Origin of the sequence: Halobacterium noricense, assembly GCF_021233435.1 — an archaeon.
In the GTDB taxonomy this organism is placed as follows: Archaea; Halobacteriota; Halobacteria; order Halobacteriales; family Halobacteriaceae; genus Halobacterium; species Halobacterium noricense.
Map to the genome: position 1 here is coordinate 1,158,352 of NZ_CP089468.1, position 223,361 is coordinate 1,381,712.

214 protein-coding genes, 1 tRNA gene and 22 pseudogenes (1 of these 237 running past the window's edge) are annotated in these 223,361 nt (G+C 61.9%); 134 read left to right on the forward strand and 103 right to left on the reverse strand.

Annotated elements, in window-relative coordinates; genetic code table 11:
- The first annotated feature begins 422 nt into the window (after positions 1-422).
- A complete protein-coding gene (locus LT974_RS06330; protein ID WP_232589871.1) occupies positions 423-2,168 on the forward strand; it encodes a BGTF surface domain-containing protein in 1,746 nt (581 codons plus the stop codon).
- A gap of 107 nt (positions 2,169-2,275) precedes the next feature.
- Here the strand turns inward: LT974_RS06330 and LT974_RS06335 are convergent, their stop codons facing one another.
- On the reverse strand, positions 2,276-5,275 hold the full coding sequence (locus LT974_RS06335) for a beta strand repeat-containing protein (protein WP_232589872.1): 3,000 nt from the start codon (positions 5,273-5,275) through the stop codon (positions 2,276-2,278).
- Between the two features lie 241 nt (positions 5,276-5,516).
- Between LT974_RS06335 and LT974_RS06340 the strand changes: the two genes are divergently transcribed.
- On the forward strand, positions 5,517-7,832 hold the full coding sequence (locus LT974_RS06340; protein ID WP_232589873.1) for an STT3 domain-containing protein: 2,316 nt from the start codon (positions 5,517-5,519) through the stop codon (positions 7,830-7,832).
- Positions 7,833-7,838: 6 nt separating this feature from the next.
- Here the strand turns inward: LT974_RS06340 and glmS are convergent, their stop codons facing one another.
- From glmS to glmU, 3 genes are read right to left on the reverse strand one after another with little or no spacing between them, the layout of a single operon-like run.
- A complete protein-coding gene (glmS, locus tag LT974_RS06345) occupies positions 7,839-9,641 on the reverse strand; it encodes a glutamine--fructose-6-phosphate transaminase (isomerizing) (protein WP_232589874.1) in 1,803 nt (600 codons plus the stop codon).
- A 2-nt stretch (positions 9,642-9,643) separates the two neighbouring features.
- A complete protein-coding gene (locus LT974_RS06350) occupies positions 9,644-10,807 on the reverse strand; it encodes a sugar phosphate nucleotidyltransferase (RefSeq protein ID WP_232589875.1) in 1,164 nt (387 codons plus the stop codon).
- 13 nt (positions 10,808-10,820) lie between these two features.
- The gene (gene glmU, locus LT974_RS06355; RefSeq protein WP_232589876.1) at positions 10,821-12,014 is read right to left on the reverse strand and encodes a bifunctional sugar-1-phosphate nucleotidylyltransferase/acetyltransferase; all 1,194 of its coding nucleotides are present in this window, start codon (positions 12,012-12,014) and stop codon (positions 10,821-10,823) included.
- Positions 12,015-12,135: 121 nt separating this feature from the next.
- Between glmU and LT974_RS06360 the strand changes: the two genes are divergently transcribed.
- From LT974_RS06360 to LT974_RS06370, 3 genes and pseudogenes are all read left to right on the forward strand, one after another.
- Complete coding sequence (locus tag LT974_RS06360) at positions 12,136-13,560, forward strand: sugar transferase (protein ID WP_232590224.1); 1,425 nt, start codon at positions 12,136-12,138, stop codon at positions 13,558-13,560.
- 352 nt (positions 13,561-13,912) lie between these two features.
- Positions 13,913-14,218, forward strand: a pseudogene (locus LT974_RS06365) (VirB4 family type IV secretion system protein); the annotation flags it as partial.
- Positions 14,219-14,666: 448 nt separating this feature from the next.
- The gene (locus LT974_RS06370; RefSeq protein ID WP_269785452.1) at positions 14,667-15,887 is read left to right on the forward strand and encodes an orc1/cdc6 family replication initiation protein; all 1,221 of its coding nucleotides are present in this window, start codon (positions 14,667-14,669) and stop codon (positions 15,885-15,887) included.
- Positions 15,888-16,316: 429 nt separating this feature from the next.
- Here the strand turns inward: LT974_RS06370 and aglM are convergent, their stop codons facing one another.
- The gene (gene aglM, locus LT974_RS06375) at positions 16,317-17,609 is read right to left on the reverse strand and encodes a UDP-glucose 6-dehydrogenase AglM (protein ID WP_232589880.1); all 1,293 of its coding nucleotides are present in this window, start codon (positions 17,607-17,609) and stop codon (positions 16,317-16,319) included.
- An 87-nt stretch (positions 17,610-17,696) separates the two neighbouring features.
- Between aglM and aglF the strand changes: the two genes are divergently transcribed.
- Entirely contained in the window at positions 17,697-18,425 is a 729-nt protein-coding gene (gene aglF / locus LT974_RS06380; protein WP_232589882.1) for a UTP--glucose-1-phosphate uridylyltransferase AglF, read from the forward strand.
- A 50-nt stretch (positions 18,426-18,475) separates the two neighbouring features.
- Here aglF and rfbB read toward each other — a convergent pair whose 3' ends face one another.
- A complete protein-coding gene (rfbB, locus tag LT974_RS06385; RefSeq protein ID WP_232589883.1) occupies positions 18,476-19,396 on the reverse strand; it encodes a dTDP-glucose 4,6-dehydratase in 921 nt (306 codons plus the stop codon).
- 53 nt (positions 19,397-19,449) lie between these two features.
- Here rfbB and rfbD point away from each other — a divergent pair, with 53 nt between their 5' ends.
- The gene (gene rfbD, locus LT974_RS06390) at positions 19,450-20,343 is read left to right on the forward strand and encodes a dTDP-4-dehydrorhamnose reductase (protein WP_232589884.1); all 894 of its coding nucleotides are present in this window, start codon (positions 19,450-19,452) and stop codon (positions 20,341-20,343) included.
- Here rfbD and LT974_RS06395 read toward each other — a convergent pair.
- The 4 genes from LT974_RS06395 to LT974_RS06410 form a co-directional block, all read right to left on the reverse strand.
- Positions 20,340-20,519 carry a hypothetical protein gene (locus tag LT974_RS06395; protein WP_232589885.1) on the reverse strand — a complete coding sequence of 60 codons (180 nt, stop codon included), beginning with the start codon at positions 20,517-20,519 and terminating at the stop codon, positions 20,340-20,342. The genes rfbD and LT974_RS06395 overlap by 4 nt on opposite strands.
- A gap of 2 nt (positions 20,520-20,521) precedes the next feature.
- Positions 20,522-21,595, reverse strand: coding sequence for a glucose-1-phosphate thymidylyltransferase (locus LT974_RS06400; protein WP_232589886.1), 1,074 nt, complete (start codon positions 21,593-21,595; stop codon positions 20,522-20,524).
- A gap of 2 nt (positions 21,596-21,597) precedes the next feature.
- A complete protein-coding gene (locus tag LT974_RS06405; protein ID WP_232589887.1) occupies positions 21,598-22,059 on the reverse strand; it encodes a dTDP-4-dehydrorhamnose 3,5-epimerase family protein in 462 nt (153 codons plus the stop codon).
- 650 nt (positions 22,060-22,709) lie between these two features.
- On the reverse strand, positions 22,710-23,708 hold the full coding sequence (locus LT974_RS06410) for a glycosyltransferase family 4 protein (RefSeq protein ID WP_232589888.1): 999 nt from the start codon (positions 23,706-23,708) through the stop codon (positions 22,710-22,712).
- Between the two features lie 149 nt (positions 23,709-23,857).
- Here LT974_RS06410 and LT974_RS17875 point away from each other — a divergent pair.
- From LT974_RS17875 to LT974_RS06420, 3 genes and pseudogenes are all read left to right on the forward strand, one after another.
- Positions 23,858-24,049, forward strand: a pseudogene (locus LT974_RS17875) (ISH3 family transposase); the annotation flags it as partial.
- 533 nt (positions 24,050-24,582) lie between these two features.
- A complete protein-coding gene (locus tag LT974_RS06415; RefSeq protein WP_232589889.1) occupies positions 24,583-25,143 on the forward strand; it encodes an FkbM family methyltransferase in 561 nt (186 codons plus the stop codon).
- 106 nt (positions 25,144-25,249) lie between these two features.
- A complete protein-coding gene (locus LT974_RS06420) occupies positions 25,250-26,761 on the forward strand; it encodes a lipopolysaccharide biosynthesis protein (protein WP_232589890.1) in 1,512 nt (503 codons plus the stop codon).
- 26 nt (positions 26,762-26,787) lie between these two features.
- On the opposite strand, the gene LT974_RS06425 is transcribed toward LT974_RS06420, so the two are convergent.
- From LT974_RS06425 to LT974_RS06435, 3 genes and pseudogenes are all read right to left on the reverse strand, one after another.
- Positions 26,788-27,672, reverse strand: coding sequence for an IS1595 family transposase (locus LT974_RS06425; protein ID WP_232589891.1), 885 nt, complete (start codon positions 27,670-27,672; stop codon positions 26,788-26,790).
- A 136-nt stretch (positions 27,673-27,808) separates the two neighbouring features.
- A pseudogene (locus LT974_RS06430) lies at positions 27,809-28,293 on the reverse strand (sugar phosphate nucleotidyltransferase); the annotation flags it as partial.
- An 8-nt stretch (positions 28,294-28,301) separates the two neighbouring features.
- Positions 28,302-28,981: pseudogene (locus LT974_RS06435) on the reverse strand (IS6 family transposase).
- Between the two features lie 89 nt (positions 28,982-29,070).
- Between LT974_RS06435 and LT974_RS06440 the strand changes: the two are divergent.
- The 4 genes and pseudogenes from LT974_RS06440 to LT974_RS06455 all read left to right on the forward strand — a co-directional run.
- Positions 29,071-29,230: pseudogene (locus tag LT974_RS06440) on the forward strand (ISH3 family transposase); the annotation flags it as partial.
- Positions 29,224-29,670, forward strand: a pseudogene (locus LT974_RS06445) (transposase); the annotation flags it as partial. The pseudogenes LT974_RS06440 and LT974_RS06445, both read left to right, overlap by 7 nt.
- Positions 29,671-29,807: 137 nt before the next feature.
- Positions 29,808-30,557: a class I SAM-dependent methyltransferase gene (locus tag LT974_RS06450; RefSeq protein WP_232589892.1), complete on the forward strand. Its 750-nt coding sequence runs from the start codon at positions 29,808-29,810 to the stop codon at positions 30,555-30,557.
- A gap of 53 nt (positions 30,558-30,610) precedes the next feature.
- Positions 30,611-31,531: a glycosyltransferase family 2 protein gene (locus tag LT974_RS06455; protein ID WP_232589893.1), complete on the forward strand. Its 921-nt coding sequence runs from the start codon at positions 30,611-30,613 to the stop codon at positions 31,529-31,531.
- Between the two features lie 58 nt (positions 31,532-31,589).
- Here the strand turns inward: LT974_RS06455 and LT974_RS06460 are convergent, their stop codons facing one another.
- On the reverse strand, positions 31,590-32,267 hold the full coding sequence (locus LT974_RS06460; RefSeq protein WP_232589895.1) for an IS6 family transposase: 678 nt from the start codon (positions 32,265-32,267) through the stop codon (positions 31,590-31,592).
- 132 nt (positions 32,268-32,399) lie between these two features.
- A pseudogene (locus LT974_RS06465) lies at positions 32,400-33,031 on the reverse strand (IS6 family transposase).
- Between the two features lie 200 nt (positions 33,032-33,231).
- Here LT974_RS06465 and LT974_RS06470 point away from each other — a divergent pair.
- The 4 genes and pseudogenes from LT974_RS06470 to LT974_RS06485 all read left to right on the forward strand — a co-directional run bounded on the left by LT974_RS06470 (position 33,232) and on the right by LT974_RS06485 (position 38,345).
- A complete protein-coding gene (locus tag LT974_RS06470) occupies positions 33,232-34,341 on the forward strand; it encodes a glycosyltransferase family 4 protein (RefSeq protein ID WP_232589897.1) in 1,110 nt (369 codons plus the stop codon).
- A gap of 203 nt (positions 34,342-34,544) precedes the next feature.
- Positions 34,545-35,430 (forward strand): annotated as a pseudogene (locus LT974_RS06475) (IS1595 family transposase).
- Between the two features lie 374 nt (positions 35,431-35,804).
- Positions 35,805-36,980, forward strand: a complete 1,176-nt coding sequence (locus LT974_RS06480; RefSeq protein ID WP_232589899.1) for a glycosyltransferase family 39 protein — start codon at positions 35,805-35,807, stop codon at positions 36,978-36,980.
- A 39-nt stretch (positions 36,981-37,019) separates the two neighbouring features.
- Positions 37,020-38,345 (forward strand): sulfatase family protein, encoded by a 1,326-nt coding sequence (locus LT974_RS06485; RefSeq protein WP_232589901.1) that lies wholly within the window; start codon positions 37,020-37,022, stop codon positions 38,343-38,345.
- A gap of 13 nt (positions 38,346-38,358) precedes the next feature.
- Here the strand turns inward: LT974_RS06485 and LT974_RS06490 are convergent, their stop codons facing one another.
- From LT974_RS06490 to LT974_RS06500, 3 genes are all read right to left on the reverse strand, one after another.
- A complete protein-coding gene (locus LT974_RS06490; protein ID WP_232589903.1) occupies positions 38,359-39,300 on the reverse strand; it encodes a polysaccharide deacetylase family protein in 942 nt (313 codons plus the stop codon).
- A 1-nt stretch (position 39,301) separates the two neighbouring features.
- The gene (locus LT974_RS06495; protein ID WP_232589905.1) at positions 39,302-40,852 is read right to left on the reverse strand and encodes an alkaline phosphatase family protein; all 1,551 of its coding nucleotides are present in this window, start codon (positions 40,850-40,852) and stop codon (positions 39,302-39,304) included.
- 90 nt (positions 40,853-40,942) lie between these two features.
- Complete coding sequence (locus tag LT974_RS06500) at positions 40,943-42,064, reverse strand: glycosyltransferase family 4 protein (protein WP_232589907.1); 1,122 nt, start codon at positions 42,062-42,064, stop codon at positions 40,943-40,945.
- Positions 42,065-42,184: 120 nt separating this feature from the next.
- On the opposite strand from LT974_RS06500, the gene LT974_RS06505 reads away from it, so the two are divergent.
- Positions 42,185-43,456 carry a nucleotide sugar dehydrogenase gene (locus LT974_RS06505; protein ID WP_232589909.1) on the forward strand — a complete coding sequence of 424 codons (1,272 nt, stop codon included), beginning with the start codon at positions 42,185-42,187 and terminating at the stop codon, positions 43,454-43,456.
- A 24-nt stretch (positions 43,457-43,480) separates the two neighbouring features.
- Here the strand turns inward: LT974_RS06505 and LT974_RS06510 are convergent, their stop codons facing one another.
- Complete coding sequence (locus LT974_RS06510) at positions 43,481-44,002, reverse strand: hypothetical protein (RefSeq protein ID WP_232589910.1); 522 nt, start codon at positions 44,000-44,002, stop codon at positions 43,481-43,483.
- A complete protein-coding gene (locus tag LT974_RS06515) occupies positions 44,003-44,326 on the reverse strand; it encodes a hypothetical protein (protein ID WP_232589911.1) in 324 nt (107 codons plus the stop codon).
- Between the two features lie 124 nt (positions 44,327-44,450).
- On the opposite strand from LT974_RS06515, the gene LT974_RS06520 reads away from it, so the two are divergent.
- The 4 genes from LT974_RS06520 (at position 44,451) to LT974_RS06535 (ending at position 47,835) form a co-directional block, all read left to right on the forward strand.
- Positions 44,451-45,380, forward strand: coding sequence for an SDR family oxidoreductase (locus LT974_RS06520; RefSeq protein ID WP_232589912.1), 930 nt, complete (start codon positions 44,451-44,453; stop codon positions 45,378-45,380).
- A 438-nt stretch (positions 45,381-45,818) separates the two neighbouring features.
- Positions 45,819-46,910: a DUF4330 family protein gene (locus LT974_RS06525; RefSeq protein WP_232589913.1), complete on the forward strand. Its 1,092-nt coding sequence runs from the start codon at positions 45,819-45,821 to the stop codon at positions 46,908-46,910.
- Positions 46,911-47,366 (forward strand): hypothetical protein, encoded by a 456-nt coding sequence (locus tag LT974_RS06530; RefSeq protein WP_232589914.1) that lies wholly within the window; start codon positions 46,911-46,913, stop codon positions 47,364-47,366.
- On the forward strand, positions 47,323-47,835 hold the full coding sequence (locus LT974_RS06535; RefSeq protein ID WP_232589915.1) for a VanZ family protein: 513 nt from the start codon (positions 47,323-47,325) through the stop codon (positions 47,833-47,835). The genes LT974_RS06530 and LT974_RS06535 overlap by 44 nt, the downstream gene beginning before the upstream one ends.
- Here LT974_RS06535 and LT974_RS06540 read toward each other — a convergent pair.
- Positions 47,827-48,639: an undecaprenyl-diphosphate phosphatase gene (locus LT974_RS06540; RefSeq protein ID WP_232589916.1), complete on the reverse strand. Its 813-nt coding sequence runs from the start codon at positions 48,637-48,639 to the stop codon at positions 47,827-47,829. The genes LT974_RS06535 and LT974_RS06540 overlap by 9 nt on opposite strands.
- A gap of 116 nt (positions 48,640-48,755) precedes the next feature.
- Between LT974_RS06540 and LT974_RS06545 the strand changes: the two genes are divergently transcribed.
- On the forward strand, positions 48,756-49,922 hold the full coding sequence (locus LT974_RS06545; protein ID WP_136361172.1) for an ISH3 family transposase: 1,167 nt from the start codon (positions 48,756-48,758) through the stop codon (positions 49,920-49,922).
- 1,184 nt (positions 49,923-51,106) lie between these two features.
- Here LT974_RS06545 and LT974_RS06550 read toward each other — a convergent pair.
- Positions 51,107-54,706 (reverse strand): type IV secretory system conjugative DNA transfer family protein, encoded by a 3,600-nt coding sequence (locus LT974_RS06550; protein WP_232589917.1) that lies wholly within the window; start codon positions 54,704-54,706, stop codon positions 51,107-51,109.
- A 315-nt stretch (positions 54,707-55,021) separates the two neighbouring features.
- Here LT974_RS06550 and LT974_RS06555 point away from each other — a divergent pair, with 315 nt between their 5' ends.
- Positions 55,022-55,387 carry a hypothetical protein gene (locus LT974_RS06555; RefSeq protein ID WP_232589918.1) on the forward strand — a complete coding sequence of 122 codons (366 nt, stop codon included), beginning with the start codon at positions 55,022-55,024 and terminating at the stop codon, positions 55,385-55,387.
- A complete protein-coding gene (locus tag LT974_RS06560; protein ID WP_232589919.1) occupies positions 55,384-55,959 on the forward strand; it encodes a hypothetical protein in 576 nt (191 codons plus the stop codon). Before LT974_RS06555 ends, LT974_RS06560 begins: the two co-directional genes overlap by 4 nt.
- A gap of 12 nt (positions 55,960-55,971) precedes the next feature.
- Here LT974_RS06560 and LT974_RS06565 read toward each other — a convergent pair.
- Positions 55,972-57,214, reverse strand: a pseudogene (locus LT974_RS06565) (RNA-guided endonuclease InsQ/TnpB family protein).
- A gap of 122 nt (positions 57,215-57,336) precedes the next feature.
- On the opposite strand from LT974_RS06565, the pseudogene LT974_RS17880 reads away from it, so the two are divergent.
- The 11 genes and pseudogenes from LT974_RS17880 to LT974_RS06610 form a co-directional block, all read left to right on the forward strand.
- Positions 57,337-57,444: pseudogene (locus LT974_RS17880) on the forward strand (type II toxin-antitoxin system death-on-curing family toxin); the annotation flags it as partial.
- 32 nt (positions 57,445-57,476) lie between these two features.
- Positions 57,477-57,647 (forward strand): hypothetical protein, encoded by a 171-nt coding sequence (locus LT974_RS06570; protein ID WP_232589923.1) that lies wholly within the window; start codon positions 57,477-57,479, stop codon positions 57,645-57,647.
- A gap of 966 nt (positions 57,648-58,613) precedes the next feature.
- Positions 58,614-59,690, forward strand: coding sequence for a transcription initiation factor IIB (locus LT974_RS06575; protein WP_232589924.1), 1,077 nt, complete (start codon positions 58,614-58,616; stop codon positions 59,688-59,690).
- Positions 59,691-59,886: 196 nt separating this feature from the next.
- Positions 59,887-60,516: a hypothetical protein gene (locus tag LT974_RS06580; protein WP_232589925.1), complete on the forward strand. Its 630-nt coding sequence runs from the start codon at positions 59,887-59,889 to the stop codon at positions 60,514-60,516.
- 94 nt (positions 60,517-60,610) lie between these two features.
- Complete coding sequence (gene tnpA, locus LT974_RS06585) at positions 60,611-61,000, forward strand: IS200/IS605 family transposase (RefSeq protein ID WP_232589926.1); 390 nt, start codon at positions 60,611-60,613, stop codon at positions 60,998-61,000.
- Between the two features lie 2 nt (positions 61,001-61,002).
- Entirely contained in the window at positions 61,003-62,157 is a 1,155-nt protein-coding gene (locus LT974_RS06590; protein ID WP_232589927.1) for an RNA-guided endonuclease InsQ/TnpB family protein, read from the forward strand.
- Positions 62,158-62,291: 134 nt separating this feature from the next.
- A pseudogene (locus tag LT974_RS17885) lies at positions 62,292-62,420 on the forward strand (DUF955 domain-containing protein); the annotation flags it as partial.
- Between the two features lie 140 nt (positions 62,421-62,560).
- Positions 62,561-63,391, forward strand: a complete 831-nt coding sequence (locus LT974_RS06595) for a type IV toxin-antitoxin system AbiEi family antitoxin domain-containing protein (protein WP_232589928.1) — start codon at positions 62,561-62,563, stop codon at positions 63,389-63,391.
- Positions 63,392-63,395: 4 nt separating this feature from the next.
- Positions 63,396-63,533: pseudogene (locus LT974_RS06600) on the forward strand (nucleotidyl transferase AbiEii/AbiGii toxin family protein); the annotation flags it as partial.
- 108 nt (positions 63,534-63,641) lie between these two features.
- Positions 63,642-64,859 (forward strand): RNA-guided endonuclease InsQ/TnpB family protein, encoded by a 1,218-nt coding sequence (locus tag LT974_RS06605; protein WP_232589930.1) that lies wholly within the window; start codon positions 63,642-63,644, stop codon positions 64,857-64,859.
- A gap of 58 nt (positions 64,860-64,917) precedes the next feature.
- Entirely contained in the window at positions 64,918-65,589 is a 672-nt protein-coding gene (locus LT974_RS06610; RefSeq protein ID WP_232589931.1) for a nucleotidyl transferase AbiEii/AbiGii toxin family protein, read from the forward strand.
- Positions 65,590-65,910: 321 nt separating this feature from the next.
- Here the strand turns inward: LT974_RS06610 and LT974_RS06615 are convergent, their stop codons facing one another.
- Together LT974_RS06615 and LT974_RS06620 are read right to left on the reverse strand one after the other, a co-directional pair.
- Positions 65,911-66,471 carry a hypothetical protein gene (locus tag LT974_RS06615; RefSeq protein ID WP_232589932.1) on the reverse strand — a complete coding sequence of 187 codons (561 nt, stop codon included), beginning with the start codon at positions 66,469-66,471 and terminating at the stop codon, positions 65,911-65,913.
- Entirely contained in the window at positions 66,468-67,004 is a 537-nt protein-coding gene (locus tag LT974_RS06620) for a winged helix-turn-helix domain-containing protein (RefSeq protein ID WP_232589934.1), read from the reverse strand. Before LT974_RS06620 ends, LT974_RS06615 begins: the two co-directional genes overlap by 4 nt.
- A 614-nt stretch (positions 67,005-67,618) precedes the next feature.
- Between LT974_RS06620 and LT974_RS06625 the strand changes: the two genes are divergently transcribed.
- Positions 67,619-68,476 carry a DNA-binding protein gene (locus tag LT974_RS06625; protein WP_232589935.1) on the forward strand — a complete coding sequence of 286 codons (858 nt, stop codon included), beginning with the start codon at positions 67,619-67,621 and terminating at the stop codon, positions 68,474-68,476.
- 129 nt (positions 68,477-68,605) lie between these two features.
- Here the strand turns inward: LT974_RS06625 and LT974_RS06630 are convergent, their stop codons facing one another.
- Positions 68,606-69,037 carry a group I intron-associated PD-(D/E)XK endonuclease gene (locus LT974_RS06630; protein ID WP_232589936.1) on the reverse strand — a complete coding sequence of 144 codons (432 nt, stop codon included), beginning with the start codon at positions 69,035-69,037 and terminating at the stop codon, positions 68,606-68,608.
- Positions 69,038-69,247: 210 nt separating this feature from the next.
- On the opposite strand from LT974_RS06630, the pseudogene LT974_RS06635 reads away from it, so the two are divergent.
- Positions 69,248-69,526 (forward strand): annotated as a pseudogene (locus LT974_RS06635) (TFIIB-type zinc ribbon-containing protein); the annotation flags it as partial.
- Between the two features lie 58 nt (positions 69,527-69,584).
- On the opposite strand, the gene LT974_RS06640 reads toward LT974_RS06635, so the two are convergent.
- Positions 69,585-69,782: a hypothetical protein gene (locus tag LT974_RS06640; protein WP_232589937.1), complete on the reverse strand. Its 198-nt coding sequence runs from the start codon at positions 69,780-69,782 to the stop codon at positions 69,585-69,587.
- Positions 69,760-70,371 carry a nucleotidyltransferase gene (locus LT974_RS06645; RefSeq protein ID WP_232589938.1) on the reverse strand — a complete coding sequence of 204 codons (612 nt, stop codon included), beginning with the start codon at positions 70,369-70,371 and terminating at the stop codon, positions 69,760-69,762. The genes LT974_RS06640 and LT974_RS06645 overlap by 23 nt, the downstream gene beginning before the upstream one ends.
- 170 nt (positions 70,372-70,541) lie before the next feature.
- On the opposite strand from LT974_RS06645, the pseudogene LT974_RS06650 reads away from it, so the two are divergent.
- The 5 genes and pseudogenes from LT974_RS06650 to LT974_RS06670 form a co-directional block, all read left to right on the forward strand.
- A pseudogene (locus tag LT974_RS06650) lies at positions 70,542-70,877 on the forward strand (transcription initiation factor IIB family protein); the annotation flags it as partial.
- A gap of 77 nt (positions 70,878-70,954) precedes the next feature.
- Positions 70,955-71,467 carry a winged helix-turn-helix domain-containing protein gene (locus LT974_RS06655; protein WP_230890742.1) on the forward strand — a complete coding sequence of 171 codons (513 nt, stop codon included), beginning with the start codon at positions 70,955-70,957 and terminating at the stop codon, positions 71,465-71,467.
- A complete protein-coding gene (locus tag LT974_RS06660) occupies positions 71,464-71,916 on the forward strand; it encodes a hypothetical protein (RefSeq protein WP_232589940.1) in 453 nt (150 codons plus the stop codon). Before LT974_RS06655 ends, LT974_RS06660 begins: the two co-directional genes overlap by 4 nt.
- A 2-nt stretch (positions 71,917-71,918) precedes the next feature.
- A complete protein-coding gene (locus LT974_RS06665) occupies positions 71,919-72,056 on the forward strand; it encodes a hypothetical protein (RefSeq protein ID WP_230890740.1) in 138 nt (45 codons plus the stop codon).
- A 397-nt stretch (positions 72,057-72,453) separates the two neighbouring features.
- Positions 72,454-72,858: a hypothetical protein gene (locus LT974_RS06670; RefSeq protein WP_232589941.1), complete on the forward strand. Its 405-nt coding sequence runs from the start codon at positions 72,454-72,456 to the stop codon at positions 72,856-72,858.
- A gap of 90 nt (positions 72,859-72,948) precedes the next feature.
- On the opposite strand, the gene LT974_RS18015 is transcribed toward LT974_RS06670, so the two are convergent.
- Positions 72,949-73,296 carry a DUF7563 family protein gene (locus tag LT974_RS18015; RefSeq protein WP_456298802.1) on the reverse strand — a complete coding sequence of 116 codons (348 nt, stop codon included), beginning with the start codon at positions 73,294-73,296 and terminating at the stop codon, positions 72,949-72,951.
- On the opposite strand from LT974_RS18015, the gene LT974_RS06675 reads away from it, so the two are divergent.
- Positions 73,297-73,857 (forward strand): TATA-box-binding protein, encoded by a 561-nt coding sequence (locus LT974_RS06675; RefSeq protein ID WP_232589943.1) that lies wholly within the window; start codon positions 73,297-73,299, stop codon positions 73,855-73,857.
- 47 nt (positions 73,858-73,904) lie between these two features.
- On the opposite strand, the gene LT974_RS06680 is transcribed toward LT974_RS06675, so the two are convergent.
- The 3 genes from LT974_RS06680 to LT974_RS06690 are packed head-to-tail and all read right to left on the reverse strand — an operon-like array spanning position 73,905 to position 75,282.
- Positions 73,905-74,456: a DUF7342 family protein gene (locus LT974_RS06680; RefSeq protein ID WP_232589944.1), complete on the reverse strand. Its 552-nt coding sequence runs from the start codon at positions 74,454-74,456 to the stop codon at positions 73,905-73,907.
- Between the two features lie 10 nt (positions 74,457-74,466).
- Positions 74,467-74,964, reverse strand: a complete 498-nt coding sequence (locus tag LT974_RS06685) for a type II toxin-antitoxin system VapC family toxin (protein WP_232589945.1) — start codon at positions 74,962-74,964, stop codon at positions 74,467-74,469.
- A 6-nt stretch (positions 74,965-74,970) separates the two neighbouring features.
- On the reverse strand, positions 74,971-75,282 hold the full coding sequence (locus LT974_RS06690; protein ID WP_232589946.1) for a hypothetical protein: 312 nt from the start codon (positions 75,280-75,282) through the stop codon (positions 74,971-74,973).
- Between the two features lie 148 nt (positions 75,283-75,430).
- Here LT974_RS06690 and LT974_RS06695 point away from each other — a divergent pair, with 148 nt between their 5' ends.
- The 3 genes from LT974_RS06695 (at position 75,431) to LT974_RS06705 (ending at position 78,046) form a co-directional block, all read left to right on the forward strand.
- Complete coding sequence (locus tag LT974_RS06695) at positions 75,431-76,327, forward strand: biosurfactant protein 1 (protein WP_232589947.1); 897 nt, start codon at positions 75,431-75,433, stop codon at positions 76,325-76,327.
- A 112-nt stretch (positions 76,328-76,439) separates the two neighbouring features.
- A complete protein-coding gene (locus LT974_RS06700) occupies positions 76,440-76,628 on the forward strand; it encodes a hypothetical protein (RefSeq protein WP_232589948.1) in 189 nt (62 codons plus the stop codon).
- Between the two features lie 179 nt (positions 76,629-76,807).
- On the forward strand, positions 76,808-78,046 hold the full coding sequence (locus LT974_RS06705; RefSeq protein WP_232589949.1) for an RNA-guided endonuclease InsQ/TnpB family protein: 1,239 nt from the start codon (positions 76,808-76,810) through the stop codon (positions 78,044-78,046).
- A 237-nt stretch (positions 78,047-78,283) separates the two neighbouring features.
- On the opposite strand, the gene LT974_RS06710 is transcribed toward LT974_RS06705, so the two are convergent.
- Positions 78,284-79,558, reverse strand: a complete 1,275-nt coding sequence (locus LT974_RS06710) for a hypothetical protein (protein ID WP_232589950.1) — start codon at positions 79,556-79,558, stop codon at positions 78,284-78,286.
- A 348-nt stretch (positions 79,559-79,906) separates the two neighbouring features.
- Here LT974_RS06710 and LT974_RS06715 point away from each other — a divergent pair.
- A pseudogene (locus tag LT974_RS06715) lies at positions 79,907-80,531 on the forward strand (DUF6735 family protein); the annotation flags it as partial.
- 38 nt (positions 80,532-80,569) lie between these two features.
- Here LT974_RS06715 and LT974_RS06720 read toward each other — a convergent pair.
- Positions 80,570-80,968, reverse strand: coding sequence for a CopG family ribbon-helix-helix protein (locus LT974_RS06720; RefSeq protein WP_232589952.1), 399 nt, complete (start codon positions 80,966-80,968; stop codon positions 80,570-80,572).
- 108 nt (positions 80,969-81,076) lie between these two features.
- Between LT974_RS06720 and LT974_RS06725 the strand changes: the two genes are divergently transcribed.
- The 6 genes and pseudogenes from LT974_RS06725 (at position 81,077) to LT974_RS06750 (ending at position 84,973) form a co-directional block, all read left to right on the forward strand.
- Entirely contained in the window at positions 81,077-81,904 is an 828-nt protein-coding gene (locus tag LT974_RS06725; RefSeq protein WP_232589953.1) for a hypothetical protein, read from the forward strand.
- Positions 81,905-82,033: 129 nt separating this feature from the next.
- Positions 82,034-82,456: a hypothetical protein gene (locus LT974_RS06730; protein ID WP_232589954.1), complete on the forward strand. Its 423-nt coding sequence runs from the start codon at positions 82,034-82,036 to the stop codon at positions 82,454-82,456.
- A 104-nt stretch (positions 82,457-82,560) separates the two neighbouring features.
- Positions 82,561-83,048 (forward strand): annotated as a pseudogene (locus LT974_RS06735) (hypothetical protein).
- Between the two features lie 2 nt (positions 83,049-83,050).
- Positions 83,051-83,416 (forward strand): DUF7568 family protein, encoded by a 366-nt coding sequence (locus LT974_RS06740; RefSeq protein ID WP_232589959.1) that lies wholly within the window; start codon positions 83,051-83,053, stop codon positions 83,414-83,416.
- A 77-nt stretch (positions 83,417-83,493) separates the two neighbouring features.
- On the forward strand, positions 83,494-83,889 hold the full coding sequence (locus LT974_RS06745; RefSeq protein ID WP_232589960.1) for a DUF7567 family protein: 396 nt from the start codon (positions 83,494-83,496) through the stop codon (positions 83,887-83,889).
- Positions 83,890-84,049: 160 nt separating this feature from the next.
- The gene (locus LT974_RS06750; RefSeq protein WP_232589961.1) at positions 84,050-84,973 is read left to right on the forward strand and encodes a transcription initiation factor IIB; all 924 of its coding nucleotides are present in this window, start codon (positions 84,050-84,052) and stop codon (positions 84,971-84,973) included.
- Between the two features lie 25 nt (positions 84,974-84,998).
- Here the strand turns inward: LT974_RS06750 and LT974_RS17890 are convergent, their stop codons facing one another.
- On the reverse strand, positions 84,999-85,244 hold the full coding sequence (locus tag LT974_RS17890; RefSeq protein ID WP_408611708.1) for a hypothetical protein: 246 nt from the start codon (positions 85,242-85,244) through the stop codon (positions 84,999-85,001).
- Positions 85,245-85,406: 162 nt separating this feature from the next.
- Here LT974_RS17890 and LT974_RS06760 point away from each other — a divergent pair, with 162 nt between their 5' ends.
- From LT974_RS06760 to LT974_RS06795, 8 genes are all read left to right on the forward strand, one after another.
- On the forward strand, positions 85,407-85,748 hold the full coding sequence (locus tag LT974_RS06760) for a helix-turn-helix domain-containing protein (RefSeq protein ID WP_232589965.1): 342 nt from the start codon (positions 85,407-85,409) through the stop codon (positions 85,746-85,748).
- Positions 85,749-85,805: 57 nt separating this feature from the next.
- On the forward strand, positions 85,806-86,057 hold the full coding sequence (locus tag LT974_RS06765) for a hypothetical protein (protein ID WP_232589967.1): 252 nt from the start codon (positions 85,806-85,808) through the stop codon (positions 86,055-86,057).
- Positions 86,058-86,186: 129 nt separating this feature from the next.
- The gene (locus LT974_RS06770; RefSeq protein ID WP_232589969.1) at positions 86,187-86,717 is read left to right on the forward strand and encodes a winged helix-turn-helix domain-containing protein; all 531 of its coding nucleotides are present in this window, start codon (positions 86,187-86,189) and stop codon (positions 86,715-86,717) included.
- Positions 86,690-87,193, forward strand: coding sequence for a hypothetical protein (locus tag LT974_RS06775; protein ID WP_232589970.1), 504 nt, complete (start codon positions 86,690-86,692; stop codon positions 87,191-87,193). Before LT974_RS06770 ends, LT974_RS06775 begins: the two co-directional genes overlap by 28 nt.
- 138 nt (positions 87,194-87,331) lie before the next feature.
- Complete coding sequence (locus LT974_RS06780) at positions 87,332-88,666, forward strand: hypothetical protein (RefSeq protein ID WP_232589971.1); 1,335 nt, start codon at positions 87,332-87,334, stop codon at positions 88,664-88,666.
- Between the two features lie 83 nt (positions 88,667-88,749).
- The gene (locus tag LT974_RS06785) at positions 88,750-89,397 is read left to right on the forward strand and encodes a hypothetical protein (protein ID WP_232589972.1); all 648 of its coding nucleotides are present in this window, start codon (positions 88,750-88,752) and stop codon (positions 89,395-89,397) included.
- Positions 89,398-89,542: 145 nt separating this feature from the next.
- Positions 89,543-89,851 (forward strand): hypothetical protein, encoded by a 309-nt coding sequence (locus tag LT974_RS06790; protein ID WP_232589973.1) that lies wholly within the window; start codon positions 89,543-89,545, stop codon positions 89,849-89,851.
- A 2-nt stretch (positions 89,852-89,853) separates the two neighbouring features.
- Positions 89,854-90,462 (forward strand): hypothetical protein, encoded by a 609-nt coding sequence (locus LT974_RS06795; RefSeq protein WP_232589974.1) that lies wholly within the window; start codon positions 89,854-89,856, stop codon positions 90,460-90,462.
- Between the two features lie 257 nt (positions 90,463-90,719).
- Here the strand turns inward: LT974_RS06795 and LT974_RS06800 are convergent, their stop codons facing one another.
- Positions 90,720-90,863, reverse strand: coding sequence for a hypothetical protein (locus LT974_RS06800; RefSeq protein WP_232589975.1), 144 nt, complete (start codon positions 90,861-90,863; stop codon positions 90,720-90,722).
- 38 nt (positions 90,864-90,901) lie between these two features.
- Here LT974_RS06800 and LT974_RS06805 point away from each other — a divergent pair, with 38 nt between their 5' ends.
- From LT974_RS06805 to LT974_RS06815, 3 genes are all read left to right on the forward strand, one after another.
- Positions 90,902-92,215, forward strand: a complete 1,314-nt coding sequence (locus tag LT974_RS06805; RefSeq protein ID WP_408611699.1) for an RNA-guided endonuclease InsQ/TnpB family protein — start codon at positions 90,902-90,904, stop codon at positions 92,213-92,215.
- A gap of 104 nt (positions 92,216-92,319) precedes the next feature.
- Positions 92,320-93,192: an ArdC-like ssDNA-binding domain-containing protein gene (locus LT974_RS06810; protein WP_232589976.1), complete on the forward strand. Its 873-nt coding sequence runs from the start codon at positions 92,320-92,322 to the stop codon at positions 93,190-93,192.
- Positions 93,193-93,402: 210 nt separating this feature from the next.
- On the forward strand, positions 93,403-93,699 hold the full coding sequence (locus LT974_RS06815; RefSeq protein WP_232589977.1) for a ribbon-helix-helix domain-containing protein: 297 nt from the start codon (positions 93,403-93,405) through the stop codon (positions 93,697-93,699).
- 108 nt (positions 93,700-93,807) lie between these two features.
- Here LT974_RS06815 and LT974_RS06820 read toward each other — a convergent pair whose 3' ends face one another.
- Positions 93,808-94,290, reverse strand: coding sequence for an ArsR family transcriptional regulator (locus LT974_RS06820; protein WP_232589979.1), 483 nt, complete (start codon positions 94,288-94,290; stop codon positions 93,808-93,810).
- Between the two features lie 115 nt (positions 94,291-94,405).
- Between LT974_RS06820 and LT974_RS06825 the strand changes: the two genes are divergently transcribed.
- The 3 genes and pseudogenes from LT974_RS06825 (at position 94,406) to LT974_RS06835 (ending at position 95,976) form a co-directional block, all read left to right on the forward strand.
- Positions 94,406-95,206: a hypothetical protein gene (locus tag LT974_RS06825; RefSeq protein ID WP_232589981.1), complete on the forward strand. Its 801-nt coding sequence runs from the start codon at positions 94,406-94,408 to the stop codon at positions 95,204-95,206.
- Between the two features lie 154 nt (positions 95,207-95,360).
- Positions 95,361-95,645: pseudogene (locus tag LT974_RS06830) on the forward strand (hypothetical protein); the annotation flags it as partial.
- Positions 95,646-95,673: 28 nt separating this feature from the next.
- Positions 95,674-95,976, forward strand: coding sequence for a hypothetical protein (locus tag LT974_RS06835; RefSeq protein ID WP_232590226.1), 303 nt, complete (start codon positions 95,674-95,676; stop codon positions 95,974-95,976).
- Positions 95,977-95,997: 21 nt separating this feature from the next.
- On the opposite strand, the gene LT974_RS06840 is transcribed toward LT974_RS06835, so the two are convergent.
- A complete protein-coding gene (locus tag LT974_RS06840) occupies positions 95,998-96,288 on the reverse strand; it encodes a PadR family transcriptional regulator (RefSeq protein ID WP_232589983.1) in 291 nt (96 codons plus the stop codon).
- 303 nt (positions 96,289-96,591) lie between these two features.
- On the opposite strand from LT974_RS06840, the gene LT974_RS06845 reads away from it, so the two are divergent.
- From LT974_RS06845 to LT974_RS06880, 9 genes and pseudogenes are all read left to right on the forward strand, one after another.
- Positions 96,592-97,005 carry a hypothetical protein gene (locus LT974_RS06845; RefSeq protein ID WP_232589984.1) on the forward strand — a complete coding sequence of 138 codons (414 nt, stop codon included), beginning with the start codon at positions 96,592-96,594 and terminating at the stop codon, positions 97,003-97,005.
- Positions 97,006-97,015: 10 nt separating this feature from the next.
- Positions 97,016-98,722, forward strand: a complete 1,707-nt coding sequence (locus LT974_RS06850; RefSeq protein ID WP_232589985.1) for a hypothetical protein — start codon at positions 97,016-97,018, stop codon at positions 98,720-98,722.
- A 2-nt stretch (positions 98,723-98,724) separates the two neighbouring features.
- Positions 98,725-99,546, forward strand: coding sequence for a COG1361 family protein (locus LT974_RS06855; RefSeq protein ID WP_232589986.1), 822 nt, complete (start codon positions 98,725-98,727; stop codon positions 99,544-99,546).
- A gap of 2 nt (positions 99,547-99,548) precedes the next feature.
- Positions 99,549-100,655: a hypothetical protein gene (locus LT974_RS06860; RefSeq protein WP_232589987.1), complete on the forward strand. Its 1,107-nt coding sequence runs from the start codon at positions 99,549-99,551 to the stop codon at positions 100,653-100,655.
- A gap of 2 nt (positions 100,656-100,657) precedes the next feature.
- On the forward strand, positions 100,658-101,773 hold the full coding sequence (locus tag LT974_RS06865) for a hypothetical protein (RefSeq protein WP_232589988.1): 1,116 nt from the start codon (positions 100,658-100,660) through the stop codon (positions 101,771-101,773).
- The gene (locus LT974_RS06870; RefSeq protein WP_332840549.1) at positions 101,763-103,877 is read left to right on the forward strand and encodes a VirB4 family type IV secretion system protein; all 2,115 of its coding nucleotides are present in this window, start codon (positions 101,763-101,765) and stop codon (positions 103,875-103,877) included. Before LT974_RS06865 ends, LT974_RS06870 begins: the two co-directional genes overlap by 11 nt.
- Positions 103,878-104,053: 176 nt before the next feature.
- Positions 104,054-104,316 (forward strand): annotated as a pseudogene (locus tag LT974_RS17895) (RNA-guided endonuclease TnpB family protein); the annotation flags it as partial.
- Between the two features lie 161 nt (positions 104,317-104,477).
- Positions 104,478-104,882: a hypothetical protein gene (locus LT974_RS06875; protein WP_232589990.1), complete on the forward strand. Its 405-nt coding sequence runs from the start codon at positions 104,478-104,480 to the stop codon at positions 104,880-104,882.
- Entirely contained in the window at positions 104,798-105,730 is a 933-nt protein-coding gene (locus LT974_RS06880; protein WP_232589992.1) for an RNA-guided endonuclease InsQ/TnpB family protein, read from the forward strand. Before LT974_RS06875 ends, LT974_RS06880 begins: the two co-directional genes overlap by 85 nt.
- 32 nt (positions 105,731-105,762) lie before the next feature.
- Here the strand turns inward: LT974_RS06880 and LT974_RS06885 are convergent, their stop codons facing one another.
- From LT974_RS06885 to LT974_RS06930, 10 genes are all read right to left on the reverse strand, one after another.
- Positions 105,763-106,317 carry a hypothetical protein gene (locus LT974_RS06885; RefSeq protein ID WP_232589994.1) on the reverse strand — a complete coding sequence of 185 codons (555 nt, stop codon included), beginning with the start codon at positions 106,315-106,317 and terminating at the stop codon, positions 105,763-105,765.
- A 3-nt stretch (positions 106,318-106,320) separates the two neighbouring features.
- Positions 106,321-106,695 (reverse strand): hypothetical protein, encoded by a 375-nt coding sequence (locus LT974_RS06890; RefSeq protein WP_232589996.1) that lies wholly within the window; start codon positions 106,693-106,695, stop codon positions 106,321-106,323.
- Positions 106,696-106,919: 224 nt separating this feature from the next.
- Positions 106,920-108,554 (reverse strand): DUF7519 family protein, encoded by a 1,635-nt coding sequence (locus LT974_RS06895; RefSeq protein ID WP_232589998.1) that lies wholly within the window; start codon positions 108,552-108,554, stop codon positions 106,920-106,922.
- A 1-nt stretch (position 108,555) separates the two neighbouring features.
- Entirely contained in the window at positions 108,556-109,884 is a 1,329-nt protein-coding gene (locus LT974_RS06900; protein WP_232589999.1) for a DUF58 domain-containing protein, read from the reverse strand.
- Positions 109,881-110,507: a DUF7269 family protein gene (locus tag LT974_RS06905; RefSeq protein ID WP_232590000.1), complete on the reverse strand. Its 627-nt coding sequence runs from the start codon at positions 110,505-110,507 to the stop codon at positions 109,881-109,883. Before LT974_RS06905 ends, LT974_RS06900 begins: the two co-directional genes overlap by 4 nt.
- Positions 110,508-110,512: 5 nt before the next feature.
- Positions 110,513-113,527 carry a transglutaminaseTgpA domain-containing protein gene (locus tag LT974_RS06910; RefSeq protein ID WP_232590001.1) on the reverse strand — a complete coding sequence of 1,005 codons (3,015 nt, stop codon included), beginning with the start codon at positions 113,525-113,527 and terminating at the stop codon, positions 110,513-110,515.
- Positions 113,528-113,647: 120 nt separating this feature from the next.
- Positions 113,648-114,610, reverse strand: coding sequence for an AAA family ATPase (locus LT974_RS06915; protein WP_232590002.1), 963 nt, complete (start codon positions 114,608-114,610; stop codon positions 113,648-113,650).
- A 211-nt stretch (positions 114,611-114,821) separates the two neighbouring features.
- On the reverse strand, positions 114,822-115,232 hold the full coding sequence (locus LT974_RS06920; RefSeq protein ID WP_232590227.1) for a DoxX family membrane protein: 411 nt from the start codon (positions 115,230-115,232) through the stop codon (positions 114,822-114,824).
- A gap of 492 nt (positions 115,233-115,724) precedes the next feature.
- Positions 115,725-116,381 (reverse strand): hypothetical protein, encoded by a 657-nt coding sequence (locus tag LT974_RS06925; protein ID WP_232590003.1) that lies wholly within the window; start codon positions 116,379-116,381, stop codon positions 115,725-115,727.
- Positions 116,382-117,339: 958 nt separating this feature from the next.
- Positions 117,340-118,332, reverse strand: a complete 993-nt coding sequence (locus LT974_RS06930) for a hypothetical protein (RefSeq protein WP_232590004.1) — start codon at positions 118,330-118,332, stop codon at positions 117,340-117,342.
- Positions 118,333-118,585: 253 nt separating this feature from the next.
- Here LT974_RS06930 and LT974_RS06935 point away from each other — a divergent pair, with 253 nt between their 5' ends.
- Both LT974_RS06935 and LT974_RS06940 read left to right on the forward strand, forming a co-directional pair.
- Positions 118,586-118,966 carry a hypothetical protein gene (locus LT974_RS06935; RefSeq protein WP_232590005.1) on the forward strand — a complete coding sequence of 127 codons (381 nt, stop codon included), beginning with the start codon at positions 118,586-118,588 and terminating at the stop codon, positions 118,964-118,966.
- A 306-nt stretch (positions 118,967-119,272) separates the two neighbouring features.
- Complete coding sequence (locus LT974_RS06940) at positions 119,273-119,680, forward strand: hypothetical protein (RefSeq protein WP_232590006.1); 408 nt, start codon at positions 119,273-119,275, stop codon at positions 119,678-119,680.
- A 22-nt stretch (positions 119,681-119,702) separates the two neighbouring features.
- Here the strand turns inward: LT974_RS06940 and LT974_RS17900 are convergent.
- Positions 119,703-119,852: pseudogene (locus LT974_RS17900) on the reverse strand (DUF7342 family protein); the annotation flags it as partial.
- 113 nt (positions 119,853-119,965) lie between these two features.
- Between LT974_RS17900 and LT974_RS06950 the strand changes: the two are divergent.
- Positions 119,966-121,240 (forward strand): IS4 family transposase, encoded by a 1,275-nt coding sequence (locus LT974_RS06950; RefSeq protein WP_232590007.1) that lies wholly within the window; start codon positions 119,966-119,968, stop codon positions 121,238-121,240.
- A gap of 12 nt (positions 121,241-121,252) precedes the next feature.
- Here LT974_RS06950 and LT974_RS06955 read toward each other — a convergent pair.
- Positions 121,253-121,423, reverse strand: a pseudogene (locus LT974_RS06955) (DUF7342 family protein); the annotation flags it as partial.
- A gap of 194 nt (positions 121,424-121,617) precedes the next feature.
- The gene (locus LT974_RS06960; protein ID WP_232590009.1) at positions 121,618-122,214 is read right to left on the reverse strand and encodes a type IV pilin; all 597 of its coding nucleotides are present in this window, start codon (positions 122,212-122,214) and stop codon (positions 121,618-121,620) included.
- A 51-nt stretch (positions 122,215-122,265) separates the two neighbouring features.
- Between LT974_RS06960 and LT974_RS06965 the strand changes: the two genes are divergently transcribed.
- From LT974_RS06965 to LT974_RS06980, 4 genes are all read left to right on the forward strand, one after another.
- A complete protein-coding gene (locus LT974_RS06965) occupies positions 122,266-123,054 on the forward strand; it encodes a hypothetical protein (RefSeq protein ID WP_232590010.1) in 789 nt (262 codons plus the stop codon).
- A 255-nt stretch (positions 123,055-123,309) separates the two neighbouring features.
- Entirely contained in the window at positions 123,310-124,104 is a 795-nt protein-coding gene (locus tag LT974_RS06970; protein WP_232590011.1) for a DUF7537 family lipoprotein, read from the forward strand.
- 1,840 nt (positions 124,105-125,944) lie between these two features.
- Complete coding sequence (locus tag LT974_RS06975; RefSeq protein WP_232590012.1) at positions 125,945-127,141, forward strand: orc1/cdc6 family replication initiation protein; 1,197 nt, start codon at positions 125,945-125,947, stop codon at positions 127,139-127,141.
- A 263-nt stretch (positions 127,142-127,404) separates the two neighbouring features.
- Positions 127,405-128,697, forward strand: coding sequence for an RNA-guided endonuclease InsQ/TnpB family protein (locus LT974_RS06980; RefSeq protein ID WP_232590013.1), 1,293 nt, complete (start codon positions 127,405-127,407; stop codon positions 128,695-128,697).
- Here the strand turns inward: LT974_RS06980 and LT974_RS06985 are convergent.
- The 4 genes from LT974_RS06985 to LT974_RS07000 all read right to left on the reverse strand — a co-directional run bounded on the left by LT974_RS06985 (position 128,680) and on the right by LT974_RS07000 (position 131,155).
- Positions 128,680-128,931: an antitoxin VapB family protein gene (locus tag LT974_RS06985; protein ID WP_232590014.1), complete on the reverse strand. Its 252-nt coding sequence runs from the start codon at positions 128,929-128,931 to the stop codon at positions 128,680-128,682. The genes LT974_RS06980 and LT974_RS06985 overlap by 18 nt on opposite strands.
- A gap of 121 nt (positions 128,932-129,052) precedes the next feature.
- The gene (locus tag LT974_RS06990; protein ID WP_232590015.1) at positions 129,053-130,069 is read right to left on the reverse strand and encodes a YeiH family protein; all 1,017 of its coding nucleotides are present in this window, start codon (positions 130,067-130,069) and stop codon (positions 129,053-129,055) included.
- Positions 130,070-130,241: 172 nt separating this feature from the next.
- Entirely contained in the window at positions 130,242-130,484 is a 243-nt protein-coding gene (locus LT974_RS06995; RefSeq protein WP_232590018.1) for a MarR family transcriptional regulator, read from the reverse strand.
- 518 nt (positions 130,485-131,002) lie between these two features.
- Positions 131,003-131,155 (reverse strand): hypothetical protein, encoded by a 153-nt coding sequence (locus LT974_RS07000; RefSeq protein WP_232590021.1) that lies wholly within the window; start codon positions 131,153-131,155, stop codon positions 131,003-131,005.
- A 222-nt stretch (positions 131,156-131,377) separates the two neighbouring features.
- Here LT974_RS07000 and LT974_RS07005 point away from each other — a divergent pair, with 222 nt between their 5' ends.
- Positions 131,378-132,208 (forward strand): DUF7260 family protein, encoded by an 831-nt coding sequence (locus tag LT974_RS07005; RefSeq protein ID WP_232590023.1) that lies wholly within the window; start codon positions 131,378-131,380, stop codon positions 132,206-132,208.
- Between the two features lie 105 nt (positions 132,209-132,313).
- Positions 132,314-133,060: a hypothetical protein gene (locus tag LT974_RS07010; RefSeq protein WP_232590024.1), complete on the forward strand. Its 747-nt coding sequence runs from the start codon at positions 132,314-132,316 to the stop codon at positions 133,058-133,060.
- A gap of 87 nt (positions 133,061-133,147) precedes the next feature.
- Here the strand turns inward: LT974_RS07010 and LT974_RS07015 are convergent, their stop codons facing one another.
- The 3 genes from LT974_RS07015 to LT974_RS07025 all read right to left on the reverse strand — a co-directional run bounded on the left by LT974_RS07015 (position 133,148) and on the right by LT974_RS07025 (position 136,594).
- A complete protein-coding gene (locus LT974_RS07015) occupies positions 133,148-134,296 on the reverse strand; it encodes a tubulin/FtsZ family protein (protein WP_232590025.1) in 1,149 nt (382 codons plus the stop codon).
- Positions 134,296-135,474 (reverse strand): tubulin/FtsZ family protein, encoded by a 1,179-nt coding sequence (locus LT974_RS07020; protein ID WP_232590026.1) that lies wholly within the window; start codon positions 135,472-135,474, stop codon positions 134,296-134,298. Before LT974_RS07020 ends, LT974_RS07015 begins: the two co-directional genes overlap by 1 nt.
- 122 nt (positions 135,475-135,596) lie before the next feature.
- Positions 135,597-136,594 (reverse strand): IS630 family transposase gene (locus LT974_RS07025; protein ID WP_232590027.1). Its coding sequence is split into 2 segments (ribosomal slippage): positions 135,597-136,105 and positions 136,105-136,594, totalling 999 coding nucleotides; the frame shifts between segments, so codons are not numbered across the junction.
- Positions 136,595-138,274: 1,680 nt separating this feature from the next.
- On the opposite strand from LT974_RS07025, the gene LT974_RS07030 reads away from it, so the two are divergent.
- The gene (locus LT974_RS07030; protein WP_232590028.1) at positions 138,275-138,670 is read left to right on the forward strand and encodes a DUF7475 family protein; all 396 of its coding nucleotides are present in this window, start codon (positions 138,275-138,277) and stop codon (positions 138,668-138,670) included.
- Between the two features lie 83 nt (positions 138,671-138,753).
- A pseudogene (locus LT974_RS07035) lies at positions 138,754-139,486 on the forward strand (IS6 family transposase).
- A 272-nt stretch (positions 139,487-139,758) separates the two neighbouring features.
- On the opposite strand, the gene LT974_RS07040 reads toward LT974_RS07035, so the two are convergent.
- From LT974_RS07040 to LT974_RS07055, 4 genes are all read right to left on the reverse strand, one after another.
- On the reverse strand, positions 139,759-139,947 hold the full coding sequence (locus tag LT974_RS07040) for a hypothetical protein (protein ID WP_232590029.1): 189 nt from the start codon (positions 139,945-139,947) through the stop codon (positions 139,759-139,761).
- A 196-nt stretch (positions 139,948-140,143) separates the two neighbouring features.
- A complete protein-coding gene (locus tag LT974_RS07045) occupies positions 140,144-141,232 on the reverse strand; it encodes a tubulin/FtsZ family protein (RefSeq protein ID WP_232590030.1) in 1,089 nt (362 codons plus the stop codon).
- Between the two features lie 389 nt (positions 141,233-141,621).
- The gene (locus LT974_RS07050) at positions 141,622-142,332 is read right to left on the reverse strand and encodes a homing endonuclease associated repeat-containing protein (RefSeq protein WP_232590031.1); all 711 of its coding nucleotides are present in this window, start codon (positions 142,330-142,332) and stop codon (positions 141,622-141,624) included.
- A 68-nt stretch (positions 142,333-142,400) separates the two neighbouring features.
- Positions 142,401-143,318: an RNA-guided endonuclease InsQ/TnpB family protein gene (locus LT974_RS07055; RefSeq protein WP_332840557.1), complete on the reverse strand. Its 918-nt coding sequence runs from the start codon at positions 143,316-143,318 to the stop codon at positions 142,401-142,403.
- 325 nt (positions 143,319-143,643) lie between these two features.
- Here LT974_RS07055 and LT974_RS07060 point away from each other — a divergent pair, with 325 nt between their 5' ends.
- The 3 genes from LT974_RS07060 (at position 143,644) to LT974_RS07065 (ending at position 144,921) form a co-directional block, all read left to right on the forward strand.
- Complete coding sequence (locus LT974_RS07060) at positions 143,644-144,279, forward strand: IS6 family transposase (RefSeq protein WP_232590032.1); 636 nt, start codon at positions 143,644-143,646, stop codon at positions 144,277-144,279.
- 56 nt (positions 144,280-144,335) lie between these two features.
- Positions 144,336-144,506, forward strand: coding sequence for an HVO_0758 family zinc finger protein (locus tag LT974_RS17815; protein WP_332840552.1), 171 nt, complete (start codon positions 144,336-144,338; stop codon positions 144,504-144,506).
- Positions 144,507-144,654: 148 nt separating this feature from the next.
- Positions 144,655-144,921, forward strand: a complete 267-nt coding sequence (locus LT974_RS07065; RefSeq protein ID WP_232590033.1) for a DUF7123 family protein — start codon at positions 144,655-144,657, stop codon at positions 144,919-144,921.
- A 49-nt stretch (positions 144,922-144,970) separates the two neighbouring features.
- Here LT974_RS07065 and LT974_RS07070 read toward each other — a convergent pair.
- A pseudogene (locus tag LT974_RS07070) lies at positions 144,971-146,061 on the reverse strand (RNA-guided endonuclease InsQ/TnpB family protein); the annotation flags it as partial.
- A 391-nt stretch (positions 146,062-146,452) separates the two neighbouring features.
- On the opposite strand from LT974_RS07070, the gene LT974_RS07075 reads away from it, so the two are divergent.
- The 3 genes from LT974_RS07075 to LT974_RS07085 all read left to right on the forward strand — a co-directional run bounded on the left by LT974_RS07075 (position 146,453) and on the right by LT974_RS07085 (position 151,023).
- Positions 146,453-149,668, forward strand: coding sequence for an oligosaccharyl transferase, archaeosortase A system-associated (locus LT974_RS07075; protein WP_232590034.1), 3,216 nt, complete (start codon positions 146,453-146,455; stop codon positions 149,666-149,668).
- Positions 149,668-150,603 carry a DUF368 domain-containing protein gene (locus LT974_RS07080; protein ID WP_232590036.1) on the forward strand — a complete coding sequence of 312 codons (936 nt, stop codon included), beginning with the start codon at positions 149,668-149,670 and terminating at the stop codon, positions 150,601-150,603. The genes LT974_RS07075 and LT974_RS07080 overlap by 1 nt, the downstream gene beginning before the upstream one ends.
- A 63-nt stretch (positions 150,604-150,666) precedes the next feature.
- Entirely contained in the window at positions 150,667-151,023 is a 357-nt protein-coding gene (locus tag LT974_RS07085) for a hypothetical protein (RefSeq protein WP_232590037.1), read from the forward strand.
- Between the two features lie 21 nt (positions 151,024-151,044).
- Here LT974_RS07085 and LT974_RS07090 read toward each other — a convergent pair whose 3' ends face one another.
- Together LT974_RS07090 and LT974_RS07095 are read right to left on the reverse strand one after the other, a co-directional pair.
- Entirely contained in the window at positions 151,045-151,449 is a 405-nt protein-coding gene (locus LT974_RS07090; RefSeq protein ID WP_232590038.1) for a helix-turn-helix transcriptional regulator, read from the reverse strand.
- A 25-nt stretch (positions 151,450-151,474) separates the two neighbouring features.
- The gene (locus LT974_RS07095; RefSeq protein ID WP_232590039.1) at positions 151,475-152,164 is read right to left on the reverse strand and encodes an NRDE family protein; all 690 of its coding nucleotides are present in this window, start codon (positions 152,162-152,164) and stop codon (positions 151,475-151,477) included.
- Between the two features lie 129 nt (positions 152,165-152,293).
- Here LT974_RS07095 and LT974_RS07100 point away from each other — a divergent pair, with 129 nt between their 5' ends.
- Positions 152,294-152,608 (forward strand): hypothetical protein, encoded by a 315-nt coding sequence (locus tag LT974_RS07100; protein WP_232590040.1) that lies wholly within the window; start codon positions 152,294-152,296, stop codon positions 152,606-152,608.
- Between the two features lie 75 nt (positions 152,609-152,683).
- On the opposite strand, the gene LT974_RS07105 is transcribed toward LT974_RS07100, so the two are convergent.
- The 5 genes from LT974_RS07105 to LT974_RS07125 all read right to left on the reverse strand — a co-directional run bounded on the left by LT974_RS07105 (position 152,684) and on the right by LT974_RS07125 (position 158,410).
- A complete protein-coding gene (locus LT974_RS07105; protein ID WP_232590041.1) occupies positions 152,684-153,205 on the reverse strand; it encodes a DUF7342 family protein in 522 nt (173 codons plus the stop codon).
- Positions 153,206-153,349: 144 nt separating this feature from the next.
- Positions 153,350-154,813, reverse strand: a complete 1,464-nt coding sequence (gene menE, locus LT974_RS07110; RefSeq protein ID WP_232590042.1) for an o-succinylbenzoate--CoA ligase — start codon at positions 154,811-154,813, stop codon at positions 153,350-153,352.
- Positions 154,806-155,813 carry a mandelate racemase/muconate lactonizing enzyme family protein gene (locus tag LT974_RS07115; protein ID WP_232590043.1) on the reverse strand — a complete coding sequence of 336 codons (1,008 nt, stop codon included), beginning with the start codon at positions 155,811-155,813 and terminating at the stop codon, positions 154,806-154,808. Before LT974_RS07115 ends, menE begins: the two co-directional genes overlap by 8 nt.
- Positions 155,810-156,742 carry a 1,4-dihydroxy-2-naphthoate polyprenyltransferase gene (locus tag LT974_RS07120; RefSeq protein WP_232590044.1) on the reverse strand — a complete coding sequence of 311 codons (933 nt, stop codon included), beginning with the start codon at positions 156,740-156,742 and terminating at the stop codon, positions 155,810-155,812. Before LT974_RS07120 ends, LT974_RS07115 begins: the two co-directional genes overlap by 4 nt.
- 63 nt (positions 156,743-156,805) lie before the next feature.
- Complete coding sequence (locus LT974_RS07125) at positions 156,806-158,410, reverse strand: BCCT family transporter (protein ID WP_232590046.1); 1,605 nt, start codon at positions 158,408-158,410, stop codon at positions 156,806-156,808.
- 255 nt (positions 158,411-158,665) lie between these two features.
- Between LT974_RS07125 and LT974_RS07130 the strand changes: the two genes are divergently transcribed.
- Complete coding sequence (locus LT974_RS07130; RefSeq protein ID WP_232590048.1) at positions 158,666-159,880, forward strand: sensor histidine kinase; 1,215 nt, start codon at positions 158,666-158,668, stop codon at positions 159,878-159,880.
- Here the strand turns inward: LT974_RS07130 and LT974_RS07135 are convergent.
- The 5 genes from LT974_RS07135 to LT974_RS07155 are packed head-to-tail and all read right to left on the reverse strand — an operon-like array spanning position 159,874 to position 165,015.
- Complete coding sequence (locus tag LT974_RS07135) at positions 159,874-160,788, reverse strand: 1,4-dihydroxy-2-naphthoyl-CoA synthase (RefSeq protein WP_232590049.1); 915 nt, start codon at positions 160,786-160,788, stop codon at positions 159,874-159,876. The genes LT974_RS07130 and LT974_RS07135 overlap by 7 nt on opposite strands.
- Before the next feature lie 36 nt (positions 160,789-160,824).
- Entirely contained in the window at positions 160,825-161,196 is a 372-nt protein-coding gene (locus tag LT974_RS07140) for a hypothetical protein (RefSeq protein ID WP_232590050.1), read from the reverse strand.
- A 26-nt stretch (positions 161,197-161,222) separates the two neighbouring features.
- Positions 161,223-163,037, reverse strand: a complete 1,815-nt coding sequence (menD, locus tag LT974_RS07145) for a 2-succinyl-5-enolpyruvyl-6-hydroxy-3-cyclohexene-1-carboxylic-acid synthase (RefSeq protein WP_232590051.1) — start codon at positions 163,035-163,037, stop codon at positions 161,223-161,225.
- On the reverse strand, positions 163,034-164,362 hold the full coding sequence (locus tag LT974_RS07150) for an isochorismate synthase (protein WP_232590052.1): 1,329 nt from the start codon (positions 164,360-164,362) through the stop codon (positions 163,034-163,036). The genes menD and LT974_RS07150 overlap by 4 nt, the downstream gene beginning before the upstream one ends.
- A gap of 56 nt (positions 164,363-164,418) precedes the next feature.
- The gene (locus LT974_RS07155) at positions 164,419-165,015 is read right to left on the reverse strand and encodes a sulfite oxidase-like oxidoreductase (RefSeq protein ID WP_232590053.1); all 597 of its coding nucleotides are present in this window, start codon (positions 165,013-165,015) and stop codon (positions 164,419-164,421) included.
- 158 nt (positions 165,016-165,173) lie between these two features.
- Between LT974_RS07155 and LT974_RS07160 the strand changes: the two genes are divergently transcribed.
- The 3 genes from LT974_RS07160 (at position 165,174) to LT974_RS07170 (ending at position 167,931) form a co-directional block, all read left to right on the forward strand.
- Positions 165,174-165,392 (forward strand): DUF7120 family protein, encoded by a 219-nt coding sequence (locus tag LT974_RS07160; protein WP_059056697.1) that lies wholly within the window; start codon positions 165,174-165,176, stop codon positions 165,390-165,392.
- Between the two features lie 119 nt (positions 165,393-165,511).
- On the forward strand, positions 165,512-165,790 hold the full coding sequence (locus LT974_RS07165; protein ID WP_232590054.1) for a UPF0058 family protein: 279 nt from the start codon (positions 165,512-165,514) through the stop codon (positions 165,788-165,790).
- A gap of 92 nt (positions 165,791-165,882) precedes the next feature.
- On the forward strand, positions 165,883-167,931 hold the full coding sequence (locus LT974_RS07170) for a DUF7527 domain-containing protein (RefSeq protein WP_232590055.1): 2,049 nt from the start codon (positions 165,883-165,885) through the stop codon (positions 167,929-167,931).
- A gap of 16 nt (positions 167,932-167,947) precedes the next feature.
- On the opposite strand, the gene LT974_RS07175 is transcribed toward LT974_RS07170, so the two are convergent.
- Entirely contained in the window at positions 167,948-168,250 is a 303-nt protein-coding gene (locus tag LT974_RS07175; RefSeq protein ID WP_230888679.1) for a hypothetical protein, read from the reverse strand.
- Between the two features lie 238 nt (positions 168,251-168,488).
- On the opposite strand from LT974_RS07175, the gene LT974_RS07180 reads away from it, so the two are divergent.
- From LT974_RS07180 to LT974_RS07190, 3 genes are read left to right on the forward strand one after another with little or no spacing between them, the layout of a single operon-like run.
- The gene (locus LT974_RS07180) at positions 168,489-169,814 is read left to right on the forward strand and encodes an adenylosuccinate synthase (protein WP_232590056.1); all 1,326 of its coding nucleotides are present in this window, start codon (positions 168,489-168,491) and stop codon (positions 169,812-169,814) included.
- 48 nt (positions 169,815-169,862) lie between these two features.
- A complete protein-coding gene (locus LT974_RS07185) occupies positions 169,863-170,057 on the forward strand; it encodes a methytransferase partner Trm112 (RefSeq protein WP_232590058.1) in 195 nt (64 codons plus the stop codon).
- A gap of 42 nt (positions 170,058-170,099) precedes the next feature.
- Positions 170,100-170,660 (forward strand): DUF7524 family protein, encoded by a 561-nt coding sequence (locus tag LT974_RS07190; RefSeq protein WP_232590059.1) that lies wholly within the window; start codon positions 170,100-170,102, stop codon positions 170,658-170,660.
- 3 nt (positions 170,661-170,663) lie between these two features.
- Here the strand turns inward: LT974_RS07190 and LT974_RS07195 are convergent, their stop codons facing one another.
- Positions 170,664-171,803 (reverse strand): DR2241 family protein, encoded by a 1,140-nt coding sequence (locus LT974_RS07195; protein WP_232590060.1) that lies wholly within the window; start codon positions 171,801-171,803, stop codon positions 170,664-170,666.
- Complete coding sequence (locus LT974_RS07200) at positions 171,803-172,684, reverse strand: CbiX/SirB N-terminal domain-containing protein (protein ID WP_232590061.1); 882 nt, start codon at positions 172,682-172,684, stop codon at positions 171,803-171,805. The genes LT974_RS07195 and LT974_RS07200 overlap by 1 nt, the downstream gene beginning before the upstream one ends.
- 113 nt (positions 172,685-172,797) lie before the next feature.
- Between LT974_RS07200 and LT974_RS07205 the strand changes: the two genes are divergently transcribed.
- Positions 172,798-173,967 (forward strand): LolA family protein, encoded by a 1,170-nt coding sequence (locus tag LT974_RS07205; RefSeq protein ID WP_232590062.1) that lies wholly within the window; start codon positions 172,798-172,800, stop codon positions 173,965-173,967.
- On the opposite strand, the gene LT974_RS07210 is transcribed toward LT974_RS07205, so the two are convergent.
- Positions 173,968-174,270 carry a DUF7521 family protein gene (locus LT974_RS07210; RefSeq protein ID WP_232590063.1) on the reverse strand — a complete coding sequence of 101 codons (303 nt, stop codon included), beginning with the start codon at positions 174,268-174,270 and terminating at the stop codon, positions 173,968-173,970.
- Positions 174,270-174,614 (reverse strand): ArsR/SmtB family transcription factor, encoded by a 345-nt coding sequence (locus tag LT974_RS07215; RefSeq protein ID WP_230893019.1) that lies wholly within the window; start codon positions 174,612-174,614, stop codon positions 174,270-174,272. Before LT974_RS07215 ends, LT974_RS07210 begins: the two co-directional genes overlap by 1 nt.
- 87 nt (positions 174,615-174,701) lie before the next feature.
- Between LT974_RS07215 and LT974_RS07220 the strand changes: the two genes are divergently transcribed.
- The 4 genes from LT974_RS07220 to LT974_RS07235 all read left to right on the forward strand — a co-directional run bounded on the left by LT974_RS07220 (position 174,702) and on the right by LT974_RS07235 (position 177,797).
- Positions 174,702-175,178: a DUF7523 family protein gene (locus LT974_RS07220; protein WP_232590064.1), complete on the forward strand. Its 477-nt coding sequence runs from the start codon at positions 174,702-174,704 to the stop codon at positions 175,176-175,178.
- Between the two features lie 60 nt (positions 175,179-175,238).
- Positions 175,239-176,720: a cysteine--tRNA ligase gene (gene cysS, locus LT974_RS07225; protein ID WP_232590065.1), complete on the forward strand. Its 1,482-nt coding sequence runs from the start codon at positions 175,239-175,241 to the stop codon at positions 176,718-176,720.
- A gap of 76 nt (positions 176,721-176,796) precedes the next feature.
- Complete coding sequence (locus tag LT974_RS07230) at positions 176,797-177,429, forward strand: DUF6517 family protein (protein ID WP_232590066.1); 633 nt, start codon at positions 176,797-176,799, stop codon at positions 177,427-177,429.
- Positions 177,430-177,659: 230 nt separating this feature from the next.
- Positions 177,660-177,797, forward strand: a complete 138-nt coding sequence (locus LT974_RS07235; RefSeq protein ID WP_230893054.1) for a rubrerythrin-like domain-containing protein — start codon at positions 177,660-177,662, stop codon at positions 177,795-177,797.
- Between the two features lie 48 nt (positions 177,798-177,845).
- Here LT974_RS07235 and LT974_RS07240 read toward each other — a convergent pair whose 3' ends face one another.
- The 7 genes from LT974_RS07240 to LT974_RS07270 all read right to left on the reverse strand — a co-directional run bounded on the left by LT974_RS07240 (position 177,846) and on the right by LT974_RS07270 (position 182,882).
- Complete coding sequence (locus LT974_RS07240) at positions 177,846-179,102, reverse strand: transposase (protein ID WP_232590067.1); 1,257 nt, start codon at positions 179,100-179,102, stop codon at positions 177,846-177,848.
- 1 nt (position 179,103) lies between these two features.
- The gene (tnpA, locus tag LT974_RS07245) at positions 179,104-179,496 is read right to left on the reverse strand and encodes an IS200/IS605 family transposase (RefSeq protein ID WP_232590068.1); all 393 of its coding nucleotides are present in this window, start codon (positions 179,494-179,496) and stop codon (positions 179,104-179,106) included.
- Positions 179,497-179,883: 387 nt separating this feature from the next.
- Positions 179,884-180,222: a 50S ribosomal protein P1 gene (gene rpl12p, locus LT974_RS07250; RefSeq protein WP_230888695.1), complete on the reverse strand. Its 339-nt coding sequence runs from the start codon at positions 180,220-180,222 to the stop codon at positions 179,884-179,886.
- A 2-nt stretch (positions 180,223-180,224) separates the two neighbouring features.
- Positions 180,225-181,274 carry a 50S ribosomal protein L10 gene (locus LT974_RS07255; RefSeq protein WP_232590069.1) on the reverse strand — a complete coding sequence of 350 codons (1,050 nt, stop codon included), beginning with the start codon at positions 181,272-181,274 and terminating at the stop codon, positions 180,225-180,227.
- The gene (locus tag LT974_RS07260) at positions 181,275-181,913 is read right to left on the reverse strand and encodes a 50S ribosomal protein L1 (protein ID WP_230888697.1); all 639 of its coding nucleotides are present in this window, start codon (positions 181,911-181,913) and stop codon (positions 181,275-181,277) included.
- A gap of 204 nt (positions 181,914-182,117) precedes the next feature.
- On the reverse strand, positions 182,118-182,609 hold the full coding sequence (locus LT974_RS07265; protein WP_230888698.1) for a 50S ribosomal protein L11: 492 nt from the start codon (positions 182,607-182,609) through the stop codon (positions 182,118-182,120).
- 72 nt (positions 182,610-182,681) lie between these two features.
- Complete coding sequence (locus LT974_RS07270) at positions 182,682-182,882, reverse strand: VNG_1110C family protein (RefSeq protein ID WP_230888699.1); 201 nt, start codon at positions 182,880-182,882, stop codon at positions 182,682-182,684.
- Positions 182,883-182,983: 101 nt separating this feature from the next.
- Between LT974_RS07270 and LT974_RS07275 the strand changes: the two genes are divergently transcribed.
- The 6 genes from LT974_RS07275 (at position 182,984) to LT974_RS07300 (ending at position 187,449) form a co-directional block, all read left to right on the forward strand.
- Complete coding sequence (locus LT974_RS07275; RefSeq protein WP_230893012.1) at positions 182,984-184,096, forward strand: OBG GTPase family GTP-binding protein; 1,113 nt, start codon at positions 182,984-182,986, stop codon at positions 184,094-184,096.
- Between the two features lies 1 nt (position 184,097).
- Positions 184,098-184,520 (forward strand): TIGR04206 family protein, encoded by a 423-nt coding sequence (locus tag LT974_RS07280; protein WP_232590071.1) that lies wholly within the window; start codon positions 184,098-184,100, stop codon positions 184,518-184,520.
- A gap of 60 nt (positions 184,521-184,580) precedes the next feature.
- Positions 184,581-185,366 (forward strand): VOC family protein, encoded by a 786-nt coding sequence (locus tag LT974_RS07285; protein ID WP_232590073.1) that lies wholly within the window; start codon positions 184,581-184,583, stop codon positions 185,364-185,366.
- 61 nt (positions 185,367-185,427) lie between these two features.
- Positions 185,428-185,817, forward strand: coding sequence for a TrmO family methyltransferase domain-containing protein (locus tag LT974_RS07290; RefSeq protein WP_232590075.1), 390 nt, complete (start codon positions 185,428-185,430; stop codon positions 185,815-185,817).
- A gap of 44 nt (positions 185,818-185,861) precedes the next feature.
- On the forward strand, positions 185,862-186,626 hold the full coding sequence (locus LT974_RS07295) for a DUF2267 domain-containing protein (protein WP_232590077.1): 765 nt from the start codon (positions 185,862-185,864) through the stop codon (positions 186,624-186,626).
- A 76-nt stretch (positions 186,627-186,702) separates the two neighbouring features.
- Positions 186,703-187,449, forward strand: coding sequence for a DUF2267 domain-containing protein (locus tag LT974_RS07300; protein ID WP_232590079.1), 747 nt, complete (start codon positions 186,703-186,705; stop codon positions 187,447-187,449).
- A 16-nt stretch (positions 187,450-187,465) separates the two neighbouring features.
- On the opposite strand, the gene dph5 is transcribed toward LT974_RS07300, so the two are convergent.
- Positions 187,466-188,263, reverse strand: coding sequence for a diphthine synthase (dph5, locus tag LT974_RS07305; RefSeq protein WP_232590082.1), 798 nt, complete (start codon positions 188,261-188,263; stop codon positions 187,466-187,468).
- Positions 188,264-188,345: 82 nt separating this feature from the next.
- Here dph5 and LT974_RS07310 point away from each other — a divergent pair, with 82 nt between their 5' ends.
- From LT974_RS07310 to LT974_RS07325, 4 genes are all read left to right on the forward strand, one after another.
- Positions 188,346-189,329 carry a class I SAM-dependent methyltransferase gene (locus LT974_RS07310; protein ID WP_232590084.1) on the forward strand — a complete coding sequence of 328 codons (984 nt, stop codon included), beginning with the start codon at positions 188,346-188,348 and terminating at the stop codon, positions 189,327-189,329.
- A gap of 50 nt (positions 189,330-189,379) precedes the next feature.
- Positions 189,380-189,453, forward strand: a tRNA-Thr gene (locus LT974_RS07315).
- Positions 189,454-189,665: 212 nt separating this feature from the next.
- Complete coding sequence (locus LT974_RS07320; RefSeq protein ID WP_230892948.1) at positions 189,666-190,070, forward strand: hypothetical protein; 405 nt, start codon at positions 189,666-189,668, stop codon at positions 190,068-190,070.
- 149 nt (positions 190,071-190,219) lie between these two features.
- Positions 190,220-190,939, forward strand: a complete 720-nt coding sequence (locus LT974_RS07325; RefSeq protein ID WP_232590086.1) for a DUF4396 domain-containing protein — start codon at positions 190,220-190,222, stop codon at positions 190,937-190,939.
- A gap of 3 nt (positions 190,940-190,942) precedes the next feature.
- On the opposite strand, the gene LT974_RS07330 is transcribed toward LT974_RS07325, so the two are convergent.
- Positions 190,943-191,710, reverse strand: coding sequence for an MOSC domain-containing protein (locus LT974_RS07330; protein ID WP_232590087.1), 768 nt, complete (start codon positions 191,708-191,710; stop codon positions 190,943-190,945).
- Between the two features lie 271 nt (positions 191,711-191,981).
- Between LT974_RS07330 and LT974_RS07335 the strand changes: the two genes are divergently transcribed.
- The gene (locus tag LT974_RS07335) at positions 191,982-193,358 is read left to right on the forward strand and encodes a short-chain fatty acid transporter (RefSeq protein ID WP_408611709.1); all 1,377 of its coding nucleotides are present in this window, start codon (positions 191,982-191,984) and stop codon (positions 193,356-193,358) included.
- Here the strand turns inward: LT974_RS07335 and LT974_RS07340 are convergent.
- From LT974_RS07340 to LT974_RS07350, 3 genes are all read right to left on the reverse strand, one after another.
- Positions 193,352-194,815 carry an HTTM domain-containing protein gene (locus LT974_RS07340; protein ID WP_232590089.1) on the reverse strand — a complete coding sequence of 488 codons (1,464 nt, stop codon included), beginning with the start codon at positions 194,813-194,815 and terminating at the stop codon, positions 193,352-193,354. The genes LT974_RS07335 and LT974_RS07340 overlap by 7 nt on opposite strands.
- A gap of 49 nt (positions 194,816-194,864) precedes the next feature.
- Positions 194,865-195,410 carry a thermonuclease family protein gene (locus LT974_RS07345; protein ID WP_232590090.1) on the reverse strand — a complete coding sequence of 182 codons (546 nt, stop codon included), beginning with the start codon at positions 195,408-195,410 and terminating at the stop codon, positions 194,865-194,867.
- A 68-nt stretch (positions 195,411-195,478) separates the two neighbouring features.
- Entirely contained in the window at positions 195,479-196,603 is a 1,125-nt protein-coding gene (locus tag LT974_RS07350) for a PGF-CTERM-anchored ABC transporter substrate-binding protein (RefSeq protein ID WP_232590091.1), read from the reverse strand.
- Between the two features lie 58 nt (positions 196,604-196,661).
- On the opposite strand from LT974_RS07350, the gene btuC reads away from it, so the two are divergent.
- The 6 genes from btuC (at position 196,662) to LT974_RS07380 (ending at position 202,676) form a co-directional block, all read left to right on the forward strand.
- Positions 196,662-197,765: a vitamin B12 ABC transporter permease BtuC gene (btuC, locus tag LT974_RS07355; protein WP_232590092.1), complete on the forward strand. Its 1,104-nt coding sequence runs from the start codon at positions 196,662-196,664 to the stop codon at positions 197,763-197,765.
- Positions 197,762-198,979, forward strand: coding sequence for a heme ABC transporter ATP-binding protein (locus LT974_RS07360; protein WP_332840554.1), 1,218 nt, complete (start codon positions 197,762-197,764; stop codon positions 198,977-198,979). Before btuC ends, LT974_RS07360 begins: the two co-directional genes overlap by 4 nt.
- A gap of 45 nt (positions 198,980-199,024) precedes the next feature.
- Positions 199,025-201,025 carry a PGF-CTERM sorting domain-containing protein gene (locus LT974_RS07365; protein WP_232590093.1) on the forward strand — a complete coding sequence of 667 codons (2,001 nt, stop codon included), beginning with the start codon at positions 199,025-199,027 and terminating at the stop codon, positions 201,023-201,025.
- Between the two features lie 102 nt (positions 201,026-201,127).
- On the forward strand, positions 201,128-201,409 hold the full coding sequence (gene srp19 / locus LT974_RS07370; protein WP_230888717.1) for a signal recognition particle subunit SRP19: 282 nt from the start codon (positions 201,128-201,130) through the stop codon (positions 201,407-201,409).
- Positions 201,409-201,636 carry an H/ACA ribonucleoprotein complex subunit GAR1 gene (locus tag LT974_RS07375; protein WP_232590094.1) on the forward strand — a complete coding sequence of 76 codons (228 nt, stop codon included), beginning with the start codon at positions 201,409-201,411 and terminating at the stop codon, positions 201,634-201,636. Before srp19 ends, LT974_RS07375 begins: the two co-directional genes overlap by 1 nt.
- A 47-nt stretch (positions 201,637-201,683) precedes the next feature.
- Positions 201,684-202,676, forward strand: coding sequence for a presenilin family intramembrane aspartyl protease PSH (locus LT974_RS07380; protein ID WP_232590096.1), 993 nt, complete (start codon positions 201,684-201,686; stop codon positions 202,674-202,676).
- Between the two features lie 144 nt (positions 202,677-202,820).
- On the opposite strand, the gene LT974_RS07385 is transcribed toward LT974_RS07380, so the two are convergent.
- Positions 202,821-203,819 carry an ornithine cyclodeaminase family protein gene (locus LT974_RS07385; RefSeq protein ID WP_232590098.1) on the reverse strand — a complete coding sequence of 333 codons (999 nt, stop codon included), beginning with the start codon at positions 203,817-203,819 and terminating at the stop codon, positions 202,821-202,823.
- Between the two features lie 41 nt (positions 203,820-203,860).
- Positions 203,861-204,073 (reverse strand): hypothetical protein, encoded by a 213-nt coding sequence (locus LT974_RS07390; protein ID WP_232590100.1) that lies wholly within the window; start codon positions 204,071-204,073, stop codon positions 203,861-203,863.
- A gap of 136 nt (positions 204,074-204,209) precedes the next feature.
- Between LT974_RS07390 and LT974_RS07395 the strand changes: the two genes are divergently transcribed.
- Positions 204,210-205,427 carry an MFS transporter gene (locus tag LT974_RS07395; protein WP_408611703.1) on the forward strand — a complete coding sequence of 406 codons (1,218 nt, stop codon included), beginning with the start codon at positions 204,210-204,212 and terminating at the stop codon, positions 205,425-205,427.
- A gap of 8 nt (positions 205,428-205,435) precedes the next feature.
- Here the strand turns inward: LT974_RS07395 and LT974_RS07400 are convergent, their stop codons facing one another.
- On the reverse strand, positions 205,436-205,834 hold the full coding sequence (locus tag LT974_RS07400; RefSeq protein WP_232590103.1) for a DUF3054 domain-containing protein: 399 nt from the start codon (positions 205,832-205,834) through the stop codon (positions 205,436-205,438).
- A 23-nt stretch (positions 205,835-205,857) separates the two neighbouring features.
- Positions 205,858-206,451, reverse strand: coding sequence for a class I SAM-dependent methyltransferase (locus LT974_RS07405; protein WP_232590104.1), 594 nt, complete (start codon positions 206,449-206,451; stop codon positions 205,858-205,860).
- A gap of 59 nt (positions 206,452-206,510) precedes the next feature.
- On the opposite strand from LT974_RS07405, the gene LT974_RS07410 reads away from it, so the two are divergent.
- The 5 genes from LT974_RS07410 to LT974_RS07430 all read left to right on the forward strand — a co-directional run bounded on the left by LT974_RS07410 (position 206,511) and on the right by LT974_RS07430 (position 209,685).
- Positions 206,511-207,089: a GNAT family N-acetyltransferase gene (locus tag LT974_RS07410; RefSeq protein ID WP_232590105.1), complete on the forward strand. Its 579-nt coding sequence runs from the start codon at positions 206,511-206,513 to the stop codon at positions 207,087-207,089.
- 31 nt (positions 207,090-207,120) lie between these two features.
- Positions 207,121-207,333, forward strand: coding sequence for a hypothetical protein (locus tag LT974_RS07415; RefSeq protein ID WP_232590106.1), 213 nt, complete (start codon positions 207,121-207,123; stop codon positions 207,331-207,333).
- Positions 207,334-207,371: 38 nt separating this feature from the next.
- Complete coding sequence (fen, locus tag LT974_RS07420) at positions 207,372-208,355, forward strand: flap endonuclease-1 (RefSeq protein WP_232590108.1); 984 nt, start codon at positions 207,372-207,374, stop codon at positions 208,353-208,355.
- A 46-nt stretch (positions 208,356-208,401) separates the two neighbouring features.
- A complete protein-coding gene (locus tag LT974_RS07425) occupies positions 208,402-208,659 on the forward strand; it encodes a BolA family protein (RefSeq protein WP_232590109.1) in 258 nt (85 codons plus the stop codon).
- A 300-nt stretch (positions 208,660-208,959) separates the two neighbouring features.
- A complete protein-coding gene (locus LT974_RS07430) occupies positions 208,960-209,685 on the forward strand; it encodes a hypothetical protein (RefSeq protein ID WP_232590110.1) in 726 nt (241 codons plus the stop codon).
- A 15-nt stretch (positions 209,686-209,700) separates the two neighbouring features.
- Here the strand turns inward: LT974_RS07430 and LT974_RS07435 are convergent, their stop codons facing one another.
- The 4 genes from LT974_RS07435 to LT974_RS07450 form a co-directional block, all read right to left on the reverse strand.
- Positions 209,701-210,846 (reverse strand): ABC transporter ATP-binding protein, encoded by a 1,146-nt coding sequence (locus LT974_RS07435; RefSeq protein ID WP_232590111.1) that lies wholly within the window; start codon positions 210,844-210,846, stop codon positions 209,701-209,703.
- Between the two features lie 90 nt (positions 210,847-210,936).
- Positions 210,937-211,878 carry a carbohydrate ABC transporter permease gene (locus tag LT974_RS07440; protein WP_232590112.1) on the reverse strand — a complete coding sequence of 314 codons (942 nt, stop codon included), beginning with the start codon at positions 211,876-211,878 and terminating at the stop codon, positions 210,937-210,939.
- Positions 211,875-212,918 (reverse strand): carbohydrate ABC transporter permease, encoded by a 1,044-nt coding sequence (locus LT974_RS07445; RefSeq protein WP_232590113.1) that lies wholly within the window; start codon positions 212,916-212,918, stop codon positions 211,875-211,877. The genes LT974_RS07440 and LT974_RS07445 overlap by 4 nt, the downstream gene beginning before the upstream one ends.
- Positions 212,919-212,925: 7 nt before the next feature.
- Positions 212,926-214,083: an ABC transporter substrate-binding protein gene (locus tag LT974_RS07450; RefSeq protein WP_408611710.1), complete on the reverse strand. Its 1,158-nt coding sequence runs from the start codon at positions 214,081-214,083 to the stop codon at positions 212,926-212,928.
- A gap of 479 nt (positions 214,084-214,562) precedes the next feature.
- On the opposite strand from LT974_RS07450, the gene LT974_RS07455 reads away from it, so the two are divergent.
- Positions 214,563-215,636: a TrmB family transcriptional regulator gene (locus LT974_RS07455; protein WP_232590115.1), complete on the forward strand. Its 1,074-nt coding sequence runs from the start codon at positions 214,563-214,565 to the stop codon at positions 215,634-215,636.
- A gap of 851 nt (positions 215,637-216,487) precedes the next feature.
- On the opposite strand, the gene LT974_RS07460 is transcribed toward LT974_RS07455, so the two are convergent.
- The gene (locus tag LT974_RS07460) at positions 216,488-218,704 is read right to left on the reverse strand and encodes a glycoside hydrolase family 3 N-terminal domain-containing protein (RefSeq protein WP_232590116.1); all 2,217 of its coding nucleotides are present in this window, start codon (positions 218,702-218,704) and stop codon (positions 216,488-216,490) included.
- 609 nt (positions 218,705-219,313) lie between these two features.
- Here LT974_RS07460 and LT974_RS07465 point away from each other — a divergent pair.
- Positions 219,314-220,045, forward strand: coding sequence for a sugar phosphate isomerase/epimerase family protein (locus LT974_RS07465; protein ID WP_232590118.1), 732 nt, complete (start codon positions 219,314-219,316; stop codon positions 220,043-220,045).
- Between the two features lie 3 nt (positions 220,046-220,048).
- Here the strand turns inward: LT974_RS07465 and LT974_RS07470 are convergent, their stop codons facing one another.
- Entirely contained in the window at positions 220,049-221,020 is a 972-nt protein-coding gene (locus LT974_RS07470) for a sugar phosphate isomerase/epimerase family protein (protein WP_232590119.1), read from the reverse strand.
- A gap of 2 nt (positions 221,021-221,022) precedes the next feature.
- On the reverse strand, positions 221,023-222,090 hold the full coding sequence (locus LT974_RS07475) for a Gfo/Idh/MocA family protein (RefSeq protein ID WP_232590120.1): 1,068 nt from the start codon (positions 222,088-222,090) through the stop codon (positions 221,023-221,025).
- A 162-nt stretch (positions 222,091-222,252) separates the two neighbouring features.
- Here LT974_RS07475 and LT974_RS07480 point away from each other — a divergent pair, with 162 nt between their 5' ends.
- On the forward strand, positions 222,253-223,361 hold the 5' portion of the coding sequence (locus tag LT974_RS07480) for an RNA-guided endonuclease InsQ/TnpB family protein (protein WP_232590121.1). It continues 196 nt past the right edge of the window; 1,109 of the gene's 1,305 nt are visible here — the first part of the coding sequence; the start codon lies at positions 222,253-222,255; its stop codon lies beyond the right edge, outside the window.

A 223,361-nucleotide genomic window follows, 5' to 3' on the forward strand; every position in this document is an offset into this window, starting at 1 on the left:
AGGCGAGTCGCCCAAAGTATTTACCCAACCAAATACTCCAATCAACTAATCAACTGGGGAGCAAGGTGGAAGTTAGGCGTCCACACCGGAGATGGACAACGACAAGTATTCGGCTACAGTACTCCGGCTAACGTCCTTACTGTGGACGCCCACCGCCCCGTCTCCGAACTATGATACGTGACACACTGCGACCGGTAAACGCGTCCACGATTTTCGTCGCAATACTCCTAACCACCGCGCTTTGTCTCCCATTCGTCGGGGCCGCATCAGCAACGATCACGCCGGCAGCCACGCCTTCGGACTCGTCGACGGCGACCCAACAGAAGCAAGCAGCCAGTCAGGCGGTGGCCCAGCCGCCAATTAAATCTATTGCTTCCCGCCAACCGATCATCGCTGGCGCTACGCGTGATAATCACTCAGGAATGGGTTGGAGCCAAGACACCTACGAACAGCCAGCCGGTGATATCGTCACCCTCACGCTTAATCTGACAACTGCAGGGTCTGCAACTGGGAACACTTCTTCAGGTCCCGCGGTCCGTAACGACGCTTACGTCCAACTCGGGAGCGTCACAACCGGATTCATTGACGTGCTCCACGTAGTCGACAGCGATAACGACGGGGAAGTTACCCTCGCGATTAACACGCGAACGCTCGGAACGAGTGATAGTCTAAGTGCCACAAATACCGAGCTTGTGTACCACAGTGAGGGCGATCAAGTTCAGAGCGCCGTCCACGGTCGCTTGCCTGATGGCGAGGCTGCACCGACATTTCTCGACCGGGACGGTGCCCAACTTGGAGGGTTTAACGCGTACCTCGAAGCGCTCGGTCTTATCGATGGCCAGACAAACGATCGTGGAATCAACCAACTACAACAACCACTACAGCCAGGAGCATATCCGGTTGTTGCGAGTACGGGCGGCGAGTTCCAGGTCAATGACACGGAGCAAGCACCAACGACGGCAACAGAGCCAGCGGTCGTGTCAAAGTCGATCTCGCCCAAGCTTGGCGAGGCAACGATCACGTTAACGAAACCGGGTATTGATGGCGTCACAGTTCAGGCGGCACCAGCGGGACCCGCAAATGGTGTAAGTAACCAGACTGCACTGGCGCAATCGCTCACCGAACAATCCTCCATTACGACCGCGGATCGCCTAGTGATCACCGCCGACGCAACGGGCATCTACGGTCATCTTGTCGCGATCGAAGGCGAGTTTGACGCGCTCACGACTGGTATGTCCCCGCGTACGCTCTCACAACTAGAAACACGGACGGGCGAGGGGGTACAGTTCGCGATAGAAGCACGCGAAGGCAGCGTCGTTCAGGGACCCGGCACGAGAGACAGTATTGAGTCGCCACTCGAAGTGGTCGATCTTTCAGCCGTCGATCCATCGGCCGTGTCCGTGTACGCAAACCAGTCCGCCGGCACCCTCTACGTGGTCGTGGATCCACGAGCGATAAATGACCTCAGCGTCGGCGAGGCCGAAGGCCGAGCCTTCTCCGCATCACTCGCGTACGAGACAGATGCATCGGAGCCGTTCCGATTCGACCGGGAAGACCGGAATATCCAGACGTACTACAGGGGGTTACTCGGCGGAGCCGGCGGGGACGTTAACGAACCAGCGTTCCCGTATCTCGCTCCGGGTGAACAGGCTGCCGGGACGACATCATTCACCCTAACGAGGCCACAGGCCCGCTTTGCGAGCAATCGGAGTGATACGTCCGCCGACCGACTGCTGCTCGAGCGGTCCGCTAACGTCACGATCCGCGGAACGACCAATATTGCACCGGGTACAGAAGCGACACTACAGGTTAGATCCTCAGCGTCGAACACCGCGTTATCCTACATTCGGGAGTCTACCGTAACCGTCGCAGCCAATCACACATTCGCCGGTACAGTCGACGTGTCAGCGTCTGCTGTTGGTGATACGATCTCCGTCTCGTTACTCGCTGATGACGCGCAAATCGCTTCGACGACCGCGGAAATTGTCGCGCCACAGAGTCCGACCGGAATGAACATGACAACCGGTGAACGGACGGCGTCCGAGACGGAGACTGATGCGACGGCAGAATCTGGTGGCGGTGTGCCAGGGTTCACACCGTTGGTTTCACTAGCTGCGATTGTCGCGCTCCTCCTCGGTCTCTGTGTGCTGCACCGAGCGGACCGTTAACCGCAGCCAGCACAACCTAGTAAGAACGTTCGCTGTGCTACTCGCTAGTGATCAGGGAACCACTGAGGGAATTTTGAGAGGGGGTTCACCAAACGACTCGGCATTCACTACTGATTATCTCGGCGTCGAGCTGCAAGGACGGTAGCTGCGATAAACGCGAGAATCGGCAGACTTACCGGAATACCGAATAACTCGCCGAATGGCATTTCGACGTTGTGCGTCGGTCGGCCCTGGCTGGGAGTCGTTGTGGCGTTCGTCGGTGTCGTGGTCGATTCCTGCGCTGTTTTCGTCGCGGGAGCTCCTGAATTAGCGTCCGTTGTCGTTGTTGGGGCCGTTGGCGGTGTCGTTGTTTGGGAGTCTGTGGCTGTTGCAGTCGGGACTAACAAACCACCGGAGCCTCCGCCGCCAGACGAACCGCCGCCGATAGGCGAAGTCGTTGACGATTCCGTTGTGCGCTTATTGGACTCAACAGTCACGGTAAGGGCGTCCGTTCCTACATTTCCAGCGGCGTCCGTGACCGCGAGACGGACCGTATAGTCCCCCGGTTCCGCAAACGCTGTCGTCACGTTCTCGCCACTCCGCTGCGCCCCGGCAACCACCCATTCGTAATCGACGATTCGCGTCGTCGGTTCAGCGACGTGCATCGGGCTGAAGGACACATTCGAACCCGCGTCAGCAGTCTGATTCTCCCCAACATCAACAGCGGGCGGTTCCGTATCAATAACGACCTCGTTGGTCGTGTCGCTGGCTACGCGACCCGACACACCCGAGACGGTCACGTGGACGCGTCGCTGCTCGGTCACGTTACTGACCGTAACGTCAATCGTCGCTTCGTACGTCGAAGCATCGATTGCGTTGAGGGCAACCGATCCTGCGCCGAACGCCGACGCATCTGCGGTAACGGAGTCGGCGGCCGAAGAGACCTCCGCCGTAATTGTGACGCGATCAGTCTCGTTAACGATCGCGTTCTGATCGGTTGTATCCGTCAGTGTCGCGTTCGTCAGCAGTGGCTCAAGTGTCGCATTCGCTGTGAGGGTATCGTCGTGGATCTGGTCGTCAGTGGCCGTCGCGTCGGTGAGCGTCACGTTGTAGTTCCCTGTTGTGTTCGCCTCATAGCGGCCAGTGTACGTGTACGTCGGGGCGGATTCGTTTGTTGAGAACGCATCGACGGTGAGGGTATCGGTTTCCGCGCCCGCAATCTCGACTGTGACGGCATCCAGCGTATGCGTTGTATCGAACGAGAGGTTTAGGTCGCCGTTTCGCGCAGTTGCTGTGAGGTTCGTGACGTCGAAGGGGTCACCGAGCGTCGCATTCGCAGTAAGATCGGGCGTGGCAACATCACCGTCCGTGGACTCGGCGCGCTCGAGTGTACCGTTGTATGTGCCGATTTCGGTGGTCTCGTACGTTGTCTCATAGGTGTAATCGTCGCCAGCCACGTTTTCTGTGAAGTTCCCGTAGTTGAGCGTCGTATTCGGTGGTCCGTCGATGTCGACAGTAGTTCCACCCAGTTGTTCGCTCGCGTTGAAGGCGACGTGGATACCATCCGTCTCGTTCGTCAGCGTGAAGTTCCACACGTCCAGTGGTTCGTCTGCGATTGCCGAGTCGGTGAGATTCTCGTCGTCAACCTGGTCATCGTCGGAGGTCGCCTGCGTGAGCGTGACGTTGTACTCGCCCGCTGTACTCGCGTTGTACGTACCCGTGTACACGTATGGAGAGTCCGAACTAGACGTCGAGAAGTTATTGAGATCGAGAGTGTCGTTTTCGGCGCCGCCAATATCGACGGAGGCTCCTGAGAGTTGGTCGGTGGCGTTAAACGAGATATTGATAGCGAAGCCGTTTGCGGTCGCATTCAGGTCGGTGACGTTGAATCGTGTGTCGATGGTCGCATTATCCGTATACTCGGGAGTTGCGGTGTCGCCATCAGTGGCGGTCGCAGAGTTGAGGATGGCCGTGTAGTTGCCATCCATACCCGGGCGGTAATCGCCAGTATAGGTGTAGCGGCCATCAGTAGTGTTCTCGGTAAAATCAGTCAAGTTGAGCGATTCACTGTCGGGGCCGTCGATCGTAACATCCAGCGAACTGAGGTCGCTACTCGAGTTAAATGATGCTTGTAACGTGCCCGAGTCATTCACGAGGGTGAAGTTTGAGAGCACAAGTGGGGCATCCTGCACCCAAGCGACGCCCGCCTCGGCGTCTGCCGTTCCACTCACAGCATCAATCGGCCCGGTCGATTTGTCGAGCGTTACATAGTACGGTTCGTCGTTCTGGCTCGAATTCAAGAACAGGACTTCTAGGTTAGAACCATTCACCCAGTCGACCGCTGCTACCGGCGATTTTGCTGCACTTCCGTCCTGCATGAGTGTTTCTGGGCTGCCACTCCCGTCGACAAGCGCCACGTTATTGCTACCCGTAACGATCGGAATCCGCGCAGTCCCGTCGCCATCGAGGTCCCGTGGCGCACCGATACCATGTCCATCACTGCTTCCAACTCCATTCGTGTAGAAACTATTCTCGACACCGGATTGGTTGTAATACCCGATGTTCGAGCCATCGGTGTAGACGACTTCCGGCGTTCCATCACCAGTGACGTCCCCAACGCCAGCGACAGCTTTCGTCGCGGTGTCCGCACCATCCAGTATTCTGGTTGTGTTGTCTACGATGTTGGCGGCCTTCAGCACGCCGTCCGGCGTGGAGTAGTAGACGCTGTCTTCGCCGTCTTCGTCGTGATCACCGATTGCAACCTTCGCTTTCGATTTGTCAGCGTCCGTTGTCAACGTCATCATCTCACCAGTCTTATCGACGATCTTCAGGTGATTATTGCTCGTCACGTACGGAATTTCAACGTATCCATCACCATCGACGTCCTTCCCAGCGCCGATTGCGTTAGCGTTGACACCGAGATTGATCTCACTTCCAGCCTTCGTGACGAGCGTTAGATTCTCACCGTTCACGTACGCGAACGTTACCGTTGAGTTAGTGTCCCCCGACTGTGCTGACGCGCCAGCGACTGTTGACGCCTGTAGCCCAGCTCCAACCGCTAACGCAGTGATGACCGAAAGTACCCCCAGGATGACCGCTGATTTTCGAAGACACCCACCCACTCGCATATTAATTAAATTGGACTAGAACACGGAAAGGCGTTATCGCCGAAAACACCTGTTTAAAGACTTGTGGCCGGCAAATACAGGGTTTCTACAGTCTCGGTTAACATCCTGAATACAGAGGAGACGTACCGGAAATATCGCTACTTATCCCTCCACATTGCGGTGAAAAACCTAGTGTTGGTGCTCTATTCGACTGTGGCGCAGTCGAAACACCTTAGCCCACTCGTCGGTGTTTGCCTTACTAATGACCGACGTGCGCGAGGAGACAGCCGCCCTCCTCGACAACCGACCGGGGCTCGCCGACGACCTCCGGACACTCGTGGACGTCGATCGCGAGCAAGATGTGTGGACGTTCGACGAGACGCCACTCGACTCCGGAACATTCGGGGAGCTCGTCTCCCGTGGCATCGCTACCGAATCCGAGAATGGGTATCGCCTCGCGGACCGTCACGCCGTTCGCGTTGCGCTCGGTGACGCCGAACCCGAACGAACGCCCGACAGCGCGACTGCGGGCCTTCGGGAACGATTCGCCGTCTCGAATATCCCGGGGCATGTGCTTGCGGCCGTTGTTGGCTGCCTGCTCGTTGTCGTCGCATTCCGCGTATTTGTCTACCCTCGCGTATTCCGTGGGGAACACGTCGTCCTGCTTGGAAACGACCCGTACTACTATCGGTACCTCGTCTTCTCGATGCTGGACTCCGGTGCCGGCACCCTCGATGTCCCGGCGCAAATTGCGACCGGCGAACCCCTGCTTGTCGCGCTTCTCGTCGCCGTTACGCGAGCGTTCGGTGGAAGCACAAGTGTCGCGGAACTTGTGCTCGCCTGGTATCCTGTCTTTGCCGCAGTTGGGAGCGCGATTATTTGCTATTTCCTTGCGGTAACCCTCTCTCGTGACCGCCGGGTCGGCCTCGCATCACTACTCATTCTTGCGGTGTTACCTGTCCACGGCTACCGGACTGCGCTCGGCTTCGCCGACCACCACGCACTGGACTTCCTCTGGCTTGGCGTCGTCGCACTCGCTGCCGTCCGCACACTCCCCGCGAGGACGAAGTTCGAGTGGCGGTCGCAGCTCCCGTGGGCTGCTGTCCTGGCGGCTGGGATCGCTGCCCAAGCACATTCGTGGAACGCTGCGCCACTGTTGTTCGTGCCGTTCGTCGCCTATGCGGTCGTGCGGAGCGCAGCTCTCGTCCGCTCCGGGGATTCGCTACGTGCGGACATCCTCCTCATCGTGGGCGTCGGTACCGGGGGACTGCTCGCTGTTGCCGGCCACTTGGTGCTTGGCTGGCAGTCCCCCAACATCGTCGTGCCGCCGATCCTTGCGGCTGCAGCGATGGCGTTTGCAGTCGGAATGGCAGCGCTCACACGCCGACTCGACTGGCCTGCCTGGGTGGCTTCCGTCCTAGCGGCCGGGAGTGGAGTGCTCACGCTCGGAGTTGTCGTCATGATTGAACCGTCGTTCGGGGCCGAACTCAGCCAGGAGTTCTCCCGGCTCGTCGGAATGTCTGGCAGCAACATCGTTGAGACCCGGTCGTTATTCAGTACTGACTACGGACTGTTGGCGGGCCCAATCTTCTTCTATGGAACCGCGTTGTTGTTCGCGCTCCCTGCGGGCGCGTGGGCGTTCTACGTAAAATTCGACAACCCGCGATGGTTGCTCACCGCGTCGTACGGCCTGGTGTTGTTCGGACTTGCGGTGACGCAAGTCCGGTTCACGGGTGAACTCTCGCTGTTCGTCGCGGTGTTCGCTGGATTCGCCTTCGTCTACTTCCTCGCTGTCGTCGACATTACGGACCCACCGCAGCTATTCGCCGACAGCACCCCCCGCGAAGCCGATGACCGTGCCTTGCGCTCGTTCACGCTACCTGAGCGCCGCACGCTCGTCTCACTTGGGTTGGCGTTCCTGCTGGTCGGTGGGCTTGGGACGATGATGACGCCCCTTCGCACGAACACGATCGTACCAGCTGACGACACCTACGAGGCGGCGGCGTGGATGGAAGACGAAGTTCAGTCCCCGGAGTGGACGAGCGACCAGCAGTACGTGTTTAGCACATGGGGACAGAACCGTCTCTATAACGCGTTCGTCTCCGGCGACTCCCGGAGCTACGGGTATGCACGAACGAACTACGAGCAGTTCCTCAACGCAACGAATAGCCGAGGGTGGTATGAACGGCTGCGTAACCGGGCAGCCTTCATCGTGGCTGACGAAGACTACGCGAGCGGGTATGACGCAGCGAAGCTGGCTTCGCGGCTCGCTGACTGGGGGAGCGGTACTGGGCACTACCAGGCGGTGTGGGCTGGCGGCTCGAAAACGGTCTACACGCTCGTCCCGGGCGCGACCATCCGTGGGACGACTGACGCGAACGCCACAGTAACTGTTACGCACGAGGGGGCGGTGTCAGGGCAGCCGTTTACGTATGAACGGACGACAACAGCGGCGGCGAACGGCACATACACCGTGCGCGTTCCCTACGCTGGCGAGTACGATATAGCCGGAACGGCGGTCGAAGTCCCTGAGGACGCAGTTCAGAACGCGCGACAAGTAAACGTATCCGCGGCCTGAAGCCGGCTATTCGACGGTGACGCTCTTCGCAAGGTTTCGCGGCTTGTCGATGGGCCGTCCTTTCTCGTTAGCGACGTGGTAGGCGAACAGTTGGAGGGCGACGTTTGCGACGACCGGTTCCATCGGTCCACAGTCGGGGACGTCGAATGTCGCGTCGACGTGTGCAGTCGCGTCCGGGTCACTCGCCACACCGATAACCGGTGCGCCCCGTGATTTTACCTCTTTGACGTTGTTCAGCGTCTTCTTGCGCGCGGTCTCGCTCGTGAGGAGGGCGATGACCGGCGTGTCGGAGGTGACGAGTGCGAGCGGGCCGTGCTTGAGTTCTCCCGCGGCGAACCCTTCGGCGTGGTCATAGGAAATCTCCTTGAGTTTGAGCGCGCTCTCCAAGGCGACGGGATAGCCGGCGCGCCGCCCCACGTAGAAGAACGCGTCACTGTCCGCGTACTCCTGTGCGATCTCCTTGATGTGGGCTTCCTGGTCGAGGACTTGCTGGACCGCGCCGGGGAGGTCACGCAGGCTTTCGAGGAGTTCCGACGCGACTTCCGTCGACATCTTGTTGCGTACCTGGCCGAGGTGGACGGCAAGGAGCGCTGCGGTGGCGACCTGTGAGACGAACGTCTTCGTCGCAGCCACCCCGATTTCGGGACCCGCACGAATGAAGACCGTATCGTCGGCCTCCCGCGTGACCGTACTGCCGAGCGTGTTCGTGAGTGCAAGCGTTCGCGTGCCGGCGCGCGACGCCTCGCGGAGCGCGGAGAGTGTGTCCGCGGTTTCGCCGCTCTGCGTGATGGCGACGACGAGTGTCCGCCACGGGTCGCGGCCACCCTGGAAGTCGTACTCGCTGGCCACGTGGACGGTGACGCGGACGTCCGCTTTGGCTTCGAGAAGTTCCTTCGCGAACAACCCCGCGTGATAGGAGGTGCCGCAGGCGACGATCTGGATCTCCTCGACGGATTGGGGATATTCCGCGGGCAGGTCGACGTCGAGGTCAACGCCCGTCGAGAGTTCATCGATGCGCCCGGAGATGGCTTGCCGGAGCGCCCGCGGCTGCTCGTGAATCTCCTTGAGCATGTAGTGGTCGTAGCCACTTTTGCCCGCGGCGTCGGCATCCCAGTCGAGCGTCTCGGTCGTCCGTTCGACGTGGTTGCCGTCGTTGAAAATGTCGACGCCGTCCTTGGTGATGTGTGCGATGTCGCCGTTCTCGAGGTACGTTACGCGGTTCGTGTGCTCAATGAACGCGGTGGCGTCGCTCCCGATGAACGTCTCGCCGTCCGCGTGGCCGAGCAGGAGCGGACTGTCCTCCCGCGCGACGACAATCCCGTCGTGGCCAACCGCCGTCACCGCAATCGCGTAACTTCCTTCGAGGCGACTCGTGGCGCGCTTGACGGCGGTGAGCAGGGAGACATCGTCCGCGAGGTGCGTCTCGATGAGGTGTGGGATGACTTCGGTGTCGGTGTCGCTACGGAAGACGTGGTCGTCGCGGAGCTCGGCTTTGAGGTCGTCGTAGTTCTCCACGATGCCGTTGTGGACGACTGCAACCTCGCCCGTGCAGTCGGTGTGTGGGTGGGCGTTCTCCTCGGTCGGCTCGCCGTGCGTACTCCAGCGCGTGTGGCCGATGCCACAAATGACGCCGTTGCGGGAGGGAACGGGGAGATCGCCGACCTCACCCTCGGTTTTGTGAATCGTGAGGCCGTCGCCGTTGAGTGCGATGCCCGCGGAGTCGTAGCCGCGGTATTCGAGATTCTGCAGTCCCTGGTGGACGATTTTGCCCGTTGCGTCGGTGCCGATGTAGCCGGTGATTCCACACATGGTTAGCCTCGCGTGACGTGACTGCCGTCCTCGATGCGGCCCTTGACCAGCGTTGCGCTGTCGACGGTCGCGTCGTTGCCGACGATCGAACCAGGTGCGATTGTGACGTTCGCGCCGATGTCGACGTTGTCGCCGGTCAATCCGCCGAACCTGACATCCTGATAGACCGTATCGTCGAGCACTACATCAGCTGTCCCACCCTCGACGGTGGTGTTCGGGCCGATGGACGCGTTCGCGCCGACGATACAGTCGTTCACTATTGCCCCAGACTCTATCGTGCAATCTGATAAGAGTATCGCGTTTTTCACTACTGCGCCGGCACCGATGCTTACGTTATCGCCGAGTGTTACGCCCCCGAGAATCGTCGCTTGTGGGTGGACGACGACGCCGTCACCGAACACGGTGGCGTCGGCGATAACCGCTGAATCGTCGATAGCTGCGTTCTGTGGTGGCTGCGGTTCTCGATCCTTGATGAGTGCGTTGTTGACGGTGAGGAGGTCCCACGGCTCGGAGACATCGAGCCAGCGGCCACGGTACCTGACCGCGCGAATCCGCTGGTCGTCGAGCCGCGTCGAGAGCGTGTCCGTCAGTGCCTGCTCACCGTAACTATCTGTCTGGCGAATTGCCGCGAAGATACTGGGATCGAACGCGTAGACGCCCGCGTTGATGAAGTTCGATTTTGCGAGTTCCGCGATAGGCTGCTCTTCGATGCCGGTGACGGTTTCGCCGTCGAGTTCGACGACGCCGTAATGGCTTGGCTTCTCGACCTGTGTCACGCCCATCGCCGGGTCGCCGGTCTCTTGGTGGCGCTCCCACACGTCCTCGATAATCGACGCGTCGATGATGCGGTCGCCGTTAACCGCAATGAACGACTCACCAACCTGTGATTCCGCTTGGAGAAGCGCATGTCCCGTTCCAAGCTGTGGGTCTTGGATGGCATAGGAGATATCAACGCCCCACGCGTCGCCGTTCTCGAAGTGCCGCTGCACGCGTTCGCGATTCGACCCAACGACGAGAACGATCTCGGAGACGCCAGCGTCGACGAGCGCGTCAACGATATGCTCTAGGAGAGGGCGGTTCGCGACGGGGATCATCGGTTTCGGGCGATTCTCGGTGAGCGGCCACAGCCGCTCACCTTTCCCCGCCGCGAGCACGACAGCCTGCATTACTTGTTTCGTGTCACTCCCGGTTCTTATCAGTTCCTACGCGCTCGCCGAGATCCGTCCGCGTCTCCGTCCCGAGCGTCACGCCCGCGTTGAGACTCGTATTAATGCCGGTCTTCGTGTCATCACCGACGACCACACCGAACTTCCGGCGACCAGTATCCACCATCTCACCTTTCACCTGAACGTGGACGGTATCCTCGTCATGGCGGAGGTTGGCGACCTTCGTCCCTGCGCCGAAGTTCACGTCCGCGCCGAGCACGCTGTCCCCAACGTACGCGTGATGGCTCACGGCCGTTCCAGCCATCAGAATCGAGTTCTTGATTTCGACGGCGTTCCCGACGCGGACATCCGGCCCGATGACCGTCGACCCACGGACGTACGCGTTCGGCCCAACGTCTGCACCGGCCTGAATTCGAACTGGTCCTTCGATGTACGCGCCATCCCGAACCCGTGCGCCCTCTTCGACGACAACGGGCCCCTTGAGTGTCGCGCCGTCTTCGACTTCGCCCCGAATGTCTCGGTCGAGGTCATCGAGGAGGTAGCTGCTCGCTCCCAGGAGCTCCCACGGCCGCCCAATGTCCAGCCAGGGGCCATCGTATTCGACGGCAGTCACGCCATCGTCCAGCGCCATCTCAAGGGCGTCCGTGAGTTCGTACTCGCCGCGCTCGCTGAGTTCCGTCCGCTTGATGTACTCGAAGATTTTGGGCGTGAACCGGTACAGCCCGAGATTCGCGAGATTCGTCGGTGGGTCTGTCGGCTTCTCCACGATGCTCGTCACTCGGTCTCCATCGAGTTCGACGACGCCGTACGAACGCGGGTTCTCGACGGGCATCACGGCCATCGCTGTGCCGGTCTGTGCTGCCAGATCCTCGACGAGTGCGTCCGTGACGTAGACATCCCCATTCAGCACGAGCACGTCCTCATCCACGTACGGTTCGGCCTGCCCAACAGCGTGTGCGGTCCCGAGCTGTTCGGCCTGTTCGGCGTATTCAACGGGAAGTCCTTGATACGTCTCGCCGATCTGATTCCGTATTTGGTCGCCCTCGTAGCCGACGACTACAACGTAGCTGTCGACGTACGGCGCAGCGACGTTGAGGACGTGTTCGAGAATCGGCTTTCCCGCGACCGGGAGTAGCGGCTTTGGCCGCCCGTCTGTTAACGGCCCCATGCGTGTTCCCTGGCCGGCAGCGACGACGATAGCCTGCATCGTTTCTACCGTACCGTTACTCGTCGCGCGCTTAAGCTTACAGGAACCCTCGCTAGTGTTCGACCGGCGAGCCTGTCAAAGTCGGAGTATTTAACCCTGCTGGCCCCACAAACGAGAGATGATGAACGGGGGTTGGCGGTACCGCGTTGGCAGCGCCCTCGGCGTCGCGGCGCTGACCGCGCTAGCGGTCACGGTCGCGAACAGCCCCGCCATTCAGAGCATTCTGGGTACGCTTCCCCTCATCGGGCAGCTTTCCGTCGACCCCCCAGCGGGCGCGGAGGGGATTCTCGAAACCGCGACGACCGTCGTCGTCGTGACGGCCGTATTCGTGCCACTCTACAAGCCCCGGCCGCGCCGCATTCTCGACGTGGTCGTATTCGCACAGAAGCGCGTCCTCGTCGCGATGCTCACGCTCGCCGCAATCGGCTACTTCGACTACACGTACCGGCTTCCACGGGCGACACTGCTCGCGGTCACGCCGGTGTTACTCGGCGCGCTCCCTGCGTGGTTCGTCTGGATTCGCCGCCTGCCAAGTAATGACGCCGAGCGCGCGATCGTCGTCGGTGACGACCCGGAGGAAATTGAGAGCCTCGCTGGCGACGTTGACATCCCGATTCTGGGCTATCTCTGTCCGACGAGTGCGTTCGACCGCGTCGCAAGCGCGTCACCACCGTCGGCAATCGTCGCAGATGGCGGATTCACGCTCCACGGCATGGAACGCCTCGGCGGCCTCTCCCGCATCGAGGACGTACTCGTCGAGTACGATATCGATACGGTGGTGCTCGCGTTCACACACACCGACCGCGCGGAGTTCTTCGGCGCCCTCGACGCCTGCTACGAACACGGCGTCGACGCGAAAGTCCACCGCGACCACGCCGACCAGGTGTTGACCTCCGATAGTGATGTCGGGACACTCGTCGACGTCGATGTCGAACCATGGGACATCCAGGACTACGTGCTCAAGCGCGGCTTCGACCTCGCCTTCTCGACGGTTGGGCTGGTCGCGTTGAGCCCCATCATTCTCGCAATTACGGTGGCGATCAAGCTCGATGATGGTGGTTCCGTGCTGTACAAGCAGGAACGGACGGCTGTCTTCGGCGAGACGTTCGACGTGTACAAGTTCCGGTCGATGGTCGAGAACGCCGAAAACCAGACTGGCGCAACGATCAGCGATGAGGACGCGGGTGGTGTCGATCCGCGCGTCACGCGAGTCGGGCGCATCCTTCGGGAGACACACCTTGACGAGATTCCGCAGCTGTGGGCAGTTCTGAAAGGCGACATGAGCGTGGTCGGCCCACGACCCGAGCGGCCGGAACTGGATTCGGACATTCAGACTGGCGTCATCGATTGGCGAAAGCGCTGGTTCGTCAAACCCGGACTGACGGGGCTCGCCCAAGTGAACGATGTGACTGGTGCGGAACCGGCAGAGAAGATTCGCTACGACCTCCAGTACGTCAAACAGCAGTCGTTCTGGTTCGACATGAAACTCGTCATCCGTCAAGTGTGGAAAGTGGTCGTGGACGCCGTCGAAGCATTCTGGAACTAACTACGTGTTTCGAAACCCCTCAGCCAATAGTATATACTTTGAGTATTCAGATGTAAGAGCAACTGTAGAGCGTTCTACTCCGCAAAGAACTTGCGCCCGTCCGTAACGGTGCGCGCTGACGAGAAGGATGAGCTTCGGGACGCCGTCCAGACGGTCAAGGTACGCTCTGAAATAATCCCGCTAATCTCACACCAAAGACCGCGAGCCGGAAGGCGATCGCGTTACAGTCGGCTGCGCCCATCGGAACCAACAAGTTCAGGGGGTCATCTATTGTGCTTGGTGGCGTCATGGGTGCGCTGTTGATGTCCCCACAGTAGGCGACAATTCTTGAAGAGGGCAGAGGTTGAGTTCGGAGTCCTTCGAGCACGCCAAAAGCGAGGCGATTCTCGACCAGTGTGCGGTCAAACAGTTCCACCGATTGGACGGGATGGACGAGCAGTGGGCCAAGGAGTTCGGGTTGAACTACGCCCAGATGCGGTTTGTACAGGATGCCGTCCCAGGGAACGAGGATGCTGGATTTTCGGAGGCGTTAGTTGATGGTGAGTGGCGTGGGATTACAGTGGAGGCGATGCCGAAGGAGAAACAGGTTATTGACGTCGACTCGACTGAGCAGGAACGGTCGTCGCTGCCCGGTGCAGAAAACGAGCGTAGTACGACGTCTTAGGAAAACCATGTCGATGAATGACTGAGTCAAGCTAGCGGGCGGGTCGTCTCAATGGTGGCACGTATTCTGGTCTTAACCAACACAATGTGGGATCTGTGGATGGTGTTGGTTAAGAACTGAGCCGGGGTGGGTTGAGCCGTCGCGTCTGTTCTTCCCCAACACCCCACCGTGTCGAGTGTTCTTCGAATGCCCCTGCTGCCGATTCGGTCTGTTTCCCACTTGGTGATCAGTCGCCCACCCCACTGTGTCGAATGTTCTCCGACGAAGCTAGCTCTGCTCCCCGCCGACTCTCTGCAGTCATTTAGCGCATAGAACGTCTAAAATTCATGAATTCGTCCGTTTCTCGATGAGGTAGTTTTGCTTCCTGTTTCTCGAATATTTTCACATGACGCACTCGACACGCTGGTTTTATATTGTGGTCCGAACAACGAGCGAGTAACGGATGGCGACCTTCACTCGCGATGAACACATCTTTCGCGACGAGGATATGCTTCGGGACGACTACCAGCCGGATTCGATCACGGCTCGTGAGTCGGAACTGAGTTCGTACCAGACCGCACTCCAGCCAGTTATCAACGGCGCCCAACCGCGGAACATCTTCCTCTACGGGAAAACGGGCGTCGGAAAAACAGCTGTCTCCCGCTACATCCTCGAACAACTGCAGTACGACTCGAACCAGTACGACGATGTCTCCCTTTCGGTGTTCTGGCTCAACTGCACGAATCTCTCTTCGTCCTACCAAGTGGCAGTCAACCTCGTCAACACGCTGCGACCGGACGACGACCAGATTAGTACAACTGGCTACCCACAACAGCGCGTCTTCGACCTCTTGTACAGCGAACTCGACGCAATTGGCGGGACGGTCCTGATTGTACTCGACGAGATCGATCACATTGGCAACGACGACGAGATTCTCTATGAGATTCCGCGAGCACGCTCGAACGGCTACCTCACTGAAACGAAGCCCGGCGTCATCGGTATCAGCAACGATTTCGGCTTCCGCGACGACCTCTCCCCAAAAGTGAAAGACACCCTCTGCGAGGAAGAAATTCACTTCTCACCGTATAACGCGCCTGAGCTGGAAGCCATCCTCGAACGTCGTGCGGAGGGCGCCCTCTACGAGGATGCAACGGAATCAGGCGTGCTCTCGCTGTGTGCCGCAATCGCTGCACAGGACTCAGGTAGTGCGAGACAGGCGCTCGACCTGCTGTATCAGGCCGGCGAACTCGCACGCGCGGCAAAGCGTGAACAGATCAACGAAGACGACGTTCACGCGGCCCGGAACAAACTCGAACGAAGCCAGGTCGAACACGGCATGCGCGAACTCACCCGCCACGGACATCTTTCGTTAGTCGCCGTCCTGCACCTAGCTCTTGAATCCGCAGGGCCGTTCCGCGTTCGAGATATCTATCCACGCTATCGGACGATCGCCGAACAGTCAGATATCGATCCCCTCGTTCGCCGTCGGATGCACGACCACCTTGCGGATCTCGCGATGCTCGGGATCCTTGATCGCCACTCCCGGAACGAGGGTCGCTCCGGTGGCCAGTACTATGAGTACGAGTTCGCTGTCGACCTCGACCTAGTTGCTAATGTGGTTAGCGACTTCGAGGGACTCATCCTACCCCGGCGCGTCGTTGAACTGACGCAGTCGATCGAGTGAATCGTTGCGGGGTCTGTAGGATCGTTGTTGGTTACTTAACGCTCGTCGAGAACACTCGACAGGGTGGGGTGTGGGAGGAGGACACTGGACTGTTTCACAGGGAACACTCGACACCGTGGAGTGCTGGTTCGACCGGTTCAGGCCAGTGCTGTGAACATTCGACGTCGTGGGGTGGCTCACTGCCCGGAACACTCGACACAGTGGGGTGTCGGGAGTGATTCCCATTCAAAACTCGTCGTAGTGGTGTCTACCCGTCAGTTTGTCGGACTGGCAGACACTCCACTACTGCAAGTCAACCGCCTCGGGGTCAAGCCCCGCGGCATCCGCCTCGTCTCCCCTGTGAAGCGGGTAGGCTTGCCACTACCAATCGCGCGTTGTGGTCGTGTTTCAAGCAGTGCTTGGTTGCGTACTGTCGCTCTCGAACCTCTGTTACCAGGTGAGCCCCTCGTACGTGAGGCCATCACGGCGCTCGATAATGCGTCGGCCGTCGACGACGACTCGTGTTTCCATGGCATCGAACTCCTCGTCGAGTACAGCGAACTCGTCCCAGTCAGTACAGACGACACACGCGCTTGCACCCGCAAGTGCATCCTGTGGTGCGTCAGTATACTCGATGTCTGGGAAGTGCGTGCGCATGTTCTCGGCGGCGACTGGGTCGTAGGCAGCGACGTTTGCACCACGCTCTTGAAGGCTATTGATAACGGGAATCGCCCTGGAGTCCCGGACGTCGTCAGTGCCGGGTTTGAACGCAAGCCCAAGCACGGCGACGTGCTCGCTCTCGACGGCGACGTGTTTGTCAAGGAGCGAGAGAAGGCGTTCGGGTTGGCGGTCGTTGACCTCAACGGCGGCTTCGAGCATCGCCGGCTCGTAGCCAGTCTCTTTGGCCGCGTTGATGATGGCGTTCGTGTCTTTCCCGAAGCAGCTACCGCCCCAGCCAAGACCACTACGGAGGAAGCGCTCACCGATGCGGTCGTCGAGACCGATCGCGTCAGCGACCTCGTAGGCGTCGACGCCGAACTCCTTGCAGATATTTCCAATATCGTTGATGAGGCTGACCTTCGACGCGAGGAAAGCGTTGTTCGCGTACTTGATCATCTCCGCTTCCTCGACACCAGTCTCGACGACAGTTGCGTTAGATGCCTCGATGAGGGGCTCGAAGATCTCCTGGAGGGTATCGATGGCAGTCTCGCTACCGCTGCCGAAGACGACTTTGTCCGGGTTTTGGAAGTCCTCGACGGCCGTGCCCTCGCGGAGGAACTCCGGATTCATCGCGACGTGGAGGTCCTCGCCGAGCTGCTTGCCCGAGGTATCTGCGAGAATCGGCGCGAGTGTCTCCGTGGTCGTCGTTGGGATGACCGTGCTCTTCGTGACGACAACGTGATCACCGGCTTTCTTGCGAAGAGTGTCACCGAGCGTTTCGGTGGCTGCTTCGATGATTGACGTGTCGATGCTGCCGTCTTCTCTGGAGGGCGTTGGAAGCGCGAGGAACGTGACGTCGGTGTCGAGGATATCCTCGTAGTCTGTAGTTGCCGTGAGTGTGTCGCCACCATGGGTCGCAAGTAGGTCGTCGAGCCCAGGTTCGTGAATTGGCGACTGCCCCGCGTTGATCGTGTCGACGATGTCTTGGTCGATGTCGACGTTGACGACGTCGTGGCCCATATCGGCGAAACACGTGGCGACAGTCGTGCCAACATAGCCGCTGCCGACAATACTCACTCGCATTACCTATCGATTTGTGGGACGCCGCTTCAGGGTTTGGTTCAGTAAGTCAACAGACCTATGACCATGTACGGCTATCCTTCGGACAATATGAAAGCGGTCGTGCTGGCTGCCGGTGAGGGGACGCGCCTTCGGCCACTCACGGAGGACAAGCCCAAGGGCATGGTTGAGATCAACGGGAAGCCGATTCTCACGCACTGCTTCGAGCAGCTCGCAGCGCTCGGTGCTGACGGACTCGTCGTGGTCGTCGGCTACCGGAAGCAGGACATCATTGAGCACTACGGCGACGAATTCGAGGGCATTCCGATCACGTACGCCCATCAGCGCGAACAGAAGGGGCTAGCACACGCGCTGCTGCAAGTCGAGGATGATATTGATGATGACTTCATGCTGATGCTCGGCGACAACATCTTCCAGGCGAATCTCGAGGACGTTGTTCGTCGCCAGCAAGAGGATCGGGCTGACGCAGCGTTCCTCGTCGAGGAAGTTGAGTGGGATGAAGCAAGCCGGTATGGCGTCTGTGACACCAACAAGTACGGCGAAGTGACGGACGTCGTGGAGAAGCCCGACGACCCGCCTTCTAATCTAGTGATGACTGGCTTCTACACGTTCAGTCCGGCTATCTTCCACGCCTGTCATTTGGTTCAGCCGTCGAACCGAGGCGAGTACGAGATCTCGGAAGCGATTGACCTATTGATTCAGAGCGGGCGAACGATTGATGCGATTGGGTTGGAGGGCTGGCGCGTCGACGTCGGGTATCCCGAGGATCGGGAGGAGGCGGAGGAGCGCCTGGCTGAAGCAGAAGACGCTGTGGCGTAACGCTGTCGCTTATCTATTTCCGCCTTCTTACTCTCGCCAACTTAGTAGGCTTATAGATAGTAATTCGCAGTCCGTTCTAATCCCTCCTCGAAGGAAAGCTGTGGTTCCCAGCCGAGTGCTTCGATTTTGCTGGTGTCGAGTGCGTACCGTTGATCGTGGCCCGCGCGGTCATCGACAAACTCGATGAGGTCTTTGGATGCATCAGCCTCGTCGAGAATTCTTCTCGTCACCTCGATGTTCTGTAACTCGATTCCGCTTCCAATATTATACGCTTGCCCGACAACTCCCTCGCGTAGAACCGTATCAATCGCCCGGCAGTTATCCGTAACGTAGATCCACTCGCGGACGTTTTCCCCGTCGCCATACACCGGCAGAGACCTTTCCTCACTCGCCCGCTTGAGGAATTTCGGGATGAGCTTCTCCGGATGCTGGCGAGGTCCAAAGTTGTTCGACGATCGCGTAATCACGACAGGGACATCATGGGTTGTGTAGTAGCTCTGCGCAAGTAGATCAGCACCGGCTTTGGTCGCCGCGTACGGGTTTCGCGGATTAAGTGTGTCCTCCTCGCTGAACTCGCCGTCCTCAATCTCGCCGTACACCTCGTCCGTCGATATCTGGATGAATCGCTCAATATTGGCGTCATTCGCGGCGTCGAGGAGCGTCTGCGTTCCCTGTACGTTCGTGGAGACGAATGGCTCCGCGCCTTCGATGGAACGGTCAACGTGCGATTCGGCAGCGAAGTTCACGATTGCATCAACATCAGCGACCAATTGGTCGACGAGCTCTCGGTCCCGGATGTCGCCCTCGACGAACTCGTGACGTGAATGGTCGAGGACTCCCTCGAGGTTCTTCTTCGAGCCAGCATAGGTGAGCGCGTCGAGCGTGACGACAGAATCGTCCGTATTCTCGACGAGATGGTGAACGAAGTTCGAGCCGATGAAGCCGGCACCGCCAGTAACGAGAACGCGCATTATCGAAGCCGTGGTGACAACGATTATTTATCCTTTCTTCTCCTGGCACAGGCATGGACGTTTTCGTCGTCGGTGCGGGCGGGCTCCTCGGGAGTAATGTGGTCAAGACGGCGGTCAATCGAGGTCTATCCGTAGCCGGCTCGTATCATTCGACCCGAGCGGACTTCGAAATCCCGCTTCGCGAACTCGACGTTCGGGCGTCCGAGGGCTTTGAGGAGCTATTGACTGAGTTCAGTCCCTCGGTCGTCGTCAACTGTGCCGCGATGACTGACGTCGACGAGTGTGAGAAGCGGCCCGAGCTTGCTCACAAGATTAACGCGGACGCACCAGAAGCGATGGCTCGCCGGTGTTCTGACCGCGGAATCGGGTTTGTCCACGTCTCGACGGACTACGTCTTCGACGGCGAAACGGACGAGCAATACGGCGAGGAGAGTGAACCGAACCCACTACAGGTGTACGGCCAGTCGAAGCTGGCTGGCGACCGGAACGTCCGTTCGGCTCACGACTCCCCGCTTGTCGTGCGACCGTCGTTCGTATACGGTGTCAATCGAGCGCACGAGACAGCGGAACTAGACGGATTCCCGGTGTGGGTGCGTTCGCGCCTTACGGCCGGTCAGGCCGTTCCCCTGTTCACGGACCAGTACGTGACGCCAAGCCGCGCTGGTTCGACAGCGGAGACGCTACTGGATTTAATCGACGACGGGGCGTCCGGAACGTACCACGTCGCCGCTCGGTCCTGTGTGACACCGTACGAGTTTGGTCGCATAATCGCATCCACGATGGGTGTCGAGACTGATGCACTCGACAAAGGCTCGCAAAGCGACGTTGACCGGCCAGCAGCGCGTCCTTCAAATACGTGTCTCGACGTCGAGAAAGTCGAAGCACGATTCGGTCGTTCCCAGCCGACGCTGCAACAAGATGTTGATGCGATTGCGTCGTACTTCTAGATCTGGTACTTGCCGCGACTGTCGAGGAAGAATTCTTGTTCTTCCTCGGAGAGGTCGTCGAAGCGGAGAACTTCCTGACAGTCCTCGCGTGGGCACTTCATTACGCGGTTGTCTTCGAGTTCGTTCGCTGCGACGACGGTCCCGCACTCCGGGCACGAGTGAGTGATGATGCGCATCGTTAGAGGTGTAACTGGGAGTTCTCGCCGACGACCATGCGGCGGCCTTCCGGGAGCATGCCTTCGGCGCTCTCGACCTGTGCTGCACGACCGATGAGACTATCGATGATACGGCCGTTCGTAGTCACTTCTGACTCGCCGACGATAACCGTATTCTCGATGTGGGGGCCGGCGATTCGTGTATTCTCACCGATGGACGTGTACGGGCCGACGTAACTGCCATCCTCTATTGTCACGTCGTCCGCAATGGAGACGGGCCCGCGGACGACTGCGCCGCTTTCGATTGTCGCCGATCTGGCCAGCTGGACGCGGCCGTTTACTTCTGCACCCTCCTCGACTGTTCCGTCGAGGGAGCGCTTCTGGCTCTCGAGCACGAGGCGGTTCGCTTCAAGGATATCCCCGGGTTTGCCGGTGTCTTTCCACCAGCCTTCGACGACGTGTGAGTCAATCTTATAGCCGTCCTCAAGGAGCAGCTGGATCGCATCTGTGATTTCGAGTTCGCCGCGCCAGGATGGTTCGAGCCGGTCGATTGCATCGAAGACGGCTGGCGAGAACACGTAGATGCCGATAAGCGCAAGGTCACTCGGCGGGTCGTCGGGCTTCTCAACGAGTCCCTCGACGTTTCCGTCGACATCGACGTCCGCGATGCCGAACTGCTGTGGGTTGTCGACGTGTTGGAGAGAGATTCCCGCGCCGTAGTCGCCCGCCTTGAAACTCTCGACGAGCTCCGAAATACCCTGGTTCAGGATGTTGTCGCCGAGGTACATCACGAAGTCGTCGTCGCCGACGAACTCTCGCGCGCAGCCCGCGGCGTGGGCGAGTCCGAGCGGGTTCCCTTGGACGATGTACGTGACGTCAACGCCGTACTTCGACCCGTCACCGACGAGGTTCTGAATCTCCTCGCGGCCGACGTTCCCGAGGATAATCCCGATTTCAGTAATGCCGGCTTCCTTGAGGTCTTCGATAGCGTACTCGAGAACCGGTTTGTTCGCGACGGGGACGAGCTGCTTCGGTCCGGTGTGCGTAATCGGACGGAGGCGTGTTCCCGTCCCACCCGAGAGAATGACGCCTTTCATCGTCAGTGAGTCTCTTCATCCCAGTCCATAGGAATTTCGTCTGTATCCGGCGGCAGACGCTCCTCGTCGGGGTCTTCGTAGTCATAGAGGTTCGTCGGGAAGTTGAGGAGGATCGCTTGTTCGTTACCGAGGACTTTGAACCCGTGCCAGCACTCGCCGGGGATGCGGATCGCCTGTTGGTTGTGTTCGCCGATGACGAACTCGTTCACTTCGCCCTGGGTCGGGGAGTCGTCGCGATCGTCGTAGATGCCGACCTTGATGCGACCTTGCGGGCAGATGAAGTGATCGACCTGCCCGCGCGTGTGGCGGTGCCAGGCGCGGATGACGCCGGGGTAGCTGAGAGAGTAGTAGGACATCGCCGGCTCGGGATCGTACTCCTCCCAGTCCTCGCGGAACACTTCGACGAGGTGGCCGCGCTCGTCGGCGTTTACTTGGAGGTCGCGGACTTCGACATCGTTAATCATGCGTAGTGAATTCCTCCGTGTAGCTAACCATCACGTGTTTGAAACAGGACATGGAGTAAAAAGGTGCGGATGCAGTGGTCGACAAGCGTCGATTAATCGCTTTGAGAAAACTGACATCCCCATTCGTTTTCGTGAGTTATAACTGATGAATATCCCTCAATCGAGTATTCGAGTATTTGCCGCGAGAGCCTCTAGCAGCGTGATCGTTTTCCTCGGGATCACGTACTTTGCTGGTGAACTTGGGTCTCACGGGATGAGGGTATTCTTCTTTTTCCAAGCGTTTCTGGGGATGATCGCCATCCCGGCGGACTGCGGTATCGGAACCGGTGTGACGAAACGGCTCAGTGGGCGCGAATCCTCTAGCACGGTTCTCTTGACGGCAGTCCTCCTGAAGGCATACTGCTACTGTCGTTCCTCGCGTGATCACTATAACGACTACCTCAGCGCCGGCCTCATTGCACGTACTGCCACTCGGTCTTCAGGAAGCAGCGAACCCGACCATGCAAGTCTTATAGGACGAACGGCACTGTCTAGTTAAGCACGGCTTCTGCTGGTGTTACTCACTTCTCAAACTGGCTTAACTAGACAGTGCCGCACGACAGAATAAGTCAATCGATGGACCAGAATCTCTGGAACAGGGGTATCTCTGATCACAGTACGTCACGCCACTGATCGGAAACAACATCCACACTGTAGTTGTTGAGTACATGCTGTCTCCCCGCAGTACCCATCGCCGCCCGTTTCTTGTCATTATCGAGTAACTCACGGATTGCTGCTTCGAAGCCATTAATATCTCCTTCAGAGATGACTCGACCAACGTCGTTGGTGATGATACTGCTTGGCCCCGGGTGATCAGAGGCGACGACGGGCGTCTCGCAGGCGAGTGCTTCGATGAGAACAATACCGAAGAATTCCCGCCACCGTGCCCGTTTTAGCGATGGGAGGACCTTCAGCGAGGCACGGTTGTATGCATTCACGAGGGCGTCCGTATTGTCCAAAAAGCCTAAGAATTCGACGTTGTCTTGTGTTCGAGAGCGGCGTTCAAGTTCCGCCTCGTAATCGCCGTCACCAGCAAACCAGAACTCAATATCGGGATTACGCTCTGAAAGAGTCAATAGGAGTTCAATCCCTTTTTGTTCGACGAGTCGACCGACGAACAACACGATATCGTCGTCTGTCTGTTCCTGTGGTCGTGACTCGAACGCCGTCGGATCACAACAGTGGGGGATGACGGTGCTATCCACACCGAACGCTGAGATTAGTGACTGTCGGGCGGCCTCGGTGACAGTGACCACGTCGCTTCGGGAGAGAAACGACCGCCACGCCGCCCGAACGGCTGGGTTCAGATCGTAGTACAGGTCGTTCTCCCAGTGGGTGAACGAGGTGAAAAATATAGGGCGCTTGCCGAGATACACCGCGGGGAGCAGGGGCAACACCGACAGGGCGTACGGAGGAATGCTGACAATCCATCGGTACTTTTGTGTCGTGACGTACTGTTTCCAGTATGAAATCGGCTGTTTCACTACGCCCCGGTGGCTGATTGTCCGCAAACGACCGACAGTACCAGACGCTTCGAGGTTTAGAAACGGACGATACATGCTGCCGGGTGTATCGTCAAACCAGAGCATCAAATTAGTGACTGAAGACATTATCTCCGAATTGGCGAACCGGCATTAAAATCGTTCTGCTCTCGTCGCGTCCTAGATTTTATAATCAGAAGTTGCTTAATAGCTCTTCTGAACTACCTTATGTCAAGACATCTATCTAATTGTAGATTGCCCAATAATTCTATATTAAACTTCTGTTCATATTTAACTATATCTATATTATTCCAATATTAAATAGAATAAAATAATTAAAGAGGACTCAGCAGAGGGTGGAGCTGCGAGATCAAACATGAACCCCTGGGAAGGTGACGCTTCCTGTGTTTATCGACTGCGTCTGCCAGCAAGGCCGATACGACATACACGGGATGGCGCGTCACGGCTACCACTTGACGCCCGGCAGTGGAAGTGAAACCCCCGCAATATCTTTCAATTTAATGCCGAAAATACTCATCTGGATTTGGGAGATTAAACACAAAAAATAGTTATTTTTTCGGTTAGTATTAACTATTCATTCTATTACCACACTCGTGGAAACACCGGAAATATTAGTATATTCACTAAAACTCGGGTACCAGCGTTTCACTTTCAAACTACCCCAGCCAGACAGAACCAAACCACACAAAATATAGTAATGGCGTATCATTTGAAAACTATGCTTCTTACAAAACTACTCCAGCACGCCCGAAATACACTATATGCAGGAAAAGTACGTACAGCGATTCATCGGCTCAGAATACATACGTTTCTGTCAGATGCCTATTGGGATCTTCTGTATCGTATTTCTGATAATGAAAAACAGTACACGATCCAGAACCAAAAAATAACATTTCGGACGGATACCTTCGCCGAATTCATACGGTTTAGAAATTTTGTCGGAGAACGCCCAAATATTGAGGATGTTCTGGCGTCTCTCGATGTGAACGATGTCTTCTATGATATAGGTGCCAACGTCGGAACGTACACGTGTTTCGCCGCGTCGAAACTGGATAATAGGAATGTTATCGCTTTCGAACCCGAACCGAATAATGTGAAAAAATTGAGGAAAAATCTCGAAATAAATAATGTTGACGCTAAAATTCTCGAAGTTGCCTTATCGGATACGAACGGTACAATAGATTTCGCTCTCACCGGTGACGAAGCTGGTGAAGGAGAACACGCAATTGCTACCGACAGCGACAGTAAAAGTATTGAAGTCCAGACTGCGAGGGGGAATTCGATAATCGAAGAGCGTGGCTTACCAATGCCCACTGTCGTGAAAATAGATGTCGAAGGCGCAGAACTATCCGTCCTTCGGGGGATGGAACACGTTCTCCAGAAGAGTTGCCGTCTGGTCTATGTTGAAGTTCATCCTGATAAGCTTGAGAATTTTAATTCAAAACCTTCTGAGGTAGAATCAATTCTTGAAGATGCTGGTTTTACTATTAACAAACTAACACAGCGTAGGAGTGAATATTTCATCAAGGGAAAGAAAAAGTAAAATCCAATTTATAAATATTTGGGTGAATTTATCTTGACATACATATCCCGGAACGGGACTTAGATGGTACACCTTTTACCCCCCCACTAATATAGTTCGTATACAGATGCGAACTGGGATCCTTCCTAGATTCCTCTCGATTGTTGGGGCTAAGATTGCTACCCTTGTTTTGTCGTTACTGATAACCCCCATTCTCGTTCGTTTACTCGGGAGTTCATCGTACGGTGACTATGCATTCGTTCTCTCGTTGCTCGGTATCACGATGATCCTCGCCAATGCAGGGATTTTCGACGGGACGCGGAAGTACATCGCGGAGAACCGGGATCGGCTAAATTGGGCTGAGAAAGTTTTCGGATTCTATCTCCGTACCAGTGTACTGTTAGCGTCCCTTGCAGCTCTTGTGTTCGTCGTATTCTCATGGCTCGGTTTCGCTGAACAACTCTTCGCTTCGGACTTTTCTATCTACTTCTACCTTCTTGGTGGATTGATTATTGGCCGACAAGCTTACTCGGTCGCTCGTGGCGGACTTATGGGACTCGGACTCGAAGGCCGGAGCGAACCCCTTAGAATCCTGCAAAAAGCTCTCTTCGGAGTATTCGGAATTTCACTCGCTTATACCGGATATGGGGTGGCAGGCGTTCTTGCAGGTCACATCATTAGCACTCTCGTAGTCACAATTTTGGCCTTCTCAATATTATCCGACCACCTTGATGTTGGAACTGTCCTTGCTCTGGAATCTGATGGGGTCCCGAAGAAGGAATTACTCTCCTTCAATCTTCTCAGTGTACTACTTATATTACTGACAGCATCGCTGTATCACGTCGATATTCTCCTTCTCCGTCCGATCTCGGGTAGTCAGAAAACCGGATACTATAAAGCAGCGCTTGTCATCGCTGAATTCCTCTGGTTTGTCCCGAATGCTCTCCAGACAATCCTTCTACACTCGACCTCGGAACTCTGGTCAAAGGATCGGACGAAACAAATTACGTCATTATCCTCCAAGACGACGCGATATAATCTCTCTCTCGTTCTTCTCCTTGCAATTGGGCTTGCCGCCCTCGCTGACGATTTTATCCCGCTATACTACGGGGAAGAATTTAAAGCGTCCATCAACCCATTACTTCTCCTATTGCCCGGCGTAGTTGGCTTTGCGTTGGCTCGCCCGATTTTTGCAATTGGGCAGGGTAAGGGCTCGTTTCGAGGGTTAATCTTCGCAACGGGAGCAGCTGCATTATTAAATCTGGGTCTAAATCTTCTACTCATTCCTCAATACGGTGTATCTGGTGCTGCTACTGCGACTAGCGTCAGCTACGGTTTAATGATTGTTTTTCACGTATTGGCGGCACGCCGAATCGGATTCAATCCGATTGAGGATCTTCGGCTCTTGCAGATTTCTGTCGTCGCAGTACTATCCGCAGTCGTAATTGTTCTAATAGACGGTTTGCTCCACTCACCCCTTCTATCACTTCTTATTGTTCCACCTGTTGGTTTCATCGTCTACGCTAGTCTAACGGTACAATTCGGAGTTATTACACCGGATGAGATTGAAGAGGTCTCTTCCCGGATTCCCCCTCCGGTGGCTAAATATGTAGAGTATATTCTAGACATCTTTCGATAACGCTCATGTGTAGCATATTGTTGATTTCAGAGAGTCGCTTTGACAGCGTGTTTGAGTGCTTCTCGACCGGATTTTCTGAAGAGTTCGCTGCGTAGCTGAAAGGCGCGGAGATACTGTGTCAACTTGTCCTTCGAGACGCCTCGATGCGGCGAGAGCCAGCGTCGCGCCAGCGACGCGTGGCTCTCGCACGTGTTCACGTGGATGTCTCCATCAGCGTATTCGCCGTCACCGTGGACGACGTATTTGCGGGTGAACTCGTCGTCGTCCTCAAGCGGGTCGTATGCCCGAAATCCGTCGGTGTAGACTGTTAGCGACTCCTCCTCGTGGTCAGCGAGGAGGAGTCGCACCGTCGATTCGTCTGCGGATTTCGCCGGGACGACGTACCGCTGTCCCGTTCCACGGTCAACGATGGTGAAGACGGGTGGTTTGTCTCCCTCGTACGAACCTCGTCCGCGCGTGGACAGGCCACGCGAGCGCGACGGTTGGTCGCGCTCGCGGCCTTTCAACCCCGCAGAGACGTACACTTCGTCGATTTCGACCGGTCCAACGAGGTCGAGTTGAGGCGCGTCGAGCGCTCTGGTGAAGCGCTCGACGCGCCGGTGCATCGTCTTGTAGGTCACATCGATCTCTCGCTGAAGTTGGCGAAGACTCGTATTGAACCGTAAGAACGCGTAAATCGAGAACAACCACTTGCGGAGCGCAACCTTCGAGTGAGCGAAAATTGTGCCCGTCTTATCGTTGAACGTGCGGTCGCAATTCTTACAGAGATAGCGTTGAAACGCCCCATAGCTGCCGTTCTTGACCGTCCGGTCAGAACGGCAGCGAGGGCAGGAAACGCCGTCACGCCAGCGCACCTGTTCCAGCAGGTCCGCTGCGAGCGATTCCGAGCCAAACACATCGAGCGGAATCATTCGTGTCGGACACCGCTAGCGCGGTGTCCTTGCTCTCTTCGATTCCAGAGCGACAGCTGAACTGAATCAACAATCTCCTACAGAAGAGCGTTCGATAATCGCGTACATGTCGACAACGAACGTCTCCTTGGGCGGACTAATTAGAGGAAGAGACTGGAGCAGTATCGTTTTCTAGCCGTTCCTCAGCTTCCTCCTGATCTTCGGGATACCCAATATCGGTACGCCAGCCGTCCATACGGATGCGTCAATCGTCCGCCCAGAGTGCAACAGCAGGTCGATTGCATCGCTGATCTCGTACTCGTCACGACCAGAGGGCTGGACCAGGTGGCAGGCGTGGAAAATCGCGGGCGTGAACGTGTAGAAGCCAGTTATTACGAGATCCGACGGCGGATCGTCGGGCTTCTCGACGACGTTCGTGATCTCCCCGTACTGATTGGTGTCACAAACTCCTTACCGACTCGCCTCGTCCCAATCCACCTCTTCGACGAGGAACGCCGCATCTGCGCGGGACTCTCGCTGACGGTTGACCACATCTTCGAGGTTCGCTCGGAAGATGTTGTCCCCGAGCATCAGCCTGAAATCGTCGTCGACGTGCTCCTCGACAGTCAGGAGCGCGTGTGCGGCACTGTCTAGTTAAGCACGGCTTCTGCTGGTGTTTGGTCATCGAGAGATCGGTGCGGTCTCTGATGGTTGTAGTAATGTACAAATTGTTCAAGATATTCGCGTGCGCTCGCCCGACTGCCGACCCACGAGTTGTGGAAACGGTCGATGCGCATTTTGAGGGTGTGAAACCACTTTCGATGCGGTTTCTGTCGGTATAGTCAACCCGACTGTTGAGTCCTAAGCGAGAGATGGCAGTCCGATATCCGAACTGGCCAACGAGAAATACGGCGTCGGAGAGATCGTGTTTCTCACGGAGTCCGTGAAGGAACGCAGCCGCTGTATCAGTCCCATGTCGTCCGAACAGTTCGACGTCAAGAATCAACTTTGTGTCGAGGTCTATTGTAGCATACAGACAAGACCATTCGCCGTTGATCTTGATAGCGGTCTCGTCAACTGCGACCCTTGACGGCTGCGCCGTCGGCGGGTCGCCAACGCTATCAGCGATTCGGTGAACCTATTGGCAGATTTCTTGATGTGAGCGTTCTACGCCGAGGATTCGGAGAATTTCTTTCGTTTCTCGAAGCGAACAGCCGGTCGCGTGGAGCCGGACGGCGAACGCCCTGACGGGCGTCGCCGTCCGCTCACGCTCCCAACATTCAAGATTCGCCGTGTTCAACGTCTCTTTGAGCAGTTCTTGGTTGAGCATAGACACCGAAACCAACGAACTGCTCACTTCTCAAACTGGCTTAACTAGACAGTGCCAATCGAGGAAACACGCTTCTTTAATGAGAATTCATCGAAATCCTTCCGGATCGACCGGTGGAAATCGTCGCCGACCTCCACCTCGATCCCTACTACGGCGACAAAGAGGAGGCAACCCTTCTACTCCTCCGAAGCCAAAAAGGAACTACCCTTCTACGCCTGCGCTACACTCTACGCACGTGTCTGCAACAAAGCCAATCGGAGGATAGGAAATGTGTCGGCAGCGTCCGAGATGAGGACGCGGACAACTACCACCTTTACATCACGAATTTACCAAAAGAACAGACCCTACCACATGATATAGCAACAATCTACCGGTGTCGCTGGGAAATAGAGTTGCTGCTTCAAGAACTGAAGACTCGGTACGAACTTTATAAGTTTGATACGCCAAAGAAACATATCGTGGAGATTGTCGTGTATACGGCTCTCTTAACACTGCTAGTGAGCAGAGATCTCCTTAGTCTGGTTTGGTGAGCACGCCGCAGATGATGCGGTGTTTCCCCAGAACGCTGGGCTGCGACCCTCCAGCCGCACGCCTATCTCATCCTGCATGAACTCATCCAGCAACTCGGATACTCACCACTGCTATTGATAGAACAGATGGCTGATGATGCTCAGAAAATCCGTCAATAGCGACCAACCCTCCACAAAACACTAGCTATCGCGACACAACAGGGGAAGGCGTGTTAGCTAAAGACGAATGCTTGAATTACTCCCTGACCAAGCAATCTGCGAAACTGTTACACTATTCCGAGACTCACCAGTGACTAATGGCATCACTCGGAGCGGCAAAGCGGATATATCGTGATGAAGGTATTCTACAATTGGCCCGGAAGACAATTTACTTCGGCTACAACAACTATCTTCGAATTCTACTCCCGAAGCGCACAGTTATGTATAATCAAGTTTCTGTTGCTGCTGGACGGGTGGCCGACTCGTTGATCCCTTGGCAGACTACAGATATACCCGACTATGAGGGAGGTCTCATAAGGGGTATCCGCGAATACGTGGATGACGGAGATACTGTCGTGGTCGTCGGTGGCGGTTGGGGTGTTTCCACAGTTGCCGCGGCTCGACAAGCTGGTTCGTCTGGCCGTGTAGTCACATTCGAGGGAGCAAAAGAGGCAGTTGAAAGAGTTGAGGAGACGGTCGAGAAGAATCATGTCAGGAGTCGGGTTTCAGTTCAGCACGCTACCGTTGCGCAAGCACATTCGCTTCGAGGAAACGCCGACGGGGCAAAGGTTATGGATCCGAGTAACCTCCCTGCATGTGATGTTCTCGTTCTTGACTGCGAAGGTGCTGAGCTTGATATCATCGACGAGATGGAGATCCAGCCGAAAGTATTGATTGTCGAGACTCATGGTATGTATGACGCACCGGAACTGGCTGTCCGGGACAGACTGGACCAAGCAGGGTACGAAGTAGTGGAAAGTATGGTGGCTGAAAAGCGACTACAGAGTGTTTGTGAAAAAAACGGTATCTACGTACTGTACTCTGTACGACACGGGAGCACCTATTAAAATATTATAAAATGTTGAATAATATCGATATACAGTGGCGGAGGTGAGTAGAAATGAAAGATATTCTTAGTTGCCAGTCTGAATGGCCGGAAGTCGCCATCATCATCCTCAACTGGAATAATTATGAGGATACTGCTCGCTGCTTGTCCTCATTAGAGGACGTCAACTATCCGAACTACACTATATACGTTGTTGATAATGCCTCCTCAGATAATTCTCTTCAACGGCTTCATGAAGATTACCCATGGTGCAGATTTATCGAGAATAGCGAGAACCAAGGTTTTGCTGGAGGATGTAACCGAGGGATCGAAAGGGCATTAGAGGACGGAATGGACCACGTTCTTTTATTAAACAACGATACAATAGTATCATCGACATTTCTTAAACCACTTATTAAAACTGTAGAATGTAATGAAAAAGTTGCTCTAGTAGGTGGAATAATTGAATATATGAATGAGGAGGGATTGTGGTACGCGGGATCAACGTTTAACCCTACGTTAGCTAAAAGTGGCCATCAGACTACTATCAAAGATACAAAACCATACCATACAGAACATGTCACTGGAGCCTTAATGTTACTCTCTGGTGAATTTATTGTAAATGGAAATTATCTAGATGAAGATTATTTCTTTGGATATGAAGATGTGGAAATATCTTGGCGCGCAAGACGAAATGGATGGAAGACATTAGTTGCACCCGATTCCTGCATTCAGCATGAAGTAAGTTCAACGGCGGGATTCCGTAGCCCGTTTAAATTTTATCATGCAACTCGGAATAGAATGAAGTTTGCGCAAAACCTTACTCTATATAAACAAGTAGTATTTTATACGTTCTTTATGTTAACGCGGTTGATCCGAGCCGCCCAGTGGTACTCAAGCTTTCCGGGCCGAATCAAAGCAATAGGCAAAGGAATTGTTGATCATCTCTTGGGTCGACCACCCAGAAAACCGGATGAATTTGATAAGAGTGGTTAGACGCTAATTGGAGTGGCTATATGTTAAAATTACTAGATAATACAAAAGGAGGCACTGTCTAGTTTAGAACCTCGTCGGCTGGCGTTCGATCGCCGAGCGATTGGTGCGGTCTGAGACGGTTGTAGTAATGCGCAAATAACGCAAGCCATTGGCGAACGCTCCGCCGACTGCCCACCCACGAATTGTGGAAACGGTCGAGTCGCATTTTCAGCGTGTGAAACCATTTTTCGATGAGGTTTCGATCGGTATAGTCAACCCGACCGTTTAATCCTAATCGAGCAAGGGCAGTCCGGTAGACGAACTGATCGACGAGAAACGTCGTGTCTGAGAGATCGTGTTTCTCCGCTAGTCCAGACAGGAACGCAGCCGCCGGATCGGTGCCATGGCGTCCGAACAACGCAACGTCAAGAATGAGTTTCGTGTCAAGGTCTATTGCAGCGTACAACCAAGACCACTCGCCGTTAATTTTGACAGCGGTTTCGTCGACCGCGACCCGCGACGGCGAAGCCGTCGTCGGGTCAGGAACGCTGTCAGCTAGCCGATGTACCCACTGCCAAACGTCTTGATGAGAGCGTTCTACGCCTAATTCCGCGAGAATCGTTGTTGTCTCTTTAAGCGAACAACCGGTCGCGTGGAGCCGGACGGCGAACGCCCTGACGGGCGTCGCCGTCCGCTCACGCTCCCAAGTTTCTTCTAAATCCGCCGCAAAGCACTCGCTGAGCAGGTCTGCGAGCATTGTCCCAAACAAACTCAACGACCTGCTCACTTCTCAAACTGACTTAATTAGACAGTGCCCAAAAGGACGGAATTTTGTCTAATAATCTTGCTCACTTCACTTGTTGGGCTGTTTCGCTGGTAGTGGTAGTGTTCAGATAAGCTGGTTCCATGCGAAGGCGAACGCTTGAAGCAATTTTTGACGGTTTCTGCTTCAGCATGGCTGAAACAGTTTGAGAACTGGTCGGTTCGGCGTTTTAGTTCTCGGAAGACACGTTCGACGCTGTTTCGATTACCGTGTTTTTCGTATCGGTAATTGAGGTCGTGTCGGTGGAGAGTTGCTTGCAGCCACGGTGTAGAATCGACGAGAGACTGCGTCATCGACGAGATGTTTCTCGCAGAGTTCAGCGAACAACATCTCGGTAATCGCTTGATTTCTCGTCGGAGAGAGCTTGACGTTCAGCAAGCGGTTCGTTGCAGGATCGACTGCGGCGTACAGCCAGAATCGTTCGTCGTTGAGTTGGATCACGGTCTCGTTAACCGCGACGTGATCCGGATTTGCACCGTCAAGCGGCTGTAGATCCGCCTTCTGCACCCAGTTGTGAACGGTCGTTCGACAGCCTTCGACACCCAACTATCGAGAATAGAGATGGTATCTGAAAGTGATAGTCCAGCCAGATGGAATCGGATACCGAGCTTCATCGCGGGCTCGGGTGTCGCCTCTCGCTCCAGAAAATCTAACTCGAAACAGTCGCTACCTCCGAGGAGGCGGGCGATTTCTGGCATGAACCACTAGAAAATCGCTTCGCCTCACTCTTCATCCTTATCTGAACACCGCCCGCCAATTGGTTGTATATATATTCGGTAAAGAAGGAATACGGCCGTGAAAATTCGCCCCATGGATGGTAGTTTTAGATACTATATTGACAACAGACGGTGGAAGGAGTAACGCAGAACTTACTTTCCCACACCAATAAGAATTAGATATGGCCAACACTATTCTCATCGATGCAAGTCCGCTTAGTGGCGGGATTACTGGTGCTGGAAGATATGCGTACGAGCTACTAGATGTACTGGTTTCGATGGATAGTGAGTTCGAATTTCAACTTATAGTCCCCGACGAGAAGGATCGATCGTGGGATATCAATCACTGGGACCGGTATGAACGAGTTACGTTTGTGAAGATGAATGAGACGAGTGTGGGGCCGAAGCGACAACTGAGTTATGCACTCTCCTCGTTCGATTATGACTTGTTTCATTCCCTCTCGTCTCTGGCTCCGCTGTTCATGCGAGGAAAAATGGTAACGACGATTCATGACCTCAAACATTTTAACGGCGGAACTTTTCTAAAGGGATTTAGTAATACTAAGAATAAATATATAAAAACTGTGATGAAACAGAGTATGAAGCGCTCGGACCAAATCCTTGCAGTGTCTGAGCATACGAAGTCCGACATACAAGATATCGCGAATATCCCCTCCGAGTCAATAACTGTCTCTCCGCTCGGACCAGGGAATGAGGTTCTGAAAGTTGATGAGAAGCCCCCGATTGACTCACCATATTTATTCTTTATAGGATCTATTCGTCCACATAAAAACCTCGATGCACTACTTGAAGCCTTTGAAATGTTGTCACGCACCTATAGTCACGACGATCTTCAATTAGTGATCGCAGGGGGTGATTACAACGGCCACACGCAAGAATTGCAATCGGGATTATCAAGCCAGCAGCAAGAGAAGGTTCATTTTATCGGAAAAATAAGTGACCGAGAACTCGCAGTCTGGTACACCCATACCCGAGTATTCGTGTATCCATCGTTGTACGAAGGGTTCGGATTACCCCCACTCGAGGCAATGGGCTACGGCGTTCCTGTCGCCGTCTCCAACCGGACATCAATTCCCGAGGTTGTCGGGGATGCAGGTGTCTATTTTGACCCCACAGATTCGGAGAATATGGCAGATACTATTGATGAAATACTGAGCTCGCAATCGTGGAGAGCGGAACTGTCAAAGAAATCTAAATATCGGTATCAACAATTCACGTGGGAAACTACAGCAGAAAAGACGCTAGAAGCATATGATGCTGTGCTTAACTGAAGGAATCGGTTTCGTAGTTGTTGCAGGGCCTGAATAGGAGCATGGGGGCAACACAACTCTTATTTGATATTTGCTGGACTCTCCAAGGTATCTGAATCTCTCTTATGTCAGTTCGCTCTTGCGTAGGAGATTGTTGATACTGCTGAGCGGTCGCTGTGGAGTCGAAGAGGACAAGGGCACCGCGTCAGCGGTGCCCGACACGAATGATTCCGCTAGATGTGTTTGGGTCGGAATCGGTCGCAGCGGACCTGTTGGCGCAGGTTCGCTGGCGTGACGGTGTTACCTGTCCTCGCTGCCGTTCTGACCGGACGGTCAGAAACGGCAGCTACAGAGAGTTTCAACGGTATCTCTGTAAGAATTGCGACCGCACGTTCAACGACAAAACCGGCACAATCTTCGCTCACTCGAAAATTGCGCTCCGGCGGTGGCTGTTCTCGATCTACGCATTTCTCCGCTTTAACACGAGTCTCCGCCAACTACAGTGCGAAATCGAGGTGACACACAAGACGATGCACCGGCGCATCGAGCTCTTCGCCAGCGCGCTCGATGCGCCTTCCCTCGATCTCGTCGGCCCGGTCGAAATCGACGAGGTCTACGTCAACGCGGGGAAGAAGGCCGCGAGCGCGACCAGGAGTCGCGCTCGCGTGGCCTGTCCACGCGCGGGCGTGGTTCTTGTATAGCGGCGACAAGCCACCCGTGTTCATTCTCGCTGATCGCGGGACCGGACAGCGGTACGTGGTTCCAGCGAAAGCCGCCGACGAATCGACAATTCGACTCCTGCTTGCTGACCGCAAAGAGGAGTTGCTCACGGTCTATACCGACGGCTTTCGAGCGTACGAACCGCTCGAAGCGGTCGACGTATTCGACCGCAAATACGTCGTCCACGGCGACGGCGAATACGCCGATGAGGAAGTACACGTCAACACCTGCGAGAGCCACGCGTCGCTGACGCGACGGTGGCTCTCGCCGCATCGAGGGGTCTCGAAAGACAAGTTGACGCAGTATCTCAGAGCGTTCCAACTACGTCGGGAACTGTTTCGGAAACCCGGTCGAGACGCTCTCAAACACGCTATCAAAGCAACGCTCTGAAATCAACAATATGCTACGCAAGAGCGATGTCAGTTAAATCTATGGCTGATAAATATCTGGTTGTCGGGAGAGATATCTTCCCGTTCGAAAAGCGATCGAAGATGGGTGTACTCGTCAACCGAAACACGCGACAGAACCGGCGACTGCAACCGCTTCGCATTCGAACATCCGGAGCCTCAACTAGCTCACAGCAAAAGAATTATGAACGCGTTATCGAAACATTCTTAATGAAACAAACAGTTCAGGAGCACAAGACCTGTCCCAAAGTCTCGTAAATGAGTAGTGCTCATCTCCATCCCCGTCGCCGTAAGCTCACATCGTTTATTACGCCAGGCGCTTGTACGCTTGTTCTCCTCGTACTCCTTCCAGCAGAGGTGTCAATCCCACTAATCGCCGTACTCACTGCTGGAATCAGCGTCGTCTCCTACCAACTACAGAACTACCTCCTGACTACCATCACAGGAGCGTTCCTATTCCGACTCGCGTTTATTATCGTTGATTCCGTTGTCGGGTTTCTCCCGACTGTCCCAATCTCTTCAGGTCATAACCGACGTGCAATCGACCTCGCAACCGCGTGGTCGAACGGCCAGTTCGTCGGCGCTCTCGGCGACGTAACGACGATGCGCATCGTGATGGCGCATTTGCTCGCACCGTTTTACGTCGTCCTAGGTCACTCACCCGTCGTTGGCCGTATCGGTATCGCGCTCGTCAGTCTCCTCGTCGGGTATCTCGTCTTCAAGCTCGCACGCCACGTTACCGACTACCGGACCTCCGTACTCGCCGCCTCGATCGTCCTCTTCTGGCCGACGATTGTCTATCGATCGGTCGTGATTCAGCGCGAGGTCGTTCTCGTCGTCGTGATGCTGACGTTCCTGTGGGCCGCAGTACAATGGCTCGACTCCGTTACACTCCGGACCGCCGCAATCGCATTCCTCGCGACTGCGGCTACCTTTGCGCTCCGCAGGGAAAACCTCGTCCTGATCGTCGCGATGGTCGGGTTCGTCAGCCTCGTCAAGAGCCGCGATAAGCCCTACCTCACAGGACTCACACTCCTTTCCGTCCCGTTCCTCGCGTTCTTCGCCCTCAATTTCGAGACGTTCACCGGCCACGGCTCCACGCTCTCCCCTGCGGCACTCGAATCGTTCGCGTACGGCCGTGCTCACGGTGACGCCGTGTACCTGATGGGACTCCACTACGACACTTGGCTGGACATTATCCTTTACGCACCAATGAAGGTTCTGTACTTCCTGTTCACGCCGTTCCCGTGGCATATCCAGAGCGTCACAGAACTGTTCGTCGGCATGAGCGCTCTCGCACTCCTCGTCGCGACCCTGTTCGTCCGGCGAGGTATCGCGATACTCCACGACAGGCCGTACTACCTCGGACTCCTTCTCTCATACTTCCTGACCGGCGTCGTCACGTACTCGATCATCGAGATGAACTACGGCGCTGCTGTCCGTCGACGAATTCAGTTCATCCCGATCCTCCTCCTCCTCGCCGTCGTCGGACTCTCAAACGTCGAATTCGACGTTCGATGGCCGACACGATGACACAAGCCATTTTACTGCAGTCTAGCTAGACCACACTACATGACCAACGTCCTCTTTCTCGTCGTCGATTCCTTACGCTACGACGCCGTCGCCGCCAACGAGTTCGACACGCAGACCCTCGACGCGCTCGCCGAGGAGGGCGTCTCGTTCTCGCGGTGTTTCGCCCAAGGAATCAGCACCGCGCCGTCGATGACGGCGATGCTCACCGGCCGCTACCCGCTCGACTACGGCGGCCACTGGTACCTCGAGGAATCGCAGCCGACGATGGCCGAACAGTTCCAGCGGAACGGCTACACCACGGGCGCGATCCACTCGAACCCCAACGTCTCTCGCCTGCGGAACTTCGACCGCGGGTTCGACACGTTCGAGGAGAACATCCTTCCCTACGACCCGGACGGACTCGTGGACAACGCGCCGGACTCGCTGCTCCGATACGCGAACAAGGCCGCTCGCATCCTTCGACGCACGCCGTACCTCCCGGCGGAGAAAGTGAACCGGAGTCTCGCGGAGTGGATCGGTTCGACCGACGAGCCCTGGTTCCTCTGGACGCAGTACATGGACGTCCACGGTCCGTATCTCCCGGGCGGCGACTTCGGGTACCGGAACAAGTTCCGCGCCGAGCGCCTCTGGCGGAAAGCCGCCGTGAATGCTCCGGACGAGATTACACCTGACGAGCACGACGAACTCTGGACGAACTATCGCAAGGAAGTCGAGTATCTCGACCGGGAAATCGGGAACTTCCTCGACACGCTCGAAGAACGCGGCGAGCTCGAAGACACTGCCATCGTCGTCGTCGGCGACCACGGGGACGAGTTCGACGAGCACGGCCTGTACGGGCACAAGAATCTCCCGTACGACGAACTCACGCGAGTCCCGCTGCTGATTCGGTTCCCGGATTCAGCTCCCATCGACCAGCCGACGACTGTCGATTCGATGGTCCGCACCATCGACATCCTCCCGACGTTGCTCGATCTCGCCGACGCCGACTACTCGACTGAGATGGCCGAACGTCTCGAAGGCGAATCACTCCTCCCGGTCATTAACGGAGAGAGTCCGACTTACGACGCCGCCGTCACGGAGAAAGAGGTCCGGGGCGAGGACTACCTCCGTATCGGGTTCCGGACCGACCGCTGGAAGTACCTCTACGACGGCAAAACCGACGATCAGTATCTCTACGACCTCGCGGACGATCCGAAAGAAACGAACGATGTGGCAGATCAGCATCCGGAAACAGTAGAGCGATTCCGCGAACGCTTGAACGACCGATTCGAGAGGATAAAAGAGACCTCTGAGGACGTCGAAGTTCCGGACATCGACGACGACGAAGCCGTAGAAGAACGTCTCAAGGCACTCGGATACAAGTGAGTCGTCGCTATCGCTACTGACGGCCCGGCGATACACTCTTCAACGGTCGACATTCCAGTTCCCCCCTATCGACGAAGTCACGCACTCCCGCTAATACGCGCTCTAACCGTTCCAGGTCCTGCTCGGGTTCGTGCCCCAGATTGAACGGGTGGAACCACAGGTGGAACACGCCACCCGTACGAGCCGCACGCCGAAGCCCCTTTTTCGCTCGCGCAACACTACTCTCGCCTGGCGCGTACTGCCAGCCGTCGTACGAGGGCCGGAACACTTGCGACCCTGGGACCTCGACCACGCCATCGCGTTCCACTGGCTCGACCACGGGAGGTGTTCCCCGAATTGCTTCGTCGGCGAACCGTAGTGGCGGCTTCACCGCACTCGGCACAGACGCACGCTCGTACCAGCGCGCGTCCACGCCGCGATAAGCCTCGATTCCGTGCTCGCGGAGCACGTCCACGTGTCCGACGTCGTTCCGCGGGAACACGAAGCTCTTCGACTCCACGCCGTGCGCGCGAAGCGTCTCCACGGCAGCTCCAATCTCCTCTTCGGCGTGCTGCCGCGAACAGCCGTCGGCGCCCAGTTGCATGTGCGTCGACCCGTGCAGCCCGATTTCCTGCTCCGTCTCGCAGTCCTGAATTCGGTCAATCAGCCACGGCGCGTACCACAGGTCTTTGTCCATCCCACTCGCGCACGGCAGCTCGCCGAACCAGTCGTCGACCCACTCGAAGTCCGGCGACGTCCGGTCGCTGTGGTCGCCGTCACAGTCCTCCAGCAGGTGGGAGACGACCGCCCACGTCGCGGGAATCTCGTACTTGTCGAACAAGTCGCAGAGCCGGTCGATGACCTCCGGCATGTTCCGATACGCTTCCTCGTACCGCTCGACGTTCCCCTTGTCGAACGTTCCCCACGCGAGTTCGGTGTCCAGCGAGATCGTGAACACGCCCGTGTCGTCGCTCATGCTATTCCATGTACCCGAGGTCTTCCAGTCGGTCGGTCACGTCGCGCTCGACAGTCTGTGAATCAGCGCTGCCCACGTCCACGTCGACGCGCGAGACGTCTCGGTTTGCCGGCTCCGACTCCGCGTCGAAGAGGTTACGACGGACCTCGCCATCCATTCGCTCCGGTACGTCCTCGCCGTGGAGGTGGAGCAGTGTCGGCGCGATGTCGAGAATGTGCATGTCCGATAGCGCCGCCGTCTCGTCGATGTCCGGCCCGTATCCGATGAACATCCCCGTGTCCTTGTTCTCGCCGTGCCACTTGCTCGGCTCGCCGAACACGTCGTCGTTCCCAATCTTCCCCTCGATGTGGACGCCGGCAGCCTGGTCGAGCACCACGTCCGGACCGCGGCCAGTGTGTGGGCCGTTGTACACGTCCTCGCCGCGCAGCACTTGGTCGAACACCGCGTTCCCGGCCTCGTCAGTGAGCCCTTCTAGGTCGGCAATCAGCTCGTTGACGATTTGCTCGCGCTCTGTGGGGTCGTCGGCGAGCACGTACACGGGTCCCTGGCCGCTCGCGACCGCCTGCGAGCGCTCCCAGTCGATGACGTCGCCTTTCGCGCTCTTGTCGACCGAACCTTCCTCGTCGGGAAGCAGCATCTGTACGCGCTCCGGGAGCAGTCGCCGGGTCCACCACTCCACACCGAGCTTCGCGAGCACCGGCCGGACGCGTTCCTGCGTAATCCCCGCCTTGTGGAGGTAGTCGCTGACACCCGACTCTGTCTGCAGGTAGCCGTGCTGTTCCAGCCACGTATTGATGCGGAAGGTCGTCTCGATTTCGTTTGAGCCGTGGTCGGACATCACGACGAAGTGATCGACCTCGTCCATCTCCAGCAGCCGGCCGACGCGCTCGTCGATTTTCTCCCACGCCTGCTTCACGACGTCCATGTCCCAGTAGAAGTGCTGGAGCACGTTCAGGTAGAACACGGTCACGTGGACGAGCTCGTACTCGCCACTCTCGAGTTCGTCTTCGAGGACATCGAACCGCGAGTCGATCAGGTTGTAGATTTCGGGGACGCAGTCATTGTCCGGGTCGTCGCCGGACAGCAGCGACATCTTCTCCGGGTGGACGGCGTAGTCGTACTTCTCTTCCAGGTTTTCCTCCAGCGATTCGGGGTACGTGTAGCCGGTCTGTTCGGCGCCAGGGCCACCGGCGACGTGAATCCCGTCGACCTCTAGGGGCGGGTACGACGTGGGGAGGTTCACGACCGCGGCGTCGCCGTCGAGGAAGCGCCAGTAGTGCGTACCGTCGAAGTCGCCAGCTGCACTCCGGTTCTCTATCTTCCGTTCGTCCTCGTCGACGGCTTCCCACCAGAACACGCCGAGCTTCCCTGGGTTCGTCCCGGTCGCGTAGCACTGCCAGTTCGGACACGTCACCGGCGGGAGGCAGCTCTGCATGTCCGTCGACGTGCCGTCTGTGGTCAGCGTAGCGAAGTTGGAGAGTGACCCGTCGCCGATCCACGGCTGGATCAACTCGAAACAGCCCCCGTCTAGCCCGAGTACGACCGTCGTCATTTCCTCGTACTCGGCAGCCGACGACTAAATGGTCTGCGTTCCTCACGAAGTCCGCCTGTCGTGACTCTCTTCTCGGCGGTTCCGAACCTGCTATTCTGCCAGCAACTCCTCGTACAGCCCGTCCAGCTCCTCGACCATCGTCGCGACGGAGAACCGGTCAGCACGCTCTAGTCCACGCGCACCCATCTGTTCACGCAATTCCTCGTCCGCCAGCAGCCGCTCCAGCCGGTCGGCTAACGCCTCTGAATCTCCAGTCGGAATCAGATACCCGTTCTCACCGTCCGCAACTTGCTCGGGAATCCCTGCGATGTCAGTAGCCACGACGGGCAACCCGCTCGCCATCGCTTCCGTAATCACTCGGGGCGTCCCTTCGCGGAACGACGGCAACACGAGCACGTCGCTCGCCGCGAGCACGCGCGGGACGTCGTCCCGGAAGCCGGTGAGGAACACCTGATTGGCCAACCCACGGTCCTCGACCGCCGCGGCCAGCGAGTCGTACAGCGGCCCGTCGCCGACGATGCAGACTGACCCCTGGAAGTCACCCAACGACTCTACGGCGTCCAGTAATACCTCGTGACCTTTGCCGCCGGCGAGCCGCCCGACCATGACGATGCGCGGCCGCTCCCCGGGTAAATCATCCGCAGGCTGTGCGTCCGCGAACGCGTCCAGGTCCACGCCGCTGTAGACGGTCGTGTACTGCTTTGGCCGACCGATGCCGCGCTCCAGATAGTCGTCAGCGATGACGTCCGCGTTCGTGACGATACAGTCCGTGTACGTCGCAGCCTGCCGCTCACAGGCAAGCACGAAGCGATTCAACGAGCTGCTGCGGTCGTCGGCGAACGGCACACCATGTACAGTATGTACGATGTTCGGCACGCCAGCCAGTGCCGCCGCGAAGCGCCCGATGATGCCGGCTTCTGTGCTGTGCGTGTGCACGATGTCGAAGTTCTCGCGTCGGAGGTACCGCGCCAGCGACAGCACAGCGGGGACTGTCGTCACGGGATTGTAGTGGCGAATCAGCGGGAAGCGCTTCGTCTCGACGCCGTCGCGCTCCAGTAAGTCGACCTGCGCTTGGTCGTACTCCGCGCCGTACCCGACGGTGAACTCGTAGTCGTCGAGTCCCTGTACGGTCGCGATGGTCTTCGCTTCGGCACCACCCTTCAGCAGGCGCGTAATCAGATGGAAGACTCGCGGCCGCTCGCTACCGGTCATCGAGCAGTCACACGTCCAGCGACGTCCCTCGGTGCCTTAAGCCTCATTCTCCAAGTCGACACCGATCACCGTTTCGAGTAACGACACCCTAAAACCCCTGTAGCGTATCTGACAGCCCATATGGAAGGCAAGCAGACGCGTGTCGGCGTAGTCGGCCTCGGATACGTCGGCCTCCCGCTGGCGCTTGCGATGCACGACGCAGGCTACGATGTCGTCGGCGTCGACGTCGACCCGGACAAGGTCGAACGACTCCGCAGTGGCGAATCAACGGTCAACGACATCACTGACGACGAAGTCGCCGAAGCCTCGCTCAATGGCCTGACGTTCACTACCGACTACGACCAGCTCGCGGACGCCGACGGCGTCTCGATCTGCGTGCCGACGCCGCTCCGGAAGACGGACACGCCAGATCTCTCGTATGTCCTCGACGCTGCCGAACGACTCGCACCAGTCGTCGACGACTGCACGGTCGTCCTCGAAAGCACCGTCTACCCGGGCGCAACCAAGGAGGCCGTCGCCGACGTACTCGCCGAGAACGGGACGGACATCGGTGAGGACATCTATCTCGCGTTCTCACCTGAGCGCATCGACCCCGGCAACGAGGAGTACGGCCCCACGGACATCCCGAAAGTCCTCGGCGGCGTCACGCCGGAGTGTGGTGACCGTGCGGAAGCGCTCTACGCGCCCGTCTTCGACAAGGTCGTCCGCGTCGATTCCTCAACGGAAGCCGAACTCGTCAAACTCCTCGAAAACACGTTCCGCGCGGTGAACATCGGCCTCATCAACGAACTCGCGCAAATCGCCCACGAACTCGACGTCGACATCTGGAACGCCATCGAAGCCGCCGAGACGAAGCCGTTCGGCTTCATGCCGTTCTACCCCGGCCCCGGCCTGGGCGGCCACTGCATCCCCATCGACCCATTCTACCTCTCCTGGAAGGCCGACCAGCACGGCGTCGACACGCGCTTTATCGACCTCGCGGACACAGTCAACCGCGAGATGCCCCAGCACGTCGTCCAACGTGTCGTCGAACAACTCAACGACCGCGGCACCGCGCTGTCGAACGCGAATGTCCTCGTTATCGGCGCCGCCTACAAGCCCGATGTCTCGGACGTCCGCGAGTCCCCGGCAATCGACATCATTACCGAACTCGACGACTGGAACGCAACTGTCGACTACCACGACCCGCACGTGCCCGAACTCGACATCGGTGCAGCGACCTACGAATCGGTCCCCTTGACTGACGGCCGCCTCAACGATGCGGATTGCGTTATCATCGTCACGGATCACTCAACGCTGGATGTCGACCGACTCGTCGACGAGTCGACGCTCCTGTTCGACGCCCGGAATGCGACCAGCCACCGGGACGACGACCACGTCGTCCGGCTTTGAAGAACCTCTTCGACGTCCTCCTCACTACGAAGACTCGTTGGCGTCTGTGAGAACTATCTCGGCGCGTTCGACATACCGGTTGTTCGTCCAGCTACGAGCCTCACGCATTAGCGCCAGTAGTGACCGCGCTGTCTTTGGCGTGACCGCGTCGTTCCGAGTGAGCGCGAGCAATAACGTCGGCGTCGTCACGAGTCGGGTATCGACGAGCGACGCGTGCACGAGCGCGAGCTGGTTGAACTCGTCACAGAGCAGCTGTGCAGCGCCACAGTCGTTGGCGAGCGTGACGGCCGCGTTCTCACCGTCGTCGAGCGGGAACGATTCGTCGAGGGTGATGTCGCGCACGTCGAGTGCTTGTTGCCGGTCGAGCACGCGCAGTGCTCCCTGACCCGACGTGTCGTCGTACGTCGCAGTCTCTGTGAGCTCATCAACCACGAGTTTTGGGACGAGCACGGTGTGTTGGTCGAGGAGGTAGTCAAGTGGGTTCCACTCGTGGTCGGCGACCGCCCCCAAACTCACGAGCGCGGACGTATCTGCGACGACCTGCATCTACGAGTCCGCGAGCTCGTCGGCGGTCGCGTCGACGAACCCCTCGTCGAGTTGCTCCTTGAGCACGCGGAAGTTCGCCGCCTCCTCGTGGCCAACGACAGCCTTGAGCTCGTCAAAAGTGATGTCGTCGTCGTAGTACGCGTCTGCAAGCTCCTGTTTGAGGTCGTCGTCGTGGCTAGCGTCTCGTACGTACTCCTGGAGCGCCGACAGGATAACCGACGTGCGGTCCGTTTCGAGTACTGTCGCCAGCGTATCCGCCTGTTGAACGACACTCTCAGGCGCCCGGAACTGGACGCGCTGTTTCTCTCCCCTCTCCGAACTCATGTGTGTACGTTGTGAGCTACACGGTCAAAGAACTATCGCCCGATCGAGAATGCTTTAGTGCGCGCCCCAGCAGTCACCTGTTCGAAGTCGACAGACCCATTTCGACTCGTGGAGATGGTGACGTATGCCCACCGCACTCGTTACCGGCGTCGCGGGGTTCATCGGGCCGAACCTCGCTGACGCGCTACTCGACCGCGGCTACGACGTTCGCGGCATCGACAACTTCGAAACCGGCCGCGAACAGAATCTCGAATCCCTGCATGCGGACGACGACTTCACCTTCCATGAGGCAGATATCCGAGACGCCGAAACTATCGCCGACGTCACCGAGGGCGTCGACTACGTGTTCCATCAGGCAGCCGTTCCATCGGTCCCGCGCAGCGTCGAGGACCCCGTCACCAGTACGGACGCCAACTGTACGGGAACGGCAACGGTCCTAGATGCTGCCCGCAAGGCCGACGTCGACACCGCTGTCGTTGCGTCCTCCTCGTCGATCTATGGCTCGACAGAACAGCTCCCGAAAGTTGAAGCGATGACCGAACAGCCCGAGTCCCCGTACGCCCTTTCGAAGTACTACACGGAGAAGCTCGCGCTCCAGTTCAGCGACCTCTACGACATTGATACGGCCGCACTCCGCTATTTCAACATCTTCGGCCCACGCCAGGACCCCAACGGCGAGTACGCTGCAGTCATCCCGAAGTTCATCTCGCTGCTGCTGGATGGTGAACGTCCCGTCATCTACGGTGACGGCGAACAGTCCCGTGACTTCACGTTCATCGACAACGCCGTTCAAGCGAATATTCTCGCCGCGGAGAGCGACGTGACTGGCGAAGCGTTCAACGTCGGCACCGGCGGCCGCGTTACAATCAACGAACTCGTCGACGCGCTCAACGACATTCTCGGCACTGACATCGACCCCGTCTACGACGACCCACGCCCGGGCGACGTTCGACACTCCCACGCCGACATCTCGAAAGCCGAAGAACTCCTGGGGTACGACCCGGACGTCGGCTTTGCGGACGGGCTTGAGGCAACGATTCCGTACTACCGCTAGGTGTTAACCAACACACCCCGCATTTCTCCCGCTTCTGTTGGTTAAAGTAAGAATCGGCACGGCAGGTTCGAGAGAGTGTCGAGAAGCTATTTCTCCCTCAACGCCGCAGCCAGTTACGGGAGCTCCATCCAACTTACCGTACAGGAACTCAGCGCGATGTTAGTGATCGCCGTCGTGCTGGGCGTATTGCGGTACTTCTGAGACGATGTCAAGGATGGTCTCCCCATCATCGACATACTGCTCAGCATCAGACTCACCTTCGTCGTGGTAACTTCTAACCAACTGGTTGCGAAGCGAGTCGGTGTAATTCCAAAGTCGTAGTCGGGACAACCGCTCCAGCAGCCCCCACGCCGTACCATCGCCGCCGACGAACGCTGCTTTCCGGAATCGTTTAGTCGGTCTGTCGACCAATCGAGAACAACATGATTGGTGGTCTCTATGGAGTTGCTTGACGACGACGGCAATCTCTTCGGCGTCGTCAACGTCGTCGACGCGCTCGTCGTCCTCTTCGTCCTCGCGGTGGTCGCCGCGGGCGCCGCGTTCGTCCTCCAACCCGACCCCGAACCCGCACCCGAACCAGAGCTCGCAACGACGAACGCAACCCTGGACCTCGGCACGCAACCGAGCTACATCGTCGAGGAAATCGAAGCCGGCGACACGTACTCGCCGGCCGGGAACACCGACCTCCGAATCACTGACGTCCACCTCACGCCACAGAACGGCGACACGCGCGTCATCCTCGGCGTCAATCTCCGCGGTACCGTCTCCGGTGACACGATTGACTACAACGGCGCGCCGCCACGCGTCGGCCGCAGTCTCACCATCCAGACCTCGATCTACCAGGTTTCGGGAACGCTCCGCGACCTCGGCTCTGGTCCTGAAACAACCACGACCGACGTGGTCGTTGAAGACACCGTGAGCACCGAGACAGCGACCGCCATCCAGACGGGCGACACGTACACGCTTGGCGGCACCGATATCGCAACCGTCGAATCTGTCACCGCCTACGGTACGGACAACCCCGACCGCAAGCGCGTACTCGTCGGTCTCTCCCTTGCCACGCTCCAGGACGACGGCGACGTACGCTTTGGCGGCACTACTGTCCGTGAGGGAACGACAATTCCCTTCCAGACGAGCGAGTACTCGCTCACCGGCTCCATCCAACGCGTTGGAGCCACCAACCCCCAGGGGGAGACGGCAACACGCACGATGACCCTCCAGTTGGAGGACGTCCCGCCAGCCAAAGCAGACAGCATCCACACGGGGCTGACCGAAACCGTCCGCGGCACCACCATCGCCGACATCACGGACGTCGACCGCGAGGCTGCGACGGTCATCCTCACGAGCCGCGACGGCAACATCTACGAGCGCAACCACCCCGTGAACCAGGACCTCACGCTCACCGCCGACCTCACCATCCGCGAAACCGCCACCGGCGTGACGTTCAAAGGCCGGACGATTCAGCAAGGGAGTAACGTCACACTCGACCTTGGAACGACGACCGTCCACGCAACCGTCGTTTCAACGTAGATGCCCACCAACTCCAGTCCGAACGCCACCGACGCACGCTCCACCATCGAGCGCATCCTCGATGGGTCTCGTATCGTCGACGCGGTCCAGCGACTGTCAACGACCGCCAAGCGCTGGCTGAACGCCACAACCGAACGACTCACGCGCGTCGTGCAGGGATCGTTCCTCTACCGGTGGCTCACCGCCGAACCCGACCCAGAAGTTATCGTCATCGACCTCCGGGAGACGTACACAGTCGGGCCCTTCATCGCCATCCTTGATCGCGTCGTCGAAACGCTCGTCCCCTACTACCGGCAATCACTGCTCAAGCGCGGCGTCGACGGACTCGCTGCACACGCAGCCCGCGCCGCAGATACGCGGCCCGGTCGGCTGCTTGTCGCGCTCTTCGAGCCACCGGAACCGCCTGAAGGCCGTGACGAACCGCGCGACGACCGTCACGACCGCGACGACGAGTAAGGACCACCACCATTTTCTTCCCGGTCACGAATCTCCGTTCGTGCGCAGCATTCCGTTCCCGCTCGTTCCGCGCTGGCTGCGATACGTTGGCGTGCTCGGCGTCGCTGGTTTCCTTCTCTACTATTCGGTGCTGTCGGCGCCGCCCGTGAACCCACCAAGCCCCGGCCCATGGTGGGATAAGAAACTCCACGTCGCCGCGTACCTCGGGCTTGGGCTTGCGCTGGCGTACGCTACTGTCGACCTCCGTGACCGCTTTTGGACGCGCATCGCGCTCGTCCTTGCACTCGCCGTTGGTTACGGCCTCCTCATCGAAGGGATACAGGCAACGCAGCCGAACCGGTACGCTTCACTTAATGACGCGCTCGCGAACATCGTCGGCGCGCTACTCGCGAGTACGTGGTTCCTCGTCGAGCGTCATCTACGGTACGTACGCCCGCTCAACGACGAGCCGGTCGAGTACTCAGAGTAGAAGCGCACCGCCGGCAATAGCGACCGCACCAAGCCCGACGCAGACGCCCCAGAACGGCACCCGCTCAACGACACGCATCAGCGCGTCAATCGTCAGATACCCAACGACCGCCGCACTCGCCAGCGCTGCAGCCCCACTGGCGAGCGTCACGCCACCCAACCCGGTGTCGAGGGCAGCGAGAAGTCCACCGCCGACGGCCGCGGGAATCGACAAGAGGAACGAGAGGCGGAACGACGCCGGTCCCTCGTGGCCGCGCAACAACAACACGCCCGTCGTCGAGCCTGATCGCGACACACCGGGGAGAATCGCGACGCCCTGCGCAACACCCACGAGCACCGCATCAACTAGTCCGGGCTGCTTCGTTGGCGTGCGATCGACGGCTGTGGACAGTCGCTGGAACCCGCCGGTTGCGACGAGCAAGACGCCGATCGCGACGACGACCATCCCACCCGTCAGCGCGGAGACGACCTCCTCAAGCACCGCGTATGATGCGATCCCTACAACGCCCGAAACGAGTGTTGCCACGCCGAGAAACGTCGTCGACGCGTGTGTCTTCCCGGTTGCATGTCGTGGCCGCCATGTCCGTAGCAACGCCAATTCCTCGCGGATTTCGGAGCGATAGTACACTGTCGCGGAGAGCGCGGTGCCGAGATGCAAGAATAACGCGAACGCGACTGCCTGCTCGGGACTCTCCCCGAGCCACGAGAGCGCGACCGTGATGTTGCCCTCGCTAGAGATTGGAAGCCACTCGAAGATGCCCTGCAGGACACCGACGACGATGGCTACCAGCAGTGACCGAGCCATACCCGACGTGGTCGCTACGCTCGCAAGTGTATTCCGATGACCGTTCAGCTGGTAGGCACGACGTAGCCTCAGTACATCACAAAGCCGCTTAGTTAGAACGTCTGCTTGCTGAAGGTGTGTCTACGACCCAGCAAGCAGACAGTGAGATTCACGAGGACCAGCTTCTTAACTTTCTCGTCAACACCCTTGAGGAGGAAGTTCCGCTTTCCTTAGCCAATAACGCTGAAATCACTACTGAGGGCATCTATGAGGTCCTCGTCGGCGCTTGCGCCGACGGGACCTCTGTCTCTACGCTCTGTGCGTCGAGTCAGAACGGCCCCGCTGCCAACACGATCCTCTACCATCTCCGGACGAAGTTCGAGCCCAAACGGCTCGAACGAGTCGCTAACACGCTTCTTCGACGAGATATCGTCGAACTGCTTCCTGAGCAGGTGGAGGTCTGCGCAGACCTCCACCTGCGGCCCTACTACGGTGATGAAGACGACACGGAGAACCTCTATCACTCGGAAGCCAAGCGTGGAACCACCGCATTCCACGCCTACGCCACACTCTACGCGCGTGTGAAGAACAAACGATATACGCTGGCGGTGCGCCGTCTCGAAGACGGCGACACCGCCAGCAGTGTCCTCGCTGAGTTTCTTGGTGTACTCGACGGCCTTGACGCCGATGTCAAGGCCGTCTACCTTGATCGCGGATTCTACGACAGCAAGTGTCTCACGCTGTTGCAGGCGCACAACTACGCCTACGTGGTCCCGATCATTCAGTGGGGGAAGACGATTCAGCAGGAACTTGCGGAAGGGTGGAGTCGCGTCATTCAACACGATCTGACGGGGAAACTCGACGGTCACAGCTGGACCGTCGAGTTTCCCGTCTACATCGACTGTACGTACCTGAACGGACGGTACGACGACCACGGTGTGGCGCGTCACGGCTACGCCGCTGACGCGCCGTTTATCGAGACACCACGCCAGGCTCGATACCATTACTCGAAACGCTTCGGTATCGAGTCAAGCTATCGCTTGTCCGAGCAAGCGATAGCGACGACAACGACGCGAAACGCGACGGTGAGACTTCTGTACGTTGTGGTGAGTCTGCTCTTGCAGAATGCGTGGCGGTATCTGCACTACGAATACGTGGCGACGCCGCGCCGAGGCGGGCGTCGCCTCTGGTGGTGGCCGTACAAGGAGTTCGTGAATATGGTTCGGCGGGCTGCGTGGACGGCCCTCGCGGTGCGTCGGGCCGTCCCCGCGAATCGGCCACCTGACGACCGGTTCCACCGGTAGTCACCGACCGAGCAAGCTCCCTTCAGGAGTGGCAACGCTGTCGCGTCGGCGGCTGACTGCCGCCGACAGCGACAGCTCCCTCTTCGATCAGCGTTGCTCGACCGTTACTGACGACTCATCACAACAGAACAGATGGCTCAGGTCAGGCTAACTGGCGATGCTTTGTGAGGTACTGAGCCTTGCTGGGTCACTAGTGCCGTTCCAGTGAGAGTTTGGTGCCATCCACTTACCGGCTTAATATCTCTCCGTACCGCCCGCCGATTCAGTTGTCGCCAACGATATTTCGGACACACTCCACGCAGACGAAGGTAACAGTCGCCGAGCGGCCACAGCAACTACAGAGAGGATTCCTCCGCAAAGAACCCTGTATTGAATCGTCTGTAGTTCTGCGGGGGTAAACAGCCGGCCAGTTCGTCGGCATTTATGAAATTCGGAACTGGATGAGGCGCGTGGCCATATGACGCCCGACTGATGTACTTGGGGTGATCGGAGCGGTTCGACGCGGGGATCACCGTGTCAGCGCGATAATCGACAACGGCCGATATAGGAACTAAGATCGGCCTTACGGAGTGATTCGGGTGTTGGCGTTGCCGTGAGTGGGGCTCCAATATGGCCAGCATTACAACCGGCGAGCCAGGCTTGACGGTGGGCACGGTGAGCGATCGCAATCAGCGGTGGCACGCGCTTCTCCCTCAAATTGTTGTACAGAGTCGCGCCATCTGGGGATTTTCGAGTTGCCGCTATCGAGTGGGCCGGACGTCGTCGATAGCCACATGCTTGTACGAATCGACTTGCCGTCCCCGACTTTTGGCGATCACGGGCCACATCTTGGCACGCCACGAAGATGATACGTGTCGGATACATTCCGCGATAGCACCGCACTACAGCGATTGTACAGAGCCAGTATGTCGGGCGATTTCCCTGCTTCACCGAAATCTATTCGTTCGCAAAGAAGAACTCTCCAGGTGGTTCTAGACCGCCGCTACAGCCCGCGAACCACCGACTCTGCACCCCTATCGCTCGCCGAATGCATCACGCCATAACTCTCCGTCCAAAAGTGTTGGTCCGCACAGTGTTTGGCAGTGTTCTTGCGGACGAGCGCGTCTCTGTAGTCCGCCAACCCCCAGTCACCAGGCATGGTCGTAGCCACGCGAGCGTGCCCGGGTGCGTGACTGGGTGGTCGGTTATTCGGGACGGGTTTCGTCAAGGTAGGTGTCGCGGGCGTATTCGAACGTGTAGACGTCGGTCAACCCGGGGGTGTCGAGGCGGTATTCGCGGGGCGCCATGTTCTCGCTGTACGTGCGGGGGACGCGTGGATCGTCATCCGGTGGGTTGTGGAGGGCGCGGAGGAGGTTGGCGGCATCACTGCGGGTTTTGACGAGCCACCACGCCTGGTCGGGGTTGCAGGCGGCCATCTGATCGAAGTCGCGGGGAATCGCCTCGCTGCGGTCGTTATTGATGCGCTCGGCTTCTAACGTCGCCACAATCGTCTCGTCGTCTGCGAGGACAGCCGCATCAAGCCGACCATCCGCCACGCCGCAGTAGCGTTGGACGCGGTCGCCGGGCTGGTCGGCACCAACTAGTTCCTGTTCGAGGAGGCGAGCACCCAGTTCGACCATCGCAACGTGGAGACTCGATTCGGAAAGATCACCCGTGCCATCGCCGTGCGCGATCCCCTCACGGTGGCCGACGTCGATCACGTCGCGGCCCTCGGGTGTGACCGTGTACAGTTTGTGGGGGCGGCGGCAGTCCACGCGCAGGAGGCCGTCGTCGACCAGCGCCTGCACGCCGTCCGTGTCGATGCCGACGTACGCCTCCAGATGCGTCATCGAGTCCCAGACGATGTCGTACTCCAGTTCCCGGTCGAAGCGCTGCTGGTGAGCCATGTAGACGGCCGTGAGGAACCGCAGCTGCGCATCACTGTAGTCGCTGGCGGCGCGCTCGGCAGCGGTGAGCGTGAGGTCCAACGAACAGATGGGGATGTTCGCGCGGTCGACCTCCGCGAGGGAGTGGTGGGACTGAATCGCGCGGCGCATGCCGTCGGGCGTCGATGCGTATCTCGTGTCGTCGGTCTCGCTGCTCTCGCTGACGAGCGGGTACGGCGGTTCGTCGATGTAGGTGAGACAGTCCGGGAAGCGCTCCGTATGCGGGATGGTAGCGGTCGCAGCGGGGAGCGTCGAGCCGCTCGCGTCGCCGGCATCGACGGCCGCTGGTTCCGTACTCCCGCTGGCGGCCCGGCCGACAGGAACGCCGTACTCGTCATGCGTGTGGGTTTTCGCCGCCTGGAACGCGCGCTCGAACTCCCGCTGAGTGCGGCCAGTCAACGGTTTGCTGCCCTCTGGGTGGCCAGGCGGAAGTGGTGGCGAGGTGACGTGGAAGGGGCGTGGCTGGCGTTCGGCGAACGGCGCGGCAGGACTAACTAACCACTCGCCGCGCTGGATGTCGTGCAGCCGCGTCTCGATGCGGTCGGCGTCGTACTCGCTCGTCGCAAGTCGTTCGGTGAGCCGGCGGTCGACGCCGATCTGACCGGTGATGATGGTGCCGACGTCGTTCAGAAGTTCAGCGTAGACGCGGGGGTGGGAGTCGCGGAGCTGTTCGGGGAACTGCATCGCCAGCGTCACGCCGAGGTCGAACGCGCGACCCTGTGACAGGAGCGTGTCCAGAATGCCGGTCGTGGCGAGGTCGGCGGCCTCCTCGATGTAGCAGTTGACGAGCGGGAGGTTCTGTTCGTGGGTGGTTGTCTGGCGGCGTTGGAGCGCGCGCCACAGCTGTGAGAGGATCGCGACGGCGAGCAGCGTCCGGGAGCGTTCACCGTACCCTTGGAGGTCGAAGACGATGACGCAGTCCTCGTCAAGCGCCGTCCGAAGATCGAACTGGTCGTCGGCTCGCGCTTCGAACAGTGGGGCGAGGCGGGCGTCGTTCGTGGCACTCCCAATACGACGAGTGGCGGCGCTCATGATGCTGTCGAACGTGTTGGGGTTGTTCGCCGCAGTGCTGGCGAGTTTCTGGTGGAGCGTGTCGTCCGAAACTGGTGGCGGGTTCCTCGTTTCGTGAAACTGGGCGGCCGCCGCCAACAGTTCCTGCTGGCTGATGCTATCCGATCCATGCACGGGGTCGAACAGCGCCCGAATCAGTTGCTGGATGACTTCGACGGCGGCTTCGGCGCTGTAGAACTGCTCGGGACCCATGGCGGCCGCCAGGAGATCAATATAATGTTCGGCGATCGCGTTGACGGCCCACTCCCGGTCCAATCCTGCCTCGAGGAGCGGCTCAATCGTGAGGAAGGGGAGCGCGGGGAGGTACTCGGTGCAGTCGAAGTAGTAGACGTCCTTGAGGGTGTCGTAGCGGGCGTAGTGGGTTTTGGTGTACTGTTCGGGGGCGTCGTCGCCTTTCGCGTCAATATAGACGGTGGCGCCGTCCGTAGCGGCGTGATTGGCGAGCTGCATGCGCTGGCCGACCGCCGTTTTGCCGGCACCGGTCGACCCAAAGATTGCCGTATGGAGCGGCTGCACTGTTGGTGGGAGCGAGAGCATCGCGTCCAGTGTCGTGCGGTCGGCGGTCTTGGGGTGGCCGACGGTCATGCCGGGTTCGTCGAGGTAGCGGTCGAGGATGGTGCGGGGTGGGAGTTCGATGCCCGTGCGATCTTCAGGTGTGGGTTCGAGCGCGCGACTCGCTGCAGGGCTCAACGAAGGCCCGTCGACGACGCAGAACGCCCCCACGGCGGCGGGGTCGGCGACGATCGCCGGGCTCGCATTCTCGACCCACGGCAGGACGTGTTTGCGGCGGTTCGGGTTGGTTTTGGTCGTTCGCGTGCAGATGGCGTCGAGGAGGTCTCGGGCGTCGTCGCTGTCTGGTGGGTACGTGGTGGGCGTGACGCGGTAGTGGTCGCCGCGGATCGATTGGAAGCCCGACGCAATCGCGTCAATGGTCGTGTTAGTGGTCGCCGAATCAGTATCGACTGCCACCGCACGCGCGTTCACGACGAACGACTGGCGCGTGTCGACGGTATGGATGGCTTCGATGCGGCGGGCGTTCGACGGATGCACGGTCGACTCGTCGGGACGACGGCGTGCATTCCGTCCTGTGGGCGTGTCGTCGTCGCGGCGCGCTGTGGCCCGCGTCGTGTCATGGTCGTCGGCGGGCTCGGTGATAGCGTCGGCGGCCGATCCGAAGATCGCCTGGCCGAGTTCATGGCGGCGCAAGTCCCCGTTTAGTTCGAGGTCGACGATGCGATTCTCTTTCGTGGCGGTCCAGTCGGGCTTCGGCGTCAGAAGTACCTGGACGAGTGCGGGGGCGTCGGTCGTGGCGAGGCCATCGAGGAGGTCGGCGAGCGGCCAATTTCCTTCGTGTTCGCCGGCGAACGATTCGAGGGCGGGGAGTGGGGTCTGCCAGTCGTCGGGGCGGTCGCCGACGCCCTGCCACTCGACGCCTGCGACCGCGTAGTCATCGGTGTCGTCGGCGTCGGACTCAAGTGGATCGTCGACGTCGAGTGCGTCGTGGTAGGAGGTGGTGGTTTCGACAAGGTCCACGGACGTCGGGAGCGATTGGCGGAGTGTGCGTTTGACTGGCTGGAGGTCGTCGCTACCGACGTACCAGTCGATGTGGCGGTCGCCCGTGGGACCGGTGTCACCGGTCGCGACGAACAGCCACTCGTAGGTCGGCGTCTCGTTCGTGGTGCGGTGGAGGCGCGTGATCGAGCGCGCGACGTCGGTCGGTTGGAGCGGGTCGGTGCTCGGCTGGACGTGGAGGTACTGGCGGTCGGTTGTGAACTGCTCGGGGGACATGCGTGGCGAGCGCGGGGACTGGTTTGCGAGCTATCGGGCGTGTGGTCATGTGGCACGCTCCTAGTTGTAAGTTGGTGGTTGGTGGAATTTTGGCTGTTGGCGTCTTAACCAACAGAAAGGGGCAGAACCGTCGTTTGTTGGTTAAGCACAGGAGTGTACGCATTCCGATGCAGCCTCGTCGTCAATAACGGCGTCTGGTGTCGTGCGAACCCCATACAACCAAACGCGACTGCGGCCTCCGCCTGCGTATCGATGTGCAAGCCATGTGGATGCGCCGAAACGATTATCAGCTGATGTGCAGAAGAGGCACATAGTATGGACGCAAGCGACGAGCCGCGACGCGTCCACTTCCAGTCCCCGGAGTATCTCGTCGAACGGCTCGACGCGGTCGCCGAGCTCTTCGACACCGATCGGACGGACCTGCTCGTCGAAGCGATCCGCGAGTACCTCGAAGAGACCGCGGACAGCGAGACGTTCCAGGAGTTGGTCGCGACGAAGTACTACGACGACCAGCTCGAGTTCGAGACGGTCAAACAACTGGTCGGCACCGAAACCGCCCAGCGACTCCGCATCCTCAAAGCGGATCTCGACGACGAGCCACTGGAACTTGGCGCGCCCGCCGACGTCGACATCTATGATGACGACGCGACGGAGGTCGACACCGCCGCCGACGAGCGATGACCGGCCCACGACTACGGACGGTCGTCGCCGACACCAGCGCACTCGTCAGTCTGGCCGTCCCGCGTGCTGATAGCGCGTACGACACTGACGCAGCTCCGGACCCGCTGCAGTACCTGCTCACTTCGTGTGACGTCTTCGTCCCACGGGAAGTTGGGACAGAGCTCCAAGAGCTCACGCAGTATCAGGATATCCACGGCGCCGCAGCGACGAACGTCCTCGCGGCCCGCGACTACTACGCCGTCGAGGACCCCTACGACCGTGCCGACACGCCGGACGCACGGCCGACGTTCGGGCTCGACGACGGGGAAACCGACGGAATCGTCCTCGCGAACGCACGCGACGTCGACGGCTTCCTGACCGACGAGTTCGGCGGGACGAACTTCCCGCTGATTCACGCTGTGCTGCAGGGCCCGCGGATCGTCCCGACGCCGCGGCTCATCGTGGATTACGCCCGAAACGGCCATCTGACGGCCGAGGAGGCTCGACGGCTGGTCACGACGATCAGCCCGCAGCGGAGCTGGGAGAATAGTCCCTACGTCACGCAACTACTCCAACGCCTCGCGGAGTGGTAAGCTAACCCACGGCTAAAGCCGTGGGCTTTCAGCGTGGACTCGCGCTCTGGCCACTCGTGGTGGCAGGAGGTTCATACGCTCCGTTCGCGTTCAGCGTCCCGCTGTTCAAGCGCACGCCTACGGGTGCGCCTCCACCGTCCCCGGTTTGGTTACGACGGAGATACCGTAGTCCGATGTTTTTCGCTGCGTTGTAGTCAGCGTGATTCTCGTACCCGCATTTCAGGCACTCGAAGTCCTCACTCTCGCGATTATCCGGGTGCGTGAACCCACACGTTGAGCACCGCCGACTCGTGTTCTCCGGATCAACCTGCTCGACGTCGATGCCGTATTCAGCGGCTTTGTATTCGACGTAGTCGTAGAGGCGGTTGAACGCCCATTTGTGCCCCCACGACCCCCCGGTGCGTTCCCGAATATCGGTCAAGTCCTCGAATGCGATCACCGAACACTCGTTTTCACGAGCTTCTGCGACGAGTTCGTTACTGATGCGGTGGAGTGTGAGTTTGAATCGACCTGTCTCTTTCTGCCCGACAGCCTGGATATTCTCGTGCGCCCACCGTGTGCCGTGTTCCTGGAAGTCACCACGCCGGTTCTCGTATTCGCGCCGCCAGTGGTCGAACTCCTCACCCGTCCAGAACGTACCAGTTGAAGCAACTGCAAGATTGGTCACGCCAAGGTCAACCCCGAGAACCGTTCCGTTCTCGGTGGCTTGGTCCGGCGTATTAGACTCCACGTCCGTTTTGCAGTGGATGTGGAGCATCCAGTTGCCGTTCGTGTAATGCAGTTCTGCCCCCGTGGTTTCGTACTCCTCGGAGAAGAAGTATTCAGCGTGGGGTGTCTCTCGCTCATCGGAAGGAAGCACGTAGTCGGCTTCGATGCGACCGTCAACTGTTGCCAGCGACACGTAGTCGTCGTGGAACGTCGCAGTGCGGTGGTCGTAGACGAGGTGTGGGCTAGTGAAGTGGGGCATCGACGCCTTCTTGCCTTGCTTCCACTTCGCGAGGACGCTCTTGGCGGCGTCAGCGGCCTTGTTTCGCGCCGCTTGGACGTGATTGCTGTGTAACGATGTCTCGCCGCGCACGTCCTCGTAGGTGTCGTCGTGGAGCGTTGTCTTGCTCGTCGTGACGTATTCGCCGCTGAAGGCGTGACACGTCACGTAGTTAGCAGCCCACAGGAACTCGTCGACGGTGTCGCGGAGAAGTGCGGCGCTATGGCTGTCCACGTCAAGTTTCACGGGGACAGTACGCCGCTTCTCCATACTTCATATGTGTGTTTGACAGTTCAAAAGTGTTAGGGAGTCGACCCTGCCATTGTCGGTGGGTTGTTGCACGGAGCGAACGCACTTCCTCCCACCCGTAAACGGGTGGGTTTCCGCGCTGTTACCGCTATGAAATTCGGGCCCTCTTGCACCGCTTTGCAACCGAGGAAGCGGCGGTCGATATTGAGACTGCAGTCATCTACTTCCGCGCGTGCGCTCGGCGCAGCTGATAAATGGATACGCTGAGTACGTGCAGTAGAGAATGGCGTCCAGTACCGAGTCCTCAACGGCGGTCGACGACGAGGTCCGCCAGCTATATGAGCGGTATCAGGCCGCCGAGACCGAGGCTGAACGCCACGAGATCGCCCTCGAAATGGGGGAACTCGACGGGCGCCGCCACGCGGAGATCTACGCAGCCCTCGAAGACGAGTAAGGGAGCGTTCTGCGACTGTTTCGTGTGCGAGTCGGTTGTATCCAGCGCGAGCGGATCCAGCGCTGGCTAACAGCTGGCCCACTGAAGTACGAAGCCTGTCTACAGGCGGAGCAGGCCGAGTGCCTCGGGGCTTGACCCCGAGGGTGAAGGCCGTACGGTCTGCGACGAACCACCGTTGTCGAACGCGATGATCCTTGCCACCGTCCTGCCGTACACACCGCCGCTGCCCTCGTTTAGCACCTCGGACGAACACTTGCAACGCGCAGTCCCGCATCTCGAGGCGAGCGTACAAGCCGAGCAATACGGCATTCGGGCACTCAAGGACCTGATAGCCCGTCAGCGTCGTCAACGGTGAGGGTGGCAGTATAAGCCGTCGAAAGAGCAGCTTCGAAATCTCTTCTGACCGATTCTGGTTCCGGTGTGTCCGTCCCGGCTCGCCCCGCGCGCCGCTGCCACCCGCCGCTTGGCTTACGGCTCCCTGCGGTCGCCGCTCGCCATCGCGGCGCTCACGCCGTTCGCGCCGCGCTTCGCTCGCGACCGACCATTCCGGGCGTGCGGCGCCCTCGCTGCTCGCGGGTCGCGTTGCTCCCCGCTCGCTAGGCCGTGGCCTCCCTGCGGTCGGCCACGCACCGCTCAGTCGCCGTTCCGGGCTAAAGTGAATGTGCCCTCGACGCCAGCGCTTCACCCGTTCGGGTCCTCCGGACCTCGGCGAAGCCGACCGCGACGGACGTAGTTGCGTCGCGGCGAACGGGGAATGCGCTGGCCGCTCGCTCCGGGCGGGTCGGCGCGCGCGGCTGGTTGAGTCCCTCCGTTCGGACGCGCTCTCGCTCGCGCCCAGGAGGGCGCTCGCGAAGGCGCGAGCGAGAGCGCACAGACGGCTCTGTCGGTCGTAGTCGTCGAGGAAACCGCGGTTGGGGCCGCGGTGTCGGGCGCTGTGGTGAGCGCCTTCAGGAGCTTGGAACTCCAATGTCGAGTACCAACGCGAGCGAAAAGACGGTTTCGGACGTACAGCATACGACCGAGGAACGCGATCCCGAACTGACGGTCGAACACGACCCGTCGGGGCGGTCGGCCTGTCCGGAATGTGAGGGCCAGGTGATCACCGAAGACGAGCAGTCGTTCTGCACGGACTGCGGGCTGATCGTCGCCGACGAGTGGGTGGACCGGAGCCCGACGCTGAACGACCTGGGCCTGGTCGGGGGCGCTGACCAGAGCATCGAGACGGTAGACCCGCTGCGGACGGACAAGGGCCTGCACACGAAGATCGGAAGGAACACTGACGGGCACGGCAATCCCCTGAGCAACGAGCAGTGGGAGAAGGTCCAGCGGTTGCGGAAGTGGCACAAGCGGATGCAGTTCGGGGAGAGTCGCAAGCGGACGAAGCGGCTCAACGAGGGGCTGCGTGACGTCGAGATGATCGGCGGGAACCTGGGGCTGCCGGACCACGTCATCAAGCAGGCGGCGCAACATCTCCGGAGCGCTTCGGAAGCGTGGCTGCCGGGCGGGCGGATGGCCTGGGAGGCACTCGCTGGCGGCGCCGTCCTGTTGGCCGCGCGGGCCTCATCGGTCGACCGGGACGAAATCGACGTCGCGGTCGCGACGCACACCAAGGCGCCCCACGAGCGGGTGTGCGCTGCGGCGCGGAAGATTCGGTGTGAATGCGGGTTCGATGCACCACTCATCAGGCCCAACGCCGTGATGGCGGTCGTCGATGCGCTCGCTGACGACGCCATCCCCGGGGCGCGAGCCGTGCGGACGTGGCGGCTGGCTCAACACCTGATGCAACTCGGTGACCAGGTGCCGGTCGGGCCGGGGACGCCACGGTGCACCGTCGCGGCGTCGGCGCTGTACGCGGCGGATCGGCTGCTGTCGCGCAAGCACCTCACCCAGGAGCAGGTCGCCGCGGCGGCGAGCACGATCGTGGCGACGTCCCGAAACCGGATCGCGCGGTACAGTCGGGAGCTCGTCGACGCCTACGAAGCCGAACACGGCACCGACGACCCGAGTATCGGCCTCGAGGAGGAACGGGACACCCTGCGCTGAGCGGGGCACGCCCCCGTTTTTTAGTTGCGACCACCGCCCGTGGACGCCCCACCGCCCCACCCACCGCTCCGTGCTCGCTCCCTGGGGTCGCTGCGCGCGCAGCCACAACCTCACTAACACCAGAATGGAGTCTCATCAACAGGGGTGGAGACGGTGTGTGGTTTGTTGCATCCAAGAGGGGCGGAGTGAGAAACAAATGAAGGCTGTTCCATCATATACCGTCGATAGAGAGACCGCAGCGACGCTCCGAGAATGGCTGTTCGAGAAAGCCGTCGAAAAACACGGAGAGTCCGACATCTCCGAACCGCTCGCCGAACTGGCGGCCGCCATCGATGGCGTGCTCTACGAGCAGGCAGAGGCCGTCGAACTCGGTGTATGGGCACAGACGGATCCTCCGGGTTACCGAGACACATCACACGTCGGCGGGAGCTCAGTCGATGAGCTCCGATCAGATGACGCACGCGACTCAGCCGAGCCTGCTGCTCTCGATGTGGGCATCAGCAAGCCAGATCGCACCTACGACACGCTTCCCGATTCGGCCTGGCAGCTCGATCACGACCAGTTCTCGACGAACCGGGAACAAGCCCCGACACCAACGTCTCACGGGAAGACGACAGCGGCATCGAATTCCCGCGCACGACGGCAACAACACGGCCCGTCAATCCGGTATCGCATCGCGTACGCGTGTGCCGTGTGCGGTGGCGTTCGTACGGTAGAAATCTCGCTTCGCGTCTGTGCGTTCGTCGACGAGTGTCCCAGCTGCGGAGCAGTCGCTCGCTTTACAGCGGTAACGAGGCGAAAGCCCACCCCTTCAGGGGTGGGATGAAGCCGACAACTGAGAATCTCTCCACGCTCGTAGCCACGGCTGGGGTTGGATGCTTGCGTAATATCTTTAGATGTGGCGTTTCTATATACTGGTGATGCCTCGTGGGTTCGACAGGGAACGTACCACCGTCCACAAACTCCAGTACCACTTCATCTGGTGTCCGAAGTACCGCAAATCGGTACTTGAGAGCGAGGTACGCGACCGTCTCGAAGCACTCATCGAGGAGAAAGCCGACGAACTCGGCTTAGAGATACTGGAGTTGACGATTCGCCCCGACCACGTACACCTGTTCATCACGGGCGACCCGACGCTCGCTCCGAACAAGATCATGCAACAGGTCAAGGGCTACTCCTCGCGCCACCTCCGCGACGAGTTCGATTTTGGCCTCCCTTCGCTGTGGACACGCTCGTACTTCGTCTCCAGTGCGGGCGACGTATCCAGCGAAGTCATCGAGGAGTACATCGACGCCCAAGCCGGTGAGTAGTCATGCAACGGAACGTCTCGACCACGGTGCGGGTAAAACTCCACTCGCTGACCAACAGGAAGGCTGACCTGCTCGCCCGTGAGTACGAGGCGTTCCAGACCGAGGTACACGGCGGAAACTCCAACCTCTACTCCGCGACCGACCAGCAGGCGTCGAAAGTCCAGCGACAGAAAGACCCGAACCCCGACACCGAACAACCCGTCGTCCTCCGCAACGACGTGTTCGACGTGGCCCACGACGAGGACACCGTTCTCTCGTCGTGGTGGGTCAAAGTCCCGGTCTACGACCCCGAACAGGGACGGGGTAACTCCATCTGGTGTCCCGCCAACGTCCCACAGAAAGACGAACAACTCGTCCGTGAGGACGATATTCGGGACAGCGAACTGGTGCGTCGTGACGGTGAGTGGTACGTGCATCTCGTCGTGAAGCGGTCTGTGACCGTCCAAGACGAGTACGACGACGTACTGGCTATCGACATGGGCGCACGCTGGGTCGCTACAACGGCGTTCCTCTCCGACCGAAAGACTACCTTCTACGGTGAGGAGGTTCGCCGTATCCGTGAACACTACAAGCAGTTGCGGAAGTCCATCGGGAAAGCCAAACCTCGACACGGACAGCAGGTTGTCGAGCGTATCGGGGACGCCGAAGCGCGGAAGGTCGACGATCGCCTCCACAAGATTGCTCGGCAAATCGTGGAGGACGCCGAAGAACGGAATGCGGTCATCGTTGTGGGCGACCTCGGTGGGATTCGCAAGGACAACGACAAGGGCCGGTACGTCAACGACAAGACGCACAAGATGCCGTTCGCCCGCCTGCTCAACTACATCGAGTACAAAGCCCACGACGCGGGCATCGACGTGCAGTTGGTTGACGAATACGACACCTCACAGATGTGCAACCGCTGTGCCTGCGAGGGCGTCCGAGCAACGCAGGGACGCTTCGAGTGCCCCGAGTGTGGGCTGGACGACAACGCCGACAAGAACGGTGCGCTCAACATCGGCAAACGAGCCTTGGGCAAGTTCTCGAAACCGCTGTCCGAGGCGGGGGCCGAACTGGCACAGCCCGAAACGCAGGTCATCGTCGACCGTGACGACGAACCTGCGAACCTCTCCGTATCCGTGGGTTCAACCCCCAGTGGGGGAACCCCACGGCTTTAGCCGTGGGAGGATGTCAGTGCAAACGGGATTCCCACGCCGCTCCGGCTGCACTGAGCACAGCGTGTCAAGTACAAATCGCGCGGGTGGACCAGCTTTCGGTCGGTCGCCTCAGCTCGTCGGCCAGTATCCTCGAGCAGTACTGTGGGCCGGACACCAGTGGGTCGGCGTTCTACCTCGCTACGTGGGAGTCGGACGATCCCGATATCGTTCGCGACCGTCTCGACCGGATCAGTTCCACACCAGCAGAGCACATCGGCGTGCTCGTAGCCGGCAGTTGCATCTTTAACCAACGCTCGGTGCTAAGCCCCCAATTTCGTTGGTTAAGCCTGCTCGTCTCCGTCGTCTGTGACAGTCGCAAGGCTAAAGCAAGTTCGACTTTATGCTCTATGTACGAAACGCAGGTATGAGTGCAATAGAACAATCGGAAAATATACGCCAAGGCCTCTCGACTCGGGAAAGTCGGCTCCTTTCGCGACTGGCTGGCGCGGGGCACCAGATTATCTCCGTCGACGACATCAAGACGACGCTGGAGGTCCCCTCGAACACCGCTCGCGAGATCGCCGCTCGGCTCACCAAAAAGGGCTGGCTCGACCGGCTCTTCCCGGGCACGTATCTCATCATTCCACTTGCTGCCGGCGAGGCGGCCGTGTACACAACCCACGAGTACCTCATCGCCGCCCACGTCGCCGAGCCGATGTACATCGGCTACTACAGCGCCCTCAGCCACCACGGACTGACCGAACAGGTCCCCCGGACGGTGTACGTCGTCACGCCGACCCGAGCGCAAAGTCGCGAGATCCACGGCGTCCCGTACCGCGTCACGACAGTCACCGAGCGAAAATTCTTCGGCTTTGAGCCGACATCGATCGAGGGTACGACTCTGCAGGTCAGCGACCCGGAGAAGACGCTGGTCGACTGTGCGGACCACCCCGAATTCTGCGGTGGCCTTCGAGAGCTCGCAACCGCGATGCGCACCGCCGACGAACGGGGTTGCGACTGGGACACGGTCGGCGAGTACCTCGAGCGTCTCGACAACGGCGCTGCGACCAAGCGAATCGTCTACCTCGCCGACCAACTCGGCATCGACCTCCCCGCTCGTGAAGAACTCGTCGCGTCGTTCACGAGTGGGTACTCGTTGCTGGACCCGACGCGGCCCGACACCGGATCGACCGACAGTACGTATCGCCTCCGAATCAACGTCGAGCCAGCCACGCTGGAGCCAACGGAGTCCTGATGCGATGATCAGCCAGGACCGGCTCCGAATTCTCGCTCGCGAACTGGGCGTTCGGCAAGGGTACGCCGAAAAGAACTACGTTAATTCGTGGCTCCTCTGGGGCATCTTCACGAGCGACTACGGCGACAACCTCCTGTTGAAAATTAGGTAGTAAGGCGGATTCCTCGCCCCACCGTGGGCGGGGAGGAAGCCGACGCCCGCTGCCACAAACCCACCAACTACTAAGTACCTTTATCATCTATTGAAAATCGTGGCGGACGACTACCTGAGACGCACCGCAATCACCCGCCCCATCCTTACCGACGAGCAACAACAACTCCTCGATACCACTATCAACGAGTGGAAAACTGCCTGCAACATCAGCAGCCAGACCGGATGGGAACACGGTGAAACGCGGAAAACCTACCTCCAAGACCTCGCCTATGATAGAGTGTTGGAGGAGACGCGTCTCGGGAGCCAGCACGCAATCCTCGCCACCCACCAAGCCGCAGCCGCACTCTCCGGCGTCGAAGAAATCAAAGAACTGGACGAGGAGTATAAGACCTCACGTCCGGAGTTCACCGCCGAGACAGTGAAATACGACACGCGGACGATGACACTATTCGACGACGGAACAGTTTCACTCTCAACGGTTGACGACCGCATTCGGTGTGATCTCGCGTTGCCGGACGACGAAGATGGCTACCAACACCAGTATCTCAACGGTGAGGGCTGGGAACTGACCGAATCCACGCTTTCTCGGCGTGATGGCGACTACTACCTGCACCTCGGCTTTCGCAAACCGAAGCCCGAGAAACAGGTTGAACAACAGAGCGACGACGAGGACAGGACAGTTCTCGGCGTCGACCTCGGCATCGTCAACATCGCCACCACCTCGACGGCCTACTTCGCATCCGGCAGAGAACTCATCCATCGACACCGGGAGTTCGAGCGGATACGTGGCAACCTTCAGCAGATTGGGACACAATCCGCACACCGGACGATTCAGCAGATGAGCGGCAGGGAATCACGGTACGTTCGAGACATCCTCCACCGCGTGGCCAACGACATCATCGAGGAAGCACTGGAGCATAACTGCGAGTACATCGCGGTTGAGAACCTGAGACACATCAGGGAACGTGCGCCGCCGGTGAAAGAGTTCCACCAGTGGGCGCACCGCCAGCTCGTTGACCTCGTGGAGTACAAGGCTGACACGGAAGGCATCAGTGTTGAGTACGTTGATCCGGAGAACACGAGTCGGCGGTGTCCCGAATGCGGCCACACAAGCGAAGGCAATCGTGTTACGCAGGCGGAGTTCGAGTGCGAGAAGTGTGGTGCAACGGCGAACGCAGACTATGTTGGAGCGAAAAACGTTGGATGGCGGTATGTCCGTCGCGGCCTACAGTCGTCACGACGGACGGGCGACAGTCAACTCGCCCTCAAGTCAGGAACAGTGACGCCGAACCGGGGATTCGTCCCGTCCGACTAACCACGGTCGGTAGAGGCAGAGTTCACTGACAAGCCCCGAGCCACCGTGGGCAGGGCAGTTGACAGGCGGAACGGCGCTATCGAAACTGTATTTCCCGCAGTCGTGGCGATTCTCGGAGGATCTCGATTTCGGCGTCGAAGGGGAGTATCAGGGATCCAAACGAGAGCTCCGAACGGTCCTCGATACGATTGCCGACCGCTCTGGTATCGAATTCGAGATTCGAGAGCACCACGAATCCCAGCAGGACCACTACCCGACACACTACGTCGACATCAGCATTCAGTACCAGGCCGTCCTCAACCACCCCAATACGACCAGCATCGACGTGATGGTCGACGAGCACGTCGCCTTCGACCCCGTTCAGCATACCCACGCGTACGAAGACGTGCCCGAGGTCGACCTCCAGGCGTACAGTGTCGAGGAAATCTTCGCCGAAAAGCTCCGGGCGATCCACCAGCGCGGGGCTGCTCGTGATTACTACGACCTCTATCAGCTGCTCGAAACCGATTCGGTCACGATCAACTTTGCCGACGTGGGCCCCGCCTTCGAGGCAAAGTGCAACCACGATGGACTCACCGTTGATCTGACGGACGGACTCCCGGACGAGCAGCAAGAAACGATCCGACACCAGTGGGAGACCACGCTGCCGGACCTGACAGGTGAGCCGCCAGCGTTCGAGCTGGTCTGGGAACAGTTGGACACGGTGATCTCCCAACAGGGATCGCCGTAGGCAACGGCCAATGTCGGTGTGGATGGCCGATGAGTGCGCATCTAGCGCCCTGACTACTGGATTCACCCAGCTCGGTCTGGTTCATACTTCGCTTGCAGATACCGACTCGTCACTTGTGCGCCCGCGGTAGTCCGTACAGGCTCGTGGCGTACTGGACGCGCGTTTCAAGGACCGCCAGACTGAGTAGCTGGAAGACGTACAGTGACGGTGTTCGAAGCCCTGGAACGTGGTGACGTCGTCTGGGCGAGCGACCGGCTCGCGGAGAACGGGCCCCCGATGCTCCTTCGTGGCACTCTCACCGTCTGAATCGCGGGACCCAACTCAGGCGTGCTGCAGCCGATCGGCGATGAGTTCGAGGGTTTCCCAGAGCACACCAACCGGCGCTGTCGCCGCCAGCGAGACGTCGTCGTAGTCGTACTCGTCGGTCGGTGAGGCACGTTCTTGATAGTGGAGGTGGCCGTCGACGTGTGGGTTCGGTTCGAGATGGACGCCACAGTCGAACCCCGACGACTCGCTATAGTGGATTTTGAAGTTGGACGTGAGTGATGTGCGACGGCGGTCGTCGAGGCTCGTCGCCGGTGGCAGGTGTGGATTGGGCTGCCACGTCACTCGTAGTGACGCCGAGTCACTATTGCGCTCGAACTGTGCCGGGTCGACGTCCGCTGCAAGTGCAGCATACTGTCCGTCCGGGCTCCCGCGCGCGGAGATGATGGCTGGATGGCGTTCGAGTTGCTTGCGCAGCGATCGGAGAATCCGGTGGCGTTTCGCAACGTCTTCTTGGGTTGACTCCCGGCCGCCATCCGGTCGCTGTGGCTGGCGGCCGAGCCCATTATCGACGGCAGCCTGCTCACGACCGTCATCAGTTTCGTCCGCAGCAGTCATACCGAGGCGGGCGGCCGGGCAGTGTACGTCTCGTAGTGGTCGATGGCGTCCCGAAGTAGCGAGAGTTGGTACTGCGCGGACTCCCAATCTGCGGCGGTCCGCAGCCGCTGTTGGGCGTCCTCGACCGAGATGTCGTCCGTGACGGATGCACGGAGCGAGCGCGGTGACTCGACATCGTATTCCGCTTTCCAGGTCTCGATATCTGCTTGGATGGCTGTTGCCTGTTGGGTGAGGTCGGTTTCGGAGTTCTCTGCGACGAGTTCCTGGATCGCGGTCAGGCGCGTGTAGACGGGGTCCGGATAGTACGTCTTGCCCCGGGCTGATTCGTCGGTGACGAGCACGCCGAGGTCGACGAGCCGCTCGAGATGATTCCGCGTGGTCGGCTCGGAGACGTGTGCTTCATCGGCGATCCAGCCCGCTGTCCGCGGCTCCTCGAGCGACGACGCGACCGACCGTACTCGGTCGAATCCCGTCGTTGCCTCCTTCCACCGCGAGACGTATGCTGGTTCGCTATCCTCACGTGAGTCGGCCATACCCGACACCACGCCACGCAAGAATATAATATTTTCTACAGCCAAAATAATATACTTTGAGTTTCCGCTGGCAGCGTTCGACGGCCGAGCCGATCTGTCTTCTCAATCCGGGCGGGCAGCACTCTCGTGGCTACTTGGAGTGTGGACGGCCCGCCCCGCTCGCCGCTGTCGCCCTCCGCTTGCTCACGGCTCCCTTCGGTCGCCGTTCGCGTCGCGGCGCTCCTTGCGGTCGCGCCGCGCTTCGCTCGCGACCGACCATTCCGGGCTGGCGCAGTCTCGTTCCTTCGTCACTCGACTGCGTTCCGGGCTAAAGTGCATGTGCCCTCGACGCCAGCACCAAGCGCGCTTTCGGTTGCGTCGCCCTCGCTCCCGGTGGTCGCTCGGTCGACGGACGCGAAACCGGCTTGTGCGCTGGCCGCTCGCTCCGGGCGGGTCAGCGCGCGCGGCTGGTTGGGTCCCTCCGTGTGGACGCGCTCTCGCTCGCGCCCCAGGGGGCGCTCGCGAAGGCGCGAGCGAGAGCGCGCAGACGAGTCTATCGGTCGTTGTCGTCGGAAAACCGCGAGTGAGGTCGCGGTAGTGGCGCGTGAGCGCCTTCGGAACCTGGTGAAGTTCCGATGTCTAGTACCAACGGTTCCAGTAATGTAGTTTCGGTCGATGCACAGGCATTCGAGCACCCCGACGAGCAGACGGACGCTGAAGACGGTCTAGCGGTCGTCGACGAGACGCCGACCTTCGAGGCGGCGGTCGAGCAGGAAACACAGGCGAAGGTGGATGCGAACCACCCGGATGGCATCAAGGAGACGAGCGGCGAGCGGATTCACGGCGTCACCCTCGAACAGGAGGAACGCATCCTGGGCCGGGAAGCCGAGCTCGAACACATCAGTGCCCGTGCTGACTTGGGTCGGCAGGAGGGCCGGGAAGCGCGGACGCGTGACGTGGTCACCAAGCAGTGTGGTCGTGATGAGCCGGCACGGATGGACCCACGCGAGCAGCTTTCACGGGAGGAACTTGCGGCTGTGAATAGGGAGGCGATACGCATTCAGGACGAGGTGGATTGCGGCTGGACGAGTGCGGCGATCGCACGGCAGTTAGCCGAGAAGGTTCGTGCCGGCCAGGACGTGACGTCGGCGGTGTTGGAACTGGTCGAGGAGTTGCAGGCGGTGCCGGGTGCGGTCGTGCCGATCGCGGAGGTGCCGGACGTCCCGGTCGAGGAGGTGACAGTTCAAGGAACTGTGCAGACCCTTTGGAAACCGAGCAGTAGCGCGATTCAGCAAGTCGGGCTGCTGGCGGATGACAGCGGGAAAATCAAGTTCACCTGCTGGGAGAAATCCGGGCAGACGATGGTGCGTGAAGGACAGACAGTCCGGTTCCGGGCAGCAGCGAAGAACTGGTACGAAGGCCGGTGCTCGATCGCGCTGACCGGGTGGTCGGATATCCACTTCCCGAAGCGTGGCCGCTGGTGGGAAGCATAGCCACCTGACGCACTCTTCTTTTCTCACGCACCGGACCGACCCAGACCCCGCCACCCCGCCCTCCGCTCCGTGCTCGCTCCGCTGCGCGCGCAGCCACAACCTCAATAACAGACCAACCAGCGAATGACGTTACTGAGAGGCGCCCCCCTCCTGAATTTCGAGGAGGGCTTCATCTAGCGAGAACTCTCCGGGTAAGTTCGCCTCTTCCCGATGCCAGTCACTGGGCATTTCCTCGGGAGGATTAAAATTCACACGTTGCGTTTTTCCCATTTCGTGAGCAGGCACGTATATCGCCGTACCTTCTTCGTGGATGGCACCAGCGAATATGTCGACGGTCCCATCGGGGTACCGTTCTGGATCAATTTCCAGTTCGTACCGATAGTTATCATACTCGCTCGCGGTCTTTACCTGAACTCGTAACAGTCCCCACTCAACGTCGATTATCAGGTCGTATTTTTGCTCGTGACCATGGGGATAAGCTACACCATGCCCGTTTCGAAGGATATCTGCGGCGACTAAGGCTTCGGACGCATCACCCCGCCAACCCCGTTCCATATCCATACTAACCCTCTGGTGGGACTACTACAACAAAGTACGCTGATTTGTCCCGGTTTCGATGAAGTGGCTGCGCCATTCGTTGTAAAGGACTACAACACCGTAATTCAACCCGCTAAATCGAAGTTGATGCGACAGTCCTGCACAGAGTCTTTCGTCCGCTCAATAGGTGAGGGGATCGCTGTACTGGCGAGTTTCCTGTATACGGTGAGAACGATGGCAACTAGAGATATCTACGAGAGCGGATTCGACGAAGACGTCCGAACGGAATCGAGTGCGAACCAGTGTCCCGAGTGCGACGGCCGAGTCACCACGAACGCGGTCGAAACGGTCTGCGAGGACTGTGGGCTGGTCATCGATGAACAGCGTATCGATCATGGGCCGGAGTGGCGGGCGTACGACGGCGAGGAGCGCGAGCGAACGGGCGCCCCACTCACTGCGGCTCGCCACGATCGAGGCCTGTCGACGGAGATCGGTCGCGGTACCGACGCTCAGGATTCCTCGACCTGAAGCCGTGGGAGGAAGTCAGCACGAAAGTACCAGGTTCCAGAGACTACTCTGTGGGGTCAATCTCGCCGTCTTTAGCAAGTTCGTTTGCGCGCTTGATCTGGGAGTTAATGAGTTTGTTCTGCTGGCGTGACCACTCTTCATCGTCGTGCTCGCGGATGTAGGCGGCCCATTGCTTGATGAACGACTGCCGATCTTCGATATTCTGCTCAATATCGTCCTCAAGCTCGCTTGAGCTGATCATAGTAATCCTCGACCCCGAGGTCTGTAACGTATTCTTCGAGCTGCTCCCTATTAAGGGATTCCTCGAACGTCTCGTAGAGGTGGAGTGCATCTTCGAAATCCTTCCCCGATGTACTGCCGGCATGTTGGGCGAGACGGAGCTTGTACGCAATTTGGAGTTCGAGCGGGCTGATGTTCAGTTGGGCAGCACCGAGTTCTGCGGCGATCGCCTTGTCGAGCGCTTCACGTTCGACCTCATTTTTCGCAAACCACATTTCGAAGTTGGGAATCATTTCCCCTTCCTCGGCTACGCGGATGCGGTCACCACTACTTAGCATCGTGTACATCTCGTCGAGCGGCATCGCCATTCCCCAATACCCTCGCTCTTTGAGCGTCTCCACCAGCTCTTTGGTCGTCTGTTGGTCCAATGGTTCCAGAACGATATCAATATCTTCCGTCGCACGAGAGCGGCCAGTGAGGATTGCGACATACCCACTCACGATGACATACTCGATATTACAGTCTTCGAGAACGCCAACAAACTCGACGACCTCCTCATCGAGTTCAGACAACTCGCGGGAGACTTGAAGCCGATCTTCGGTGAGTTTCATATAAGAGTACTCGAGACGCGCATCCATTAGTTATACGCTGCACAGGGGCAATCCCACGGCGTTCAGGCCGTGGATACGCGCCGTCACTCCGGGCAACAACCCACTGTTGTGGTGCAGCCTAAGATTCCACATTCGGAGGTTTCACTGGCAGGCCGCGATCGCAGGACTCGGCGGGATCACGGGTCACGAACGCGTACAAGACGCTGAACGAAGAGCTGGGCCTCCCCACTGAGCCCGTCTCCCCCAGCATGTTCGTGCCGCGCCTCGCCTCGGACCTCGAGTGTGCGGACGAGATCCGACAGCGTGCCCGAGCGCTCGCGGAGCAGGCCGAGGAGCGAGGCGTCATGACGGGCGTCCATCCGGACGGGTTCGCCGCGGCCTGCCTCTACAAGGCCGGTCGCGAAGAGGGGCGATGGCTGACGCAATCCGAGGCCGCGGACGTGGCGAACGCCTCGAAGGCGACTGTTCGGGCACACCGGGATACGTTGGAGGAACAGGTCGCCTGACAACACCTATCGACAAGTTCTACTGTTAGATAGTTTTCTCGGGAAACTATTTGTTTCTCGACTGCGTAGCACTCAGTATGACCGAGACGTGGGACGACGTCAACGAGCAGGTCAAAGCGGACTGGAAGGACGACACCACGCCGTTCGAGCGAGTGTACGAAATCGTCGAACAAACCCACGATGGGCAGTCGGCGGCCGAGATCGCCGACCGGGCCCTCGTGAGCGAGCCGACGGCACGTCGCCACTGTAAGACGCTGGTGAACACAGGGTTCGCCGAGACGGAACAGGACGGCCAAACGACGCTGTACAAGCGCAACAGCGACCGGGTGTTGATGTCCCGGATCCGTGAGCTGCGTGAGGAAGTCGATCGCCCGGAGTTACTCGACAGTATTCAAGACATGAAGGCCGAAATCCGGCGCTACGAGGACCGCTACGACGTGGTGTCGCCGGAAGAACTCGCCCAGCAACTCGACGCCAACGAGACGGACGGCTGGGACGACCTGACGGCGTGGCGGACGACGCGGCAGAATCTCGCCGTCGCACAAGCCGCCCTCGCCTACGACGAGGCCAGCCACCAGCTCGCCGTATGAGTGGTGACGACCGTGCCGGCGAGTTCGGCCCGATCTATCTCCCGGCGCTGCAGCGGATCCGTGATCTCTGGCTCGAGCTTGAGCCGCTCGTCGACGAAACAGGGTACGACGACGTCGTCGCACCCACGGAACTACAGATTAGTCTCAGCGACGGGCTCGCCGATGCCCAGAGCGCTCGGCTCGATATTCAGTGGAGCGAGCTCGGGATGTACTCGTTTCACTACGTCGATAGCGACGACGTCAACTGGCGCTTCGACCGTCACCCGAACACGCACTCTCCCGAGATTCATTTCCATTCGCCGCCCGAGGCCACGACTATGGAGGCCGAGCCGTCCTGTATCGACGTAACCGATGTGTCACTCGTGACTCGTGCCGTTCACGCGATGTGGCGGGCAGCGTACGAGAAGCGGGATCTGGATCGACTGAATAGCGCATCGAATCCTCCGTAAGGATGCCCACTGAAAGTGATCCTCCCGAGAGTCTGGATGAGATGTCCCCCGAGGAGGCACGGCAGTATCTCATTTGGTTCCTTGGCCGCCAGGACCTCGACGAGCACGAGGAGATCTACGACGAACTCGCCACCGAATAGATCCGTAGAATCGTCGTCCACGTACAGCAGTCCAGTTTTTCAGCTCTGTAGAAATATTCATCAGTTGCTGGTTTTCTACTTCATTCGCTAAGTATAGGGGAACAGTATAATCGGCTAGTGAAAATTCGTTGTGTCACAGGGGACAAAGATTATTCTACAAGAAAGGGTTCTGAGACATATGGACTTGAGTTGGGGCCTCCTCCTTGTTGTCACCGTCCTCGTCATGGGGTATGGTCTTTACACTGTGTACAATCTCTCAAATCTCCTCGGAGAACACCTCCGTTCCTGAAAACCAAATTCAGGCGTTCTCGCTTCCGTCTACTCGGTACATTCAGAGGAACTACTGGAACGCTAACGGTAGCAGAATCATTATTTATCAGATGAACGTAGCCTTCGTATGGGCCTGAGCGTCTCCGAGTACACTTCCTCACTCCTGACTCGGCCACGGATTCAGTCAGTTTGTGCAATCGTCGTTGTCGTTGGGTCACTTCTTCCGTGGACGAGGATTCCAGCAGGAGTCTTCAATTTCATGTATTTCCCGGGGTTGGAGTCTGGGCTTGCGGTGTATGGCCAGTATACGCTCATCGCTGGCGTCGGAGCGTTCGCACTAGGCGGGCAATCGGCGGGCACTCGGGGTATTCGTATCGCTTCAATAGGGGTTGCAGGACTCGTTGTTGTGCTCAGCGTCGCTTGGATCGTCCGAATGATGAACGTTTCCGGCTTTAGCCCCGCGATAGGCACATTCTTGACCCTTCTTGGTGGAATTAGCCTCCTCACAGTAGCGTTTACCCTCGATAAGTAAACATCCCTACTGAGCGGCTGATTCACCAGGGAAGATAGCAAATCAATATGATTTCAACAAGGCCAGTTTTCCTTGGAGCGGGCTGGCCCGCTACGTTCGTTTCTCACGGACGCCTTCACGGCCACGAGTCATATCCTCACAGTTCGGACACACCTGAGGTTCGTCGACCGAATCCGGCGTGAATACACGAACGTAGACCTCCGTGACATGACTCCCGCAGTTCTGGCATTCCGCCATACCAGTAGCAGCCAGACCATCGACCATAGGCTTTCTGACAGCGACGACCGAACTGCTACCACGTCGTCTGAAACAAATGCGTTTACCCAGACGACAGTCTTTGCGACTGACATCCAGTCGTTCTCGACGCATCCGTCGACATGGAAGACTGGCACTCCACCTGCCGTATTTTAAATGCGGTGTCCGACATGTAGTTACCATATGAGCGTACCCACGGAGACGATTCACATCGAGAACGTCGTTGCGTCCAGTGATATCGGCCAAGAGCTCTCCCTCGACCAGCTTGCCACTGATCTCGACGGTGCCGAGTACAACCCTGAAGACTTCCCTGGGGTCGTCTACCGCCTTCAGGAGCCGAAGTCAGCCACGCTAATCTTCCGCTCGGGGAAAGTCGTCTGCACCGGCGCGAAAAGCGTCGACGACGTCCACGACGCCCTCGACATCGTCTTCGATGACCTCCGCGAGTTAGGCATCGACGTCGACAGTAAGCCATCGATCGAGGTGCAAAACATCGTTTCGAGTGCCAGCCTCGAGCAGTCGCTGAACTTGAACGCGATCGCAATCGGGCTCGGCCTAGAGCAAATCGAGTACGAGCCCGAACAGTTCCCTGGGCTCGTCTATCGGCTCGATGACCCCGACGTCGTCGTCCTTCTCTTTGGCAGTGGGAAGCTCGTCATTACTGGTGGGACAGAAACGGACGAGGCCCAACAGGCGCTCACGCACGTGCAGGACCGGCTTTCCGAACTCGGACTGCTCGATTAACCCGGCCACGTTGGGATTGGAGAGACCCGCTTTCCAGCGAATCGCCGCTACCGCCGACGAGAACTGCTGTCGTCCCTCATGTGGTCGCGGGCGGCTTCGACATCCGAGTAGAGCGCCAACGCGTGCTTGATGAGTCGACGATCATCCAGATTCTCCTCCCACCGCGTAATCACGTCACGGCGGTCCCGGACCTCGGCACTTGCGAGGTCGCCGTCGGCGAGCGACTGTTCGAGATCCTCCCACGTCTCGACGTCGTAGGTCGCCTGCCACTCCTCGATCTCCTCGGTGATCGCGGCCAATTCGTTGCGCAGCTCCTCGCGCGTGTTCTCCTCGATGAGCGTCCGGATCTCCTCGAAGAGCAGTCGGGTGTAGTCCGGCTGGTAGCGCGTGGTTTCGCCGGCCTCGACGCGGCGCAGCTGGCCCTGGTCGACGAGATCCTGGAGTTCCTTGTTGCTCGTACTCCAAGCCGCATCAGCTTGCTCGCTGATCCAGTTGACTGACCGTGGTTCGCGAAGCGTCTCGGCGACCGCCCGAATGCGGTCGCGGGCACTCATCGACTCAGTCCACGACTGGACGCTATTCCGTGGGGATTCAGGCATGCTTGGCACCCTAGTCCTGACTGCGATACGGGAGTGTTGTCACGTCGAACGCATCGTAGTGGCGGTCGTACGTAAGGATGTGATCGACCCCTAAGGCGTCCATATGGGCTGCAACAGTGAAATCGGTGAGTGACGCATCCAGATCCGTCCACTCAACGAACGTTGCTTTGGCGTCATCGAAAACGTCCTTGGAGACGGATTCGAACTGATAGAGCGTGCTCTCATCGAGCGTCGTCAGGAACGAGGCTGCGTTCCGCATCGACGCCTGTTTTTTCAGCCGCGTGGCGGCCTCGTCGACGATGTGATCGTTGACGATGAGGCGACGATAGGGGAGGTCACCGTCGCGGACAAAGGTCATGAACGCCCGCGAGACTGCGTGCATCTGATCTTGTGGGTTGAACAATGCGTACAGGAACTTCGGCCCGACGACGACCTGGTGACGGACGTGCCCCGGGCGAAAATGCTCGGCTGTGACCGTGCCGATCGGGGTTTCGACTGGTTCAGCCATCCGAATTCAGGATTGTGCCGACGGGTCGTCGGCGAGCGTGAACGATTCGTCGCTCCCATGCCACTCGTCGACGAGATCCTCTTCTTCGCGGGCGTCCGTCGCCGCCGACGCTGGGAGCGATTCGTCCTCGAGGTCGTCGAGGACTGTGAACGCCGGGTCGTTCGGGTCAGCCTGCTGCTGGCGTTCGATCCACTCGAGAAGCGCCTCGTGGCCGGCTTCCTTGAGCGAGAGGCCGTGCTCTCGCGCGAACTCCCGGAAGCGTTCGTATTCGTCCTCGTTCAGTTCTGTTTGCACGTGCTTGGTGTCGTTGCTGCTCATAGGGACCCCAGTTGCTACTCCCATCTACTTGCTCATGAAGTATAAGATGTTCGCATAAGATAGTTCATGGCTCATACTCAAACGGGAGACAGGGCGGACTACTGGCCCTGACGTTGAAATACGAATCCGGGACAAACCACACCAACCGATGCGTGATCGCTATCTGGATTTCGAGGAACTGCGGCCGACCGGTGAGGCGTCCCACATTCCGGACACGAGGCTGGACGACGGGTGTGAAAGTGACCCTCGGCGGCAACGCGTCGCGACGAGCGCTGGTGACTACCCTGATGCGCCGACGGCCGCCGATGGCGAGTGCCGGTCCTGTGGGGCGTCAGTCCCAGCCGGCCAGACGAAATGCCGGTTCTGTCTCAGCAACCATCTCGGGAGTGACGCCACTAGCACGAACGAGACAGCGTCGACGACGTGCCTCGGCATCGTCCACCTGGTCGTCGAGTCGACCACGTTCTACGGCGCCGTCGCGAAGGGCGGCGCCGCGGCGAACCTCCTCTCCGCCAACGACGCGGAGCCGGCCGTCGACGACTACACGCTCATCTACGATCTCGACGAGGCGCCGGCGCGCCAGCTGGTCGAGCAATGGCCCTCACTCCCCGGCGCGGTACAGGTGGCGTCAGCAGAGGGAGAGCGGCTTCTCAGTGCCGCCCGTGACCGAACTGGATGGAACGGGCAGGAAGCGTCGGAGCGTCAGGAGCAGGCCCCGACGCGGCTCTACGACCAGCGTGGGGACGGCATCCGCGACGCGTCGCGTCTCGACGCGGTCCTCGACGACGCCGACGACGCGGTGTGGCTGGTTCCAGCGATAGCGCTGACCGAATCTACTGGCGAGGCTGCAGCTGATCGCCAGGCGATGTCGGTACCGACGACGCAGGAACTCGAGTGTCAAACCTGTGGACGGGCGACCGACCATCAGTTCAAGACCCACGAGTCGGTCCCGGATGAGGCGTGGACGGGACAACCGATCTGGGAGTGTCGGGTGTGTGGCTCGGCTCGCTACGGCCCCAGCAAAGCGGGTCAGGACTCGTCTTAACCAACATAGCGACACAGAAACACACCAATGTTGGTTAACGAGCAGGCCCCGTCCGACAGCTACCCGCAGCCGGAGAGGTTTCTCTGCGCCGTGAATCGGCGAGGCGCTTCAAATGGATCCACGCAACACACCCGGATATCGACTGCATCGCTCACTCACCAATCTCAAACGCATCGAGACGGCCGGACTCGACAACGCAGATCAGGAGCGGATCGAGGCAGCGAGAGCTCTCCTGCAAGACGTGAGTCTGCTCTCCCAGCCGGAAGACAGCGGGGACGCCAATACGCAGGTCGAGTCCTGAGCGGCGTCGCAGCGCGGGATTTGGCTGGATCGCCTCGGAGAGTGTTTATCGGCCCCAAGAAGGGTGCGGGGCGGACCAGTCGTGGACGGTTTCGGTGGGGCAAACCAGATGCGGGCGCGTTCGACAGCGCGCTGGTGGGGCGACCAAGACGACCAGTCAGTATCAGAGGGTGATGAGTCGTGACTGAACTCACAAAAACGCTGGAACTGAAGCTGGTAGACCCGAACGCTCACAAACGGGAGAAGTTCCGTGAGACGCGGGCGGCCTACCAGCAGGCGCTCCAAGAGGCCTTCGACGCCGACTGTACCACTCTGGGGGAAGCGAACGACATCGTGGGTGACTATCAGCTGAGCGGTTACGCAAAGAATGCCCTGAAGCGGTATGTCCCGCAGCTAACGACGACCTATGGGGCAAATGAACTCAGTGACGATCACCCTGTCCGCTTCACCAACGAGGGGGTGAAGATCGACCACAAGCCCGAAAACACAATCGAGTGGTACGTCAAAATCCCACACCACGAGGATTACCACCTCTGGGTACCAGCACAGCCGAACCCCGAGCAACGGGACTGGCTTGAAGCCGTAATCGCTGGTGACGCAGACGTGGGGGAAGGTCGTTTGCTCAAGCGGGAGGGAACGTGGTATTTCCATCTCATCGCGACCCGTGACATCCCGCTCAACTCCGAGGTTCCTCCCGAACAACGTACACCCATCGGCGTCGATATCGGGGAGGCAAGTCTCGTCACGGTGTGTCACCGCGACGAGCATGGGTCCCCGACAAACCCTGAGCTCTGGACGGATGAGGGGAGGACTGTTCGTCGCCTCCGCAAGCGCTACTTCACCACGATGCGGCGACTCCAAAGTCGCGAGAGCGAACGGATTGCAGACACCTTCGGCGACGAGTTGTGGGCGCAAATCGACGATATCCTCCACACCGTCACCAGGGGAGTGGTGGAGTACGCTGAGTCAGTCGAGGCGCCGGTTCTCGTGCTCGAGGATCTCACCTACATCCAGGAGTCGATGGACTACGGGGACTACATGAATCGCCGGCTTCACGGCTGGGGATTCGCGAAACTCCACGCCCAGATCACGTACAAAGCCGTAGAAAGGGGGATCCCCGTTGCAACAGTCGATCCGCGGAATACCTCCCAAGAGTGCCATGCGTGCGGTGAGGGAGGAACCCGGCCCCAACAGGCGACGTTCAAGTGCTCCAACGACGCTTGTTGGATCGAAGAGTACCAGGCAGACATCAACGCCGCACTCAACATCGCAGATCGCTACCTCAGCGGAGAGAGTCGTTCCAGAGAACACGAGAACGACGATGACTCGGCTGAGGATGGGGCCTCGTTGACCGGGCCACAAGACAGCCAGGCCGATGCTGAAACCCAGCAGGCGACGCTTGGAACGTATGCGTCTTGAAACCGTATAGCTGAGCAACCGCTCAGCTTGAAATCCCGTGGCGGGATTTCCACACCAAACTGGTGTGGGCGGAGGTCAAGGGACATCGCGCACTCTTTCCGAGCGATATACCGAGCGGTGCTTTCCAGTGGACGTCGGAGTTTTGTGAGATACTACAGGCGATGAAACAGCTGCTCAATACGTGTGCGAACTGCGAAGTTGTGGTGGCTCGGTCGTCACCACTGAACGCGGTTCTTCTTACGTGATATCTGTCCCTAACACGTCGAAACTCCGCGGTAACTCCGAGTACGGGTCAAGGTGTTTGATTGAAATCGCCGGGTTCCGAATCGCTTCAGCACCCGATTCGTTCCGTTGTTTCAAATGCAAGGATACTGTGACGGCTGTCACTCGACGGGTCGATGCGAGCTGCCGGCCAACTTCGGTACGAATGTCGTCAACGAGCTCCTCGGCGACGTCAGCCCCGAACGGCGCGTCAATATGCAGGATATTCGGGTGTTCCTTCCCGAATTTCCGACGCGCCTTATCTACTTGCCCGGCGACGCGAGACACCCGGTTTCTCTCGAAACGCGACGGCACACAAGAGAATTTCAAGCCCGTGAACAAAGTCCGGGCAGGCGTGTCAATTAAATCTGCGTTGAAACACGATTCGACATCATTCACACCGAGATCGTCCCCGACGGCCATCTTCACGAGTGGTTGCAGGTACGTTTCATACACCTCATCATGCTTCGCAAGCGCATCCTGCCCAGTATCGATCACCCACACCCCTTCCTCGTGCCGTTTTTCGATGTTAAACACCGTCACGGTTCCGAATGGCAACGATACTGATACCGACCCGTTCCGTACACGCTCCGGGAGATTGTCAGTTACACCGGTAAGATCGCTCATCTCCGGCTCAGACGAGTACTCGTAGACGGCCGCGTGACCCGGGTCTAAGTGCTGGACGGTCCGGTTGTTGAGTTCATTAGCGATGCTTTTCGCTTTCTCAACTGATTCGCTCACCGCATCAACACGTTTGCATTCAACGAAAACTTTGAACGGTGTTCTAAGTAGGATATCCGGCGTTTTCGAATCGGAGCGGTCCTCGGCGAGGAACTGCACGGTGTGCCCGCGGCGGTCGTAGAAGTACCCGGTTCGGAGCTCGTACAGTGTGCGTTCATAGTGCCGTGAGTTCCGAATCCCGTCTCTGAATTGCTCTCCGAGAGTAACGTCAATTGGTTCGAACGTGGCCGGATCGACGACGGTTGCATCGGACTCGGTTAACTGTATGACACACCGACCGAGGTCGAGGAATTCCAACGTCGGCATCGATAACTCCGGGAAATGCGATTCGAATTCATCTTCGACGTACCCGAGTTCTTTCTGGGCGCGTCGATAATTCTGCACGAGTTGAGGGGCTGTTTTGTGCGAATCGGCGTCCCGGTACTTTTCGACTTGCTCCTCAAGCCAACGTTCGCCGATGAATTCGGCGGCTTTGCCAAAGCAGTCGTCTTGGGGTAATCGCTCAGGCATCAATTATAGTGTGATTGTTCTGATCATCTGTTTCGTTCATTTGTTTCAGAGTAACCCTGCCGGTGTAGTGGTTTTGGAGGTGTGTCCGATGTCTTCCCATTCTCGTCCAGAATGGAGTCAAGTCGGTGTCTCACGATGCCCGTCACCCCCAGTTTGTCACGATTTCCTAGCCGGGAAGTGAGGTTAACGTAGACAGCATACTACATAGTAGCGTTGAGTATGCAGCTAGAATCTAGTGACGACTTGTTCTATATTTCGCAAGTGGGGTGTGTTCACCAAACTCCCTGTACCTACTGATTGTGGACGAATACAGTGTGGCAAGAGGGCTGTAGCAAACCTGAGTGGTAGCACACGCTCCATTACTCTCATTGGGGGGGCAGCGAGCCTGAAGCTCAAGCACCGAATCTCGGTTGAGTCGCCGTTCGGTGGCGACGACACCGACTCCAAGTGGGCGAAACAGCTCCTCGCAGAGCTTGCCGATGGCCTCGAGGCAGAAGCCGTCAACGGCTACCTCGCCGGCGAGGATCGACCGTCGACGGTCGTCGAGCCGAAGTCCCGCGCCACCGGGCTCACCCTCGACGAGATCGTCGCTGACCATCTCGACTATCTCCACCACGAGGCGTTCTTCGTGGTGTCGACGACGTTCGAGGTGACCGCCTATCGGACGCTGTGGTTCGGGCTCCAGTACGACTCGGAGACTGTCGGACAGGGAGAGACAGTCGGACAGGGAGAGACAGTCGGGAACGGCGCGCTCGCGACGGTGCGCTGGTACGACGGCGAGCCGGTCGGCGACGGCCACCTGCAGGGCCAGTTCGCGGCCCTCAAAGACGTCGTCGGCGATATGCTCGACAAGGGCGTCTTCACGCCGTCGACGGCGAGACAGTACCTGAAACGGAAGCTGGCCGAGCGAGTTGGAGACCGCCAGGAGCTGCTCATTCCGACCTGCGAGTCGCAGGTAATCCAAGCGGACTGAGTTGACGGTGTACCACGGTGAGAGAAGCTTACCGGCCGCTACACCTCCTCCTCATCTCGAATGACCATCACCTTCACACGCCGAACGCCGTCGAAATCCCGGAGGCGGTAGGTGAGGTCACGAACCCGCTCAGCTGACCCGCGGCAGAAGAGCGACTCAAGACACCACTCCCCTTGGTGCGTGTGACTCGTGTTGAGAATCACGTCCTGGTAGTCGTGTTGGACGGCGTGGAGTTCCTGGATAACGTCGTGGTGTCGATAATCGAATCCGACGAGCGCGACGATCTCGCCGGACGTATCCTCGAGCCGAGAGTGGGCTTCGATATATTCGAGCATCGCCTCCCGAACGGCCCGGGAGCGATTCTCGAGGCCCTCGTCTTGCCAGACGCGATCGAACTCTGCGACCACCTCGTCTGGGATGTTGAAACTCGTTCGCATGTGTTCTCTCTCGCCACCAGCCCACAATAGTTCCCCGTCCCGTATGACGAATCCCCGAGTTCGGTATTAACAACCGTTATTCACCTCGTTAGCCGAGTGTCTCCTACGATGTTACACGGTGAAGCGCTCGGGCTCCTGATCGGGGCCGTTCTACTCGGTGCAGTCCACGGGATCGAGCCAGGCCACGGCTGGCCCGTGGCCGCTTCGTATGCCCTCGATCAGACGAACAAGTGGGTCTACGGGTTTGCGGCGAGTTTCATTCTCGGCCTGGGCCACCTCGTCAGTAGTATTGCGATGGTGGCGGTGTTCTTCTACGCGAAGGGATACTTCAATCTCACACAGGTCAACGAGCCAATCCCAGTCGATCTGTTCTCAGCGACAATTTTCATCGGCGGGCCGGTTAGCCTCGTCGCCGGCGTGTTGCTGATCGCGCTCGGAATCCGCGAATACGTCCACGGCCACTCACACGGCACCCACGGTGAGGGTCACGGACATAACCACGACGACGACCACGATCACGACCACTCGCACGGGCACGACCACGACCATTCACATGACCACGGAGAAGATGGCCTTCTCGCTCGAGTGAAGGGCGTGATTCCGTTCGTGGGAGGCCACTCCCATTCACACGACGACGTCGATCAGGCTGCAGAACGTGGGCTCTTCGGCATCGCATGGTTCGCGTTCGTACTTGGGTTTGCCCACGAGGAAGAGTTCGAGATCATCGCGCTGTGTGCCGGGTCGAACTACTGCCTCGAACTGATGAGCGCCTACGCTATCACCGTCATCATCGGCATCGTCGGACTGACGATGCTGTTGATCGCCGGCTATCAGCACCACGAAGAGAAGGTCGAACAGTACACCCCGTATCTGCCGGCGTTCTCTGCGGCTGTGCTCATCATTATGGGCCTCGGATTCATCACCGGATTGCTATGAATCTGCCCGGTAAGAAGGTCGCTATCTCTCAGGCGGATATTCAGTCGTCTCCCTCGACACCTGACGGTTACTGACAGCCCTGTTTTTCTGGGGCACGAAGGGGTGAGCCCCACATGGGCTCGTGGTTTGATGACCAAAGACCCAGCTGAGGATCCATTCAACGACTGCGAATTAGACCCCGAAGCGATTCTCGGGACACACACCTTCGAAGACGTCCTGTTCACCGACGACACGAAAACCCCGGTGAACGTGCTCACCGGCGAGACACCGGCACATTCGCAAGCAACCCTCGAGGAAGCGAAGGTGTTCGCTGCCAGTATCGACACGGAGACGCCCCAGATCGCGCTCCCCGCATCCGTCGAGTCGCAGGTCGAAACACAGAGCAAGCCCTACACGGCGGCCGCGTTCTTCCACTTCAAGGCGACAGGCTCGCTCGCACGCCACCGTGCTTACCACGCCGCTTACGAGTCGGACGCGTTCGCGGTCGACTTCGAGGCCGACTACGAATCGGGCGACCTGACCATCACTGTCGAACGAGCGGACGAATCCTGAGAATCCGCCGTCACGAGGAGAGTTTTTCGAGCGCCGGCGATGGGTGCCGGCGCAGCTGGAGCGAGCAACGACCCCCGGTGCGTCGGCGTTTCGAGGTGTTCGAGATGCATATGGTGATTTACGCACTGGTAGAGGCATCGACAGAAAACGAAGCAGTAGCTACAGGGAAACGGTGTTCAATCGATTAGTCGGATCGAAGCCACATTCTTGCGCCGTCTTCGACTATTCTGTGCCCTTCGACGAGGGCACGTCGGTTGCGGGGAAGGCGCGGTGGGGTGAACTCCCGACTGCAGCCCCCGTCGACTCTGATGATGGCCAAGCCCTGCTTGAGCGTGGCTGGGAGGCAACGAAGGAGGAATTCGAACGCAACCTAGATCGGGTGAAAGAGGCCATCGAGGAGCTCTCTGCGGAGGAAATCATGCGCGACGAGGACCTCGCCCGGCACGCCTTCCACCAAGTCGGTGCGTACGACGGCCCGACGATCTTCCTGTACACCGAACACGGAACCGGCATTCGCCACCGAAAACAGTTGAACCGACTCCTCGAGGAGAGTGAAGCGCTCTGGATCGTGCCCGCTGACGTCCACTTCTAAGAATGCCCAGGATTACCAACTGGCGACGCGAGAGCCGCTCGCCGACGCTCGCGTATCGGAACACCGAGATCGGCGCTCGGGCTGTCATGCATCGAGCCCCGGACTCCTACCGGTACAAATGGCGTGGGGCAATCCTCGTCGACGGCTACCCGGTATGGTCGCGGGGGTACGAGACGAAGGACGCGACGTCGTTCCGTGACGAACTCCGGGAGCGGCCGGCCCCGGACCTCAGCTGCCCGGAGTGTCCGAACAACGACGTTCGCGTCGGCGAGAAAACAGCAGATAGAGCGAAAGTCCAGCGGTGGTACAACTGCCCTGACTGCGGATACGAAGCCCCCTCACGCATCGTCTACGGCGCCGAACGCTGAGTGGGTGAGCCCGTGCTGGGCGCTGTTTTTTTGCCGGGCACGAAGGGGTGACCCGAGTCAGTCGGGTCAGTCCAACAATGAGTCTCGAAGTACGTGACCGACACAGTAAAGCACTGTTCGAGTTCCTCTGGTGCCCCGTCTGCGGGCAGGAGGTCTTCACCCACATCCCCTTCGAGGGGGTGTTCTGCAAGCACTGCAACACCCAGGTCGAACTCCAGGAATCCCGGGAGACACGTGGCTACGAGGAGGCCGTCCTCGCCTGCTTCGACACGGACTCAACCTGGAATCTCCACGTCGACGAGAAACTGCGTCGCGATCTGCCTGATGGGTCGGCGCGCGTGAAGATCCTCGGCGCACCGGGCGCCTACAAGGTCGACTGGTGGAGTCCAGAGCCGGACGACGAGTGGGAGCCGGTCGAACGTGGGGAGTTCGACGACGTCGAGGAGCCGGACGAGGTGTCGCATCTGGCGTAGCAGAACTCCCACAACACCCTCTGCGTATGCGTTGTATAGCGTCCCTACGGGTGAATAGCCATTAGTTCAGCGTTCGCTCCGCAGTCCGTGTTTTTCGACCCCCGGGGATGGGTGAGGGGTTCGCCAGGATGGCGGACGCCTCGAATTCGGTGAACGACCGATGCCAACGAGTGACATCTACGCGCGTGGCTTCGACGAGGACGTACAGACTGATGGCAACCAGTGCCCGGAGTGCGGTGGCCGCGTCGCAACGAACGTCCAGGAGACGGTCTGTAAGGACTGTGGGCTCATCGTCGACGAGCAGCGCATCGACCACGGGCCGGAGTGGCGACCGAGCGACGCGGACGACAAAAAGCGGACTGGCGGGCCACTCATGGTGGCGCGCCACGACCGTGGGCTGTCGACGGAAATCGGGAAACACACTGACGCGGCGGGGAACACGCTCTCGGGGCGGAAGCGCCGACAACTCGCTCGGCTGCGCCGCGAGCAGTCCCGGGGACGGTTTCAGTCGAAAGCCGAGCGGAACCTCGCACACGGCCTGGGAGAAGTGCGGCGAATCAGTAGCGCGCTGGGCCTCTCGGAGACGCTCCGTGACCAAGCGTGTCAGCTGTTCCGGAGTGCGCAGAACGAGGACCTCCTGCGAGGGCGGTCGATCGAAGCGATCGCCGCGGCGAGTGTCTACGGCGCGTGTCGCTGTACTGGCCGGTCGCAGACGCTGGACGATGTGGCGGTCCCGGCGCGCGTCGCGCAGTCCCGCGTGAAGAACGCGTATCAGACACTGAACGCAGAGCTTGGCTTACCGGCGAAGCCAGTGCAACCGAGCGCGTTCGTGCCGCGGCTCGTCTCCGAGCTCGCGTGTCCGGACGAGGTTCGCCGACAGGCGCGGATGCTCGCGGAACGTGCAGAAGCGGCTGGCGTGACTGACGGTGTGCATCCCGCTGGCTTCGCGGCGGCGTGCCTCTACGAGGCGCTATGCGAGTGTGGACGCCACCCGTTGAAGACGAGGGTCGCGGAGGTGGCGGACGTCTGTGTGTCGACGGTTCGGACGCATCAACAGACAATCATCAGCCTCACCGCAGAGTAGTCCTCGACGGTCGTTCTGAGAGGGGCTATGCCCAGTTGTGATCGTCGATGCCCTCGTAATGTTTCAGACGGCTATCGATCTCCCAGGCCTCCCAGCCGCACTCGTGGTAGAGAATATCGGCGAGTTGGTCGAAGTTGCTTTTGTCCAGCTCAATACCGCGGTTCCCACGGTAGCTGAGGCACGGTTCGCTTCGAAGCTCGGTGTAGATCTCCCGAGCGGTCGGATAGTCTCCATCGATTGATGAGAGGTTTAGGAGCGTGTCTTCTGGAATCGGCGTCCCCTACTTGTGTTTCGCGATCATCGTCGCCAGAAGGGCGCATTTTACCGACGGCTTCTCGATGCTCGGATAGATAGATTATATACGGATAAACCCTGTTAATGGCTGTTAACATGGGTGGGGACGCTTATCCAGGCGGAGGTGTTGTTTCGCTGTATGAGCAGCATGGAGGACGCGGCCGACCGTGGCCAGAAGAAGGAGCTCCGCAAGGAACATCCGAGCGGATGGCTCTACCTCACGCAGCACGACGCGATTCCCATCCTTGTAGACGCCCTGCTTGACCTCCCGCCCAACCGCGAGTTCAATAAAACCGAACTCGCAGAGCATGCTGGTGTCACGCGTCAGACGGTCGGGAACTACACTAACCTGCTAATCGAGGTCGAACTCATCGAGGAAGTTCCGCACACGTCCCCACGCCGGTACCGCGTCGCAGACAGTGACGTTGTTCGCGAACTCTTCGAGCTGAACAGCGCGCTCAACAACGTTGGCGGCGAGTAGTCAGGCCATCAGCTATCCATCCGAGAATGGTAGGTAAGCCCGCAACGCCGAAGCCAAATGACCGACACAGACGAGCGTAAGCAGCTCGACGAGAAGCACGAGCGCGTCCGCGAGCGGCGCATCGAGGGCGTCAAACGCTGGGTCGAATACATCAAGTCGGAGCCCGTCGACGTGTGGGGGCCACAGCAGAACGCGGTTGTTAATAGTCAACTCGAGGCCGCACAGGAGGCTGCCGTATCGGTAGCCCACCAACAGCACGTCGCGGACGTTGCCGCGGACATTCTCGCGGAGCAAGACGACTCGGCGTAGCGTGTCGACAGTAGCGTCACCCGCCACAGCGGCTTCCCCTTTGAATATTTGAGTGAGGGGAAATTATTTGAATCGCGCGGAGCAAGAGATAGGATGATGGCTGAATCGAACCCGGAGTCGTGGGCGGACATGAGCGGGCGTGAGCGTGTCCGCCACGTTGTGGAGCTGCTGGACGAGCCAACGCCGGTCCAGGAGATCGCGGACCGGGCAGATGTCTCGCGCGCGACAGCTGACGATGAGCTTCAGCGACTGCAGAGTGACGACTGGGTCACTGAAACGACCGTCGACGGAACGAAAGCCTACGACCTGAACCCCGTGCGAATGCTCTTCGACGAAGTGACGGACCTGATCGAGGCGAACTCGCGCGACGAGCTAGAGCGTCAGCTCACAGCGCTGAAAGACGAACAGGAAGCATTAGCGACGGAGTACAACGTCAGTTCACTCGACGAGTTCCGGGAACAACTCGCTGCCGAAGAACTCTCGGCTGCGGAGCTTCGTGAGCGACGGAATGTCGCCGCTACGTGGGAGGCGATCGATACGGAACTCGGGCTGGTGAAACACGCCCTCCAGCTGTACGATGACGTTCTCGAACTCTCGTCACCGCGGACTGATTCCCCCTCGACATTCGCCTTATGGTCGTCTTCCTCGCAAACCGAGTAAACTTGCAGAGCAAGCGGCTCCACGACCGCATTCGGAACCGACTCAGTGGTGCGTTTGACGACGTTCGGCGGCGGCGTGCCGAGCCACGCGAAGCCGGCCCGTATCGTGTCGTCAGCGCTGTGAACCCGCGGCAGTTTCTGGACGACGCTGCGTACCCGGTGACGAATGCACGGGTTGAGATCGGGTTTCAGCTACAGTCTGGGGCGACCCACGAGTACTACTGGGTCAACTGGGTTGAACCAGATCGGAGTCTGCTGGTAGGCTGGCACCAAGACGATACACACGATTCACTCGGCCCAGTTCACCTGCAGGTGAACGACGGCACGACGACTGTCGCCCACCAGTCCGCGCAGTTCATCGACGCACACCCGCTGGCGGTTGTCGAACGCCGACTCGCCTCGCTTGGAACCGTGGTCCGTGCGGTCGAGTGGGAGCAGGGCCGACCGGTTGGATTCGACTCCGGCTCCCTGGAGTAATCCCGCCTCTTCCTCGCACAGTTGCCGGTCGCTACCTCGAGGCTGCACAGGTCGCTGGCGTATCGGTTGGCTGCCCGCTCGCTGCTCGAACCGCTGGCGGCCCAGTGCTTAACCAGTTCCCCCCGAAACACGGCGGTGATGCCCTCCAGACACGCGTTCCTCACCGGAGTCGCCGGCCTCGCCGCGACGACGCTGGCGTCGCCCGCTAGCGCGGCCAGTCCACCGGCCCAGACGTGGTCCCGCACGTACGAGCCCAAGGGGAACCGACAGACCCTCGTCCACGATATCGTCCCCCTGGAGTCGGGGTTCGGGCTCGTCGGACTCAGCGGGACGCTGCACGAGTACACCGGCTGGCTGAGTCGCGTAAATGTGGCTGGCCGCTCGCAGTGGCACACGCTCGCGGGGCCGACTGACGGGTCGTTCCTCGCTGGCGCGCCGGAAGCCGGTGAGCCTGCTGGCCTCGTAGCGACGGGCGTCACCAACGTCGGCCAGGGCCCATGGACCCCGGACTACAGCGACCCGTATGTTGTACGAGCGAATCTCGCAGGCGAGCTATCGTGGACGAAAACGTATCAGCCAACCCTCCCACATGGCGGCGCGGACACGCTCGCGAGCGTTCCTGACGGGTTCGTCCTCGTCGGCAGCGGCGGCGATGATAGCACGCACCCGTGGGCGGCCCGGATTACCGGTGACGGCACGCAGCAGTGGACGTACCACCACGACGAGGCTGGCTCGGTGAACGCTGCGCTCGGGCGTGACAGTGGCGCGGTCGTTGCCGGGTCGACGTGGCCAGCGGGCGCGGACTCGCCAGCGCCGCGTGCTCGCCAGGAGGCCGCGTGGATCGTGCGACTCGCTGCCGACGGAAGTCTCGACTGGCAGTGGCGCGTCAACCCCGAGAACGGGGCGCGCATCGAGGCGCTGGCCCCACACCCCGATGGCGGTGTGGTCGCGGTCGGGCGTCGTGGCTTCGCGACGGAGAACCGGGGCGTCGGCTGGCTGGTCGCCCTCGACGCGGCGGGGAATCGGCGCTGGGCACGGACGTACCCGCAGGAGTCGTGGAACTGGCATCAGGACGTCGTCTCCGTCGATGGTGGGTACGTGCTCGTCGGGACACGTGAGATGGACGCGGAGACGGACGCGCGTGGGGCGTGGCTGCTCCGTGTCGACGCTGACGGGCGCGTGGTCTGGGATCTGCAGGCGGCGACCGGGACGGACGCACAGACCGCTCACGCACTCCCCGACGGTGGGATCCTGGTCGCCGGGGAGCGCGCCACGGATGCCCGTGAGCGGAACGCTGGCTGGCTCGGGAAGTTCGGTGGCGAGCCAGCGCCCGGATCGAATGGCGGGCCGAATGTCTCACTGCCGTCCCCACCTAGCTGGGCCGGACCAGCCCTCGCTGGTGGTGTCGTTGGTGCTGTTGGCGCGCGTGCCGTTGCGCGCTGGCGACAGTCACGTTCGGACGTCAACCAGTGAATCCTACTCAGTGCAGCGTGTGCCTACTCTCGGGAGCACGTCGTCCAGCAGAACTAACCTTCTTGCAGTAGCGCATGCAGACGATGGCGTCTCCGACTGACGGTGAACGACCAACGGACGCGGTCACCGTCGCCCAGCGGTATCTCAGCTATGAACGACCGCTCAGTACGCTTGTTGGCGTGGTCGTTGCCTCGGTGTTCCTGGCGACATACCTGCTGAGGGGGCTGCTGGCTGCGGTCCTCGTTGGCGCGGCGCTGGTCGTTGTCATCCGTGCTCCAGTGCTTCGACCGCACGGAACGATACGGCTCCGGAGTGACGACGATGTGGAAACGGTGCGTGCTGCGTTTACGGGGCTGACACCGCCCGTCCTCGCGTTCCAGTGGGGAATCGCGGATGCTGTGACGACTGCGAACGGCGTGCCAACCTACGTCGTGTCGTATCTGTTCGGCCTGCGAACGAACGAGGTGACCGTCCAAACGGACACGGCGCCGACAGCAGGCGGTGACACCCGCGTAACACTCGACGTCACGATCAACGGCCACCCGTGGGCGACGTACACTGCGACGATTCGGGACGATAGCGACGAGACTGTCGTCGACGTTGCATACGTCGCCGAGCGCGGCTTCGGTCTGCGACGCCTGCCACAGCAGCTCGTGCTCCGGCACTACAGAGACGAAGCCCTCGAAGCGCAGGGGTATACGGTCGTCGAGCGCGACGCACAACTTCGGTAAGCCCCAGGATGACTCACTTCGGCCGCGTCAGTTTTTACTCAAAACGTTCTCCGAAACGCTGTGTTCGTGTCTGTTGCGAGAGGTTGTACTGACACGGATGGCGCGTCACAACATCTATTGCGATGGAGAGGGAAAGTAGAGTAAGATGGCCACAAACAACGACAAAATCCAGTTTCGGGGTGAAACTGAGAAGAAGGCGACTCAGATTGTCGATCAGATGCGTCTTGGTGGGATCAACATCAGTGAGCTTGCTCGACAGGGCCTTCAAGAGAAACTCCGAGAAGTCCTCTCGGACGAGGAGAAGATCACCCTCCACCAGCGATACAAGCAGGGAGAGCTCTCTGAAGAAGTTGCAGAGATCCTTCTTGGTGATGGCTTAGACGAAATTGAGCGCGAGCGGGAGGCCTTCGAGGAGGCTGCAGAGCTTGATACGACCGGAGTTTTCCAGAAGTGAAGATGGTGGACGATGCTGTGCGCCATCCAGTCATCGTTGATACGGACGCAGTGATCGCCGTAGCGAACACGAATCTCTGGTCTCGAATTTCGGACAATCTACAGCTGACAACGACGAACGTCTGTTATCACGAGCTGAAGCGCCACGTTCGCGAGATGTCTGAGTACGCGCCTGAAGGGACGAGAGAACGGTGGATGCACGATGGGAGCAAGAGGGCAATTGAGTCGTTCGACGACGAGGATCAGCCGTTTACGACGGTCCCGTGTGTTCCCCGACCGCATGGCGAGGATGCTGGGGAGAAGTCCGTGAAGACGGAAATCGAACAGAATACAGCGCTGTACCGGTTCGCTATTTTGATGGATAAGCACGGACGTCGGGCGATTAATCGAGTATTCGACGACGCAGAAGAGACGACTGGGAAGGCGGTTGCTCCCACGTTTTTGCTGTATCTGTTACTAGACGAGGGGGCGTGCACTGTAGCTGAGTTTTGTCAGGCCTGTGGCGAGATGCTTCGAGGAGAAGGCTGGACAGGGTATCAAGCGATTCAGGCAGCATGGGAAGCGATCCCGGTCGATTGCTCGCAGTATCTCCCGAACGATCTACTGCCATGAATACTCCTGACTAAAGAAATCGGACTACCAACTACTGCTGAGGGACACGTCTGCGCACGGTGACAGCGCGAGCACTACCGTCGCGTCCTCACGTGATTCGGTGACGGTTATCCCTCGTCCACGACACAGCGGTTTTTCGTGCGCCGCGAGGGGTGCGGCGCGCCTCCTGAGAGGCGGGTCGTGGTGACACGTAGCGAGCGGAAGCCCACCCCTTTAGGGGTGGGTGTAAGCGACAGCATCGCCCACCAGTCCACGCGCTACGACTCGTCTGGATGTTCAACCGCTTCCAACCCCGCTTCGATAATCTCTCGATAGGCGTCTTCGAGGCTCGCGTCCTGCTGTTCAGCGTAGTCTTTCACCCGCCCGTTCAGCGTGTGTGAGATGTCGATGTTCGGTCGCATCGTTTATGTCCAAAAGACATATAGACGTAGAACTACAAATGTCTGTTGTCGTGCGGCGAACCAACACGTTCGCGGTTCGGCCGCTCTCCCCCAAGGACGAGCAACTGCTCCGCGAGTTGTTGGACGCCTCCGCCAGCCTCTGGAACGAACTCACCTACGAACGTCGCCAGAACTTCTTCGACGGCGAGAGTGTGTGGGATACCGCCGACTACCGCAAGCAGTACGTCGGTGTCCTCGGCTCTGCCACCGCTCAACAGGTCATCCGCAAGAACAGCGAGGCGTGGCGGTCGTTCTTCTCTGCCCGAGAGGATGGCGAGGACACCGCCCCGCCCGGCTACTGGGGCAACGAGGCCGAGGGCCGGGAGTTGCGGACGTACATCCGCAACGACCAGTACACCCTCGAAACCGGCGGGCGGAGCCGCCTCGAAATCCCTGTGGGACAAGACCTGAAAGATGAATACAGGCTTGGCTACCACGACCGTCTGCGCCTCGAAGTCGCTGGCAACCCCAATTGGGAGGGCGAACAGGGCCGGTTGGAACTGTACTACGACGAGGTGGCCGACACGTTCAGGGCCATTCAACCCGTCACCGTGCCTGATTCTCGACGGGATTCACCACTGGCTTCGGAAGAAGCCGCGCTGGACGTGGGCGCGAACAACCTCGTCGCCTGTACCACCACCACCGGCCAGCAGTACCTTTACGAGGGCCGCGACCTGTTCGCCCGCTTCCGGGAAACCACCGAGGAGATTGCCCGCTTGCAGTCCAAACTCTGCGAGGGCCGGTACAGTAGCCGGCTGATTCGACGCCTCTATCGCAAGCGGACGCGACGGCGCGACCACGCACAGGACGCGCTCGTGCGCGACCTGATGGAACGACTGTACGACAAGGGCGTTGCCACGGTGTACGTGGGCGACCTCACCGATGTCTTGTCGGAGCACTGGTCGGCAGAGGTGAACGAGAAAACGCACCAGTTCTGGGCGTATCGCTCGTTCATCGACCGGCTCGCCACGACCGCCGAAGAGTACGGCATCACGGTCGAAGTAAAGTCAGAAGCATACACGACGGCGGAGTGCCCCGAGTGTGGCGAACGCGATGATACAGAGCGGGACGGCGATGTGTTCCGCTGTCTGTGTGGCTACGAGGGGCACGCCGACCTCGACGCGTCGCGGACGTTCCTCGAACGACAGGCTGGCGAATCCGAAGTCGGGTCGATGGCACGGCCCGTGCGCCTCAAGTGGGACGACCATAACTGGTCGGAGATACCATACTCTCCCGAGAGGGTAAGTCCCAACGAGGAGCGCACAAACCGGAGTACCCGCAAGGGGAAACTTGCCTCCGTGGGTGCGGCATAGCCAACACCCCCACCGGAGGAATCCCACCCCTTCAGGGGTGGGAGGATGTCAAGGCTAGTTCCTCGTCGGTCTCCTTCGCTGAGACCGACACGCGATCAGACGAGATGCACAGCACCATCGAAGCGTGGATTGACGAGCTCGTGGCTGGCGTCGACGACGCGCAAGCCAGCGACGAATTCCAGGAATGGTTGGACGTCCAGAGTCGGTTCCACGACTACTCGTATCGGAACACGCTGCTCATCAAGCGCCAGTGCCCGGAGGCGACCAAGGTTGCGGGCTACCGGACGTGGCAGGAGGAGTTCGACCGCCACGTCCAGAAGGGCGAGTCAGCCATCTGGATCTGGGCGCCAATCATCGCCAAGCGGTGCCCGGAGTGCGAGAATTCGCCGAGCTACCACGACGACAGCGACTGTGAGTACGACGAGACGCCGCCCGAGGAGTGGTCGAAAGGCCTGGTCGGATTCAACCCCGCGCCCGTCTTCGACATCTCCCAGACGGAGGGCGAGCCGCTTCCCGAACTCGACACTGCAGCGACTGGGGAGGCTGGCGAGCTCGCGCCACGACTCTTGGACATCGCGGACGAGCTTGAGGTGACGGCGCGCATCGTTCCTGCGGACGAATGGACGCATGGCGACGCGAAGGGCGTCTGTGAACGGCTCAGCCCCATGGATGCGCAGCCGGTTGTGGAGGTTCGTGACCGGGAGAACGACGCGGACCTCGCACGGACGCTGATCCACGAGTACGCGCACGCGTTGCTGCATGCTGGCGTGACCGAGACGGCTGAACGGTCGAAGCGTGAAGTCGAGGCGGAATCAGTTGCGTACATCGTCGGGCGGTACTGCGGGCTAGACACGAGTCGGTCGGCGTTCTACCTCGCCGCGTGGGAAGCAGACGACGCTGAGGTCGTTCGTGACCGGCTTGACCGCATCAGTCGGACGGCCGAGCAGCTCATCGAGACGCTGGAAGCCGATACCTGAATTATTAACCAACATCTGCTGCCGACCCGCGCCTTTGTTGGTTAAGATTGTTTATCCCCATAACCGAGGCAGCATAGCTGAAGCTGAGCAGAGGGTAGATTCTATGCAGAAACACACGCGGAGTACCATCGAAAAACCACAACGTGGACATCAGGCACGCTTCCTCGGCGACCGTTTATTTGATATGCAGGCGTAAAGCACTAGCATATCATGTCCGACGCTGAGACCTCGACGGGTGACGACGGCCCGGAAACCGTCCAGATCAATCTCCGACTCACACAGGCGTTCCTGGACGATATCGACACTACCTGGGAGGAACAGGGGTTCAACTCTCGCAGTGAGTTCCTGCGGTACGCGGCACGGGACGCGGTCAAGCACCCCGAATTCTCGCGCGAGGGCTGGAAGCAGATTGCCGCGAGTGAACACGACCTCCGGACCGGCGAGGCCGAACTTGTCTCCCGTGAAGACGTTCTGGCGATGATGGACGACGACACGGATGGCGAGTAGCAACAACGAGTGGGCGTGGATGTTCGCGCCTCGTGCAGCCACGCGGTTTGAGGACCTCACAGCGGGACAGCGCGGAAACTCACCCCCTTAGGGGTGGGTTCTCGCTCGCTATGTATCACTAACAACGGCATCGAGTTCGGGCTCGTCAAAGTCGAGTGCGTCCGCGACAGCGTCCGGAAGATCCGGGCGGGGCGCCGATTCGTGGCGCTCGATTTTCTCGGTTTTCCGCGTGTTTTCGTAGAAGGCGCGTGCGACCGGGAGGCCACGGAGGTACTTGTAGTCGTGGAGGATCTCGACGCCTCGCTCAGTGAAGCCGTAGAACTGAGCGGGAAGATCACGTGTTCCCTTGCTCGGTTCGTACGTGTAGCGTGCGAGGAGCCCGGCGTCGATCAGCGTCTCCAGCTGGTCTTTGATGGCCGCTTGGCTCTTCCCGGTCATATACTCGAGTTCGGCGAGCGACATCAGGTGGGCGGGGTGGCCCAGCAGCTCCTGGATGATGAGATGGCGCGTATCCTGGGACAGCAGCTTGAACAGCCGCTGCTGTTCCGCGAATGGCCCCGCATCGGCTGCGCTAGTGCCGGTTTCGCTCATACGTGCTGGTACGAAGCGGGGCGCTATAACAGTTCGGGTCATCCAAGTTGGTTAAATCAAGAACAGCCAAAGTGATTCAGAAGGAGTAAGGTGGTGTGATTTGAAAGAGCGACTAATGACCGATCCAAGCCCGCCACCGGATGCTGGAGAGATTATGACCGTTGTTCACGAGGCCGTCGGGGGCATCGAACTTGATCCTGCAGAGAAACGGGAAATCTGGCGGTTCACGCAGCGTGAATTGCCGTATCTCTGGAGTCAGCGGACATCGTATTTCATCTTGGGGAGCTATCGCGACCCCTATCTCCGCCGACTTCGCGCCGTCCAGAACGAACTCACGAAGCAGCTCGGTGCCTATCCGTTCATCATGGGAGACCTCCTCGAACTGCCGACTGATCGGCTCAATACGTTCGATATCATGTTTTCGTTGCTTGCGACCTACAGCGACTACATCGTCGGGGTCTTCGAGAAGGAGAGTGGCGGGGAGGCCCCTGAATTGGGCGAGATCGATGACTCGCCTTATTTCGACAAATCATACGTGTTCCCGCGGGATTACGCGTGGGTGACTGACGCAAACCTTGACTCGAAACAGCACGTCATCCAAGCCGCCCTCGGGATCGCGTTCGCAGACGAGTTGTCGACGGATGAAGTCCAAGCAAAAGTCGAGTCGCTCGTTGATCGTGCCCAAGAGAGCGGGCTCGATATCGACGAACAGGAGGTTTGGGAGGTGATCGACGACCGGGCAGATGAGGGCGAAGAGCCGGCAACGTACAGTTGGGTCCATCTCAACAAGTTCCGCAAATTCGAACTCCACGATCGGTGCTTCCCGTGGACGACAGAGAACGAACTTCGAACACTGGTTGCCGAACTCCCGTCCCCGACACCACGCCCAGAGTGGGAAGCACGTGGTGATAGCTGACCGTTCAAACCGCTCAAAGCATATGCGCTCGGTCGCGGTCGTGTTTGTCTGCGCCCGCGGAGCGGTGGAGGCGCACTCGCGCCTTCATCGAACCATGTCTTCCCAGCAACTCAGAGTAATTCCAGAATCGGTCCCACAGGGCATCGCTCGGGCTGATCTCGACCCACGAACGAGGCGAGCGCTCGAGGAGGCGATGGCCGTCTCTTTGCTCGAAAAGGGCGGCCGTTACGAGGTGCGGTCCGCGTCCGGAAACTGGTACGAAGTCGACGTCGTCGCCGAGACGTGCACCTGCCCGGATTGGGAGTATCGCACGCCCGAGGGTGGTTGCAAGCATCTACGGCGCGTCGACGTCGAACTCAAACTTGGTCGGGTTCCCCGGCCGGATGGTCGACTGCCGGACCAGGCGCGCACGAGGCTTAACCAACAGAACGCCCCGTAAGCGAGGTTCTGTTGGTTAACCATGAGTCATCATGCCAGAGCCACCAACCCCACCGACAGGACCGCCCGGCGAGCTCGTCGACTCGTTGGAGGCGTGCTCGCCCGAACAGCTACGACAGATTGCGACGTACGCCGACGAGCTCGCGACGTATCGAGACAAAGAACCCGCGGAGACAGTTGCGGACTCCGAGGACGACCGGCCGGATGCGGTCCCTGCGAAGGCGTCGATCACGGTCAAGGAGATCAACGACAACCGCTACTACTACTGGCAGTGGCGGGACGGCGAGCACGTCCGCTCGGTGTACAAAGGACCCGTCAATCCGGATGACTGACGCCTGCTTGCTCTGAGACGTTTATTCTGCTTCCTCTTCGAGGTCGACGTACTGCTGTTCCCATTCGCGGCGCGCGGCGATTTCGCGGCGGCCGCGGTCGGTGATCGTGTAGTAGTTGGTGCGCTGGTCGAGTTCACCTTTGTCGATGAGACCCTTGTCGACGAGCGTGTCGAGGTTGGGGTAGAGCCGGCCGTGGTGGACTTCGGACTCGTAGTACTCTTCGAGTTCGTCTTTCACGGCGAGGCCGTGCGGTTCGTCCAGACCAGCGACCACATACAGGAGGTCTCGCTGGAAGCCGGTGAGATCGTACATAGTTTGGCTGAAACTGCCAAACTGTATAATTCTTGTTAATGGCGATCGCGATACGAACCCAGCGAATGGACATTCTACTGGCAGTGTCGCTGCTCATAGCCCACGGATAGACCCGAGTACGTTCTTCGCGGGGCACCGTCACCCCACACCTCCTTAGATGTTGACTGGTTCTGTTCTAGGTTATTTTTTGAAATACTAGGAGAAAATATATACCACCTCCCTCTGTCACTTTTCGACTGCGTGTTGACAAGTAGCACACCAGAGCGCCCCCGGTAACGTCCCCAAAGAGCAGACTACTGCATCATGGCCCGATACGTCCCCTCCAAATCCACTGCCAGTGACGCCGACGCACCATCAGTCAGCCACCTCCCGCGCAAGGTCGCTACCACCATCGTCCTCGTCAGCTTACTCATGGTCCAGCCGGCGGCCGCCCAGAGTAGCGCGGTCTGTAGCGCGGACAACCTCCCGAGCATGATTGAGGGGTTCTTCCAGCTGACGACCGCGCTGGGCATCGTCGGCCTCGCCGTCGTCTGGCAGGCCGACTCACTCATCGAGATGTTCACGCTCAGCCCGGAGCGCAAGAAGGGGTTGAAGCGGCACAAGCGCTCGGCGATGAAGTCGGCGGTCGTCCTCGTCGTGCTCGGCCCGCTGTACACGGTCGCCGGCTCGATGATGAACCTGCCACTCGCGACGTGCGTCGATCTCGTCCCCTGGTAGCGTTCTGTTCATGCACTACCGAGCGCGCGTTGTCGTGGCTGCGCTGGTCGTCGCTGGCGGCATCACCAGCGTCGTTGCTGCTACCCCACCACGGCCGGGGACCGAAGCCAACGGGCTCACCGAGAACGAATCTGCGACGCTGTGGTCGCGGGACACTGACGACTACATCAACCAGACGACGTACCGCGAGCGATACGGCGAGAACCGGACGGCCGTCCAGCAGGTTGCGAACGGGACGGACGTCACGTTCACGCGGCCGCCCGCAACCGCCGCCACGTGGACACGCAACGACTTCCAGGATCTCGATGCGGGCGGCTCGAACACGTCCGTGCATCCACCACACGCGAACCTCACGGATAGCGTCTTCATCGAGAACGCCCACGCCACAGTGTTCGCGGTGCAGCCGTCGACGCGCGCCCACCTCGCTGCGGGGACGAGGCCACTGTATATTGCACCGAACGGCACCCTCCGTGGGTTCGTGGATTATCGCGTCCGCCTCCCGGAGGGGAATGCGACGAGTGAGTGGTCGCTCGTTGACCATTCGGTCGACACCGTCCGGCTGCAGGCAGACGGGGTGCCGCTTGCCGAACAGAATGGCTCCCACACGCCCGTCCTCGACTATCAGACGACCCGAAATGGGAGTGCGACGCTCTCGTTTACCGCCGAAATCGACGTTCGCGTGCGGCAGACGACGCGCATCGATCACGGGAACACGACCAGCGTGGATATCACCTTTCACGCGGACTCGGTGACCGTCTCGGATACGCTCGATGTCGCGTTCTACAACCTGTCGGCGACCGCCCACTACGCGTCGTATCCGAACGGCGACGCTGGCGTCGCGGTCTTCCAGTCGCGGCCGTGGCAGGGCTTCACGCTTCCCGAGCGCGGCGCGCGAGTCCGTGGCATTTGGCGGTTCTACACCGCCCGCAATTCGGACTGGGAGACGCTCATCACTACGAACGCGACGGGGCAGTCGGTAGTCGAGTCACCCGCGCTCCCGGTGGGCGTGCACGCCTACCCGTCCCAGATTGGGCCACGTGACGAACCCGTCCGAGGTGGCCCCGAGTTGCTCTCGACGTGGGGTGGCGACCAAGCAACACCCGCGGGGACGATTGGGGAGAACGTCTCCATCGACGTCGTGAACCAGTCCTACCAAGCGACGTACGGGGTCGCTGCCCGGACAGACAGTCTTGAGCGGGAGTCACTCCACGTTGCAGGAATCGTCCGTGGCGTCAACGAGACCGTCAAGCCGGCAGCTGGCGCTGACCGCCAGCTTCGTCGGAGCAATCTCTCCGTTGACGTCGTTCGCCAGAATCAGACGGCAGCCGTGCTCCGTGTCGAACTCCGCGATTCGCGTACTGGTGCGCCGATTCAGTTGGCGGACCGTGACCGCCTGCATCTGATTGGTGGCGAGACGCGAACCGGCGCGATTACCATCAACGGCCAGCGTGTCGAAACGAATCGTTCTGGCGTTGCGACCGTCACTGTCGACAACCCCGGCGTATATACGGCGCGCTACCAGCCTGGCTCATGGCTCAGCCACAACCCTGCGTACGTTCCCGCGACGGCGACGGCGCGCTGGCATCCACTCACCACGATTCAGGGCTGGTTCGCGCTCCTCGTCGAGGTTGGCTGGCAGCTCCTCCCGTTCGTTGTCGTGTTCTACGCCGGCACGCGGCTCCTCCGACTGCTCGGCTTCACCACCCGCTTCCAGTAATCATGACCAGACACCTCCAAGACCTTGATCGGCGGACCGCCCTCCGAACAGTTGCTAGTGCTGCGCTTGCCGGTATCGCTGGCTGCCTCTCTCAAGACTCGTCTCCCGGTAATGGATCGAGTGCTGTCGACGGGCCGCTCCAGCAAGTCACGGTCGACGGCACCGCGGTCGTCGTCGGCCTTGCCTCGGAGGCGGACGTGGATCGAATCAATCTCATCCAGCCAAACGGCGAACTCTTCGCCCAACAAGCGGTCGCGGCTGGTGTCCAGCAAGTCTCGTTCGAGATTGGGGCGACCTACCCACCAGGTGAGTACGACATCGTTGCCCTCCAAGGCGAGGAGACTGTCACCGAGCACTCGTTCCAACTCCAGCCGGAGATTCATATTCGGGCTGTCGGTCTCTTCCGAAACCATCCGGAGAAGCCCTGGGACGAGGTGTACGGTGAGTCTGAGACAGATCGGCTGAAGAACGGGGAGGCATTCGTCACAGTCGAAAATACCGGGACTGGCCCTGAAGCAGTAGTTGAGTTAATATTCTTAGGCGACGTCCCGAATCCACTTGAGAACCCTCGCGGTAATGGGATGTACGAAACTGAACGGGTTGTTGTTCCTCCGGGAGAAACAGTCGACCTGTTTAGCGGTTCATTCCCGTTCGGTTCGGAGTCAGAGTCAGGAATGGGTTGTTCTCCCAGCGGAAATAGCGGGCAATTCACGGTGACTGTCAAGACCCAGCACAGTGATGGCCCAGCTTCAAACACGTTCGATGTGCAATACTCTGGCTCTAATGATATGGTTGACTGCGAGGTTTCGATCACGGAGGCCTGACCATGGTTGACCTCATAGATGTCGTACTTGAAGGATTCAAGGCGGTCGTTGATTGGCTCATCAGCTTATTCATGGAGGGGCTTCAGTCTCGGTATCGGAACTTGACTGAGGAGATATTCGGGACACCGACCCCAGAGACAGATGGAGCGTTCATATTTGGTGAAGCAACCAACGCCCCCTGGCAAACGATTCAGGACGGGCTTATTGGTGGTGAAATAATGTTGATATCCCTTCTTCTTCTCGTGATGAGTGTTCAGGGGCGACACACTATCCGAATCTTCAATATCGGAAGTGCATACGAGGCCAGGAAAACCAAGAAGACCGCGTGGGTCGGTGCTTTCCTAATAATTACATGGTACTGGGTTGGGTCGCTCACCCTCTATCTCGTTAATGGATTTACCATCGCTCTCATACCAGATATATCGTCCCTAGCGTCAGCGATGCTCCGCCTCTTGGGAGCCACTATCACAAATCCCGTTTTGTCGATCCTCTTCGCTATTATTGGCGGTCTTGGAATTTGGGCGCTTGAAGCCCTCTTCTACATCCGCAAAGTTCTGCTCTTCGTCTACCTATATGGGATGCCGATAGCGATCGCTCTGGCTTACGGAAACGTCCCCGTGCTCTCCAATATTGCATCAAACTTCAGCAAACGGTTCGTTCCGTTAGCGATCCTTCCACTCCCCGCTGCGATCGTCTTCAAGGGATACGACCTCCTCTACGGTAGTGGGACACTCACACCTGGGACGGCATTCCTCAAGTATCTCGTTGCCACCACACTCCCACTAGTCGCACTCTACATCACGTGGAAGACGTTCACGTTCGCGACGCCGCTCACAGCCAAGGTTCTCGGTGGCGCGACGAAGGGCGCGGCACTCATCGGTGGTGTTGCTGCTGGCGCGTACGTCGGTGGTGCTGGCATCGCGACGACGGCGGCTCGCTGGGGGCCGAAAGCCGCGGCCGGCCACGCGGTCGCCCAGAAGGCCGCAGCGCGTGGCGGGCACACCGACGACAATTCGTCCCCGTCGTATCGACGGACGGAGAACGACCCCAGCGAGCGTACGGAGTCGAGTGACGAACATGGGATGGAATTCGACCGGGGGATCCACTAACGATGGTCGACCAGAATGCGGCTGCACGGCGCATTATGGACCAGTTCGGCGAGGAAGGCCGCATCCCCATCCTCAATATTGACGAGGGCGACGTTGGCGTCCTTATCGCGTTCCCAATTGTTGGGCTGCTCGTTGCGGGGCTCACGGGCGTGGAGTCGCTCGCGCTTCCGCTCGTTGCTGGTGGCTTCGGGTTTGGGGTAGCCGTCCTCTACGTGTCGCCTGACCACCTGAACGCGTGGACGTGGACGAAAGACGTCTACCGGTACGTGAAGCGGCCTCGGGTAACGTTCAGCGCGCCCGAAGACGAGACTGAGTCCACTAGAACAACACGTAACGAGGGCGGCCTCGCGAACTACACGCCGTTCAAACCGGACGAGCGCACGCAAGACCTCACGAACGTCGAACGGGCATGGCCGGGCGCGGGCGCGATCCAACGCCAGGATGGCGCGATGGAAGCATTCCTCGAAGTAAATCCCGGGAATATGGATTTCGCGATGTCCGACGACTGGGCGCAACTCCAGGAGGCGGGGGCGGCGTTCGCCAACAAGGAGTTGGACTGGCAGCTGAAGTTCCACGCCACGACCCGGTCGTTCCCCGTCGAACAGATCACGGAGACCATCGAGGAGCGCCTGACTGACGAGGACGTCAAACAGAACCCGATCTTTCGGAAACTCCTCGAGGAGTACCGGGAGACGCGCCCGAAGGAGATGCGTGAGCGCGGCAGCCAGCAGGTGCACTACTACATCGGTGTTGAGGTCACGCCGCTGGAAGTCTACGACCGGTTCCGCGACGAAGCGACACCCGCGGAGAAACTGACGCAGTTCCCGATTGTTGGCGTCCTGTTTCGGCCGTTCGTGACGCGTCGCGAGGACCTCACTGCTGTTGAGCGTCGCGCCAAAATGTTCGAGAAACTCGATCAGCGAGTCAACGACGTTCGCGCCGAGTTCCTCCAGCAGGCGTCAGGGTGGTCAGCGCGCCGGCTCAGCACGGTCGAGCTGTTCGTGTTGAATCTGGCGTTCTGGAACGGCCGCGAGCACGACTACGGCGACGCTGAACGCGTCGTCCGCGACCACCCCATCATCGACCGCTCGCGCCGAGAGGTCGACCATGATATGTAATGCTTTCCTCCAGGCCGGCGGAATCGATCGCCAGCTCGAGGAGTGGCTACCAGCGCCAACATCGATCGAGGGCGCTGTCCTATACGTAGTCCTCGCTGTGATGGCTGTTCTCATCGTGGTACAGCTCTGGAACTGGTACGCCGAGGACGACGAGCCACAGGTTGCGTTCGCGGACGTGCTCGACGAGGAGACACTTGAGGAGGGTCGCGTGGAGGGCCAGATCCTTGACGACGTTGCGGAGTCCCAGCAGACCGTGACGGCCCCGGATGCCATCGAGTGGGAGACGCGCGCTGCCCGAGTTGGGGAGCAGTGGACGTCGACGCTGTACATCGCTGACTACCCGGATTATCCGAGCGATGGGTATCTCAGCGAACTTTTCGAGCTCACCGACGTCCAGTTCGATCTGACGGCGCACGTGACGCCCCGAAATCAGGAACGTGCGCGCGATGAGCTGCAGGATATCGCGGACGACCTCCAAGTCGACGCTGACCTCGAACAGAGCGTGCGCAGCGCGTACCTCCAGGAGCGCGCGAATGAAGCGGCGGCGACGTACACAGCAGTCGAGAACGGTGCCAGTGTGTTCGACCAGAGCATGTTCGTGACGGTACGCGCCGACGAGAAAGACGACCTTCGGGACGCCGTGCAGACGGTGAAGAGTACGCTCCGCGACGACCCGGCGAACCTCACGCCGAAAACGGCGATCTGTCGCCAGGACCTCGCCCTACAGTCGGCTGCGCCGATTGGACGCGACGAGTTCGGGCGGACGTCAATCGCGCTCGGTGGTGCCATAGGTGCGCTGTTGGCGTCTCCCCAGCAGGCGACGATCCTCGAGGAAGGTGGTGTCGAGTTCGGGATTCACAAGGATACGCGCAGCCCCGTCGTGATTGACCCGTTCAGCAGGGAGAACGGCTATGCGATGTTCACCATCGGTGACCCTGGTTCCGGGAAGTCGTTTAGTTCCAAGCAGAACTTCATCCGTTCGATCGAGCAGAGCAAGGACCGGATTGGCGTGATTCTCGAGCCGCTGAACGACTGGGCTGGCGTCGCCGAGGCGCTTGATGCGGAACGAATTACGGTCGGTGGGACGCTCGGGCTGAATCCCCTCGAACTACGGGAGACCCCTGAACGTGTCCAGCGTGCGATGGGCGAGGATGCGAGCCCGTTCAACGAGAAGCTCGACGACGCGATGAGCTTCCTCACGAACTTCTTCGCGTTACGCGGGGTTTCGCTTGGGGATCGACGGACGACGCTGGAACTCGCGCTCACGCGAGCGTACAACGAACAGGGAATTACGGACGATATTTCGACCCACGACAATCCCAGTCCGACGATTCGGGACGTAATGGACGTGCTCGAAACGATGGTTGAGGAGCCCGAGGAATTCGTTGTACGGACTGACGAGGAGGCCGGGAAGCTCGCTGGGGATGCGACGTGGCTGCTCGACCAGCTCCGTCCCTTCGAGGAAGGCGGCCGGTATTCGAATCTCGGGCGGCCATCGGCGTTTGACATTCGCGACGAGAAAGTGATCTACCTTGATTTAGCCCAGCAGGAGGGGAGCGTGGACAGCAGCACGGCGCTGACGATGCAGCTGTTGATCTCGTTGGTGTACGAGCGCGCGAAAGTCTCGGAGCAGGAGGTCGTGTTCTACATCGACGAAGCACGCTATCTCATGCAGGACGCCGCGAGCCTCGCATTTCTGGAAACGGTGTTTCGTCATCACCGGCATCACAACCTCTCGATTCGCTTGGTGACGCAGACGGTTGATGAGTTCTTCGAGCATGCCGAAAGCGAAGCGATCTTGGATCAGTGTGCGGTGAAGCAGTTCCACCGATTGGATGGGATGGACGAGCAGTGGGCCGAGGAGTTCGGGCTGAACTACGCACAGATGCGGTTCGTGCAGGACGCTGTCCCAGGAAATGAGGAGGCTGGGTTTGCGGAGGCATTGGTTGGTGTTGATGGTGAGTGGCGTGGGATTACGGTCGAAGCGATGCCCAAGGAGAAGCAGGTCATCGACTTCGATCCGACTACCCAGGGTCGTTCGTCGTTGCTCGGTGGGGAAGTCGAGAGGAATACGGTGTTTCAGGATGACGATATGACTGATTGAAGCCGGCGGGAGAAGCCGTTTTGGTGGCTGCTGATTTCTATCTTGTTTCGAGGAGAGAATCCCGCCCTTCAGGGCGGGAGTGAGTCCGACAACTCCTACACAGACCACCGTCGATGGCAGGCTGGATATTCAACGCTAATCATCCGTTTAAGTTGGCTTGAATACATAGGCTATGTATGGTGATTGAGGTCACGCGCACCTACGTGGGTCCATCCAGAACCACCGGCAGGTCTGCGATGGCCTTGACTCGCTCGGAGACTCCGCCTCGAAACTCTGGAACGTCGCCCGCTGGACAGCCGACCGCATCTGGGATGCAACAGGCGAAATTCCAGATGAAGGCGTGCTGAAAGCGTATATGAACAACCAGTCGTGCTGGAAAGACCTGAATGCACAATCCAGTCAGAACGTCATCGAAGAACTTTCTGACGCTTTCCACTCCTGAAACGACCGTAACTCATAGCGGAAGTAGCGCGGAAACCCACCCCTTTAGGGGTGGGAGGAATCGCGTCCGCTTTACTCAGCAGTCCACCGACGATAGCCCGGCTGACTCCCCCAACTCGGACTTAAATTTTTACGTGATTCCAGATGCCCATATGAGGTGTGGCGGTCGTTCGGAACATCCAAGTGAAACTCGACGTGCCAGACGCCGCTCACAGCGTCCTCGACGAGACGTTCGAGCAGTTTCGCTACGCCGCCCAGTCCGTCGCAGAGTATGGCTGGGCCGACGACCCAACCGAGATTATTACTGACCAAAGTGACCTCAACGCCGCCACCTATGACGACGTGCGCGAGGACACGGAGCTGCACTCCAACCATGTTCAGTCAGCGCGAAGCCTCGCGGCTAACGCTCTTTCGAACTGCCAAGATCGCATCTTCGAGGGAGAAACCGCAAGCGAGCCCACCTTCCGCGGGACAGCCTCGTGTACGGCGTCCGTACAATTACGTACAACGACGACCACTGTACGCTCGCTACCGTCGATGGCCGCATTCGCGCTGAATACGTGACGCCCGAAGACGACGAAGGGACGCCGTTCGCCGAATATTGGAATAGTGGGGAGTGGGAGCGCAACGAGGCGACCCTCCACAAGCGTGACGGCGAGTACTACCTCCACGTTGCCGTGGAGAAAGACCTAGAGACGGATGCGTCGACAGTCGAGAACGGAGCGGTTCTCGGCGTTGACCTCAACGTTGATGGCTACCTCGCCGTCACCAGCACGGGCTCGTTCCTCGGGAATGCGGACTCCCTCAACCACAAGCGCAGCGAGTACGAACGACGGCGTGGTCGTCTGCAACAGACTGGCACTCGATCCGCCCACCTCACCATCCAGCATATTGGATCACGGTTCTCACGCTGGAGTGACGACTACCTCCACCGTGTCTCGAAAGCCATCGTGCAAGAAGCGCGCCGCCATGACTGTTCGGCTATCGCGTTCGAGGACCTCGAGCAGATTTGCGACCGCATCTCGAACGCCAGTAAATTCCAGCAGTGGGCGTTCCGCACGATCCAGGAGTACACCGAGTACAAAGCCGAAGAGCACGGAATACTGGTGGAGACAGTTGAACCCGCATACACGAGTCAGCGGTGCAGCCACGCAGCGTGCGGCTTCACACACGACAAGAACCGAAACGGTGACGACTTCGAGTGCCTGAACTGTGGGAAGGAACTCCACGCCGACTATAATGCCGCGCGGAATATTGGGTGGCGGCTTGTCCAGCACTGGCTCAAGTCTGGTGCTGGACGCGCCAACTGTCAGGTGGCGCTGAAGTCAGGGACGCTGAACGCGAACGGCGACTATTCGCCTGCCGAGAGTATCGGCCAGAGCGCGAGTCCACTGACAAGCCCACCGCTTTAGCGGTGGGTCCCTGACCGTACGCTGGGAGCGACTCAGAGATATTCGGTTCGGAGTCGCTCGACATAGGCTCTGTCCCAGTGTTTCGTCTCAACAAAGTACGTCAGCACGGCGTCGACGTAGGCTGTCGAGAGAATTCCATCACGTGCGAGCGAACAGAGGACGTGCGGCGTAGTGAAGAGCGTGTTTCGGTCATTGAGGCTGAGAGAGACGAGGAGATAGTTCGTGGTGTTGAATTCGTCGGTAAGAAACATCGCGGCTTGGAGGTCGTTTGCGAGCCAGATCGCGTGTGATTCGCCTGTGTCAAGTCCATAGGTCAGCGGCGCTTCGAGTGCCGCTTCGACATCGTGCGTCGTCAGGTGGTGGGCTGCTTGGAGCACGAGGTCGGCGGCCCTGGCGAGGAGGTCGTCGCCCACAGCAGCCTCTCCAATCTCCCCCATCACCACGTCCGGAACGTGGACGTCGTATGTCGCGAGCAGTGCTTTGAGTGGATCTGCGCCCGTCGGCGCGCGGTCGCTGGCGTCGACGCGAGTTATCGCGAGATTCAGCAACGAATTCGCATCAATAACAATCGTCGATTGGCCCGCCATTTATTACGCGTCCGACTCGTCGCTGTCCGACCACGTCTCGACGTTCCCCTCGTAGAACTCGTCGTCACTGGGAAGCTCGTCGTCGAGGACTGGCTCGGGTGGCGCGCGATCGATGGAGTCACGGAGGAGTTTCAGCCGCATCGCCGCTTCCGTTCCGAGGAGGTCCTCGATCGTCTGGTAGTCCGCTCGGCCGTCGTAGTAGGCTTGCTTGATGCGAGCCCGGAACTCGTCGTTGTCCGTCAGTTCCGCGAGTTCGTCCTGTAGGGCGTCGATGAGCAGCTGCGTTCGGGAGATATCGAGGAGGTCGGCGGCCCGATCAGCACGCTCGACGAGCGACCGTGGCGCGTTAAAGTCGACGCGCGTTTTTTCCTCCGACATCACACTCTATGTGTAGGGTCTACACACAAATAAGCGTGGCGTCACCAATTCGAGGCGGAGCCGCTGACTCCCCAACAGTCGAAACGTCTGCGTCCAGAGAGGCTCACACGAACGGTCGAAGAAGCATTCGACCAATACGGTGCCCCACGCATCGAAGGACAGTCCTCATCGTCGACGTGCCAGCGGAGTTTGTCGTCGGCCTCGATGTCGAGACGCCGACGGCCTCAGGCGGTGGTCGCTGACCGGAGTGCGAAGACGAGGAGGAAGATGGCAATAGCGGCACCGACCAGGGCGACCGGGATGGTGGTCGGGTCGATAAATGAAATCGCCGTAGCGTAGGTGAGCGCGGCAACGGCGATGGCGCTGGCGACAATACCGACGGCGAGGGTGCCAGCGAGGTGGACAGCTTCAGTATTTCGCGTGGGGGTGTGGCGGCCAACTTCTTGGCCGAGTTGCCAGGCGAAGTGGCCACTATCCCAGGCGACGAAACTGCCGATGATACCAGCGAACAACACCCATCCCGGGAGTGCCTCGACACCGCCGAAGGCGGAGGCAACGAAGAGCCCTGCCCCAGACAGTGCAGGGCCGACGGTTTTGGCTGGCAGGAGCTTGATCCACATCGCCAGCCGGAAGCCCGCGATCATCCCGGCGGTACTGAGGAGAACGGCTGTCAGCGCGGCGAGCGTAATGGTGGCCGGGCCGTAGAATGTGATAACGCTCCCGGAGAGCTGGCGGTAGGTCGGCGCCATCGTTGACGGCAGTGATGTCACGATGAACGCCTGGACTGTGTTGACGAGCGGGTCGGCGACAACGACCCCGACGACGGTGAGCGTGACGCCGCTGAGCGCCGCACTGTACCGTGCAACTGAGAGCGCCGCCGAGGCCTGTGCAAGCCGCTTGAGCACGGAACTCACCACAACTAAGCCGAGGCTCACGCCGATACTGATGGCGAGTAGGAACCGGAGTGGTTCCAGTTGGGTCGCGCCGATCAGCAATCGATAGGTCGAACCACTCAGTTCCGACCGGAACTGTGGGCGCCGAAGCAGCACGTCGGTAATTACGCCGATCGGGATGAGGAGTATGAGACCCCAGGTGAGTTTGGTGAGGTGCCCCTGAATTGTGTGGAGTGCGGCCTCGTGCTCGCGGCCGAAGAGCGCGACAATTGGAAGGGCGCGAAGCGCCATCCCGAGTGTAGCGGTTGTCCCGAAGAGCAGGAGGACGAGCGAGGCCACTTGGGGCGCAGCCGCGGCGGGCGTGAGGAAATACGTCGTCACCACGGAGAGGCCGTCGCTGACGGTGCTGCCAACCGTCTGATTCTGGCGGGCAAGCGTGGCCGTGCCGATGACTGCCGCCGCTGCCAGCACTGTTGTCGCGAGTACTGGACTGACGAGTGTTCGGTACGTGACGCTGGAGAGCGCGCGGAGTGACGCCCGCGTGAGGAGGTCCGCGATGGCGACGCAGGCGCCAACCACCGCCAGCATGAGACTCGCGACGACGATGAGTTGGGCAACCACCTCAAGGATGGCTGTCGCGCCCTGCGCGGGTGTCGGCTGTGGGAATCGTGTTCCGGACAGCGACAGCGCGGCGTACGCGAGCCCGCCCGTCGCTGCGAGCCCGAGCGGGGCGACGAGCAGGCCGGCAAGATACTGCGTGATGACGCGCCACGAGGAGTGCGTCGCCAGCCACAGCCCGCCAGCGAGCGAGAGCGCGGCGACCCATGCAGTCGCAAGCGGGAGCAGCAAGTCAAGCCAGGCGGCGATCAGCGACGTTACGGCGATCGTGACGAGGACGCTAATGAGGGTGGCCTGTCTCGTCGGTCGCCACGTGGACTCGTCGACGGTCGTTGGCTGTGAGGACATCTTAGTGAGTGAGGTGGGTGAGTGAGCGGGCGAGCGCTGTATCAATCGGCGTGTCGAGCTGCCAGTCAACGACCGCGAAGCCGGCATCCGTCAGCCGCGTCTGTCGGAGGTCGCGGTGGAGCGCGACGAGATTGCCCGCACTCGTTGTGCGGTCGGTCACGTCCGGACTGACCACCGTAACCGGGTAGTCGTACGGCCGCAGTCCCCCCGCGAGCTCGAGCGGCCAGTCGTCGAGCAAGGGCGTGACAACCACAACCTCGGCGCGTGGTGGGAGGCGGCGGCGAATCGCCTCGCCCGCTGCCGGCATCGAGAGATCGAAGACGTCCGCACGCGGTGGGGTTGGCGTCACCGAGTGGCGATTCGGCCCATTCGTTGCGGTGTCCTCGACGGCATCGAGGAGGTCGGCGGCGTCAGTCGGCGTCTCAGCGGTCACCCACGGCAGATCATGCGGGCCGACAGTAAGCGTCGCGTCGTCGGGTAAGCCGACCGCGGTGAGGAGCGTGTCGACGTCGGCCGTCGCGAGGGCGTCGTGCAAGCGTGCGCTCACGTACGCGTTGAGTTCCGGGGCTGTCGGATGGCCTGGTGCCGGACTCACACGCGTCGCTTTGCGCGCATCCACGATGATGGCCGTCCGAGTGGCATGTTCCTCCCGGAATTCGACCGTCGAGAGCTCGCCGGTTTTGGCGTACTGGCGCCAGTTCAAGCGATTCAGTGGGTCATTCGGTTGGTAGTCGCGTGTGCGGTGGAACTCGAGCCCCGGGCCACCCTGGTCGGTTGGCTGCGTGCCTGCGCGATGAATGGGCGTCTTCGTTGGTGGGGAGTCGATCGCGCGAAGCCCCTCGAAGCTGGTGTCGCCGCCCGGCTCGAGGGTGGTCGTCGCCTGCTCACTCCCGGCAAAAGACCGGCCACGGGCGACGGGCGCATCGAACTCGTGCTGGCCGCGTTTGGCCACCACCTCGTAGGTGGTCGACGCGGTGTCGCCGGCTCGCAGTGGCGCGCTCACCCGCGGAGTTCCCGAGACCACTGCAAGCTCCCCGGGGACACCGTCGATCACGCGCAGATCCGGTACCGCCGCGTCCCCAGTGTTCGTCACAGTGAGCGTGACTGGGACGCGCTCACCGGGACTGGCGGCGGTCATACCAATTTCTCGGTCCGCCTGAAGCTCAGCGTCGGCTGGAACCACGGAGAGTGCGTCGTAGGCGGCGAACGCGACGGGGATCGCGGCTGCAGCGACGACCATCGCGCTGGCGTACAGGAAGCCAACCGCGACGAGAAGCAGGGCCGCAATCCCCGCCATCTGCCAGCGGTACGTCCGCCTCACGGCCGTCATTCGCCATCCGCCTCCGTGCGGTGTGCAGCGAAAGCTTCGACTTCCCGAGCGGTGACGCGGACGCGGCGAGCGCGTTCCCGCTCCGGATCCAGCCACCGACGCAGCCGACTCCAGACGGAATACTCGACGTCCCCGGCGTCTGAGAGGAACGCTGCTGCAAGCTGCGACTCCGTCCACGCCCCATCCGCGAGCGCGTCCTCGGGGGTGGCGTCTGCCGTCGCGATCAACGCCTCCGTTGTGTCCCGCAGGAGCGTGCGTGCTTCCGCGGTCTCGTCTTCCGTGAGTGAAGTGGCGTCAAGCGTACTGGGAACGGCTTCAGTAACTGGCGTTCGGTCGTCGTCGATAACGCGTTCCGGCGCGCGCTCCTGTGCGCCATCATACCGGGACGTACTGCCTGCAGCCGGGTTCGACGGGGTTATGCTCCCACCCCACGCCCCGAGGAGCGCGTACAGCGAGAGGACGCCGCCAACGGCCGTCAGCAGGTGATTCGGGTCCGTGTCGCCGAGTCTGGTTTCGACGAGGGAGAGGCCGGGGAGCTGTGTCGCGAGCCCCGGTTCGAAGGTGTAGACTGTGCCGAGCGCGAGCGCCAGCACGCCCAACCCACCACTGACAGCGGTACGCATCCGCATTAGTCCGCACCCCCAGTCTCCGAACTGTCCTCCGCTTGAGTTGCCTCATCACGGGCTGCCGCTTCGATCGCCTGACTTGCGGTCTCGACGCGTTCCAGTCGCGCTGACGGCTCCCGATGGCCGTATTCGACGGCGCGGAACTCGTTGCGCAGCGTGGCAACCGCGTCGGCCGGCAACTCGTCACGGCTGACGGCGTGTGCCGCAAGCTCGCCCGGCGTGTAGTTGTCGGGCCGACGAATGGACACATGCGTGAGCAGCGTCTCCCAGGCCTCCCGGAACGTCCGATAATCCGACTGTGGCGTGGCTGTGTCGCCGCGCTGCACGGCGCGGGCGCGGTTCGTGATGTCGTCCGCAATCGACGACGTCTGGCTGGTGAGTCGCCGGCGCACCCGCTGCAACCACCGCGCGAGCCGCGTGGCGAGCACCCGCGGCGAGAGCTTCCCACGGAGAGTCGCGAGTACCGCACGGAGTGCTGCGTGGAGCGTCCGAATACTACGCGCGACCCATCCGGCCATCGTAGTGGCGACGTAGACGAGCGTGTTACTGAGCCACCGCACAGCCCCAACGAGGAATGCGGTCAGGCGTGCGAGCACTCCCCGAGCGCGAACCCCGGACCGGCGTTTGGTGTACCCGAGCACGCCCACCACGAGGACGACCGCACCAACGGCAATCGCGGTATTCTGGTAGATCCCCTGGATGCTCGTCGTGGTGGTCTGTTCGAACTTGCGGACTTCGAGTGCGGCCGCGTCGGCGACCGGGAGGCGCGTTGTGAGCGTGCCATCCGGCCCGGTGACGCCAACCTCGTTACCGTTGAGTCGGACTGGGGCACCGGGTACAGCCGACCCATTCAGGGTGGCCATGACCTCGACGCGGGTGAACGGGAGTGCAAGCGGCGCCACAGATGACGCATTCACCGTGAGTTCCGGCAATCGAACCGACCTCGTCCCGGCGACCTCGCCGCGCTCGACGCGGATCGTCGCGTTGCCGGGGACACTCGGCAGCGTGAGCGTCGTCATACCCGAATTGTTCGTCCTGGCGACTGCCTCGCCATCGAGGCTGACCGACGCATTCCGGAGAGAAACGTTATCGACGGCCGCCACCACTCGCACCGTATTCCCCGTGACCGTCCGCCCGAGAATCGAGACGGACGCGTTCGTCGCCAACGAATAGCTCTTCGTCGTGTTGTTCCCCGACTCAGGTGGTTGGGCGTGCGTCTGCGTGCTGCTCCGTGGGGCAATTCGCTCGTCGCGTGCGGGCTGGGCGCTGCGGAGGGTTAGCGGTCGATAACTCTGCTGTGGCGTCGCCAGTTGCGATGTGCGTTGTGCCGTCGCGGAGTCGGTCGGCGCTGTGACGGAGATGTTCAAGGTGGCGGTGTACGGCACTGTCCCAGTCACGTTGCCAGTCTCGTTCGTCACGCCGACTGACTCGCCGTTGAACGAGACGCGAGCCCCCGAAACGGCAGTATCCTGCCGAGTAACCGTCACAAGTACGGTGCTGCCGGGGACTGGATCACGATTCAGCGTCACATTCAGCGGGCTGGATTCTGAACCAGTCTCCGAGTCGTTCTGTGTGGGTTCGTTGGACTGGGAGTCGCCGTCTCCCGACGACGGCTCCCCACTACTGGTCGAGCTGTTCTGTCCAGTACTGCTCGTGGGACTCCCATCGCTGGGTGCGCCCGCTGGCCCCGCGGTCGTACCTGCTGGACCGGGTTGTGGCTGGCCGCTTCCACCCGTGGCGCTCCCGGACTGGGTGCCGTTCGGCGACTGTTGATTGTTGGTCGGTGGCGTCTCCCCCGGAGATCCAGGGACGCCGGCAGGGGTGTACTCGCTTTGCGAGCCCGCGGCGCTCCCGCTGCCCGTGCCGATCGATTGGGCTTCCTGGGTCTGGCGCTCGCTGGCGGGAGTCGGGTCGAAGCGCACCCAGCCAACGTCGCTGAAGTAGACTTCAACCCACGCGTGAGCGTGCAGCGCGCGAACCGTGTACTGGTTGGGGCCCGACTGTTCGCCCGGCGCATACCCGACCACGTAGCGTGCAGGAATGTCGTGGGCGCGCAGCAGCGCGGTCATGCTCGTCGCGAAGTACTCACAGTACCCCGCCTCCATGTCGTGGACGAACTGGCTGGCGACACCATCGGATGGTGGCTCCGAGACGGACAGCGAGTAGTTCTTGTTCGTCTCCAGCCAGGCCTCGACCCGCTTGGCCGCGGCATATCGCGACGTAGCGCCAGCAGTGATCGTTTCGACGGCCGGTGTGAGTGCTTCGCGTTCCTCGCGCGGTAACTGCGTGTACTTGTCGGCCACGTCCCCGGACGCACTCCCACTGGTCGCTTTCAGGACGGCTGGGTCGCGTGGTGGCCGCGAACTCCGCGCAGTGTACGTCGTCCCCGCGGGGAGTGTCTCGGCGGCATGCACGGCCCGCGTAGGCGTCACCTGCAGGGTGGCCCCACTACGCACGCGGTGTGGCCGCCACGCCGTCGGGAGCGCCGTCGCCGCCGTCTTCAGCTGGACGCTGTACGTGAGCTGTCGGTCACTCCGTTCGGTGTGAATCGGCGCCGAATACGCGCTCGGCGTACCGGTCTGTTGCCAGCCGCTACCGGTGTAGCGGTCGTACGCGTTCGTCCGCCAGTACGCCGGCCGGTCAGCGTTCACGACAAAATGAATTTCGTCATTCTGAGACTGGAACCCGGACGAATTTTCCGACGCCAGGCTCCCCCCGACGCTCGTCTCCTGGCCGGGAGACAGCGCGCCGAGTTGGCTCCCACCACCAGCTGCTGCGCCACCACCGGTTCCATTCCCAGCGCTGCCACCCCCACCACTGCCTTGGAGTGGCTCCGACCCGCCACCAGGGACAGGAACGACAGAACTGGCGGGCGTGTCATTCGCGAGCGAGCCCAGCGCGGGCGTCAACCCAGTCGCCAGAACGACCGCGATGATGAGTAAGCCCGTGAGCGCGACGCTCCTCCACTGCCGTGACCGGCCGGAGTCAACGAGTGGCGTTTGCTGACGATCACTCATTCGTGTTGTATAGCCCCCTGGCCGTCCCCCATCCGGGCATGCTGATAGCGTGATATGCTGAGGCAACCATTAAAAGTGTTGTCAGATTTAAATCACACTCCGGGACACCTGTGCTCGTTGTCACTCCTCTTCAGTGACGCCCGGCACCGCAAGCTGCTCGAGGACATCCTCGATGATCGCCTCACGATCGACGCCCTTGGCATCCGCTTCCGCGGTCAACACGAGGCGATGCTGGAGGGCAGGGATCGCGGTGGTCTTGATATCGTCCGGTACCACGTAGTCGCGGCCGGCAAGCGTCGCGCGGGCCCGTGACGCCTCGAAGAGCTTCTGGATGCCGCGCGGACTCACACCAACGTCGACACGGTCGTCCTCACGCGTCCGGCGGCCGATCCGAACGAGATACTCACGCAGCCGCGTCTCGACGTCAACGGTCTCCGGCACGTGTTGCAGGTCGGCGACCGTTTCGGCGCCATCCAAGACTGGCGTGACGCTGGGGACGTGTTCGAACCGATTCGCGCGCCGATCAATTAGCTCGAGTTCGCCGTCCAGCCCGGGATACCCCATACTCGTTTTCACCATGAACCGGTCGCGCTGGGCTTCCGGCAGCCCGAACGTCCCCTCCTGCTCGACGGGATTCTGCGTCGCAATCACGAAAAACGGACTCGGCAACTCGTGAGTGGTGCCGTTCACACTCACTTGCCCTTCCCCCATCGCTTCGAGCAGCGCGGCCTGTGTTTTCGGGGGTGCGCGATTGATCTCGTCAGCGAGCACGACGTTCGCGAACACTGGCCCGGGCTGGAACTCGAACGTCCCATCAGCCTCATTATAGATGTTCGACCCAGTGATGTCCGCCGGCAACAAATCCGGCGTAAACTGGATGCGGGAGAACTCCAAGCCGAGCGCTGTCGCGAAACTCTGCGCGGTCAGCGTCTTCCCGGTCCCTGGGACGTCCTCAAGGAGTGCGTGCCCGTCCGCGAGGAAGGCGGTCATCACGCTCTCGAGGAAGTCGTCGTCAGCAATTACCGCAGCTTGTACTTCCTCAAGTACGTCCCCCACGCGGTCGCGCGCCGTCGACGAGTCCATACGATGACAGGACGAGGGCGGTCGCAAATAACTATCGCTCCCATCCAAGGCACGCCCGGTCAAGAGGTCAAATCGACGCCCTGTCGCGGGAGTGCTCTCAAACTAGCAGCGGTAACGAGCGCTCGGGGACAGCAATAGCCGTCGTTGCAGAGGTGAGACGCCCCTTGGGTTAGTCACGAGGTGCTGCGTTGTCGTCGCGAAACTAGCCTGCTCAGAAGAGGGTGACGCCGAGACTGAGCGTCCAGCCGTTGCTTGCGACGCTCGCGATGACAAGTGAGCCACCTGCCAGCGAGATGTTCTTCAGGAAGCTGTTGAGCTCATCCTGCCGTTGGTCGTCGGGAACCGCCCAGAAATCGTGCATCATGACTGCGGAGACGATGAGGAACGCCGCAAGTGCGATTGCGGCGACGACGGGAAAGACGCCCACGATGACGCCCAGCCCACCGAGAACGAGGAGTGCGCCGGAGGCGAGCACGGAGAACCGAGGCACGGGGAGGCCCTTATACTCGGCGTAGTCGGCCATCTGGTCGGTCTGCGTAAAGTGGCTAACGCCGGTGAACGCGAGGACGCCACCGAAGAGGAGGCGACCGATGACGATTATGGCGGTGTCAAGCACCGCCATCACGCAGCCACCCGCAGACACGTTTGCTCGATAGTACTCCGCAGTAGCCGTGATTGGTCGTAGTTCAGCATATGTACAACGTAGCGTGGGGGCCGTATACGGCTGTTGACCGGACGGTAAAACGACGGCGTAAAGTTGCGTCGCCTCTCAGACTCGTCTCCGACGTCACGAGTACTGTATGCCGTTCCCTCCCGTGACGGACCGTGGTTGTCGAGACTGAGTCCAGGTTCACTCACAGAGGTCCAATGCGGATGCCGGTCTCGGAGGGTTGGAGGACGCGCGTCAGCCACTTGCGACAACCTACCGACACGCCAACCGCCTCAGCGGTGGGTCGCGGATAGAGTCCCCGCCGCTGGTCGCTCTATCGGCGCTAATGGACTCGTGGCCGATTCGCTTGGCTATCGAGGGCTGGCGTCGCCGGACGTTCATTGCTTCGACATACAGGGAGACTGGTCCGCACCATGACGGGTGATGTTGGTGGCGTCCGGCTGGTTAGCTGCGTTGCCTGAGGCTCGCGAAATCGGTTTGGAGCCAGTCGACCCGGGTGTCGAGGCGGTCGCGGCGATGGCGGAGATCTTGCAGAAACCAGTCGGGGTCGTCACTCAGAGCGACGTACGAGAAGTTGGTGGGTTCGAACTCGAATTCTGATCGATACGCTTCACCGATCGTATAGTAGGCGTGTACGCGATCGACCGCGGTCTTGGCGTCGGCGAGGTACTGCTTGGCGTCGGTGACACAATCCTCAGCATCGACGAACAGCGATTGTAGTGAGTCCTCGTTTTCGGTCATCGTATCTGGCTGGTCACGCTGGAGTCGTGTTTCGATATCATCGAACAGCCGCTTCGCCGTCGTTCGGCATCGCTCGATCGCCGTGAACGCCTCCGACGCGGTCCCATAAGCGTCGAACGCACGAAGGTAGAGACATTCGGTGTAGCGCTGGACGGCGGTTTTGAACGCGGTCCAGTTGAGCCCGAGGTCGCTGCCACGCCCATTCAACTCCGGAAACCACGACTCCGCCAGCCGAGTCGCAATGTGTTCACGGAGAGCTGTGCGATCCTCCTCGTCAGTTAGGGCCGCGCCAGGTATCCCCTTCCTGTCCTTGCGGATGTCTGCGACGAGGTCGTCGGTCTGCTCGGTGCAGGCGTCCAAAAGCGATGGTTCGATTTCGGCGATTTCACTGTGACACGCGTCAAGCGCATCATCGAGGGCGTCGTGTGGCCCGGTTAGCGTGAGTCCCGTATCAGGCACCGCCATCATTTAGACACATCAACATGATGCAGACATATCATCAAAATAGTTGGGGATTATTGACATCGATCGCTACCAGTGGAGCCAGCGTAATCCGGCCACGCGGTTGAGGCGGTAGTCGTGGGCTCACGGTTAGCGCCAGCTTAGGCGCTCGGCACAAGATATCGGGGAGCGGCTCGCAGCAGCCGATGCATTCACAGGCGGCACGAGGCGGATGCCACGGGACTTGACCCCGAGGCGGTTGACCGGCATAAAATAGTGGGCGGGATTTCTGTCTGTGTAGGTTAGCGACACCCCCTTCCGAGTCCTGGACAGTGGTTGTGGTGCCGTCGGCCACATCCGGTTGTCCCCCCGGCCGGCGAGGAGCTGCGTTGGTTCATACGCCCCTCCCGTGGCCGACGGCATTCTCACCCCATTAGCGAGCGAACCCACAATCAAAGTGAATAAGTTTGATTGCGTGAAAGCCAGCGTTTGTCGTCGGCTCATGGCTGACATGTCGCACCAGCCCTACCCCCCGCACGAACTATCGCACCAGACCTCTCCCTTCCCCCAGCGGACCAGCCGACGACAACTCCCATCCTTACCGCAAAGTCCGTCTCAGTCGGTGAATTAGTGCACCGAGCCACGCGAAAATAGCGATAATCGTGTATATTGACCGCCCTCCGATTCCGAAGTCTCGTGGATGTGGAAACATATTGACGACATCGGCTGCAGCAGATGCTGATAACGACCCGTAGCTCAGGAGGGATATCACAGAGACCGTCCCTACTGCCAGTAGGAACCATTCTATCGCGGCACCCACTCTCCCTTCGTCTGACATATTTAGGCGGTAGAAGTCATAGCAACTTCAAGGAATGTGCTATTCGTCGTTGGCTTTGGAAGAACTCTTCTCACGAACAGCCGCTGCAGCATCAGCCTTCGAGGACGCCGTCCTCGCCAACGCTGACACCTCGTTGGAAACCGAAGACGACACCCCCGCCGAATGCAGCGATAACTCATCACCCGCCTCACTCAAGATTCGCTCCGCCCGATCCGCCTTTGGAACTGCATCTGAGTACGACTCCAACTGGTAGTACTCGCGAGCCGCAACCAGCGCTCTCATACCACGAATCACCTTTCCAACCAGTCCCTCGGTGTCGTTGAGTGCCTGGCGTTCGTCCGCCAACTGCGTGATTTTTCTCGCATACTCGGACTCCGACAATCCCCCTAAGGCAGTTGCGTCACTCGACTCACGTTCCCGTTGGAGCGCGCTCACCGGGTTCAGTGCACTTGTCACTGCGGATCGCATCGACAGCGATGTCGATTGCGCCTTGCGGGGGTTCTCATTCTGGAGGTTCGTCCGCGCCGTTTTGAGCGTAGTGTACGCCGTAATCAAGTGCGTCTGCGCGGTCGTCGAATGCGAGAGGAACGAATGAACGCCGGTGAGCTTACGGATGGTTTGCGCTTGCTCGTCGGTGGCATCAGCTTCTTGGGCGGTCGTAAGTGCGTCCTGCGCGGTCGCGAGGGCAGTGTTAACTGGTTGCTGTTTGAACGAGGTGGAGGTAGCCGCCACGGTTGTGATATCGGGGTCTTCGCTGCCCGTGTACTCGTGGAGGGCGTTCCCGAGGGCGTTTCGAGCGCGTTTGATTGCGGTCGCGGCATCCGGTTGTGCTTGCGAGGTGGTCTCTGTCGCGGCCTCAGTTTCCGTGGCGGTTTCGGTTTGTGGACTCGTAGTTATCTCCGCCGTGGTGGTGTCGGTCGTGGGCGGTGTAGCGGCGGTGTTTGTGGGTTGGCTGGTAGTGTTGCTGTTCATGCAGCCGGCGAGCCCAGCCAAGGTAGCGACGGCTGTAGCGAGATACGAGCGGCGATCCATACCATAGGACACGTTATTCTGCGAACATAACCGTTCGGGAGCCCAGCTACGCTCATTCGCAAAAGGGAGTTCACTTCCAGTCTTGACCGAAGCTACTCCCCCATCTCGGTGTGGTTTCTCACCGGCTGATTTGCCGTGGGACAGCCACAGTAAGGCCCCGCGGGAACGACAGCCCAGACTGGCCCGTGAACGTGCCCACTGCTTCGAGAGGCACGCAGAAAGCTTATGACGCTCACGCTCGGACTCCGGCCTTGTGCAGGAACGGATACCTGCAGTGAACGGTGGCACGATCGGGCTCGTACTCGGAGCTGTCCTCTACGCGGGCGTCTGGCTGGCAGTGTTCGGTTCGGGTTCGCCGATTACGTTCTATCTCTGGATTGCGTTCGGTGGACTTGCGCTGGGTGGTCTAGCGGGCTTCGCCCTGGGACGAGAGCGGTTAGTCACCCCGGTTTCGCTCGCCCTCCTCGTCCTGTTGGTTGGAGTGATGCCGACTGGTGGCGTCGACGGAGGTACGTCCAGCCCTGGCGCGTACTCCATGGTGTTCATCTTCGGGTGGCCGCTACTCTTCGTGCTGGCCGGCCTGCTGGCTTTCATTGAACGCTCCGACAGCATCTGGCCACAGTCTCCACTGTAGTAGCGGGCAGGCGTTCGTCTGTACTTTCCCGAATCGATGACCCACGTGCGGCAGGTGCTCACCAGCTGCCTTACCATGGTACAGCCGCTCAGTAGCGCTGTGAGCCGCCCAGAAGACACTTATCCAACATGTTATGAACGGCTAGGCATGCCCCCTGATGGATCTCGCCGTGCCATCCTTGCGAGTCTCGGAAGCGTCCTACTTACCGGCTGTAGCGGCAGCTCACCGACTGAGACAACCACACAGGACGTCCCAAACTCAACTACGTCTGCTACGTTCTCGTCGTCGTGTGCAGGATCTGGCGAGGTGGCTCTAACCGCTGAATCCGAGGTGTTCACCGTTGATGAGAAATACGACGGGTTCGAGTTTACGCTCCACAATCAGACGACTGCTTCGCTGACGATCACGCGGACGAAGGCGTGGGAAATCCAGAGACGCACAGCCGATGGCTGGGCGCAAGTCGCGACTAAGGGCGGTGTCGCGGACGGTGAAACGCGGACGCTAGACTGTAGCGAGAAACACACATGGCATCTCGCACTCTTCGAACATCCAACGCCACCTGGCCGTAAGACGACGTACCTCTTCGTGAATCTCGCCGAGGGACACTACAAATTCTCGGTAACGGGCACTCTCGAAACTGGCGTAGAGATCACTCGCTCAACCCAGTTTGAACTGCGGAGACAACTACCACCCCAGACCGAAACTGAAAAATAGGATCTCAGCGTGGAGATATCGTCTGGTTAACGGCCAAGTCTTCGGGTGAGCGGCAATAGAGCGTGCCGCCCTGTTCACCGGAGATCGTCTCGACGAATCCTTCGTCAGCGAGTGTGTTCAGGTGTTTGCGCGCGGTCTTTGGAACGGTCCATACACCGTCAGCCACCGCATCATCCGTCTTTAGCTAAGCCAGAAACCGCGTGACAGCAGCGACTTATCGAGGCTACTTTTCGGGAGGAATGAGGAGGCGTAGCTGTGTCCAACAGAGCCTCCTCATCGAGAATTATGCGTCGGCTCACTACTCTCTTTCCCTCCGAGTTCCTCGAAGAGCACGCCGAGGAACTCGGCGTGGTCGAGCGAGAGGGCAAGCTTCAGATTCCCGTCCTCGTGTGGGCGCTCGTGTTCGGCTTCGCCGCAGGCGAGAGCCGAACACTCGCCGGGTTCAGACGCTGCTACAACTCCACAGCTGATGAAACGATCTCTCCCGGTGGATTCCATCAGCGGCTGACGCCGACGTTGGCAGAGTATCTCCGCGACCTCGTCGAGCGTGGTCTCGACGAGGTCGCTGTTCCCAACGCTGTTGACGCTGATATCGACCGATTCAGAGACGTGATGATCGCTGATGGAACGGTGTTGCGGTTGCACGAATTCCTCTCTGATGAGTTCCAAGCCCGTCACGAGGAGCAGGCTGGAGCGAAGCTCCACCTGCTCCACAACGCCACCGAGCAGACGATTGAACGACTCGACGTGACCGACGAAAAAGCGCACGACAGCACGCTGTTCAAAACGGGCTCGTGGCTCCAAGGACGGCTCGTTCTGTTCGATCTAGCGTACTTCAAGTACCGCCGGTTCGCGTTAATCGACGAGAACGACGGCTACTTCGTGAGTCGGCTGAAGCAGAACGCGAATCCGGTGATAACGGAGGAATTACGGGAATGGCGCGGGCGCGCCATTCCCTTAGAGGGCAAGCAGATCCACGATGTGGTCGATGATCTCTCTCGGAAGTACATCGACGTTGAGGTCGAAGCGGAGTTCAAGCGAGGCCAGTACGAAGGAACGCGGTCGCTGGACACGAAGCGGTTCCGCGTCGTCGGCGTCCGTGACGAGGACGCCGACGACTACCATCTGTATATCACGAATCTATCGCGAGAGGAGTTCTTCCCGGAGGATTTAGCAACGCTGTATCGGTGTCGGTGGGAGGTAGAAACGCTGTTTCGTGAACTGAAGACGCAGTACGAGTTGGACGAGTTCGACACAAGCGACCCGGATATCGTGAGAATTCTGCTGTATGCGGCGTTGCTGTCGCTGCTGGTGAGTCGTGAGCTGTTGGATCTGGTGACCGAGCAGGCTGATGACGAGATCGTGTTTCCGCCAGAACGCTGGGCGGCGACCTTCCGGTCGCACGCCCAGCTCATCCTCCACGAACTCGGTGAGTATCTCGGTTACTCACCACCGCCGTTGCTGGAGCGGCTGATCGAGGATGCTCAGAAGATTCACCAGCAACGACCGGTCTTACAGGAGACGCTCGCTACCGCTACACAACCGAGGTGTGAGTCTTAGCTAAAGACGAATGGCCACCGCATTAGCTGACACCGGGCTGTACGTATGCGCAACAACATGTCGAATGCGCTCGTAGGGCGTCGTTTCGGCCTCCCACTCCTCGCCAGCCGCCTCGTTGACGTCTGCAAACTCGGCTGGCGGGTTTCGGTCGTTCGTATGGAAACGCACGGTGTAGAGGAACATGGTCCTTCGGGACATCGTTTATTCTTCCCCCTCCTGGCAAATTCGTCGCTTACGTCTTGTAGGTCAAGCCCACCCTCCGTATGGAAGTTGAGCACATTTGAGGTTGCCATGCTGCGCGTTGTCCGACGCGCATCTGCTACTTAACCCAAGGAATCAGGCAAAAGACGGGAATATCGAAGGAAGCGCCTCAGAGATTAGCTACCGTCGTCAATAGTAACTTCCTCTTGAGCGACAACTGTTTTCGAACCACCACTACCAATCGCGGTGACTGTTACCTGAACAGTCTCACTTCCGGTACCATCGACTGTAATTGTATTGTCAACTACCTCGGTGTCCCCGCCGGTTACATTACCTAATTCAATTGTGGCTGATTGGCCAACATCATCAAGAACTACTGCATCACTTCCAGCAGCAGTGACGTTGAGTTCCTCGGCATTCCCCTCGCTAATCCACGTTGCACTCGCAGTTCCGTCGTCATTCTCGCTGATGTCAGCGCCGGCTTGGACGTTCTCGCTCACGGAGTCGCCGAAGCCGAGCACGAAGCTGGCGATAACGGCGGCCAAAATAACAGTGATGGCGACCATCAAGATGACGCCGATGACTGGTGATACGCCACGTTCGTCGCGGTCCGGGATCTCTAGTGTTATCTTCTTCATATGTTTGGTGTGCACGCATCCCAAAGGAATACGGTGGTTCTCCACAAACCGCTTCGTGGAGCTCGCCCCTCCGTTTTCCCCGGTTCTGAATTCGTGCGTAACCAAGTATATCCCTCCCGCGTACTTAAACTCCACCGCCAAGTACTCCTCTCCTAACTAGTCCCCCAACTACCAACACGTTTCACCATGCCCCTCCCCACACCCCACGCCCTCGCGCGAACGTACAACACGCCCAGCTACGATGACCCGTGGGCAGCCGTCGAGGACTACCAGCGCGTGCTCGAATACACGGCCGCCCATCCAGACCTCGGTAGTAGCGCCGTTTCCAGTCGGCTAGACCTCCCGCGCAGCCGCCTTCGAGCCTGGATGAACGGCAGCCGTCCAGACGCGGTTCGCGGCATCCAGACTGCCGAAGCGAACGGCTGGCTCGCCGAGCACGCCACCGCAGAGACCGAACGTGCGCTCGTCCAACTGGCTGCGTGGGTGCTCAGCGGCGGCAGCATCCACATCGGTGATAGCCCACACGTGTACTTCTCGCTCGACCACGACGACGGCCACTTCGCGACGCTTGCTGCCGCGGCCGGCTTCGATTACGACGTCGTCAACGACGCCACTCCGGACCGGGCAACCGAGGCCCGCCCCACAACTGATGGTGCCGTCCTCGCGCGTGTGCTCGTCGCGATGGGGGTGCCGGCTGATGCGACCGCGAAACAGACCGCCACGAGCCTCCCCGCGTTCGTCATCGATCTCGATGAGACACTGCTCGAAGCATTCGCCCGCATCTATGTGTTGAACCGTGGCGCCACCCACGCGGACAAAGCGACGCTGACAATCCGCGAACAACGCCCTGCGCCGTATCTCAGCGAGCTAGCCGCCGTGCTGCAGTCAGCCGCTAGTGAACCCGTCACCCACTCCGGCCGAACAGTGACAATCTCCGCAGCGGCGGCCCGAGAGCTTCTCGACGACCCGGCTTGACTGACCGATCGGACACCCGGCCTTCCGCTTCTCCACCGCTGCCTGTCGGACGCTAACGCAACAAATGCAATCGCAGCCAGCCTCGAACACTAGCATTCCCCTGCAAGCCGCCTGTTGACTGATTCCCAGCGAACCACTGTCTGATGGCTGAATTGTCGGAAGATTGCCAGCGCGCGGAGCAACGATCGCACACCGCTGCTTCCCGTGAGAACCACCCCCGCATTTCTAATGACACGTGATATAATCAGTCATTAGATGCTGAATCTGAATCGGTCCCCATTCATTCTGATTGTCCTCTTCGTCGTGCTCGCGGGGTGTAGTGGGCAACCGATCACGTCCGGGACAACCGATGTGCCGGACGCAGCAACCAGCACAACCACCGACCACGACACACCTCAGTCGACCCTCGCACCCGGCCTTACCGAGTCCGGTGTGACTGACGCGTGGGCGCTGGCACAAGCCCATCGCGACAGCCTCGCCAACACCACATACACTGAACGTAGCCAGCACACCGTACGAGCGAATGGCACGCTCCGCCGAGCGGTGACAACGACACTCCGGCAAGGACAGGGTGACCGGTACGTCTACGAGCGTTACGCTCACGGTACGGCCGCCTTGTTCCCGAATCTGACCGTATTTCGCAACGATTCGACGCTCGTACAACGGACAGCCTACGATAATGGCACCGTCGCGTATAGCGGCCCCGAGGCGGCCGCGACGCCCGCGACAGATCGCTATGGGAACGTCTACGCGGTGCTAAGCGCGAGTCCCACAACCGTCGAAGAGGCAGTCGCACACAACGGCACGACGCGCTACCGCGTGATGTCAACTGGTCCACCGACGAATTCATCGGCGTACGCAGGCGTCTCCAATTACACCATGACTGCGCTCGTTGGCCCCGATGGGCTCGTCCACGAGTACACCATCTCCTATGCCGAAACCCGGGGTGGCCAGACAGTTACTGTCAGTACTGCAGTGCAGTTCACTGCCCGAGGAAAGACGGTTGTTCAGCCGCCTGAATGGGCTGCAGACGCGCTCGTAAACAGCTGAACCGCGCTAACTCGTGGGCGTTAGCAATCGGTTTTGAACAGTGGTCGCAGTGGACCCGCCGTCCCGTACAGGGAACGCACGCAGCACAAGGGACACTCAGTCGTCGACTGCATATACGTCCCCGCGACGCTTGACTCGGGCGATAACGAGTCGTTGCTCGTCCTGCCGGCCTGTCGTGGAAAGACGAAATCCGCCGACGCGATGGAACAGTTACGCAGGTATGGCTCTGGTATCAGTAGTACGCGTCGGGCCGTGGGATAATACCGAAAACAACGAGCCACGGTACTCACTCATCGTAGCGGTGCAGGCCGGGGTGGCCTGCGCCGGCTCGCAAAGGCAAATGTGCCGCAACTGGTGTGTCGCTGGTCGCACAGTAGTCTCGGGTGCGCTCAACTAGCATGCTGTGATGGCCGGGCAGTCCTCAGGCTACCCGCCATCGCTGCGACCGGCGACATTTCCTCGGTTAGTTAACCAGACACCTAAAGGTATGGAGTCGTGCAGTTGTCACCAACCACGGTTCTCATCGGTGCCGCGGGCGAGGTAAAAGCGAGTGTTGCTGGCTGTGGGCCGTCCTCATTGTGTCTCTTCGGATAATCTGGGCGCCTCAGGTGCGGTTCGCAGCCAGCACACACCGCGTGTCGTTGCAGACTTTCCTCGTTAATTATCGATTAGTTGGCGGGATGTCGCCGACCACGTAATGGGCGAGAACACAGGCCGAGTTGTCTGCGACGACGCACTCGTAGGTTGTGTTCAAGGGCGATCGGCGACACCGATTGCTGGGCTTGGCAGCCACCTAAGTATTCTGATTCCCCAGTAGCGAGCGAGCGTTCGCAATCAGGATCTTTCCGGCTGTGCCCGAGATTTCACTCCGCCAGCGGAACAGTGGCGGCGCAAACTCGCCGCCATCGAACCCTGCTCCATCAGCAACTCAACGCGAATCTCGAACCACATCTCCCGGACATCATGAACCACCGGAATAGAGACCTTACCATATCCGCTTAATCTAGGTGATGAAGTAGTGGTCTTTAATCGAGTCTCAACCGGGTTTTGTACCACCGTGGAGAGTACGTTTCGTCTGTCTTCGGTTGCCATTGCGTGGAGTGAGAGAGTACATTTCGTCTGTCTTCGGTTGCCATTGCGTGGAGTGAGAGAGTACATTTCGTCTGTCTTCCCACACCCCGCCCAATCTAAGTGAATCGTAACCCAGAGACACCGATCAACACCACCAATCGCGTACGCTCACACGATCACAGACACACCGGACGACGAGTGAAAGGCTACGTTACCCTGCGCACCGTTCATTCCCGACGCCTCCTGTGAGGCGTTGTTCCCACCGATAGGGAGTACGTTTCGTCTGTCTTCGGCTGGAACTCCTTGAAGTGAGAGAGTACATTTCGTCTGTCTTCCCAACCCTCTGGGGAGGCCCGATAGACCCAATTCGGAAACAGCAATTAGTGCTGCCAGTCGTTTGCTTCACTGTTATGCGACCATAGACACATCTGAAAACGAGTGAAAGGGTCGAGTATTCACTTACGTGTGAGTGGTTTCTTGGCGTTTCTCGTGAGAGCGCGGGGACTCTCGATTCGGGAGGGTACATTTCGTGTGTCTTTGATGGGGTGTTGCTTGGTCGTAGAGTGAGAGTACGTTTCGTCTGTCTTTGGATCAGTCGGATGGTGGCTGGGAAGCCGGGTTTGTATTTAGATGTAGGGAGTGGATTTCGTGTGTCTTCACCGTATAGAATTGAGCGACTGAAACGGGGGAGTGGTCTCTATTCCCGAGTCAGACGAAACTAGCGAAAGAAGGTTTTAACTAGGTATGGTGGTTCGCCGATGGTAGACGCATGGCTGGGCCATTCAGTGACGTCGAGCAGACGATTTTTGCTGCCAAAGAAGTTCTTTCTGAAGACCACCAACCAGATCAAATTCTCGAACGCGACGAGGAGATCGACGACTACCGATACGCCCTCCAGGACGTCCTCTTTGGCCGCACTCCCCAGAACGTAATGCTGTACGGGAAAGCAGGCCTCGGGAAAACCGCAGTGACGAAATACATGATGGAGGCGCTGCAAAGCGAGGTCAAAGACCGACCGGACGCCGACGAACTCCACGTCCACCAGCGGAATTGCAACGGGAAAACAGTGTATACCGTTGTTCGCAACCTCGTCAACGAGTTACTTCCAGACACTGCCAGTGACTTCCCGAAACGAGGGCTTGGCACAGGCGATGCCTTCGAGGAACTCTATACGCAACTTGATCGACTCGGCGGCACCCATCTCATCGTCTTCGACGAAATTGATCATCTCGATAATGTCGATACGCTCCTGTACGAGTTGCCGCGTGCACGATCAATCGGGCATATTACGAATTCGAAGGTCGGCGTCATCGGCATCAGTAACAACTACACGTTCCGGCAATCGCTCTCCCCGAAAGTCAAAGACACCCTGATGGAGACTGAGATCTCGTTCAGTCCGTATAACGCGATCGAGCTTCGAACGATTCTCACCGAACGTGCCGAACAAGCATTTGTTGACGGTGTTTGTGACGAATCAGCGATAGCAAAAGCAGCAGCGATCGCCGCAAAAGACCGCGGCAATGCACGCCAAGCAATCGACCTGCTTCGAGTTGGCGGAGAAGTTGCAAAGCGACAGGGAGACGACTTCGTCGACGACACCCACATTACGGAAGCCCAAGAACTCGTCCAGCGAGGCCGCCTCAGCAATCGCATTCGCGACCAAACCCAACACGCCCAACTCCTCCTCGAAACTGTCGCCTACCTCGAACAACGTGGAGAGACCCCCACTCGATCAAAGACAATTAAAAACCAGTATGAAGAGGTTGCACAATCCCACGCAGCAGACCCACTCACCACGCTCAAAAGCATTCAAAACCACTTATCAGACCTTCACATGCTCGGCTTCCTCCATCGAGATGGCCAAAATCACGGGGAAGGCGGTGGCCGATACTACGAATACGGCCTCGATCTTGACCCCGAAATCATCCTCGACATCAGACGCGACATCGACGAACAACTACCCTAACAGACTCCTGCAACTGCAGCCATCGACTTTCCCCGTTCACTCTCGTAGCCAAAGACAGACGAAACGTACTCTCACCCTCTAGGATTTCATGAGCCACAGCGTTGAGGGGACGCGGTGGATCACAGCGGTAGCAGCGCGGAAGCCCATCCCTTCAGGGGTGGGAGGAAGCGCGTAAGCGTCGTGCGACAATCCACCGATACCGGCATTTCCGACTCTCCCTACTTCAAAGATATTAATAAGGTATAGCGATTCTTGTGATGTACATGGTGTGGGAGGTAACGCGAACGGTGCGGGTTCGCCTTGACGTGCCCGACGACCGGAAGAGCGACCTCCACGCCACCAACAAGAAATTCCAATACTGTGCCAACCGTACTAGTGAGTGGGCGTGGCGCTATCTCGACGAAGACTGCGTCACCAGCAAAAACAAAGCTGAAGCCGCCATCTACGACGACCTCCGCGAAGAAACCGACTCCCTCCACGCCAATCTCGTCCAAAAAGCGATCAAACGCGCCACCGACGACATCGACAACTGCGTAGACAGGCTGGCCGAGGGTGAGAACACCAGCCAGCCCGAATACGACACCTTCAGCATCGTCTACGACAAGCGAGCCGCCACCTACTACCGTGACAAAGTGAGCCTCGCCACCGTCAACGGCCGTGTCGAATGCGACTACGACCTCCCGGAGAATCCAGACGGCACACCACACGGTCAGTACCTCCTCAACGACGACTACTCATTTTCGACGAGTACCGTACATTACGATAGTGAGGCAGATGAGTTCTACCTGCATGCGGCGATGGAGCAAGAGGTCGACGCGAGCAGTCCTGAGAAAGCCCAGGATTCGAGAGTCCTGGGCGTGGACTGCAACGTCAACGACCACATCGCCGCCACCAGCACCGGTGCGTTCATCGGCAACGCCGACTACCTCAACCACCAACGCCGCGAGTTCGAGAAGCGTCGTGCCAGCCTCCAACAGACTGGCACGCGCAGCGCGCACGTGACGTATCAGCGCATCGGTGGCAGGTTCGGTCGCTGGAGTGAGGATTACCTGCATCAGTGCTCCAAACAACTCGTTGTAGAAGCCCAACGCCATGGCTGCACGCACATCGCGTTCGAGGATCTCGAGCAGATTCGCGATCGTATCAGTGATGGGAAGAAGTTCCAGCAGTGGGCGTTCCGCAAACTGCAGGAACAAACAGCGAATAAAGCAGAACTGGCTGGAATCGTTGTCGAGACAGTCGAACCGTCGTACACGAGCCAGCAGTGCTCGAAATGCGGCTGTACGCTCGAGGAAAACCGCAACGGCCAACAGTTCGAGTGCTTGGACTGCTCGTACTCGGTGAATGCGGATTATAATGCGGCGAAGAATGTTGCGCGGAAACTTGCACTCAAACTCCAGCGGGGGCAGAAGTCCCCCGCTGGAGGGGCGTTCTGTCAGTACGCCCTGAAGTCGGGGGTGATGACCGTGAGCGCTACTGAAGTGGCGTCCGACACCCCAGTGTCGGCAGAACGGGAGTCCACTGACAAGCCCACCCCTTTAGGGGTGGGTCACTGACGGAAGCTCCTCGTCGAGAGCCTTGCGATTTGCGCCGTCGTCAGCCTCGAAGTCGGCTTCAAGCGCTTCCGTGTCCCACGCATCGCTGGCTTCCTCGACGTCTTCCGCGAAATCGAGCAGGCCGTAGTCGTCAACCATCCGTTCGAGCGCGTCACTGAACGACTCTCCCTCGCGTTTTTCGTCTTCAACGCGAGCGTACAGCCGCTCACTCACCCGAACTTGCTTCGTTCCCATACTAGCGTGTTGACGCTGTTGACAAATGAAACTGGCGGCACGTCAGCGACCCACAGCTGAAACCGTAGACTTTCGCTTCGCACCACTGTAATCTAACCTTCCGTTAATCCGGTGGGGTAGCTCAAATCCCGAGTTTGAGGACGGCTAGTGTACCCGCGCTAACCAGGACAAGCGTGGTCAACACTATTGCAACTGGTTGGATGCCTGTTGTTCGGAGTTTCGAGATGTTGATGCTCAGGCCAAGTCCGGCAAACGCAACCAAGAATAGCCAGCGGTAGGCAGCACTCAATCCTTGAGTTACAGAGTCTGGGATCAGCGATGTTGAGGTTAGTAGCATCACCGCTAAGAATCCAAGCACGAATTTCGGGAAGGAATCCCAGAGGACTCGCAGAGAAATCCTCTCGTTGTGGGCGGAGTCAGCGTAGGCCAGCGAGTACCCGCCGACGATGACGCCAAGGAGGATGTTTCGCGTGAGTTTCGTAATTGTCGCCCACTGCCCGGCGGTTTCTGAGAACGTGAACCCGGCTGCGGTCACCGGCCCGGTACTGAACATCGTGATCCCCGCCCAGATCCCAAACACCTGATCACTCAACCCGAGGAACGCCCCCAGTGCCGGATAGACAAACAGCGTGAGAATATCGAAGAGGAGGATTGTTGCGGCTGCGTACGCGATATGTTCGTCGTTGGCGCGAATGCTTCCGGCAACGCCAACCACTGCGGAGACACCACACACCCCTGCACCAGCAGCCAACAGCGACCCAAGCTTTTCCGGGATATCAAAGACAGTCCGGCTAAGCACCTCAACAACCACGATCGTTACAGTAACGGCACAAATCGTCACCGCGAGCAACACCAGGCCGTTCCCAAGCAGTGTTTCAAGCGATATCCGAGCGCCCATGAGGACAATCCCGGCTGCGAGCCAGAGATTGTGTGTTCCTATGCCAGGGATGATGCGTGCTGGTAGTGACACCGTATTCCCGACGAGCAGGCCAAGCACAACAGCAAGCACGAGCGGTGTCACGTAGGGGATTTGCGTTCCCAGAACTTGTGCGACTAACGCGAGGCCGACAAGCACCAATAACCCCGGCACATACCGTTTCAGAGGTGTCACACGGTGGCCGTTCTCTGTTGTAGTCATTCTAGGGCCTTCGACGACGAGACTATCCTTGTCTCAGGCACCCACCCCTAAAGACGCAGGTATTCTCCTTGCTCTCCCTTAGCACCTTCACGAAGCCGCCCAAGAACGAAAAGACGCTATTGCTGGAAAGTAGCGGAATCGGTTCACGTGTGTGTCGATACCCGCTTTCGGTTTAGTTGAGCGAGTAGACTTGTTTGCGGGCGTCAGTGAATGAGAATCTAGCGGTAATGGCGTTTGCTTCTTCGAGGCGGGTGAGTGCGTATCGGACGGTGCGGGCGGGGAGGAGGGTTTCGTCAGCGAGCTCACTCTGCGTGAGGGTGTCGTTGTGTTCGAGGACTTTTGCGACGAGTTTCGCGCTGGGCGGCAGATCTTCGATTGCCTCAGCGGTGGTGTCGTCCATGCTTGTCGTACTCATGCTCACCAGTCTTGTGCGAACGATATTAATCCCTACGCTTGTCCAGACTATGCGTTGTTTTACGGGCATGATACAATAACTGGAGAGTTCACGGAGTTATATCACTCATCTGGTCACCGACTCTTGCAGCCCAACTTCTTGGAGGGTAATCAACGTCTCCGTAGCATACTTCGAAAGTCCTACCTCTTCGAGCTTTTCCCGCGGGACACGAATGTCCATACCTTCCGTATCGCGGATTGCGCAGTTACCCACTCGAGAATGCACCCCAGTAGATTTATCGTTGCTCAGCGCAATACTCTATACTGTTGGTTCTGGCCATGGAGGCCGGCCAACGCTTGGAAGATTGAGGCCGACGCTGTTGAGGGCGGCGTCACAATCTCTTCCAGGCTTTCCTACTCAAGTATAACGCCGCGCCAGCAGAAGCGCTGGGTGTTTCACAGCGGGCACCGCGCAGAATCTAACCCCTTTAGCGGGGGGGTAGCTGACAAGCCGAGGCCTATGTATGGTGAACGTGGCCGCTACTCTTGGTCGCTGGAGTGCTCGGATTCCTCAGCGCGTTCGGGTGGGTCCGCGGGATCATCCAACGTGTCCTGAAACTCCGCGTGTTGTGCGGCGATCTCTGCTTGGAGCGATTCGGCCGTTTCCCCGTCGTTTTCTTGGTCTCGACTCATAGCGTACTGCTTGCGGATTGCTTGATTGGGTAGGGGATATTAGCAGCTGCGATCCCCGTGCAAAGCCCTCGCCCGCTACGAAAACCGCCCACTGTGTGGACGAGACGAACGACATCTCGGCACCGCGGGAACCAGTTGGATTCTCTGTATGTGGGAAATAGGCAACACGCCTATATATTTCTATTAGTAATAGTTTACTCAGTTTCAACGAAAATCAGACTCATGCTCCAGCCGATCACGCTGAACGTCGGGAACCCGGGTTCGCACACGCGCATCGATTGCCTGCAGGAAGCACACCAGAAAGTCGCCGAAGAACAAGAGCTTCTACGTACGGAAGCAAACGCCTTCAGCGATTTCTGTGCCCGCCTTGACGGAATAGACTGCGAAACCAAACCCCGGGAGGCAGTCACTTCAACCTCAGCCAGACACGATACCGTCGCCTTCCACAGCGACCCAGTCCCGCCCCAAGGAGACACGCCAATTCGGGATGCGTACGTCGAGACCGTAATGGACACGCCACATTATGAACGAGAGTATGCGGATTCGTACTGGGAGAGCATCACTGCAGAGTTCGGGAACGAATTCGCGATGATGCTCGATCAGGCAGCAGTGATCACTCCAGCGTTGAAAGACCACGTGCTGACAGCAGCACAGCAGTCGAAAGAACAACGAAAACAGCTGATCTCGACACTCAACCGGGAAGCCTCCGCACTAGAGGAAGCGCACGCGGACCTGTATACGATCGCTGAAGAAACCAACGCGATCCGGTCGCGACCGTTTCACGACTGTACAACGGCTGAACTCCAGCACCTCCGCGCTGATATTGACCAGCTCTCCGCGCAGTGCGAAGAGCTCGCCACTCGCCGCCAAACCAGTGATCTGGAACTTCGCTCAGTTGGCGCTGGCCTCAAGAACACCCTTCGGCGAACTAAGTACTTCTACGAATCTCTGGAAACCACGCATCCCATCCTTGACCCCGTCGCCACCATCAGCGACCAACTCACAACTACTACCCAACGCATCACCGACATCCTCGCGACAAGAACCGCCTGAGAACTGACGGTAGCCTTCCGCCCAACCCCGGGGTGGTCTCAGTTTCGGCTGCCAAGGGAAGTTCCCTCACAGTCCTTATTACAGAGCCGGTGGTTGGTCCGAATAATGGGTACGCTGCGAGATCTCCTTACCGCCGCCAAGATTGACCTGACACGGCTGTTGGGCGCGTGGCGTGACATCGCGTTCTCTCGACAGGCCAATGAGTATTCGATTCAGGACCGCTGGCACCTCGACTCTCCCGTCGAGCAACTCGCGTTCTGGGCGTGGAGCCTGCTCGGCGCCATCCTCATCACCGTCATCTACCCGTTCGCCGCACTCGGCTTCTGGACGCGCTACGTCGGCCGACAAATCGACCGGCTCGTCGCCGGCCTCGGCGTCCTCGTCATCATCGCCGCGATGGCCGTCCTCTGGGGTGGCCTCACAGCACTCGCCTGGGACCGCCTGCCAACAACCGGCTTCCGTGCCGTGCTCGCCGCAAGCGTCGTTGCAACAGCCTCAGTTGGCCTTAGCTGGGTGTTCGCCCGCCGCGGGTCGCGCCGCCTCACGCTCACCCTCGCGTACCCGTTCGCGGTCGCAGCCATCTTCGTTCCGCCAGTCACGGCCGCACTGTTCTCGCCAACGATCGGCGCCGGCATTCTCTCGGAGAGCGAGCTGTTCGCCGAATGGCTCCTCAACAACGTCGTCATCATCGGCGATCTCAGCACGACCATCCGCCAGCAGTTCGAACTTGCCGGCGTCGCCTTCATCGCTATGTGGTTTGGCTTCGCCATCCCGGTCGGCTGGACGCTCGCGCTCCTCGTCTCCCTCGCCAATCTGATCCGCCCGCGCACCCGCACGAACTCAGGGCGCTGAAGCACGGCGAAACAGCCCACGAAGCCACTCACGAACGGCATCAGCGGCCCGCCGAAATCGTGTGGTCAAAGAAGTCGGTGATCGACGCTAGTCCTGATTTTCTGGTGACATCGCCGCTTCGTCGCGGTCCCCACCAGCGTCTTCCTGGTAGTCGACAGCCTGTTGCTGGAGGGCGTCGATCCGGGGGACGTCGGTCACATTCGAGAAGAGGACGACCGCTTCGAGGGTAGATGAACCGTTTCGGGGGTCGTCACCGGCGAGAATTTCGACGGTGTCAGTCTCCTGTTCGAGCCACTGGCGCGCGCTTTCGAACCCGCGCCGCGAGAGTTCCTCTGGCGGTCCTGAGAGCACGACCAGCGCTCGTTCCGCGCTCGCAATATCACATGGGACGGTAAGCCGCGAGTTGGCGGCCTGCCGGACGAGCGATTTGACCTTCGCGGCGTCAGTCGTTTGGGGCTCCGCCTCGTCGCGAACACCAAGCCACGTCAGCAACCGAGCAAGGACGCCGGATGAATCCCAGTCAAGTTTGGTCGCGGCGTGCCCGATCGACGAGAGACCGCCGGGGGCGAGCGTGCGAATGATGTCACTCGAGTCGACCGCGTTCTCCGCGACCGTCGACGAATCGAGCTCGCCTGCCGCGAACAGCGTCACGACGCGTGCCACGAGCGCATGCGTCGCCTCGTTGTGGCCATCTTCATCTACCCGGGGCTGCCAGGTTTCGCGGTCGAACGTGAGCATGCTGTCTGCTGCGGGCACGATCGAGCGGAGCGCGCGACCCGCATTAACTGCCGCTTGCCCGCCCTCGGATTCGGCCGGGAGGACGCCCAGCGCGTACACCGGCTCGTCGTACGTAGCCTGCAGGTCTTCGATAATGACCGATCCGGCACCGCTGCCGGTGCCACTGCCGAGCCCGGCAACGACGAGGATGCCGTCGCATTCGTGGATCGGGATCGAGTCGAACGCCCGCCGTATCTCGGGCAAGTCATTTCGCGTGACGTCGACAGCGAGGTCGGGGTCCCCGTCGACGCCCTGCTCGTCGACTGCATGGTGGGTGTCGCCGATCAGGAACCGTTGCGCCTCGGGGATCATGTCCAGGTCGTCGGGGATCGTCTGAGAGATCTCGCAGACGAGCGCGTTGCCGTGGCTGAACGTCCGCTCCGTCTCCGCTTCCACTGCGAGGATGCGATTGACGATCCGACTCCCGGCCTCGCCGATCCCAACGAGTGCGAGTTCCATTAGACGACCGGGTCGAGATCGTCGTTTTCGTCGGTAATCAGGTTGTTAATCTCCTCCTCGCGGACGGCTTCCTGCTCGGCGATCTTCTCCTGGGCGTCGACAGCCTGATTCTGGATTGCGTCGATTCGCGGGGTTTCCGTGACGTTCGAGAGCAGGACGGCCACGGCGAGCTGTGGCGACTGCTTGCGCGGGTCGTCACCCACGAGCACTTCCACCGTGTCGGCTTCCTGTTCGAGCCACTGGCGCGCGCTTTCGATGCCTTTCCGGGAGAACTCGCTCGGCGGCCCCGACACCACGACGAGGACGCGGTCGGCGCTGGAGATTTCGGCGGGCACCGTGAGCCGGGAGTTGACGGCGCGACGCACGAGCCCCTGGATTTTCGTCGCGTTACTCCCGTCATCCTGTTGGGTGGTCTGGTCGCCGCTCCACCGGTCGAGGAGACCTTCGCCCGCGTCGTTATCGACTTGGGTCGCAGCGTACCCGATCGTCGACACCCCACCCGTGTCGAGGGTACGGATGATGTCGCTGGAGTCCATCGCGTTCTCGGCGACTTCCGAGTCGTCCGTTTCGCCGGCCGCGAGCAGCGTGACCAGTCGGGCTGCCAGCTCGCGGTTCATCTGCTCGTAGCCCTCCTCGATCGTCTGTTCGCGAGCCCGCCAGGCGTCGTTGTCGAAGCCGATGAAGTTGTCGACCTTCGTGACGAACGACTGCAGCGATCGCGCGGCGTTCAACGCCGGGCGCCCGCCTTCGAACTCGCCGGGCAGCACGCCGAGGCCGTACACGGGTTCGTCGTACATCTTTTGGAGCGCGTCGATGACGACCGGACCGCCACCGCTACCGGTGCCGCCGCCGAGGCCTGCCACTACGAGCATCGCGTCGACTTCGTGAATTTCGATATCGTCGAACGCCCGCCGGATCTCTTCGATGTCCGCCGAGGCGACTTCCGCGCCAACTTCCACGTCGCCGCCGACCCCGTGGCCTTTGGCTTTCTGATTCGTGTCACCGATCAGGATTCGTCGGTCCTCGGGAATGTAGTCGGGCTTGGCGAGGTCCGTCCGTGCCGTGTTAATCGCGTGGACGTGCTGACAGAGGTTGCGATCGGTGCGTGATTCGAACTCGAGCATCCGATCGACGATCTTGCTCCCGGCGTTCCCGACGCCGATTGTGGCGAGCTTCATGACGGTCATTCTATCCCGTCAAGGCTATTTAAAACCCGCGAGTCTTCACCCTCCGTAGACAGGTCACCAGCCCTAGTATTTTTCACCAATCACATCCTTGAAACAACACCTTATAGTAGCCGTTAGAAGTAATTGCTTACTTTAGGGATTGAAAGTTGGTCGAGAGCGGTGTCGATCGCCGTTGTTTCGTCGAGCGAGTCGAAAAAGCGATTGCTCAGAGCGGCTTGCAGCTGTCGCCAGCATTCCTCGACCGGATTCAACTCCGGCGAATACGATGGAAGCGTCACGAAGGCGAGGTCGTCACGGGCCGCCAGGCCTGTGACGGCCGACGCCTGAAAATACGGCGCCCCATCTAGCACCACGAGCAAGTCATCTTCGAACCCTTTACATAATGCAAGAATGAAATGTTTCGCATGTTCGGCGGTGACGTACTCTTCGAAGCGGGAGAAGAAGCAATCACCGTCCTCGGTGATCGCGCCCAGCAAACACGTCCACTTGCGTTGGCCAGAGAGTTCCACGGAGGGCCGCGTGCCGCGCGGAAACCATGCGGCACGCGGCTCAACTTGCACAGATTTCTTCGTTTGATCGATGCAGACTACGGTGGCGTCCAGCTCCCGGTGCTTTTTTTGAACTCTTCGTGGAACTGTTCTTGTTCATCTTCGTCGGCTTCAGCGGCTGTACAGCGTGGTTTTTGATAGCTCAATCCCGCTTCTTTCAACAGCCGCCGACAGCTCGGGATTGAATACTCGACGCCGTACGTGTCTTCGAGATGCTGTTGAGCAAGCGCCGGCGTCCACGCCGGCGCATCCAACCCGACCTCCTCGGGTGAGTCGTGGACCGTTGCTTCGAACTGTTGTTGCTGTGTTTCTGAGAGTTTTCGATTTCTTCCAGAACGGTGAGTGTTAGAGACAGCGTGCTCAAGCGAGTCGTCGGTGTCGAGTCGGTTGAGCCAGTTGTAGATTGTTTTCCGGTGAACGTCGTACCACTGGGCTAGCTCGGCTTTCGTGACACCGTTTTTGTACGCGATCGCGGCTAACAACCGCTCTGTTGGCTTCTTTCCCTCCACGTTCTCGAGAGCATCTTGCAGCTCTTCGACGGAGATTTCGTCGAGGTGCTCCACTACCTATTGCAACAACTTTATTGCAAATAATTCTACCGACTACTATAGACAGTGCCTGAATGGCCGATACCGGCGGCTAACATTCGTGAAAAACGACTAACTATAGCCACCATCAAATATATTTAGTTGGGTGGTGTTATTATCTATCTTGGTCGTATTCTCGACCGATATCAGTCCCTCAAAATGACCGCAATAATGGGCCATAACACAACACATATGATACTCAAGACCGACCTACTGTAATGTCGCCGGCCCTAGGAGAGGTTGTCATCCAAACCTGCGCTACACGCCGTAATGTCCACCGGCATGGGCGCTACATAGGGCCGGCGATACCCGCTTTCACAGCGGTAACAGCGCGGAAGTCCACGGCTCCAGCCGTGGGAGGAAGCGCGTAAGCTTGATCTAACTTCGAGACTAACCGGGATGCACGTCCCACGGGTCCAGAAGCGGTTGGTGGACGGGCAGTCTATCAGCCAGCCCTCGAAGTTGGGGACGCTGAACGAGTCCCTCCGACTCCCGTATTGGGAGCTACCTGAGAAAGCACCTCGTTAGAAAGCGAGCGGGCGTAGGGCTTTCCTGCGGGAGCGCGACACCGGGAGTCCACCGACAAGCCCACCCCTTCAGCGGTGGGTCGCTGACCTGCCGGTGCTAGTTGGGAGCCACCCAAGACGCTTGGCGATGAGCAGGCCGATTGTAGCGGTAACGAAGGCCAAGCCGATACTAAAAGTTATATCAATAACTGAGTGACCGCCACGAACGTCGTATCGGAAGTACCGGATAACACCCAGAAAGAGGGCGATCAGCAGAACTGTACTGAGTTCCTGCGGCGTAAGCTGTTGGAAAACCATATTACTATGTGGCGCTGCCATCAGGAAGTATGTTCTTGCCGTTTGGCTGGTCAACGACGCCCTTCTGCCCAGGCTAGTGAATTCGTTCGTGACGACCTCGACGTCCCCAGAGGGGAGTTGGTGTTACTGGTCGTGTAACGCCTCGCAAGCGTTTTCTTGGACAACGTGACAGTAGGACTGTGCGCCGTCGAAAATTCCTCGCTGGGACAACAGCCCTCCTTACGGTTCCACTTGCCGGCTGTGCGCATCCCCCAAACGTACTCGATATGCGAGAAGCGACACCACAAGCGCTGAGCGAGAAGATGTCTCAAACACTCTCGCCCCACTCACAAGGGTGCGAGACGATCACAGAGGCTGTCGTGAATGGATATGCGACTGTCGCTAGAACCGTCCCATCGATTCGCCCTGATGAGCCCATTCGATTGGAGGATCACTACTATGAGGTATCCATGCGGGTGCGAGCTGGGAGCGAACAGGCTACACCATTCAGGTGACGAGACGAGTAATTCCTACGGCACGTGGCTGGTCGCGTATCAAGGGACTCCGTATCTCGCGTACGCTGAGTTTCCATCTGCGGTGACCGCAGCCCCATCTGGAGACCGGTCGGGAAGCGAGGGAGGACTGGCACCGGACCGATCGAGGACAAGAGAGAACACCCGGTGTTAACATCTGTTCCACCCTGAAAACGGGTTTTTATCTTTCCGTCTCGATTAACATAGCCGCTACTCTTTGCTCGATACGGGAGCATGGTCCCGACTTAATCAGACCGAGGTATCTCGGCAAATGGGATTCAGGAAAAAGTTTTTACTCCCACCAAATTTGTAGTCTATAAATGACACGAACTGAGTCGAGCGTACGCCTGCCCGACAGTGTAGCCGGATACGTCGCAAACGATCTCGCGATCATCACCGGAATCATCCACCTGTTACTTGCACCACAGTTCATCAACTTTAGCCAGACGCTCGGCACGCTGTTCCTCCTCAACGGACTCGGATTCTTGGGTGGGATTGCACTCTATCTGACGAACTACTGGCGGCGAGAACTTTACCTCGTCGCCGCGGGATACGCCCTCGTTACGTTCATCGCGTTCTTCGTGTACGGTGGCTTCGAGGGCTTCGTCTCCGCGTTCTATATGCGTGGCTCGCTCAACTGGAACGCGGTCGGAGCGAAAACAGCAGAAGTCCTCCTCATCTTCTGCTCGCTCTATCTGTACACGGACTCACAGTGAGACACTCTCACGCCTTTCAAGCGGACGGCACTGTCTAGTTGAGTCAGTTTGAGAAGTGAGCAGGTCGGAGTAAGTTGGTAAAGATGCTCTCAGACCTGCTCAGCGAGAGCTATGACCCGTATTTAGAAGAATCTTGGGAGAATGAGCGGACGGCGACGTGACGAGACGCTCCGCGTCTCGTTCGCACATCAGAACCCGTTGGGTTCTGAGGACGCCCGTTAGGGCGTTCGCCGTCCGCCTCCACCAAACCGGTTGTTCCCTTCGAGAAACAACAACGATCTTAGCTGAATTAGGCGTGCAACGTTCTCATGGAGCGGTTTGGAACTGGGTGCGTCGACTATCTGACAGCGGCTGCGACCCGCCTGAGGCGCAGCCGAAGCGGGTCGCCGTTGACGAGACTGCTGTCAAAATTAACGGTGAGTGGTCTTGGCTGTATGCTGCAATAGACATCGACACAAAGTTGATCCTCGATGTCGCGTTGTTTGAGCGGCATGGCACCGATCCAGCGGCTGCGTTTCTGCAGAAACTCCAGGAAAAACATGATATCTCAGAGGCTGAGTTTCTCGTCGATCAGTTCGGCTATCGGACTGCCCTCGCTCGATTAGGGTTGAGCGGCCGGGTCAACTATACCGACCGAAACCTGATTGAAAAGTGGTTTCACACCCTCAAATGCGGGTCGACCGCTTCCATAACTCGTGGGTGGGCAGTCGGTCGAGCGTCCAAGAGTTGCTTGAACAATTTATGCATTACTACACCCGCCACAGACCGCATCAAGCTCTCGATGGAAAAACGCCGATCGAGGAGGTCCAGAACTAGACAGTGCCAAGCGGAGTATATTGTCAGGCTCCCACCCCAAGGGGGGTGGACTTGTCAGTGAACGGCGCACGGTATATTCGGCGTTTAACTGCCGGCTTGAGAATCGGCTGCTCGGCACGGCGATTGCCGAGCCTGGTGATATAATGTTGTATCGCTACATATACTGAACGCGTTCGCCAGAGCAAACACCACAATTGCCGTCTCATTTCTCGACGAGGAGTACTCCGACCAGAGAGAATCGTAGGCTGCGTTTCAAGCGAACCCCCCTCAATTCAGCTAAAGTCGTTCCCAAGGGGACACTGTGACTGGGTGTTGTTGGATTCGGGCTGTTGGGAGTGCGTGAGTTGTTGGATGGCGGTGTTGATTTCGTGGACTTGGGTAGTTTGTTCTTCGTTGGCGGCGGCGACGGCTTCGATTTTAGTGGCGACTTGGTCAGCTTGATCGACGAGTTCGTCAACCATGCTGCCGACTTCTTTTGCGGAAGCTGCTTGGTCGCTGGTGGCGTCGGAGACCTCTTGGATGCTCTGTGAGGCCTCAACAACTGCATCGGCGATGTTTTGGAGGGTTCCATGGCGGATTCGATTTGCGTAATACAGCGTTCCCCAATCAGAAATTCGTGAGGACCACGACCCGTACGTGTTTCGCTCGGACGACCGGTCAACTGTTCGTCGTCCGGAGTTCATCAATCCGAGGTGCGTCACGGATGCCAGCGAAGAGAACGAGGATTGCAAGTGAATCGCCGTTTGGGATCGGATTGTCACCGGTCCGCAATTGTACTGAACCGATTTCTTCTGACAGCCACGTCTGACCGTCAGAGATCGCCGACTGGTGGAGCCAGGCTGGCGGCCCGGACACGACTAGCAGGCCGCTTGTTGCTGCGTTGAGCGGATAGTTGAGCGTCAATCGCCCGCGAGTCGCACGGCGAAGCGTTGTTTCGACTGCCTTGATCGCTGCGACTTCATCGACCGTTTCGTCGCGTGCCCCGACGAGTCCGCGAACGCGGCCGAGCAGCGACGCTGAGTCTGCCTGGCTGTCGAGCGTCTGTTGTGCGTAGCCGATTGTCGCCAAGCCACCTTCGTTGAGCGTCGCGATAATTTCGCTGGCGTCGACGACCCGTTGCCCGACTGAATCCGCGCTCGCGGCTTCGCCAGCACTGAAGATCGCGCCAAGATGCTCAGCAAGGGTCTGGTTTAGTTCATCGGCCACCTCCAGAACGTCGTGCTCGGCGTTGAGCCACACGTCATTATCGAAGACGATCTGTGCATCCACCACGCTATCTAGGGACTGCAAGGCGCGCGCGGGATTCTCCGCGGGGATATCCTCGTGGGCAGCCGGTAACACTGAAACCGAGTACACAGGCCGGTTGTACACCGCCTGCAGCTCGTCGGCGAGTTTTGGGGTTGCAACAGAGCCGGTTCCGCCGCCGAGCCCAGTAACCAGAATTATTGCGGCCGCGTCCGAGGTGACTGCTGAATCGACCACTCGCTGCATCTCCACGAGATCCTCCTCAAGGGCTGCTGCAGCCACTTCGCGGTCCCCGCCAGTGCCGTTCCCGTTTGTTTCCGCTTGGCCGAACAGCTGGCGTGCATCCTCTGGGACGGCCGTTAACGCCGCGAGATCGACGCCGTCAGTGTCCAGCACACAGCCGCCGGCGAGATACGATGCTGGCCGGTTGGCATCATCTTGGTAGAGTGCATCGACGATGCGGCCGCCAGCACCGCCAACGCCGATAGCTACGACGCGCATACTATGCATGCCGGTAGCCGGCTTGAACTATCTTTCTACAGGCGGACGGTGGTGTTCAGATAAGGATTCGTCTGAACACAGCTTCAGCCGGCGAACCAGCCGATTTCCTGGTGGTCGCCGGGAGAGCAACGCGCTCCCGAGGCCTCGGAAATCGGAGATTTCCTGCTGGATTGAAACGGCGAGGCGGTCTCGACGAATCCCGGCGAAGTAAGCACGTGAGCGACCAACGGGAGCGAACGCGCGCAGCGAGCCGCGGGAGTCGAGACCACCGAGGGCTTTCAAAAAGCAACATCGTCTCCGCTACTTTCGTCTGCTTATCTGAACACTGCCGGCGGACCATCTTGAGTCCCTTGGGATGAAGTACTCCGGGATCAACATCTGGTGTTGTTCTAGTCGAATGCGGCTTCGATAGCGTTCGTCCAAGAGCCGAAATGCCGGACATACGTCGTATGGCTGTGCTTTCCATGTTCATTCATGTCTCGCTGTGTGGGTTGTTTGTCTAACTTGTTAGCGAGACGCTGTAATTCCGTACATAATGCGTCTTTTGTTAAGTCGGATGGTGGTTCGAACCCCGCCGCTTCAACTGCAGCACTCCAGGATCCGTACCGACGAATATACGTCGTCGGGTCATATTTTCCTTGTTCTTCCACCTCACGGAAGGTTGGTCGCTTGTTGAGCTTGTCACCGAGTCGTGTGAGTTCGGTGCGTAATTTGTCGCTGGATATTCGTTGTCCCACGTTATCCGGATCATAGCCCGCGGCATCAATAGCAGCTGCCCATGATTCAAAATGGTTCTTGTACGTTGATCCCCAGTACTCTCCTTGTTCATTCATCTCAGTGATTGTGGGTGGCCGACCAAGTTCTTCGCCCAGTCGCTTAAGTTCTGTAATGAGTGCTTCTTTTGGAATTTCTGATTGAGGCGGCCGGGGCTCGTATCCCGCAGTTTCGAGTGCCGATTGCCACGACCCGAAATGCGAAAAGTACACACGGGCACTGTATTCAGCTTCCTCACGAATCTCCTGTAGTGTCGGTGGGCGGCCGAACTTTTCCGCTAATCGGTCGATTTCGGTTAAGAGTTCCTCATCAGAGTAGGTTGGCATTACTCTACCGTACGTATTCAATCGGCAAAGCCGCTTTCCATCAAATTGGTTGAGGTAGGTGTAATATGTCAGCGACCCACCGCTGAAGCGGTGGGCTTGTCGGTGGGCTCCCGTTCAAACTCCAAGCTGGAGTGGACACTAGATGTGTTGCTTACGTTCAACATCCCCGACTTCAAGGCAAGCTGACCGTTGCCCAACCCATCGGGACGTTTGCCCGGTGGTAAAGCTAACAACCGAAGGCCAACGTTTTTCGCCGCGTTGTAGTCGCCATCTACCTCGTACCCACACTCGTTACAATCGAACCACTCCGTCTCCTTGTCGCGGTTCGTACTGGACTGGTGGCCACACTTTGAGCAAGTCTGCGAGGAAAAGGCAGGGTTGACCGATTCGACCCGAATGCCGTATTCGGCGGTCTTGTACTCGATTTGCTCTTGCAGTTCCCGAAACGCCCAGTTGTGCATCTGCCGTTTCAGGCGGCTATCATAGGCGTCCATCCGTTCGAGGATGTCGGTCAGGTCTTCAACGGCGATATACGAGCAGTCGTGTTGTAGGGCTTCGTCCACAATTCCACGCGAGATGGTGTGCAGGCGGTTCAGGACGAAGCGGTTTTCACGCCCCGACAGTCGCCGCAACGCCTGCCGAGCGGAGCGTGTGCCTTTGTCCTGAAGGCTTCGTCGCACGCGGAAGTAGTGGTTCTGCCCCCACAGTAGCTCGCCGCCGTCGAAGAACCGCCCCGTACTCGTCACGGCGACGTTCTTGAGATTCAAATCCACGCCGAGAACACGGTCACCGTCACGCTTGTCTACCTCTTTCTGGACGACGTGGAGGTAGAACGTATCCTCCCCGGGACAGTAGTGGAGCGTGCCTATCCGCTTCTCGTAGTTGTTGTTTTCCAGACACGACCGCTGGTACTCTCCGAGTACGAAGTCGGCTTCGACGCGCCCGTTGACGGTCGAGGGCGTGGCGTACTCGTCTTTGATTGTCAGGGTGCGCTTGTCGTAGACGGCAGACGGTTCATCGAACGAGGGGAGTGGGCGGCTGTTGCCCTTCTCCCACTCCGCGACGGTGAGTCGCCCTTTGACATCCGCTCACCCCTTGGAGGCGAGGGGGGGTTCCTATGACCGATGCCTCCGAACTAACTCCTAAATGCCGGGCTACGTCCGTGAGAGTGGGTCGCTGCACAACGATCTGATAACTTTCGTCTCATAATGGTAACGGCGTGGAAGCCCACCTCTTCAGTGATGGGGGTCTGATACGGGCGGTGTTCAGATAAGGATTGAAAGGTGAGGCGGAGCGTTTTCTGAGTGATCTATGCCCGAAAACACCCGCCTCAACGGGAATATCAACCAGATCGACTTAGAGTTTGTTGAACGAGAAGCGACACCGCAGCTGCTGATGAAGCTCAGTATTCAGCTCCATCTTGCTGGGCTCTCGCTTTCGAATACTGTCTCAATTCTTGAGCTATTCGGTGTCAATCGAGCTCGATCCACCGTTCATAATTGGGTCCATAAAGCCGACCTACAGCCAGAGTCTGGACGGACTCCGGATCACGTCGCGGTTGACGAAACCGTGATCCGACTCAATAACGAGCAATACTGGCTGTACGCTGCTGTCGATCCCGACACAAACAAATTACTCCATACAAAGCTTGAACCGACGCGTACGAACGTGATTGCTCGCTCGTTTTTCGCCAAACTCCGGGAGAAACACGACGTCGATGATGCCGTGGTTCTCGTGGATGGCGCACCCACGCTGAAAGACGCCTGCAACCGACACGGCCTCCGATTCCAGTATGAAAAACATGGGAATCGGAATGCTGTCGAACGTGTCTTTCGAGAGATGAAACGTCGAACCTTATTGTTCTCAAACTGTTTTAGCAACGCCGCAGCAGATACCGCCGACGATTGGCTCAGATCCTTCAGCTTCGCATGGAATCAGCTTATCTGAACACTACCCTGATACGACCAACAGAGTTTACGTCGCAGAGATTCACGCCTCACTATATGGACTCTGTTCGGCGTGCGCTCCGGGAAGGAGAAATTAAGAAGGACATGTATGAGCGGCTGGAATGTGCGGAGTGTGGCGAGCAACTGGTAACCAAGAACGAGCCAGATGAGGTTGGGTCGATTCGTGCCTGCCCGGAGTGTGGACAGGAGTGGCGTCAACTCCCGTGACAACCTGGGCGCGCTACCGCACCGGGAACCTTTTGCCGCCTCTCCATCCCTGAGGGAGTGGTTCTGCGAGCGAACAACCCGTTCTGCTGGTTGACTTGAGTGGGAGCCCGAAAAGTTGATGACTACATCGCGGCTTCCCAGCGATATTGTGGCTGTACGAAGCTATGAGGATCTGACACAGCGGATTGTTGAGCATCTCGAATCGCGCCTCGAAAATGGGTCAGCCTTCACGAAAAGTCGCCATATTGCGGATGCATTAGATGCGTCAGTAAAGCGCGTTGGCACAGTAATGGCCGCATTACAGACCGCGGAAACCCGGTTGGAAATCCGTCAGTGGGGCGGCCAGTCCGATGGCGCCACATGGTACATCACGGTGGACGCCGATAGCGAGCAGACCGACACGAACAGCCAATAACATCCTCCCCGGCGTGAACGCCGGGGTTTCCTCACGCTGGGAGTCTCGGCTATGCCGAGTCCACGGAGGCAACTTGCGGGTTCGTGTGCTCCTCGTTGGGACGGGGAGAGCGTGATAACTCCAGCCAATCGTGACTATCCCACTTGAGGCACACAGGCCGTGCCATCGGCCGTGCTACCGTTTCGTGCCGCCTCAGGAACGTCTCGCTCGCGGCGAGGTCCGCGGGCCTTCGAAGCCGCAGGTACACGTCAGCGTGTCCTGATGTCGCGTCGTGTCCTCGGTCGAACTGCAGTTCGGACACGTCTGCGAGGTCCACGCTTCCGTGCGGACTTCGACGGTGATGCCGAACTCCTCGGCAGTATACACGAGACGGTCGATGAACCGCCGGAACGCCCAGAAGTTGTGCAGCTTGGCGTTCGTCCGAACCGACCAGTGCGTCTCGGGTACGTCGGTTAAGTCGCCGACGTACACCGTCGAAACACCCTCGTCGTGCAGCCGTTCGACCAGATCCCGACAGAGTGCGTCCATCGCGTGGTCGCGCCGCCGCGTTTGACGACGGTACAGTGAGTCGATTCGCTTCGAACTGTACCGGCCATCCTCGAGCTTCGACTGGAGTTCGGCAATTCGTTGCGTGGTCTCGCGGAACCGTTCGAACAGGTCGCGTCCTTCGTAGAGGTGCTGCTCGCCGGTCGTGGTCGTACAGGCGACGATATTGTTCGCGCCGATGTCCAGAGCGGCGGATTCGTCCGCCAGTGGTTGTGCCAGTCGAGAATTGTCGATAGTGACTGGCTGAAAGGCCCTGAATGTCTCGCTCACATCGTCGTAATACAGTTCCAACCGGCCCTGCTTGTCGTACTCTTTCCAGTTGGGTTCGCCGCGAACCTCAAGACGGAGACGCTCGCGGTATCCAAGACCGTACTCCTCTTTCAGGTCTTGCCCGACAAGAATCTCGAGACGAGAGTGTTCGCCCCATTCAACCGAGTACGACGTGTTGCGGATATACGTCCGCAGTTCGCGGCCCTCGTCTTGGTTCCCCCAGAAGCCGGGCTTGCCATTTGCTTCGCCCTTCTCTCGGAGTGCGAAGAACGACTGCCACGCTTCGCGGTTCTTGCGCTCGATCTGTTGAACGGTCGAAGTGCCCGACGACGAACAGTACGAGCGGTTGAAGCGCGTGAAAAACGAATACGGGCTGACGTGGCGCGGGATGTTGATCCACGCCGCCGACGACTTGGAGACTCCGGCCGGGGAGTAACCGGTGGTTCGCGTCGTCGAGTGACGCGATTCACGCCCGTCCCCAGAACGCGGAGCGTTCTGGTGTGCGAACGAGACGCAACGCGTCTCGTCACCGCCGTAAACGGCAGGACTCTCTCGCTGTTTTAGGTAGCCTGGCAACCAAGACGAGAACCCAAGCTGGGACAGCCAGTAGTCGTCTTCTTTCGTTGACCAAAAGAACGCCACGTTCTGTTCATGAGGCTGGCATCGCCTACGAACTTCACAAGGCTTATTCGCGCGCTGTCAGTCCCTACCCCTAATGAGCGAGAAGAACGAGGAGTCGAGAGCGTCCTCCATATCGACCGGTTCAGCTCTCGACACTCTCGAAAATTGGTACCACGTACCCGTGCTGGGCGCTGTCCTCGCGTTCATGTTCTGGGTGCGCGTGCAGGCGTGGGAGAATTTCACGCAAAGCGGCGAAGTGTACTTCTCCGGGAACGACGCGTACTACCACTTCCGGGAAGTGATGTACACGGTCCAGAATTGGCCGTCGACGATGCCGTACGACGTCTGGTCCGGCTTTCCGACGGGAGTAGGTGTCGGTCAGTTCGGCACGCTGTTCGACCAAATCGTGGCGACCGCAGCACTCGTCGTCGGTCTCGGCAGTCCCTCCCAGGAGACGATTTCGATGACGCTGCTGTTCGCACCGGCCGTCTTCGGTGCACTACTCACAATTCCGACGTACTTCATCGGGAAGCGGCTCGGCGGCCGGCTGGGTGGCGTGTTCGCCGCAGTCATTCTCGGTCTCCTCCCGGGCTACTTCCTCTCGCGGAGCCTCGTCGGTGCTGCGGACCACAACGGCGCGGAGCCGCTGTTCCAGTCGCTTGCAGTGCTCGCGACGATGATTGCGCTCACCGTCGCACAGCGGGAGAAACCCGTCTACGAGCAGTTCCTCGACCGCGACGTCGCAGGCCTCCGCCGCGTGGTCGGCTGGAGCGTCGTCGCCGGTGCCTCCACGGCGGCCTACATGTGGATGTGGCCGCCCGGCATCCTGCTGGTCGGCATCTTCGGCGTGTTCTACCTCGTGAAGCTGACCAGCGACTACTACAGCGGCACGAGTCCAGACCACGTCGCCGTCGTCGCTGCCGTCAGTTCGGTGACGACCGGCCTACTGATGCTGGTCCCGATGTCGACTCTCTCGTTCTCGCCATCGCAGTTCTCAATCCTTCAGCCACTGTTTTCCATCGCCGTCGGCGTCGGCGCGGTATTCCTCGCGTGGCTCGCCCGCGAGTTCGACGACCGTGAACTCGACGCCACTTCGTACCCGCTCGCCGTGTTCGGCATTCTCGTCGTCGCGCTCGGTGCGACGACAGTCGTCCTCCCCGAATTCTGGGGGATGATGCAGTCGAATCTCCTCCGCTTCGTCGGCTTCAGCGCTGGCGCAGCCACCCGCACCATCGGCGAGGCGCAACCACTTCTCTCTCGGACGGGCCGCTACGGGCTGGGAATGTTCGGCGTCATCTTCCTCGAATACGGACTGGCGTTCTTCACCGCCCTCCTCGGCGCGGCGTGGATTCTGCTTCGGCCGCACTTCCGCAGCGGCAACCCGCGGCGCATCGGCGGCGCGGCGGCCGCAGTCCTCGTGGTCGGGCTCGTGTTCGCGGCACCGGGTATTGGAGACGCGGTCGGCACAATCCTCGGCGTCGACGGCCAGCTCGGCTCGCTCGCCATCGTGGGCGTCACGCTCCTCGCAGTCACGGTGACCGGCGACTACGACGCGGAGAAACTACTCGTAGTGGTCTGGGGCGCGTTCATCACCTCGGCGGCGTTCACGCAGGTGCGGTTCAACTACTACCTCGTCGTGCCGGTCGTCGTGCTGAACGCGTACGTGCTCAAGGTCGTGCTCGGGTTCGTGAGCCTCGACAAACCGGCCTCACAGGTCGAGGACGTCGACTGGTATCAGGTGGGCACGGTCGTCGCCGTCGTGATGCTCGTGCTCGTGCCAATCGCAGCGCCCGTGGCCGCATCCGCAACCGGCGACGGTACGAGCCCGATTCAGTTGACGAACAATCAGGGCCAGCAGGTGCCCCTGCAGTCGGCGACGACCGTCGGCGCGGCGAACGGCCCCGGTGCGGTGACGGTGTGGGACGACGCGATGGAGTGGATGCAGACGCACACGCCCGATCAGGGCAACTTCGGCGGCGCGGGCAACGCCGACCAGTTGGACTACTACGGGACGTACAGCCAGACCGACGACTACGACTACCCCGCGGGCGCGTACGGCGTGATGTCGTGGTGGGACTACGGCCACTGGATGACCGTCGAGGGCGAGACGATTCCGGTCGCGAACCCGTTCCAGCAAAACGCAGACAAAGCCGCGAACTTCCTGCTCGCGCAGAACGAGACCGAGGCCGCGAACGCGCTCGCGGCCGTCGAGGAGGACGACGCGAAGACGCGCTACGTCGCGGTGGACTCCCAGATGGTCTCGCCCCAGCAGAAGTTCGGTGCGCCGACGGTGTTCTACGACGGCCCGCGGAACTTCACCACGGGGACGTTCTACACGCAGAACATCCTCTCGCAGTACCAGGAGGGCCAGATTACGAACTACCGGTCGTTCAGCCAGCTCCCGACGCTGAACCACCAGGCGTACTACGAGTCGCTGATGGTGCGGCTCTACCAGTACCACGGCAGCGCCCAGCAGCCCCAGCCCATCGTCGCCGACTGGCAGGATACGCTGCAGACGACGACGGGTTCGGACCTGTACAGCTTCGACCAGTCGGCGTCCCCGGTGCAGTCGTTCGACAACATGACCGCGGCCGAGCAGTACGTCGCTAACGACACGACGGCCCAGATTGGGGGATTCAACGGGATTCCCCCGGAGTACGTCGAGGCAGTCGAACATTACCGCCTGATCGGGTCGAGTGACGACCGCGGCGTGAAGCTCTTCGAGCGCGTCGAAGGCGCGACCGTCGAGGGCACCGGGCCCGCGAACACGACGGTGACCGCGTCGGTCACGCTGAACATGACGCACCTCTCGCAGGGCAACCAGACGCCGCAGTTCACGTACACGCAGCGAGCCGAGACCGGGCCGGACGGCGAGTTCACGATGACGCTCCCGTACTCGACGACCGGCTACGACGCGTACGGGCCGGAGAACGGCCACACGAACACGTCCGTTCGCGGCGCGGGCCCCTACGAGTTCACGACGGGCAAGCTGACGTCGGCGAACCTGACGACCGTGGAGTGGAACGCGACCGCGCAGATTTCGGAAGGCCAAGTCGTCGGCGCGGAGGAGTCCGCGACCGAGGTCGACCTGGAGCGCCACGTCGTCGACCGCCCGGAGGGTGCCGAGCAGAACGACACGAGCAACGAGACGCAGTCGCTCGCGTCGCCGGACACGGTGACGACTGAGACCGCGACCGCGTCCACGGACTCGGCGAGTAGCGGCCCCGTCGACGTGCAGTCGCCGTTCGGCGCGGCCGCAGCGTTCGCCGTGCCCGCGGTCGCTGGCGCGCTCGGCCGTCGCTACGCATAATGGACGGCCGCGCCTGGCTGGCGGTCTACCTGAAGGGAGCCGCGATGGGCGCTGCCGACGCCGTCCCGGGCGTCTCCGGCGGCACCATCGCGCTCATCACGGGCATCTACGAGCGCCTCGTCGGCGCTATCGCGGCGCTGGACCCCGTGGAAGCGCTGGGCTTGCTCGCGCTCGTGCCACGGCTCGGCAGCGCCGACGCCCGCGAGGAGTTCGTGGAGACGCTCGTCCGGATGGACGTCCCGTTCCTCGCGTTGCTGGGTGTCGGCGTCCTGACCGCCGTCGTCACGGTTGCGAACGTCGTCCACGTCGCCATCAACGACTTCCCGGGCGTGACGTTCGCGTTCTTCTTCGGACTCATCGCGGCCTCCGTCGTCGCACTGCTCGGCGAGGTCTCTGTCGACACCCCGGGTAGGGTCGCGGCGGCCGTCGTCGGCTTCGTGCTCGCGTTCGTCCTGAGCGCGCAAGCGCAGGCCGGCGCGCTCCCCGAAGTACTCCCGGTCGTCTTCCTCGCGGGCGCTATCGCCATCTGCGCGATGGTGCTGCCCGGCGTTTCGGGGTCGCTCCTGCTGTTGACGCTCGGGTTGTACGACACGATGACGTCGGCCGTCAGCGAGGCGACCGACGCCGCGTTCGGCGGCGACCTCGCTGCGAGTATCGAGCCGCTGACGACGCTCGTCGTGTTCATGCTGGGCGCGGTCGTCGGGTTGCTGTCGTTCGCGCGCGTCGTCGAGTGGGCGCTCGACCACTACCGCGCGGCGACGCTGACCTTCCTCGTCGCGCTGATGGCGGGCGCGCTCCGCGCCCCGGCCATCCAGATCAACGACGCGAACCCCGAGTGGACCGCGGCGAGCGCGGGTAGCGTCCTCGTCGCGGCAGTCCTCGGCGCGGCGGTCGTGCTCGTCCTCGACGCGACGACCGACGACCTCGATTACTGACCACTGCCGACGGTTCTCGCCGGATGGGGTGGCATTTTCCTCGCAGCCATCGAACGCACAGCCATGCTCCCGTTCGACGACGAGACGGTCGCGCGCGTCGCCGCCGACAGCGGCGTCACCGAGGCCAAACTCCGCGAAGCCGCGACTTCCGTGCAGGCGACCCTCGCCGACTACCCCGGTCGGTCTATCGACGGCCTCGTCTACGAGTGGCGACAGGCGTTCCGCGACGACCCGCTGGTCGAACGCCGACCCGACGCGTGGATACTCCGCGTTCCCGAGCGCGTGTGGGTGGACGTCCGCGAGCGGGCGGACGTCCCGGACGACGTCGAAGATACACTCACGACGCTGTACGCGACGGAAACGGACGGAAAAGCAGATGGCGTCGTGATGGTGATTGCGCGTGACTCGGCTAGCGAATAGCGGAGAACGGAGACGGCCGGCTTAGAGTTCGCCTTCCGGTTCGCGCTCGGGCTCGGGTTCGGTCTCGATTGGCTCCTCGTACGCGAGGTTCATGATCCACTGCGAGAAGGCGTCGCTCTGGGCGTCGACCTCCTCCTCGCCGACGAACGGCGACAGCATCTCCCCGGCCATCAGCAGCGAGAAGTCGAGTGCGCGCTCGTCGATGACGGGCGTGATGAGGTAGGTGGTGTTGCCCTCGTGGACCGTCTCCTCGCGTTCGACGAACCCTTTCTCTTCGAGTTTCGACGCGATGCGGCTGCCCTTCCGCGAGGAGACGTCGAGTTCCTTCCAGAACTCGCTCTGGTGGACGCCCCGCGTCTCTCGAACGAGTTCCAGCCCGTGTCGCTCGTCCTCCGAGAGGTCCGACTCGGTGACTTCGGCGCTCATGTACGAAACAGGGTGTGCGCGCGGTTTAAACTTGGTTGTCTACGCGCCGGTAGTCGGTCTCGCAGGGCGGGCCGTCGGCGAACTCGTAGGCCACCTCGCCGTCCGCGCGAACCGTCACGAGCGACGACGACCGCGTCCCGAAGCCGTCGCGGTGGACGCACGCCCCAGTCTCGTGGTCGCGGAGCGCGTCGCGGGCAGCCTCGCGCCACGCGTCGGGACTGTCGTGACCACGGAGTGCGTCGCGGACCGCGCGGGACTTCTCGGTGCCGTCGTCGAAGCCGGCGTTCACGACGACGTGCGTCCCGGGGTCGAAGGCGTGCGTCCGCAACACGCCGTCCCACTCCAGGAGCACGCACTCGTATTCGTCCGCGATAACGAGGTTGAATCCCGCGTACTCGCGGTTGGCGACCTCGCGCTCCACAGTTCCAATAGCGTCGTCGGCGGACCCCGCAGCGAGCGCGTCAGTGACGAGGAGGCCACGGGAACGCTCGCCCTCGATGTCCGCATCTCGGTTCGTCACGCCGACGAACACGCGGTGCTCGTTCACGCCGAGCCACGTCCCGCCGGCTTCCTCGTCTCTGGGCATCAAAATCGCGGGGTTCGCGCCGCGGACGGCGGGCGGGGAGGACGGCCGGCCGACTGCTTCGTCGCGATTCGCCCCGACCACGAGCGGCGCGTCGTCGTAACCCTGCCACGCGAATGCCAGCGTACACACGCCCCGGGCTACGACCCGCGCGCACTTAGTTCTCGTCGGCGTTCGTCGGGGCAGTGTTCATCGGTTCCACGTAATCTCCGAGAGTTGGTCCGGAATGCTGGTCAGGCGACGTTCAAAGGTGGGATACGGATGCTCGTCTTCGATGTGGTCGGCAGCTCGTCGCTCGGTCGTTCCATCTGCGTACTCGATCTGGAGATGAACAGGACCATATTCCGGTTCTGTCTCGTCTGCGTGCCACCCAAACCCACGACCGGACTCCGGGTTCCACCACTGAATCCAGTAGTGTGGGCGCTCCCCCTCGAGGTCGAATTCAACCCGGAGACGAACGTTCGAAGCCGAGTATTCTCGTTCGAGGAACGCGACGGGGTCGATCTCTGCGACGACTTCGTTGGCGTCCCGTTGGGACGGTTCGTACCAGACAGTTACACAGCCACCTGTCCGTGAGAGCCGGTCGTGAACACGGCGAAGGAGCTTCGGCTCGACGGGTCGCCACACGCCGAAAATTGGGGCCACAACGAGTCACCCCGCGCCTTCGAGACGGATATTCGCAGGGACGTCGTCAGTGAGTGACTGGACATCGTCGTAGAGCTGGAGCGCAGTTTGAATGGTATCGCGCGAACGAAGGCTGTTCTCCCAGCGACGGAGCGCCTGTCGCCGTTCTCGAATCTCGTCAGCAGACAGGTCGTCTGCGAGCGTCGCTTCGAGGTCCTCGGGGGAGTCCACTTCGTATGTCGTTTTCCAGTCTTCGATTCGGTCTGCGATGGCTTCGAGTTCCCCCCGGAGTTCCGCTCGGTCGTTGGTCAGGATGAGTTCTCGAAGGTGGTCGAAGTAGGCCTGGGTCGGATCCGGGACGTACGTGTCGTCCTCAGTCACGAGGATGACGCCCGTCTCGGCGAGGTTGTCAAGGTGCTTCTTCGCGGTGTCCCACTTGACGTCTGCCTGCTCCGCGATCCAGTTCGCAGTCCGTGGCTCCGAGAGCGTCGTCGCAATCGTCTCGACGCGCTCTCGGGCCGTCATCGACTCGGTCCACGATTCGACCATGATAGCGAATATGCAGTAGAAGCCCATATACTCTGGGGACGACCCCAATATATTGGGTGGATACTGTTGTGAGCGAGCGGGAACTCGGCTCGACGTGGCTACCACTCCGGTGCGAGTCGTTTGCGCACTGCTATCCAGTCTCGCCTACTCGGTCTCGAGTTCGCGCCGCACCGCCTCGCGATCCACGGTTCCCGACGCGGTCCGTGGCACTTCCTCGGCGAACGCAATCGTGCGCGGGCGCTTGTAGCCCGCGAGGCGGTCCTCGCAGAACACCCGGAGGTCGTCGGCTGTCATACCCTCTTCACCGGGGACGACGAGTGCACCGACGCACTCGCCCCACTCCTCGTCAGACACGCCGACGACGGCGACATCCGCGACGTCCGGGTGGTCGCGGAGGACGGCCGCGACTTCCTCGGGGTGGACGTTCTCGCCGCCCGTGACGATTTGGTCGGTCTGCCGGCCGCCGACGTGGAGGAACCCGGACGAATCCACGAACCCGAAGTCGCCCGTGCGGAGGCCGTGCTCGCAGAACCGCTCGCGGTTCGCGTCCGCGGAGAGGTAGCCGGGTGTGACTGTCGGCCCGGAGACGACGAGTTCGCCCGTCTCGCCCGCTGGCAGCACCTCGCCGTCCTCGCCGACGACGGTTACCTCGGTGCCGAGAAGCGGCCGCCCCGCGCTGTCCGGGCGGTCGCGGGCCTCCGTCGCGTGCAGGGTCGCGACCTGCGAGGTGGTCTCGGTCATCCCGAACGTCGGGCAGACGGGAACACTGGCGTCGAGCGCGCGCTCCACGAGTTCGGGCGGCGTGGGCGCGCCGCCGACGAGCGCGAACCGCAGGCTGTCGGCGACCTCGCCCGCGTCGAGCAGCCGAGAGAGCATCGTCGGGACGAGCGAGACGCCCGTGCAGTCGTACGTCGCGAGCGCATCGCGCACGTCGTCGGCGTCGAACCCGCGCGTGAGCACTGCCGTCGTCCCGTACAGTGCCGAGCGCAGCACGACTGAAAGCCCGCCCATGTGGTACAGCGAGAGCGGGCACAGCCAGCTATCCTCGGGGAGCACGCCGAGCCGGAACGACGACGCGACGGCGCTCGCGGCGAAGTTCGCGTACGTCAGCCGGACGGCCTTCGGGTCGCCCGTCGTCCCCGAGGTGAACATGACGGCGCGCGTGTCCGTCCACGACAGATTCGCGGGCTCGAAGCCGTCCGGCGAGCGCGCGCCGAAGTGCTCGACGTCCTCCGCCGCGTCCACGCTCACGGCCGGCACAGGGAGCGCACGTGCCGCGTCCACGGTGTCCGCCTCACAGACGACGAGCGCGGGACCGACGCGCTCAGCCTGCGCGCGAAGTTCGGGCGACGCGAGCCGCGCGTTCAGTGGTACGAGCACTGCACCGAATCGAGCGCAGGCGAACACCAGCCGGACGAACGCGGGGCGGTTCTCCATCAATACCGCGACGCGGTCGCCGCGCTGGACGCCGCACGCGGCGAGCCGTCCCGCCGTCGCCTCGATGTCGGCGTCGAGGTCGCGGAACGTCCACGACGAATCGGTCGCGGCGTCGACCAGCGCGGTCGCGGCGGGATTACTGCGCGTCTGGAGCGCGACGGCATCACGCATCCGCGTTCACCTCCGCGAGGTCGACGCTGACGCCGTGGCCGGGCGTCTCGGGCACGCGAATCCGTCCGTCCTCGACCGGCGCTGGGTCGTCCGCGAGGTCGTCGGCGAGTCGGTCGGACGTCGCGAGCCCGCACGCCGGCACGTCCGGAATCGCAGCAGCGAGGTGGACGGCGGCAGTTCGCGCGACGACGGCGTCGACCGTCGTCGTCACGACGGGTTGGACTCCTGCTCTACGAGCGTCCCGAACGGCGTCGAGTGCGCGGTCCACGCCCCCGAGCGCCATCGGCTTCAGGACGACGTAATCCGCGGCGTCGAGGACGTCGCCGAGCGCGTGCTCGGTCAGCGACTCGTCGAGCGCGACGCCGACCTCGCCGCCACGGAGGTCGGCGTGCCCCGCGAGGTCGTCCGCGGGAAGCGGCTGTTCGACGTACTCGACGCCGAGGTCGGCGAACGCGTCAAACGCCTCGCGGGCTTGCTCGCGCGTCCACGTGCCGTTCGCGTCCGCGCGAAGTGTTACGTCAGTCGCGTCTCGGACTGCACGGAGGCGTTCGACATCGGCTTCGACGGAGCGCGCGCCGACCTTGACTTTTACCGTGTCGAAGCCGCGTTCGACGGCGGCTCGCACTTCGTCTACTGTGTCTTCGACGGACGCGTCACCGACGGTGGCATTCACCGGGACGGACTCTGCAGGGTTTTCTGCGAGATGGTGGGCGAACGAGACGTTCGCGTCGCGCGCCTCGGCGTCGAGTTTCGCCAGCGAGACGGCGTGGCGTGCGGCGGGCGCGTCCTCGCAGGCAGCGAGCGCGTCGTTCCAACCGTCGGCGCTCTCCGCTGCTTCCAGCGCTTGCTCGCAGGCGCCTAGCGATTCAGTCCAGCCCGGAAGCGGCGTGGCTTCGCCGATGCCGCCGTTTCGAGCGAACAGGAAGCCGCGGCGCTCGTCGATAGTGCCGCGAGCGGTCTCCAGCGGGTGGGCCAACGGGAGTGCGAACGCGCGAATCATACTGCAAGCCCGACGCCGAACAGGAGCGCGTACAGCGCGAGCAGTTGCCCGGTGCGCGTGAGCGCGGGGTTGAGCGCGTCGCCGTCGGTCCGGGTGAAGATGGTCTTCGTGACGCGCGCGGCGAGCGGGAGCGAGAGGTACGGCAGGAACACCGCGAGTTCGCCGGTGCGCGCGAAGAACCACACCGGCACGGCGTACGCGAGCACGAGCATCGCCGCGAACTGGACGCGGGAGAACGTGTAGCCGAAGCGGACGGCGAGCGTGCGCTTGCCCGTTTTCCTGTCCTCCTCGCGGTCGCGGACGTTGTTCACGACGAGGACGTTCGTCGCGATGGCGGCGATGGGGAGGCTCGCGACGACCGACGCCAGCGTCACCGAGCCCTCGGGGATGCCGACCGGGATTTCGGCCACGAAACTGGCGGCCTGCACGTAGTATGCGCCCGTGACTGCGACGACGCCGAAGAAAATGAACACGAAGAGGTCGCCGAGGCCGTGGTAGCCCAGCGGGTACGGGCCGCCCGTGTACGCGATGCCGGAGGCGACGCTCACGAGGCCGACGACGAGGATGGGGACGCCGCCTACCCAGACGAGGTAGGTGCCGACGAGGATAGCCGCGGCGAACGTGAGGTACATCGCGCGCTTCACTTCGCCGGGCTCGATGAGGCCGCCGGCGGTCACGCGCGTGAATCCCTCGCGTTCCTCGGTGTCGGCACCCTGCACGGCGTCGTAGTAGTCGTTCGCGAAGTTCGTGCCGATCTGGATGAGTGCGGCGCCGACGAACGCGGCGAACGCGGGCAGCGGCGCGAACACGCCGTCGCGGACCGCGAGTCCGACCGCGACCAGGATTGGGGCGGCGGCGACGGGCAGCGTGTGCGGGCGCGCGGCGATGAGCCACGCTTCCCGCCGGGAGACGTCAGCCGTATCGGTCATGTCCCGGGATTGGGCGAGCGCGCCCATAGCGGTGGCGGTCGCGGGTCGTTGTGGCGTCCGTCGTCAGTCGTCGTCGGCGGGCTGGACGTCACTCGCGCGGTCCTGCTCGGAGAGCAGCGACCCGGGGTCGACGTCCACGCGGTCGTGGCCCTCGGCGTAGTCGCGGGCGGCGACGTAGCTCGCGTAGACGACCGCCACGAGGAAGACCGTGAACGGGAGCGCGAGTATCGGCGACAGCGCCTCGATGGCCTGGAAGCTCTCCAGTTCCAGCGCCATCATCCCGAAGCCGGCGAGCAGCGCGCCCCACCACGCGCGGTTCCGGGCGTTGGGGTCCTCGTCGCCGAGCGTGATGGCGGAAATCATGAACACCGCCGAGTCCAGCGACGTGATGATGTAGCCCGCGATGACGAACACGAACAGCACCGCCAGCACCGTGCCGTATGGCGTGCTGTTCAGCGCGGTGACGATGGCGGCGGGGATGCCGTTGGCGGCCCACGCCTCGCTGACGGGGCCGACGTACTCCGGGGAGAGCACCCAGCCGCCGATGATGAGGTGTTGCAGCCACGAGAGGAACGCGGGCGCGACGACGAGCACGGCGAACATTTCGCGGATGGTGCGGCCCTTCGAGACGCGCGCGACGAAGCTCCCGACGAAGATGCTCCACGCCGCCCACCACGCCCACCAGAAGCCGGTCCAGTTGGCGGCCCAGTTGCCGGCGGACATCGGGTCGGTGTACAGCATCAGCCGCGTCATGTTGCCGAGCCAGACGCCGGTGGCGTCGAGCCCGAGTTCGAAGATGAACAGCGTCGGCCCGACGACCACCAACAGCGCCATCGCGGCGACGATGAACAGCATGGTCGCGCGGGCGGCGTTCCGGATGCCCTTGCGGAGGCCGAGCCAGACGTCCGTGAGGAACACCGCGCCGATGAGCGCGAAGATGCCGTACGTGAGGACGTTCGCCTCCAGCCCGAAGACGCCGCCGAGGATGGCGGCCATCGTCTGCGAGCTGAACCCGAGCGTGGTGGCGATGCCGCCGATGCTGGCGACGATGGCAGCGAGGTCGACCGCCCAGTGGAAGCCCGGATACGAGTCGGGGTCGATAATGCCCGACAGCATCGAGGAGACCTTGTACTCGCCGACGCCCTGCGTGTAGACGATGACGCCGAACGCGAGCGCGACGGGGAGGTACCACATCGCCAGGCCGGGGAACGCCTCGTGGACGAACATGAACGCCAGCGCCAGCGACTCGATGGACGCGCCCTCCACCGGGTAGGGCTGTGGCGGGGGGTTCTGGACGATGGAGATGGGTTCGCCGACGCCCCAGATGAGGATGGACGCGCCGAACCCGACGGTGAACACCATCGAGAGCCACGAGAGCGTGTCGAACTCCGGTTCGGCGTCCGGGCCACCGATGCGCAGGCGGCCGTACCGGGAGAACGTGACCCCGAGCACGAGCAACAACAGCACGAACCCGAGCAGGATGAACCACCAGCCGAAGTACGTGAGAACCCACTCGAAGGCCCCGTTGAGCGCCGTGCTGAGCGCGCTCGGGCGGGCGAACCCGAAGGCCGCGAGCGCGACCATCGCGGCCATCGTGACGCCGAAGAGCGCGCGCTCGGGCCACGTCGCCTCGTCGAGGCCGAGCAGGTACCAGAAGCCAGCAGTCATGTGAGCGATGCAGCAGTCGCGGCGTCGGCTTCGCGGCAATCGTGTGCGCGACGGCGAGCGCTGTCGCTCGGTCGTCGTAGCACGGCTCCGTACATCTTGGCCAAGCCGAGCGGGGTTTCACTGAAAAACTCGTCGTCTCGGCACCCGGCCGAAACCCGGGTTGGGTGTGGTCGTTTGTCAACGAATGCCGCGCTCACCGCGGTAGTTTTGTCGGGACCGTGAATTTATGGCCACGCAGGTCCCTGGCTACAGAGAATGAGCGTGCTGCCGCTCCGTTCGGCGGACTCGGTCCCGGAGCGGTTAGTCGTCACTGCAGTCGCGTTGAGCCTGCTCGTCGTCGCAGAGGGCGTCGTCCGCCTGCTGGACGGCGGGCTCGCGGACGGGGCGCAACTCCTGTTCGCGGGCGAGTTCCTCGTGGGTGTACTCACGATGGTGCCGTTCGTCGTGGGCATCGCGTACGCGGGGTACTGGCTCGATCGGAGTACCATCGAGCCCAGCGCCTACACTCGCGTCTGGTGGTGGACGGTCGTCGGCACCGCTGCCTCCCTCGTGCTGAACGTCGCGCTGATGGCCGTCCTCCCGGTCGAATCGACGCTGCTGGCGGTCGCGTGGCTGCGCTGGGCCGTCGCGGTCGGTGCCGGCCTCGGGGTCGCCATCGGCGTGACCGAGGCGCGGGCCATCCAGCAGGCGACGGAAGCCGAGCGCAACGCCGTCCGCGCCGAACACCTCGAAGTCCAGCGGGATCTCCTCGACTACCTCAACAGCCTGCTGCGCCACGAGGTGTTGAATGCCTCGAACGTCATCTCGGGGTACGCCGACCTCCTGCGCGCCGAACACGAGGAGGGGACGCCCGGGTACGAGCACAGCGAGACGATACGCCGCAAGAGCGAGGAGGTGACGCGAGTGGTGCAGGACGTCCGCGTGCTGTTGCACGCCACCGAGGAGCGCACGGACTTCGAGCGCGTCGACGTCGTCCCGATTCTCCGCGACGAGGTCGAGAAGCTCGCGGACCTCGACGAGGCCGTGGTCGTCGAGACGGACCTCCCGGAGTCGGCGGTCGTCTACGCGGACGCGCTGCTCCCGCGCGTGTTCGGGAACGTGCTCGCGAACGCCGTCGAGCACAACGACAGCGACCCGCCCAAGGTGTGGGTTCGCGGGCGCGTGAACGAGGACACCGTCAGCATCGACGTCGAGGACAACGGTCCGGGCGTCCCCGAGGAGGACGTGCCGACGCTGTTCGAGCGGCCGTCGCGCCGGGCCGCCGACCACGGCCTCGGGCTGTATCTGGTCGCGCGACTCGTCAAGCACTACTGCGGGACCGTCGAACTGGTCGAAACTGGGCCAGAAGGGTCGACGTTCCGCATCACGCTCCCCCGCGAGCCGCCGGAAGAAGCCACTGCGTCACCGTTCGTCGACCCGTTCAGCGACGAGCGAGCCGAACAGCCCGAGCGTGACGGGGACGGTCAGTAGTACCAGGGGTAGTCCGAGAAGTCGGGGTCGCGGCTCTCCATGAACGCCTCGCGGCCTTCCTCCGCTTCCTCAGTCATGTAGCCGAGGCGGGTGGCTTCGCCGGCGAACACCTGTTGGTCGACGAGACCGTCGTCGGCCATGTTGAACGCGTACTTCAGCATCCGCATCGCCGTGGGGGACTTCGACGCCATCTCGTCGGCCCACTCCAGTGCGACGTCCTCCAGGTCCTCGTGGGGGACGACTTCGTTGACCATTCCCATGTCCTCGGCTTCCGCGGCGGAGTACGTCTTCCCCCGGAAGAAGATCTCGCGGGCCTTCTTCTGGCCGACCTGCTTGGCGAGGTACGCCGACCCGAACCCGGCGTCGAAGGAGGCGACGTCGGGGTCCGTCTGGAGGAACTTCGCGTGCTCGTCGCTCGCCAGCGTCATGTCGCAGACGACGTGCAGCGAGTGCCCGCCGCCGACCGCCCACCCGGGGACGACCGCGACGACTGGCTTGGGCATGAATCGAATCGCACGCTGGACCTCTAGGATGTGGAGGCGGCCGGCCTTCGCCTTCTGGACCGTCTCGTCCTCCTCGGTGGCGGCTTCGTCTTCGCCGCGATACTCGTAGCCGGACTCGCCGCGCACCGACTGGTCGCCGCCAGAGCAGAACGCCCAGCCGCCGTCCTTCGGGCTCGGGCCGTTCCCCGTGAGGAGCACACACCCGACGTCGGTCTGGCGTTTCGCGTGGTCGAGCGCCTCGTGGAGTTCGTCGACGGTGCCCGGGCGGAACGCGTTTCGGACCGCGGGGCGGTCGAACGCGATGCGGACCGCGTCGACGTCCACGCCGCGGTGGTAGGTGATGTCCTCGAAGTCGCAGTCCGCGACCGGCTCCCACTGGTCGGCGTCGAAGATGTCCGAGACCATGCCCGAAATCGGGCGCGGACGGCGCAAAAAGGTTCCTTACTTGGCGGCCTCGTCGGGTTCGGCGGGCTCGTCGTCGAGCACGCGCTCGGGGATGACCGACGGCGGCGTCGCATCGAAGGGGCCGTCGGGGTCGGTCACCCACAGCGTCAGGTAGACGACGCAGGCCGCGACGACGGCGGTCGGGAACTGGAGCGTGAACACGCCGTAGACGACGGTCGCGCCCATCGTCACGGCGGCGACGGTCTCGCGGTTCGTGCCGCCGGCGTACAGGAGAACGGCGACGACCGCGCAGCCGAGCGCGACGGCGAGGCCGACGACGATTTCGTTGGCGATTGCGCCGACGTACAGCAGTCCGAGCACGCCAGCGAGCGCGGCGATGACGGCGAGGTGCGTCGTGGTGGAGGGCATCGAACCGAACTGCCGTGGGGAGTCCCTTAGTCCTTGAGGTCCTGTGTGACGGCGGCAGCGAGGCGTTCGCGCTCGCGGTGGCTGGCCTCGGCGTCCGTCCGCACTTCGACGACCTGCGTGCCCGGCGAGCCGACGGACTCCCGGTAGGCGTCCCGGAAGCCGTCGAGGGTCTCCACGCGCGCGAACTCGAAGCCGTAGACGTCGCCGGTCGGCTCGAAGTCGAGGCCGTGGGGCGTCTTGAACTGGCTCGTGAACGGCGGGTCGTACGCCTCGATGGGGAGCATGTGGAAGATGCCGCCGCCGTCGTTGTTCACGAGCACGATAGTCGCGTCCACGCCCCCAGAAATCGAAGATTTCTGGCGTGCGAACGAGACGCCTCGCGTCTCGTTAACCTCGCAGCGGTCGAGCGCGAGCAAGCCGTTCGCGTCGTGGTAGTACGCGAGGTCGCCCGTAATCACCACCAGCGGGTCGTCGGTGGCGCTGCCGGCGCCGAGTCCCGTCGACGTGATGCCGTCGATGCCGGAAGCACCCCGATTCCCGAGCACGGTCAGCTCGGCACTCCGCGGTCGTGCGAACCGGTCGAGGTCGCGGACGGGCATGCTGTTCGAGACCATCACAGTAGCGGGGTCTGGCGCGTCGTCGGCCGCCGCTGCGACCACGTCGCCCTCCAGCAGCGCCTCGCGCTCGACGGCGTCGACGGCGTTCCAGTAGTCGGCTTCGAGTTCCGCGATGCGGTCGGCCCAGTCGCCCGGGGAGCGGTCCACGCGCTCGGCGAGCGCGCGTGCCGTCTCGGTCGGGTCCGCGACGACGAGGTCAGACGCGGTGAACGTGGCTTCGCGCCACCTGCCTGCGCGGTCGACGAGGAACTGGCGGGCGTCGCTGTCACGGAGGTAGTTGCGGAGCGGCTTCGACGTCGGCGACGCACCGAAGCGGAGGACGACGTCCGGCTCGGGGAGGGGTGCGTCGTCCGCGGCGAGGAAGCCGTCGTAGCCGCCGACGACGCGAGAGTCGGAGACGTGGTCGCCGAATCGAATCCCCGAGAGTGGGTCCGCGAACACCGGGAAGCCGGTCGCGTCCGCCAGCGCTGCAGCGGCCTCTGCAGTCAAGCCGTGCGCGTCGTCCGGCCCCGCGACGACGAGCCCGCGGTCCGCGGATTCGACGGCCCTCGCGAGCGCGTCGAGCGTCGCGTCGTCGGGTGTCGTGGGATTCTGATGGACGTCGGCGAACGGCCCGTCGCGGCCCTCGACGGCCAGCGGGTGCTCGTCGGCGAAGCCCTCGGGTACGTCGCCCGGCACTTCCACGGGTTCGAGGGGTTTCTCGAACGGGACGTTGAGGTGGACGGGTCCGGGGTTCGCGCCGGTCGTCTCGCCGACGGCCCGACATATCGAGGTCCGCAGCGAGCGGAGTTTGCGGTCGTCGGCCTCGGGTTCCGGGAGTTCGCGGAAGTGGCGGACGGCGTCCCCGTAGAGCTTGGTCTGGTCGACGGTCTGGTTCGCGCCCGAGTCCCGGAGCTCCGGCGGGCGGTCGGCCGTGAGGACGAGTAGCGGCACGCGCGCCTGATTGGCCTCCATCACGGCGGGGTGGAAGTTCGCAGTCGCGGTGCCGGACGTCGAGACGACGGGCGTGGGCTTGCCGGTTCGCTTCCCGCGGCCGAGTGCGAAGAACGCCGCCGACCGCTCGTCGAGGTGCGAGAACACCTGGACGTCGTCGTGTTCGGCGAGCGCGACGGTCAGCGGCGTCGACCGGCTGCCCGGACAGACGCAGGCGGCGTCCACGCCCGCGCGGACGAGTTCCTCGACGACGGCCCGAGCCCACAGCGTGTTGCGGTTCGGCGCGCTCATCGGCGGAGCTCGTCCAGAATCGGCTGGTACTTGAGTTGGACTTCCTCGTACTCCTCGCTGGGGTCGCTGTCCGCGACGATGCCGTTGCCTGCGAACATCGTCACCGTCTGGTCGCGGGCGACCGCCGACCGCAGGCCGACCGCGAACGTGCCGTCGCCGTCGCCGTCGAACCAGCCGACGGGCGCGGCGTACCAGCCGCGGTCGAACGTCTCGGTCTCCCGAATCACGTCCAAGGCCGCGTCCGGCGGCAGCCCGCCGACGGCAGGTGTCGGGTGCAGGGCTTCGGCGACGTCGAGCACGTGCGTGTCCTCGCTCACGTCCGCGGTAATCGGCGTGCTCAGGTGCTGGATGTTCGAGAGCTTGCGGACGCTGCGCTCGCCCACGGAGACGTCGCCGAACGCGCCGAGTTGGGCGGCGATGGTGTCGGTGACGAGGCGCTGTTCGTGGCTGATTTTCTCGCTATCCCGGAGCCGTGCGGCGAGTTCGGCGTCCTCCTCGGGCGTGTCGCCGCGGCCGACCGAGCCCGCGAGCCCGACCGTCTCCACGCTGGTGTCCTGGAGTGTCACGAGGCGTTCGGGGGTCGCGCCGAGGAACGCGGCGTCGCCGGTCGGCTCCACGAGGAAGCGGAAACACGACGGGTACGACTGGCGCAGGCGCTCCAGCAGGTCGCGGGGGTCGAGGTCGCCCGCGAGGTCCGCGCGCAGTGCGGTCGCGAGTACGACCTTCTGGAGGTCGCCGGCTTCGATGCGGGCGACGGCGTGCTCGACCTGCTCGCGCCACGACGCCTCGTCGCTCGTGGGAGTAGTCGATTCGACGCCGGGCCGGGGGCCGCTCGGCTGCATCGCGGGCAGCGACTCGATTTCCTCGCGGGCATCCTCGAGCGCCGCCTCGACGTCGGCGGGGTCGACATCCTCGCCCGCTCGCGTGACAGTCAGCCACGTCTCCTCGCCCGCGCTCGCCAACTGGACCTCGGGGAGCACGAACTGCGCAGCGGGGAACCCGGTCCACGTGCCGCCGGGGGCGTGGTCGTTGTGGAACGCGAACCCACCCAGTAATCGGGGGCGGGCGACCGCAGGGCCGTCGTGGTCCGTGTCGTCGAACAGCGCGGTCGCCCACTCGCGGACGGCGTCGAAGCGGTCGTCGCCGGACGTCGTCACCGTGGCGGCGGTGCCGACGCCGGACAGTTCGAGGCCGTCCGGGTCCGCCCAGTGGATGCGGGGCGCGTCCCGGGCCGCCAGGAACGCCCGATAGGAGACGTCGGCCACCCGGCAGCTCCTGCTCACGACCGCCCCGCGGGCGGCCGCTTCGCCGGACAGAGAACTCATTATTCGAGGTTCGGGACGCTGCGACTAAATAGCCTCTCCTTCGGCAGCGACGGCCGCTAGCTGTAGCGGTCTTCGGCCCACGGGTCGGCGGTGTTCGAGTAGCCGCGCTTCTCCCAGTAGCCGCGCTCGGGCTCCGTGAGGAACTCCACGCCGTCGACCCACTTCGCGCCCTTGTAGGCGTACTTGTGTGGGGTGACGACGCGCAGCGGGCCGCCGTGCTCGCGGGGGAGGTCGTCGCCGTCGAACGCCCACGTGAACAGGACTTCCTCGCGCATGCAGTCCTCCAGGGGGAGGTTCGTCGTGTAGCCGTCGAGGGCGTGGAACATCACCGTCGTCACGTCCTCGTGGACGCCCGCGAGGTTCGCCAGACGGGGGAACGTGACGCCCGTGAACTCGCAGTCGAGTTTCGACCAGCCGGTGACGCAGTGGAAGTCCTGGCGCTGCGTGACGCTGTCGAGGTCCCGAAATTCGTCGTAGGACAAGGATAGTTCGTTCTCGACGGCCCCTGTTACCGTGAACGTCCACTCTTCGTGGTCCCAGTTCGGCGTGCCGCCTTTCGACAGCACGGGGAACTTCGACGTCTCGCGCTGGCCGGGTGGCAGCCGGTCGTCGCCGAACTCCTCGTAGAGGTCCGTGACGTCCACGACAGTCATAGCCTCCAGTAGGGGCCGCGGCCACGTATTCCTACCGACTTGGGGCCGCCCCGCTGCCTTCGAGAATCGTAGGTATCGCGGGCTCAGCCCGGAAAACGCCCCCGAATCCGCCCCCCGTCAGGCTTAAGAACGGTGGCGGCGAAGCCCCGCCCAGAACGATGCCCCAGATCGAAGTCAACATCCCGGACCAGATCGAGATGCAGATTGCACAGCTCGTCGAACAGGGGGAGTTCGTCAGCCGCGAGGAGGCCGTCGAACAGCTGCTGTCGTCGGGAATTCGCGCGTACAAGACCAGCGGACCCTCGGAGGAAGAGGAGGGCGCCGGCCTCGAAAGCGAGGGCGGCATGATGGGCCACGAGGACGAGTACGTCTTCTAAACCGACCGAGCGGGCGGCCGGCGCGCCCGCACTCCACCCCGTCGTGTCGTCGACGTGACGGGCGTGGTACGCTGTCGCAGACAACGCTTAAACGCCCGAATTTCCTACTGTAACCAAGCATGCACAAGGACGAGCTCCTCGACCTCCACGAACAGATGGTGCAGATCAAAGACCAGTTCCTCCAGTTCGACAACGTCGACGACGACGCCTTCCGGGCGTACGAGGAACTCGAAGTCGAGCCGTCTCACGTCCACAAGTCCAAGAGCGAGCACAAGCACGCCGTGTTCCTGCTCGGGAACGCGCTGGCCGCGGCGATGAGCGAGGACGAGTTCTCGAACGCCGGCCGGCTCAGCAAGCGGATGAAGGAGCTCGCCGACGACGCCTCCAGCAAACTGTAACGGCTCTTCTCGCGGGCTCGTCGCCGTCAGACGCGCGTATGGCGTTCGTCCGCCCGGAAAGTCTTATACGCGCCCCTTGCCTTCCAGTGGGTATGCAGGCACACACGGTCGAGCGGGTGGAGTCCTGGGGCTCCCGACCGTTCTCGGGTGGATTCCGCGAGCTCCACGAGCTCGCGGACCGGGAGTTCTCGGGAGCGGTCGTCGCCGACGGCACGTGGTTGTTCATGTTGAACGGCCGCGTCATCGGCGTCTACGAGGGTGACGTCGAGGACTTCGGGGACGCTTCGGGGACGGTGTACGAGGCCCCCCACCCCAGCGTCGCGCTGTTGTTCTCGATGCAGGAGCGCGGCGGCGAGACGCAGGCGAAGTACTACACCAACGACACGCCGCTGTCGGAGGCCTCCGACACCCTGAAGAACGCGAGCTTCACGGGCTACATCGAGCTCTCCGAGAACGTCCTCTCCGGGGATTACTACGTCGTCTACTACGGCGGGCGCTCGATGAGCGCGGCGTTCGTCGGGGCCAGCGAGGAGCTCGTCACGGGCGACGAGGCCTTCGAGCTCGCCGACGACGAGGTCGGCGTCTACGAGGTCGAGAAATCCCCCGTGAACGTGACGGAGCTCCCGGAAGCCGAAGACGAGTCGGCTTCCGCGGCCGCTGCAGGGAGCGCCGACGACGCAGAGTCCGACGAAGCGGCGGCCGACGAGCGCGAGGAATCCCGAACGCAGCCGAGCGAGTCCGACAGTGAGTCCGCGGAATCCGAGCCGACGGCCGCCCGAAGCCCCCAGTCGGCACCGGCAGCTGAGGCGGCCAACGATACTGCGACGCCGTCAGACTCGCCGAACGAGACGGCTGACGCGACCAAGTCGTCGGCGGGCGCTGACGACGCGGCCGACCCGCGCGCTGAAGCAGCAGCGAAGCAGTCGGACGCGAGCGGCGACGAGCCGACCGACGCGGAGGTTGCCGCGGCGCGCGCGGGCAACGAGGAGGGTGTCTTCGACCAGGAAGAGGAGTGGCGCAACGCTCGGTCGGTGCCCACCATCGACCCCGAGAAGAGCGAGTCCACCGACGGCGGCGCGACGCGCTCGAAAGCGGCGTCGAAGAGCGCGAGCACGGAGCGTACCGAGCAGTCGAAGTCCACGAGCGCGAAGTCGAAGTCTACGTCGAGTAACGCCTCGAAGAGCAAGGGCGGGAAGCCGCGTTCGACCGTCGAGAAACTCAAGCGCGCGGTCAAGCAGCGCGACGCGAAACTCGAAGAGGCCGCCGAGCGCATCGACAACCTCGAATCCGAGCGGTCGTCGCTCCGCGAGCGCGTGGAGACGCTGGAGGCCGAGCGCGACGAACTACAGGCGCGTGCGGACGACCTCGAAGCCCAACTGGAGGAGGCTGCCGCAGCCGGCGGCGAGGAAGCAACACCGTCCGAGACCGACCTCACGCCCGCGGCGGCGCTGTCGGGCACGAACCTCTTCGTGCGGTACGGCTCGAAGGGGAAGCCGACGCTCGGCGACCTCGGGCCGGACACGGACCTCGAGGCGGTGAACGAGAACCTCCGCATCGACCACCACACGCAGTTCGAGGCCGCGGACGCGACCGTCGACGGCGAAGAGTACGAGTCGTTTCTCGAAGCCTCGGCGGCCTACCGGTTCGTTTCGTGGGCGGTCCGGGAGCTCCCCTTCGAGATTCGGGACGCCGGCCACACGGACGGACTCGCGGACCTCTACGAGGCGCTGCCGAACGTCGACCGCGCGGAACTCGACGGCACGGTCTCGGTCGACACCGAGGAGGGCACGACGTCGCGGACGTTCGACGTGGTGTTGCGCGACCGGATGGGCGAGCCGCTGGTGGTCGCGGAGTTGAACGCCGAGCGCGAGCCCGTGACTGGCGAGGAGATGGGCGCGCTCGTCGACGACGCGACCGCGGTCCGCGAGGGCGTCGACGAACTCAGCGCGGCGATGTACGTCACGTCGTCGTTCTTCGAGCCCGCAGCATTAGAGACCGCGAGCGAGGAGACGGGCGGCGGCGGCTTCCTCAGCCGCAACGACAAGGAGAGTTTCGTGAAAGTGGGCCGGAAATCCGGCTACCACCTCTGTCTAATCGAGGACCGAAACGACGCGTTCCACCTGACCGTCCCAGAGCTGTAGACGGGACGTGACGGCGTTATTCGGCTTCGGCGGCGGCGTCGATTTTCATCGCTTCCATCTTGTCGACGAGGCCGTCGACTTTGCCGTCGAGTTCGTCGACGAACTCGCTGGTGCGCTCGGTCGTGATGGCTCCCTGCGAGGACGGCTCGATGAGGTTCTCCTCTTCGAGCACGCGGAGGGAGTACCGGACCTTGTGGTGTGGGTAGCCGGTCTCGTTGGACATCTTCACGATACCGATGGGTTCGTTCTCGATGACCATGCGGAGGACCTGCAGATGGCGCTCCAGCATATCGACTTCCTTCTCAAGCCGGTCTATCATGGCATTTGTTAACTTGTCTTGGCGGGGGTTTAAAGGTTGTCGTAGGGCTCGGGCGAGAAAGTGACAGTATTCGCTTGCAATTGACAACAGTTAACGCTTGCGCCCAGCGCCGGCAGCGCCCCTATCCTGCCCGTTCGTCCAACATCTTGACTGATAATCCGCTCCAATACACACGCTCGTGCTCACTTCCGGCGACGAGACCGTAACCGGTTTGACGACGCTGGTGGAACGCAGAGGTATGACCGTCACCATCGTCGGATCGCAACTCGGCGACGAAGGCAAAGGCGGCGTCGTCGACCTGTTCGGCGACGCGGCCGACGTCGTCGTCCGGTACCAGGGCGGAGACAACGCCGGCCACACCGTCGTCGTCGGCGGCGACGAGTACAAGCTCTCGCTGGTCCCCTCCGGGGCCGTCCGCGGGAAGACCGGCGTCCTCGGGAACGGCTGCGTCGTCAACCCCGAGACGCTGTTCGACGAAATCGACGCGCTCCGCGAGCGCGGCCTCGACCCCGACGTCCGGGTCGCCCGCCGTGCCCACGTCATCCTGCCGTACCACCGCGTGCTCGACGGCATCGAGGAGGACGTCAAATCCGACTCGGACCTCGACGCCGGGACCACGGGCCGCGGTATCGGCCCCACGTACGAGGACAAGGCCGGCCGCCGCGGCGTCCGCATCGGCGACCTGCTCGACCCCGAGGTCCTCCGCGACCGACTCGAGTACGCCGTCCCGCAGAAGCGCGCGCTCTACGAGGACGTCTACGGCGGCGACGCCGGCGAGGAGTTCGACGTCGACGCGCTGTTCGAGCAGTACCGCGCGTTCGGCGAACGCATCCAGAACGAAGGAATGGACGTCAACGCCGGCGACTACCTCGCCGACCGCATCGACGACGGCGATAGCGTGATGCTGGAGGGCGCGCAGGGCACCAGCCTCGACATCGACCACGGCGTCTACCCCTACGTCACGTCCTCGAACCCGACTGCGGGCTACGCCGCCACCGGCACCGGCCTCGGCCCGACCACCGTCGGCCAGGGCGAAGTCGTCGGCGTCGTGAAGGCGTACCTCTCCCGCGTCGGCACCGGCCCGCTCCCGACCGAGCTCACGGGCGACGACGAGGACCTCGCGGAGTACATCCGTGAGGAGGGCGGCGAGTACGGGACTGTCACGGGGCGCCCGCGCCGCGTCGGCTGGCTCGACCTCCCGATGCTGCGCCACGCCGCGCGCGCCAACGGCTTCACCGGCCTCGCCATCAACCACCTCGACGTGCTCGCCGGCCTCGACGAAGTGAAAGTCGGGCACGCCTACGAACTGGACGGCGAGACCATCTACTCGATGCCCGCGACGACCGAACGCTGGGGCGACTGCGAGCCCGTCTTCCGGAGCTTCGACGGCTGGCCGGAGTTCGACCCCGAAGCGGTCGCCGCCGAGGGCTACGACGCGCTCCCCGAGCAGGCACAGAAGTACGTCGAGTACGTCGAGGACGAACTCGACACGGCCGCCTACGCGCTCGGCGTCGGCCCCGGCCGCGAGGAGACCGTCGTCCAGCAGAACCCCTTCGAGCAGTAGCGCTCGCCAACCCGCACGCTTTTTGTCCGCGCCCTCGTCGGTTCGCGCATGAAAGAAGACCTCGTGGACATCGTCTGCTGCCCGCTGGACAAACACGACCTCGACCTCGACGTCGAAGAGCGCGCGGACGACGAAATCCGCTCCGGGACGCTCACCTGCACGGAGTGTGGCGAAACCTACCCCATCGAGGACGGCATCCCGAACCTGCTGCCGCCGGACATGCGCGAGGAAGCCCCTGCCTGACCCTCGGGAAGCTTTTTCTTACCCCGCGACAATCCATCGGGCGTGCCCGAACGGCTGTCCGTCCACCTCAACCGCGACCACCCGCGCGACCTCCAGCCGGAAGCGGCGTCGCTGGAGACGGACCGGTCGTTCGTCCTCGTCTTCGAGAACCACGGCGGCCCCGTCCACGTCCACCTGCACTTGGACGACGCGCTCGCCGCAGTCGCGGACATCGCGGCCACGCAGGTCTACGTCGACGAAGGCGAAACCCGCGGCGTCGAAATCTCGATTCCGTCCGACCACCCGCCGACGAAGGGCTACGTCGAACTGTCCACCGGCTACGGCGCGGAGCAGGCGCGCGTGAACGTCACGGTCACCGACAAACGAAAAGACGGCGGCCCGGACGTCGCCGTCGACGAGTCGCTCTCCGAGAAGTCCGAGCCCGTGGGCGACGAGGAGTCAGTCGCGCTGGCGGACGTCGCGCTCCCGACGGCCGCCGCGGCCGCCGTCGTCGTTGTCGCCGCGGCGCTCACCCTCTCGATTTCGGATTCGGTCGCGATGCTCATCGGCGTGCTCGCGCTCCTCGGCGGCGTCGGGGTCGCCGCCTACGTGCTGGCGACGTGAGAACTACTCGTGGTCTTCGGGGTACGTCGGCGTCCCCGAGAGCCCGTGTTCGTCCATGCGCTTGGCGCGCAGGAACCGGGCGCGGTAGCGGTTCGCGCCCTCGTTGACGTCGGCTTCCCGAACCTCGTCGACGCGCCCGTCCGCGACCGCGTCCACGATGTCCTCGACTTGTTCTTTCTCCGCGGGCGTCAACTCGAAGGTGTACTCCCGCGTCTCCTCGCGTTCGAGCGTCGTGAACTTCCGCGCTGCGGCGACGAACAGCGAACACGGCTCCCGGCACGGGAACTCGCCGTCGCCACGCGGCACGTCGAGTTCTTCGTCCTCGTTTTTGTCCCACTCGCGGCGCTTCACGCACTGCGAGTCCACGCAGCAGGCTTCAGCCGCCCACTCGAGCGCGTCGTCGTCGAGCTGTTCGACGATGCTGTAGATGCCGGACTGGCGGCCCGCGACCTCGCTCCAGTGGTCGACGTCGAGGTCGCCTTCGCGGCTCGTGGCTCCGTCGTCGCCGCTCGCTCCATTCGTTGGTTCGCTTCGCTCGCCAACGCGCTCCCGGTGCCAGTTCGACACCGTCGCGGGGTAGACGTAGTCGACCGTCTGCACCAGGTCAGAACCATCTAAGTCGACGAACGCCCAGCCGTGCGGAAGCGACGGGGCCGTCGAGAGCGGGCGGTAGCGTCCCTCGTCGTCGTGTTTCACGAGGTGGCGGGCTTCCAGCGGGTCCGTGTAGGCGTCGACGTCCTCGCCGACGTCGTCCTCGTGGCGGACCTCGTAGCGGCGCCGCCCGCCCTCGTTGAGGACGGCGGTGACCGCGAGTTCGCCCCACGAAGTCGTGTGGCCGCCGCGGAGTTCGTCGTAGCGCTCGGGAACGTCGAGGGCGTCTGCACCTTCGAGCCACCGCAGGAACGCGCGTCGGGGCGTGTCGTGGCCATCGACGACGCACTCCCAGTAGTACCAGTTGGTCGCGTACGGGTCGCCGGCGCGCTCCCGGAGCAGGTCTTCGCTGACCGTGAGCTGTTCGCCGGGCGTCTCCCAGCGGTAGCCGCCGTTCGCGGGTTCGACGACGAGGCCGTCGAAGTCGATGCCGTCGTCGGCGTGCTCGACGAGCGCCGCTTCGACGTCGTCGAGGGTGTCGGCTGCGGACATCAGTCTCCCGCGCTCGTGGCGCTGTCACTCTCGGTCTGCTGGCGCACGCGCTCGATGGCGTCCGCGAGGTCGGCGCCCGCGTCGTCGGCGCGCTCGAGGATCACGTCTGCGACCAGCGGCTCAGTTCCCACGGCGCCAGAGTACCAGATGCGGTGGCCGTCGACTTCCGCCGGGACGTCGTAGCCCGTGCGGTAGTCGTCGGTGAGGCCCATGTCTTCGGGGATGTCCTCCTGGGTGTGGAAGCCGTCGGCGACGAACAGCGGGACGACGACGATGTCCTCCGCGTCGAAGAACTCCGTGACGTCGTCCACCTCCGGGTCCTCGTCCATGAACACCGCCTTCACTTCCTCGAAGCGGCCGGTGTCGCGGATGCGGTCGGCGTGGTAATGGATAGCTTTCGCGGAGTTCTCGTTGCGCTCGGTGCCGTGGCCGACGACCGCGAGCCCAAAGCCCTCGCCGACGCCGGGATCGTCGGTGATGGACTTCGCGCGTTCGACGATGACGTCGCTCATCGAGTCGTGGGTGCCGACCGGCCCGCAGTAGTGGACGGTCTTGTCGACGTCCTCGGCCCGCACGGTGACGTGATCGGCGTCCGTGCCGTCCGAGTCCCAGTCCTCGGGATCCCACTCGTTGAGGCGGAGTTCCCGGGGGATGACTTGCTCCGTGAAGTAGCCCTCGGAGATGAACAGCGGGACGACGAACACCTCCTCGGATTCGAGCGTGCGCAGCACTTCGCGGAACGACGGCTCTTCCTTCCAGAACGCCTCCCGGACCTCGTCGAATGCACCCGACGCGCGGATTGTGTCCGCGTGTGTGAACGCCGGGTCCGAGGAACCCGGGTTGAGGTGTGAACCGTGGCCGACGATGACCAGCGCTTGCATGCTCTCTCGTTGGGGAGATGCGTCCTTAGTGGCTTCGCAACCGGCGGCCAACGACCCGAGTAGCGGACAAATTCGCCCCTTTTATCCTGTTGTGCGAGAATCACGTCCTATCGATGGGGCGACAGACGCTGCTGGCGGTCGCGGTCGCTGCCCTCCTCGTCACGAGCGGCTGCACCGGCCTCGACGTCCTCGCGGACGACGCGGCGACGCCGTCGGACGTCGACGTCGCCCAGCGCTACGACTCCCTCGACACCCTCGAAGCCACCCGGGTGACCACCGTCGACGACGGGAACACCACCAACGAAACTCGCGCGCTCGTCCGCGTCGACTTCACGACCGACCCGCCCCGCCGGTACCAGCGAACGCTCGCGCCCGAATCCCGTGCGGGAGACGTGACGGTGCTCAACGAGTCCGGGGCACTGCTGTACGACGCTGACGAGAATACAGTGAGGCGCGTCCCACGGATCGATGGATGGACGACCAGAAACCAGTCCGCGTACCTCGCACGAATCGTCGCGGCCGCGCACGGCGATGGCGTGGCCGAGGTGTCGGACGGCGTCTCGCCGCTTCCCATCATCCCAACGACCCGGAGCGGACCGTCGATTCCCGAGGACGCTATTGAGGGCTTCGAGGTCGAGTATCTCGGGACGCAGCGCGTCGCCGGGCGGACCGCCCACGGCTTCGAGTTGACCGCGGTCTCGGAGGCGGCGTTGACCGCGAACCAGACGCTGTGGCTGGACAGCGAGTACTACTACCCACTAAAGACCAGCCGCCGCATCGACTACCGGAACCGCACTATCGAGGCGACGTCGCGTCTAAAAACAGTCACGTTCGACGCCGACCTCCCGGCGGACGCGTTCCACTTTGACGTCCCCGAGGACGCGACAGGGGAGACGCTGAACGTCTCCACGCAGACGTTCGACTCGGCGAGCGCGCTCCGGGAGCACGTCGACTTCTCCGTTCCCGACCCAGAGGTGCCCGCGGCGTACGAGTTCGACGAAGCACAGTACGTCAGCGGAAATGTGACGCAGGCCAGCCTCCAGTACGTCACGGCGGACGGCGAGCAACTCACGGTCACCAAGACGACGTCCGGGCCGAACGCGAACGGGTGGTTTACCTCCGGTGAGAACGTCACCGTCGCGGGCCACGACAGCCAGTACCTCACGACGCCGCGAAGCAACTTCGTGTCGTGGTCGTGCGGCGATACCCGGTACGCCGTGGTCGCCACCGACCTCGAAAAGGAGTCGCTGTTGGCGGTCGCCGACTCCGTCGGCTGCGAATAGCTACGACGGTCGGCGGTACAGCGAGTACGCGATGCAGAGCAAGCCCGCGAGCTGGAGCATCCGGACAACGAGCCGGAACGGCGCTTCGAGAGTCGTGTCGAGGACGCCGTACCGGAGCATCGCGGAGCCGACGAACGTCGCGGTGTACGTCACCGCCGTCAGGAGCACCAGCCCCGCCGAGAGGTACTGCATCGGCACGCTCTGGTGGCGACGGAACCCCCGGTAGGCGTGGTAGCCGATGAACAGTCCGACGGCGGTCGCGGCGAACGACGCGGCGACGTTGACGACGTAGAGTGCGTTCATTACAGTCCCTCCCACATTCTCGTGAAGCGGTCGGCGACGTCCTCGGATTCGCACTCGACCTCGGTAGTGTACTCGCCGTCGTTGAGTTCGAGAGTGAACCGGCGGAACGTCGCGCGGTAGACGCGGTGGTGGTTGCCGTCCGACCGGACGTTGATGGACTCCTCCAGCAACTCGTGGTCGGTCAGGTCGTCGATTCGCCGATACACCGTCGCGGTCGACGCGTCACAGGCCTCGCTCAGTTGGCTCGCGGACATGGGTTCCGTGCTCGCCGCTGCGAGGATGGCGCGGGCGTGCTCGTCGTCGAGCAACGAGAGCACCGATGTCGGGTCGCTGTCCTCGCTCACGGCGCGTCGTACTCGCCACGGGGGTTTAAAATGGTGGAGTGCTCGCAGTCGCTGAGACTTATGCCCCCGCGGCGACGAAATCGAGGTATGACTCAGGCGGCGGTGACGCGCGCAGCGGTCGACGAACACCCGTTCCTGCGGCGAGCGCTCCGCGCAGGCGTCGTGAACCACGCGGCGGCCGCGCGCTTCCTCGACGTCGACGGCGACGAGGACGCGGTCGCGGCGGCAATTCGGCGGTACAGCGAGGACCTTCCCGAGTTCGACGCCGACGCGCGGGACGCGCACGTCTCGATGCAGTCCGGGCTCGGCCCCAGCGACGACGGCCTGCTGGTCGTCGCAGGCTGCGGGTTCGAACCCGGGGAGGGGGATTTGACGGCGCTGCTCGCGAGCGGCGACGTGGACACCCAGACGCTCGCGTCGGCGCTAGAACGTCTCCACGCCGCAGACGTCGATCCGGTGGCTGCGGGCGTCGCCGAGGACACGCTCGCGGTGGTCGTCGAACGGCGGGACGGCGCGGACGCGCTGCGCGTCGTCGAGAACGCGCTCGGCGCGGTACCGGTCTGACCGCGACAGACGCCGTCAGTTCCGACGCTTTGAAACGCCGGCGCGCGTACGTACCGCTGTATGACTCTCTACGTGTCGAACACCCGCTCCGGCGAGCGGGAAGCGTTCGAGCCCCACGACCCCGAGCAAGCGCTCGTGTACACCTGTGGGCTCACGGTCTCCGACGACGCCCACCTCGGCCACGCTCGCCTCTGGGTGCAGTCGGACGTGATGGCGCGGTGGCTCTCCCACGTCGGCTACGACGTCCGCCACGTCCAGAACTTCACGGACGTCAACGAGAAAATCGTCGCGCGCACCGGCGAGGCCGACCTCGGCGACACCGAACAGGCGGTCGCGCGCCACTACATCGACTCCGTCATCGAGGACATGCGCGACCTCAACCTCCAGCGCGCGGACGTGTACCCGCGGGTCTCCGAGCACGTCCCCGAAATCATCGAGCTCGTGGAGACGCTCGTCGAGGAGGGGTACGCCTACGAAGCCGACGGCTCGGTCTACTTCGACGTCACCGCCTTCGAGGACTACGGGAAACTCTCCGGCCAGCAGGTCGAAGAGATGGAAGCTCAAGGCCCAGAGTCCGAGCGCGGCGAGAAGCGCCACCCCGCGGACTTCGCGCTCTGGAAGGCGGGCGCGGTCGCTCCCGAGGACGCCAACGAACACCGTAGCGAGGACCTACCGCCCTTGGAGGAGCCCGCGGGACAGACGTGGGAGTCGCCGTGGAGCGAGGGCCGTCCGGGCTGGCACATCGAGTGCTCGGCGATGAGCATGACCCACCTCGACGACCACATCGACATCCACGTCGGCGGGCAGGACCTCGTCTTCCCCCACCACGAGAACGAGGTCGCGCAGAGCGAGGCCGCCGCGGGCGAGCCGTTCGCGAAGTACTGGCTGCACGTCCGCCTCCTCGAAACCGAGGGCGAGAAGATGAGCTCCAGTCTCGGGAACTTCTTCACGACGAAGAACGCCATCGAGGAGTTCGGCCCGAACGTCGTCCGGATGTTCCTCGTGTCGACGTCGTACACGCAGCGCCAGACGTACTCCGAGGAGACGATTCAGGAGGCCCAGCAGCGCTGGGAGCGCCTCGAACGGGCGTACGAGCGCGCGACCGACGCCGCCGACAGCCCGGATGCGTACGCGAAAGTCGAAGCCGAGGACCTCCGCGACGCAGTCACGGAAGCCCGCGAGGACTTCGAGGCGGCGATGAACGACGACTTCAACACGCGCGCGGCGGTGAGCGCGCTGCTGGAACTCGCGTCGGCCGTCCACCGGTACGTCGACGCGACCGAGCAGTACGACTACCGCGGGCTCGTGGACGCCATCGAGACGTTCGAAGAACTGGGCAGCGACGTACTCGGCTTCCAATTCGTGACCGTCGACGGTGGCGAGGTCGAAATCGCCGGCGACCTCGTCGACCTCGTCTTGGATATCCGAGAGGAAGCCCGCGAGGAAGGCAACTACGAGCGCGCCGACGAACTTCGCGACCGCCTCGAATCCCTCGGCGTCACCGTCGAGGACACCGACGAGGGTTCGACCTACCGGCTCTAACCCTCCATCGAACCGAAGTTGTCCGATTGACACGAAAGCCACCAAGCTTATTCCTGCCGGCCAGGTTCTGTTCTCCATGCACCGACGAACGGCGGTCGCCGTAGCGTTTGCCGCACTAATCGCGACCAGCGGCTGTCTCGGCATCCTTGGCGGGGGCGGCGTGGAAGTCTCGGCGTCGAAGGCTACCGTTTCCGAGAACGCCCTCCAAGAGACCGGGTACGAGGAGGTTCGCGTGAACGAATCGGAAGTCACCCGAGAGTACTCCGTGGCGGGTCAGTCGCGGAATGTCACCGTTACGAACTGGATAGCAATGTACGAACGCACCGTTGACGTACCCGTCCTCGGCGAGCAGCGCGCCGCAGTCTTCGGCGCGTTCTCCAGCCCTGAGGTGAGCGTGCTTGGCCAGTCGTTCAACCCCATCAAAGACTACTCGGATCGCGAACTCGCCGAACTCGCCCAACAGCAGTACGATGGTCTCTCCGTCGGGCAGGCCATCAACACCAGTGAAATGACCGTGCTCAACGAGTCCACGGAGGTTACGAAGTTCGAGGGCACAGCCGAGATTAGCGGGCAGTCCGTGGACGTCTACGTTCACGTTACGAGGGTCAAACACGACGGCGACTACGTCGTCGCGGTCGCCATCTACCCCCAGGACCTTGACGGCGAGCAAGAGCGCGTCGAGACGCTCCTGACCGGCCTCGAGCACTGATACGGTAACCCCCTCGTTTTCGGGCTCACGCGGTCGAAGTGTGACGTGCGTTCGAGGACGCTGCTCACGAACGACTTCATTCGTCCTTATGTATTTTTCTAGCCGCATAAATCGACCAAGCGTCCGATAGAACTGGGTAAAGCACGAAGTACTAGCAATATAGTTCCCCTAAACCAGTATTATGGTCACCCTTACAAGTGGATGGGGTGGTACCTATGCACATGGTTCGAATGGATTCGTACACGCCGCCGTCGACTAGCCGCTACGAGTGCACCGGCTGTCTCAGCCGTTTCGAACGCGAGTCGCACCTCGTAAATTGCCCGGAGTGCGGCGAACGAGTGCGGAACGTGGCAGTACCACGGGAGTGACATCCTCCGCGCCGTGAACGGCGCGGCTTCCTTGCATGGGAATACCGGTTAACTACCGGCAGTGGGTTCCGACCCGACCTCTCCGAGCGTCATCTGCCGTGGTTGGCTCTGCTCGGTGGGGGTCGCGGCGCTGTCACAGGCGCTCCCATCCCGTGAGATGTCATCGCCCGCCGGTTTCAGCGGCAGGCTCTCACCCCACGGGTCGTGGCGATCAGCGATGTTGACCGCCGCGTTGATGTCTGCATGGTACTCCGACACCCAACACTCGTCGTTCTGACACCGGAACTCATCGCCGTTCCGGTGCCCGACGTGGCCGCACTCGTGACACGTCTGGCTCGTGTACTCCGGACGGATGTATTCGACCGGAAGCCCGGCCTCTCGTGCTTTGTCCTCGATACGTTGTTGGAGGCGGGCGAACGCCCATGCGTGAAGGCGTCGGTTCATCCACTGGCCGTAATCGAGGTCTTCGCGGATGTCCGAGAGGTCTTCCAGCACGACCACAGGCTTCCCGAAGCGGCTTGCGTACTCAACGGCACGCCGAGACGCCTTCTCGATGATGTCTGTGAGTGCGTTCTGGTAGTGATCGAATCGTTCGTCAATCCGCCATGCGGCGGCCTCGCGCTCTTGGAGTCGCTTCAGCGTCGTGTACATCTCTTTGCGGAGGTGACGAGCGCGGCCACCGTTGATGAGTAGTGGGTCGGTCGGAGTGCCCTGCTTGCAGGCACAGCCCGCGAGCAGGTGCGCTTCGCCAATATCAAAGCCGACTGGCGTCACATCCTCGTCGGTCGGTTCGTAGTCCGGTTGTTCGACCGGGAACTCGACAGTGACGTGGAGCGTCCACGACGTGCGGTGGCGTTGCAGGCGGAGTTGGCCTGCCGACGCCTCGCCGTCCACGAGATCGTGCCACAACCCCTCTTGGGCTGGGTTAATCCGAAGCGGTATCCAGAAGTTCGTCCCGCGACCGGGCTGTGGCACCCACCACGTAAACGCGTAGTCCCGTTCCGGCGAGTGGTCGAACTCGGCGGCTTGGTTGGTGAGTCGAACCGGGTGGTCGTCGTCCAACTCCTGTGCATCGTAGGTGCCGTGCAGTTGCGGGACGTAGTTGCACAGGGCCGCCTTCGCCTGATACGGCAGGTCGTAGGGCGTCACCACGTCGCTGGTAGCAGTCATCGTCTCACACCCAGCCTCGAACGCCTCGTGAAGTCCTGCCCGGTAGGTGTCGAGCAGGTCGCACAGTTTGCGCTCTTTGTGGGTTGTCGGCGGCGCGAGTGTTGCCTCCAGCGTTTTCGTGGTTGTCGCGGTCATACTACTGGTCGTCCACGTAGTCCATCAGCACGTCGATGCTCACTTGACCGGTCGTGGCGAGAAAATATCCCGATTGCCAGAACGCATCTTCGAGGCGGTCTTTTACCTCGGGATACTCCTTACGAATCCGACGCGAGGTAACTCCCTTGAGCGAGTTGATGAACTTGGTGAGGTCGGTAGTGGGTTTGGTCGTGAACAGGATGTGAACGTGGTCGGTGCCGCCGTCCACGTTTTTGATTTCGGCCTCGAAGTCGTCTGCAATCTCGTGAGTGACTTCGGCGACGCGCTCCAGGCGCTCATCGGTAAGGATATCGGCGCGGGACTTCGTGACGGTCACGAAGTGATATTGGAGCGCGTAGACCGTATGCGACCCGGATTGCAGATGATACTCCATTTGGCCTCACCAAATACGAGACACCCAATTTCAATAACTCTTGTGCGTTGGTATTCAGTCCGGCAGACCTGTGTGGACTGTGGCACCGGGCTTACGCGATTCACGCCCGCCGTAAACGGCGAGATTCTCTCGCTGAGTCAAGATAGCGCCAACGGCGCGCGAACACGACTATCAGAACGAGCATCGCACCCGGACAAGCCGCGACCAGCGCCACCGCTGATGCACTCGGAGCGATGAGTGGTCGCCCGGCGACGATGTCTATTGCAGCGAGTCGGTCCCGCGCTCACAGCTCAAGCGACGCGTCGCTGCCAAGGACTTCCGTGTGCGTGGCAAGCCACTGGCTGTCCGTACTGTGCGCGAAAGAAAACGGATGATCGTGGAACCGGATTAACCGAAGAGGTCGCCGAGACCTTCGCCGCTGGCCTCTTCTTCCTCTTCTTCGGCGGCTTCCTCTTCTTCCTCAGCCTCGGCCTCTTCCTCGGCTTCGGCTTCTTCCGCTTCCTCAGCTTCCTCACCGCCAGCGGCGCCCGCGGCGGGCGCAGCAGGAGCGGCAGCCGCCTCGGCGACGGCTTCCTCGATGTCGACGTCTTCGAGGGCCGCGACGAGCGCCTTGACGCGGGATTCCTCGACGTCGACGCCGGCGGCCTCGAGGACGCCGGTGATGTTGTCTTCGTTGATCTCTTCGCCAGATTCGTTCAGGATGAGTGCTGCGTAAACGTACTCCATTGTTAACCGAACATCTCCCCGAGGCCTTCGGCACCGTCGCCTCCGTCTTCGTCGTCGTCGGAGTCGTCGGTGTCTGCCTCGGATTCAGGTTCTTGTTCGTCGCTCTGTTCGTCTTCGCTGTCCGCTTCGGCTTCCGGCTCCGCCGCGGCGGCGGGGGCCTCGACGTCCTGGAGCTCCTCGGGGAGCGCCTCCTCGTCGTCGATCTGCGAGGCGAGCGCGCGAACCTGCGCGTCCGCCTTGCTGACGAGGTCGTCCGCGAGGTCCGGGCTCTCGATGGACGCCTGCAGACCGAGGCTCTTTGCCTCGCCCTGGGCCTTCCGGATGAGCGTCGGAGCGGTCTGCGTCGTCGGGTACTCCGCGTTCACGGAGAGGTTCCGTGCGGACGCGGCTGCGGACTGGATGTCCGCGCGGTACTCCTCGACGTCGATTTCGAGTTCGTCCGGCGTGAACAGGACGCCCTCGGAGTAGACGCCGCGGAGGTCCAGGCCGACTTCCTTCGGCTCGATGCCGAGCTCGGTCAGGACGTTCGCGACGTCCGTGGAGACGGTCTCGCCTTCCTCGACGACGACGGAGTCCTCCATGACCTGGATGGAGCCTTCCTGGATGCGCGCGTTCGCGCCAATCTGCTGGAGTTCGCCGACGAACGGACCCGGGTCGATACCGGTGTCGCCCTCGGGAATCACGATGTCGTTGGGCGCGACCTCGCCAGCGTTGATGGGCGCGGGCGTCTTCGACTCTTCGAGCTGCTGGAAGAGTCCGAACGGGTTGTCGTTCGTGGCGACGAGGCCGACCTCACCCGAGATGTACTGGGTGAGGTCTTCGAGGCCGTCGTCGACCTCTTCGAGCGCACGAACGAGGAGCGTGTTCCGGCTCATGCGGAGCGCGGCGCTGCCGTGCAGGCCGCGGCGCATGTCCTGGAGCTGCTTGCTCGGGATGCCGGTGACGCTCACGACACCGACGCTGTCGTACTTCTCGAGCAGGTCGACGAGCTCGTCGACTTCTTCGCGCTTCCACTCGGGGACAGTTTCGGTGGTGCGTTCTTCAGCGGACATCTAAGCCACCTCCACGGCGGGCCCCATCGTGGTCTTCACGTAGACTGCGTCGATGTTGAGCGGGCCCTTTTCGAGGTCCGCGTGCAGGCGGCGCAGAATGACGTCGATGTTGTCCGCGATGTTTTCGGCGGACATGTCTTCCGCGCCGACGCGCGTGTGGAACGTGCGACGGTCGCGGCTGCGAAGCTGCACGGTGTTTTTCATTCGGTTGACTGTCTCGACGACGTCGTCGTCGGGCTGGAGCGGCGTCGGCATCTTGCCGCGCGGACCGAGCACTTGACCGAGCGCACCCGCGATGTCCTGCATCATGGATGCTTCGGCCACGAAGAAGTCCGTCGCGTCAGCGAGGTCCTTCGCGGCGTCGGTGTCGTCGGCGAGATCGGCGACTTCGTCGCCACCGTAGACCTCGTCCGCGACTTCCTCGGCTCGAACTGCGGTTTCGCCCTCTGCGAAAACCACAATCTGTGTCTCCTGTCCGGTGCCCGACGGCAGCACGACGCCCTCGTCGACACGATTCGACGGGTCGTTGAGGTCGAGGTCGCGCAGGTTGATCGCGAGGTCCACCGTCTCACGGAAATTCCGCTCTGGGGCCTCCTCGAGTGCGCGAGCTACGGCCTCTTCAATATCGTTGTCTGCCATCTTTCACCTCCGTAGTGCGTTGACCCTGTGAAGGTCGGATCTCCTACGGGTCAGTGAAACAGGCGAAGCCTGTCTCGCTTCGAGAGAAGGGCATCGCGCCCTTAAAACCGTCGAACCACGCTTCCCGCGACGAGCGCCAAGAGACGGTCTTACGGCTACAGAGCCGGAAAATACGGACGCACGAAAGGAACTGAAACTGCTGCGTTACGCCGCTGCTTCTTCCGCGCCGAGGACCTCGTCGTACTCGCCGGACGCGACGCGCTCGTTGAACGTCCGCGCGTCCTCGCCCTCGATGGTGACGCCCATGGAAGCACAGGTGCCCGCGACTTCCTTGGCGGCGTTACGCGTGTCGTACGCCAGCAGGTCGGGCTTCTTCTGCTCCGCGATAGTCTTCAGCTGCTCGATGGAGAGATCCGCGACGAACTCCTCGTTGGGTTCGCCGGAACCGGTCTCGAAGCCAGCCTCGTCCTTGATGAGGGCGGCCGTCGGCGGGACACCGACCTCGATGCTGAACGAACCATCTTCCTCGTACTCGATGGTGACCGGAACCTCCGTACCGTCGAAGGCGGCGGTCTGTTCGTTGATTTCCTGTACAACAGCCTGCACGTCGACGGGTGTCGGTCCGAGCTCGGGACCGAGCGGCGGGCCGGGGTCGGCCTGGCCGCCTGCCACGAGCACTTCTATCGTCTCAGCCATACCCGAACGAACCGTCGCCGCGGCTTTAACCCTTTCTTTCTCCGGAGGCGCTGGCGGCGTCGCCGAGTCGGGCTACGGGACGTTCACGCCCTGCCGAGCGAGATACTCGCTGACGTTCTTAATGACGACAGGGCTACCGATGATGCGCACCATCTCCTCGTGTTCGAGAAAACTCACCGTAAACTTCTCGTCGATGTCCTCGCGGTACCCCTCCACCGTGGAGACAGGAAGAACAATCTGCGTGCTGTCGCGCAGGCTGGAGGGGTCAGGCATCACCCGGCACTCTCTTGAGATGAAGTATGAACGTGTCGAAAACAATCCCTGTCGGGCGGGAGGGAAAGCGCTTTTCGGCGGCAGTAGCCTACTGCAGAGTAATGGGTCTGGAGGAGGAAATCGAACAGCTCGAAGAAGAAATCTCGGAGACGCCGTACAACAAGTCCACAGAGGCGCACATCGGCCGCCTGAAGGCGAAGCTCGCCGAGAAGAAGGAGAAACTGGAGAAACAGCAGTCCGGCGGCAGCGGCGGTGGCGGCTACGCCGTCGAACAGCACGGTGATGCGACAGTCGCGCTCGTCGGGTTCCCCTCGGTCGGCAAGTCCTCGCTTATCAACGCGATGACGAACGCCGACAGCGAGGTCGGCTCCTACGAGTTCACGACGCTCGACGTCAACCCCGGGATGCTGGAGTACCGCGGCGCAAACATCCAACTCCTGGACGTGCCAGGGCTCATCGAGGGTGCGGCCGGCGGCCGCGGCGGCGGGAAAGAGATCCTGTCGGTCATTCGGGCCGCAGACCTCGTCATCTTCATGCTGTCTGCGTTCGAAATCGAGCAGTACGAGCGACTCTACCAGGAACTCTACAACGTCAACATCCGCGTCGACGAAGAGCCCCCATCGGTGACGGTGCGCCGGAAGGGCAAGGACGGCATCGACGTCAACACGTCTGGCGACCTCGAACTCGACCACGATACGGTCAAGGAGATTCTCCGCGAGCGCGGATTTATCAACGCCGACGTCACCATCCGCGGGAACCCCTCCGTGGACAAACTCATCGACGGCGTGATGAACAACCGCGTCTACATGCCGTCGCTGGTCGCCGTCAACAAGGTCGACCTCATCGAGCCCTCGTACGCGGAGACGATGAAGGCCAATCTCCGCGAACACGACATCGACCCCGAGGAAGCCATCTTCATCTCCGCGGTGGAGGAGAAGGGCCTGGACGCTCTCAAAGAGAAGATGTGGGAGGAACTCGGGCTCATCCGCATCTACATGGACAAGCCCGGCCGCGGCGTCGACTACGAGGAACCGCTGGTCATCCGACGAGGCGACACCGTCGACGACGCCCTCCAGAAGCTCGGCGGCACGCTCGACGAGCGCTTCCGGTTCGCGCGCGTCTCGGGGCCGTCCGCGCAACACGACGACCAGCAGGTCGGCCGCGACCACGTGCTCGAAGACGAAGACGTTCTGCGCGTCATCGCGCGGCGGTAGCGTGGCCAGTCCCCAGCGACGCCTCGCAGTGGTCGTGCTCGCGGGCGCGCTCCCGTGGACGGTCGTCACGTTCAACGGCGGCTGGTATCCCGTCTTCTCCTTCGGCTTCCTCCACCTCGACCCCTTCTCGTTCACCTCGCTCCCGGCGTACGTCTCCCGCGTCGGGACCGTCCCACCGCGCCTGACCGCGTGGCCGATGGCGACACTGCTGTACGTGGCAGCGCTCGCCACGGCACTCTTCGACTACGTCTCCTCGCTCGACGCGCGCATCCCCGCTGGCTTGCTCTTCCTCGCGGGCGTCGACGTCGGCTTGCTCGCGCTCTCGTTGTCCCGCCAGCCGACGATTCTTGCGTTCCCTGTCGGCGCGCTCTGGCTGTGGGCGGCCGTCTGGGTGGGGTACGGCGACGCCTTGCTCGGCGACTGAACGGGAGCGGGTGCTTCCGCGTTCGGTACGCTTTTCGACGCGCCCGACAATCCCCCGGACATGAGCGAGTTCGTACTCGACCACGTGATGATGCGCGTCGGCGACCTCGACGCGAGCCTCGACTGGTACAAGACCCACCTCGACTACGTCGAATACGGCCGCTGGGAGGCCGACACGTTCGACATCGTCTACCTCGGCCCCGAGAACGTCCACGAGGAGGGCGCGCTCCTGGAACTCACGTACAACCACGACACCGACGAGTACGACGTCGGCGATGCGTGGGGCCACATCGCCGTGCGCGTCGAGGACGTCGACGACGCCTACGAGCAACTCATGGACGAGGGCGTCGAGGACTACCGCGACCCCGACTCCTGCGGCGGGTCGTACGCCTTCGTCAAGGACCCGGACGGCCACGAGGTCGAAATCGTCGAGCGCGACCACGGCGCGAAGTGGAGCCTTGACCACACGATGATTCGCGTCGAGGACGCCGACGAACAGCTCGGGTTCTGGACGCGGAAGTTCGAGTACGAGCACACGGGCCGCTGGGAGGCGGATACGTTCGCGAACTACTTCATGAAGCCCGAGGGGAGCGCCGAGGAGGCGATGGCGGTCGAACTCACGTACAACTACGACGGCCGCACCTACGACTTCGGGGACGCCTGGGGCCACCTCGCGGTTCGCACGGACAACCTCGTCGAGGACTGGGAGACCCTGATGGAGCGCGAGGCCGAGGACTATCGCGACCCCGAGTCCTGTGACTACAACTATGCGTTCACGAAGGACCCCGACGGCCACGAAATCGAGGTGCTGAACCCCGCGGAGTCCCCGGTCGACCGCGAGGACTGACGTTCTCACGCCGCGGGTTCGTGCCCGCCCGTTTTTCTTGCCGCGCGCGGAAGCCGCCAGCATGGAATGTGCGCCCATCGGTCGCGTCGAGACGCCGTTCGCGGAAGCCGCCGACGCGCCCCGTCAGGGATTCCTCGACGACGCGACCGGCACCGTCCACGTCGCCGAGCCGTACCACGCAGGGCTGGCCGGTCTCGACGCCGGGCACACGATAGACGTCGTGTGGTGGGCCGACGACGCCGACCGCTCGGTCCTCCGCGTCCGCGACGGCGACCGGGGCGTGTTCACGACGCGGTCGCAGGCACGCCCCAACCCGGTCTGCGTGACGACCTGCGACGTGCTTGACGTAAACCGGGCGACGGGAACGGTCGACGTTTCTGGCGTGGATATGGTCGACGGGACCTCCGTTCTGGATTTGAAGTACGCCCTCGAGAGCGACGAGCGGGCATGACTTCGGCCGTCGGATTCAACCTGTCTCCGCTCGGGGGGCCACACATGGTCACGGAAGGCTTCTACTCGCTGGCCCGCACGAACGACGCGTTCGACACCGACGCGGAGGTCGACGCGACCGTCGACGCGGTCGCCGAGACGCTCGGAGAGAGCCTCTCTCGTGGGGAGACAGTCGACCTCGCCGAACACCTCCCCGAGGACGTCTCGGAGACGCTACTGGACGCGTCGGCGGACGCCGAAGAGCCCGAATCCCCGCCGCTGGACGAGTTCTACGACCGCGTCGCCGAACGCGCGAACCTCGACCGAGCGGCCACACCACAGAAGGCCCAGGCCGTCGGCGTCGCCATCGCCGAATCCGTCGGCGACGAACTGGCGAACGCTCGCGCACAACTCCCGCCAGCGTACGAGGAACTATTCGAGCCGCCCGCGGTGCGCCGCGAGCCGTTCGCCGAGACCGTGCGGCGCCGCCTCGACCTCGACTCAGACCCGGAAGCTCAGGAGGCCAGCGAAGCGGTGCTGGGCGCGCTCGGGGAACGCCTCCCGAAGGGCGAAACCGAAGACCTCGCGGTCTACCTCCCCGCGGACGTCGAGGACGCCATTGTCGTCGACGATCCGGCGGAAGCGACCGACTACTCGCGTAGCGAGTTCGTGCTGCGGGTCGGCGAGCGCGCGGACGTCGACGACCCGACCGCCCACGAGTACGCCAACGTCGTGCTTGGTCGGCTCGCAGAGGTCGCCGACGACGAGGAACTCGACCGCGCGCTCGAACAACTCCCCGTTGCCTACGAGTCGTTCTTCGAGCGGGCGTAGCGCGCGAATCGGCCAATTCCTTCAAGCGGCTGCTGGTCGACGCGTCGGCCGTGGTGTACGAGCGCCACGAGTCCTCATGACTGGGTTCCTCGATATCGTCGCCGAGCGAGCGGATGTATCGACACCGGAAGCCGAAGACACCGCGGAAGCCGTCCTGAAGACGCTCTCAGAGGGTATCTCGCACGGCGAGGCGGCGGACCTCGCGGCGCCGCTGCCCGAGCCGTACGCGCGCGTGCTCCGGGAGACCGAACGCGGCCGCGCGGAACCACCGGCGTTCGAGGAGTTCGTCTCGCGTGTGGGCGACCGCCTCGACGTCTCCGAGCACGAGGCCAAAGCGCGCTCGCAGGCGGCTGTCGCGGCGCTCTCCGAGACGGTCGGGGTTGAGGAAGTGGAGGACGCGCGCGCCCAGCTCCCACCTGAGTACGAGGTGGTGTTCGAGCCTGGGGAGGCGCTGGGCAGCGAGTCGTTCGTGGAGGCCGTCGCCGACCACGGCGACCTCTCACGAGCGCACGCCCGGCGCGCGAGCGAGGTCGTCCTCGCCACGCTCGGGGAACGCCTCTCGAAGGGCGAAGCCGAGGACGTTGCCGAGTACCTCCCGGAGGACGCCGCGGAGTGGCTGGTGCCCGACGAGCCGGCACGCGCGCTCGACTACGATTTCGACGAACTCGTCGCCGAGGTCGCCAACCAGGAGAACGTCACGCGCGAACTCGCCATCGAGCACGCGGAAGCGGTCACTGACGTGCTCGCGGACGCCGTCGGCGAGGAAGAACTCGACCGGATGCAGGCCCAGCTTCCCGAGACCTACGACCCGATGTTCGCGTAACTAGCCCGCCGGCCAGTCACTCTCGGTACTCGTCGAGGACGGCGTCGGGCGCGTCCGCGAGCCCAGCGAGCGCGTCCGTCTCGACGTGGTGGAGGTCGCCCGGAATCACGAGCAGGTGCAGGGGCTCGCCGAAGTCCATCTCAGCGAGCGCGCCGAGGCGGTCAGCGCGCACGGTTGCGTCGGGGGCGCCGGCGCGGGCGACGACGACGCCGAGCGCGTCCGGATTCCAGTTGTCTGCGAGCAGGCCTGCGGCGTGGCTCGCTGTCATGTACTCGTCGCCCTCGACGCGCGGGTGGTCGACCTTGATGTCCAGATAACAGAGCGTGTGGAGGCCGCGCTCGCGGTTCGCCTCGATGGTGTCGACGACCGAACTCGGTACGCCGTCGGCGCCGTGCGCCCACTCGAAGGGAAGCGTGGTCGCCTTCCCGAAGCGGTAGTTCTGGAGGCCCGTGAGACTCGACGCTGCGGACTCCGCGGTGGGGGCGTGAATCACGCGCGTGTCGATGCCGCGCTTCTCGGCGCGCAGCCGGAGGTCGACGTGCGTTGTGGAAATCATCGTGTCCCCGGCCGTGAGGAAGACACAATCGCCGGATTCGGCGGCCGAAAGAATCGGCTCGGGGTCCTGTTCGACGCCCGCGCGGTCCCGCACCTCGATGTCGGTGTTGTGGTAGGCTTCGAGGTCAGCGACGTCCGCGCCGACGAGTTTGCTGGTGTAGAACTCCGCGAACGCGCGGTCGGAAGCCGCGATGGCGTCGGCGCCAGCGACCGTGACCGAGCGCTCGTCGTAGAGGCCGAGCCCGACGAACGTGAGCATACCCACGGTAGCGCGCGCGCCGCCCTATGGGTTTCGGGACGCAAGCGACACGAGTAAGGCCGCGCCCGCCTGACTCCCGGGCATGTCAGTGCCGTGCGTCCGCGTCTCCACGGACGAGGGCGAAGCCACGCGCCGCCGGCTCGCCGAGGAAGACCTCCTCGTCGACGAGTACGCCATCACGGCCAGCGACGGCGACCTCTACATCCCCGTCAGCGACCCAGACGCAGTTCCAGAGGATCTCACGGTCGTGGAGTTCGACGCGCCCGAGCGCGAGACGCCGACGACGCCCGCCGAACTGCTCGGCTTCGAACCGACGTACGAGCGACTGGGCGACGTCGTCATCCTTGACGAGGATTCACCCGAACGCGCCCGCGAAATCGCCGAGGCGGTGATGGAGTCGGACGTCCGCGCGAAAACAGTCGTCAACCGCGCGTCCAAGGTGAAGGGCACCGAGCGCGTCCGCGACTGGGACGTCGTCGCCGGGGACGACACCGAGACGGTGCACACGGAGTACGGCTGCGAGTTCGAACTCGACCTCGCGACGGTGTACTTCTCGCCACGGCTCGCGACCGAGCGCCACCGCGTCGTCGAACAAGTCGAGGCGGGCGAGCATGCCTTCGACATGTTCGCGGGTGTCGGCCCGTACGCCGTTCCGATGGCGAAGGAAGGCGCGGAGGTCGTCGCGACGGACATCAACGAGGACGCCATCGAGTATCTCCGACGGAACGCCGAGCGCAACGACGTGAGCGAGCGCGTGACGGCCATCGCGGGGGACGTGCGCGAGACCGCCGACGAGTACGAGAACTGGGCGGATCGCATCGTGATGAATCTCCCCCACACCGCCGACGAGTTCCTCGACACCGCCGTCGCGCTCGCTGGCGACGACTGCGTAATTCACTTCTACGACTTCCAGCACGAGGACGACCGCTTCGGGCCCTGTGAAGCCGCCATCCGCGAGGCCGCCGAGCCCGAGTACGACGTCACAATCGAGACTGAGCGCACCGTGCGGTCGTACGCGCCCCACGAGTTCAACGTCGTCGTGGACGCCCGACTGACGCGCCGGTGATTCGCAAGGCTTATTTCTTGAATCCGGTTACGGAGAAGTGCACAGGTCGTGCCGGTATAGCTCAGACTGGTAGAGCGATTCCTTCGTAAGGAATAGGCCAAGGGTTCAAATCCCTTTACCGGCTCTACGTCGCAGGCTCGAAGCCTGCACCCACATTTTCCAAGTGCTAACGTCCGAGCGTTAGCGTCGTCCAACCGTGGCGGTCGTCGGACCGGAACCGGGATAGCGGCTGCACAACTATCGGAGAGTTGTGTACACGACCGTTTCCTGGGAAATCTCCGACTTGGCGACCGACTCACGTGGCCCACAGTTCGGCGACGTCTGGGGAGGCCACCAGTGAACAACAAGCGCCACCACGACGAGTATGGCGGCCGTAAGGCCCTCCAGGACGCCGGCTGGCAGGTCGAGAAGCGAGACGCCGTGGCGTTCAACTCCGGGAGTGAGACGGACAGACACCTCGTCGCGAAGACGCTGGTCGCGAAAGTGCTGCGGGACCGGGGCTACCGCATCGACACCGAGGTCGTCAAGGACGGCGTCGGGGAAATCGACGTCGTCGCGTACGGACTCGACGAGCCACCGTTCGCGGTCGAGGTCGAGACCAATCCCACGAAGGACGTCGTCTCGGATAAGATCAGTCGGTACTATCGCGGGGAGCCGTTCTGCGAGTGCTACGTGCTCGACGTCGACGAGCTGCCGGATTCGATTGCGGACGCTCGCGAGTGGGTGGAAGCCCAAATCTGAGGGCCGATCCGCGGGATTTCACTGACCCGAGACTCACCTCGAACGCATCACTTCGGAAACTCCGCTCACCGTCGATGGCGTCAGAGAGGGCGAGCCGTGAACGGGACGCCGCCACCAGTCCCTAAGGCGTCGAGGCACGAGGTGCGTGCATGTCCGTCGCTAGTCTCCTGCACTCGATAGAGGAAGCGCTCGCGCCGGCTCGTGAGGTCGTTCGGCCGGTCGTCTCGGACCACCGCGTCCTCGCCGCGTGGGCGGTGCTAGTCGCGGCGTCGGTTGGCGTGCTGTGGTGGGACCTGCGGCGGAACAACGAGGCGATACCGTCGCTGATGCGGGCAGTTTGGTCGCTCGTCGTGGTGTACTCGGGTCCGGCAGGACTGGCGCTGTACTGGTACGCGGGTCGAACGCAGATATCCCAGGATTCGCTGTGGCGCCGAGGCGTGCGCTCGACTGCACACTGTTACTCGGGATGTGGTGCCGGCGAAGTGACGGGGGTCGTCCTGCTGGTCGGCGTGCTCGCCATCGGGAACTCACTCGTAACCACGCTCGGGACGTTCGCGTTCGCGTACACGTTCGGGTACGCGTTGACCGTCGGGCCACTGCTCCAGGATGGCGAGACGCTCACCACCGCGCTCGCCGACGCGTTATACACGGAGACACCCTCGATTACCGTGATGGAAGTCACCGCCATCGGCACGGACCTCCTGTTGGCGGGTGGCGCGACCATCGGCGAACCGCTGTTCTGGGGTGCGCTCGCGTTCTCGCTATCCGTCGGCTTCGTGGCGGCATTCCCGGTGAACGTGGCGCTCCTCCGCGTCGGTGTCAAGGAAGGCATGGCGAACCCCGCGGAGCTAGCCGGATCGGGCGCGTGAGCGTCAGTCTTCCCGTACGTCGTCGCCGACGCGCAGCGTTTGCCCGCGACTCGGTTCGGGAATGTCCGCGATGAGCATGAGTGTGTAGAAGTGGTCGAAGGCGGCCTCGTCGGCGAAGTCGGGGAACGTCTCTTGTCGCCGCTGGACGAAGGTCTCCCGGAAGTCAGGCGTGCCCTCCCCCGTGTCCGGGTCGCGGGTCGGAACGACACAGCGGCCGCAGGGGGTGACCCCTTCGAAGCGCACGCCGCCGGCGTCGAAGCCGGGGGCGTCCTCGCCGACGAAGCGATCCTCCCAGAACGCGGGGACGTCGGCAATTTCGACGTTCGCGCGGAGCCGCCGACGCACGCTGTCGACGGTGAGGTCGTCGAACCACGACGCGACTTCCCGCAGTGTGGCGGTGCTAACGACCGACGGCCCCATCTCGCGGCGGTCCACGTAGCCGAGACGGTCGTCGCGTTCGAGCGTGAGGTCCTCGTCGAAGAAGTCCGAGAACCACACCTCGGCCCGCTTGGGGGCGTCGTCGAGGTCGAATCGCTCGACTGCTCCGCTAGGGGTCTCGACGACGAACTCGTGGGTGTCGCGGTCGAAGTCCGTGTCGAGGTCATGTACCCGCGCGGTACGCTTCCCGTTGACGACGTCGCCGTCGCTGTCGAACAGTGCGTACGTGCGGTCGTCGGCGAGTGTGCCGCCCTCCGTGACATCGGCTGCTTCGACGTCGATGCCGTCCAGTCCCTTCACGGGGTAGACGCGCAATCGGTCGACTCGTGGCATCGTCGGAACGGAGGGCAGGCCGACTCATAGGTGTTGGTCCGAACGGCTCCAGCCTGGCATGCCACCGAACGTACTGCTTCGCGTATGATTCCTGGACTAGTATGCGTAGAGAGGGGGACAGGAGCCTGGTAAGTCGCGTCTCGGTGGTGTGGGTTCAGGTGAGTATCCTGCCATTATATCCCTTAATTTATTATACTCCTCCGTCGTGGTTGCTCCCGGTATGTCATCACGAGACACAGCATCGCAGTCGGGCGGCAACGCCTTCGAACGAATGGGCCACCGGCTCGCCGGCGTCGTCGAGCGCTGGATGCCGAGCCCGTTCCTGTTCGCAATCCTGCTGAGCTACGTCGTCTTCGTCGTCGGCATCGCCGTCGAGGGAACCGGCCCCGGTCAGATGGTCGGCTTCTGGTTCGACGGCTTCTGGGCGTTCCTGAGCTTCGCGATGCAGATGACGCTCATCCTCATGACCGGGTTCGTCATCGCGTACCACCCGCGCGTGAACGGTGTGCTCCAGAAGCTCACGGAGTTCCCGTCTTCGCCCGGGCAGGCCGTCGTGCTCGTCGGCGTGTTCTCGATGGCCATCGCGTGGGTACACTGGGGCTTCAGCCTCATCCTCGGCGCCATCTTCGCCCGCGAGATGGGCAAGACTGCCCTCGAGAACGACATCGACGTCCACTACCCTCTGCTGGCGGTCGCGGGCTACATGGGCCTCGGGCTGACGTGGCACTGGGGGCTGTCCGGGTCGGCACCGCTCGCGCTCGCGACGCCCGGCAACGACTTCATCGAGGCCGGCGTCATCGACGGCGTCGTCCCGACCACGCAGACCATCTTCAGCTCGTACGCACTCTCGCTGACCGTCCTCTCCATTCTGTTCGCGGCGGCGATGCTCTACCTGCTGTCGCCGTCGCCGAAGCGCGCCCGCCCCATCACGGACTACGTTGACGAGAGCGAATTGACCGACTCGGCGACTGAAGAACACGGCGAGTCCCCGGAACCTACTCCCGACGGCGGGACGGTGAGCCCCGCCGAGCGTATCGACAACAGCCGACTTCTCGGCGCCATCATCGCACTGACCGGCGTCGCGTACGTCGCGTACCTGTTCGCGACCGACGGCCTCGACGCGCTCACGCTGAACGTCGTAAACTTCGGCTTCCTGTTCGCCGGTCTCGCCATCTACCAGCGCCCGTCGCTGTACCGCGAGCGGTTTGGGGAGGCCGCCGAGTCCGCGGCCGGCATCATCCTGCTGTTCCCGTTCTTCGCGGGCATCCAAGGCATGATGAACGCCTCCGGGCTCTCTGAGACGTTCGCGCAGACGCTGCTGGACGTCTCCACGCAGGCGACGTTCCCGGTCGTCGCGTGGCTCGTCGGCTCCGTCGTCAACCTCTTCGTTCCGTCCGGTGGCGGCGAGTGGATCGTCCTCGGCCCCTCGATTATCGCTGCGGCCCAGGACCTCGGCGTGCCTGTCGGGAAGGCCACTATCGCGTACGCCGTCGGTGACGCGCACACGAACCTCCTGAACCCGTTCTGGGCGCTCCCGCTGCTCGCCATCACGGGCGTCAAGGCCCGCGAGATGTTCGGGTACGCGGTCGCGATGCTGCTGTTGTTGGTTCCGTTCCTCGCCGTCGCGCTGTACGTGCTTCCCTACTGACTCGAACAATTTTTCGCCGCCAGTTCGACGCGCTCGGTCGGGTTCGGGCCGTCGAGACGCACCTGCTGTTCGACGACGAACACCGCCACGGACGTGACTTCGACGTCGTGGCCGCCGTTCCACCGTGTACAGAGATAGTCGGCGAACCCGCCGGCGACCGCCGGGTCCGCGCCGCGCAGATTGGCGACGTACTTGCGCCAGCGCGCACTCGGGTAGCTCCCGGCGACGTCGGGCGGTTCGTCCCACGACACCGCCTCGCCGTGGAACGCGTCCACGCTCCCCCCGGAGGCGAGTTGCCCGGGCGCGACGACCCAGTAGTCTGTGCTCGCGGGGACTGGGGCGAACATCGACCAGCGCGGCTCGGGCGACTCGGTCACGGGGCCGGCCGCGGTGGCGTCGACCACGCCGACAGACGCGGCGTTCCACACGAGCATGCCGGCGAGCAACACGACGAGCACGACCGGCACGACGCGGCGCGTCCAGCGCACTACGGTGCTCGGCATCGCTGGCAGCGCGACGAGTGGGAGCGCTCCCTCGACGCGCCTCGCGTACCGTGAGGCGGGAAGCGAACGGAGGCCGGGCACGTGCTGCCAGCCGGGAATGCGGTCCCAGACGGCACCCGGGAGGAACGGGAGGAGTGCGGCAATCGAGACCAGCGGGAACAGCCCAAGTTGCATCGACGCGAGCATGCCGGCGTGCATCGCGACGAACAGCCCCGCGAACGCCGCGCGCAGACACCCGGTGAGCACGAGCAAGAGGACGGACGCGACCAGCATCGCGAGCCAGAGCCGGTCGAACGCGACGAGTAGCGCCGGGAAGTCGGCGAGCACGTCCCCGAGCAGAACGGTGAACATGTCGAGTTCAAGGACGTAGCGGATGGCGTCGCCGGCGAGCCAGCGCTCCCCGCGGAGCTTCAGCAGCGCGTTCGTGGAGTACACGACGACGACCTGCACGAGCACGCCAGCGGTCGCCACGCTCGCCACGCGGCGCGAGTCAGTCTCGCCGTCGCGAAGCGCGTCCACGGACCAGCGCTCGCCCAGCGGGAGGAAGACGCCCCAGAGGAACAGCATGCGGAGGAGGGTGTCCCCGCTGTTCAACACGAGCGGGTTGCGGTAGTGCAGCGACGCCAGCAGGACGCCGGTGACGACTGTCGCCAGCGTCGTCCGGTAGCCCGCGAGCATCGCCAGCGCGGCGAGCGCGGTCACGAGGAACAGCACTGCTTGCACCCACGCCGCTCCGGAGACGGCGTGTATCGACAGCCGGGAGATGGTGCCGTACTGCTCGAACAACAGCGACCGCGGAAGCAAGCCCGCGTCGGTGTAGAACGCGGTGAGGAAGCGTGCACGGAGGCAGAGGTCGACGAGCACGAGCGCTGCCAGCGACACGCGGAGCGCGGCGAGTGCGCGCGTGTCGACGCCGAACCGACGCGCGACGGCAGCGCGGAGACGTGCTGTCACGTTCGGGACTGCCGGCGCGCAGCGAATAAGCCTTCCGTGGCCGCGGGGGCTAGCTCGCGCACGACCAGAGGCCAGTTCCGTTTTCGCGCGCCTGCTGTTCGACGGCGGCGTAGTCGTCGCGTTGCGTGAAGTCGCTGTCGTAGAGCCGGGCGTAGCCGTTCGCGAGCAGCGCGCGGTTGAACGACTCATTCTCTACGATGACGTACGCGAGTAGTCTGTCGTAGCCGCCGCGGCGGTCGCTCTCCGCGTCGAATTCGACGGTCACGGATTCGCCGGCGAGCCGCTCGATGGCGTACTCGCTGGCGCGCTCGCCCCACGACCGCAGACACGACCGGCCGGCTTCCGTGTCCGGGACGCCCTCGAACTCGCCGGCGGAGATGTCCGCGTGGACTTCGGGCGTGTCAACGCCGAGCAGGCGGACGCGCTCCTCCGTGCCGTCCGCGAACAAAACATCCACCGTGTCGCCGTCCACGACGCCGATGACCGTGGCGTTCCGGCTCTCCGCGGACTGCTGGTCACCGGCGAGCGGGCCGACGCAGCCAGCGCTGGCGAAGAGTGCGACCACAGCGAGCGCAGCGAGTGCGCGTCGATTCACAGGTAGGGTTCTCGCCGACGTGTGTTAACGGCTACGTGCTCGCTCGAGAAGAGTGGACCAGCGTGGGGTTAGGAGGAACGCCGCGCGAGCAGCGCCGCGCCGAGGGCGGCGACGACTGCGGCAGGGATGCCGAAGCCGGGGATGGTCGTGCCCGTGGTCTCGGTCGTCGTCTGGGTGGCGGTCGCGGTCTCAGTTGCGGTGGGTTCCTGCGTGGTCGTGTTCGCTTCCGCGTACGCTTCGGGGTGGAACGCCTGCGCCATCTGCGTCATCGGTTCGACGACGCGGGGCGCAGGCTGGCTGATGTGGTTGGTGTTCACCACGACGATGTTGCCCTCCTCGAAGGCGGTCGTGTTCCGGAGGATGGAGTCCTCGGCGATGTACGACCGGCTGTCGTTGCCGAGTTGGCTGGGCTGCGCGCTCACGACGAGGAAGTCGGGGTCCTGTTCGACAACGAACTCCGCGGAGAGTTGCGGGTACGCGGTGGTGGCGTTCGCGTCAGCAGCGATGTTGTGGCCGCCCGCCCGCGAGATAATCTGGCCGATGAACGTGTTCGGGCCCGCGGTGTAGCGGTCGCCCATATCGTAGAAGACGCTCGGCTTCTCCTCGCCCTCGACGGCCGCTTCGACGGTCTCGACGCGATCGCGCATCTCCGTGACAGTGGACTCGGCGCTGTCGCACTCGCCGGCGAGCTGGCCGATGGTCTCGGTCTTCCGGTAGATGTCCTCGATGGAGGACGCCGCGGCGAAGCGATAGACGGTGACGTTGGCGTCCCGGAGCTGGGCGACCGTCTCGTTGTTAATGGTGTTGGGCGCGAGCACGAGGTCGGGGTCAAGGCTGATGACCTGCTCGACGTCCACGGAGGAAGGGGCGCCGGAGGTCACGACTTCCCGGTCTTCGGCGCCATCGAGGAAGCCGGCGAACTGCGAGACGCCGACGACTTTGTCGCTGGCACCGAGCTCCCACATGGTCTGGGCGGCGCTCGGGTTGAGCGTGACGACGCGCTCGGGCTCTTCCACGACAGTGACGTTGTGCCCGCTCGCGTCCTCCTTAGTGACCGGGAACGAGCAGTCAAGGTCCTGTGCGCTGGCGTTCGTGACGGCGTCACCAGCGGGCGCATCCGCAACGCCAGCGGCTGGCGCAACGGCGGACAACAGCAGTAGTACCACTCCAAATACGGTTGCAGCCTGATGCATGCGGGGAGGACAGGCCTAACGCAATAAATATTTGCCTAAAGAAACTATGATTGTCCAGATGCGCGCCTACACCCGGGCGAGCGCGTGGACCGTCGGCACGTTTCTCGCGCTCGTCGCCGTCATGCTCACCAGCGCCACCATCGGCCCGGTCGATATCCCCCTCGACCGAGTCGCGCTCGCGGCGCTGGACGCCTTCGCGGTCCCCTCCGCCGCCACGTTCTACGTCACCTCCGTCGCCTTTCCCGCCGTCGGCGACGTGCCGTGGCTCACCGTTGACCTCGCCTACACCTCGCCGCTGGACTTCGCCGTTCCCGACCAGCAGCAACTCATCGTCGGCGAAATTCGGCTACCCCGCATCGTCCTCGGAGCCGTCGTCGGGGCCGCACTCGCCGTCGCCGGCACAGTCATGCAGGGGTTCTTCCGAAACCCGATGGCCGACCCCTCCATCATCGGCGTCTCCTCGGGCGCGGCAGTCGGCGCCGTTACTGCCATCGCTTTCCCCCTCCTGCTCCCATTCGGCATCCAAGTGTCGGCGTTTGCGGGCGCGCTCGTCGCCGCATTCGGCGTCTACCTACTCGCCACCGACGGCGGCCGCACGCCCGTCGCAACCCTCCTGCTCGCTGGTGTGGCCGTACAGACGTTCCTGGGTGCCATCACCTCCTACGTCATCGTCCACTCCGGGGACAGCATCCGCGAGGCGATGTACTGGCTGATGGGTCACCTCCACCTCGCCAACTGGGCAGACGTCGAACTCACGCTCCCCATCGTCGCCGTCGGCAGTGTCGTCCTGCTGGCGTACGCCCGCGACCTGAACGTCCTGCTCGCCGGCGAGGAGGACGCGCACACGCTCGGTGTCGAAGTCGAGCGCACCAAGCGCGTGCTGCTCGCGGTGTCCAGCGTCGTCACCGCGGCCGCCGTCTCCGTCGCTGGCGTCATCGGGTTCGTCGGGCTCATCGTCCCCCACGTGATGCGCCTGCTCGTCGGCCCCGACCACCGCATCCTGCTGCCCACGTCGGCATTCGCCGGGGGCGCGTTCCTCGTCGCCGCGGACACGTTCGCGCGTGCTGGCCCCGCCGAACTCCCGGTGGGCATCGTGACGGCGTTCGTCGGCGCGCCGTTCTTCCTCTACTTGCTCCGGAATCGGGAGGTGCACGCGCTGTGACCCTTGACGTCCGCGACGTCGACGTGGAACTCGGCGGCACGCAGATTCTGAACGAAGTGAGCGCAGACGTCGGCGACGGTCGGCTCGTCGGCGTCGTCGGCCCAAACGGGGCAGGGAAGTCGACGCTGTTGCGCGCGATGAACGGCGTCGTCGAACCCGTTGCCGGCACTGTCCTCGTCGACGACGAAGCCGTCCACGAACTCCCCTCGAAGGCCGCGAGCCGCCGCATCGCCAGCGTCCCCCAGGATACGAGCCTCGGCTTCGAATTCACCGTCCGCGAGACCGTCGAGATGGGGCGCCACGCCCACGTCCCACGGTTCGGCTCCGACCCCGACCCAGATGCCGTCGAGCGGGCGATGGAGCGTGCGGAGGTCGCACAGTTCGCGGACCGCGAGGTTACCTCGCTGTCGGGCGGCGAGAAACAGCGCGTGCTGTTGGCGCGCGCGCTCGCCCAGCAAGCGCCCGTCCTGCTGTTGGACGAGCCGACCGCGAGCCTCGACGTCAACCACCAAGTGCGTACGCTCGAACTCGTCCGCGGGCTCGCCGACGACGCTGAGCGCGCCGTCGTCGCGGCCATCCACGACCTCGACCTGGCGGCCCGGTACTGCGACGAACTCGTGCTCGTCGCGGACGGCCGCGTGCTCGACTCCGGCCGCCCCGAAGACGTACTCACGCCAGAGCAGGTCCGCGAAGCGTTCGACGCCCGCGTCGCGGTCGGCACCGACCCTGCGACCGGCGACCCGACAGTTACGCCGCTCCCGGACGCCGAGGGTGACCTTGCCGAGCGCGTCCACGTGCTCGGCGGCGGGGACGCCGCGACGCCCGTCCTCCGCGAACTCGCTGGCGTCGGCGCGACCGTAACTGTCGGCCCTGTCAGTGAGGGGTCGCTGGACCACGAGACCGCGACTCGATTCGGGTTCGAGGCTGTCACCGTCCCACCGTTCTCGACGCCCGACGATGCTGCGGTTTCTCGCGCCCGTGACCTCGTCGGCGCGGCTGACGCGGTCGTCGTGGCTGGCGACGCCGTTTCGTGGGGGGCTAACGAGACGCTTTGCGACGCCGCCGACGCAGCCGTCGTCATCGGCGACGCTGGCCCGCGAACTGTCGCTGGTGCGTGCGTCGAACTCGGCTCGCTCGTGGACGCACTCGCGGCGCTCGACGTCGAACCCGATTCGTTCGCGGTCGCCGACGGCGGCAACGTGGCGGACGATTGAGGGGTAGCCGGGTCGCCTTTGTGTGTCGCCGACACAGCTGCAATTATGAGACGCGTGGCCGTCGCACTCGTCGTCATCCTCGCAACACAGGCTGTCGGCGCTGCCGCCGTACAGGGACCAGTTGACGTGGACGCGCAGTCCTCGAACGTGCAAGTGGCGACCGAGCCCGCCCGCGGGACGGTCGACGCCGCGACCGCACAATCGTCGACGATTCAGAAGGACATCGAACTCCACCTCACGCCGTCCGAACCAGGTTCCGTCGACGTCGTGGCCACGTACGACGTTCCGGATGCTGTGACAGCGCTGAGCGTGACGCTTCCCTCGGGCGCTGAGAACGTCGACTCGGAGTCGTTCACGCAGACGCCCGACGGCTACGAGTGGGACGAGACTACCGACCCCGCGAATCTGCGATTCACGCTGCCCGCGAACCAGACCGCCAGCGGCTCACGCGGACCGACTGTGCAAGCCGGCGGCGACTACTCATTTGTCGACACCGGCGAGTGGGCGCTCATTACGGTCCCCCAACTTCGGACGGGGTGGAGCTACCGCGGGCCGGAGGGGTCAGTAACTATCACGGAGGACGTCACCGTCGCTGATGAGGGCTCGACGGGCGGCGAAATCGCGTACCTCGGGCCCGTCGAGGAGTACACGCAGACGGCGAACGGCCAGCAGTTCACGCTTGCCGTCCCCGAGCACGCGTCGATGGTCGAGTCGTCCGGCGAGGTCCTGGACGCGCTCGGCGCGGCGTCGAGCCAGCTCCATGTCGGCGCGCGGGACGACGACGTTTGGTTCGTCGCTGCGCCAACGAGCGCCGACTGGGGCGTTCGTGGCGTCGAGTACGGCGGCAACGACGCGTGGGTGGTCGCCGATGCCCGGATCGACAGAGCCAGTAACGTCTGGTTCCACGAGTACGTCCACACCAGGCAGTCGTTCAGCACGGCGGAGAGCGGCCGGTGGACAATGGAAGCCGGCGCCGAGTACTACGCCGCTCTTCTGGCGTTACAGACTGACTACGTCAGCTTCTCGGCGTTCGAGACGCACATCTCGTACGGCGAGCGCGACCCATGGCGGGACGCTATCCTCTCGCAGCCGTCGACGTGGCCCGTCGGCGCAAACTACGTGAAAGGCAGCCTCGTCTGGGGGGCGATCGACCGGCGCATACGCCTCGCGACGAACAGCACCGCGACGATGGCTGACGTCCTCTACCGGTTGAATCAGCGCTCCGATCCTGTGACGAACGCGAACGTGCTGGCTGCGGTGCTGGACGTCTCCTCGCCGTCGGTTGAGGAGCGCGCGAACCAGTACACGAACACCCGCGAAACGCCCGAGATGTGGACGCGCAGCCAGCACGCCGACGCGTTCAGCACGCAGCCCGCGCGCATGGAGTTCGCGGTGCGCGAGTACCGCGTCAGCGGGCCGTTCCGCAACGAGACGTTCGCGCAGCTGCCGACGCTGTACGTCGGCGAGACCGTCACCGTCGTCGGCTCTGTGACCAACGCCGGTGGTCAGACTGGCGAGTACGTCGCTACTGTCGAGTTCGAGGGCGACGTGCTCGTGGAGACGCGCGGCGAACTCGCGTCGGGCGAAACCACCGAAGTCGCGCTCCGCGAGGAGGTGGGTGCTGCCGGCACGTACAACGTAACTGCCGGCCGGACCACGGTCGCCCTCGACGTACGAACGCCGGGGAACCTCTCCGTGAGCGACCTCTCCGTCGCCGAGTCGCGGGTCCAACCGGGCAGCGACGTGACCGCGACCGTCACGCTCTCGAATCCCAACGACGTGCCCGCGACGGGACCGGTCGCGGTGACGCTCGACGGCGAGGAAGTCGCGACCGTCGACGCGTCGCTCGCTCCGGGCGCGACCGCCACACGAACGCTGAACGTGACGCTTCCGGAAGCGGGCCAGTACACGCTCGCAGCCGGCGACAAGTCGGTTACCGTGTCTGCCGGTGACCTCGGAACTGGCACGGGTATTCCCGGCTTCGGCATCCCGGTAGCGGTCCTCGCGCTGCTCGTCGCCAGCCTACTCGCGCGGCGCTTCGAGTAGCATTACTGGCTGCTGAGGACGCTCCACTCGCTCGTTTCGTTGCCTCACTTTGTTCGGCCACGCGTCCGATACCGTTTAAGGGCGCGACCTGCTAGCCGACGTATGGTCGAGAACGTCATCTGGCCCGCGTACTTCGACGCGACGCTGTCGCGTCGCGAGGGCCGCCGCGTCCCCGAATCCCTCTCCGTCGAAGACCCGACGGTCGACGAGGTCGCGACCGCCGTCCAACAGGTCGGCTACGACGCGGTCGTCGAACGCGACGTCGCGTACCCGCGCCAGCACTGGGAGGACTCCGGGCGCGTCCTCGTGAAGGGTGCCGACGACGCCGGGAAGTCCGATCTCCTGCAGGCCGTCGCGGCGTACGTGACGGCGCTGCGCGAATAATGGAGCGCGCCGGCGACGTCGTCCGTACTGCGCAGAACGTCGCAGTCGTACGCTGCGAGAGCGACGACCACCCCGACATCGGGGCTGTAGTCGTCGACCAAAACCTCGACGAAGTCGGGCGCGTCGTCGACGTCTTCGGGCCGGTCGAGCGACCGTACCTCTCGGTCACGCCCAACGAGGGCGTCCACCTCCCGGTGCTGGTCGGCCAGACACTGTACGTTCGGTAGGTCGGCGAGTCGCAAAGCCAAAGCACGGGCGGGCCGACTGCCCGGGCATGAAGGATTCGCTGCGCGGCGTCCCGGTGCTCGTGGGCGTCGTCGCGCTGTTTCTCGTCGTGCAGTTCGGCGCGCTCGCGCTCCTCGAACCGTTCGAGAGCGCCGGCCTCCAGTCCACCGAGAACCCCCAGAACCCGCTGAACAGCATCTTCTACGTCGCGTTTCTGCTGGTCGCGACAGCTGGTATTCTGCTGGTCATCAAGTACGACCAGCAGTGGATTTTGCGCGGGTTCATCCTGTTCACGAGCGGGTTCATCGCGACGTACGTGTTCGGCGTCGTGCTCCCGACGGTCGAACTCGCAGGGGTGGACCTCGCGACCTACGGGCCGGCAGTCGCGCTCGTCGTCGCGCTGTACGTCTACCCGGAGTGGTGGGTCATCGACAGCGCGGGCGCCATCCTCGGGATGGGCGCGGCGGCGCTGTTCGGCATCAGTTTCGGGATTCTGCCGGCGCTCGTGCTGCTGACGGCGCTGGCCGTCTACGACGCCATTAGCGTCTACGGCACCGAGCACATGCTCACGCTCGCGGAGGGCGTGATGGAACTCCGGCTCCCCATCGTGTTGGTTGTGCCGGCGACGCGCGGCTACTCGTTCCTCGAAGAAGCCGACGGCGACGCCGAAGTCGTCAAGGAGGAAGACATCGAGGGTGACGAGGAGAGCGAATCCGAGGAGCGCCAACTCGAAGGCGTTGACGAGGAGGAACGCGAGGCGTACTTCATCGGGCTCGGGGACGCCGTGATGCCGACGATTCTCGTCGCGAGCGCGGCGCACTTCCTCGACACGCCCGTCGTGTTCGGCGTGGAGTTGGCGGCGCTGACCGCGATTGTCGGGACGCTGATCGGGCTCCTCGTCTTGATGCGAATGGTGTTCGCGGGGCGCGCACACGCCGGTCTCCCGCTGCTGAACGGTGGCGCTATCGCAGGCTACCTAGTGGGTGCGGTCGCGGCGGGCATCCCGCTCGTGGAAGCCCTGGGGCTCGCGCCGTACGTCTAAGCGCGCTGGAGTTGGGACTAGTCGGGGCGAACAGGTGGCGAAATGGAGTTGCGGAGCGGGCCGCCACACTCCCGCCGAACCGCTCCGCGCGACTCGTCAGGTCACGGGACCCGGTGGTCCCGCTCTCGTACCTCAACCTTCGTCCTACTCGCCGGTGAGCGCCTCGCTCGCGGGCGCGAACTCGATTTCGGTGCCGAGGTCGAGCTCGCTCGCGCGCTCGTAGAGCATGTATGCGGCCGCGGCGGTCTCGATGCCCGTGCCGCCACTGTCGAAGACGGTCACGTCGTCGTCGGAGACGCGCCCGGGCGCGTTCCCGGCGACCACGTCGCCGAGTTCAGCGTGGACGTGGTCCTCCGTGACGTCGCCCTCCTCAAGCGCGTGGATGAACGAGCCGGCGTCCTGCGTGACGCGGTCGCGGAGGTCGGGGACGTAGACCGCGCGCTCGATGGTTTCGGCGTCGAGTTCGTGCTTCTCGGGGTTGTACTGGCCCATCGCAGTGACGTGTGCGCCGTCCGCGAGGTCCGCGCTGTCGAAGACGGGTTCACTCGCGTTCGTCGCGGTGACGACGACGTCTGCGCCCTCGACGGCCGCGGTACTGGACGAAACGGCCTCGACGGAGACGGCGAGGTCGTCGTCCATCTCTGCGGCGAACGCTTCGCGGTTGGCTTCAGTCGGCGAGAACACGCGCACTTCGTCGAAGTCTCGGACTGTGGCGGTCGCGCGGAGTTGGCCGCGGGCTTGTGCGCCACTCCCGACGACGGCGAGCGTGCTGGCGTCCTCGCGGGCGAGCGCATCGACGCCGACCGCGCCCGCTGCGCCCGTCTTGAACGGGTTCATGCGCGCGCCGTCGACGATGGCGAGCGGCTCGCCGGTGTCGGCGTCGAACAGCGGCGTGACGAACCACGCGTCGGCGTCTGCGAAGCCCGCGCTGTACATGTAGCCGCCCATCGCGCCGGTCTCGGGGAGGACGGCGGCGTACGCGGTGAACATGCCGGGTGGGGACTCGTTGAGGAGTTTCGTGCGCGGCTCGGCGGGCGCGCCCTCGCCGCGTTGTCGGTACGCGTCGCGAACGGCCTCAACGTAGTCGGCGGGGTCGGCGAGCCCTGCGACGTCGTCGTCGGAGAGGAACAGCGTCTCGGTCATACGCGCCGTTTCGGCGGTCGCGTAGAAAAGACTCGTGGGAGTCAGTCCGCGGACTCGTAGCCGGAGTCGGCGTGCCGCTCGGTCACCGACGCGGGGTCGTTGACGAACAGCCCGTGCGCGGTCAGCGCGGTCGCCACGACCGCGCCGAGCGTGAGCGCCACGGTGAGGTCGACGCCCACCGCGTAGAGGCCGCCCGCGAGCCCGACCAGCGAGAGCGGAAGCGCCGCGAGCAGGGCGTCGTAGTAACGGTTCATGGTCACCTGGTACGTCTGCGTGCAGCCACATAATAGTTTGGTGCAGGTTTTACATATTATCTGCATAAGTTATAGCGCTCGGCTGCCGGAGGGCACACGCCTATAACGCTGACAGGCGATTCTGCGCCTGTACACAGTGAACCGGAACGACCGCTCTATCGTCGGACTCGTGGCGCTCGCACACGCTATGGTCCACACGTACGAACTCTCCATCCCGATTCTCATCCCGCTGTGGCTGGACACGTTCCCGGTCGGCCAGGGCACGATCGGCCTCGTCGTCGCTGCCGGCTACGCGCTGTTCGGCCTCGGCGCGCTCCCCGGCGGCATCCTCTCGGACACTGTCGGCTCGCGCCGGCTCATCGCGGGCTGCCTGTTCGGCATGGCCGCGTCGTTCGCCCTGCTGTCGGTCGCACCCTCCATCCTCGTCGTCGCGCTCGCACTCGTCTGCTGGGGGGTCGCCGCCAGCGTCTACCACCCTTCGGGGCTGTCGCTCATCTCCACGGGCGTCGAGGACCGCGGCGACGCCTTCGCGTACCACGGCATCGCCGGCAACGTCGGCACCGCCGCCGGCCCGCTCGCGGTCACGCTCCTGTTGCTCGTAGCGGACTGGCGGGTCGTCACCGCACTGCTCGCCGTGCCCGCCGTTATTGCGGGACTCGTTGCTCTCCGCGTTCGCTTCGACGAACACGCCGCCGTCGCTGCTACAGACGGTGGCGACTCGAAAGCCAGCGTCGGCGTCTCCTCGGTGAGCGAGTTCCTCTCGGAGTCGAAACTCCTACTCGCCGGGCCGTTCGTCGCCGTCTTCGCCATCGTCATGCTGAGCGGGCTCTACTACCGTGGCATCCTCACGTTCCTCCCCGACCTGCTCTCCGAGCTGCCAGCGTTCGCGCCCGTTCAGTTCGCCGGCCGCGAACTCGAGCCGTACCGCTACGCGTACGCCGGCCTGCTGATGGTCGGCGTCGCCGGGCAGTACGCCGGCGGGAAGCTCACTGACCTCATCCCGACCGAGCGCGGCATCGGCATCACGTTCGCCGCGCTCGCGGTGCTCGCCGTCGTCTTCCTCCCGGCCGCGAACGCCGGACTCCTGCCGCTGCTGGTGGTCGGCGCACTCCTCGGGTTCACGCTGTTCGTCATCCAGCCGATGTACCAGGCGACCGTCGCCCAGTACACGCCCTCGGGGACGCGCGGGCTCTCCTACGGGTACACCTACCTCGGCGTGTTCGGCGTCGGCTCTGCCGGCTCCGCGATGGCGGGGAGCATCCTCGAATACTCGAACGCGACCGTGCTGTTCGGCGTGCTCGCGGTGCTCGCGCTCGGCGGTGCGAGCATCGCGGCCGTGCTCGCCGCCCGGTAGCGGCTCTTCTAGCTACGGTAGTCGACGATGACGAGCGTGAGGAATCGCGCGACGGTGAGCGCTATCGTGCCGAACACGAGCGCGACGATGAAGAACTGGGGGTCGGCGTTCCCCGGGAAGAACGGTGTGCCGCGCAGCAGTTGCGCGAGGAAGTCTGCGCCCAGCCACGACGCCGCGCCGTACAGCAGCGCGGCGCGCGTGGACTCGCGGACGCTGGCGTCGTAGCCGCCCGCGAACGGCGCGACGACCACCCAGCCGACGACGAACGGAACGAGCACGCCGGCGTACCGCTGCGGCGTCAGTGAGCCGTGTGAGAGCGTCCCCACGAGCACGAACGCGAAGATGGCCAGCAGGTCGCCCGGCAGGAATCGAACGACTGCGCGCGGGTCGGCGTCGTAGAGGTCCATATCGGAGCCTTCGGAACGAGGGACTATGTTGGTCCCGGTTCGACGCCGACGACGGTGTACGCGAACCCGCGGTTGAGCACGCGAGCGTCCAGTCCTGTCTTCTCCATCCGCGCGGCGAGGTCGTCGGGCGCGTCGAACGACGAGTGGAACGCGACGGCGTGCTCGGCAGCGACAAGCAGGCGGCCTCGCAGCGTCTCTGGATTGAAGTCGCGGACGACGAGCACGCCACCGGGTCGAAGAACGCGCTTTGCTTCCGCGAGCGCACCGTCTCGGTCGGGGAAGTGGTGGAGCGCGTCCACGATAGTAATCGCGTCCACGCTGTCGTCGCGGTACGGGAGTGCGGCGGCGTCGCCGCGAACTGCTGGCAGTCCGCTCTCGCGGGCTTCCGCCAGCATCCGCGCGCTGGCGTCGACGACCGTGACGTCCCGTCCTGCGACCTCGGTGGTGTCCCGAGCGAGCGCACGGGCCGCGCGCCCAGTGCCACCGCCGACGTCGAGCACGCGGTCGACCGAGCGTTCGGCCGCTGCCAGCCCTGCTACGAGGTCGCCGCGGTCCGCGGCCGGCATCACGAGGTCGTACACCGGCGCGAACCACTCGAAGTACTGGACGTCGTGCATACACCTGCCTTCGGCCCGCAGGCACGCAATTCTTTGCCCTCGCCACCCAATCGTCGGGCGTGCAGTACGCGGTACTCGGTGGTCCCGACGACGGCCCGACGCTCCGCCTCGACTGGCGGGCGTTCAGCTACGCCGGGAAGTTCGTAATGTCGAACACCGGGAAAGCGATAGCGTTCGAGGGCGCGCCGCTGGCCGAGCGCGCGGACTGGCCGCCGGCGGCCCGCGACGCCGACGATCCGGTTGCGGATATTGTGGGTGCTGTCTCGTTCAACGACGACCGCACCGACTCGGGGACGGCGTGGCTGCGGTACGTCACGGTGCGCGAGGACCGCCGCAGCGACGGCATCGGCGCGCGCCTCTGCGCGTTCGCCGCGGACCACCTGCTCGCCGACCACGAGCGCGTCAAGATTGCGGTGAACAACCCCTTCGCGTACGAAGCGCTCCACAAGGCCGACTTCGGGTTCACGGGCGAGGAAACCGGCATCGCGGAGTTAGTGCTGGAGCGTCCCTGCGCGGACCGCGCGGCGCGCTATCAGGACGGCCTCGACGTCTACCGCGAACGCGACCTTTCCGAGGAAGAAGCGGCGTTCCTCGACCGGAAGGCTGGCAGCGGGCCGCCCGCGCGAATCGACTCGTAGCTTTTTCCGGGTCCGGCTCGGACCCCATCTCGTGACGCTGCTCTCGACGGCCCTGCTCGCGCTCGGTGCAGTCCACCTCGCTGCTGGGATTCCACTCCTGGTCGCTCCCGGATTCGTGCGTACCAGCCTCCCGGAGCGGTACGCCGAGGCGGTTGGCGACCGCGGCGAGTGGCGTGGCTTCGGTGCGGGTGTGACCAGTATCGGCATCTCCTTGCTCCTCGTTGGGAACGGCATCGCGTCGTAGCTCAACCGTTAAATCCGGGGGCCGCCTACGGGCGCGTAATGGGTAACGCGGACCTCCGGCAGCTCGCGGTCATCGAGGAGGTTCCCTTCGACGAATTGGAGGGGGACGTGGTGGCCGTGGACGCGCACAACTGGCTGTACAAGTACCTCACGACGACGGTCCAGTGGACCAGCGAGAGCATCTACACGACCAGCGAGGGCATCGAGGTCGCGAACCTGGTGGGCATCGTGCAGGGCCTGCCGAAGTTCTTCGAGAACGACCTCACGCCGATTTTCGTCTGGGACGGCGGCGTCACGGAACTCAAAGACGAGGAGGTCGAGGCGCGCCGCGAGCAGCGCGAGCGCTACGAGGAGGAACTCGAAGAAGCACGCGAAGCGGGCGAGGCAATCGAGGCCGCGCGCCTGGAAGCTCGCACGCAGCGACTCACGGAGACCATCCACGAAACCTCCCGGGAACTCCTGGACCTGCTGGACGTGCCGCAGGTCGAGGCGCCCGCGGAGGGCGAGGCGCAGGCAGCGCACATGGCGCGCGTGGACGACGACGTCGACTACGCGGGCAGCGACGACTACGACTGCCTGTTGCTCGGCGCGCCCGTGACGCTCCGCCAACTCACGAGCAAGGGTGCGCCCGAGCGCATGGACTTCGAAGCGACGCTCGACGAGCACGACCTGACGTGGGAACAACTCGTCGACGTCGGCATCCTCTGTGGCACGGACTTCAACGAGGGCATCACGGGCTTCGGTCCGAAGACCGCGCTGAAGGCCATCCACGAGCACGGCGACCTCTGGGGCGTCCTCGATGCCGAGGGCGAGCACGTCGAGTACGCCGACCGCATCCGCGAGATGTTCTTAAACCCGGACGTCACCGACGACTACGACCTCGACCTAGAGCCGTCGCCGGACATCGACGCAGCCCGCGAGTACGTAATCGAGGAGTGGGAGGTCGACGCCGCGGAACTCGAACGTGGGTTCTCTCGCATCGAGGACAGCGTCGTCCAGACCGGCCTCGACCAGTGGACCTGACGCCGGGACCCACGGGCTTTTCTCGCCGGCTCACCGAACTGGAGGTATGGACCTGACGTTCGCGGACATCGAAGCCATCATCGAGGACGAGATTCCGGACGCCGAGGCGACTATCTCGCGGATGCGCGGCGAGCACGACGACGACCACCTCGCGGCCACCGTCGTCTCGCCCGCCTTCGAAGGCAAGCGCCTCGTCCAGCAACACCAGCTCGTCTACGACGCCCTCGACGAACACATGACCGAGGAGATTCACGCGCTGGAACTGTCGACGTACACGCCCGAGGAGTACGAAGAGCACGCCTGAGGTCGGTGACTACGCCGTCCAGCGGGACTACTTGCTCGCCGCATGCCTCCGCGCCAGTAATTGTGCGCAGGGGAACGCGCTACTGAACCACTGTACCCGGACGACAGCTGCTTCCGAAGCGTTAGGAGGATAGGTTGATAGGGTCCGGTATGGAGACTCGACCACTCGAACCAACACGCGCGGGCACGACGGAAATCAGGCCCGGAACCTGGAAGATGGGTGGCGACCGTCGCGACGTGGGCGAAACGCGGGTACGGACAACTTTCCGGGCGGCGACAGGTGTGGACGTCGACTTCCTCGATGCCCTCGACGTTCGCGGCAACGGGCGGGGTGAATGAGTTGTTCGTCGACGCGCTCCGATACCCAATCCGGGACCGGACGCAGTTGGACGGGACAGCCAAGTGTCTCGTCTGCCTCCTGCTCGCCGGAATCCTCCTCCGAATCGCGAGTCGCATCTGGCCGGACTGGGCGTTTCTGGGCCCGCTCGTGCTCGCCATCGTCCCGGCGGTTGGGTTCTTCGGCCTCGTCGGCGGTGTCCTCTCGGGAGCGGGGTTCCCCGACCTCCTGACGCGTTCGACGGCGACGTTCGCTTGGCGACTGCTCGCCGTCTCGGCCGTCTACCTCCTCCTGCCGGTGCTCGCTATCGTCGCGACGGGCTACGTCATCGGGAGCGGAGCTGTCCCCGCCGCAATCGGCGGCATCACGGCGGCGACGCTGTCGACGGTCGCCCTACTGCTCACCATCGTCTGCAGTTACCTGCTGCCCGCGGCGGCCGTGACCGGTATCGAGGAGGGCGTCCGTGCGGGGCTCCGACGGGAAGCGCTCCGAGGGACTGCGTCGGGAGCGTACTTCCTCGCGTGGGTCGGTGCGATGGTACTCGTCGTCCTCTCGTGGAGCGTGGTCGCGACGGTGGCCGCGCGGAGTCTCGTCGCCGTCGTGGCCCTCGCGTGGTTCTCGTACGCGCACGTCGCCGCCGCGGCACTCCTCGCCGAGGGTGTCGAGCGAACGCGGTACTGGCAGCGGTGAACGGGAGAAGAGCGGCTATTCGAGGTCGATTGTCTCGGCGTCGTCCAGCGAGCGGTTGTGCAGCGCGTCGCCGGTCGCACGGTCGAAGATGTGAATCGCGTCTTCGGGAATCCGCGCGACGACCTCGTCGCCTTCGGGGACGCGAGTGAAGCCGTCAGTCGACGCGATGAGCGTCTCGGCGTCCTCGCCGGCGTCGGGGTCGAACTGGAGGTAGACCGTGTTCTCGTCGCCCATCGGTTCGATGACGTCGACGACCGTCTCGAAGTCGTGGTCGTCGCTCGCGCTCTCGACGAGTTCGATGTCTTCGGGACGGATACCGAAGACGAGGTCGGTCGTGTCGCCGAGGTTCGCCTGCACGTCGGCACTGATGGGGTACTCGAAGGAGTCCCCGTGCAGGACGCCGTCCTGCAGCGTCACGTCGAAGAAATTCATCGACGGTTCGCCGAGGAAGCCCGCGACGAATTTGTTCGCTGGCTTGTGGTAGCACTCCAACGGCGTGCTAATCTGCTGGAGTCGACCGTCGTTGAGGATGGCGATGCGGTCGCCCATCGTCATCGCCTCGGTCTGGTCGTGGGTCACGTAGATGGTCGTCACGCCGAGGTCGTCCTGGAGCCGCTGGAGCTCGGTGCGCATCTGCGCGCGGAGCTTCGCGTCGAGGTTCGACAGCGGCTCGTCCATCAGGAACACTTCCGGGTCGCGCACGATTGCGCGACCGAGGGCGACGCGCTGCTGCTGGCCGCCCGAGAGTTCGCTCGGCTTTCGGTCAAGCAGCTCGGAGATGCCGAGCAGTTCGCCCGTCTCGGAGACCATCTGCTGAATCTCGTCGTCAGGAATATCGGTGGACTCCTCCAGCCCGAACGACATGTTCTCGCGGACGGACATGTGGGGGTACAGTGCGTACGACTGGAACACCATCGCGATGTTCCGGTCCTGTGATTTCACGTCGTTGATGACGCGGTCTGCCAGCGAGAGCGTCCCGGAGGTAATCGACTCCAGGCCCGCAATCATCCGCAGCATCGTCGACTTGCCGCAGCCCGAGGGGCCGACCACGACGAGGAACTCGCCGTCGTCGACCGACGCCGAGACGTCGTCGACAGCGACGATTTCGTCGTTCCCGTCCTGGAATACCTTCGTTACCGAGTCGAGTTCAAGCGTTGCCATATCTGTGAGTTGTGATGGAAAGGTCGTTCGCGCGCCACACACCTATCTCTTCCGCGAGGTCGCCGAAGCCGCGAGCGGCGGCGGAACGGCTCACGCCGCCACCCCCTCGGCGAACTCGTCGCCGAAGAAGATGTAGACCGCGAGAGTCGGCAACGCCGCGAGGAACGCTCCAGCCATCCGGAGCGCGAAGTCCTGGCCCTCCAGCGAGGACCCGAGGCCGGCGAGAATCAACACGACCGGCGCGGCCGGGCTCGACTCTGTCGCGACTAGTACCAGCGTGAACAGCAGGTCGTTCCAGATCTGCGTGAATTGGTAGATGAGGACGACCGCGAACATCGGCCCCGACAGCGGGAGCACGATGCGGCGGTAGACCCGACGGAGCGACGCCCCGTCGAGTCGCGCCGACTCGATCATCTCCTCACTCAGGTTCGTGTAGTACGTCCGGAACAGGAGCGTACACATGGGAATCCCGTACGCGACGTGCGTGACAATCAGTTCGATGATGCCGGCGTAGTCGTTGGGGATGCCCAGCGCCCAGACGAACGACAGCAGGTTCGTGAGTCCGACCCACTGCGACCAGAACTGGGTCAGCGGCACCAGCACGGCCTGGTACGGGATGAAGATGCCCGCGATGATGATCGCGAGCAGCGGGGCCTTGTACGCCTGCTTCCAGTTGGGAATCGTGAGCCCGTACGCCATCAGACTCCCGACGACGGCCGAGATGACCGTCGCCGGCACGGCGTACAGCAGGCTGTTGCCCATCCCGCGCAGCAGCGCGTCGACGGACGCCTGCCACTTCGCCAGCGTGAACCCGCTCGGTCCCGGGGGAGCGAACGGCGCGGTCTCGATGACCGCAGTCCCGGTCTTGAACGAGGTGACTAGTCCGGACTCGATGGGGACGAGGTAGAAGACCGCCATCACGAGCAGCACGACGTACAGTCCGACGTCTTCTACCGTCGTCTGGTCGAGGGTCCGGCGGATTTGGGCCGCCACCGCCGCGTCGCCGTTCGTTCGAGATTCGGTGTCGCTCATAGGTTGTCCCTCCGGTATTCGTAGACGAGGTACGGGCCGATGACGCTGAGCGCCATCGCGAACAGGACGATGGCAATCGCGGACCCGTACGCCCAGTTGAGATTCGCGTACGCTTCACGAACCATCTTCGTCGCCAGAATGTCCGCACCGTTCGGCGGTCGATAGCCGCCGACCAGCGAGTAGAGGAAGTCGAAGGCCTTCATCGCGAACACCATCAGCACGACGGCGGCGCTGATGGTCGCGCCCTTCAACTGTGGGATGATGACGCGCCAGTACATCTTCAGGGTCGACGCGCCGTCGACCTTCGCAGCCTCGTAGTGCTCGCTGGGAATCGCGCGGAGGCCCGCGAGATACACGACCATCGCGTACCCCGAGAACTGCCACATCAGCGCGAAGATGATCGCTGGGAGGACGACTGCCTGATTCCCCAACCAGCTCACTGGGCCAAACCCGAACACGCCGATGACGCTGTTGACGATACCGTTGTTGTAGTTGTACATCCACAACCAGAACTGCGCGGTCACCACGAACGAGAGGCTCATCGGCAGGAGGTAGATCGTCCGGAACGAGTTCTCGAACCGGATTCCCCTGTCGATGAGAATCGCCAGTACGAGCCCAACCGCGAGCGTCACTCCGGTGAACCCGATGAGCAGGACGAAGGTGTTGATCGCGGCGTCGACGAATCCTGGGTCACCGAGCGCCCGCGCGTACATCTCGAAGTCGAGGTTCGAGTAGTCCGGTGCGTTCGCGAACCCCTGGTAGTCGGTCAGCGAGATGAGCAGGTTCCAGATGATCGCCCCGTAGACGAACAGCGCCATCAGCAGGAACGGCAGCAGCCAGAATACGGAGGACTCGGTGAAGTCGCTACCGAAGCGGCTATTCAGGGCCTCGGTGACCCGGCCGACGGGTCCCGGGTCCGACCCCGAGTCCGGCTGCCGAGGGGATTCTTCGCTCACGACGCCGCCGTCGGGACGGACCTCCTCGTCGGCCCGGGACGTCGGGCTGAGAGCGGCGCACAACCGACGGAGATTGTCGAACATGCGGCGGTTAGTTCGATACGGCGTCCAGGAACCCCTGCGTGGCCGCGTCGACGTTGTACGGGCCAGTGAATTCCGAGGAGATGACCTCGTTGAGTTGGCTCATCTTCTGGGACGAGACTGCGAGCCCGTGCTGGAGGGTCGGTGGCCGGTGTTCCGCGTTCGCGAAGTCCTCGGCCGTCTCCTGGAGGTACGGACCGAATTCGTCCATACTCACGTCGGTTCGGGTCGGGATGGACCCCTTGTACTGGTTGAACGCGATCTGGGCGTCCTTGCTGCCGACGAATCCCTTCCAGATTTTCGAGGCTTCCGGGGTCGGATTGTTCGCGGGGTAGAGGAACGAATCGAAGTGGACCGTGTACATGTTCTCCGTTCCCGGGAACGTCTTGAATCCCCAGTCGTCGTCGTAGTCGAAGTTTTCGGCGTTCCGGAACGCGCCAGCGGACCAGTTGCCCTGGTGGATGAAGGCGGCGTTGCCCTTGATGATGTTCTGATTCGACGCGGTCAGGTTGAGCGAGGCCGCGTCGTCGCTGATGTAGTTCTCCAGGATCTCCGCGGTCGTCTCGAAGGCCGCCCGGACGGCGCTCTCTGAGCCGTTACCCTCGACGAAGTCTATGTACGGCTGGTACCCTTCCTGTCCGAGCATCACGGCGGCCCACAGCTGGGTCGTCGTCCACGTACCGGACATCGCGTGGGTCATCGGCACCGCGTCGGTCTCGGTGGCGACCGTCTCGAAGGCGTCCAGGAGCGCCGAGAGGCTGGTCAGCGAGTCCACGTCGACGCCTGCCTCTTCGACGACCGAAGTGTTGTAGAACAGGCAGTTGAGGCGGTGCGAGCCGAGCGGGACGGCTCGGTAGCTGTCGTTCATCTGGTGGAGGTCGATTGCCTCCTGAACCATCACGTCCTCGAAGTTGTTCTCCTCCCAGACGTCGTCGACGCTGCCGAGGACGCCCTCGTAGCGACGGAGGTTGGGGCCGGGCCAGTTCGCGAACGACCCGGGCGGGTCGTTGCTCTGGAGTCGGTTGGCCACGACTGCGTCGAGGTTCTGATTCCCACCGCCACCGATGGGGCTCATGTTGAGTCCGATGTCGGGATGTGCCTCTTCGAACGCGGTGGTCAACGCTTCGGCGGCACGGGCACCGTCGCCGCCCGTCCAGCCGTGGAGCACTTCGACCGGGCCGCTAACTTCGCCACCGCTCGTCGTTCCGCTCGCGGTGCCGTCGTTCGTCGTTCCGCTCCCGCTGTCGCCGCCTCCGGTACAGCCAGCTATTCCGGCGAGAGCCGCAATACTGGCGCCTCGGATGAAGGTCCTTCTGGACCGTCCGCTGCCGCCTGACCGTTCGTCGTTGCCTTTGTGTGGCATGCATTCACGAATTAACCACAACTATAATAAAAGTTTGGAAAACAGCGTTACTGTCAACTGGATGGGTGTATTTAATTTAAATAGCGTGGGGTCGATTAATCCGCCAAGACCGTTGCATCATCGTCCCTTCCAAGGGGTGCAACTATAGCATTTCGCCGACCAGGACTGCTCGCCAGCGGGTTCGCCTGTTCACGGTAGACCAGAGATTTCGACCAGATCGCGCCCTCGGAGCGGTGGGAGTCGTCGTCAAACGATTCATATGCCGGTGTCAGTATTGCGGACGTATGGACGAAGCCGCTCTCCACCGTGCGCTCGAACGCGCCGGCCTGACGACGTACCAAGTGGAGGCGTACCTCACGCTACTGGAGGTTGGAACCGCGCCGGCCGTCGAGGTCGGGCGGAACTGCTCGGTGCCCGTCTCCCAGATCTACGACGTGCTCCGCGACCTCGAAGAGGCGGGGTACGTCGAGACCATGGACCGGGAGAAACTGTACGCGCGCCCGACGGACCCGGACGCCATCACGGCGGACCTCCAGACGCACAGCGAGCAACTCGCGGACGCCGCCGAAACCATCGAGGACCGCTACGAGCAACCGCAGTTGATGGACCACAAGGTGGCCGTCACCGCTCGCGCGCAGACCGCTGTCGACCACGCCGTCGACCTCGTCGAGGAAGCCGACCACGTCGTCGAAGTCGCCGCGCGGGAGGACCAGTTGGCACACCTCCAGCCCGCGCTCGAAGCCGCCCGCGAGCGCGGCGCCGTCGTCCGCGCATCGGTGTACACCGCCACGGACGCGGATTCGAGCGAGGGGTTCGACCCGAGCGGTGCCGTCTCGGAACTCCGCGGCTGCCCGATTTCCGGGCCGTTTCTCGTCGTCATCGACCGCGACCGCACGTGTTTCGCGCCGAACGCGCGCGCCGACGAGAGCTACGGCGTCCTGATTCGGGACCGCATTCTCCCCTTTATCGTCCACTGGTACTTCCTGACGTGCCTGTGGAACACTTATCCGAGTCTCTACCGCGCGGACGACACCGCGATTACGTACGTCACCGTCGAGGAGTTCATCAGGGACTGGTACGACTACTGGACCGACGACTACCGGCTCCGGGTTGCCGTCCACGGTGTCGACGTCGACTCGCACGACGACCGGACCGTCACCGGCACGGTGTCGGGCATCCACTACCTCGGCGCGGACAGTAGGGCCTCGCCGAGGCTCGCGGACCTCGCGAGCGTCACGACCTTGAACGTCGAGACTGAGGACGGTCCGGTGTCGATCGGTGGATGGGGGGCGGTGTTCGAGGACGTCGAGTTGCGTCGCATCGACGTCCTCGACGTGACCTACGAACAGTTCGAGTAGGGTCGGAGCCGCGGCGCGGCGTCCGGTCTCTCAGGTCGAGTGTCGCTCTCTACCAGGGCGGTCATTCTACGACAGATGGGGGAAGACTTACCTGGCTAAGTAGGTATCTAGAGCCCTGATATATCTATTTACGCTCAGTCTATGCGAATTACGATAATAGCATCTAAAATCCTGTTATAGGCTCTATTGGTTTGTTTGAGTGGGCCTTATCAAATTCCCTGCTTCTTGAATGGTACAGAATTGACCACGCTGGAATTTTCCGAAATAGCACGTCTGAGGGTGTTTGAGCCGAGATATTCCGATAGTGCTAAAGACTACCGCTCCAGAATGATAGAGAATCAAATAGAAATAAATAATCGACAATATTTTGATGTAAAATACTTGGGGCTGGTGGGCTGTTATCCGATGGAATACTGGTTGGCACGAATGATTGATGGGGTAACGAATCGAGCTTGCCAGCGCGGAGTCGGCGTTCGACCTGGAACAGAACCGACCCGCGCAGTCCACCCCCGTTCGTAACAACTGTACTCGTGTTATTCTATCCGGGCGAAGCAGCAAGGTAGCTAGTCGATGTGTCCGTATTCGTGCTCTATTCGAGAACTATTAAAAGCCGAAGGTAAATATTCAATCACATAGAATGTTTGTCTATCATACCACAAAACCAGCGTAATTGAGCAGCTATCCTGTTTAGAGACGACTTCAGTATCTGCCTACACAACAGCTTTGGAGAGTATTTCTATATCGTAGTAGTGTGCTTACATAGAATTACTACTGGAAACGCTGTAGCAATCGTCGGAAGAACGAAGAATCGACTCGAAAACGGGCCCGCGACCGAGACGAGGGCGAGCGGTTCAGTCGAGGTCGAACGAGGTCGAGAGCGAGTCGACGAACACGTGGTAGGTGCCGGCTTCGACGACGTGGCCGCCGTGGGGCTGGTAGAACCCGAAGTGTTCGGCGGGCACGGAGAGCGCGACCTCGATGGCTTCGCCGGGGTCGACGTCGACGCGCTCGAAGCCGACGAGTTTCCGGTCGGGCTGGACGCGCGAACTCGTCTCCTGGCGCGCGAACACCTGCACCGTCTCCGTCGCGGTGCGGTCGCCCGTATTCCGGACTGTCACGGACACGTCCACGTCGCCCTCGCGTTCGGCGGCGTCGACGCGCAGGTCGTCGTACTCGAAGGACGTGTAGCTCAGGCCGTGGCCGAACTCGTACAGCGGGTCGTAGGAGTCGGGGTGCTCGTCGTCGCCGATTGGCCGGGGGTGCGCGAGGAAATTGAACCGCTGGGGGAGGTCCGCCGCGGACTCGGGCACCGAAATTGGGAGCCGGCCGCTCGGGTCGTTGTCGCCGAACAGCGTCTCCGCGACGGCGTGCCCGCCCTCAGTCCCGGGGAAGTACGCCAGCATAATTGCGGGCACGTTGTCGTCCAGCCAGTCGACGGCGAGCGGGCGTCCCGTAATCAGCACGCCGACGACCGGCGTCCCGGTTTCGTGCACGCGGCGCGCGAGCTCCTGCTGGGCGTCGGAGAGCCCGAGTTCCGAGCGCGTCGGCCACTCACCCGTCTCGATTCCGGCCTGCGCTTGCGGCCCGAACTCGTGGAGGTACCAGCCCTCGCCGAGCGCGAGCACGGCGACGTCCGCGTCGGCGGCCTTCTCGACGGCGGCGTCGACGTCCAACGCCTCGTCGAGCGTCGCGCCCTGCTCGTAGGTGACGTCGCCGTCCGTGCGCTCCGCGACGGCGTCGAGCACCGTCTCGCCCAGCACGTTCTCGTCGTTCGCGATGCTCCAGCCACCCAGTTGGTGGACGATGTCGTCGGCGTTCGGACCGCCGACGAACACGTCCTCGTCGCCGTCCAGTGGGAGCAGGCCGTCGTTTTTCAGCAGCGTCATGCTGTCCCGTGCAGCGTCCCGAGCAGCGTCACGGTGGTCGTCGCTGCCGACCGTGTCGCGCGCGTCTGCTTCGTCGACGAACGGGTCCTCGAAGACGCCCAGCTCGAACTTGACGCCGAGCACCCGGCGGACGCTCTCGTCGAGTCGCTGCTCGTCGACGTCGCCGTCCCGCACGAGGTCGACGAGGTGTTCGGCGTGGCCGGTGTGCCCGACGGACGCGACGTCGACGCCGGCCTCGCGGGACTGCCGGACTGCGTCGCGGCGGTCGGCCGCGGTGCTGTGGTCGTCGGGGAGGTGTCGCACGCCGTTCCAGTCGGAGACGACGTGCCCGTCGAACCCGAGTTCGTCGCGCAGGAGGTCGGTCAAGTACCCACGGGAGCCGTGGGCCGGCGCGCCGTTAATCGAGCTGTACGACGGCATGATGGACTCGACGCCGGCGTCGATGGCCGCCTCGAACGGCGGCAGGAAGACGTTCCGGAGCGTGTACTCTGAGACGTCCACGGGGGAGGCGTCCTCGCCGCGCACGGGCTCGCCGTACGCCGGGAAGTGTTTGGCCGTCGCGACGACCGAATCCTCGTCGCCGATACCGTCGCCCTGATAGCCGCGGACCTTCGCGGCCGCCAGTTCCGCGACCAGCCGCGGGCTCTCGCCGAACGTCTCGAACGTACGGCCCCAGCGCGGGTCGCGTGCCACGTCGCAGGTCGGCGAGTAGTTCTGGTGGGCGCCGACGCCGCGCACCTCCGTCGCAGTCACGTCCGCTGCGGCTTCGACGCCGTCCGTGTCCCACGTCGCGGCCGCGCCGAGCGCGTTCGGGAACACCGTCGACCCCGCGACGTAGGCGTTCCCGTGGACGGCGTCGACGTTCAACAGCAGCGGGATGCCGAGTCGCGTCTCCTCGATGGCGTACTCCTGGAGTTCGTTGACGGCGTCGACCACGTCGTCGAGTTGCTCGTTGAGCGCGTCACCCCACCCGAACGGCGCGGCGACGCCGACGTGGTAGTCCCGAATCATCCGCTTGACGTCCGCGAGGTCGGTCGGTTCGTCGTCGAGGTGGCCACACCACGTCCCGACGACTTGGCCGGCTTTCTCTTCGAGGGTCATCCGTTCGAGCAGGTCGGTGACGCGTTCCTCGACCGATAGCTCCGGCTGTCGGTACGGGGGTCGCTCGTCGTCGGCGTTCATCGACAACACAGTTTCCCCCTCCGCTACAAAAAACGCGGGGTCGAAGCACCGGCGGTGTTCAGATAAGCAGACGAAAGTAGCGGAGACGACGTTGCGTTTTGAACGCCCTCGGTGGTCTCGACCGTCGGGAGACTCGCTATGCTCGTCTCCCGTGGTCTCGTTCGTTGCACTCACGACACTCCCGCGGCTCGCTGCGCGCGTTCGCTCCCGCTGGTCGCTCACGTGCTTACTTCGTCCTCAGAACCCGTCGGGTTCTGATGGGTGGTTCGAGAGGACGAAGTCCTCTCGTCATCCCGAGAGACGCCGTCGGCGTCTCTCGGTCGACTGCGGAAGACGCGTCGCGTCTTCCGAACGCCGGGGTTCGCCGAGTGGGCGGTCGGCTGTACCGACCGCCGCAAAACGTGGCGGCGAAGCCGCCACGCGCGCCTCGCCCTTTCAATCCGCCGGAAATCCCCGATTTCCGAGGCCTCGGGAGCGCGTTGCTCTCCCGGCGACCACCAGGGAACCGGCTGATTCGCCGGCTGAAGCTGTGTTCAGATGAATCCTTATCTGAACACCACCGGCTGGTGATGCCCGAAGCTTATGGTGGTCGGCTGACACCGTCGGGACGTGACACAGTTCGGCTTCCAACTGTACAGCCTGCACGCCGTCGACGACCCGTTGCCGGCCGTCGTCGAACGCGTCGGCGAGACGCCCTTCGACGGCGTCGAATTCGCCGGGCTGGACGACGCGACCACTGACGAACTGAACGCGGCCCTCGACAGCGCTGGCATCGACGCTGCTGGTGCGCACGTCGGGCTCGGCGACCTCGAAACCGACCCGGAGGGCGTCGCACAGACGTACCGGGACCTCGGCTGCGAGGCCGTCGCCGTCTCGTGGCTCGACCCCGAGCACTTCGCGTCCGACGACGCCGCGACTGTCGCGAGCGAACGGCTCGCGGCTGCCGCGGACGACCTCGCCGAGCACGGTCTGGACCTCCACTACCACAACCACGACCAGGAGTTTACCGACCTCGACGGCGCACCCGCAATCGACGCGCTCCTCGACGCGGCCGACGGCGTCGGCTACCAAATCGACCTCGGGTGGGTCGGCGCCGCAGGCTACGAACCCCTGGACGTCTTCGAGACGTACGCCGACCGCATCGACCTCGTGCACCTCAAGGATTACGACGCGGCCGCCGGCAAGACGGTCAAAGTCGGTGAGGGCGACCTCGACATCGCCGCGACCGTCGATGCCGTCCGGGACGCCGACGTCGACTGGCTCGTCTACGAGGCAGAAGAGCACCCGGACTCGTACGCGACACTCGACTACGCCGCCGACGTCGTCGACACCTACTGGTAGGCCCTATTCAGCCCAGTAGGCGTCGCCGGGCTGGGTCTCGAAGACGGCGCGCTGGAGCACGTCGACGGCCTTCTCGAGGCCCTCGCGGCTGCTCGTCAGCGCGTCCTCGTGTTCGATGGAGAGCGCGCCGTCGTAGCCCACCATCCGGAGCGTCGACACGACGTCTTTCCAGTGGTCCTCACCGTGGCCGTAGCCGATGGAGCGGAACAGCCACGAGCGCTCTTCGACCTCGTCGTAGGGCGTCGTGTCGAGGACGCCTTTGGTCCGTGCGTTCGCGTCGTACACCTTCGTGTCCTTGGCGTGGACGTGGTGAATCGCGTCGTGCTCGCCGAGGAAGCGGATGGCTTCGAGCACGTCGACGTCCTGCCAGTAGAGGTGCGACGGGTCGAAGTTCGCGCCGATGGCGTCGCCGGTCCGCTCGCGGAGTTCGAGCATGCCGTGGGGCTCGTAGACGAGCATGTTCGGGTGCATCTCGATGGCAACGTCGACGCCGCGGTCGGTCGCGAACGCCGCAATCTCGGTCCAGTAGGGAATCGCGACGTCCTCCCACTGGTACTCGTGGGCGTCGGCGTGCTCGGTGGGCCACGGTGCCGTAATCCAGTTCGGAACCGAATCGTCGGGGCCGCCGGCCGGCAGCCCCGAGAACGTCGTCACCGTGTCCACGCCGAGTTGGGCCGCGAGCTCGATGGCTTCGCGGAGCTCTCGGTCGGCTGTTGCGGCGTGGTCGTCGTCGGGGTGGAGCGGGTTGTTGTGCGTCGCGAGCGCGGAGACGCGGAGGCCGTGGTCGTCGAGCGTCGACTGCAACTCGGCCTGTGCGGCCTGGTCGTCGAGGTACTGCTCGCGCGGCAGGTGGGCGTCGCCGGGACTCCCGCCGCAGCCCAATTCGACTGCGTCGACCCCGAGGTCCGCAACGTAGTCGAGGGCGTCGTCGAGCGATTCGTCGTGCAACGGAACGGTGAGTACGCCGATGTCCATGATTAGAGTGCTATCGCGTGTCCGGCTTCGGCCGAGCGGTAGATTGCGTCGATGACGCGCTGTACCGAAAGCGCCTGTTCGACCGTGTTGCGTTCGACCGGCTCGCTCTCCCGGACGGCGTCGAAGAAGTACTCCTGTTCGAGCGCGTGGGCGTCCTCGTCGCGCGTCTCGACGCTGGTATCGCGGAAGTGGTCCGCGCCGCCGTCGCCGACCTCGTGGAGCGTGAGGGCGTTGTCGTTCCGGTCGAAGGTCGCCCCGCCCTCCGTCCCTTCGACGACGAAGTCGTTGTTCGGCGGGCGGTTCGCCGCCCACGCCACTTCCAAGGACAGCGTCCGCCCGTCTGCGGTGCGGACGAACGCGGTCGCGTGGTCGTCGACGTCGAACGCGACCTCCTCGGCGTCGTCGCCCCACATGCTGAGGTAGGTGTAGTCCTCGCGCGTGCCGAACTCCGAGCGCGTCTGCCCAGACACCTCGACGATTTCGGGGAAGTCCAGGAAGTGCAACGCGAGGTCGATTGCGTGCACGCCGATGTCGACCAGCGCGCCGCCGCCGGAGACGTCCTTCGTCGTGAACCAGCCGCCGCGACCGGGGACGCCGCGCCGCCGGACGTAGTTGGCTTCGACGTGGGTCACGTCGCCGAGTTGGCCGTCGTCGATGGACTCCTTGAGCACCTCGGCGGCCGGGAGGAAGCGGTTGTTGAACCCGACCATGCAGAAACCGTCGGCGTCCCGCGCGGCGTCCGCGATGCGCTCGGCGCTGTCGAGCGTGTCCGCCAGCGGCTTCTCGCAGAACACGTCCGCGCCGGCCTCCAGCGCTGCCACGGCGTACTGCTCGTGGTACGCGTTCGGCGTCGTGACGATGACTGCGTCGACGCCCGCGTCGTCGAGTTCGTCAAAGGTCTCGAACGTCGGCACACCGTACTCGTCCGCGAAGCGCTCGCGCGCCTCCTCGACGACGTCGACGCCGCCGACGAGCGTCTCGCCGAGGTCCGTCAGTCGTTCAGCGTGGTGGTGGCCGATGTTGCCGAGGCCGACGATACCGACGCGTACTGGAGAGTCACCTCTTCGCATACGTCATTCACTCACAACCGCGGTGTTAATAGTTTGGAGGCTAAGTCCCCGTCCTCAACGAGCACCGCAGTAAACGAGGAGCGTAGTAGGGCGGGGATACAGCCGTCTGCTCAAGTAGTGATTTCCGAATCTTCAAGTTACGTATTCACGTATCGTGTGGTAGTGGTCGAAGAAGCGTTCCAATACGCTGCCGAACCTGCGGATGCGGCCACTGCTGAGAGTGCGTGGAGTCACATTCAGACGTGCCGTGAAGTCTACAACCACGCACTCACACAAGTGTACAAACCCGCCTCTGACGGTGATAAACCATCGTATCGAACGATGCAGAACAAACTGCCGGACTGGAAACGGAACTGGCCGGCGTGGAGCGAGGTGTACTCGAAGTGCTTGCAGATGGCTGTCCGCCGCATCAAACACAGCGAACGTGTTCTCGACTCGCTAACGGAACGCGGCTTCGATGTTGGTGAACTCAAGTGGAAATCGCCGCGAGAGTACCGCAGCATCACGTACAACCAGAAAGGCTTCGACGTGGATCATAACACGGGCCGGACTGACCACGCAACGGTTGCACTCTCGAAAATCGGCACATTCCACTTGACGTATCATCGGCCACTCCCAGCCGACGCCACAATCAAAGAGGTCATCCTAAAAAAGCAGAAAACGGGCGACTGGACAGTCAGCATCATGGTTGAATATGATGCCGACTACCCCGAGAAACCCGCCGTCGAAGACATCGACGTCAAAGAGACGGTTGGGATTGACCTCGGTATAACGAAGTTCATTCACGACTCAGACGGTCGAGCGTTCGCTCCCATAGATGAGCAAGCAGACCGCGAGCGTGTCGAGAAACAGCACCAGGCTGTCTCGCGGAAAGAATACGACTCAAACAATTGGAACACGGCGCGGCAGCGGTTAGCGCGAGCGTACGAACGGTTGTCGAACAGGCGGCGAGCATACCGGGAAGCGCTCGCTAACGCGTACACGCAACAGTTCGACGCAGTGTTCCTCGAAGACCTTGATGTTGGCAGCATGCTGCAGCAGACCGGGAACAGTCGGAACATCGCCGCGATGTCGTGGTACGAAACAATGCAAGCGTTCGAACGGTTCGGCGAGAAGAACGGCTGTCACGTTGTCCTAGTCCCACCGGAGGGAACGACGAAGCGCTGCGTGCGGTGTGGTGTGGAATCCGAGAAACCGTTGTGGGTGCGCGAGCACTCGTGTCCGTCGTGTGGATTTGAGACGGATCGTGACGAGAACGCTGCGCTTGAGGT

What these genes read in the sequence shown, in the direction of transcription:
- LT974_RS06845 (WP_232589984.1), top strand. Translation starts at nt 96,592, where the DNA reads ATGGCCCGATACGTCCCCTCCAAATCCACTGCCAGTGACGCCGACGCA.
- LT974_RS06500 (WP_232589907.1), bottom strand. Translation starts at nt 42,064, where the DNA reads ATGACCGGTAGCGAGCGGCCGCGAGTCTTCCATCTGATTACGCGCCTG.
- LT974_RS06990 (WP_232590015.1), bottom strand. Translation starts at nt 130,069, where the DNA reads ATGACTACAACAGAGAACGGCCACCGTGTGACACCTCTGAAACGGTAT.
- rpl12p (WP_230888695.1), bottom strand. Translation starts at nt 180,222, where the DNA reads ATGGAGTACGTTTACGCAGCACTCATCCTGAACGAATCTGGCGAAGAG.
- LT974_RS07185 (WP_232590058.1), top strand. Translation starts at nt 169,863, where the DNA reads ATGAAAGAAGACCTCGTGGACATCGTCTGCTGCCCGCTGGACAAACAC.
- LT974_RS06580 (WP_232589925.1), top strand. Translation starts at nt 59,887, where the DNA reads ATGAAGGCTGTTCCATCATATACCGTCGATAGAGAGACCGCAGCGACG.
- LT974_RS06470 (WP_232589897.1), top strand. Translation starts at nt 33,232, where the DNA reads ATGGCCAACACTATTCTCATCGATGCAAGTCCGCTTAGTGGCGGGATT.
- LT974_RS06895 (WP_232589998.1), bottom strand. Translation starts at nt 108,554, where the DNA reads ATGTCCTCACAGCCAACGACCGTCGACGAGTCCACGTGGCGACCGACG.
- LT974_RS07155 (WP_232590053.1), bottom strand. Translation starts at nt 165,015, where the DNA reads ATGACTGTCGTGGACGTCACGGACCTCTACGAGGAGTTCGGCGACGAC.
- LT974_RS06800 (WP_232589975.1), bottom strand. Translation starts at nt 90,863, where the DNA reads ATGCGACCGAACATCGACATCTCACACACGCTGAACGGGCGGGTGAAA.
- LT974_RS07090 (WP_232590038.1), bottom strand. Translation starts at nt 151,449, where the DNA reads ATGAGCGCCGAAGTCACCGAGTCGGACCTCTCGGAGGACGAGCGACAC.
- LT974_RS07160 (WP_059056697.1), top strand. Translation starts at nt 165,174, where the DNA reads ATGCCCCAGATCGAAGTCAACATCCCGGACCAGATCGAGATGCAGATT.
- LT974_RS07285 (WP_232590073.1), top strand. Translation starts at nt 184,581, where the DNA reads ATGAGCGAGTTCGTACTCGACCACGTGATGATGCGCGTCGGCGACCTC.
- LT974_RS07270 (WP_230888699.1), bottom strand. Translation starts at nt 182,882, where the DNA reads ATGCCTGACCCCTCCAGCCTGCGCGACAGCACGCAGATTGTTCTTCCT.
- LT974_RS06915 (WP_232590002.1), bottom strand. Translation starts at nt 114,610, where the DNA reads ATGGACTCGTCGACGGCGCGCGACCGCGTGGGGGACGTACTTGAGGAA.
- LT974_RS07130 (WP_232590048.1), top strand. Translation starts at nt 158,666, where the DNA reads ATGAGCGTGCTGCCGCTCCGTTCGGCGGACTCGGTCCCGGAGCGGTTA.
- LT974_RS06410 (WP_232589888.1), bottom strand. Translation starts at nt 23,708, where the DNA reads ATGTCTTCAGTCACTAATTTGATGCTCTGGTTTGACGATACACCCGGC.
- LT974_RS07075 (WP_232590034.1), top strand. Translation starts at nt 146,453, where the DNA reads ATGAGCGAGAAGAACGAGGAGTCGAGAGCGTCCTCCATATCGACCGGT.
- LT974_RS18015 (WP_456298802.1), bottom strand. Translation starts at nt 73,296, where the DNA reads ATGGTAACTACATGTCGGACACCGCATTTAAAATACGGCAGGTGGAGT.
- LT974_RS07165 (WP_232590054.1), top strand. Translation starts at nt 165,512, where the DNA reads ATGCACAAGGACGAGCTCCTCGACCTCCACGAACAGATGGTGCAGATC.
- LT974_RS06505 (WP_232589909.1), top strand. Translation starts at nt 42,185, where the DNA reads ATGGAAGGCAAGCAGACGCGTGTCGGCGTAGTCGGCCTCGGATACGTC.
- LT974_RS06950 (WP_232590007.1), top strand. Translation starts at nt 119,966, where the DNA reads ATGCGTCGGCTCACTACTCTCTTTCCCTCCGAGTTCCTCGAAGAGCAC.
- LT974_RS07120 (WP_232590044.1), bottom strand. Translation starts at nt 156,742, where the DNA reads ATGACCGATACGGCTGACGTCTCCCGGCGGGAAGCGTGGCTCATCGCC.
- LT974_RS07430 (WP_232590110.1), top strand. Translation starts at nt 208,960, where the DNA reads ATGCCCTCGACGTTCGCGGCAACGGGCGGGGTGAATGAGTTGTTCGTC.
- LT974_RS06685 (WP_232589945.1), bottom strand. Translation starts at nt 74,964, where the DNA reads ATGGCTGAACCAGTCGAAACCCCGATCGGCACGGTCACAGCCGAGCAT.
- LT974_RS07135 (WP_232590049.1), bottom strand. Translation starts at nt 160,788, where the DNA reads ATGGTCTCGGACATCTTCGACGCCGACCAGTGGGAGCCGGTCGCGGAC.
- LT974_RS06405 (WP_232589887.1), bottom strand. Translation starts at nt 22,059, where the DNA reads ATGATTAACGATGTCGAAGTCCGCGACCTCCAAGTAAACGCCGACGAG.
- LT974_RS06550 (WP_232589917.1), bottom strand. Translation starts at nt 54,706, where the DNA reads ATGTCCCCCGAGCAGTTCACAACCGACCGCCAGTACCTCCACGTCCAG.
- LT974_RS07175 (WP_230888679.1), bottom strand. Translation starts at nt 168,250, where the DNA reads ATGATAGACCGGCTTGAGAAGGAAGTCGATATGCTGGAGCGCCATCTG.
- LT974_RS07445 (WP_232590113.1), bottom strand. Translation starts at nt 212,918, where the DNA reads ATGTTCGACAATCTCCGTCGGTTGTGCGCCGCTCTCAGCCCGACGTCC.
- LT974_RS07085 (WP_232590037.1), top strand. Translation starts at nt 150,667, where the DNA reads ATGCTCCCGTTCGACGACGAGACGGTCGCGCGCGTCGCCGCCGACAGC.
- LT974_RS07460 (WP_232590116.1), bottom strand. Translation starts at nt 218,704, where the DNA reads ATGAACGCCGACGACGAGCGACCCCCGTACCGACAGCCGGAGCTATCG.
- LT974_RS07200 (WP_232590061.1), bottom strand. Translation starts at nt 172,684, where the DNA reads ATGCAAGCGCTGGTCATCGTCGGCCACGGTTCACACCTCAACCCGGGT.
- LT974_RS07170 (WP_232590055.1), top strand. Translation starts at nt 165,883, where the DNA reads ATGCAGGCACACACGGTCGAGCGGGTGGAGTCCTGGGGCTCCCGACCG.
- LT974_RS06625 (WP_232589935.1), top strand. Translation starts at nt 67,619, where the DNA reads ATGTCTAGTACCAACGGTTCCAGTAATGTAGTTTCGGTCGATGCACAG.
- LT974_RS07045 (WP_232590030.1), bottom strand. Translation starts at nt 141,232, where the DNA reads ATGCGCGTCGTAGCTATCGGCGTTGGCGGTGCTGGCGGCCGCATCGTC.
- LT974_RS06495 (WP_232589905.1), bottom strand. Translation starts at nt 40,852, where the DNA reads ATGACGACGGTCGTACTCGGGCTAGACGGGGGCTGTTTCGAGTTGATC.
- srp19 (WP_230888717.1), top strand. Translation starts at nt 201,128, where the DNA reads ATGGTCGAGAACGTCATCTGGCCCGCGTACTTCGACGCGACGCTGTCG.
- LT974_RS07205 (WP_232590062.1), top strand. Translation starts at nt 172,798, where the DNA reads ATGGGGCGACAGACGCTGCTGGCGGTCGCGGTCGCTGCCCTCCTCGTC.
- LT974_RS06670 (WP_232589941.1), top strand. Translation starts at nt 72,454, where the DNA reads ATGGGCCTGAGCGTCTCCGAGTACACTTCCTCACTCCTGACTCGGCCA.
- LT974_RS07265 (WP_230888698.1), bottom strand. Translation starts at nt 182,609, where the DNA reads ATGGCTGAGACGATAGAAGTGCTCGTGGCAGGCGGCCAGGCCGACCCC.
- LT974_RS06350 (WP_232589875.1), bottom strand. Translation starts at nt 10,807, where the DNA reads ATGCAGGCTGTCGTGCTCGCGGCGGGGAAAGGTGAGCGGCTGTGGCCG.
- LT974_RS07435 (WP_232590111.1), bottom strand. Translation starts at nt 210,846, where the DNA reads ATGGCAACGCTTGAACTCGACTCGGTAACGAAGGTATTCCAGGACGGG.
- LT974_RS06395 (WP_232589885.1), bottom strand. Translation starts at nt 20,519, where the DNA reads ATGCGCATCATCACTCACTCGTGCCCGGAGTGCGGGACCGTCGTCGCA.
- LT974_RS07335 (WP_408611709.1), top strand. Translation starts at nt 191,982, where the DNA reads ATGGGCCACCGGCTCGCCGGCGTCGTCGAGCGCTGGATGCCGAGCCCG.
- LT974_RS07240 (WP_232590067.1), bottom strand. Translation starts at nt 179,102, where the DNA reads ATGACCGCGACAACCACGAAAACGCTGGAGGCAACACTCGCGCCGCCG.
- LT974_RS06615 (WP_232589932.1), bottom strand. Translation starts at nt 66,471, where the DNA reads ATGACTGCTGCGGACGAAACTGATGACGGTCGTGAGCAGGCTGCCGTC.
- LT974_RS07210 (WP_232590063.1), bottom strand. Translation starts at nt 174,270, where the DNA reads ATGAACGCACTCTACGTCGTCAACGTCGCCGCGTCGTTCGCCGCGACC.
- LT974_RS06730 (WP_232589954.1), top strand. Translation starts at nt 82,034, where the DNA reads ATGACCAAAGACCCAGCTGAGGATCCATTCAACGACTGCGAATTAGAC.
- LT974_RS06720 (WP_232589952.1), bottom strand. Translation starts at nt 80,968, where the DNA reads ATGCGAACGAGTTTCAACATCCCAGACGAGGTGGTCGCAGAGTTCGAT.
- LT974_RS07385 (WP_232590098.1), bottom strand. Translation starts at nt 203,819, where the DNA reads ATGACCGAGACGCTGTTCCTCTCCGACGACGACGTCGCAGGGCTCGCC.
- LT974_RS07195 (WP_232590060.1), bottom strand. Translation starts at nt 171,803, where the DNA reads ATGTCCGCAGCCGACACCCTCGACGACGTCGAAGCGGCGCTCGTCGAG.
- LT974_RS07475 (WP_232590120.1), bottom strand. Translation starts at nt 222,090, where the DNA reads ATGCGAAGAGGTGACTCTCCAGTACGCGTCGGTATCGTCGGCCTCGGC.
- LT974_RS06725 (WP_232589953.1), top strand. Translation starts at nt 81,077, where the DNA reads ATGTTACACGGTGAAGCGCTCGGGCTCCTGATCGGGGCCGTTCTACTC.
- LT974_RS06975 (WP_232590012.1), top strand. Translation starts at nt 125,945, where the DNA reads ATGGCTGGGCCATTCAGTGACGTCGAGCAGACGATTTTTGCTGCCAAA.
- LT974_RS07100 (WP_232590040.1), top strand. Translation starts at nt 152,294, where the DNA reads ATGCTCGTCTTCGATGTGGTCGGCAGCTCGTCGCTCGGTCGTTCCATC.
- LT974_RS07260 (WP_230888697.1), bottom strand. Translation starts at nt 181,913, where the DNA reads ATGGCAGACAACGATATTGAAGAGGCCGTAGCTCGCGCACTCGAGGAG.
- LT974_RS06370 (WP_269785452.1), top strand. Translation starts at nt 14,667, where the DNA reads ATGGCGACCTTCACTCGCGATGAACACATCTTTCGCGACGAGGATATG.
- LT974_RS06450 (WP_232589892.1), top strand. Translation starts at nt 29,808, where the DNA reads ATGGCATCACTCGGAGCGGCAAAGCGGATATATCGTGATGAAGGTATT.
- LT974_RS07350 (WP_232590091.1), bottom strand. Translation starts at nt 196,603, where the DNA reads ATGCATCAGGCTGCAACCGTATTTGGAGTGGTACTACTGCTGTTGTCC.
- btuC (WP_232590092.1), top strand. Translation starts at nt 196,662, where the DNA reads ATGCGCGCCTACACCCGGGCGAGCGCGTGGACCGTCGGCACGTTTCTC.
- LT974_RS06855 (WP_232589986.1), top strand. Translation starts at nt 98,725, where the DNA reads ATGACCAGACACCTCCAAGACCTTGATCGGCGGACCGCCCTCCGAACA.
- LT974_RS06785 (WP_232589972.1), top strand. Translation starts at nt 88,750, where the DNA reads ATGGCGTCTCCGACTGACGGTGAACGACCAACGGACGCGGTCACCGTC.
- LT974_RS07040 (WP_232590029.1), bottom strand. Translation starts at nt 139,947, where the DNA reads ATGGTTGACGAACTCGTCGATCAAGCTGACCAAGTCGCCACTAAAATC.
- LT974_RS06330 (WP_232589871.1), top strand. Translation starts at nt 423, where the DNA reads ATGGGTTGGAGCCAAGACACCTACGAACAGCCAGCCGGTGATATCGTC.
- LT974_RS06675 (WP_232589943.1), top strand. Translation starts at nt 73,297, where the DNA reads ATGAGCGTACCCACGGAGACGATTCACATCGAGAACGTCGTTGCGTCC.
- LT974_RS07255 (WP_232590069.1), bottom strand. Translation starts at nt 181,274, where the DNA reads ATGTCCGCTGAAGAACGCACCACCGAAACTGTCCCCGAGTGGAAGCGC.
- LT974_RS07230 (WP_232590066.1), top strand. Translation starts at nt 176,797, where the DNA reads ATGCACCGACGAACGGCGGTCGCCGTAGCGTTTGCCGCACTAATCGCG.
- LT974_RS06525 (WP_232589913.1), top strand. Translation starts at nt 45,819, where the DNA reads ATGGAGTTGCTTGACGACGACGGCAATCTCTTCGGCGTCGTCAACGTC.
- LT974_RS06965 (WP_232590010.1), top strand. Translation starts at nt 122,266, where the DNA reads ATGCCCCTCCCCACACCCCACGCCCTCGCGCGAACGTACAACACGCCC.
- LT974_RS07390 (WP_232590100.1), bottom strand. Translation starts at nt 204,073, where the DNA reads ATGAACCGTTACTACGACGCCCTGCTCGCGGCGCTTCCGCTCTCGCTG.
- LT974_RS07310 (WP_232590084.1), top strand. Translation starts at nt 188,346, where the DNA reads ATGTCAGTGCCGTGCGTCCGCGTCTCCACGGACGAGGGCGAAGCCACG.
- LT974_RS06655 (WP_230890742.1), top strand. Translation starts at nt 70,955, where the DNA reads ATGACCGAGACGTGGGACGACGTCAACGAGCAGGTCAAAGCGGACTGG.
- dph5 (WP_232590082.1), bottom strand. Translation starts at nt 188,263, where the DNA reads ATGCTCACGTTCGTCGGGCTCGGCCTCTACGACGAGCGCTCGGTCACG.
- LT974_RS06510 (WP_232589910.1), bottom strand. Translation starts at nt 44,002, where the DNA reads ATGCAGGTCGTCGCAGATACGTCCGCGCTCGTGAGTTTGGGGGCGGTC.
- LT974_RS07380 (WP_232590096.1), top strand. Translation starts at nt 201,684, where the DNA reads ATGAAGGATTCGCTGCGCGGCGTCCCGGTGCTCGTGGGCGTCGTCGCG.
- LT974_RS06570 (WP_232589923.1), top strand. Translation starts at nt 57,477, where the DNA reads ATGGCGTCCAGTACCGAGTCCTCAACGGCGGTCGACGACGAGGTCCGC.
- LT974_RS06825 (WP_232589981.1), top strand. Translation starts at nt 94,406, where the DNA reads ATGACCGATCCAAGCCCGCCACCGGATGCTGGAGAGATTATGACCGTT.
- LT974_RS07400 (WP_232590103.1), bottom strand. Translation starts at nt 205,834, where the DNA reads ATGGACCTCTACGACGCCGACCCGCGCGCAGTCGTTCGATTCCTGCCG.
- LT974_RS06630 (WP_232589936.1), bottom strand. Translation starts at nt 69,037, where the DNA reads ATGGATATGGAACGGGGTTGGCGGGGTGATGCGTCCGAAGCCTTAGTC.
- LT974_RS07140 (WP_232590050.1), bottom strand. Translation starts at nt 161,196, where the DNA reads ATGCCCTCCACCACGACGCACCTCGCCGTCATCGCCGCGCTCGCTGGC.
- LT974_RS06775 (WP_232589970.1), top strand. Translation starts at nt 86,690, where the DNA reads ATGGTCGTCTTCCTCGCAAACCGAGTAAACTTGCAGAGCAAGCGGCTC.
- LT974_RS06660 (WP_232589940.1), top strand. Translation starts at nt 71,464, where the DNA reads ATGAGTGGTGACGACCGTGCCGGCGAGTTCGGCCCGATCTATCTCCCG.
- rfbB (WP_232589883.1), bottom strand. Translation starts at nt 19,396, where the DNA reads ATGCGCGTTCTCGTTACTGGCGGTGCCGGCTTCATCGGCTCGAACTTC.
- LT974_RS06700 (WP_232589948.1), top strand. Translation starts at nt 76,440, where the DNA reads ATGGATCCACGCAACACACCCGGATATCGACTGCATCGCTCACTCACC.
- LT974_RS07060 (WP_232590032.1), top strand. Translation starts at nt 143,644, where the DNA reads ATGCCCGAAAACACCCGCCTCAACGGGAATATCAACCAGATCGACTTA.
- LT974_RS06870 (WP_332840549.1), top strand. Translation starts at nt 101,763, where the DNA reads ATGATATGTAATGCTTTCCTCCAGGCCGGCGGAATCGATCGCCAGCTC.
- LT974_RS07470 (WP_232590119.1), bottom strand. Translation starts at nt 221,020, where the DNA reads ATGGACATCGGCGTACTCACCGTTCCGTTGCACGACGAATCGCTCGAC.
- LT974_RS06530 (WP_232589914.1), top strand. Translation starts at nt 46,911, where the DNA reads ATGCCCACCAACTCCAGTCCGAACGCCACCGACGCACGCTCCACCATC.
- LT974_RS06805 (WP_408611699.1), top strand. Translation starts at nt 90,902, where the DNA reads ATGTCTGTTGTCGTGCGGCGAACCAACACGTTCGCGGTTCGGCCGCTC.
- LT974_RS07440 (WP_232590112.1), bottom strand. Translation starts at nt 211,878, where the DNA reads ATGAGCGACACCGAATCTCGAACGAACGGCGACGCGGCGGTGGCGGCC.
- LT974_RS07295 (WP_232590077.1), top strand. Translation starts at nt 185,862, where the DNA reads ATGGTCACGGAAGGCTTCTACTCGCTGGCCCGCACGAACGACGCGTTC.
- LT974_RS07375 (WP_232590094.1), top strand. Translation starts at nt 201,409, where the DNA reads ATGGAGCGCGCCGGCGACGTCGTCCGTACTGCGCAGAACGTCGCAGTC.
- LT974_RS06695 (WP_232589947.1), top strand. Translation starts at nt 75,431, where the DNA reads ATGCGTGATCGCTATCTGGATTTCGAGGAACTGCGGCCGACCGGTGAG.
- LT974_RS06865 (WP_232589988.1), top strand. Translation starts at nt 100,658, where the DNA reads ATGGTCGACCAGAATGCGGCTGCACGGCGCATTATGGACCAGTTCGGC.
- LT974_RS07325 (WP_232590086.1), top strand. Translation starts at nt 190,220, where the DNA reads ATGTCCGTCGCTAGTCTCCTGCACTCGATAGAGGAAGCGCTCGCGCCG.
- LT974_RS06645 (WP_232589938.1), bottom strand. Translation starts at nt 70,371, where the DNA reads ATGAAACTCACCGAAGATCGGCTTCAAGTCTCCCGCGAGTTGTCTGAA.
- LT974_RS07005 (WP_232590023.1), top strand. Translation starts at nt 131,378, where the DNA reads ATGCTCCAGCCGATCACGCTGAACGTCGGGAACCCGGGTTCGCACACG.
- LT974_RS06995 (WP_232590018.1), bottom strand. Translation starts at nt 130,484, where the DNA reads ATGAGTACGACAAGCATGGACGACACCACCGCTGAGGCAATCGAAGAT.
- LT974_RS06900 (WP_232589999.1), bottom strand. Translation starts at nt 109,884, where the DNA reads ATGACGGCCGTGAGGCGGACGTACCGCTGGCAGATGGCGGGGATTGCG.
- LT974_RS06520 (WP_232589912.1), top strand. Translation starts at nt 44,451, where the DNA reads ATGCCCACCGCACTCGTTACCGGCGTCGCGGGGTTCATCGGGCCGAAC.
- aglM (WP_232589880.1), bottom strand. Translation starts at nt 17,609, where the DNA reads ATGCGAGTGAGTATTGTCGGCAGCGGCTATGTTGGCACGACTGTCGCC.
- LT974_RS07000 (WP_232590021.1), bottom strand. Translation starts at nt 131,155, where the DNA reads ATGAGTCGAGACCAAGAAAACGACGGGGAAACGGCCGAATCGCTCCAA.
- LT974_RS06810 (WP_232589976.1), top strand. Translation starts at nt 92,320, where the DNA reads ATGCACAGCACCATCGAAGCGTGGATTGACGAGCTCGTGGCTGGCGTC.
- LT974_RS06745 (WP_232589960.1), top strand. Translation starts at nt 83,494, where the DNA reads ATGAGTCTCGAAGTACGTGACCGACACAGTAAAGCACTGTTCGAGTTC.
- LT974_RS07115 (WP_232590043.1), bottom strand. Translation starts at nt 155,813, where the DNA reads ATGATTCGCGCGTTCGCACTCCCGTTGGCCCACCCGCTGGAGACCGCT.
- LT974_RS07425 (WP_232590109.1), top strand. Translation starts at nt 208,402, where the DNA reads ATGGACCTGACGTTCGCGGACATCGAAGCCATCATCGAGGACGAGATT.
- LT974_RS07080 (WP_232590036.1), top strand. Translation starts at nt 149,668, where the DNA reads ATGGACGGCCGCGCCTGGCTGGCGGTCTACCTGAAGGGAGCCGCGATG.
- LT974_RS07050 (WP_232590031.1), bottom strand. Translation starts at nt 142,332, where the DNA reads ATGCCAACCTACTCTGATGAGGAACTCTTAACCGAAATCGACCGATTA.
- LT974_RS06920 (WP_232590227.1), bottom strand. Translation starts at nt 115,232, where the DNA reads ATGGCGGTGCTTGACACCGCCATAATCGTCATCGGTCGCCTCCTCTTC.
- LT974_RS06840 (WP_232589983.1), bottom strand. Translation starts at nt 96,288, where the DNA reads ATGTACGATCTCACCGGCTTCCAGCGAGACCTCCTGTATGTGGTCGCT.
- LT974_RS07105 (WP_232590041.1), bottom strand. Translation starts at nt 153,205, where the DNA reads ATGGTCGAATCGTGGACCGAGTCGATGACGGCCCGAGAGCGCGTCGAG.
- LT974_RS06770 (WP_232589969.1), top strand. Translation starts at nt 86,187, where the DNA reads ATGAGCGGGCGTGAGCGTGTCCGCCACGTTGTGGAGCTGCTGGACGAG.
- LT974_RS06780 (WP_232589971.1), top strand. Translation starts at nt 87,332, where the DNA reads ATGCCCTCCAGACACGCGTTCCTCACCGGAGTCGCCGGCCTCGCCGCG.
- rfbD (WP_232589884.1), top strand. Translation starts at nt 19,450, where the DNA reads ATGGACGTTTTCGTCGTCGGTGCGGGCGGGCTCCTCGGGAGTAATGTG.
- LT974_RS07030 (WP_232590028.1), top strand. Translation starts at nt 138,275, where the DNA reads ATGACACGAACTGAGTCGAGCGTACGCCTGCCCGACAGTGTAGCCGGA.
- LT974_RS06425 (WP_232589891.1), bottom strand. Translation starts at nt 27,672, where the DNA reads ATGATTCCGCTCGATGTGTTTGGCTCGGAATCGCTCGCAGCGGACCTG.
- LT974_RS06360 (WP_232590224.1), top strand. Translation starts at nt 12,136, where the DNA reads ATGAACGGGGGTTGGCGGTACCGCGTTGGCAGCGCCCTCGGCGTCGCG.
- LT974_RS07455 (WP_232590115.1), top strand. Translation starts at nt 214,563, where the DNA reads ATGGACGAAGCCGCTCTCCACCGTGCGCTCGAACGCGCCGGCCTGACG.
- LT974_RS06740 (WP_232589959.1), top strand. Translation starts at nt 83,051, where the DNA reads ATGCCCAGGATTACCAACTGGCGACGCGAGAGCCGCTCGCCGACGCTC.
- LT974_RS06640 (WP_232589937.1), bottom strand. Translation starts at nt 69,782, where the DNA reads ATGATCAGCTCAAGCGAGCTTGAGGACGATATTGAGCAGAATATCGAA.
- LT974_RS06665 (WP_230890740.1), top strand. Translation starts at nt 71,919, where the DNA reads ATGCCCACTGAAAGTGATCCTCCCGAGAGTCTGGATGAGATGTCCCCC.
- LT974_RS06620 (WP_232589934.1), bottom strand. Translation starts at nt 67,004, where the DNA reads ATGGCCGACTCACGTGAGGATAGCGAACCAGCATACGTCTCGCGGTGG.
- LT974_RS07405 (WP_232590104.1), bottom strand. Translation starts at nt 206,451, where the DNA reads ATGCACGACGTCCAGTACTTCGAGTGGTTCGCGCCGGTGTACGACCTC.
- LT974_RS06490 (WP_232589903.1), bottom strand. Translation starts at nt 39,300, where the DNA reads ATGAGCGACGACACGGGCGTGTTCACGATCTCGCTGGACACCGAACTC.
- LT974_RS06680 (WP_232589944.1), bottom strand. Translation starts at nt 74,456, where the DNA reads ATGCCTGAATCCCCACGGAATAGCGTCCAGTCGTGGACTGAGTCGATG.
- LT974_RS17815 (WP_332840552.1), top strand. Translation starts at nt 144,336, where the DNA reads ATGGACTCTGTTCGGCGTGCGCTCCGGGAAGGAGAAATTAAGAAGGAC.
- LT974_RS06980 (WP_232590013.1), top strand. Translation starts at nt 127,405, where the DNA reads ATGGTGTGGGAGGTAACGCGAACGGTGCGGGTTCGCCTTGACGTGCCC.
- LT974_RS06910 (WP_232590001.1), bottom strand. Translation starts at nt 113,527, where the DNA reads ATGAGTGATCGTCAGCAAACGCCACTCGTTGACTCCGGCCGGTCACGG.
- fen (WP_232590108.1), top strand. Translation starts at nt 207,372, where the DNA reads ATGGGTAACGCGGACCTCCGGCAGCTCGCGGTCATCGAGGAGGTTCCC.
- LT974_RS06460 (WP_232589895.1), bottom strand. Translation starts at nt 32,267, where the DNA reads ATGCTCGCAGACCTGCTCAGCGAGTGCTTTGCGGCGGATTTAGAAGAA.
- LT974_RS06515 (WP_232589911.1), bottom strand. Translation starts at nt 44,326, where the DNA reads ATGAGTTCGGAGAGGGGAGAGAAACAGCGCGTCCAGTTCCGGGCGCCT.
- tnpA (WP_232589926.1), top strand. Translation starts at nt 60,611, where the DNA reads ATGCCTCGTGGGTTCGACAGGGAACGTACCACCGTCCACAAACTCCAG.
- LT974_RS06905 (WP_232590000.1), bottom strand. Translation starts at nt 110,507, where the DNA reads ATGCGTACCGCTGTCAGTGGTGGGTTGGGCGTGCTGGCGCTCGCGCTC.
- tnpA (WP_232590068.1), bottom strand. Translation starts at nt 179,496, where the DNA reads ATGGAGTATCATCTGCAATCCGGGTCGCATACGGTCTACGCGCTCCAA.
- LT974_RS06335 (WP_232589872.1), bottom strand. Translation starts at nt 5,275, where the DNA reads ATGCGAGTGGGTGGGTGTCTTCGAAAATCAGCGGTCATCCTGGGGGTA.
- LT974_RS07150 (WP_232590052.1), bottom strand. Translation starts at nt 164,362, where the DNA reads ATGAGTTCTCTGTCCGGCGAAGCGGCCGCCCGCGGGGCGGTCGTGAGC.
- LT974_RS06790 (WP_232589973.1), top strand. Translation starts at nt 89,543, where the DNA reads ATGGCCACAAACAACGACAAAATCCAGTTTCGGGGTGAAACTGAGAAG.
- LT974_RS06815 (WP_232589977.1), top strand. Translation starts at nt 93,403, where the DNA reads ATGTCCGACGCTGAGACCTCGACGGGTGACGACGGCCCGGAAACCGTC.
- LT974_RS07330 (WP_232590087.1), bottom strand. Translation starts at nt 191,710, where the DNA reads ATGCCACGAGTCGACCGATTGCGCGTCTACCCCGTGAAGGGACTGGAC.
- LT974_RS06690 (WP_232589946.1), bottom strand. Translation starts at nt 75,282, where the DNA reads ATGAGCAGCAACGACACCAAGCACGTGCAAACAGAACTGAACGAGGAC.
- LT974_RS07290 (WP_232590075.1), top strand. Translation starts at nt 185,428, where the DNA reads ATGGAATGTGCGCCCATCGGTCGCGTCGAGACGCCGTTCGCGGAAGCC.
- LT974_RS07020 (WP_232590026.1), bottom strand. Translation starts at nt 135,474, where the DNA reads ATGAAGCTCGCCACAATCGGCGTCGGGAACGCCGGGAGCAAGATCGTC.
- LT974_RS07300 (WP_232590079.1), top strand. Translation starts at nt 186,703, where the DNA reads ATGACTGGGTTCCTCGATATCGTCGCCGAGCGAGCGGATGTATCGACA.
- LT974_RS06850 (WP_232589985.1), top strand. Translation starts at nt 97,016, where the DNA reads ATGCACTACCGAGCGCGCGTTGTCGTGGCTGCGCTGGTCGTCGCTGGC.
- glmU (WP_232589876.1), bottom strand. Translation starts at nt 12,014, where the DNA reads ATGCAGGCTATCGTCGTCGCTGCCGGCCAGGGAACACGCATGGGGCCG.
- LT974_RS06400 (WP_232589886.1), bottom strand. Translation starts at nt 21,595, where the DNA reads ATGAAAGGCGTCATTCTCTCGGGTGGGACGGGAACACGCCTCCGTCCG.
- LT974_RS06455 (WP_232589893.1), top strand. Translation starts at nt 30,611, where the DNA reads ATGAAAGATATTCTTAGTTGCCAGTCTGAATGGCCGGAAGTCGCCATC.
- LT974_RS07015 (WP_232590025.1), bottom strand. Translation starts at nt 134,296, where the DNA reads ATGGAACTCGCACTCGTTGGGATCGGCGAGGCCGGGAGTCGGATCGTC.
- LT974_RS06710 (WP_232589950.1), bottom strand. Translation starts at nt 79,558, where the DNA reads ATGCCTGAGCGATTACCCCAAGACGACTGCTTTGGCAAAGCCGCCGAA.
- LT974_RS06540 (WP_232589916.1), bottom strand. Translation starts at nt 48,639, where the DNA reads ATGGCTCGGTCACTGCTGGTAGCCATCGTCGTCGGTGTCCTGCAGGGC.
- LT974_RS06750 (WP_232589961.1), top strand. Translation starts at nt 84,050, where the DNA reads ATGCCAACGAGTGACATCTACGCGCGTGGCTTCGACGAGGACGTACAG.
- LT974_RS07125 (WP_232590046.1), bottom strand. Translation starts at nt 158,410, where the DNA reads ATGACTGCTGGCTTCTGGTACCTGCTCGGCCTCGACGAGGCGACGTGG.
- LT974_RS06595 (WP_232589928.1), top strand. Translation starts at nt 62,561, where the DNA reads ATGAGTGCAATAGAACAATCGGAAAATATACGCCAAGGCCTCTCGACT.
- menE (WP_232590042.1), bottom strand. Translation starts at nt 154,813, where the DNA reads ATGCGTGATGCCGTCGCGCTCCAGACGCGCAGTAATCCCGCCGCGACC.
- LT974_RS07180 (WP_232590056.1), top strand. Translation starts at nt 168,489, where the DNA reads ATGACCGTCACCATCGTCGGATCGCAACTCGGCGACGAAGGCAAAGGC.
- LT974_RS06930 (WP_232590004.1), bottom strand. Translation starts at nt 118,332, where the DNA reads ATGGATCGCCGCTCGTATCTCGCTACAGCCGTCGCTACCTTGGCTGGG.
- cysS (WP_232590065.1), top strand. Translation starts at nt 175,239, where the DNA reads ATGACTCTCTACGTGTCGAACACCCGCTCCGGCGAGCGGGAAGCGTTC.
- LT974_RS06765 (WP_232589967.1), top strand. Translation starts at nt 85,806, where the DNA reads ATGACCGACACAGACGAGCGTAAGCAGCTCGACGAGAAGCACGAGCGC.
- LT974_RS06970 (WP_232590011.1), top strand. Translation starts at nt 123,310, where the DNA reads ATGCTGAATCTGAATCGGTCCCCATTCATTCTGATTGTCCTCTTCGTC.
- aglF (WP_232589882.1), top strand. Translation starts at nt 17,697, where the DNA reads ATGAAAGCGGTCGTGCTGGCTGCCGGTGAGGGGACGCGCCTTCGGCCA.
- LT974_RS06860 (WP_232589987.1), top strand. Translation starts at nt 99,549, where the DNA reads ATGGTTGACCTCATAGATGTCGTACTTGAAGGATTCAAGGCGGTCGTT.
- LT974_RS07275 (WP_230893012.1), top strand. Translation starts at nt 182,984, where the DNA reads ATGGGTCTGGAGGAGGAAATCGAACAGCTCGAAGAAGAAATCTCGGAG.
- LT974_RS06760 (WP_232589965.1), top strand. Translation starts at nt 85,407, where the DNA reads ATGAGCAGCATGGAGGACGCGGCCGACCGTGGCCAGAAGAAGGAGCTC.
- LT974_RS06590 (WP_232589927.1), top strand. Translation starts at nt 61,003, where the DNA reads ATGCAACGGAACGTCTCGACCACGGTGCGGGTAAAACTCCACTCGCTG.
- LT974_RS06795 (WP_232589974.1), top strand. Translation starts at nt 89,854, where the DNA reads ATGGTGGACGATGCTGTGCGCCATCCAGTCATCGTTGATACGGACGCA.
- LT974_RS06560 (WP_232589919.1), top strand. Translation starts at nt 55,384, where the DNA reads ATGACCGGCCCACGACTACGGACGGTCGTCGCCGACACCAGCGCACTC.
- LT974_RS07010 (WP_232590024.1), top strand. Translation starts at nt 132,314, where the DNA reads ATGGGTACGCTGCGAGATCTCCTTACCGCCGCCAAGATTGACCTGACA.
- LT974_RS06485 (WP_232589901.1), top strand. Translation starts at nt 37,020, where the DNA reads ATGACCAACGTCCTCTTTCTCGTCGTCGATTCCTTACGCTACGACGCC.
- LT974_RS06985 (WP_232590014.1), bottom strand. Translation starts at nt 128,931, where the DNA reads ATGGGAACGAAGCAAGTTCGGGTGAGTGAGCGGCTGTACGCTCGCGTT.
- LT974_RS07220 (WP_232590064.1), top strand. Translation starts at nt 174,702, where the DNA reads ATGACTCAGGCGGCGGTGACGCGCGCAGCGGTCGACGAACACCCGTTC.
- menD (WP_232590051.1), bottom strand. Translation starts at nt 163,037, where the DNA reads ATGAGCGCGCCGAACCGCAACACGCTGTGGGCTCGGGCCGTCGTCGAG.
- LT974_RS06420 (WP_232589890.1), top strand. Translation starts at nt 25,250, where the DNA reads ATGCGAACTGGGATCCTTCCTAGATTCCTCTCGATTGTTGGGGCTAAG.
- LT974_RS06575 (WP_232589924.1), top strand. Translation starts at nt 58,614, where the DNA reads ATGTCGAGTACCAACGCGAGCGAAAAGACGGTTTCGGACGTACAGCAT.
- LT974_RS06340 (WP_232589873.1), top strand. Translation starts at nt 5,517, where the DNA reads ATGACCGACGTGCGCGAGGAGACAGCCGCCCTCCTCGACAACCGACCG.
- LT974_RS07235 (WP_230893054.1), top strand. Translation starts at nt 177,660, where the DNA reads ATGGATTCGTACACGCCGCCGTCGACTAGCCGCTACGAGTGCACCGGC.
- LT974_RS06890 (WP_232589996.1), bottom strand. Translation starts at nt 106,695, where the DNA reads ATGTCGGAGGAAAAAACGCGCGTCGACTTTAACGCGCCACGGTCGCTC.
- LT974_RS06820 (WP_232589979.1), bottom strand. Translation starts at nt 94,290, where the DNA reads ATGAGCGAAACCGGCACTAGCGCAGCCGATGCGGGGCCATTCGCGGAA.
- glmS (WP_232589874.1), bottom strand. Translation starts at nt 9,641, where the DNA reads ATGTGTGGAATCACCGGCTACATCGGCACCGACGCAACGGGCAAAATC.
- LT974_RS06555 (WP_232589918.1), top strand. Translation starts at nt 55,022, where the DNA reads ATGGACGCAAGCGACGAGCCGCGACGCGTCCACTTCCAGTCCCCGGAG.
- LT974_RS06885 (WP_232589994.1), bottom strand. Translation starts at nt 106,317, where the DNA reads ATGGCGGGCCAATCGACGATTGTTATTGATGCGAATTCGTTGCTGAAT.
- LT974_RS07365 (WP_232590093.1), top strand. Translation starts at nt 199,025, where the DNA reads ATGAGACGCGTGGCCGTCGCACTCGTCGTCATCCTCGCAACACAGGCT.